This is a genomic window from Ureibacillus sinduriensis BLB-1 = JCM 15800 (assembly GCF_000772955.1).
GTDB lineage: Bacteria > Bacillota > Bacilli > Bacillales_A > Planococcaceae > Ureibacillus > Ureibacillus sinduriensis.
Map to the genome: position 1 here is coordinate 1 of NZ_JPVO01000048.1, position 169,403 is coordinate 169,403.

Genomic DNA, 169,403 nt, shown 5'->3' on the forward strand with positions numbered 1-169,403 from the left:
AAAAGTTAGTTTTTTTACTCTAACTTTTGGGGTGCAGTACCGGAAAGGGCTTTTTTAAAAGGGCAATATCTTATAATAAAAAGTGAAAAATAGGAAAGCCTAATACCTAAATTTCGACTAGAATCGAGGTAGAAGCTTGGTATTATTGAAACGTTTTTTAATTATCAATCAATCTTACTTAACTTTAAACCAACGCTGATTATGGCTAAAGAAATAAAGTATAATCACAATAGCAAAACTATAGCTGAAATACAGAATGAAGTTGAATTTACAGTTTTAACTCCAACAAAGATTCCTGATGATTGGACATTAGATATCAAAACATCTCCTTGGTTAATGCTACATTACATGGACAGCAAGGATACAAATTTGATGGTCTCTATTCATTTGAGAAAAGGAACTCGAGTACTTTATGATGGTTCACCCCATAGTAAACAAGTTGATATAAACGGAAACATTGGATATTTTTCAGAATGGGGCAATAGTGGCAAAGTAGACCAAGATGGAGAACTCATCACTGGAGGATTACTTAGATGGGCCCAAGATGGTACTTCTATAGAAATGCTGAGTTACAGTTTATCGAAGAATCAAATAATTAGAAATTGCAAGGTCAATGAAATAACACTCTTCAACAATCTGGCGCGATTGTGGAGAAACACAAGAAGAAATGATCAAACTTTACTAAAAAAGCCAAACTTAAAAACACTAAAGAAGAATTAACGAGGTATTTGCTCAAAATTTATTTTAAAGCTATAGTGTGGTCATTTAAACGAGCACCCTTTTCAGTCTAGGGCCCAAAGTACTCAAAACATCGTGGCTCACGGTGCCGATCTTAACTGCAACATCTTCGATTTGAATCGTTTCATTATGATCTGTCCCCACTAATGTCACAACATCACCTACTTGGACGTCGTCGACATTTGAAATATCAATCATCATGTGATCCAAACAAACCGAGCCGATAATGGGGACACGCTTTCCCCGGACCAATGCTTCCCCTTGATTGCTGGATAGCTTTTCCGGGATGCCGTCTGCAAACCCAATAGGGAGGACAGCAATTCTTTTATGTTCGGTTGTGGTATTGTTTTTACCATAACCAATCGTATCTCCAGCATGCACATCTTTAATGATAATAATTTTTGTTTTTATGGATAGGACAGGCCGTAAAGGCAGCTTAAGTTTCGTATGGTTGTAGTGGCTTCTTATACCATAAATGAGAGTGCCGATTCTCGCGTAATCATAATTGAGATGCGGATAATTTAGCATACCGTAACTATTTTGGATATGGGTTTTCGGAAGTTGTATGCCGGATGATTTTAATTGTTCCAATAGCCGATTGAAGCGGTTGATTTGTTTTTTGGTAAATTCTATATCGCTTGGATCAAGGGTATCCGCTCTCGAAAAATGACTATAGATTCCTTCAATCTTTAAATTTTCCAACTGGAAGATGGATTCAATATTTGATACATCGGTGTGTTTTTCGCCTAAACGATTCATCCCGGTATCCACTTTTATGTGAACTCGAAAATGTCCGCCTGCAGCATTCAACTCTTTGGCATATGGGTAATCGATTGCATTTTGAATTAAGTTCCATTCTAATAGCTTGAAGGATTCTTCAATAGGGGTAAAGCTTAATATTAGAATGTCATTTTGGAAGCCTGCTTTCCTAATTTCGATGGCCTCATATAAAGTAGCTACCGCAATTGCCCCCACACCGAGTCTCTGCAATTCCTTCGCGATTTCTTGACTGCCGTGTCCATAAGCATTCGCTTTAACAACCGCCATCAGTTCAGTATTTACTGGCAGTCTTTCGTTGATGATTTGGAGATTATGTGCGAGATTACTTGTACTTAGTTCAATCCATGCCCGATGTACCATATCTATAGCCCCTCCAATGTTTCACTTTCTGAACTTGAGTTTATTATTGCAATTTTAGTTATTTTCTATTACACCTATTTCCGAATACCTACATTTTTATGGAAAGATACCGATACTCTAATGAGCTTGGCAGTGATTTTTGAATCGGTAGTTGAGTTCGGGAGATAATAAGGTTAATAGGAAGTTAAAACGAGGTTAAATTTAAAATAATAACACATAATTATTTTGCAACTATAAAAATTTTGAACGTTTTATCGTTCAATTGTAAATGTAATGTAAATTTTATATTTCAATTTTGTAATAACATTTACATCCTTTGTTGAGTTATGAATAATAGTGTCGAAGACATCGAAAGGGTGGAACACATAGATGGAATGGCAAACAATGATTTTCCAATTTCTTGGGGGTCTAGGTTTATTCTTATTTGCAATTAAGTACATGGGAGATGGTCTGCAAAAAGCTGCAGGTGACAGACTCCGCGAAATTTTAGATAGATTTACGACAAACCCGATAATGGGTGTGTTAGTCGGTATTGTTGTAACGATTCTAATCCAATCAAGTTCAGGAACCACTGTAATTACAGTGGGGCTTGTAAGTGCCGGATTTATGACACTGCGCCAGGCGATCGGTGTCATTATGGGAGCCAATATTGGTACAACTGTAACGGCATTCATTATTGGATTTGATGTTGGTGCTTATTCTTACCCAATTATGGCATTGGGTGCTGTATTATTGTTCTTCTTTAAAAAGGATCGCATCCAGAATATCGGCCAAATACTTTTTGGATTTGCTGGTCTTTTCATTGGTCTTGAAATGATGGGCGATGGAATGAAACCATTACGAAATTGGGATGCCTTTGTTGACTTAACACTTAGCTTTAGCGACCATCCCATCCTGGGTGTAGTCGCAGGGACAGTCTTTACATTAATCGTGCAGTCCTCATCCGCAACAGTCGGGATTTTACAAGGTCTTTATGCGGAAGGTTTAATTCCGCTAGGTGGGGCACTACCGGTACTTTTTGGAGATAACATTGGTACAACGATTACTGCTGTATTGGCAGCTTTGGCAGCTTCAGTGGCAGCTCGCCGTGCAGCCGCTGCACACGTAATTTTCAATGTGATCGGTACAATCATCTTCCTGATTATCCTGCCGCTATTTGTGAACTATGTGGACTGGATTTCCGGTGTCCTTGGACTTGAAGAGAAAATGCAGATTGCTTTTGCACATGGTACATTCAATGTGGTTAATACTCTGATACAATTACCATTTGTAGGATTATTGGCGGTCTTGGTAACCAAAATTGTTCCTGGTGAGGATGCATCAGTTGAGTACGGTGCAAAATATTTAGATAAAACATTGATAGGGCAATCGCCATCCATTGCACTTGGACAAGCAAAAGAAGAAGTTGTCCGGATGGGTGAGTTTTCTGTAAAAGGACTTCAAGAGTCGATGGATTATTTGTTTACAGGTGGTAGTAAGCATGCGAATATGACCATCCAGCTTGAGGAAGCCATCAATAATCTGGACAGAGTGACTACAGATTATTTAGTTGAATTATCGAAGGAATCCCTATCGGAAAATGATTCTAAATTACATCATTCGCTATTCCAAAATATCCGCGACATTGAACGTGTGGGGGATCACTTTGAAAATCTGGTGGAGCTAATTCAAGCAAAGGATTCTCATCGCGTGAAATTTAGTGAAGAAGCTACCGGGGAATTAAAGGAAATGTATGAATTGGTTCTAGATACGGTAAGCTTGTCAGTACTTGCATTGGACAAGCAAAGTAAGGACTTTGCGAGGGAAGTATTGAGTAAAGAAGACCGAATCGATGAGCTGGAAAGAGTGTTGCGCAAGCGTCATATACATCGATTAAATAAAGGGGAATGTTCAGGACAAGCTGGCATTATCTATGCGGATATAATTAGTAATCTGGAGCGTATAGGCGATCATGCGGTGAACATTGCTGAAACGATCTTAGAAGAAAATCATCATATATTGTAATTGGGAAATGTGCAAAGTTTCGAGCTTTGCACATTTTTATCTTGTGGAGGAATTTTCTACCTGCTATTTTATGAAAAAGTAATTAAACTATTTGTAGAAAATTACATTTTAATTTAAGATAGTACATACGATGTGATTATTTTCCTATGATAGGGTGATTTTGATGAGAGTATCAAGTTTTCTTCTAAATAATAATAGTAACTTCGAAGAGCGAAAGCGTGCAATGCAGCGAAAAGAAGCAAATGACGCCTATAAAAAGAATGCTATTTACACCCAAGCAAAAAAGAATCCGATGCTCAAGGTTTTGGAAGATTTACTATCCGGAAAGACAGAAAAAGATCTTTTTGAAAAAGATCAAGCTTTACTGAATGAGGAAAGTGAACAGGGGATCTCCTCATCACTTGAAATGAAAGAAGAGCATCCGGTCTATACAGATTCACCTGGAGAGGTAAAGGGTGAAGGAGTAATTTCGGGACCAGTGCTGTCATCCGTCGCTGAAATGGCAAGCGGCGATGAAGAGAGTATGAACCGAATTCCACATGAACAATTTGATTTCATGGTTCCTCAGTGGTTGACTAAACCTCTAAATCAAAACAGGCTTCATTTGGAGAGTATGGTATTCGAAAACAAGTACACGAAAGCCGTTTCAAGGTATACCTACCAAATGCAGTCGGCGGAAAATGAATTTAGATTGCCACAGCCGTTGTTTTCCCTGATTGTATGATAAGTCCTTAAATGTCCACTACAGAGCATGAATTGCTTGGGTGGGCATTTTTTATTGCACGATTAATTATGGGAATTGCAACTTATTTCCATATATTTGATATGATGAATCTGTAAATTATATCGAGCAAGGAGCAGTGTGATCGATGGCGAAACAAAAAACGATGAAAACCAATGCTGTTCGTTTATTGGATCAGCAACAAATAGACTACAAGTTAATCGAGTATTCAATTGAAGATAATCAAGTGGATGGGGTGTCGGTTGCACAAAAGGTGGGGCACCCTGTCGCTAATGTCTTTAAAACATTAGTAGCAACAGCGGGTACAGGGAAATACTTTGTTTTTGCATTCCAGTTTCTGAAGAGTTGAATTTGAAAACTTGTGCAAAGCTGGCAGGGGAAAAGAAGATTGAAATGCTTCCTGTCAAAGACTTACTGGCTACAACGGGTTATATACGGGGAGGTTGTTCTCCTATTGGCATGAAGAAGCGTTTTCCAACTTTTGTTGATGAATCGGCTGTGGAATTAGCTAATGTAGTTGTCAGTGCAGGGAAAGTAGGGATGCAAATCCATATAAAACCGGATGATTTAATTCAAGTAACAGGTGGTAAATTTGCAAAGTTAACTGTATGATAGTAAAAGTATATTAGAATAGTTTGCGTTTGAATAGAATGCATATTGTGTAAATAAAATAGAGCAATGCATTATTGGAAAGAAGGCTTTAAAGTGAAAAGAGAATTAATGTGGAAATGGCTATTCTTCTTTGTTGGATTGGCAGTGATGACATTTGGCGTTTCCATGATTGTAGAAGGTAAAGCACTTGGGGTAGGTCCTTGGGATGTGCTGCACATTGCCTTATTTGAGCGAATTGGATTATCAATTGGTACCTGGGCTATAATTACCGGGGTCATTATTGTAGGATCAACTTCTTTGTTATTAAAAGAATGGCCGAAACTTGCCACATGTCTGAATATGATTTTATGTGGAGTATTTATCGACTTTTTTAACTGGTTATTGCCAAATTCACCATCGGCATTGTTTGATGTCCTTTATTTTCTGGGGGGTGTCATTGTATTAGGTGTAGGATGTGCATTATATATTTCACCAAAGCTTGGAGCCGGTCCCCGTGATACGCTCATGATACTATTTAGTAAAAAATTTGGTTGTTCCATAGGGAATGCCCGATTAGCGATGGAAGCGATGATTGCCATGATCGGTTGGGCGCTTGGAGGCCCGATCGGATTAGGTTCGATAATTATCGCTCTATTCACAGGTTATATCGTGCAAATTTCATTGCCGTTATTTGAAAGACTACTTAAAAGTAGATTGGATAGTGAAGGTCTAGCAAATGACCGTTCACCAAAGAATATAGAACATCTCGCCAAAGAAATTTAGCTTTGGCGAGATGTTTTTTATTTGAATCTCTCTATTCCTCTTTAAATTTCCTCATTTCAAAGAAGAAAATAAGGTTTTGAATAATGATGACGCACACAATGATGGCGAAAATGCTGAATTTGCTGAAGGGAATAGGAAATAGCAATAGGGCAAGTATCAGAGGTAATGCCCATGTCAAAAAAGTATAAACTTTTTTTGTTGCGTTCATTGTGGCAAATTGATACATTTCATCTTCTTCATTATATTCCGGGGGTTTAATGGAGAAGGTATTTATTTTCTTGTCAGGATTTTTTTTATTGTGCTTTTTCACAAGGACGACCATGGCAATAATGAATAGTACTAAAACGAACCAAGCGATAACGGCGACAGGGTGTAGTGTATATTCCATCGAGTTTTCAGTAACTGTAGTGGTGCTGCGTGTAAAGCCCCACCCGATAAATAAAAGAATGATGCAACTTAAAATGTTGTAAAACGGATATAGCAAGCGAATATTCATCTTATTTCCTCCTCTAGCCAAAATATTTGTTCCAATGGTTCTTTTAACTCTTTCGATAGCTTTAAAGCAAGAGTAATAGAAGGGGAGAATTCCCCTTTTTCAATAAAGGCAATCGTTTGTCTTGTAACCCCTACCAGCTTTCCTAAATCGCTTTGGGTAAAGTTGTTTCTTGCCCGCAGCTCCTTAACACGGTTTTTTAGCATTTCTTGCCTCCTTGTTAAATATACCAAACAAAATGTTATGTTTAATTAACATATGTTACTTATAATGTAATGTATACTTAACATTTTGTCAATAATTTCAAACAGTTTTTCTTCATATATTTTCTGATTATTCCCGCATATCGAAAAAAGCTGTGATTATGCTAAAATTTATATAACTAAGATGCAAGGGGAGATGAATCGATGTCTAAAATTTTGAATACATTCCTGAACGAAAATCTGGAAGTTTTGCGTGACCAAGGGCTATACAATGAAATCGATGCGGTGGAAGGGGCAAATGGTCCAATCATCCAAGTTAACGGAAAGCAATTAATCAATTTATCATCCAATAACTATTTAGGACTAGCAACGAATGAAGAATTGAAACAAGTTGCAAAAGCGGCAATCGATAAGTATGGTGTTGGTGCTGGAGCGGTTCGTACTATCAACGGAACAATGGATCTTCATGTGATATTGGAAGAAAAGCTGGCGGAATTCAAAGGAACCGAAGCTGCCATTTCCTATCAATCTGGCTTTAACTGTAATATGGCCGCCATTTCGGCTGTGATGGATAAAAATGATGCAATTTTATCGGATCAATTGAATCACGCTTCGATTATTGATGGTTGCCGTTTATCAAAAGCGAAAATTATTGCCTACAATCACTCGGATATGGAAGACCTTCGTGCGAAAGCAAAAGAAGCAACAGAATCAGGTTTGTATAATAAGATAATGGTCATCACTGACGGTGTGTTCTCCATGGATGGAGATATTGCGAAATTACCTGAGATTGTGGAAATCGCTAAAGAATTCGATTTAATCACTTACGTGGACGACGCACATGGTTCGGGCGTCACAGGTAAGGGGAAAGGTACAGTGAAGCACTTCGGACTTGAAAATGAAATCGACTTCCAAATCGGTACACTTTCAAAAGCGATTGGGGTTGTAGGTGGCTATGTAGCAGGTAAGAAAAATTTAATCGACTGGTTAAAAGTTCGTTCTCGTCCTTTCTTGTTTTCTACGGCCGTGACACCTGGTGACGTGGCAGCGATCACGCGTGCGATTCAAATGATTATCGATTCAACGGAACTACACGATAAACTTTGGGAAAACGGCGATTATTTAAAAGCTGGCTTGAAAAAGCTAGGATTCAACATCGGCGCTTCGGAAACACCAATCACTCCATGTATTATTGGGGATGAAAAATTAACGCAAACCTTCTCAAAACGCCTTGTGGAAGAAGGAGTCTATGCAAAAGCAATCGTCTTCCCGACAGTGCCAAAGGGAACTGGGCGTGTCCGCAACATGCCGACCGCTGCCCACACAAAAGAAATGCTGGATAATGCCCTAGCGATTTACGAAAAAGTAGGCCGTGAACTAGGCGTCATACAATAACATCCAATCCGAATGCCACACCGCATTCGGATTTTTTTATTGTTCGGGAGAATTGTTTGGGTGCCAGGCACACAAATAATTTGGGAACAATTCAGAATTGAATGGGTGCCAGGCACACAAACAATTTGGAAACAATTCGGAATTGAATGAGTGCCAGGCACCTTTTTTAGGCTGTTGACATAAAAATAAGTTAACAAACGAATGGAAGGATGGCGTCTTTTTGAGCTCTACAGTGACTCACTTTTTCGGGCAAGCATTGACGGGTCAGGGGATGAAACATGTTTATAAAGAGATTATAAATGAGGCGAAAACCGTTTATTTATTAAAGGGAGCCCATGGTTTTACAGTAGCTGATTGTTTAAGCAAGCTCGGCATGTATTACGGCAATAAAGGCCTGGATATTGAATACTTTCACGACCCGCTTTTCGAGAATACGATTCAAGCAGTTTTTGTAAAGGAGCCACATAATATTCTCTTTCTTGAAGCGACAAACCTTACGATTGATTCAACCGGCTCAGATATTCAAGTCGTATCCTTGGAAGAATGTGTGGATCGGCAGAAGCTTATTGAAAAGCAGGAAGATTTCCTGCACTTATCCAATAAGAAAGATGAATATTATCAAAAGTGTTTTCAAGCGCTTTCGAATGCCCTGAAAATTCATGATGATTGGGAAGTGGAAACACGCCGACATATGGATTGGAATGGGCTGGATGCTAAAATCGATGAGCTGATAATCAAGGTGTTTGGAGGTAAGAAGCTCGAAAAAAGGGGAAAAATAACACATCGATTGCTGGGCACATTAACGCCTGCGGGTGCACGCGATACAGTCCAAAGCATTACGCAAAACCTGGAAACACGTTTGTTTATCAAAGGATATCCTGGCACAGGCAAATCATCGATGATGAAAAAATTGGTTGACGTGGCACAAGAGCGAGGATTTGATGCCCGATTGGTATGGTGTGGACTCGATTCAAACTCTGTAGACATGGTGATCCTACCAGAATTAAAGCTCTGTATATTCGATAGTACTGAACCTCATCAATATTTCCCTGAGAGAACGGGCGATGAAATCTTTGATATCGCCAGTCTTTGCCATCCGACTGAAGTTGAGGAGGCAAATATTAAAGACATTGTGGCAAAGTATCGTTCGACTATGTATGACGCGGTTGCTTATACGAATCTGTATGCCGAAACAGAAAGAATTGTACGTCAGCTGCTCGACAATGCCATCATCGTTGATAAATTCGAAGAAGAGACGGCCATGCTGTTCCAGGATATCTAAGATTTCAATTAGAAGTGTCTATTTAAATGAGTTCATTTTCACGCAAGTAGTCTAGTAAAGCTGGATACAATGAAATCGAACCGTGATGGGAATGCTATTCATTTTGTGAAATGAGTAGCATTCTTATTTGAATTTACTTTTAATATTGACAATTTAAATTATTATGTGTATTCTGATTAATCATACATATTTAGTTGGAATTATTGCTTTTATATTGCTAGATAGGAGAAAGATATGCTGGAATTTCAAAATATTACAAAAATATATGAATCTAAAAACAAACAGGTAGTCGGTGTTGATAATGTCTCCTTAAAAATTAATAAAGGTGACATATTTGGAATAGTTGGCTATTCTGGTGCAGGAAAAAGTTCGTTGCTACGTTGTGTCAACTTACTAGAAAGACCGTCTAACGGAAAAGTACTTGTCGATGGAATTGATCTAACCCAACTTTCGAGTAGCGAATTACGAACAGCACGATTGAAAATTGGGATGATCTTTCAACATTTTTATCTCATTAGTCAAAAGACGGTCGGAGAAAATATCGCATTTGCTTTACGGGCAGCAAAAACACCCAAAAATGAAATTCATAAACGAGTAAAAGAGTTACTCGCAATGGTAGGCTTGACGGATAAGGAAGATGTGTTTCCCGCCCAACTCAGTGGGGGACAAAAACAGCGTGTCGGGATTGCGCGTGCACTTGCCAACAATCCATCCATCCTTCTATGTGATGAGGCAACCTCCGCATTGGATCCAAAGACAACACTGTCGATTTTGAAATTATTAAAACAAATTAATGAAAAGTTGGGAATTACCATTGTTTTAATTACACATGAAATGAATGTTGTAAAAGAGATTTGTAATCGAATGGCGATAATGCAAGACGGGAAAGTGATTGAAGAAGGAGCAGTATATGATATCTTCGCCCAACCAATTAAGCCGTTAACCCAAGAATTTATTAATAGTGTTGTATCTTTTGAGATTCCCGATGAAATCCTGAAAGATGTAAAAGGACAAGTTATAAAACTACTATTTAAGGGTGAAGTAGCTGGAGAAGGTGTGATTTCAGATACAATGCAGCGGTTTGATGTAAAAGGGAATTTTTTGCATGGCACAATCGAATATATTCAAGAACGTCCACTTGGTATTTTCGTTATGGAGTTACAAGGGGAAAAATCGACAGTGGATGAAGCAAAAAAATATATGGAGCAACGTGGTGCGGTAGTGGAGGTGGTTAAACATGTTTGATTTTCCGTATTTCATAACCATGCTGCCAGACATTTGGAAGGCGTTTCAAGAAACGGTTGTTATGATTGGAATTGCACTAGCCATTTCAATCTTTATTGGTCTGCCGCTAGGCGTACTATTATATGTTACGGATAAAGGCTTATTTTGGGAAAATCGATTTGTAAAAAATATTTTTGGCTTTGCGGTGAATCTCGTTCGCTCGATACCATTTATTATTTTACTCGTTGCATTGTTCCCCTTAACCAAAATACTGGTGGGGACAACAATCGGTCCCGTTGCGGCAAGTGTCTCACTTTCAGTTGCTGCCATTCCTTATTTTGCAAGATTAGTCGAATCATCATTAAGGGACATTGATAAGGGTGTCATTGAGGCAACAATTGCCGTTGGTGCTACACCTTGGATGATCATTAAAGATGTATTGCTACCGGAGGCAAAATCAACCATTATTAGAGGGATTACTCTAACGGTTATTAGTTTGGTCGCTTACTCTGCCATGGCAGGTACGATTGGCGGGGGCGGTATTGGGGATCTGGCAATTCGCTTTGGCTATTACCGTTATGATAATACAATTATGATTTCAACTGTGGTCATTTTAATCATCTTTGTACAATTGATTCAATTAATTGGCGAACAGTTTGCGAAATCACTAGACAAACGATAGGAGAGAAAAAAATGAAGAAGTATTTATTACCATTCCTTACACTCGCATTGGCTGTTGTATTGGCAGCATGTTCGGGAAATGATGAAAAAGCAACAAATTCAGCAAATGAAAGTGATGAACCTGCAGAAGAAAGTAAAGAAATTAAATTAGGGGCAACAGCTGGTCCATATAGTGACATGCTTTCAAAAGCGATTATTCCGCAATTAGAGGAAAAGGGTTACACTGTGGAGCTAGTTGAATTTAGTGATTATGTTCAACCAAATAATGCATTGGATAATGGAGACATTGATGCGAATCTGTTCCAACATACAATTTATTTAGAAACGTTTGAAGAACAAAATAACATGGATTTAGAAGCATTAATCTCAGTACCTACAGCGCCTATGGGCTTTTTCTCGGAAAAATATGCATCCGTAGAGGATATTAAAGAAGGTGCAACCGTAGCAATTGCAAATGATCCTTCAAATGCGGCACGTTCTCTATTAACTTTACAAGGACAAGGTTTAATCGAAATTGACCCTGAGGCGGATGAATTAACTGCTTCAGAAAAAGATGTCGCAACAAACAACAAAAACTTGGTTTTCCAACCGGTAGAAGCTGGCTCTTTACCACGTCAAATCGAAAACGCTGATCTTGTAGCAGTACCGGGCAACTTTGCATTGGCAGCAGGCTTAGACCTAATGGATGCAGCTTTCTTAGAAGATATGAATGAAAATTATCGTAACGTTGTAGCGGTAAAATCCGATAATAAAGACAGCCAACTTGCAAAAGATTTAATCGAAATCGTTGAATCTGCTAAATATGAAGAAATCATTGATTCAGAATTCCAAGGGTTTAGCAAGCCTGAATGGATGGCTAATCGATAATAAAAAAGCTTCCACACCTGTGGATGCTTTTTCTTTTAGGAACATGAAGCGCTAGGAAAAGGGGTCTTAATGCAAGTCGTAACGCACTAAGAACCCTGATTCAACTTACTTAGTTATTGATGCTGTTTCTCCTTTAAATAACTCCAATTTCTCAATACGGCCAATTGCTTCCAGCAAGCGTTCTTCACTTACTAATAAGCCCACTCGGATGTAGCCTTCACCATACTCCCCAAAGCCATTGCCTGCAGCGACAGCGACGTTTGCTTTATTCAGCAACAGGTCTGCAAAGGCTTCGCTTGTATAGCCCTCTGGCACCTTTAACCATGCAAAGAAAGAACCGCTGGGTGCTTTTACATCCCACCCGATTCGACGCGCTTCATTCATGAATACATTGCGCCTGTTTTCATAAATTGCCCGCTGTTCCTCCACACAATGTTGGTCACCGTTTAACGCAGCGGCTGCTGCATACTGGATACCGGGGAAGACACTGCAGAAAAGGTGGTCTTGAACTAAGTTGATCGCTTCAATAATATCGGCATTTCCTACTGCAAAACCGATACGCCAACCGGCCATATTATATGTTTTCGATAAAGTATAAAGCTCCACGCCTACTTCTTTTGCTCCTGCAGCTTGAAGGAAGCTGGGCGGACGCTCCCCGTCAAATCCTAATGCACCATAGGCAAAATCGTGTATCACCGCTATGTCATTTTCTTTGGCCAATTGGACAGTGTTTTCGAAAAACTCTAAAGTAGCAGTACCTCCTGTAGGATTGTTTGGGTAATTTAAATACATTAACTTTGCACGTTCTTTCTCTGCTTCTGATAATACGTCATAATCAGGCAAAAAATCATTCTCTTCAAGTAGCGGCATTGTATCGAAGTGAACATCTCCAATCACGACGCCCGATAAATAATCCGGATAGCCAGGGTCCGGAAGAAGCATCGTATCACCCGGATTCAATACCGCCATCGGAAGTTCCACCAAAGCAATCTTTGAGCCGCCTATTATTGCAACTTCTGTGTTTGGATCAATGTCCACATTATACTCACGTTTGTAAAAATTTGCGGCGGCTTCTTTCAATTCCTGGATTCCGCGAAATGGTGAATATTTATGTGTTTGTGGATCGGCGGCCGCTTCTTGCATCGCTTTAATGACATGGGGAGGAGTTGGCCTGTCGGGATTCCCTTGTCCCAAGTTAATTACATCGCGTCCCTCGGCAATTGCTGCATTTACTTTTTGAACCAGGGAGGCGAAGAATTGGGTAGGCAGTTTTTGAAGTTTATTTGATAATTTCATGTTACACCCCTTTTTTCAATATTTATAGAGTTGCTTAGCATTCGGATCAGTTCAGGCTGAACGCTATACTTTGTATAGATTTCAGAATATAATTGCAATTGGATATGTAGGAATAATAGTACTTTTAAGGGAAAAAGTCTAGGGGGTTAGTGGAATGAAAATCGGATGTATTCAAATGAATGTAGGGTTCGGGAAAGTGGATGAAAACTATGAACGTGCCGAACAATTAATCCGCGAAGCAGCAAGCAAAGAGGCAGCAATCGTTGTGTTGCCGGAAATGTGGAACACCGGGTATGCACTTGAAAAACTAGGCGAGTTAGCAGATAAAGAGGGTGCTCGTTCCCAAAAGTTTTTGCAAGACTTATCGAGTGAACTGGGTATTCATATTGTTGGAGGTTCCGTTGCAACAGAAAAAGACGGGAAATTCTATAATACAATGTATGTGTATAATAACGAGGGAAAGCTGGTTAGTGAGTATAGCAAAGTTCATTTATTCAGATTAATGAACGAAGACAAGTATTTAGAATCCGGCAATGAAATGAACCGCTTCGCATTGGGTGAAGTTGAAGCTGGCGGCGTAATTTGTTACGATATCCGTTTCCCTGAATGGCTACGGGCACATGCCTTAGCCGGGGCGAACGTATTATTTGTTTCCGCGCAATGGCCAACCCCCCGAATCGATCATTGGAAAACCTTGTTGCAGGCCCGTGCAATTGAAAACCAATGTTTCGTAATTGCCGTTAACCGCATTTCACGGAAAGTGGAAAATTTCAACGGCCAATCCATGATTATCGAGCCATGGGGTGAAGTGCTTTGGACAGGCTCAGAAACGGAAGAACTCGCTATTGTGGACGTTGACTTCACGAAAGTAGAGGAAGTGCGAAGCAGAATCCCGGTTTACGATGACCGCCGTCCCAATCTTTATGCGGGCATTGTTGAGGAATAAAGGTTACCATTAATGATTTAAAAATAAACATACTGCCATTTGGGGCAAATCCTTCTTCATTAGGTTTTGCTATTAAATGGCAAGTATGTTTTTCTTTTTTTAACGGATAAAAGTAGTGGATATAGCTAGCGCTCAATTGTTTACTGTGGCTCAATATGTGGAATAGGACAGTAGGGGTAAAAGGTCTATATAGACGGGGATTTTCTCAGCAATCGTTGGTGTAATGGTGCTTTTTAAATTTGTTTGTTGGAGGGGATGGGCTTGGAGATGTATTTGGGGGTTGCGGCGAAATTTTTAGTCGCCGTAGTAAGTATAGTAATTATCATTCGAATGATAGGGCAAAAAGAGTTATCACAGACGACACCGATCGACCTCGTTTTTATCATAATGTTGGGTGATATCGTCGGTGGAATGATTCATGAAAGAGATTTTAAATTTACTCATATTATATTTATCGTAACGATTTGGGGGCTCTTAATGTGGAGTGCCGAAAAACTGACAAGAAAGAAAACGTTTGAGCGCTGGATGGATGGGAAGCCGGAAGTGATTATTAGAAACGGTTCCGTAAATGCACAATTAATGAACAAAGAAAACTTAACAATGCAAGAGTTAAACACACAGCTAAGAAAAAAAGGAGTATTCGATATTAAAGAAGTGAAAATAGGGATTCTAGAAATTGACGGCTCGGTTGATGTGTCCAGGGAGGGTTACGAACAATAATCAGTTGAATGCATCCTTTTTAATGTAAATTTACAAAATCTTAAACTTTTTTCCCGCAACAAATTAAATATTTCACATACAATAGTTTCGACTCTCTGGGGCTGTAATGGCTTTGGGGAGTTTTATTTTTGGAAAAATCAGCTTAGAGACCATTTTTGAAATTAGTATACGAAATTTTGAGTAAAGATAGTTTATAATATAGATTAAAATGGTTTTGGAGGGAGAAAATATGCCAAATCAAGCTTTGATCATCGTGGATATGAGCAATGATTTTGTTGCAGATAATGGCAGTTTGACAGCAGGAAAGCCGGCGCAGGAGATTGTCCCGTATATAGTCGAGCAAGCGAATGAATTTTTGCGTAATGACCACATAGTTGTGGTCGCAATGGATGCACACGATGAATATGATGACCACTTTCAATTGTGGCCCGTTCATAATGTTTCAGGGACAAAGGGCCAGCAATTATATGGGGATTTGTTGACTTGGTTTACCGAAAATGAATCCAACCCCCATGTTATCTACCAACCGAAATCGAATTACAATGCTTTCTTCAACACTGGATTAGCAGAAAAATTAAAAGCATTCGATGTGGACACAGTGCATGTTGTCGGCGTTTGTACAGACATTTGCGATTTTTTGACGGTGGCGGGAGCAGATGCCGAAGGATTCAAAACGGCAATTCATAAACGCGGCGTTGCGACATTTACAGATTTGGGCGATACATTTATCCACCATATGAAAACATGCTTCTTTACAGAAATTATTGAATAATAGCGACCAACTTCAAGGTTAATACTAAGCTTCGTTACTTGTAAAAGTTTCGGAGCTTTTTTTCATGTTGAAAGTTTGCTTCATAGATAGTCTACTGTTTTTCTCATGCATATCGCTCGTTCCTCTCAAAGCAAAAACATTCCTCAAGTCAATCGAAACGTCTACGGTTTCTTTTACCCCTGCATACTTGCTATATATTCTGCTTCACTCTCTTTTTTCTCCTATGTGGTCAACATGCTTCCTTTTCACAGGAGATACCCAAATAATTCCTCTTGCCGTCTCAAGCGTCTCATTTTAGAATGAATAAAAGAACAAATGTTCGCATAGACTGAATGTAGGAATTGGGAGGTGGAAAAGATGGATGGGAATGCGCTAAATATAACTGAATATCCCGGTGGCGATACGTTTAAATTTTATGAACAGGCACCCAGCCGGTCCATCATGTGTATTGATATGCGCTGCTTTTTTGCCAGCTGCATGGCGATGCTGGAAAATCTCGATCCGCTTCAAGTGCCCATCGCCGTCGTGGGGAATTTTAAACAAAAAGGAAGTATTGTGCTTGCGGCTTCACCACCGATGAAAAAACGATTTGGCATAAAAACAGGTTCGCGTCTTTTCGAAATCCCCAAACATCCCGATATTCGTCTATTTGAACCGAAAATGGAATTTTTCGTACAAATGTCGATGGCCATCACAGATTTGATCAATCAGTTTGTCCCTAAAGAAGCAATCCACGTTTATAGCATAGATGAAAGTTTTGTCGATCTTAGCGGTACCGAAAAATTACACGGGCCGCCAGAAGAAACAGCCAGATTCATCCAGGATAGTATTCTTCGGCAATTCCAAATTCCAAGTGCAGTGGGAATGGGGCCAAATATGCTAATGGCAAAGCTTGCACTCGATTTAGATGCAAAAAAGACCGGGTTTGCAAAATGGACGTATGAAGATGTACCGAAAAAACTTTGGCCCATCTCACCGCTGTCGGAAATGTGGGGAATTGGCCGAAGAACGGAGCGTTCGTTAAACAATATGGGAATTTTTACGATTGGTGATTTGGCGCAGACCGATTTAAAAACGTTGGAGGACCACTTTGGTATTATGGGGAATCAGCTTTACCATCATGCATGGGGAATCGATTTATCGCCGCTTGGAGCACCGCTTGCACAGGGGCAAATCAGTTTCGGAAAAGGGCAAGTGCTGATGCGCGATTACCGAAATCGGGACGAGATACTCACAGTTATCTTGGAAATGTGTGAAGACATTGCAAGGAGGACTCGGGAAGCAGGGCAAGCAGGCAGAACCATCACACTTGGGCTTAACTATAGTAAGGATGCCTTTGGAGGAGGATTCAATCGAGCGCGGACAATCGATGAACCGACCAATGATACGATGAAAATTTTTAAAGTGTGCAAGGAATTGTTCGATGAATATTATGCCGAGCGACCGGCCAGACAAATTGCGATTAGTATATCCAAATTAGAATCGGAACGTTCCATACAGCTTAGCCTGTTCGACAATAAAAAATGGAAAAGGCGAAAACTTGGGGCGACAATGGATTATTTGCGGGCAAAACATGGCTCAACAGCAGTTCTGCGCGCAGTCTCCTATACAGAAGCCGGCACCGCATTAAGGCGTGCGGAGCTTCTGGGTGGTCATAAGATGTAAAAGTTCAATCACAAACAGTGGGAAAAGAGGTAATAAGGGTGATTCGAGACCGTGGAAATATTAAATGGAATGCAATGATGCTGCCTGAGCATGTGAAGTTGCTTCGGGAATGGCATGAGAAGGATGACGATGTTGAGAAGCCCGAATTGGATGAATGGGCATTGCAGGAACTTAGTGAACAATTGAAAATCGCCTATACGAATAACTCTGAAGTAGAGATAAAAGTTTGGGAAGATTGGCATGTGTATAAGGTGGAAGGGAAAATTGCCGAGCTTAATATCCAAAAATCTGCACTTTATTTAGAAGATGGACGCAGATTTTTATTTTCATCCCTTTTGAATGTTACCATTTTATCGTGATTTGCATCGTAATCGGTTTTTAAATAATTTATGAGTTTTTTAAGAGCCGGTGTATATATTAAGCTATGTAGCTATGAGTTGATAGAAAAAGTGCTGCAAAATAATTTTGCAACACTTTTTAAACGAACGCGATACGATGGTATAGCTCGTCAAGCTCGGACGAAGGGGCAACGTTCAAATCTTTCTCCAACCGATTTTTGAAATCGATATAGAGCTTAATGGCTTCATTACGATAGCCTTGCTCGATGAGAAGGGACATGCATTTTGCCACCTTTTTATCATCATAAGGAAATAAGGGAAGCTGCAACTGCAGATAATACAGCATTTTGCTGCTGTCAGTGGCAGCAAAGTACTGCGCGGCTTTGTCAAGTACGCCTAAGTAATCACTTGATATGCGTGCAGCAATCGCATTTGCCCAATCATAGTGGTTAAGCTCAAATAAAGGTCCTTTATACAATTCGATACACTCATGAATGAAATGAATGGTAGATTCATCGACTTTTTCAATGGATTGCACTAACTGTTGAAATTGGTGCAAATCACAAGATATTGTTCTTAAAGAAAATATATAACTATGATTGACTAAAGAAATACAGTCAGAGAACCCATAGTTGTTTAAAAGTTTGCGCAAATAAGATAAGCACGTATGTAGATTGATTTTTGATTTTTTGTAATCTTGATCGGGCCATAAAGCTTCGATCAATACATCGCGATGGATAGGGACATCCCGATGAATAACAAAATAAGCAAATAATTCTTTCGTTTTCGTTGTTTTAAAAGCAATGGGCTGGCCATTATGGATACATTGGAATTCTTTGAAACATTTAATTTCGAATGGGATTTCGGAATTCTTTAAGTAAGTAGTGGAAGGACCCTTAATTTGATCAAGAGCTTCCTGAAGGCGGCCCAATGTTTTTTTTAGACGTGCAGAAGTAACTGGTTTAAGTAAATAGTCCAATGAATTTATTTCGAATGCCCGTACAGCATAATCCGCATGCGCCGTTACAAATACAATCTGTATGTTGGGGTAAGTAAGTTGAATCGAATCCGCTAAATCCAGACCAGTCAGTTCCCCCATTTCCATATCCAAAAAGATAACGTCCACGTCCAGATGATGTAGATCGTGAAGTTTGAACTCGGTTCCTAGATAACAGTGAAGAACCTGGACATCCGGGAATTCAGCTAATTTTTTTTCCAATGTTGTTAGGGCCAATTGTTCATCGTCAATTAATACCGCTTTTATCAAATTATTCACCACCAGAATATTACACTTTGCTATTATTATACACAGGTAGAGTTACAAATTACTATTTATACTATAAAAAGGCAGGATCAATCAGTTGAAAACAAAGTGGGCAATCATGATTTCCGTCTGTATGCTCGCAATCACCATTACAGTTTTTTGTCTAGGTTTATTCCCGATAGACCCATCAAATATGAATGTAAAAAAGGGTGTAATCGATACAACAGATGGAACATCAGAAAGAACGGTAAAATTAAATGGGCAATGGGAATTTTATGCAGATGAATTACTGACCCCCAGCCAAATAGAAAAGACAGCATCATCCCCCAGCTTGATTCAAGTTCCAGGGAGTTGGGAAAACCAAGTTAATTCGGAAAATGACGTGGAAGTCGGAACATACCGTGTCATTGTAAAAGTACCAAAGGATGAAGTTTACGGAATTCGTATCAATTCCATTCGACATGCCAATAAAGTTTTTATGAATGGGGTTGAAGTTGGGGGAATGGGGAATCCCACAACCAAACTATCAGATTATAGTTTTATGGAAAGGAAATTTAATACGTTCGCCAAGAGCTCCAACGGTGAAGTTGAAATCGTTATACAAGTGGCACACCGGTATAAATCGAATGGGGGGATTGTAAGACCGATTGTATTTGGGGGTGCGGAGGCTATTGGCAATTACACAGCACGGGCAACCATCCTCGATTGCGCGATTATTGCTGGTTCATTTTTAGTAGGGCTGATTTTCTTGCTTTTTACTATCATTAGGAGAAGAGCAGCAGCGGACTTATATTTTGCGCTGTATTGTTTTGCACAGGGAGTTTCGACAGCTACCCAAAATGAAAAATTACTTTTAAACTATGCACCCGAAATGGGAAATAGGCTGCTTTGGCAGTGGCAGTATTTATCGCTTCATCTGGCCGTCATTTTTTTAACCCTATTTTTCTATCAAATATATAAAGACAGTGTAAAAAAATATGTCATGTGGACGATCACTGGTGTCGTTTTTATAGCTACATATATTTATAGTATAGAAAATCCCATTGTCAGTTGGATTTATAGAGAATTCCCGCCTATCGTTGTTCAAATCATACCAGTTATCACAATTGGCAGCGGCTTATTGTTAACGCTGTTTATAATTGTGAGGGCAATCATACGTGATAGGCAAGATGCAATTATCTTACTTGTTTCGGTAGTAGCTTTTATTTGTTACGCAGCGTCGCTCGGTCTGGAATTGTTATTTGAGGTCGATATGAAGCATTGGCCGAAAATGGCCCAATTAATACTGATGATTTCAATCGCCTATTTTATCAGTTATCGAAATGAGAAAGCGAATAAACAAGTGAATCGGCTCACGCAGGAACTACTCTTGCAGAATGAAATAAAAGATGAACTCTTAGTTAAGATTTCACAAGAAATGAATAAGCCGCTTTATGAGCTCTTGCAATCATCGAAAGTGCTGATGGATGGGAATGCGGGACCATTAAAGACTAAGCAGCAGGAAGCTGTTATTTCAATGGGGGCTGGCGTAAAAAAACTAAGAAGAATCGTTGATGACTTCCTTCATGCTTCAAAAATAAAAGGACACATGCAATTTGCAATAACCCCGACTTCATTACACTTACTTAATGAGTTAATCTATGAAGTTTCATTTTTTATTAAAGAAACTGATAAAGTCAAAATCAAGAATCATATTTCATCAAACATACCGATAGTAATGGCGGATGAGAAACGATTGAAACAGGCTCTTAGCAACATTTTGCATAATGCCGTTAAATATACAGAAGCCGGAGAGATTGTTGTAGATGTTTATGAAAAAGGGAAATTTGCATATATAACGATAAAAGATACCGGTATCGGTATAGAAAAACATCGATTGCATCAAGTCTTTCATACCTTTTACCAAGTTCCCGATGTTCCTCAAAACCGAAAGAACGGACTCGGGGTGGGACTTAGCATAGCCCAGCAATATATTAAGCTGATGAATGGCGACATTTCGATAGAATCAAAAGTTGGGGAAGGAACCACTGTCATAATCAGCATTCCGATTTATGAAGGGTACTTTGTCGTCAAGGATGCGATGGAACAATCCGCTGCCGCAATGGAATCAATGCAAGGAAGTGATTTCGCCGCAGGAACAAAATTTCCTGTGTATGTAGAGGGGAAAAAAGAAGAAACAGTTCTTATCATAGATCAGGATCAAAATGATTTGTTGAAAATGACGGAGGCGTTGGCGGGAAATGGATATACTGTCTGTGCCTATAACGGTGTGGAAGGTGTACAAGCCCTCATTTCAACGAAACGCCTGGATTTAATCATTATCGATGTTTATATGCCAAAGGATTTTATTTGGAATGTAATAGAAGAAATCCGAGAACTTTTCCAGATCACTGAGCTACCGATTATTCTACTATCGCGAACAGACCGGCTGGATGATGTGGAAATGCTCTATAAAAAAGGAATCAATGCCATAATGCGAAAACCGATCATGAAAGAGGAATTTATATCGCATATCGAATCTTTGTTTGCAATGAAAGAAGCGGTGGAGTCATCTGTTAAGCAGGAGTTAATGTATTATTATGCGCAAATCACCCCTCATTTCCTCTATAATACATTGAATTCAATAATTGGATTGAGTTACGAGGATGTAGAGAAATCCAGGGAGGCGCTGGAGTATCTCTCGATTTACTTCCGTGCAAAACTGGACTTCCAAAAACAGCAAAGCATCATAAGCATTGAAGAGGAAATGGAACTTGTGGAGGCGTATTTAGCAATTGAACAGATAAGATTTAAGCAATTGCATGTGGAACTGGATATTGATGAAACCATCGATTGCAAAATCCCGTCCATGACCTTGCAGCCTTTGGTCGAAAATGCCATCCATCACGGCTTGGTAAACAAAGAACATGAGGCGAAAATAGTGATTTCAATCCAACGAGATGGTGAATATGTTCGAATCGTTATTGAGGATAACGGCGTAGGAATGTCGAATGAACAACAACAGCAGCTGCTTGAAGGGCAAAGCAAAAGACTTGGTTTTCTGAATCCATTTAAAAAAATCACGCTGATGCAAAATTCGAAGTTTGAGTTGAATAGTACATTAGGGGAAGGAACGCAAATCGTGATTATGTTGCGTGATAGACCATAGCTTTCGCTTATCTTTATGTACAATTTGCGGCATGCCCAACTACCATTCATATGCAAAGGGTATATTGAAAAGATAATGCAATAAAATTGTAATAATGTGCGAAAAAACCAGTATTATTAAGCTTTTTCATGTAATATTAGCATAAAAAATGGGGGAACCGGCAGAAAAATGTTTATCCATCCAACTCCTGGGAATATATCTAATAAGCTTATACCAATAGTAAGCTGAAAAAATTTTTAGGAGGAATTCAATATGGCTAACAAACGCAATAATAACGGTGAAAAGAATGGAAAAATGACTGTTCAAGAAGCGGGACGCTTGGGTGGAGAAGCTACCTCCAAAAATCATGATCGTGAATTCTATGAAGAAATCGGTCGAAAAGGCGGGGAAACTACCGCAGAAAACCACGGCAGAGAGTTCTATGAAGAAATCGGCCGCAAAGGTGGAGAAACCACTGCAGAAACTCATGGCAAAGAATTCTATCAAGAAATCGGTCGTAAGGGCGGAGAGGCTACTGCGGAAAACCACGGGGAAGAATTCTATGAAGAAATCGGCCGTAAAGGCGGAGAAGCTAATCAAAACAATAACAACAACAATAACGACAACGACAATAACAGCCGCAGCAATGACCGCAAAATGAGTCGTGAAGAAGCCGGCCGCAAAGGCGGCGAGGCCAGTAAAAACAGTCGAGGCCGTAAAAAAAGTAATTAATAATCTTTTATTAAACTAGTAATCTCACTATTACCTAAAACCATAGTAATTACTTGTGACGAAAAGGGATATTTAAAGCCAGCATTGGCTTTAAATATCCTTTTTTACTTGTTCGACATCTCAGCCTTATCAAGAAGAGAGTTTCAATTTCAAAAATTTGCCAACTTGGTTGCTTGAAACTTCCCTACGATTAGGATATATTTAATCTCGCTTGAGATTTTTGCAACTATTGATTTTGGAATCCGACATTAAAGGGGAAATGAAAAACAATATGCAAGATTATTACAATGAAGAGTATCTTTATCAGTTAATTACTTCTACGATTCAGGCTGTTGGAATGCATAATGAAGTGAAGCAGGATGAGTCGGGAATTAATATGACATATAATTTTATCAGTAATTGTGTGGGATTTGATGCATGCCGTTTAGTGGAAGCATGGAAAGAAATTGAGGCAGCAATTCCATTTGAGCAGTATGTAATAACGCTAACAATGCACGAACTTGGTCATGCCATGGATCGGGAAGCATTACAGCAATCGCTGAGTCGAACACTGGAGATAATGGAAATTAAAGCGGAGCATTCGGAAAGAGAGCTTTATACGAATGAGCATCTTTTGTCGATTATCATAGAAGAGCATGAAATGAATATCACTTTCGAAGAGACGGCATGGCATAATGCCAAACGACTGAATGAAAAGGCCAATTTGGTTGATGAGGTTACATTCGAATTGATAAAAAACCAAGGCTTGGCTACATATAATAGTATATATGAAGAAGATTTAGCTATCTACAGTAGGGTAATGCATCAAACGCTGCAGACGGTTTAAGTTTTAAAATAGCGACCAGTTATTTGCTTTTTAACTTTGTACCCTCATATAGCAAGGGTTAAACAAATTTTATAGTGAATTATAAAAAAAATCATGAATGCATTTCTGAATTGTCGGACACGACTTAACGTTTGGAAATGCTTTTTTGTTTGATTTTCAGTTTGCAAAGACTCGGAAAAAGTCCATGTCAAATACCCAAAAGAAAAGGCCTGCATATGATAGGGGAGAGCCATAAATAGAAAAGACTAAAAATTCATATTGTCTTTTATAAAAGAACGAAGTATAATAAAAATCGCTATAAACGTTGATATAACAGTGTTTTATTGTATTTTTGTAGTGTACATTTGTTTGCGTAGATGAGAGTTTTTAAAAAAAATAGTGAGATAGGCTTTTTTAACATCGAGGGAGGGTGCGAACATGAAAAAAATAATTGTCACGGGTGCATTAGGACAGATCGGTTCGGAACTGGTTGTGAAATTGCGTGATATATATGGTGTGGGAAATGTATTAGCTACAGATATTCGTAAACCGGAGGATACTTGTGGGCCGTTCGAGTTGCTGGATGTAACAGATGCGAAGAAAATGCATGATCTTTCCAAAGATTTCGGTGCAGATACAATGATTCATATGGCTGCGTTACTATCTGCAACTGCCGAAAAGAATCCTCAATTTGCATGGAATCTAAATATGGGTGGGTTGATGAATGCCCTTGAAGTATCGCGAGAATTAAATTTGCAATTTTTTACGCCAAGTTCAATCGGGGCTTTCGGTCCATCGACTCCCAAGGACAACACACCCCAGGATACGCTGCAACGTCCAACGACGATGTATGGTGTCAACAAAGTAGCAGGGGAGCTACTATGTGATTATTACTACAGCCGTTTTGGTGTGGATACGCGCGGTGTCCGCTTCCCGGGGTTAATTTCATACGCAACCCCTCCAGGCGGTGGAACAACGGATTATGCAGTGGATATCTATTATAAGGCAATAGAGCAAGGACGTTACACATCGTACATTGCTGAGGGTACCTATATGGACATGATGTATATGCCAGACGCATTACAAGCAATTGTCAATTTAATGGAGGCTGATGGTTCGAAGCTGAAACATCGTAACGCCTTTAATATAACGGCAATGAGCTTTGAGCCATCCCAAATCGCTGAAGAAATCAAAAAGCATATCCCAACATTTAAAATGGATTACAATGTAGACCCGGTCCGCCAAGCCATCGCGGATAGCTGGCCGAATTCCATTGACTCCTCGGCTGCCGAGGAAGAGTGGGGCTTTAAAGCGGATTATAACCTGGAAAATATGACAGTTGATATGCTTGAAAAATTAAGAGCAAAGTTGGACCAAAGAGCAATTTCATAGATAGAAAGTAAGCACAACCTTCTGAAACGAAGGCTGTGCTTTTTAATATTGGACTAAAGAATGAATCCGAAAAACCATTACTAGGAGTATAATCAGTTAAAAGTAGGGAGTTGAAGGAATGATTAGAGGAATATATGAAGCTCATTTACCGGTAAGCAATTTAGATAATTCCATTGAGTTTTATAAAAAGTTAGGTTTAGAAATGGCATTCCGAAAGGGGAAATTAGCATTTTTTTGGATAGTGAAAGGAGAAAGCTGGTTAGGTCTTTGGGAAAGTGAGGAGGTCCATCTTCCATATCACCCTTCGATACGTCACCTAGCATTCAAGGTGGAGATTGAAGATCTAGAAAGCGCAAAAAAATGGTTGGATAAATTGGAAATACCTGTACGTACCTCGTTTGGTTTTACAAAAGAACAACAGCCGCTTGTACTCCCAAATAATCCGCACGCACATGGTGCAATCTATTTTTCTGATCCGGATGGAAACTCCATTGAATTAATTTGTCCACTTCGTCTTGACGTAATTGAAGAATTTGAAATGATGACGCTGGAAGAGTGGAAAGCAAGGTAATAAAGCAAGGCATCACCTCCGAATGTCAGGGATGCCTTGCTATATTATTTCACAGGAGTTACCTTAGAAGCGCCGATTAAATCCTCGATTGTTGCCCAATCTTCATTTACGATACTTTCAACAATTTTACTTCCAACAATCACACCGCTGCAAAAAGAGCCGAAGTCTTTCACATGATCAGGAGTAGAGATGCCAAAGCCTGCTAATACAGGGGTATCCGTATAGGATTGAATCCTTTTAAAATGCTCTTGTAATTCATTGGCGAAGCTTGAACGGGCGCCTGTAATCCCATTTACGGTAACTGCGTAGATAAAGCCCTCGCTTGCTTTGGTCAACCGTTCCATTCGCTCCGGGGTACTTGTTAATGAAACGAGTTGAACAAGGGAAATTCTCTCCTTGGAGAGTGCAGGGTGGACAATTGCACTTTCCTCCAAAGGCATATCAGGAATGATCAATCCACGTATACCAGCTGCTTTGGCGTCTGCAGCAAATTGTTCTACGCCGTAAGCTAAAATCGGATTTAAGTAAGTCATGGCAACAAGTGGAACGGTGAGTTCATCTGCAAAGCCGGTCAACGTTTCAATCACTTTCCGCAAAGTAGTCCCGTTTGCCAAAGCGCGTTCACCAGCCCTCTCGATGGTTGGACCGTCCGCTACAGGATCGGTAAATGGAATACCTATTTCAATCGCCGTCACCCCGAGCTGCTGAAGCTTCAGGATGATCGGTTTCAATTTCTCCAAGCCGCCGTCGCCCGCCATTATATAAGGGATGAAGGCTTTACTGCCCTGAGAGGTAGCAGATAACACGGCATCTTTTAATTGGCTCATCTTAAATCACCTCCAAGAGCTTCAGAAATTGTATGGACATCTTTATCCCCACGTCCAGATAAACAAATGACAAGAATATCATCAGGCGACATGGTTTTGGCTAATTTTGCAGCATAGTGGACAGCATGGGCACTTTCCAGGGCGGGAAGAATGCCTTCTGTGCGGCATAGTAATTTTAAGCCCTCAAGTGCTTCTTCGTCCGTCACATTCCCGTATGTTGCACGACCGATGTCATGTAGATGACAATGTTCGGGACCTACCCCTGGGTAATCAAGACCCGCTGAAATGGAATGCGCTTCTTGAACAAAACCATTTTCATCCTGCAAAAGATACATGAAGGCACCATGCAATACACCTGTTTGGCCACGGTTAATTGCTGCAGCATGTTTGCCCGTCTCGATGCCTTTTCCTGCAGCCTCCACTCCATGCAATGCGACATCTTTATCTTGTATAAATGGATAGAACATACCGATGGAGTTGCTGCCTCCACCAATACAAGCCACTACAGCATCCGGCAGGCGATTTTCAGCCTCCAAAACTTGGGCCCGTGTTTCATCTCCAATAACACGCTGGAAATCACGCACAATAGTAGGGAATGGGTGAGGGCCCATTGCCGAGCCTAAGATATAATGTGTATCCTCAATATTCGTTACCCAATGTCGCAACGCTTCATTAACGGCGTCCTTTAGCGTGGCGGAGCCTTTATCGACCGCCACCACTTTTGTACCTAGCAGCTCCATACGAAAAACATTTAAAGCTTGGCGTTTAACATCCTCAGCCCCCATGTAAACGATGCATTCCAAGTTTAGAAGGGCACAGGCCGTCGCGGTTGCAACACCATGTTGGCCGGCCCCAGTCTCGGCGACAATTTTTTTCTTGCCCATGCGCTTTGCGAGCAGCGCCTGCCCAAGGGCGTTGTTAATTTTGTGTGCACCTGTATGGTTGAGATCCTCACGTTTTAAATAAATCTTGGCTCCACCGCATTCTTTTGTCAGGCGTTCTGCAAAGTATAGCGGTGTTTCGCGGCCAACATAGTTTTTTAGGTAATAGCGAAGTTCTTCTTGGAAACTTTCATCAAGTTTAACCGCATCATAGGCTTCATCTAATTCTTGTAGAGCGGTCATCAATGTCTCAGGAACGAATTGTCCACCAAAACGACCGAAACGTCCTTTAATTTCTGTTGTCATCCTATTTCACTCCTTAAGGAATATGATAAAAAATGAATCTAAATTTATTTAGCTACACCTGTACTAGCTGCAGCTTCGATAAATTGTTTAATCAGCCTGCTATCCTTTTCGCCCTTCTTCTCGACACCACTTGAAACATCGACTCCAAAAGGTGCAACCTGGGTAATGGCCCGGGCGACATTGTCACTATTCAGTCCACCTGCTAATAGCACACGGCTTCTTGGGATGGAAAGCCGCTCTAGCAAGGACCATTCAAATACATGGCCACTACCACCGGCATAGTCTGTGCCTGGGGCGTCAAAAAGGTAATAATCCACATCATAACAGCTGGCATTTTGTACGTCTTCATAACTGCGAATGGAAATAGCCTTGATGGAAGGATAGCCTAACTGTTTTATAAAAGCAGGTTCCTCGCTGCCATGATATTGGACGTAATCAAGGCCGACATTTTCAACTACATGTTGCACTACCTGACCGGTAGGGTTCACGAAAACACCTACAGTTTTCACTTCAGGGGGAACCAGCTTTGCAAGTTCCTTGGCTCGGTCTATGGAAATTTGGCGTTTACTCGGTGCGAACATAAACCCAATCCATGTAGCGCCGGCTTCAACTGCTGCCAGAACATGTTCTTCTTCCTTAAGTCCGCATATTTTCACCTTTGCCATATTACTTCACGCCCTTTATAAAGCTGGAAAGCGGGACTTGTAATGAGGAAAGAGCATGCTCTACATCGCCGCTTACCATGAGCGATTCGCCGACTAAGACGCCACGAGCCCCGGCTTTTGCTACTCTTTCGGCGTCCCCGGCATTCCAGATTCCACTTTCACTGATAAACGCAATATCTTCTTGGGCATTCATTTTACGGGCCAATCGTTCTGTTTGGGAAAGATCGACGTCGAAAGTTTTTAGATTGCGATTATTCACCCCGATAATTTTAGGGTGGATGGCTAAGGCTCGATCCAATTCCTCTTCGTTATGAACTTCAACTAGAACATCAAGATTCAGTGCGCTTGCATACTCATGGAAGGCTTTTAATTTCTCATCGGTTAATGCGGCGACAATTAATAAAATCACTGAAGCGCCAGCTGCTTTGGCATAATCGATTTGCACTTCATGAATGATGAAATCTTTATTCAAAATGGGGATATCCACACTATTTGCGATAGCCGCTAAGTCCTGGAAAGACCCCTTGAAAAATTTATCTTCCGTTAAAACCGAGATGCATGCTGCTCCGGCCTCTTCATACTTCTGAGCCTGTTCAATTGGATCTGCGCCTTCATTGATGGGCCCCTTTGAAGGGGAGGCGCGCTTCATTTCTGAAATCACCTGTAGTGTATCGGCTTTTCTTAAAGTTTCATATAGAGAGGCGCGGGACTTGTGTTCCACTTCAAACTTCGGATCTTCGGCCAGAAGTGAAGGGATAAGTGTTGCCTTGTAATCTAAAATCTTCTGCAAAATCGTCATTATACTGCACGCTCCTTTAAAATGGATTGACTATATTCAACGACGGCATCAAGTTTCTCAAGTGCCTTTCGGGATAAAATACTTTCGCGGGCCAATTCAACACCATCTTTAACCGAAGTCGCCTTGCCATTTGCAAATAACGCTAGACCGGCGTTTAGTAAAACAGCATCGAAATAGGCACTCTGCTTGCCATCCAGTAATTCTCTTAAAATACTCGCATTCTCTTCCGGATTACCACCACGTAGTGCACTGACTGGGGCAGGGGTTAAACCAAGTGCGCTAATATCAACTGAGAAGGATTTAATTTCGCCGTTTTCAAGAAGGGCAAAAGAGTTATCCTGATCAAGTGAAGCCTCATCCATTCCTTGTGTACCTGAAACAACGACTGCTCGTTTGCGACCCAACAAACGGAGGACCTCTGCGTAATTGCGCACGAAGTCAGGACGGTTAATGCCCACAAGCTGTGTCGTTAAATTGGCCGGATTAGTTAATGGGCCAACCATATTAAAAATGGTAGGTCTCCCAATAGCACGACGAACTTCACCAATACGCTTCAATTTAGGATGTACATTTGGAGCATGCAGGAAAGTAATACCTGTTTTATTGAGTAAATGAACTGAATCCTCAATTGTAAAATCAGTATGAATCCCCAATGCCTGCAGAACGTCCGAACTGCCCGAAGCACTCGAAACTTTGCGATTGCCATGCTTGACAACCAAAACGTCATTGGCTGCCAATACAAAAGCAGATGTTGTACTAATGTTGAAGCTCTGTAATCCGTCGCCCCCCGTACCACAGTTATCAAGATAGCTGCCCTCTGCAAGATTTATTGGAAGGGCATATGATTTCATGACTGTTGCAAGAGCGGCAATCTCTTCCGTCGTTTCACCCTTTTTGCTTAAGGCGATTAAAAGCTCGGCAATCGCATCTTTCGGTGTTTCTTCATTGAAAATCAATTGTGCGGCTTGAAGCATTTCTTCGTAGGCTAAATTAGCATTTTTCTTTACATGGCTTGTGAAAGAGTGGATTGTCATTAATATTCATCCTCCTGAAATTGTTATTAGCAGGTTAGATTAGACAATAAAAAAGCCCTCTACAAAAGGAAATTCCTTTTGTAGAGGACGATTGATACCGCGTTGCCACCTCTGTTGAAGCATTTGCATACTCCCACCTTGGCGTGTTTTTACAGCAATATAATGATTTCAAATATAAAAACACTTCCTTGTAACGTAGGAAATACGTCAACTAGCGAATGCCAGCTGCTCTCATAAGGCCCATTCACGATTTTGTCCGCACTAGTTTTCACCTACCACTAGCTCTCTGAAGCGACCAAAAACCGCTACTATTCTTATTCATCAATTTACTCTGCTATTCTCGTCTAAACTCTGCTTTGCTCAAACGGTGGCTGTGCTCCCACAGCCTGCTACCGTATCCGAACAATTAGTTAACTAGAATTGTAGAGGTAATCATTCCCTTTGTCAATGTTTTCTGACAAATTAAATTGTTGCTTTTTTATATAATAAAAAAACCAAGAATCAAAAAGTGGCCCATTATAATAGGAAACGTTCCTTAGAATAGTCACTTTTGTTCTTGGTTTCAGTATTAAATTAAATCCTTGAAGTTTAATCGTTTATTTAATAGGTGCATGATAGGGACACCAACTGCCAGCACAACGAATTCACCGATTGCACATGTAACCCATGTCCATAGGAATGGAAGTTCGAGTGCAAGATTTAATTCGAAAGCGATAATAAACATTGTACACGTGAATAAAAACGTGTTGATGATCAAACGTAGCCATGTATTACTTACAAACTTGCAGATTAAGATGAAGATGGCAAGTGTAATAATCGAGTGGCCAACTCCGAATATTAAATCATATAAGCCTAGTGGCGAGAAAAGATTGGAGATAAATACGCCAATGACAATCCCCAACATATAGCGTGGGTTAAACGCAACTAGGTGGTTAAACATTTCTGAAACACGGAATTGAATTTCCGTAAATCCAAACGGTGCAACTAACATGGTTACAGCGATGTAAAGAGCTGCAATGATTCCCGTTGTTGCCAAAAATTTTACCTTCATATTCATTTCTCCTTAGTTTTTTTGCGTGGGAGGTTCTCGAACCACGGTAAAAGAACACAGAGAATTATATTATTATAGTTTCACACATATGTCAAATCCTTATTATATTGGGGAGTCAAGAAGTTGATTTTTTCTGAATTCGATGAAGGAGTGTTGAAATTTTGTCACAAATTTTATGTTTTTCTAAAATAATTAATTCCTTGTAAAAACCCTTTACTTTAGCGATTTAAAGTGCCGAATTGTTTTAGTGGTAGAAGTATTTTGAGGTAGTAGAATTCAGAACATTCTAAATGTTGTTGACTATTAAAAAAGATAGCTGTAATATAATCGACAAACTCGGTTTTTTTGAATAGTAAAATAGATTTGAATATTTATTCAAAATGAATCAAGCAAGTTAGAGAGAAAAATTAGGGGGAAACAGAATGAAAAATAGTGCGAAAAAGATGACATTTTTACTATTTGGACTCGTACTTTTATTAGCTGCCTGTGGTGGGGGCAATGAAAAAACGACTGAATCCACGGACAATAGTGGTACTGGAACAACCGAAGAGGCGGAATCCTTCAAAGTTGGTATTACACAAATCGTGGAGCATCCATCATTGGATGCAGCAACAGAAGGGTTTAAAGCGGCCCTGGAAGAGGCTGGTTTAAATGTAGAATTTGTTGAGGAAAATGCCCAAAACGATCAAAGCATGAATACAACAATTGCCCAAAACTTGGTGAATGAAGGTGTTGATTTAATTTTTGCCAATTCAACGCCATCAGCCCAAGCAGTCAAAGGGGCAACATCAGATATTCCAATTATTTTTACATCTGTAACAGATGCGGTAGGTGCGGAATTAATTGATTCTATGGAAGCGCCGGGTGGAAATGTAACCGGTACTGTTGATTTGCATCCTGATACGATAGCAAATACTGTAGCATTCTTGAAAGATGAATTGGGTGCGAAAAAAGTCGGGACAGTATATAACACTGGTGAGCAAAACTCTGTAGCCCAGATTGAACAAGTTAAAAGTTTACTGGAAGAGGCCGGTCTTGAAATTGAGGAAGCAGCCGTTTCTACATCGGCGGAAGTAAAACAGGCAACAGAATCATTAATCGGCAAGGTAGACTCACTTTATATCATTACTGATAACACAGTTGTGTCAGCGCTGGAATCAGTGATTGAAGTGGCAAGTGCTAACCAACTTCCTCTAATGGTAGGGGAGCTGGATTCAGTTGAACGTGGCGGATTAGGTGCCTACGGATTCGAATACTATGATATCGGTTATGAAGCTGGTGAGATGGCAGTGAAAATTTTGAATGGTGAAGCAACTCCTTCCGAAATTCCATCTGCATATCCTGCTAACTTGAAATTGCTTATTAATAAAGGTGCCGCTGATAATTTAGGACTTGAAATCAGTGAATCATGGAACGCGGAAGTATACGAATAAATTAGAAGTTAGTTAGGAGATGATTCAATATGTTTACAGCGATGTTTGGTTCAGTCGAGCAAGGAATCATCTATGCAATTATGGCACTCGGAGTGTATCTAACATTCCGGGTGTTAGATTTTCCGGATTTAACGGTTGATGGAAGCTTCGTAACCGGGGCAGCGACGGCTGCAATGATGATTGCACTCGGCTACCACCCGATACTAGCTACATTGATGGCGATTGTTGCTGGATTTATTGCAGGATGTATGACGGGTCTACTACACACAAAAGGAAAGATAAATCCATTACTTTCAGGAATTTTAATGATGATTGCGTTGTATTCAATCAATCTTCGTATTATGGGATTATCTGCAGAAAATGCAATTGTAAAACCCAATATTCCACTGATGAATGCTGATACAATTTTTTCACAGTTTCAAAGTTTTTGGAGTAATTTAGGGGTTGATGATGCCTTAGAAAACTTTATTAAGAATTCGTTGGGCTTTCAAACCGCTCCAAATACTTGGGGTACCATTTTTGTAGTGCTAATCATTACACTCATCATCAAGTTTATTGCAGATTGGTTCTTAAAAACAGAGGTGGGGCTGGCAATTCGCGCCACTGGCGATAATAAGCGAATGATTCGCAGCTTCTCAGCAAACACGGATGGCTTAATTGTATTAGGGCTAGGTCTATCAAATGCCTTGGTTGCATTTTCTGGAGCTTTAATCGCACAGTACTCAAAATTTGCCGACGCCAATATGGGAATCGGGATGATTGTAATTGGTCTTGCATCGGTAATTATCGGGGAAGCAATCTTTGGAACAAAGACAATTTTCCGTACGACATTGGCTGTTGTTGCAGGGGCAATTATTTACCGAATCATCTATGCCATTGCATTGCGCATCGATTGGCTGGATACTTCTGATATGAAGCTGATTACAGCTATTATTGTAGTTTTGGCTTTAGTTATCCCGCAACTGGTAGATAAGCGCCGTGAGAAACTGCGCAAAGAAAAAAGACGGAACGAACGACTTGACCAACAACGAGAATTGTTGCGGGGAGGGGATCACCTTGCTTAAACTTGAGGGCATAAATAAGATTTTCAATGAAGCAACACCGGACGAAAAAATTGCCTTGGATAATATTAATCTGCACTTGGCACCTGGTGATTTTGTCACGATAATTGGAAGTAATGGAGCAGGAAAATCGACGATGATGAACATGATTTCCGGTGCCTTAACACCTGACTTTGGTGCAGTAACCATCGAAGGGAATGAGGTAACGAAATTACCGGAATATAAACGTTCCCAGTACATCGGCAGAGTTTTCCAAGATCCCATGGCAGGTACCGCCCCTTCGATGACAATTGAGGAGAACTTGGCCATTGCTTATTCGCGCAATACGAAACGCGGATTGCGTAAAGGTGTAGGCCGCGGCCGTCGTGATTTCTTTAAAACTTCACTTGAAAAATTGGGATTGGGACTCGAAAACCGCTTTAATGCAAAAGTGGGAATGCTTTCGGGCGGGGAGCGCCAAGCGTTATCCTTATTGATGGCAACATTCACAAAGCCATCAATATTGCTTTTGGATGAACATACAGCAGCGCTCGACCCATCCCGTGCCGAGTTGATTACTCGATTAACAAAGCAACTGGTGGAAGAAGGGAACTTAACAACATTAATGGTTACCCACAACATGCAGCAGGCAATTGACCTGGGGAATCGTTTAATCATGATGGATAAAGGACAAATCATTCTATCAATCGATGATGCGAAAAAACCTACTCTAACCATCCCGGATTTAATGTCCGAATTCGAAAAAATCCGCGGTGAAAAAATGAATTCAGACCGTGCTTTGTTGGGAAGTTAGTCGAGGTAGGTTTTGAGAGGATAGTGGATGACCTAATTGAAAATAAATTTTTCAGAGAAGAAATTTCGAGAAAATCGAAGTTTCTTCTCTTTTTTTATTGTGATAAAGAGAATTTGGATGATGACTTTGAATTTTAGACTTTGTTAGAGTTTTATGTTCCATATAAAATACTGTTAAAAAGGGTGAAGATAAAATGAAACATCCAAAATCAAGGAAGTTAATCGTATTGGAATCGATTTTGAGAAGGCTTCCAGAAACAGAAAGTGAATTTCAATTCTATAAGGAAATGTATACCATTCATAACAAAGGACATTTAGGTGAACAACTGGTAAAAAGTATGTGGAAGGAACTGAATCCCCCAAGCCCCCATTATCTACTCCATAATTACGAAGCGGTTAATCACGCTGGCAACACCCATCAAATCGACACTATCTTACTAACTCCGCATTTTATTTGGCTTATTGAAGTGAAAAATATTAGTGGGAAAATAGACATCGATGAGTCCAAACATCAATTAATTCGTACGAACTTTGACGGAACAATAGATGCTTTTAAAAACCCCATAGCTCAAATAAAACGGCACTATCATTTTTTGAGGGATAGATTACGTGAAATCAACATAAATCTCCCGATAGAGTACGCAATTATAGTAGTAAATGATTCAACAATTATTGGATCAGTTCCGAAAGATACCCCGATTTTCCACGCTAGCGGCTTACAAATGGAACTAGAGAAGATAACAAACAAACATAGCAAGAGAAAAATAACCTCCCACGATGTTGAAAGGATCAAAGTTGAATTGACGAATTTATATCATCGAAAGGATTGGAAGCCTAAATTAAATCCAAATAAGCTGCGCAAAGGAGTACTATGCAAAAAATGTGACTTTAAAAATGTGATGGTATGGAATCATGGATATTTCAAGTGTCCAGTTTGTGAGTTTAAAAGTAACGATTCTTTATACGAGGCTATGAAAGATTATCGTTATTTAATTAATGAATGGATTTCCAACAGCGAATTAAGGGACTTTTTAAAGGTCGAGTCACGTCATGCAGCAAAACGAATCTTGAAAAAACTGAATATGGTGCACACAGGAGCATATAGAAATAGGAAATATAATATCCCGGAGATATTTGATATGGAAAAGTTGGATGAGAGGGATAGATATAACAAATAGATAGGCAGACGTTTCTATATCGGGGGGGAAGGGCTAATAAAAATAGGATTGCTCGTAAGGAGAGTGGAAACGCTCGAGAAGAAGAAAGTCGCTCGAAAAGGAAGAGAAACCGCTCATAAAAAGAGAGAGTCCGCTCGTAAGGAGAGTGGAAACGCTCGAGAAGAGGAAAGTTGCTCGGAAATGTGGAGAAATCGCCCGTAATAAGGGGGAGTCCGCTCGTAAGGAGAGCGAAAACGCTCGAGAAGAAGAAAGTCGCTCGAAAAAAAAGAGAAACCGCTCGTATCAAGGGAAAGTTCGCTCGTAAGGAGAGTGGAAACGCTCGAGAAGAAGAAAGTCGCTCGAAAAAGAGGAGAAACCGCCCGTAAAAAGAGAGCGCCCGCTCGTAAGGAGAGCGAAAACGCTCGAGAAGAAGAAAGTCCTCAGAAATGTGGAAAACCGCTCGTATCAAGGGAAAGTTTGCTCGTAAGGAGAGAGGAAACGCTCGAGAAGAAGAAAGTCGCCCGTAAATGTGGAGAAATCGCCCGTAATAAGGGGGAGTCCGCTCGTAAGGAGAGAGGAAACGCTCGAGAAGAAGAAAGTCGCCCGTAAATGTGGAGCACCCGCCCGTAAAAAGAGAGCGCCCGCTCGTAAGGAGGGTGAAAACGCTCGATAAGGAAGAGAAATCGTTCATAAAAAGAGAGTCCGCTCGTAAGGAGTGCGAAAACGCTCGAGAAGAAGAAAGTCGCTCGAAAAAAAAGAGAAACCGCTCATAAAAAGAGAGCGTCCGCTAGTAATGAGAATGAAATCGTTCGAAAAACTGCCCGCGCTCCGTAAACAAAACAAACTAGTTAACATTCAGGGTCTAGTTGCACAATCAAAAACACTCGAATCAAATTCGAGTGTTCCAATCATTCTATCAAACCAGCAACCCGAAGAGTTGGCTGTCTTTATTGACTTCTGTAAATTCAAAGCCGTTAAAGCGCATGCGGTTGATGAGGCCATGATAGTCTTCGGGATGGCTCACTTCGATGCCGACCAGGGCAGGGCCGCTTTCTTTATTGTTTTTCTTTGTATATTCGAAGGTTGTAATGTCGTCGGTTGGCCCCACAACGACTGTTAGGAATTGACGCAGTGCCCCCGCCCGTTGAGGGAAGTTAACGATAAAGTAATAGAGCAACCCTTCATATAATAAGGATTTCTCCCTAATTTCCTGCATGCGGCTGATATCATTGTTTCCGCCGGTAATGACTACAACTACGGATTTTCCTTCAATTTCTTCCGCATAGAAATCAAGTGCTGAAACAGGAAGGGCACCAGAAGGTTCTGCCACAATCGCATGTTTATTATATAAATCTAAAATCGTTGTACTGACTTTGCCTTCGGGAACTAGTACGATATCATCCAAATATTTTTTGCAAATTTCGTATGTTTTCGCACCTACGCATTGGACAGCCGTGCCATCGCAAAATTTATCGATTTTAGCCAGGGTTGTTGGCCCGCCATTATCAAAGGCAGCTTTCATGCTGGCTGCACCAGATGGCTCGACACCGATTACTTTGCTATTGGGAGATATGTTTTTAATATAAGAAGAAAGACCGGCCATCAAGCCACCTCCGCCTATTCCGGCGAAGATATAATCGAGGGGCTCCTCTATATCGTTTAACACCTCAACTGCCACAGTGCCTTGCCCAGCAATGATATCTAGATCGTCAAAAGGATGGATGAAAATCATACCATGTTCCTGACTATAGTTCTTTGCGGCATTGGCGGAATCGTCGAATGTATCGCCCTCTAAAATAATCTCTACATTATTGCGTCCAAACATACGGACCTGGTCGATTTTTTGCTTAGGCGTCGTCAGAGGCATAAAAATTGCCCCTTTAATATTCAAGTGAGCACAGGCAAATGCCACTCCTTGCGCATGGTTCCCGGCACTTGCACAGACCACGCCGCTTTTACGGGCATCGTCTTCAATTTTCTTGATTTTGTAGAATGCACCGCGAAGCTTGAAAGAACGCACGTGCTGCAAGTCTTCACGTTTAATATAGACATTTGCTTTATATTTTTCGGATAAGTATTCATTTTTTTGAAGTGGTGTATGTAACACAACATCTTTTAAATGTTGATATGCGATTAATACTTTTTCCACAGCGATACTGTTTGAATTAACTACTTCCATCGATTTGTAACCTCCGTTTTTATTGCATTGACTCATTTTATCATAAAAACCAATGTTTTTTGCGAATTATTTTTTTATTCAAAAAATTCCGCTTCAAACAGAATCTTGCTAACTTTGTAAGATAAACTAACGAAAAAAGGACCGGCTTTTAGCCAGTCCTCATACATTAGAATAGTAGGTGTGCAAGAATTGCAACGATTGGGATTGAGATAATTGTACGAATTAAGAAAATCAGGAACAGATCCCAAATTTTGATTGGGAGTTTCGTACCTAAAATTAACCCACCGACTTCTGACATGTAAATTAATTGGGTTACCGATACGGTGGCGATGAAGAATCTAGTTAATTCTGAATCAATGCCGGCTCCCAGGATCGAAGGCAATAACATGTCGGCGAACCCAACGATCATTGTTTGGGCAGCTTGATCTGCAAAAGGGATTTGCAATACGGCTAGAATTGGCTCGAATGGCATCCCTAGAATTTTGAAGAAGCTAGTGTATTCAGCAAGCACTAAAGCAATGGTACCGAACGCCATAATAACAGGTGTAATGGCAAACCACATTTCAAGTACATTTTTAAATCCGGAACCAATTACTTGTCCGAGATTTTTATTGCTGTCTGCCTTTTCTAAAGCGTTGTTTAAACCGAATGAAAAAGAGTTAAATCCAACAGGGACTTCTTCGCTACGCTCGTTCGGTGTAGATCCATCAAAGTTTGTATCAGGCTTACCACGCAATGGGAAAATCCGAGGCATGATGAAAGCCAAAATAATGGATACCAGTATGACTGAACCATAGAATTGAAGGAAATAGTTGTTCAAGCCGATTGTATCAAGTACTACAAAACAGAAAGTAATGGAAACAACCGAGAATGTAGTGGCAATTGTAGCCGCTTCACGTGCTGTGTAATTGCCTTCCTCATATTGTCTGCTTGTTAATAGGACGCCGATTGTCCCGTCTCCTACGAATGAAGCAAGGCAATCAATTGCGGATCTTCCCGGGATTTTAAATAATGGTCGCATAATTTTTACCATCATGGAACCGAAGAATTCCAGCAATCCAAAGTCTGTTAATAAAGGTAGAAGCAAGCCGGCAAATAAGAATAACGAGAACATCATGGTCACTAATCCGCCGTCCGGAGTGATTAATAATCCAGCAGTGTTATCGCTTGTAAAGCTTTCTGGCCCAATTTGGAACAAGTACATGCTGGCGAAAATGACAGCCAAAACGCGCATAATCGTCCAGAACCAATTGACACGGAATAAAGAATCCAGCAAAGTCCTCTCATCGGTTTGCGGTATCAATTTTATGATTAAGGCACCGATGGCAGCAATGATAAAGACAATGTAAGCAAACCAGTGTATAAAGCTCGCGACATTGGTAGAGAGTGTATTTGCCATTATTGCAATGGGTACTTTCAAACCTTCGCCCGTATTAACTGGAGTGATAAATAAGAAAATTCCAATTAACGATAGAAAGATAAAAAGAAACCATGTATATGAAGTGAATTTTTTTGTCATGTGCAGTCCCTCTTTTTAGTAGTGGTTGTTTTGTATATTTATACACTATATAGGTATAATATTCATGTGTAAATATGTTCGAAAAAAGTTAAATAATTCTGAAATTAATGAGTGGATGGAAATTGAATAAAATGTTAAAAATAGGTATTGATTAATTAATGGTATTAAAGAGTGATGCATTTTACAACAGTATAAATATACTTTTTGTTGTATGGAAAAGGAGTAGGTAATGATTACCTACTCCTTAAATTATTAACATTAATCTTCCAAATCAACCTGATAGAACCGTTCATAATGCAACCAACTATCACTCATTGGCTGGCCTTCATCACTACGCTTTGTATTTTCTTCAATCATCCATGCAGTTTGTGAAGCGTGGGCTTGTAGTGCTTTTACTTTATCAAGCTTCACGCTGCTTACATCAATCTGAACGGTCGGCGCACCTTTTTCTGCCACTGTGTTGTTGGCGAATCCTACCGCATAAATTGTTGGACGATTTTCTTTTGGCATGCGACGAACCGTTTCGAACACTGCACGTGCAGTTGCTTCATGGTCTGGGTGCACAGAATAGCCGGGTAGGAAAGTGATAATTAATGAAGGGTTTAATTCATCGATAAGATCTTTAACGAGGCTGACCATTTTTTCATCATCTTCAAATTCCACCGTTTTATCGCGTAATCCCATCATTCGTAAATCATCGATTCCCATCACTTCACAAGCTGCTTTTAATTCTTCGCGGCGAATTTCGGGTAAAGATTCACGTGTTGCGAAAGGCGGGTTACCAAGATTTCGCCCCATTTCACCTAAGGTTAGGCATGCGTATGTAACAGGGACACCCATATTTCTGTAAAGTCTGATTGTTCCGGCTGAAGAAAAAGCTTCATCGTCCGGGTGGGGAAAGACAACTAAAATTTGACGTTGCGGTTGTAATGACATGTAAAATCCACTCCTTAATAAGAAAATGGTGTTTCACTAATTTCTAGTGCAACAGCAAGTTTCCCTGTAAAATCTAGACCGGCCATTAATAAACGGCCCTTATCATCTAACTCGTAATGAGTAATACCTTGTGCATAAACCCAGCCATGGTTCATTTTTAGACCTACTCGGTGAGGAGTGTCACTTATGATTTTAGCCAATTCATAACGTATCTTTACGTTGCGGATGAAAGCACCCGCATTAAATACTCTCTCGTCGAAATGTGACGCATATGCTCCATTCGTTGTTTCCAGATGAATATAGACATCTTTGTTCGCAAAAGAATTAAGCAATTCCTGGAGCTCGTTAACTTGTACTTCCTTCATCTTAATTCTCCTTTCACATCTTTACTCTTGCTTGCTTCGACAACCTGAATGTTCCTTCAGCACAGAGGAGTTTCAAACTCTAGCGAGGAGGTCACGGAACATAAAAGCAGCATTGCAGTGGCCAACCAAATATTGACCGCATGGGGATCCACAGTCATGTAGTATGCCCGGGAGCCAAGAGTTTACTTTATTAATAATTATAGTCAATATGGCAACTTTATGAAAAGAAAATGCTTAGAATAAAAAGTGCCAGGCACACAAACAATTTCGAAAATTCAGAATTGAACTCGAATTGTTTGTGTGCCTGGCACATAAAAAATTTAGACTTCTGTAATTGTTACTTCGGGTGCGCCGAGACGGGGTTTTGCACCGTGATAAACGGGTCCTACATATTGGTTTAGTTTCCATCCGTGCTGTATACCAGCTGCGACGAATTCTTTTGCTTCAACGACTGCTTCTTTAACAGATAATCCGTTTGCAAGATTTGCCGTAACGCTTGCCGCAAATGTACAACCGGCACCATGGTTATAGGTAGTGTCCACTTTAGGTGTTTCAAGCAAGTAGAATTTTTCGCCATCGTAGAATAGGTCAATCGCTTTATCGCTAGCAAGTGCACGTCCGCCTTTAATGATTACATTTTTTGCACCAAGGGCTTTGATTTTTTCTGCGGCTGCTTTCATCTCTTCGATAGTTTTGGGTGTGCCTGTACCAGCAAGTTGTCCAGCCTCGAAAAGATTAGGTGTCGTAACAAGGGCGTTCGGCAAAAGGTATTGGATCATCGCGTCGACTGTACCTGGGTTTAGAACCTCATCTTCACCTTTACATACCATTACCGGGTCAATCACAACATTTTCAACGCCGGCTGCTTTAATTGCTTCACCAGTAGTTTGAATCACTTCTTCAGTGGATAACATACCAGTTTTTAAAGCATCGATCCCAGTGGAGAATGCTGTTTTTAATTGGGCTTGCAAAACATCGATAGGTAAAGTGTATACGCCATGGTTCCAGTTGTTGTCAGGATCCATTGTAGCGATCACGGTAACGGCTGCCATACCGTAAGTATCATGTTCCTCAAATGCTTTCAAATCCGCTTCCAGTCCTGCACCACCTGAAGCGTCTGAACCTGCGATTGTTAATGTCTTTTTCAATGCCATAATCGATTGCTCCTTCAACTGCGTAATGAAATTAATGTCCTAAAGTATAGTATAATTCTGACTTTATAAAAATAGCCAGTTTTTATAAAAAGTATGGTGCCAGTAAAGAGTTGAGACACAAAGTGGAAATCGAATCCTTCTAACTATAGATCTGTTCATCCATATAATTATTTTTTCACAAAATTGGCCGATTATGAAAAGAATCTCCTATTGAAACGGGTAACGAGATAAAGTAGTTTTAAAGTGAGGTGTGTTTTAATGAAAATAGTTAATAATGATTGGGAAGCGATCCTCGCTCCGGAATTTGGCAAACCTTATTTTTCGGAGTTGGAAAAATTTTTAGAAGAACAATATAGTGCGGCAACAGTATACCCACCTAAAGAGGAAGTCATGAGTGCATTCCGGACAGTTGCTTTTAATGATGTGAAGGTTGTCATTCTGGGACAAGACCCATATCATGGTCCCGGTCAGGCTCATGGGATGAGCTTTTCTGTAAAAGAAGGCGTACCGCTTCCGCCAAGTTTGCGGAATATCTTCAAAGAGCTGGAACAAGATTTGGGTTGTCCGTTGCCGAATAGTGGGTTTTTAATGAAATGGGCGAAGCAAGGTGTTTTCCTATTAAATACCGTACTGACGGTGAGGCAAGGCGAAGCGAATTCGCATAAAGGGCAAGGCTGGGAACAATTTACGGATTCAGTCATAGAAAAATTAGCAAAACGCCCTGAGCCGGTAATTTTCGTGTTGTGGGGAAAACCAGCACAAACGAAAAGAACAATCATTGAAAAAAATGGGAATCATCATTTCATTCTCCAAGCCCCACATCCTAGTCCTCTAAGTGCACACAGGGGATTTTTCGGCAGCAAACCTTTCTCGAAAATTAATGATAAGTTAAGAGAATGGGGACACAAACAAATCGAATGGTGTTTGGATGAGAGTGGAAGATAGGATTGAACAGTACCCGCTTAAACGGAATCTACAAGAATTTACTTTTAAGGCGGAACAAAACACGCCAGGGTCAACAAAGTAACCTACAGATTCGCATAACTTTTCACAGTATGTAAAATCTGTTAAATTGAAATAGAAAGTAGGGAAGTCATCATGAAGGTCAATTGTTTTAAATGCCAATATTTCCGTGTGACTTGGGATCAGCGTAATCCAAGGTCTTGCACAGCGTATAACTTTAAAACCAAGCAGCTTCCCTCTGTAGTCGTCAAGCAATCTTCAGGCCTTGATTGCATGCAATTTTCACCTAAACAAACATTGGGGGAGCGGTAAAAAATGATTTCTTACCAAGCGCTATTATTAGAAATTGAGCACCTTGTAGCCAGTACTAAAAACCATGCGGATGAACAGTATTTGCGGGAACAATTAAGTGCGATTCGAGCATTATGCAATGTGGGATTATCTAAAGGAACAAAGACATCAACTCATGGACAAAATTCCTCCACAATCGGGGGAACTTATCCAGCCCAAAGTTTCCAATCAAGTCCAATGCCGATACAACCGCAAAATATTATTCAAAATACAAACTCCTTCAATGGCGCAAAGCTGGAAGAAAATGATGCAAACGGTGAATCGATTTTTGACTTTTAAGATTTAAAGGAGATTCAAAAACAGACGGATTTTACTTATAGGCAAGAACCGTCGATAGACATACATAGAGAAGAGGTTAAATATGAAAGGTTCGATTATTTCAGGTGCAATTCACGGACTTTTAGTAGTTGCGTTAGGTGCGTTTGGCGCACATGCTCTGGATGGCGTATTGGATGATTATGGAATCGGCATCTGGGAAAAAGCGGTGCAGTACCAAATGTTCCATGCCATTGCGATATTAGCTATCGGTATTTTAATGAGCCCAAGATTGTTTGGTTCCGCAAAACAATTGAAAATAGCAGCAATTTGCATGAATTTGGGGATATTCTTCTTTTCGGGAAGTCTCTATACTTTAGCGTTATCAGGGATCGGCATATTAGGAGCAATTACCCCAATTGGTGGAGTACTGTTCTTAGTAGGTTGGGTTCTTCTGCTCATCGCAACATTAAAACACAATCATTAATAGATTTGAAAAAGAGAATTACGGGTGAAATCCTGTAATTCTCTTTTATTAGAATACCAGAGAGCCAATTTTTTGAATTTACTAAAAAAGTTTCATATTTAATCATCCCAAAACATGATACAGTTTTCATATCAACGGTAAACTTAAGTGAAAATCAACATATATTGTTGAAACTACTATAATGAGAGGGGAAAAATCTATGGAACAATTGTTCACAATATTGGAAAGCCATTATGAAGAAATGGTTTCGATTAGACGCTTCCTGCATGAAAATCCGGAATTATCATTCCAAGAAATACATACACCAAATTATATAGCAAACTATCATCGGAAATTGGGGCTTGAAGTGCGCGAAGGGGTTGGTGGTCGAGGTGTCGTAGCCACATTGAAAGGGGCAAAGCCGGGGAAAACGGTCGCATTGCGCGCGGACTTTGATGCACTGGCCATTCAAGAGCAAAATGATATTCCATACAAATCAAAAGTCGATGGTGTCATGCATGCTTGTGGCCACGATGGTCATACAGCGACCCTTCTAGTTCTGGCCAAAGCTTTGGTAGCGATGAAAGACGAGCTTCAAGGAAACATTGTCTTTATCCATCAATTTGCCGAAGAAATTGCTCCAGGGGGGGCAAAGCCGATGATAGAAGATGGATGCCTGGACGGAGTGGATGTCATCTTTGGTACTCATCTCTGGGCACCGGCACCACTTGGGGACGTACTCGTTCGTAATGGTGCCATTATGGCTGCAGCGGATCGGCTGGAAGTGACGATTCAAGGAAAAGGGGGCCATGGTGCAGAACCCCATCATTCAGTTGACTCGATTTTAGTTGCATCCCAATTTATTACGCAACTTCAGACGGTCGTATCCAGAAGAATCGATCCATTGAAGTCAGCTGTTGTATCGATTGGGCATTTCGAAGCCATTAATCCTTTCAATGTAATAGCCGAGAAAGTGGAACTGAAAGGGACAGTCCGCACTTTTGATGAACAGGTGCGCACCCAGATAGAAAATGAGATTGAGCTCCTCCTTAAATCGGTGTGTGAAGGGTTCCATGCGACCTATGAATATGCCTTTACAAGAGGTTACCCACCGGTTGTGAATCATAAAAAGGAAACGCAATTCCTTGCGGATGTTGCCTGCCAAATCTCGGAAGTACACAACGTCATTGAATGCTCGCCATTAATGGTTGGGGAAGATTTCTCCTATTATTTAGAAAAAGTGCCAGGGACCTTTTTTATTACAGGTGCAAAAGATCCAGCTTGGAAGGATGCCTATCCACATCACCATGCCCAATTTAATTTTGATGAAAGCGCCATGTTGATTGCCGCAAAAACACTCGGGTTGGCTACATTAAAATACTTAAAGCAAAGCAAAAAATAATAAATAGACAACGAAAAAAATATCCACTTCGAAAAAAGAAGTGGATTCGAAAGTGTAGGCAATTTGTCTACGCTTTTTTCATTATTTATCATTATCTTGTCGGGAAAGGAGATCCTTGAAGATATGTTAATGGTTCAGTAAACTCTGCAAAATCAAAGTAGATCATAGGGAACAGGTAATAATGACCTGTATCGGCTTCGGCAATAATGGCGTGATCCCGGCCCGCCTCAACGACAGCTCCACGGACAACCCTGGTAGTACCCCCGTTTTGATTTTCACCTACTTCACCTGAAGGAATAGTAAAGTAAAAGGTACCAATTTTACCGCGATTTAATCTTAAAATATTTTCAATATACGATTCTTCACGAAAAGCTGCCGCCGATCTCATTGGATTTATCATACCTTGTGATGCAGCTTGGTTTGGAGGAGTATTCATTTGCCCAGTTGGGAATTGAAAATTAGGAAACTGCCCAGAAGGAGATTGCCCAGAAGGGAACTGACCACCAGGAAATTGTCCCGAAGGAAATTGCCCATTTGAAGTTGGATATGCTTGTTGCCCATTTTGAGTCGATTGACCCCAATTATGATATGTCAAAAAAAACACCCTTTCATCTTTTTTTGCTTTTTCAGTTTTAAACAGTAAGACAGAACATTTTGTTTGAACAAGAAAGAACCATATAATTTTTTCGTCCGGTAATCCATTGATTGAACCACCGGGTCGGACAGTCCCCGGCAGGCATAATGACTAACATGAGTCTTTAACAAGTTGGAAGCGATTCGGCATTAAACCATATATAACACCGACATTGCCTGCTAAGCAACATGCCTAATTCGCCCCATCTCCTTTGCATTATCACACTTGATTCGTGCAAAGAAGGGCACCTGAGCATCATTGGCTAAAAAAACAGCTATATGGCATACCTCCTCATAACACTTTATGCGTTTGTTCCCATTTAAGAATAAAAAATAATAAAAAATCGCCCATGTTTTTAATGTATGTATAAAGGGAGAAAGAGTTCACAGATTTTGTATAAAATGATCGAATTATTAATAAAATGAAACTAAATAAAGGTTCGCGAGCTTTTGTAAATTATTTCAAAGGGGAATCGTAACTTACCGAATAGAATATAGGGGTTGATCCTGTGCAAGTGGGTATCTGGGTTTCAATAGTCATCAGTGCGATGATTTCTTTTTTTATCGCAAGTCTTTTCAAGCAGCCATTGCATTGGTATTTATTTGTTTTAATAATCTGTATCGGATTTTTCATCAATACAATTATCTTGATTTTGAGAACAAAGGAAGACCAAGAAAAAAACGAGGCGTAGAATCGAAATTTATCGATTACGCCTCGTTTTTCTTCAACTTATTGACACTATCCAGCAGCGAATGCTGGCTGTTGCGCTTGAATGGACTAAAAAGCATCCTTGTCCATCCCAGCACCCCATGATTTTCTTGGTTACTTGACAGTTAAGAAAGTTGTTAATTTATCGTTATCCAACAAGTTTCCGACTAAGAATTCACCAAACTCGCCGTATCTTGCAGAAACTTCATCAAAACGCATTTCATACACGATTTTTTTGAATTGAAGCATATCCTCGGAGAATAAAGTCACACCCCACTCATGGTCATCTAAGCCGACAGAACCTGTAATGATCTGCTTAATTTTCCCTGCATAGCTGCGACCGATCAAACCATGAGAATGCATTAACTTGCGACGCTCTTCCATATCAAGCATGTACCAGTTATCATTACCTTCACGGCGTTTATCCATTGGATAGAAACATACATATTTTGTACGCGGTAACTCAGGATATAATCTTGCACGTACATGCGGGTTTTGGTAAGGGTCTTCATCGGAATCTTTGGCTAAATAGTTTGATAGCTCAACAACAGAAACATAAGAATATGTTGGCACTGTAAAGTCGGCAATCGCCAATTTATTAAATTCCGCTTCTAGTTCTTGTAGTTCTTCAGGTGTTTCGCGAAGAATCATAAGCATAAAATCGGCTTTTTGCCCAATAATTGAATAGAATGCATGGGAGCCGGTTTTGGCAACATGTGCTTCGTTTAATTTTTCCAAGTATTGTACGAACTCATTGACTGCATTTGTACGTTCCTCTTGTGAAACTAATTTCCACGATGTCCAGTCGATTGCTCTGAAATCATGTAAACAGTACCAGCCATCCAATGTAATTGCTGCTTCATTCATTTGATAACACTCCTTAATTGATAATCATTCACAAGTATCTTAGCATAAAATCAAAATAATTCCTTGTAAGAAACGGCACAACTTGCCGAAATTCACTAATTTGACAAGAGTGACATTCTTTCAGTTCCGAATAAGTTTGCTGTTTTTTGAGTAACTTGATTCAAATTTCTTTGCAAAGCAGGTTATCAATCCAAAAAGTGACCGGCTGGAATTGATGGATGAAATGCTTTTCGTGTATGCTTAACTTATTATTCGGTTAGAAGGAGTACCAAACAAATGCATCCTTTATTACAACAAAATACATGGCGTTTTATTGATCAATCCATCACAATGAAAGGGAAAACCCCTCTGGAGTCATTCGCGATGGATGATACATTGTGCGAGCTGGTCGGGCAAACACGATCTAGCAGCACCATCCGAACTTGGGTTCATGATCATACGGTAGTCCTTGGCATACAGGATCATCGACTACCATACGTTCAAGAGGGAATTGAATTTTTAAATTCAAGAAACTATCAAGCTATTGTTCGTAATTCTGGCGGACTAGCCGTAGTATTGGATAGTGGCGTGTTAAATATTTCAATTATATTATCAGAACAAAAGGGTTCCATTAACATAAATGAGGGCTATGAGGTAATGGTGTATCTTATTAAATTGCTCTTCCCTGAAGCATGCGACAAAATAGAAGCTTATGAAATTATCGGTTCCTATTGTCCGGGTTCCTATGATTTAAGTATCGGGGGAAGGAAATTCGCCGGTATATCGCAACGCCGGCTCAGACAGGGCATTGCTGTCCAAATTTACCTTTGTATTGAAGGAAGTGGCAGCGAGCGCGCGAAACTAGTAAAAGATTTCTATACGGTTAGCAAAAAAGAAGAAGAAACGAAATTTGTCTATCCAAACATTCAGCCTGAAGTAATGGCTAGTTTGAGTGAGTTATTGAATATACCTTTGACAGTTCAGGAGACCGTTTTTAGATTGCAAGCCGTGTTGAACCGAATAAGTGATCGAAATACCGTTCAATTGTTCAATGAAACCGAACTGGAACTATATACTTTTTATTTAAATCGTGTACTTGAACGAAATGAAAAAATGCTAAATAAGAAGTAAGATTCATATGTAAAGGAAAAACGTGAGTGTGCTTAATTCGGCACATCCACGTTTTCTTTTTCATTACTGCCGGTCGTATAGTTGGCAACTAAATTACCATTTTTCTCCATCTTGAAAACGGGAGCAACGCGGTTGTCGTCCTCGTCCAGTGTTACTAATCTACGAGCACGATTCATAATTTGCACAAATTGCTCATAATCTTCGCGAATTTCTTTATTCTCTTGTTCTAGTCGTTTTAGCTGATGTTCTAACTCTTTTATTTTTTCAGTTGATGTATTTGCAATATGGCGCCATTTTGTTGCTTCCATATCATTGCCGCCTTGATGCTGTAAACGCAATAGATAGGCAATAACAATATCCAGATTGAGAGCTGATAAGGGAATTGATTTCGTCTCTTCTGTTGGTTGAGCATTTGGCAGCAAATAGACACTTTGAGTGCGGCGTCTACCATTCACTCCTAAAACTCTCATTCTTTCTTTTCTTTCTTTTTTTGCTTCAGCTAATTCTTTCTCATATAATCGGCGCACTACAGCATTCCAACGGAAACCGCATGCTGCTGCTGTTCGATTTAACGCATCACCGGCTTCCTCAAAGGCGTTCAACTGGGTACTGCCTTCTTTCACGTGTCTAATGACCGCCTCTGCCAATAATTCGTCGTTTTCTTTTAACCAAGCATCTTGTCTTACTTTGACCATTTTTAAAACCTCCTGTAAAGTTCATAGTTTTGATTTGTTTGTACAAAACTTATAATGTCCAAGAAGTTCCAATTTTATTCAAATGTTTTTAATCTATATATTAGATTCGTTCTTTTTTATTCTTTTAAGTGGAAAGGGAAAAAAGATGATGATAGAGAAAGTGGCGCTTATTGTACTTTTGATTGAGAAATATCGTTTTACTTGATGATGACTGTTTTCATAGGCTAAAATATCTGTTAGATTAAAAAACATATCGGGAAAATAGTTTGCGATAAGAAAGATATTATTAGCAGAAAGGGTTGTTGGCAAAATGGCAAACGAATTTAAAGTTTGCGATGAATGTCAGGCCGTTAATTTAAAAACGTTAATTCCTAAGTTAAAAGAATTAGATCCAGATGCAACGATTGAAATTGGCTGTCATTCATATTGTGGACCAGGACGGAAAAAAACATTCACCTTCGTAAATGGAAGGCCAGTAAATGCATTAACTGAAGAAGAGTTAATGGAAAAAGTTGTAGCAAAACTTAAAAAATAATGACAGAAAGCTATCTTCTAACAATCGGGGATGGCTTTTTTGAACACTATCTATAGGGATTAAGTTATTTATTAAGAGTTGGAGCGATTTAAGCTCAAGCCACTGTTCCTGCCTTCTTGAATTAGTAGGCGGTAATTATAGCAGACTGCGCTCTCTGGAATAGAACTGCTTCAGGAGCTACCTAATACATAGAATTTCAAATTTTCTAGATGAATGAAAGAAAAATCCATCAACATACGTTAATTTCTAGTAATTTAGTGGGTGCTTGATGTAATTCGCTGAGAACTCCCATATAATAAAAGGTAAGTTTTAGAGAGTGAGGTGCGGAGTGTGGAGGATTACGCAAGTGCAAAATTAATAGAAGAAAAAGTGTTCAAAGATCCTGTGCACCGCTATGTTCATGTGCGCGATCAAATCATATGGGATTTAATAGGTACGAAAGAGTTTCAGCGTTTACGTCGAATTAAACAGCTGGGCACAACATATCTCGTTTTTCATGGTGCGGAACATAGTCGCTTTAATCATTCGCTCGGTGTATATGAAATTGTCCGGCGCATTGTGGACGATGTTTTTCGCGGACGCCCGCAATGGGATGAAAGTGAACGGCTTGTGGTTCTATGTGCGGCTTTGCTTCATGATTTAGGGCATGGACCGTTTTCCCATTCATTTGAAAATGTTTTTCATACTGACCATGAATACTTTACACGACTCATTTTATTGGGCAATACAGAAGTCAATGCTATATTAAGGAAAGTGTCAGAGGATTTTCCAGAGAGAGTCGCATTGGTGATTGAGAAAAACTATACGAATACGTTGGCGGTCAGCCTCATTTCGAGCCAGATCGATGCCGACCGAATGGACTATTTGCAGCGGGATGCCTATTTTACAGGCGTAAGCTACGGCCACTTTGATATGGAACGAATCTTGAGAGTCATACGCCCAAGGCAAGGCCAGATCGTCTTTAAGGCGACAGGGATGCATGCAATTGAAGATTACATTATGTCCCGTTATCAAATGTATCTCCAAATCTATTTTCACCCAGTCTCCCGTAGTGCCGAAGCGATCCTGAACCATATACTTAAGCGAGCAAAGAAGTTATATGAAGAGGGTTATCAATTCAAATTCGAGCCGACACACTTTCAATCATTTTTTAAAAATGAGGTAACGTTGGAAGATTACTTGGCCCTCGATGAAAATGTACTACTAGCATACTTCCAATTCTGGATGAGTGAAGAGGATGCCATATTGAAAGATCTTTGCAGACGATTTGTCAATCGTGATTTATTTGCGCATGTCGATTTGAATCCCGAAGAAGAGCCGGAACGTTTTGCGTGGCTCGTAGAACAAGTGCGATCGGTGGGGCTTGATCCTGAGTATTATATAAAGCCGGATTCAACATCGGACTTACCGTATGATTTTTACCGTCCAGGTTTGAAATCAACAAAAAAACCAATCTACATGGAAATGCCAAGTGGTGAAATTAAAGAACTTTCCGAGCTTTCCCACATCGTTTCGGCAATGGCAAACAATATTAAAGTAGATTATAAAGTGTATTACCCAAAAGAAATCATGTTTATTTAAGAGGAAGTCTACCAGTCTCTTGGTCCTACAAGAGAAGGTAGACTTCTTTTTTAATGGTTATCCACATTATTTAGGGGATGGCAAAATATTAAAGTATAAAATGTATTACCCAAAAGGGGTGTAGAGAAAATATACTAGTATCTTAGAACTATTAAAGCTGGCTATCCATCTATTTAATTGGTTATTTAGGATTATTTTCATAGTTCTAGTGGTAAATTGCTGAATATTTAAGAGTTGTTTAAGAGGAGATAAGTAGAATGGTGAAGGTTAACTCTATTTACTTAAAATAGACGAATTCCCAGAATAATATATAACAACTAGTAGTTTCATAACTTAAATAAATAGAGTTGATCAGTACGAATAAAAGGAGGGAATAAATAATTCCAATGAGAAAACTGAATATAGGAATCATAGTCGTCCTACTAGTGTTCCAAACGTTGCTGTCGCCGATTTCGGTGTTTGCAAGTGAGGATCTGAACAATTCTTCAGACCTTCAAGCTCTAGAGGACAACGCAACAGGTACACCTGCTAATGAAAATCAACCTCTACCAGAAGTAGACAACGGAACTAATAATGATACCGGAAACGAAGCCGGCACTGAAGCTGGTAGTGGAGAAACTGGGGAAGGTACTGAAAACAGCGGTGGAGAACAAGGATCCGGGGAAGGTACTGAAAACGGCAGCGGAGAACAAGGGGCCGAAGAAGGTGCTGAACCAGGCAGTGAAGAACCAGGGGCTGAAGAAGGCACTGAAACTGGCACTGAACCAGGAGCCGAAGAAGGCGCTGAAGCAGGTGATGGTGAACTGGTAGATGGAATACAACCAGGTACTCTACAGGCTGTCACTGACCCAGAAGAACTTCATGCAACGCTATCATCGTTCAAAATGATGATAGATAGTGAAGAGGTGACGGTTGATTACAACAAAGAATTAACAAAAGATACAGCTGCTAAATTTGAAGTAACGTTTGACGTAGTGTTAGATAAAATGTATGCAGCAGGCAGCTGGTTTGAATTCCAGCTTCCGAATTCGCTGATTGATTTCGATAAAGCTTTCTTTGGTAATAAGGAGAAGAATGACGGTATAAACCCGGCCTATTCATACTCTACCACTGATAATAACGTGAAAGTGGTATTGGACGAAGATTTGCCGATTGATTTTGTTGGTGACGCACCAGTTCAATTCACGATGAGCTTTACATCAGGATTTCATAACTTGTCAAATGAATTAGAACAAGAATTAGAGATTCCGACAAGCGGGGAAGGAACACAAAAAATTTCCTTGAAATTCTTACCATCAACTACTAATGAAAAAGTGTCTAAAAGTGCCATTGGGAATCCACAGTTAGTGGATGGTAATCACCAAATGGATTGGGAAGTTTGGGTTAATAAAGCAGGAAAAGATTTAAGTGGTGCGGTTCTATCTGACAATCCAGCTAGTGGGCATTCTGTTATAAAAGATTCCATTACGGTGGAAAAATATGCGGTGAACCTAAATGGAGTTGATACAAGTGCTTCTATTGGTTCAACAAGTATAGAAAACTTCCCAATCTCATTAGAGGATGGAAGATATGCTTATAAAGTCACTTATAAAACAGAAGTAGACTTAAGTGCTGCAGAAAGAGAAGGGGCAAAAACCTTTGCAAATACTGTAACATTCACTAATGGTGGAGTTACTGAAACAGCTTCTGCTTCCCAATCGGTTACGTACGGGAAAGCCCTTGAAAAATCTTTGGATGCAGATGAAGAAAATACAAACTATCAATCTCATTGGGAAATTCGATATAACTATAATCAAGTACTCATTCCCGAATCCGAGGCTTGGATTGAAGATACACTTGAAAGCCCACATGAAATTGACTTTGACTCGATTAAAGTGTATGAAGTGCAAGTAACAGAAACAGGCGAGGAAGAGTCTTCAACTGAAATTTCTGGCTATAGTATTGAAGAGGATGAAGGTAACAATAAATTTAAGATAAGCTTTGGAGATACTGCAAAGGCTTATAAAATCAAGTATAAAGCTATCTACAATGAAAAAGATTTTTACACAGAAAATCGACAAGAATTTATTAACAAAGTAGTGAGTGGTAACGGGAAAACAGCACAAGATTCCCATACTTTAAGAGAAGGCATATTAAGTAAATCACGAACGATTGATTTTGAGAACAAGAAAATCAAATGGACAATAAGTATTAAGGCGGATAATGCACCTATCACTAATTTGAAGCTTGATGATACATTTGAATTTGGCTCAATAACTGGTAAGCATACTTTAGAGGGATCGGTAGAGGTGTCTGGAACAACAGATAGTAGTTATACTACTACTATTAAAGACAATGATCCAAGCAAAGGCTTTGAAATTACTGGCATTAATATAGCTGAAGGAAGCACAGCGACAATTGTCTATACTACAAAGTTTGACATTGCTCCAGATGGTTCTGTTGATGAAAATGGATATGGAAATTCCGCAACTGCAACTTGGATCAGTGGAACTGATTCCTATTCATTAACGAAAACCTCCGATTATAATCCTGAAACGACAACAAAAAATAATGGTAGTAAAGCAGGATCATTTAACTATCAAACACAGGAATTTACTTGGGGAATTAAAGTTAACATTAATAAAACAAACATTAATGGAGCTACTTTAACAGATACCCTGGGTACAGGTCATCAAATCATCCAGGATTCTATTAAAGTATATGAGTATCAACTTGAAGAAAGTGGTTCAGAAGACGGGGATGATACAAAAGGGACTAAGGGGAATGAACTTAGTGCAGGTTATACCGTATCGCCGATTTCTGATACAAGCTTTACTTTAACATTCAATGGCTTAATTGGTGGTGCAGAAAATAAAGTTTATTTTGTAGAGTATAAAACGAAAGATTCAAATGATATTCTTGGTATCGAGTCGGATAACGAAAACGACCCAGGAAACGTTTATACAAACGGTGCAACATTTACTACACCACAAGGTAAATCTTATAACATCGGTTCTGCTCAAGTGACTGTGAATAATGCGAATCAACTTATCAAAAAATCTGTTAGTGGTAACTCATCTAGTAACTCAACAGATATACTAAAATGGACAATAGAAGTTAATCAATCGCGTTCTGCTCTTGGCTCTATTACGTTGACTGATAAAGTTTCTGAGAGTTTAATTTTAGACCCAAATACAATTGAGTACCGAGAAGAAACAAGTGTGGACCAAATAACTGGTACTATTTCTTATACTCAATGGAAAAAGCCGACTGCAGATATGTTAACTACTTCGTCAGATAGTGGATTTGAATTAGTTTTAAATGATCCAGCTAATCCTAATAAAGCTTATCAAGTTCGTTATGACACTGTAGCATTAGCTAAGCAGGGTGATCCGTTTAGCAATAGTGCGAAAATTGATTTTGGTTTTACTACAAGTGAAAATCAAAAAACTGAATACAATTATTCAAATAACTTTGCATTTAGTAGCTCCGATACATCCTTTTCACTAACAAAGGGAAATGCCAAGCTACAAAAGGTAGGATTCAATCCTGAAACAGGGGAGAAAGTTTCTTTATCAGGCGTTAATTTTGAATTAATCAAAACAATTGGTAAAGGCACTAGTAAAAAGGACTATGTGATAGCAAGTGCAACTTCCGATGCAGATGGATATTTCGAATTTAACAATATCAACTATGGTACTTATAAAATTAAGGAAATAGCTGCTCCTGACGGCTATGAATTAATGAGCGATTTCACATTTGTCCTCGGGCTTGACAACGATACTAATATTGAGGGCAATGAAAACAAAGTAACAGAAGTGGAAAACGTAAAAGATGTAGAGGAAGCTAACATGTGTCCGCAATTTACGTTAACGATTCGTGATGTGGATGGAAATCTTGTTGCAAACAAAGAAGTTGTTTTAAAAGATGGTGATCGTGTTGTATCTACACAAATTACCAACAATGCTGGTGAGCTTGTTATCCCGCGTACAGGTGAGGGTGCAATAAAGGCTGGAAAGTACTCGGTCCATGAAGGTGAAGAATTCCTAGGTGAGACGACTGTCAAGTTCACGAAGAACGATTGTGAAGCGGAACTCCAACCTGTCAACTCTTGCCCAGTATTTACTATCAAGTTGAAAGATAAAGATGGTAATGCTCGCCAGAACGTAACAGTTACATTAAAGGATAAGGATGGCACTGTGATAAAGACAGATACCACTAACTCTGAAGGTGAAATCACAATACCTCCGACAACTAAAGCGGGTAAATATGATTTATATGAAGATAAGCAATTTCTTTCCGAAGTGAATGTTACGTATAAAGATGGTTGCTTAACAGAAGTGGAAGAAGCCCCGACATGTCCTGATTTCACATTAACTGTGAATGATGTAAATGGAAAAACACTAGAAGCCGGTGTTACTATACTGATTCAAAATGTAGACTCCAAAAAAGAATTTACTGGTACTACTAATGCAGAAGGAAAAGTAACTTTCAGTCCATTGGAACCGGGTAAATATGTAGTTTATGAAGGATCTACATTAGAGGATGCAAAGAAAATGGGTGAGTTTGTTGTTGATACAACATGTGAGGCTGTAGTTCAACCTGCGCCGGCATGCCCAGTGTTCACGATTGCTGTGAAAGATCAAGATGGCAAGGTACGCCCAAATGTAAAAGTGACAGTTAAGGATTCAGACGGAAAAATTGTGGCAAAAGATATTGTATCAAATGGGAATGGTGAAATTTCTGTCGATACTACAATCCTTAAATCAGGAAACTACAATATTTATGAAAATGAATTATTCCTAGGTTCAATTACAGTTGACTATAAACTTGATTGTAATGCTGAATTAATTCAAGCTCCAGTTTGTCCGATGTTTACTTTAACAGTGCAAAACGTATATGGAATTGCACGTAAAGATGTGAAGGTTGAGATTAGGGAGTATAAAGGAAATGTTGTAGGCGATACTATTGCGACAGAAACAACAGATGAAAATGGGGAAGTTACAGTTCAGCCGAACAAACTTAAACCAGGAAATTACATTGTGTTTGAACTAGATGCTGATGGCAAAAATATCGCAACTTTAGGTGTTATAACAGTTGACAATTCTTGTGCAGCAATAGTAAAACCAATCCCATCCGGCGGCGGAGGTGGGGGCTATATACCACCAACAGATCCTGGCGAAAACCCTGGCAAACCGGGTGACACGCCAAAAGATCCAAACAAACCAGGTGACACGCCAAAGGATCCAAACAAACCAGGTGACACACCGAAAGATCCAAACAAACCAGGTGAAACACCAACAAATCCAGATGGCGATGATCCAACTGATTCAGATGTTGGCGATTCAACAGATTCAGATGGTAACCCATCGAGTCCAAATGATGAGGCTGTAGAGTCGGCAAATGACGGCTCTGATAAGGATGTTGCAAATGCTTCTGATAACAATGGTAAAAACACAAATGCGGAGAAGCTTCCGCAAACGGATGGCAAGTCTAATTTATTGATTGTGTTGCTAGGTATTTTATTAGTAACTACAAGTATCATAGCTCTTGCACGTCGCCGTAAAATGGCATAAAAATAACCCCTTATGAGGCCTTGCCTTGTAAGGGGTTTTTATCGATTTCGTATTTGTTTTTGAATGATGCTTGTACGGCCAAACGCTTTGTCCCTTCCTCAGCGCATGTGATGAGCGTTAAAAGCGTTTCATCCGTTTCATCGATAATATGGACATCCGTCGCTTCAATAACCTTTTTAACCGTGATTTCATACTCATAGACGTTCCTTAAATCGGAAAGATAGATGATATCCCCTAGCTGGGCGTTATAAAGGGGACCAAATAAAATATCTTTTCCCTCGAAGTAATGGCTTGCCAAGGAATAATTGCCGATACCCATTTGTTGATCGGGCTTCATTGTCCCGGCACCGACTGCAAGGGCTTCTTTTCCGACACCTTTTACAATCGGCAGTTCCAGGTCAACTTCAGGTATTGTAATGCTCCCGATGGCGGCTATGTCCTTGCGCGTTGCTTGAGCTTTTAAAATATCGACGATGGAAAGAGATTGCGTTTCTTCAAAATCAAAGCTTGCTTCCTTATCTTCATTCTTCCGGGCTTCTTCAGCCGTCGTTTCTAATAGGTAGTCGCTCGTATCGTTAATGAAGAATTTTTGGATGGGGTTAATGAAAATGAAGCATAGCCCTACAAGTAGCATTAAAATGAGACTAATCGTAATCAATTTACTTTTCATAATCAACCTCGCAACTACCCGTGCACAATAAGAAATTTCTTTCGTAATTACTGATCGCTAGCACGAACGCCAGCCTTTGCATAATGGTTCTTCGACATTTCTTCGATTACGATAGTGACAGCTTCTGGTGGTGCGTTAACTGTTTCTACCACTGCAGCGGTTACTTTTTCTACTAACGCTTTTTTCTGTTCGTCTGAACGACCTTCTAACATTTTTACAGTTACAATTGGCATTTTACATCCTCCCAAGTGGATAAAATTAGTGTATATTCTTTATAATAGGCTTAGATGGAGGGATTTACAATATGACAAATGAAGAAAAACCGAAACAAAAGTTGGGCTTTACCATTATCAAAAATGACCCGACTGATGGGCATAAAGGCTTTGGTATCGGTTCGTTATCGTTAGAGAATGTATCGCCAGTTTTCATTGATATAGAGGAAAGAAACGCATTCATTGATATTGGGGCGATGCATGCGAAAAGTGAAGTAGAGCGCCGAATTAAATTTACTACAAATCGTGAGGACTCCGAAGGTGGAAAACCGTACTGGCTTGTTTGGGTTACGATTGACTTTAAGGAAGATGGTCCATATTTTGCTGGTGTAACGGCCTGTGAAATGGTTGTGAACAAAGAAAAGCGTCGTGGATACAAAATCTTGGCAGACCATGTCAATAAAATGGACAAATCGATGAAGCGTAAAATTATGGTCGATTATATGGACGATGTATCAAAAGAAGTACTGGCAGACTTCTTGAAATCTCACAATATGGAGATGTGGGAAAGAAGTGATGAGCAGCTTCGAAACGATTTGATGGTAAAAAAATAACAAGTTATATTTGGAAATAATATTATGTCAATAGTTTTGATTGAAAAATCGATCGCAAGTTTGAACAAAATGTGACAATTTAATAGAGGATTTAATCCGTTGTTGAAACTAAGTTTGAAAAAAAGTACACTAAAACTAAGCTTCATTAGTAAGCTAGGACACTTGGCTTAACGAAATGTTTGAGACTTATGCGGCATTTGAAAATTCCCAAGCCGGATGCCCCATGAATCTCATACTTTCGTTTGCCATAAAATTTATCATTATGAAAAAATGTCGATTATCTTATCTTAATATACCAATTTACCGAAGATAAAAAGCTCCTTCTTGTTTGGCGGAATTAACGCCGGGCAAGAAGGAGCTTTTCTTGTTAGTTAAAAATTCCTTTAAACGCTTCAAATGGGAATAGGTCCAGGAAGTCATCCCAAGAATCTTTATCAAAGAATTCAAAAGATGAACATTTCTCTTTCGGTATATCTTCGGTTTTCACGTAAACCATTCTCTGTTTAGGACATGCCTCTGTTGCAAGCTTTCCTGTCTCAACATCAATCAACACACTTTCAACGCCTTTTGGAGCTTTGAAAGTTTCGTTGGGCATTCCTTTATTGATGGCTTCCATATAATCGATCCATACTTGTTTGGAAGCAGCCATATCTTGCTGTACGGACAAAGTCTTCCCTTGGTCATATCCATTCCATACACCGGCTGTCACGCTAGGTGTATAACCGACCAACCATTGATCACTGACCGTCGTGCCCGATTTTGCAGCGTATGTGTGCGTCATGCGGGGGCGTAGTGATACACCAGTGGCTGGAGAGTAATCACTATACACAGGATCAAAAATACCTGTCATCATATCAGTTAATAAAAAGGCATTTTCTTTAGAGATGACTTGTTTGCTCTTCGGTTTTTTATACTCATATACAACCTCGCCATCCGCATTCTTGATTTCAAGGATAGTCGTCGGCTTTGTTTCTTTCCCGCCATTGGCTATCGTGTTGTAGGCTTTTGTAAGATCAAATAGGGAATTTTCGGTAGTTCCCAGAGCGATTGACGGATTGTTTGCTTCTGAGAAGTTCAGGTTAAAGCGGTCCAAGACATCCCGGTATTGATCGTAGCCGATTTTTTCCAATGTTTTGACAGCATAGATATTATCCGAAATGGCAATTGCTTGTGCGAGCGACATTTGGCCGTCTGCAAATTGTCCATTTACATTTTGTGGCTTGTAAGTTGCCCGACCATTATCATAGGTGAAAATGGTCTCGCCGACATCCAAAAATGTAAGTGGAGAAAAGCCATTTTCCAAAGCGGCGGCATAGAGAAATGGCTTAATGGAAGAGCCGGGTTGCCGGACTGCTTGCGTGACGCGGTTAAATGAGCTATCTTCATAATCCCGTCCGCCAACTAGGGCGGTCACCTGTCCGGTTTCCACGTCCATACTGATGAAGCCGACCTGCAACTCACTATCAGGCATATTGTCCATGATGGCCTCATCTGCGGCGAGCTGATGTGCTTGGTTCAAAGTAGTTTTAATCGACCAGCCGCCTTCGCGTATATTAAGATTTTCCTTTTCTAGTATTTCGGTCGCTTCTTGCCATGCCACATCCAAGAAGTAGGGAGCCTTGGACTTGGTAGCTGTCCACTGTTCATTTTTCAGGACAATCTCCTCGGAATTTGCCCGGCTTTTTTCCTCGGCTGAAATGTATTTTTGCTTGTCCATCAGCTCTAAAATGACGGCTTGTCGACCGACTGCTTTTTCATAATCATTAATAGGCGAATAAATACTTGGCCCTTTTGGAATACCTGCCAACAAAGCGGATTCTGCCAAAGTTAGTTCGCTTGCAGATTTGCCGAAGTAATAACGGCTGGCCGCTTCTATCCCGTACATACCATGCCCGTAGTTAACCGTATTCAAGTAACCTTCCAATATTTCATCTTTATCATAAAAAACTTCCAGTCTGTATGCGTACATAGCTTCCTGGATTTTCCTTGTCCAATTTTTGTCCAGTGTCAAGTAAAGGTTCCGAGCCAATTGCATGGTGATGGTACTCGCACCTTCTGCCATGCTCAGCGTTTTTAAGTCGGTTAAAAGTGCGCTGGCAATTCGGGAGTAATCAAAACCATTATGCTCATAAAAATCTTTATCTTCAACGGCAATGGTTGCATCTATTAAGTAAGGCGAAATTTCATCCAACTCAACCCAATAGCGTCTTTCAGCAGAGAAGTAATCGCCGATACGATTTCCATTATTATCGAAAAATACGGATGCTTTTGGCACGGTTAAAGGTGGAGCACCAGCAATTTGAGCATATACACGCAAAGCGATAAAACCGACAACAACTGCAAAGACAGCCGCAACCGCAGTAAAGGTTGTATATTTGATCCATTTTTTTCGCTTTATTTGCCGTCTATAATTTTCCCTTTTCAACCGCATTTCACCCCAATCCATTTTTATACTACACACAGTATAGACTTGAATAGTAGCCTTTAATCGAATTTATACGTAAAAAAACTGTTGCAACTTGTCTAAAATTATCTATACTTTTTTCAAGTAAGCTGTATTGTAAAAGCGATGAGGATCTTGGGAGATTGGAAAGAATATATAAATCGATTCCCTTATCATATTACGAATAAAGTCGAAAAAAGTTTCAAAAGACCTACTTATTGCAATATTCCTGCATAAAAGCGGGAGATGCCTTGATTATGCTGTGTAATTGATAGAGGCGATGGACATGCTTAAAATATTTAGCCAATTTTAGTTTGAGTGGAGTAAATAGCAGACAAAATGTGATAAAGTGAAATCGATAGATTCATTTAAATGAGGTAACCATCCAAGAGACGCTCATGTAGTTTGAAATGTGAAGTTGAAAATAAGAATTGAAGGTGAAATAAATGAGATTTGATGAAACTTATGCAGGGAATGTATTTATTAAAAGCCATCCGAATTACGAAGAATCGAAAGCGGTACTTTATGGAATGCCAATGGACTGGACAGTAAGCTATCGCCCAGGTTCCCGTTTTGGCCCGGCTCGTATTCGAGAGGTGTCAATTGGATTGGAAGAATATAGCTTATATTTAGATCGTGAATTGGATGATGTGAAATTTTTTGATGCAGGGGATATCCCGCTTCCTTTTGGAAATCCGGAAAAATCATTAAAGGAAATTAAAGAATTCGTCAGAAAAGTAGTAGCAGCGGGCAAAGTGCCGATTGGTATGGGAGGGGAACATCTAGTTTCACTGCCCGTGATGGAAGCTGTTTATGAAAAGTATAATGATTTGGCAATCATTCATTTTGATGCTCATACCGATTTGCGTACCGATTACGAAGGGGAGCCATACTCGCATGCTACGCCGATTCGTAAAATTGCAGATCAAATCGGACCGAAAAATGTCTACTCATTTGGCATCCGCTCTGGATTAAAAGAAGAATTCGAATGGGCAAAAGAAAATGGGATGCATATTTCGCCATTCGAGGTGCTGGAGCCACTTAAAAAAGTGTTGCCGACATTAGCTGGCCGCAATGTATACGTTACGATCGACATCGACGTTTTAGACCCGGCACATGCTCCAGGAACAGGTACAGTGGATTGCGGTGGCATCACTTCCAAAGAATTACTGGCCTCCATCCATGAAATTGCCCGCAGCGGGGTGAATGTAGTTGGTTTTGACCTAGTGGAAGTAGCACCTATTTACGACCATTCCGAAATGACGGTCAATACAGCTGCCAAGTTACTAAGGGAAATGATTTTAGGTTGGGTTAAATAAGTAAGGATTAAAAAACATAGAAAATTCTTGTTAATTTTCTATGTTTTTTTCATATATAAATAAACTAAAATTTCGCAGAAGTTAATTCTTGTATAGGGGTGTTCCACATGAGTCTAGAATTTGAAAAAGAAAATTTCGATCAATTATTCGAAGAAGCCTTTGATCAAAAATCCGAAGAAATAAATGAACAGCTCTCCAGAAAAATCCTCATATCCATGGTAGGGGACGTAAACTCAGGGAAGTCGTCCACTATCAATAAACTGATGGATAAAGATTTGGCAAGTGTGGGTGCCCAACCCGGAGAAACAGTCCAAATCCAGAAATATGTCTATAAAGAGAATATCGTTTTTGTGGATACACCTGGCTTGGATGATGTAGTGGAGGAAAACTCGGATGTTACAATAAAATACTACCAACAGTCGGATGTCGTCATATTCTTTTTAAATGCAGCTGGGACCGTCTTATCGGAGAACGAGTTAAAGAACTTTAGAAAAATTGAAAAAATTACAAACGATATTATTATTGTGTTAAACAAAATAGATGCAGCGGATGATGTGCCAAATCTAGTAAAGTATATACAAGATCATACCGACTACGCCTACCCGGTCGTACCTATCTCCTCAAGAACAGGGGAAAACATCGGAATGTTGCAAACGAAATTGTTGGAAGTTCTGGAAAAAAAGTCTAAAGATGTCCTCATGGCGCAAAATTTAAAAGACAAAAGCTCTATTGCCAATAAGTGGATATTGGCTGCTGGTGCTTCTTCTGCAGCTGTTGGGGCATCGCCTATACCAGGCTCGGATTTTATCCCACTAACAGGAATACAAGTAGGCTTGATGATTAAACTTTCAACCCTATATGATAAACCAGTATCAAAAGAAAATGCGAAGGAACTAATCATCGCTACGGTTGTTGGGAATATTGGAAAAACAGTCTTCCGTCAAATCGTGAAATTCGTTCCGGCTGCCGGTTCTATCGTAGGGGCAAGTGTAGCGGGTGCGATGACAGTCGCATTGGGTTATGCCGTAAAATACATGCATGAGCATGATATCGAGTTGCGAGCAGAACAATTAAAAACCATTTATGATAAGTTCCTGAAGAAGGAAAAGAAAAATCCAAGTATTTAATCATTCAATCCAAAGGCATATGCTTTTGGATTTTTTTAAAACTTCATCATAATTATGGTATGATTGAACTTTAATTAGGCTTTAATATATAATATAAAGGTTATAGCAATGAGAGTCTGGAGTGACCACAGAATGAATAGTGCGGAAACAAAAGTAAAAATTAAGTTGAATTCCACAATTCTTCCCGTTGATGGAGATAGAGAAAATTACGAAATGTGGTTAGATGGTTCATTAGTAGAGAAGTCCGGCAAGACCTACTTACGTTATACAGAGCGACTCGAGGAAAAAGAAATCCGTACAACAGTGAAGATGGGTAATGAGCAAGCTTTGATATTGCGTGGTGGCGGTGTGAAGATGCGTCTGCCATTCAACATCGTCCAAGAAGAAATAGGGGCGTATGATACACAGTTCGGCTCCATGCCAATCGTCACAAAAACACGGCATTTATCCTATGATTATAATGAAGATAAAAGCATGAGTGGAACATTCAACGTCCAGTATGATCTTATCATTAGTGGTCAAGCTGTTGGAAAATATACATTAGAAATACAATATTCGGAGGTACTAGAATGAATGCGGTAGAACAATTGCAAGAAGCAATTAAAGAAGCCTTTCAAAAGGCAGTTGAAAAATCAGGTTTAGTGGAAGCAGGTACACAATTCACAATTCATTTAGAAACACCAAAAGATAAAGCGAACGGTGATTTTGCGACTAACTTGGCAATGCAATTAACAAAATTGGCAAAAAAGCCGCCGCGTACAATTGCGGAAAGCATTTTGGAGAACATTGAAACGGAAGGGACGGAAATCGAAAAATTAGAAATTGCCGGTCCTGGTTTTATTAACATCACAGTGCGAAAAGCCTTCCTTGCGGATGTAGTAAAAGCGGTAAAAGAACAAGGCGACAACTATGGACGTTCCACAGCAGGAAACGGCGAAAAAGTCCAAGTCGAATTCGTATCGGCCAATCCAACTGGCGACCTGCACTTAGGCCATGCCCGTGGAGCTGCATTCGGTGACTCATTATGCAATGTGCTCGACTTTGCAGGCTTCGATGTATCGCGTGAATATTATATCAATGATGCGGGCAACCAAATCAACAATCTTGCACATTCATTAGAAGCGCGCTACAAACAGGCTCTAGGGCTGGAGGCGTCCATGCCGGAAGATGGCTACCATGGTCAGGATATCATTACAATTGCCGGCAAATTAGCCGAAGAATTCGGTGGAGCAATCCTTGAAAAATCAGATGAAGAACGCTTCGAATTTTTCCGTGAACATGGCTTGAAGCTTGAATTGGATAAATTAAAAAATGATTTGGCAAACTTCCGTGTAAACTTCGATGTGTGGTACTCGGAGACATCTTTGTACAAAAACGGCAAAATCGATGTAGCCTTAAACAAATTGAAGGAAAATGGCCATGTATATGAAGAAGAGGGAGCAACTTGGTTCCGTTCAACTACATTCGGGGACGATAAAGACCGTGTTCTGGTTAAATCGGATGGTTCATTCACTTACTTAACGCCTGATATCGCTTACCATGAAGATAAAATCCAGCGCGGCTTCGAAAAGCTAATCAATATTTGGGGTGCCGATCACCACGGCTATATTCCACGTATGAAGGCGGCGATACAAGCGCTTGGATACGACCGTGAAAAATTGGAAGTGGAAGTTATCCAGATGGTGCAGCTTTATAAAAACGGCGAAAAATACAAAATGAGTAAACGTACAGGAAACGCGGTGACGATGCGGGAACTGGTTGAAGAAGTGGGCTTGGATGCAGTTCGTTACTACTTCGTAAAAACGGCTTGTGATTCACATATGGACTTCGACCTCGATTTAGCCGTATCTCAATCGAATGAAAACCCTGTTTACTATGCACAATATGCCCATGCGCGTATTTGCTCGATTATCCGTTCTGCAGATGAGCAAGGATTCAAAGCTTCATTAGAAAATCTTGACCTATTAACAGCAGAAAAAGAAGAGGATGTACTGAAAAAAGTGGGTGCATTCCCACAAGTGGTAGCCGAGGCGGCAAAACACCGTACACCTCACCGAGTAGCAAACTACATTCAGGATTTGGCAGCGGCATTCCATAGTTTCTATAATGCAGAAAAAGTGCTGAACCAAGACAACAAGGAATTAACTGAAGCACGTCTTGCGCTAATCAATGCTGTGCGCGTGACATTAGCAAATTCATTGCGTCTACTAGGAGTAGCAGCTCCCGAAAAAATGTAATTTCATCTTTCAAATCAACCAGTCCCTTAGCAAATTGGGGGCTGGTTTTTTTATATGAAGAGAGACAAAAGAACTAGCTGAATGGGAGGTTACATTCCATAAATCAAATCTAGTGGCAACTCTTTGAAAAATCGGACGTTTTTATACTATGAAATGTGGTTATATACAATATAACTATCATCCAATTGTTACTAATAGTACTAGTTTCATAGAAAAAGTTGTGATAAGGTTTGCGTAGACTGCTAAAGGAGAGGTACCTTATGAAAAAAAAATACACGGCTTATTTAGCTGCCATTACTGCTGCGGCAGTGATATCGGTTCCCGCAGCCGATGCGAAATCATTGAATTTTCCGGATTTGTCGCCAACAAACCCACATTATGAAGCAATTAAAGCACTATATGATCGAGGGGTACTCAATGGTTTTCCTGACGGAACTTTTAAACCGAATCAGTTATTGACAAGAGAACAAGCAGCAATAATTTTGACAAAGGCGTTGGATATTGATGCTTCCTCTTACACAAAACAAAACTTTGCGGATGTGGATTCAAGCTCGCCATCCTTTAAGGAAATCAACGCACTCTATGAACGGGGAGTAATACGAGGTTATGAAGATCATACTTTTAAACCGGGAAAATCATTAACAAGGGCCGAAATGGCCATTATCCTTGTAAATGCGTTTGATATCAAGCTTCCTTCCGCTATTACATACCCTTTTAAAGATGTTCGTTCATCATCGGGTTTCCGTTATTATATTCAAGCGTTATATAATGCCCGCATTACAACAGGGACAAGCACGACAACATTCTCGCCAAATGAAACTGTAAAACGTGGGGAAATGGCATCATTTGTTGTACGGGCAGAAAACTATGACCAAGCACCGGCTGCCGAAAATGAAACTGGTTTCGCCCAACAAGTGATCGATTATACGAATATTGAGCGGGCTAAATACGGATTGAAACCGTTTGAAGCTTATCAGCCACTAATGAATTCAGCGCAAATTAAATCGGATGATATGTCCAAAAATAATTATTTTAGTCACAACAGCCCTACTTATGGCACACCATTTGAATTAATGAAATCTCTGGGCATCTCATATAGGGCAGCTGGCGAAAACATCGCGAAGGGGCAACAGACGGCACAGGAAGTTGTCGAAGCTTGGATGAATTCGGAGGGTCATCGCGCCAATATTTTAAACTCCAACTTTACTCATATCGGGGTCGGATACGCACAAAACGGGAACTATTGGACACAACAATTTATGCGCCCATAATCTATGACTATATATTTAAACTTGAAGAGAGCAAATGTTGCTCTCTTTTTTTAATGCTTGTTATGTTTCGCAACTTGGCAAGACATACATAGGCTAGCGCGCAAGGCTTATTGCTTTTAATACCGCATTGTAATCCTTATTAAGACACTATGAATTGACGGAGGGAAGAAGCAAAAAGTAAAATGGCTTTAGAAGCAATAGATCGGATTTAGTTTGAGTAAGGAGATGATTGTTTGAAAAGTTTATTTATAAAAACCGAAGAACAACGGAAATGGTTAGAAAAGCTGAAATCCGTGGAAGAGGAATTTAAAGGAAATGCCCAGCAAATCGATGAGCAATCAATCTTTCCTTACGCCCATATTCAAAAGCTGCGAGATTTGGGATATACAAAAATCACTTTACCGAAAGAGTTAGGGGGAGATGGTTTTAATGTATATGACGCAATTTTGATGCAAGAAACACTGGCGAGCTTTGATGGGAGTACGGCGCTATCAATCGGTTGGACGGTTTTAACGGTCGGTGAATTATTTGAAAATAAATATTGGGAACCTGCTAAGTTGGCCACTTTTGCAAAAGAGGTAGTAAATGGGGCAATCATCAATCGCGCTGTAAGCGAAGTGGCAACAGGTAGCCCGATTCGGGGCGGGCGTCCTGGAACGTCGGCAAAACGCAATGGGGACAAATGGATCATTAATGGACGTAAAAGCTATACAACCGGATCACCAGAGCTGGATTACTTTTTAACTTCAGCCTGGATTGAGGAAGAGGGAAAAATCGGGTTCTTTTTAATACATAAAGATACACCGGGACTTGCCATTGAAGAGACTTGGGATGTCATCGCGATGAGGGGAACCGGCAGTCATGATTTAGTGTTAAATGAAGTAAAGCTGGACGAATCTGATTTAGTAGAGATTCCTGATTATGCGGCCGGTTCTAAATTGAATGGCTGGCAATTGATTATTCCGGCAACCTATTTGGGAATAGCTCAAGCTGCCCAAGATTATGCAGTTCAATTCGCGAATAACCATTCACCGAACAGTATAGAAGGAACAATTGCGTCCTTACCCAATGTGCAAGCATTGCTTGGCGAAATTGAATTAGCACTTACGCAAGCACGATTTGCATTATATGGTGCTGCACAATGCTATGTGGAACTAAAAAATAGCGGCGATCCGCTATCGGAAGAAGAAGGCATGCTCATAGTAAATGCCGTCAATGTGGCTAAACATACAGTCACCAACGCAGCCATTACTGTAGTTGATAAAGCAATGCGTGTGGTAGGGGCAAAAAGCTTGCAAAGGTCAAACCCACTTCAACGTTATTACCGCGATGTTCGGGCTGGTCTTCATAATCCTCCAATGGATGATTTGACGATCAAAAAGTTGGCTGAAGTCGTTCTAAAGCAAAAATAGATCTATGGAAAGTAGGATATTACCCGACTACCGAAACACCCAACCAAAAGCTATACATTCTTTTCCATAAATAAAGTATAATAGAAAAATCAAAATTAAATAAACAGTAAAGGTCTTTTTGCTATCTAAGCAAAAAGAGTAAAAGGGAAGTTGGTGAAAATCCAGCGCTGTCCCGCAACTGTAAATGGGAGTAGCCCTATAATCCACTGTTGCAACGATTTGCAATGGGAAGGAAGGGAGTACGATGACCATAAGCCAGGAGACCTGCCTTTATGATGACAGATTCAAACCTTACGAGGATAAGGGGAGTACAACTAGTTTGATTTCTTACTATGACTAGCCCGTCTCCCTTAATGTTTGGGGAGACTTTTTATTTTGGTCTACTTGATGGCAGGCAGGTTGTTTGGCTTGAGCTCTACATTGCTTGGCAGACAATTTTTTATCAAGTTCTTGATTGTAATGAGACAACTCAGGAAACCTGGATGAAATAAATACAGTACGAAACGATATCGTATCGCGTTAAAAAATTTAAACATGCAGAGAATATTTTTTGAGGTAGCATTGTGAAAAAAAGTATGGTGTTTGCTTATAGTTCTTCAATCATTATTTTATTGGCCAGCATTTGGCTTGGGGTTTCAATCGGTTCTGCCGATATCCCACTGTCAACCTTATGGGATAATAAAACGAATCCCAGTGCTTATAGCATCTTATGGGGCATTCGAATGCCTCGCGTAATTTTAGCCGGTCTCGTCGGGGCATCGTTGGCAATTGCCGGGGCGGCTTTCCAAGGACTGCTTAAAAACCCTTTAGCCGATCCTTATACACTTGGTATTTCTTCCGGTGCATCTGTCGGAGCCGTTGCAACCATCTTCTTCAGCCTTTCAATACCGGTGATAGGCGTATATACTTTGCCGCTTATCGGTATGGTAGGGGCATTCATTACGATGATTCTCGTATTATCCTTCGCAAGATTGATCGACCGCTCCATGAAAATGGAAACACTGATTTTAACGGGGGTGATCTTTAGTTCCTTTTTAGGATCTTGCATTTCGTTAATGATCGCGCTTACTGGCCAGCAGCTGCGGGAGATTACAGGCTGGCTTCTTGGGAGTGTATCCATGCGTGGTTGGCCCTATGTCCAAATGATTTTGCCGTTTGTTGTGATGGGGGTTGTCTTCCTGTGGCTCAACCGCCGGGAATTGAATGCCATGATGTACGGGGATGAACGGGCACAGGCTCTGGGAGTGAATGTAAAGAAACGAAAGTATGCAATCCTGGCGGGAGGTTCAATGCTAACTGGCGCGGCAGTCGCCGTTTCAGGAACCATCGGATTTGTGGGATTGGTTGTTCCCCATATGACACGGATGCTCTTTGGAACAGATCATCGTCATTTGCTTACTTTATCATTCTTCAATGGTGCCAGTCTTTTGATTCTTTGTGACCTTGTGTCGAGGACAATCATTACACCGGCGGAATTGCCGATTGGTGTAATTACAGCCTTTATTGGGGCACCTGTCTTTTCATATATCTTCTTTAAACAACGAAGAAGTAGGGGGTGAAAATATGCTAAAGGTACAACATATTTCAGGCGGCTATGGGACAATCCCTCTTCTATCGGATATTTCATTTGACGTAGAAGAAGGCAAGATGGTCGGAATTTTGGGGCCGAATGGGTGTGGAAAGTCCACATTGTTGAAAGTAATCAGCGGCATTATGAGTCCCACTTTTGGGACCATCATGATAGATGGTAACGATATAAATGAATATTCAACACGCGAGTTGGCAAGGAAAATGACCATTTTACCCCAATTGCATGCAAGCGCATTTTCCAGTACAGTGCGGGATACTGTGTCGATTGGACGTTATCCCCATCAATCAGGCTTCTTTTCAAGTTGGGGAGCGGAGGATGAAAATGCGGTAAAAAAAGCGATGCAGCAGACCGATATTGAAAAATATGAAAATCAATACTTGGAGTATTTATCGGGTGGGGAACAACAGCGGGTTTTCATCGCCCAAGCTTTGGCGCAGGTTTCAAAGTTGCTGTTGCTTGACGAACCAACGAATCATCTGGATATTGCACATCAAAAGCAAATTTTGGATATGATACGCAAAGAAGTTATAGAAAGTAACTTAACCGTCGTTTCCGTTTTCCATGATATTAACTTGGCGTCACTCTACTGCGATGAAGTGCTGTTGATGGAGAATGGGAAAGTGAAAGCCTTTGGTCCTCCGCATGAGGTATTGCTTGAAGAACGGATCGAGGATGTCTATAAAACACAAATTTCTATCCAGGCACATCCAGAGCAGCCGAAGCCGCAGATGACCATTTTACCGGTTATACAGGAGCAAACTAAAGAAAAACGGATAACCGTGGAGAATTTGAAATTAAACGAGGAATATATTGAATTTAGATCCCATTTCCCTTTAAGGGTGCTATCATCCGCAGTTCATAACGCGGGGTTGGGATGGTATGCAAACTTCATGAACCGCACCGTGAAGCCGGATTATGATATTGAACATGTAAAAGAAGAATATCTACAATATTTAGTTAGCAAGGGCTTTTCACCCACCAATACGGTCGGCATGATGACAGCGGTTGATACGAGCAAGGCTGTTATCAAAAGTTACGAAATGCCCTTTGGTGAGGTGATTATCGCGGTCACAGCTGGGGTCGGTAATGCGATCGATGTTTCCCAAAGCTATAAACGGAACAATTTCTTTGAAGTTGGAACCATTAATACTTGGGTGATTATCAATGGGAAATTATCTGACGAAGCCTTTGTGCAAGCGATGATGACGGCAACGGAAAGCAAAGCAAAAGCATTGCAGGAAGAAGAGGTGTATGATTGCATTTCGAATACACTTGCAACAGGTACAACAACGGATAGTTTACTGATAGCTGCAACGCAACAAGGAGAATTAATGCAATACGGAGGTCCCATTACGGAGGTAGGTAAAGTAATTGGGAGAGGTGTTTTTGAAGCGACTGTAGAAGCAATTCACACTTATCGAAAAGGGGATAGTTAAAATGAAACTTTACACAAAAACAGGGGATAAAGGCAAAACGAGTCTTATGGGTGGACGCGTCAGCAAGGACGATTTGCGAGTAGAGGCATACGGCACAATCGATGAGCTGAATTCGTATATTGGCAAAGCTGTAACTGAGTTGGATCAATCAGTATTCAAGGACTTACTGGAAGACCTTGAAACGATCCAGCACGAGTTGTTCGATTGCGGTGGCGATTTAGCGAATGTGATGAAGGAACGCAAAATTACATTACAAGAATCATCGATTGAAGTGTTGGAAAAAAGAATAGATTCTCTGTCGGATGAAGCGCCGCCATTGAAAAGATTTATCTTGCCTGGTGGTACTCCTGCTGCAGCAACGCTCCATATCGCGAGGACAGTAACGCGCAGGGCAGAACGTCGAGTTGTGACATTAATGAACGAAGAAGAGGACGTCCCTTCAATTGTTCAAAAATATTTAAACCGTCTATCTGATTACTTCTTCGCAGCGGCACGTGTTGCAAACTTCCGGACAAACGTGAAAGATATTGAATATATCCGCAGTGGAGATGTATTCAAATAATTTAAGAAACTGCCCCGTTAGTTAGAAGCTATTCTAATTTTGACGGGGCCTTTTACATTTACCGGTGTCTTGGCAATTGATCTTTGTATTGACTTCGCAATTCGCTAAGTCTTTGGAGATTGCTAAGCGAGTTATTTTCAAGGTGTTGTCCGATGCCAAGTATAAAATTTTCTACTAAAAAGGTAGGGGCGATCATTGAATGGAACTCCCATAGCTCGCCTCGATTGGTATAAAAAATATAGTCCGCCTCGTCCTGATAATCGGAAATTAGACAATCTGTCATCACGATTGTTTTATAATTTGCCGATTTAGCATAATCCAACAGTACACCGGCTTCCCGATTCATCGCCACAAATCCGAATAAAAACACTACATCCTCTTTTCTTAAATGCATGAGTGACTCGAATAATTCATGTCCACTCTTCGGCAACATCTCAATTTCCAAACCAAACCGCGCTAGCCGATGCTTCATTAGTGCAGCAAGCCCTTCCGCTGAAGCGGGTGCATGAATATAAAGCTTTCGACAATTGGACATTACCTCGATCGCTTCCTTGAATTGTTCTTGGTCCAGCTCGCGTAAAGTGTTGGCAAGCTGATTCCGTGTCATCGTAAGTAGATGTTCATGCAAAAGAAGATCATTGCTTTGGATTTGCAATAATGAATTTCTTAGCTTGTTCTCGGGGGAAAGTTGTTCTTTTTCCATTAAATCGGCTTTAAAGGATTTGAAATTGCCGAATCCGATATTTTTCCAGAAGCGTGAAATGGTTGCATTGCTCACTTGAAGAGCTTGTGCCAGCTCAGTTTCAGAATAATACAAAATACGTTCTCCACTTTTTTCAATAAAGTCGGCAATTCTTTTTTGACTCGGGGTTAATTTTGAAAGATCCCATTTAAGTTTCAATATATCTCACCTCTTGCAATCATTTTACCACAAAATGAAAAATATTTTTCATTAATTATAATATGAAAAATAATTACATTTTTCTAACTATCCCTTAACATCACCTTTACAATCCACAACTAGAATAGGAGGTAATAAATGTCTAGGAGGAAATGTGCAGTGTTAAAGAAGCCGTATGAATTAACGCAATCCCAGAAAATGATGGTATTTATTTTGTCGATGTCACTATATGGATTAAGCAATATGTTTACCGAGCTTGTTCCTTCAGCGCAATTGGGTGTGATCGAATTGAAGATCGATGCTTTTGCCTTTATCCCATTAACTTTATGCATGTTATTCCACCCCCTATATGCTGCAATCGGGGCATCCGTAGGGGAGTTGATTTTTGGTGAATTGATGCTTGGACAGTTTGGTGGAATTGGGGAAGTTGAGAAGTTCATTTTGTTTTCACTCGGAATGTGTATCGGAGGGATGCTTGTCCGCAACCCGCAAATAAAATCACAAGTTGCCATTGGAGCTATTTCAGGATACGGGATCTTTTTGGTGTTGGCCACAATTGTAGATATTTTAAAAGTGGTGGTCGGGGTCGAAGAATTTGAAGCCGTCCCTGGTCTTGCTAAAAGTATTTTCGTGGTTGAAGGCGTCGAGTTCCTTAATGATTTTGTTTTCTCCGGTACACTATTTACTTTGCTTCCGACACTATACCTTGTCCCTCGATTGTATGGGAAAATTGAGCCTTTGTTGGGAATGAAACCAAGGGATAACAAGGTTCACTATTCATTAACAAAGGTTTTTACGCCAAAATTAATCGCTATTAGTTTAGTGCTGACTGCAATTGCTTTTGTCACACAAGCAATTTCTGAATCTGATTTTGAACTGGGTGTATGGGAACCTGAATTTGTCGAAACTTACGGCTCCCAAGTCATTTGGGTTGTGATTGGAGTATCGGCTTTCTGTTCACTTATGATTATCGGCTACCTTCTAAGAAAAGGGAAGGAAGCTAAAGGAGACACGAATCATCTTGCATAAGCCACTCATTGATATACGGAATGTATCTTTTGCATATCCCGGAAATGAAACTAGAGTACTAGATGGAGCAAACTTACAGGTTTTTGAAGGCGATTTTTTAGCGATAGTAGGTGGAAATGGGTCGGGGAAATCCACGCTTTGCAAAACGATGAATGGTTTGATTCCCCGATTTTATGTAGGGGAATTTGAAGGAGAAGTGATTACTGATGGAATGGACACGTCTGTACATGATGTTGCAGCACTTTCACAATCGATTGGATATGTCTATCAAGATTTTGAAAATCAGCTGCTCAGGCCGACTGTCAAAGAGGATGCTTCTTTTGTCCCCCTGAATTACGGGTTACCGGATTTTATGGAAAGAGGCGAATGGGCACTCCAAGTGACAGGACTTGCCCATTTAAAGAATGAATTTGTTTGGCAACTAAGCGGAGGCCAAAAGCATCTCCTTGCATTGGCCGGTGCGATTGCCATGAGACCGAAGATTTTGATTGTAGATGAACCGATTGCTCAGCTAGATCCCCAGCATGCCATCCAAATCTACGATGTTTTGAAAATACTGAATGAACAGTACGGAACGACAATCATTGTCATTGAACATCATACAGAGTTTATAGCAAAGTATTGTAAGCAAGTTGTCTTGATGGATCATGGCAGGGTGTTTTGGAAGAAGGCTGTGCGGGAGGCTCTTTGCAGTGTTGAGGATCTGATGGAACGGCAAATCTATCCGCCGCAAGTTACGCAAGCGGCGCATTATTTAAACCTTGACCATTATCCAATAACTTTGGAAGAAGCAGTTGCTTGCTTTGAGGGAAGGACTCTTTCCGAAATTCATTCCCCAAAAACAATATTAAAGGGAAGTACGCCTAAATTATCATTAAAAAATACTTCCGTTCAGTATAAAACACTTGGGAAGAAAGTAAAAAAAGCGTTAATCAATATTTCCGTCGATTTTCTCGAGGGCGATCAAGTGGCGCTTGTTGGGAATAACGGTGCAGGAAAATCCACCTTGCTTAAACTATTAACCGGAATAGTGAAGCCAACTGAAGGTTCTTTGGAGCTATTGGGAAAACCGCTTAGAAAAATAACTCCAGAAGAGCTATCCAGCCATATTGCGTATGTTTTTCAAAATCCGGAAGAAATGTTTATCGAAGACAGTGTCAGAAAAGAAATTGAATATTATTTAAAAGTGCGGAAGATCGAAAATTACGGTGAATTAGTAGATCGAATCATGGATGATTTTGATTTGACCGATTTTCAGCATCAAGATGCACGGTTGATGAGTGGGGGGCAGCAAAGGCGGGTATCATTGGCGATCGGGGCGGCCATGCGTCCATCGGTCATTATCTTGGATGAACCTACAGCAAATCTGGATATCGCTACGAAGAGTAAGGTTGTCATGATGCTGGAACAGCTAAAAAAGCATGTTGATACGATTATTATTGCCACGCATGATATGCAATTGGTTGCAGAATGGGCAAATCGTATGATTGTGATGCATGCCGGCGAGGTATTGATGGATGATACAACTGATGCGATATTCCAGCAACGCGAAACATTAACCCAAGCAGGATTAGTGCCGCCCCAAATTATTGCTTTATGCAATGAATTGAATTTTCCGCACTGTACAACAGTCGAGGAGTTTGCAAAATGTTGGAAGGGTGCAGCAAAGCGGGGTGAGTTGGTTGGAAATTAGTAAATTTTTAAACGAAAAGTTATCGCTAGAGTACGTGAAAAATGAGCTTGTTAAAACCGCATATGGCACGGAAGAGAATCTTTTAACAAAATTGGATCCTCGTGTTCTTTTAATATGGTATTGCTATTTCGCCATCGTTCCATGGTTTATCCATAGTCATGTTGTTTTGATAGGGTACTTGCTGTTTATGCTGTTTCTAACCTATCGGGCAAAAGTAAGTCCGCTTATTTTAGGGGTAATGGGATTAGGTTTACTTGGAGAAATGCTCATTCTTTTTATCATTTCGCTACTGTTCGGCGGTGACCTGGAGACGGTTCTTCCGATGGTTTGGTTATGCATCAAGTTGGGCGGCATTTCGTTGGCCAGTGTAGCCGTTTTTACAAGCATCAACCCGGAAAAGTTCAGTGATGCTCTACTTAGATTGGGATTTCCTGCACAGTTTTCATTTAGTGTCGCATATGCATACCGGATTTTGCCCACTTTGCTGGAGGAATTTCAGCAAATTATCTTATCATATCGATTACGCGGATTAGCTCCGGAAAAAAGCGGTTTATTTTATTGGAGAAAAATTGTCTATTTTTTAATTGTTTTTATTCGCTCTTTTTATCCGCTCATATTAAATAGTGCGAAACGTTCCAGAACGACAGTGGAGGCACTTGAAACAAAGGGCTTTACCTATGGTGCTAATAATTTGCAAATGATCAAGCTGAAAACCGGCTATTTAAAGCTCACTTATAATGATTATGCCTTTACTATGATTTCCATTTTTTATTTGATTATCGTACATGCCCTACATTATGTATTATAGAGGAGAATTGAGATGAATTTTGATTTTCATACACATGCCAAGTTGTCGAAAAAGGTGGATTTTTCGTTGCCTTATTTTGAAACGATGGCCAAGAAAGCAATTGAATGCGGGTTGGATGGTATTGCATTGACAGAACATTTTAATACGAAAAATTTCAGGGAAGTATATGACACATTGGATGCTCATTTTCCTTATGAAAATGGTTACTACAATATTCATGGATTAAAAGTTTTTCCTGGCATGGAAGTGGATATTTTGGAAGTTGGCCATATTTTGTGCATCGGTGATTTGCAAGACGTGAGAGCAATGCGTGAGCAGCTGAATGATTATACAAAAAAGGGTGGGTTCGTCCCATTTGCCCAGCTCTTGGAGATGCGTTCACAGTATGAAATGCTGGTGATTGGGGCTCATCCATACCGTCCAAGTACACCGTTGAAAGATTTGGACCCTTCGCTGTTGAGACAATTGGATGCATTCGATTTAAACGGAAAAGATCTTCACACGCGCGGCATTGAAGAAAATACTGCCGATGTAAAATCTTTGGGCTCAGCACTGGATAAACCTGTTGTAGGTGGCAGCGACACACACCACTTTATGCAGTATGGTGCTGTGTATACCATCCTTGATGAAACTTGCAACCATGTATCAGAATTAAAAGAGATTGTTGTGAATAGACGGTTCTCGATTAATGTTGCAGACGACTTACATGAGCGAGTAATGGAAGCGATCCGGTTGAAAGAGATCGAAAAACGAAAGGTTCTGGAAATAGTAGAATAATAAAGGCAACCACCTGATTGAGCAGATGGGAGATTCAATTGTTTGGCAATACTGACAATTGTGTTCCATCACTTGAGAGGGTGGTTTTATTTTTATGCTAGAAGGGGTAATGATTGGAAAGTGATTGGTAGCGAAAAATCGCATTATTAACAAACTATTATTCGATAACTAGAAATATTATAACAATGCATTGACTGAATGCTCATTCATATTCTACAATAGAGACATAAAATTGAGGGTTCTTGAATTTACTAATATTATAGAATATTTTAAGACTACTCGAAAAAAGTTATTTTGAACAAAGGGGAATAGAGGAAAAAAGGGGGAAAAATAATGAATGGATTGCTTATTGCAAATTGGGTGTTATTTGGTGCGGTTCTCTTATACGCGTTAGGTTTATTCTTTTATCTAATTAAAACACGTTATCAATTTATTCAATTGGGCAGAAAAGAAGAATTCGAACTAAAGCTAAAAGAACGATTAGGGGATTTAGCAGAAAAAGTTTTTGGACAATCCAAACTCCTAAAAGATAAAAAGATGGGCTTGGTCCATGTTGCCTTTTTCTACGGCTTCTTATTAGTGCAATTAGGGGCGATCGATTTAATTTGGAAGGGACTAGCTCCGGACTCACATTTGCCGCTTGGTGGATTATATCCTGTCTTTACTTTCTTCCAGGAAATTGTTGTATTGGTCATCTTGGTAGCGGTTGCAGTAGCGTTTTACCGCCGTTACATGGAAAAGCTTGTCCGGCTTAAACGAGGCTTTAAAAACGGATTGGTTTATTTGTTTTTAGGCGTCCTAATGTTTGCCACTTTAATAGGAAACGGTATGGCGCTTATCTGGCACGGACATGCTTTTACGCTAGCTGAGCCTGTTGCATCCAGTATTGCGTGGCTGTTCCAATGGATGTCGCCTACGGTTGCGGCGGTAATCTTCTTTGTGATGTGGTGGGCACATCTACTAGCATTGCTTGCCTTCCTTGTTTACATTCCACAAGGGAAGCACTTCCACTTAATCACGGGTACTTTAAATGCGGTTGTCAACCGACAAGATCGGATTGGGACACTTCGCCCGATCGATTTTGCTGCACTTGAGGAAGCGGAGGACGAAGCGGAAATGCCGGCACTTGGTGTTGGTAAAATTACAGACTTCACACAGAAGCAAATGCTTGATTTATATGCTTGTGTGGAGTGCGGACGCTGTACGAATATGTGTCCTGCAACAGGGACAGGGAAGATGCTCTCTCCAATGGACCTCATCGTTAAGTTGCGTGACCATCTAACTTTTACAGGGGCAGTAACGACAAAACAAAAACCTTGGGTGCCGGCATTTGCATTCAATAATACTCAAGGCAATCAGCTGGCGATGGCCGCTGGTGCGGAAGGGGCAGTTATTGAAGATATTTACAGCCCTTCGTTGATAGGTGATGTTATTACGGAAGAAGAAATTTGGGCATGTACGACGTGCCGTAACTGTGAAGATCAATGTCCGGTGATGAATGAGCATGTGGATAAAATTATCGACCTGCGCCGCTATTTAACAATGACGGAAGGGAAAGTAAATTCTGACGCACAACGCGCCATGAATAATATTGAACGTCAAGGCAATCCATGGGGGCTTAACCGAAAAGAAAAAGAAAATTGGCGTGAGATGGACCCATCCATTTCCATTCCAACTGTAAAAGAAGCAAAAAAATCTGGTGAAGGTTTCGAATATTTATTCTGGGTCGGTTCAATGGGATCATTCGATAGCCGCTCGCAAAAAATCGCTCTAACCTTTGCCCGACTAATGAATGAAGCAGGCATTAAATTTGCGATACTAGGCAATAAAGAGAAAAACTCAGGCGATACGCCGCGTCGTTTAGGTAATGAGTTTTTATTCCAAGAGCTTGCTGCGGCAAACATCGAAGAGTTCGTAAAAAATGATGTGACGAAAATCGTTACCCTCGACCCTCATGCTTACAATATCTTTAAAAATGAGTACAAAGATTTTGGATGGGAAGGGGAAGTGTATCATCATACAGAGCTGCTGTACGATTTAGTGAATGAAGGGAAGCTGACATTAAATCATCGGGTGGATGAAACAATCGTATTCCATGATTCTTGCTACCTGGGTCGTTACAACGATGTATATGATGCACCGCGTGAAATTCTAAAAGCCATTCCAGGTGTTAATCTTGTCGAAATGGAACGTAACCGTGAAACGGCAATGTGCTGTGGAGCTGGTGGGGGTCTAATGTGGATGGAAGAACACGTAGGCAACAGAATCAATGTGGCACGTACAGAACAAGCACTGGCAACTAGTGCATCCGTCATTTCTTCCGGTTGTCCTTATTGCTTAACGATGCTATCTGATGGAACGAAAGCAAAAGAGGTTGAAGAATCAATTGGCACATTCGACATCGCCGAGATTTTGGAACGTTCTGTATTCGGAGAAAAAGCAGTGGAACCGGCCGAAGAGGAAACGGTGGAAGTTTAGTTTACAGTGTTGTTTAGAAGAAATTTGATTTTATTAGAGAATTAACGTTTAATATTATTAAAAATTGTAATATCAGAAAAATTAAAATTGATTAACAGATTAATATTCTATAAAATATAGATAAGTGTAAAAAGGGAGTTCTAAGTAACTCCCCTTTTTATTAAACATAAATTGAGCGAGCGTTCAGTCGATGGTAGCACGCTTCAATTTCAAAAGGTTTATGGAAGATTGAACATTGCACCGAAATATCAACCATAAGACCTTCGTAACTATGTAAGAAACTGTGCGGTAAAACTTGAAAACAAAGGGGATGTAGATTTGAGTAGAACAGTTATTTTAGAAGGGGCAAGAACACCGTTTGGAAAGTTTGGGGGAACTCTTTCGGCGTTAACTGCAAGTGATTTAGGAGGTAAGGCGATTAAAGCTGCATTGGAAAGAGCAGATGTCACACCGGATGAAGTGAACGAGGTCATTATGGGGACAGTGCTTCAAGCAGGGCAAGGACAAATTCCTTCTCGACAAGCTGCACAAAAAGCAGGGATTCCTTATTCGGTAAAAACAGAAACGATTAATAAAGTATGTGCCTCTGGGTTGCGTAGTGTCACATTGGCCGACCAGCTTATTCGTTTGGGAGACGAAGAAGTCATTGTTGCAGGTGGCATGGAATCGATGTCAAACGCACCTTACTATTTGCCTAATGGACGATGGGGACTTCGAATGGGAGATGCCAAATTGGTAGATGGCATGGTGTTCGACGGGCTATCTTGTGCGTTCCATCCAGAAAATGTTCACATGGGAACTTACGGGAATGAAACGGCAGGTGCTTTTGAACTTGCAAGAGAAACGCAGGATGAATGGGCAGTAAGAAGCCATCAATTCGCTATAAAAGCGATGGAAGAAGGAAAATTCGCAGAAGAAATCACCGCAATCGAGATTAAAGGGAGAAAAGGCGAGGTAACGACAGTGCTGGAGGATGAGGCACCACGTAAAAACACATCTTTGGAAGCGTTATCAATATTAAAACCTGCGTTTGATAAAGACGGGACAATCACTGCCGGAAATGCACCAGGAATCAATGATGGGGCGTGTGCGCTGGTCTTAATGAGCGAGGAAAAGGCAACAACAGAAGGCCGCAAACCACTTGCTTATGTACTGGGGCATGCAGAGGTCGGAGTTGAGCCAAAGGATTTCCCGCAAACACCAGGACTTGTAATTAACGAGCTGTTAAAGAAGACAAACAAATCGATTGAAGAAATCGACCTTGTCGAAATTAATGAAGCATTCGCTGCCGTTGCTCTCGTCAGCAATCAAATTGCGGGGATAGATTCAGAGAAAGTGAATGTCAATGGGGGAGCGGTTGCACTGGGACATCCAATCGGGGCATCGGGTGCGAGAATCATTTTGACTTTGGCCTACGAGCTGAGACGCCGCGGTGGCGGAATTGGAATCGCCGCAATATGTTCAGGCGGTGGCCAAGGGGACGCCATACTGATCGAAGTGCCAAAGCAATAATTGTTAGACAATGTAAGATGTTTTTATTTTCATAAATCTAAAAGAAGTTCAACACACTCAAACAAAAGTCAGGGGATGAGCGAGTAGTGGCTATTCAAAAGGTGATGGTAGTAGGTGCTGGTCAAATGGGATCGGGGATTGCACAAGTTTGTGCACAAGCGGGCTTTGACGTGTTACTGAATGACATGAAGCAGGAGTTTTTCGATCGTGGGCTAGGGGTTATTACAAAAAATTTAGCAAGAGACGTAGAAAAGGGAAGAAAAACAGAGGAAGAAAAAGAAGCGATACTTGGACGCATTACGATGTCGCTACATCTGAATGATGCGAATGATGCGGACCTGGTAATTGAAGCGGCGACAGAAAATATGGATATTAAACAATCGATATTTAGAGAATTGGACAGCATCGCTCCCAAACATGCAATCTTGGCAACGAACACTTCGTCCTTGCCGATAACAGAAATTGCTGCTGTAACAGAACGACCGGAACAAGTGATCGGCATGCATTTTATGAATCCTGTGCCGGTGATGAAGCTCGTTGAAATCATTCGTGGGCTAGCAACAAACGATGAGGTTTATCAGTCGGTTGAAGAAATGACGAGGAAATTATCCAAGACACCGGTGGAAGTAAATGATTTCCCTGGTTTTATTTCAAACCGTATATTGCTTCCAATGATCAATGAAGCGATATATGCCCTTTATGAAGGGGTGGCGTCGAAAGAAGCGATTGATGATGTCATGAAACTTGGAATGAATCATCCGATGGGTCCACTGACGCTGGCGGATTTTATTGGCTTGGATACATGCCTGTCAATCATGGAAATCCTGCACGATGGCCTGGGGGATAGCAAGTATCGCCCATGTCCATTGCTCCGTAAATATGTGGCGGCAGGTTGGCTTGGAAGAAAATCCGGCCGTGGGTTCTATGTGTACGAAGATTAAGTCAGGAGGGTTTCTATGCATCTAGTATTTACAGAAGAGCAAATAATGATGCGGGATATGGTGCGTCAATTTGCAGAGAGTGAAATTACTCCATTCATTGACAACATGGAACAGGGGGAATTCCCCCATGAAATCCTGAAAAAAATGGGCGGGCTTGGGCTGATGGGCATCACTGTTCCACAAGAGTATGGAGGAGCAGGAATGGACTTTACTTCCTACATTCTGGCCATCAACGAACTGTCTAAAGTAAGTGCGGTAGTGGGGGTTATCCTATCGGTCCATACTTCGGTAGGAACAAACCCGATCTTATATTTTGGAACAGAGGAACAACAGAAAAAATATGTTCCGAAGTTAGCGAGCGGCGAGTATTTAGGGGCATTTTGCTTAACGGAGCCTGAAGCTGGATCGGATGCCGGGGCATTGAAAACCAAGGCTGTTAAACAGGATGATCACTATATCCTGAATGGGTCAAAGGTGTTTATTACAAATGGCGGGGAAGCGGATGTATATATTGTGTTTGCTTCAACGAATCCTGCCAGAGGTTCCCGAGGGATTTCCGCATTTATCGTGGAGAAGGATACGCCAGGGTTCATTGTTGGAAAAGATGAGAAGAAAATGGGGCTTCACGGATCCAGGACGGTGCAGCTAACTTTTGAAAATATGAAAGTCCCTGCAGAGAATTTATTGGGCAAGGAAGATGAAGGCTTTAAAATTGCGATGGCCAACTTAAATATAGGGAGAATCGGCATTTCCGCACAAAGCTTGGGGATTGCAGAAGCGGCATTATCAGCTTCTGTAAACTATGCGAAAGAGCGAATCCAATTTGGGAAACCGATTGCTGCCAACCAAGGGGTCGGTTTTAAATTGGCGGACATGGCAACAGCGGTAGAGGCGGCAAGGTTGTTGGTTTATAGAGCGGCGAACCTCCAATCTCTTGGATTGCCATGCGGCAAAGAAGCATCGATGGCGAAATTATTCGCATCCAAAACAGCGGTCAATGTTTCGACAGAAGCTATCCAAGTATTTGGAGGATACGGCTATACAATGGATTATCCTGTGGAGCGATATTTCCGTGACGCCAAAGTAACCGAAATCTACGAAGGCACAAGCGAAATCCAAAAAATCGTCATAAGTGCCAGGTATACAAACAATTCTAAAAAGTCTGAATAGTTTTTGATTTGTGTGAGTGCCTGGCACACACACAGTACACACAGTACACACAGTACACAATACAGCACGTGAACACATTTTGAATAACGGGGGAATGGGAAGATGAATTTTCAGTTGTCTGAGGAGCATCAACAATTACGTGAGATGATCCGTGATTTTGCATTGAATGAGGTAGCACCGACAGCCGGTGAACGTGATGAGGAAGAACGTTTTGACCGTGAAATTTGGGAGAAGATGGCCGAGTTGGGGCTGACAGGCATTCCCTGGCCCGAGGAGTATGGTGGTGCTGGATTTGATTATCTAGCTTATGCGATTGCAGTAGAGGAGCTGTCGCGTGTTTGTGCGTCAACCGGCGTAACGCTATCTGCACATACATCGTTGGCAGGGTGGCCGATATTCAAGTTCGGCAACGAAGAACAAAAACAAAAATACCTCCGACCTATGGCGGAAGGGAAAAAAATCGGGGCGTATTGTCTAACGGAAGCCGGATCTGGAAGTGATGCGGGAGGGATGAAAACGACAGCAAAGCTTGACGGTGATGAGTACGTGCTGAATGGCTCGAAAATTTTCATTACCAATGGCGGCATTGCGGATACTTATGTAGTGTTTGCAGTTACAGATCCAGAGTCAAAACATAAAGGAACAAGTGCGTTTATCGTAGAGTCGAGCTTCCCGGGGTTTGGCGTCGGCAAAAAAGAAAAGAAAATGGGGATACGTTCTTCACCAACGACCGAAATTATCTTTGACAACTGCCGCGTCCCTAAAGAAAACCTTCTTGGAAGTGAAGGGGAAGGCTTTATCATTGCCATGAAAACATTGGACGGCGGAAGAAATGGTATCGCTGCCCAAGCGGTTGGAATTGCTCAAGGTGCCTTGGATGCAGCAACAGAATATGCAAAAGAACGGGTGCAATTTGGAAAGCCGATTGTTGCAAACCAAGGAGTCTCCTTCAAACTGGCCGATATGGCAACAGCAATTGAAGCTTCCAGACTATTAACTTACAACGCTGCGTGGTTAGAATCGAATAACCTTCCTTACGGGAAAGAATCGGCAATGGCAAAACTAATGGCAGGTGACACTGCAATGTCTGTCACAACTGAGGCAGTTCAAGTATTCGGTGGCTATGGCTATACAAAAGACTATCCTGTGGAGCGCTATATGCGTGATGCAAAGATTACGCAAATCTACGAAGGAACACAAGAGATTCAGCGACTGGTAATCTCTCGTATGATTACAAAGTAATCGATGTCAGAGCAAAATGGGAAAATCCTTGTTAAATCATCCATTAAAGATGAAGGCCTCATCGAGATTCGAAGAAGGCAAATCGTTGAAGGGGCGATGAAACTTTTTAAAGAAAAGGGCTTTCATCGTGCCACAACAAGGGAAATAGCCAAAGCTGCCGGATTTAGCATCGGGACTTTATATGAATATATCCGTACAAAAGAAGATGTGCTTTATCTAGTATGTGACAATATCTATCATCAGGTAATACAGCGACTATCGCAAATTTCCACAAGTTCTGGAACCATCGAAGAGCTCAAGGAAGCAATTAAACAGTACTTTTTATTAATAGATAGTATGGTAGATGAATTTACAATCATGTATCAGGAAACAAAAACTTTGCCGAAAGATGCGCAAAGCTATGTTTTAAAGAAAGAGTTGGAGATGGTCGCCCTCTTTGAAAAAATATTAAAAGGGTGCGTACAATCGGGGAATTTACAGGTTACGGACAAGGAGGTCTTTTTGGCTGCTAACCACATCGTTGTTCAAGGGCAAGCATGGGCGTTCCGGAGATGGGCGCTGCATAAGCATTTCACAATTAACGACTACACGATTGCCCAAACAAAGATGTGCTTATCCGGAATCTTGCACTTCAAAGAGTGATGCAGTCCACACCGCAAAAGCATACGTTAGCACGTAGCATGAAGCGGTGTTTTTGTTGGCTGCTGAAATAATTTGTTCAATTCAATGGGGATGGAAACTTTAAACGAACGTTTCTGAAACGGTCACGTTCTTGAAAGGGGTACTAGTATGGTAAATGTAAAACAAGCTCCCGATACAGGGAAACAAGGGGTCTACCGTCCGAAACACCATGTACGATTTGTAACCGCCTCAAGTCTATTTGACGGGCATGATGTGTCAGTGAATATTATGCGCCGTATTCTGCAGGCGAGTGGCGTAGAAGTGATTCACCTGGGCCATAACCGTTCGGTGGAAGAAGTCGTCAACGCGGCCATCCAAGAAGATGCACAGGCAGTCGCCATCTCCTCCTATCAAGGTGGACATATGGAATACTTTAAATACATGTACGACCTTTTAGCCGAAAAAGGTGCCCCGCACATTAGAATCTATGGCGGTGGCGGCGGGGTGATTCTGCCTAGGGAAATTAAGGAGCTTCATGAATATGGAATCGCCGGCATTTTCTCGCCGGAAGATGGGATGCAACTCGGGTTGCAGGGGATGATTAACAAGCAAATCGAGGAATCCGACTTTTCAACCTTAAAAGGCAATTATATGGAACTGCTCGAAAAGCTTTCCACTGACAGCCCAGAAATATTGGCGAACTTGATTACCGCAGCAGAGCTCGGGGGAGACGGGCAAACGGTGCACCTGGTGGAAGAAGCAAAGAAAAGATCCAAAAATACGCCTGTGTTAGGGATAACTGGTACGGGTGGTGCAGGGAAATCCTCATTAACCGATGAATTGATTCGCCGATTTTTGCGTGAGTTCCCGGACAAAAAAATTGCGATTATTTCGGTGGACCCAACGAAGCAAAAAACAGGAGGTGCTCTGCTGGGCGATCGGATTCGCATGAATGCCATTTTCGATCAACGAGTTTTCATGCGGAGTTTGGCGACACGAGGCTCAAGAACAGAGCTATCCGCATCCATCGGTGATGTGCTGGATATTGTAAAAGCAGCCGGGTTTGATCTTATCGTCGTCGAAACAAGTGGTATTGGGCAAGGCGACGCGGAAATCACAAAATATACAGACCTATCGATGTACGTGATGACAAGCGAGTTTGGAGCGCCAACGCAACTTGAGAAAATCGACATGATTGACTATGCGGATTTGATCGTCATTAACAAGTTTGAACGCAAGGGCTCCGAGGATGCACTTCGCCAAGTCCAAAAGCAATATCAACGATCTCACGAGCTATGGTCCGAGGAATTGGATAAGATGCCTGTCTACGGGACGATTGCGAGCCAGTTCAATGATAAAGGGACCAATTCGTTGTTTGCCGCATTGGTTTCCAAAATTAACGAGAAGTTTGACTTTGATTGGAAAACATCCTATGAGTTATTCGTGAAAACGCAGAAACAAGATGTCATCATCCCGAATAACCGCCGCTACTATTTACGGGAAATTGCCGATACAGTTCGGAACTATCATAAAAAAGCATCCCAACAAGTGGAGTTGGCCCGGAAACTATACCAACTGGAAGGGACGATCCATCAAGTTCTGGAAAATACACCGGATGACGTCTTGGTGAAATCATTGGAATCGTTGGCTGAGAGTGTAAGAGGAGAATTATCGGCAGAATCCAAACGCATTCTTGATAATTGGGAGAAGCTCAAGGAATCCTATGCCAGTGAGGAATTTGTCACAAAAGTTAGGGACAGAGAAATTCGAACATTGTTAAAAACGACCTCCTTGTCAGGGACGAAAATTTCCAAAGTAGCACTACCAAAATACAAAGATTATGGAGAAATACTGCGTTGGGTGTATGCAGAAAATGTTCCGGGGGAATTCCCTTATACAGCAGGAGTATTCCCATTTAAAAGAGAAGGGGAAGACCCGAAACGTCAATTTGCTGGAGAGGGAACACCGGAAAGAACTAATAAACGATTCCATTATTTATCGAAAGATGATGATGCGAAACGACTTTCCACAGCCTTTGACTCGGTTACTTTATATGGCGAAGACCCGGATACCCGTCCGGATATTTATGGGAAGGTCGGAGAGTCAGGGGTCAGTGTATGTACTTTGGATGACATGAAAAAGCTGTACGCCGGCTTTGACTTATGTGCACCTTCTACATCGGTTTCAATGACCATCAACGGCCCGGCACCGATCATTCTGGCAATGTTCATGAATACAGCCATTGATCAGCAAGTTCGTAAAAAAGAGGAAGAACTAGGGCGACAGCTGACGTTTGATGAGTTCACTGAAGTTAGGGAAAAGACATTGCAAGTAGTGCGTGGGACAGTACAGGCAGATATTTTAAAAGAAGATCAAGGGCAAAATACTTGTATTTTCTCGACGGAATTTGCCCTTCGGATGATGGGGGATATCCAGGCATACTTCATTGACCACAAAGTTCGAAATTATTACTCGGTTTCCATATCCGGATACCATATTGCAGAAGCCGGGGCAAACCCGATATCGCAGCTGGCATTTACACTGGCAAATGGCTTTACGTATGTGGAATATTATTTAAGTCGAGGCATGAAAATTGATGATTTTGCACCTAATTTATCATTCTTCTTCTCCAACGGCCTGGACCCTGAATATACAGTAATTGGCCGGGTAGCCCGCAGAATATGGGCCACTGTTATGCGCGACAAATATAATGCAAATGAGCGTTCACAAAAATTGAAGTATCATGTTCAAACATCCGGACGTTCATTGCACGCACAAGAAATCGACTTCAATGATATCCGTACTACATTGCAAGCATTAATGGCCCTGCAGGATAATTGCAACTCTCTTCATACAAATGCTTATGACGAGGCGATTACGACGCCGACGGAAGAGTCGGTAAGACGTGCAATGGCGATACAAATGATCATTACAAAAGAGCATGGCTTATCAAAAAACGAAAATCCGATGCAAGGATCGTTTATTGTAGAGGAATTAACAGATTTGGTGGAAAATGCGGTGCTGGAAGAGTTTGAGAGGATGAATGATCGCGGAGGGGTTCTCGGGGCAATGGAAACCCAGTACCAACGCGGGAAAATCCAGGAGGAATCGATGTATTACGAGCATCTGAAACATTCGGGAGAGCTGCCAATCATCGGGGTCAATACGTATTTAAATCCGAATCCTCCTTCTGCCGATAGCATCAATAGTATGGAAATAGCCCGTGCTTCAAAACAGGAAAAAGATTTGCAAATCCAAAATCTGCAAGCTTTCCAAACGCGTCATCAATCAGAGTGTGAAGCTTCCCTAAATAAACTGAAGGAAGTTGCACTCATGGGCGGTAATATTTTTGAACAGCTTATGGAAACAGTCCAGGTAGCAAGTCTAGGCCAAATTACAAAAGCCTTGTATGAGGTCGGAGGGCAATACAGAAGAAATATGTAAGACCACTTTAGCACCTGCTTTTGATATGTTGATCAAGAGCAGGCTTTTTTAATTAAGGAAATAAATGTACGGTTCTTCCAGTTTATATCGTTTCTCCTTGTAGGATTTAGCACCAATATGAGATTTCATTGTGTTTCTGAATAAAATAGCGAAAAAAATGGTACCATTTAGGAGGTATTGGTGCCTTAAATATGAGATAATTTTATCAACCCAACATTTGGTGAAAAAATAGTTCCTTTTTGTTCAAGAAATCTAGTACTATTTTTTCAAATTTAGCTATAATAAATGGGACAGAAGGGAAGGATTTCAATTGCTGAAACAATACTTACATTACATAATCATCCTGGCTTGCTTGATTGGCATCTTCTTTTTGTATGATAAGCAATTAGGTTCTGTTCCACTACTGTTCTTATCGGGTTTTTTATTTTATCTAGGGTTGAAAGAAATATATAAATTAAAAAAGAGTAAATGAAACTAGCATAGTGTATAGCACTTTGTATATAATGGATATTATGTTTAAGATATGTATTATCTTTGTTTGCAGGTAAGGTGGAAAACCACTCACATTTTCCGTCATGGTAAATTAGTGATTTTTTGGAGATCTTGCTTGTAACGGAATTATTCTAATGTAGCTTTTCTGCAGCAATAGAAATCGTGATAGTTAGAGTTGCATCACTTAATGCAAATGTGTTTTGAACAAAAAAATATTACTTGATTTTATTGATAGAAAGGACGTGCACGAGTTGGATATTCGTGAAATGACAAAAGAACAATTAACAGAAGAATCGTTAATTGACTTAGCCTATGCAATTTTAGAAGAGAAAAAAACAGCTATTGGATTCCAGGAATTATTAAAAGAAATTCAAAATTTAAATGGTTTTTCTGATGCCGAGATCCAAGATAGACTTGTACAATTTTATACAGATATGAATATCGATGGACGCTTCCTTTTAAACCATGAAAATGGATGGGGACTTCGTGAATGGTATAAAGTTGAAACGATTGAAGAAGAAACGGCACCGACTGTCAAAGCGCGTAAACGTAAGTCAAAAGCTACTGCAGACGATGAAGAAGATTTGATTGTTGATGAAGACGATCTTGTATTTGAGGAAGACTTCGAAGAATTTGTTGATGAAGAAGTTGAAGACGAAGATGAAGAAGATTTGGACTTTGTTGAAGAAGAAATCGACAGCATCGACGAAGTGGACGCTGACATTGACGACGATCTAATCGAAGAAGAAGATGGATTCATCATTGATGATGATGAAACAGAAGAAGAGGAAGAAGATTTAGACGAAGAGCTGGAAAAATAACTTTTTGTGTAAGACGTGTAGGTGGGGATGACATTTTCCCCATCTACTTTTTTTGTGGCGGTTCTTCAAGGGAAGGGGAACTTGTCGATTCGAATTTTCATACACCTGGGAAGATGAAGCACTTTTTGTGTGGGAGCTTTCAGTGTGAAAAGTGCTTCCTGGAGGGGATGAAGCACTGTTTGGGGAAGATTTCAGCGTAAAAAGTCTTCATGAGAGGTTGATTCCCTTGGTCTAATATAAAAAATACTACAAACGCACGATGATCCAATTTTTACCCAATGAGTACAATACTTCCTTAACTTCCTTCCAAACTGCCTATGAACCTAAAACAGAATAGGCTGAATTTTGAATCGGCTCGAAAAAAGAACAAACTCCATGGAACGAATAATCATTTCGCTAAAAATATTAAAATTATGCTATTCTCCATGAAAGCACTTGACTTCTTATAGCGTTCCATATAATCTTTTACTTGGGCTCCATTCGAGATGGAGAATGACCGTGAACCAATCACGCTCCCCCTGCAAACAATGCAGGAGGAGCGTTTTTTTGTTTTTTCTAGGTCAATAGTAAATATGAAAAACTCTCCATATTTAGTTTGAAAACTTTACGAAGTCGCGATGCAAAATCATCTCAATTCCGTCGAAAGTTTTAATTTTTAGACTTGAAACTTTAGAATTGGGAATGAATGATTATGTACAGATTGATTAAAAGTTCTCAAACTTTCTTAAATATAAATAGCGAACGTAGGTATGAGGAGGAATTTGCAAATGACAAAGTATATTTTTGTAACAGGTGGGGTTGTTTCTTCGCTTGGTAAAGGGATTGTCGCATCATCATTGGGACGATTATTAAAAAATAGAGGGTTGCAAGTAACGATTCAAAAATTCGACCCTTATTTAAATATTGATCCAGGCACAATGAGTCCGTATCAGCATGGTGAAGTGTTTGTAACAGATGATGGTGCAGAGGCTGATTTGGACCTGGGGCACTATGAGCGTTTTATCGATATTAATTTAGGTAAACACTCGACAGTGACTTCCGGCCGTGTATATCAATCGGTTCTTGCGAAAGAACGTCGTGGTGACTACAATGGTAAAACTGTACAAGTCATTCCTCATGTAACGAATGAAATAAAAGATCGTATCCAACGTGCTGGCCGCGAAACTAACGCCGATATTGTCATTACCGAAGTAGGCGGAACGGTGGGGGATATTGAATCCCTTCCATTCCTTGAAGCCATTCGTCAAATGAAATCAGACCTTGGTCACCATAATGTTATGTATGTCCACTGTACGTTGATTCCTTATATTGCAGCTGCTGGCGAGTTGAAAACTAAGCCGACTCAGCACTCGGTAAAAGAATTGCGTTCGTTGGGTATCCAGCCGAATATTATTGTCGTTCGTACAGAGCAGGCTGTATCGGAAGAGATGAAAGATAAATTAGCTTTATTCTGCGACGTTTCACCACGTGACATTATCGAATCACGTGATGCTGAAACTTTATATGATATTCCTTTGAATTTACACGCTCAAGATTTCGATGATATTGTCCTTGAACACTTTGGTATCGAAGCGCCGGAAGCAGATATGGCAGATTGGAAAGAGCTTGTGGCGAAGGTGAAAAATCTTTCGCAAAAAACACGTATCGCTTTAGTTGGGAAGTATGTTGAACTGCAAGATGCGTATATTTCAGTTGTGGAAGCATTAAAGCATGCTGGTTATGTATATGATTCGGATATCGAAGTGGATTGGATTAATGCAGAAGATGTAAATTCCGAAAACGTTAACGAATTATTAAAAGATGCAGATGGAATTCTAGTGCCGGGTGGTTTTGGCGATCGTGGCATTGAAGGGAAAATTTCTGCGATCAATTATGCTCGAGAAAACGATATTCCGTTCTTGGGAATTTGCTTGGGCATGCAACTGGCAACAATTGAATTTGCCCGTAACGTGCTTGGCTTGAAAGGGGCACATTCAACGGAACTAAATAAAGAAACACCATACCCAATCATTGACTTCTTACCGGACCAAAGTGATGAAGTGGATTTAGGTGGAACATTGCGTCTAGGATTATATCCATGTAAGCTAGCAGAAGGTTCCCGTGCCGCACAAGCTTATAATGATGAATTAGTTTATGAGCGTCACCGCCATCGCTATGAATTTAATAATGAATTCCGAGAAGCAATGGAAGCTGAGGGTCTAGTATTCTCTGGTACAAGCCCTGATAATAAATTAGTGGAAATTATCGAGCTGCCGGAGAAAAAGTTCTTCGTAGCTTGTCAGTTCCATCCGGAATTAATCTCACGTCCTCAGCGCCCACAACCGCTATTCCGTGAATTTGTTGGTGCAGCATTTAAAAATAAATAATAATAAAAAAGACCAGAGTGTAGACAAAGTCAATCTTCGACTTTGTCTACACGTTTTTTTAGGCTATTTCCTTAAATGAAAAATCACCCAGACTGTCTTGAAAACGCTTGGCAGACAAGGCGGGCAGTCGAGTGAAGGGATGAATAGAACATTACGTTCATGAGGGGACGAACGAGACAACCAACGCAGGATGAAAGCGTTTATCAACAGTCTGATAATAAAAAAGACTTTTTCCCGATTGAGATGGGGAAAAAGTTTTTTTAATGTAAAATGAACTAGTAAAAAAAAAAAAAAAGGAAAAAAATACAAATTACTAATTATATTTTTAATTATAGTATGATAATATTGAAAGGTAATAAAAACCTCTTTTCGAGTAGAAAAGAGGCTATGTATTAACTATAATTCGTCGTCGTCTGAAATCATTTCGTCATAGTTTAGTTTTATTGCTTCATATATAAAAAGGCCGGCCATTAGATTCGGTATTAAGACACGCTCTCCCAATTTAGTCGGGTGTGGCAGGATTCCGCCCCGAACTTTCATTGAGATATAAGTGTATGCTAGTTCGCTCAATTCATTGGATTCACTTTTTGGTTCGTTTGACACAACCGAAAAAGGGATGAAATTTTCGTATAGTTTTTTTGCCAGATTTAATGCTTCCGGGTTTTCGTTTTTTGTTGTGAAAATGCAAACGCGATCTGCTTCGGTAAGGGGAGTTGTGGTTGACCAACTTTTCAGGTTAATAAATGGTTCCGCGCCGTGCAAAGCATTCGTTTCAATGGCCTGCAATTCATCAAAACAAGCAAAATAGATATTTCCTTGGCCAATACTTGCTTGAGCCAATAGACGTGAAGTTTCTTCAATTGCTTCTTCTTCACTTTGTATAATTCTTTGGAATAGTCCACTCATTTGAGTAGAAAGTATTTTTGACATAATTTCACCTCTTCAATGTATTATAATTTTTTCTTTAGTAAAAAGTAAATTGTGAAGTTTTTGTAAGAGTATTGAAAGGGATTTTTAAAAAAATTATCGAAAATTTATGTTTAAGGATAATAATATCGGGAATAGGGTACTTGGGGAAATATAATAAAATAACCACGTTAAGGGGAAGTTGCTGTGAAAAAAATATTAATTGTAGATGATCAAAAAGGAATACGCCTTTTATTAAATGAAGTCTTCTCCAAGGAAGGTTATAAAGTGTATCAAGCCGCAAATGGTATGGAAGCGCTTAATCTTATTGATCGCGAAGCTATAGATGGGGTCATGCTGGATATGAAGATACCTGGAATGGACGGTATCGAAATTCTAAAAAGAATACGTGAAAAGAATCCTCACCTGCCTGTATTTATGATGACCGCATTTGAAGGCGAGGAGATTCTTATGGAAGCGAATCAATTAGGGATCGCCAAGTATTTTAGAAAACCATTTAATATTTTGGATGTTAGAGATGAAGTGAATACAGTATTAAACGGTTAACTAATTGAAAGGTTCCTGAAAAAGTGTGAAAATTTCTTTAATGCGGAATTTTTTTATTGATTACCAGGCTTAATTGATTTTTTTGTGGCTATCGCAAGCTTTCGCTACATAAAAGCATGACGGCTCATACTTGAGAGCGTTAAAGAAAGATATTTGCGCCTGACGCAAGCTTTCGGCTCAGAAAACAATCCCGTCTCCTAGAACTTGAGAGACGGGTATAAAAATTTTGTGGCTGTCGCAAGCTTTTGCCACAGAAAAGCATGACGGCTGATACTTGAGAGCGTAAAAGAAAGATATTTGCGCCTGACGCAAGCTTTCGGCGCAGAAAACAATCCCGTCTCCTAGAACTTGAGAGACGAGTATAAAAATTTTGTGGCTGTCGCAGGCTTTTGTCACAGAAAAGCATGACGGCTGATACTTGAGAGCGTAAAAGAAAGATATTTGCGCCTGACGCAAGCTTTCGGCGCAGAAAACAATCCCGTCTCCTAGAACTTGAGAGACGAGTATAAAAATTTTGTGGCTGTCGCAGGCTTTTGTCACAGAAAAGCATGACGGCTGATACTTGAGAGCGTAAAAGAAAGATATTTGCGCCTGACGCAAGCTTTCGGCGCAGAAAACAATCCCGTCTCCTAGAACTTGAGAGACGAGTATAAAAATTTTGTGGCTGTCGCAGGCTTTCGCCACAGAAAAGCATGACGGCTCATACTTGAGAGCCGTCATGCTTTTTGCTATGATTAGTCTGGAATATTTATCTTATTAATTTTATTAACTGTCCGAGGGGGATTTTCGAATATGCCATTAGTATCGATGAAAGAAATGTTAATTAAAGCGAAAAATGAGGGGTATGCTGTAGGGCAATTCAATATTAATAACCTTGAATTTACTCAAGCGATTTTGCTTGCTGCCGAAGAAGAGAAATCTCCGGTTATCCTTGGCGTTTCTGAAGGTGCAGGGAAATATATGGGCGGTTTCATTGCTGTAGTACAAATGGTAAAAGGATTAATGGAAAGTTATAAAATTACAGTGCCAGTCGCGATTCATTTAGACCATGGTTCAAGTTTTGATAAATGTAAAGAAGCGGTTGATGCAGGGTTTACATCGGTTATGATTGATGCTTCTCATCATTCATTTGAAGAAAATATTAAAATTACAAGTGAAGTTGTTGAATATGCACATGCCAAAGGTGTTTCGGTCGAAGCGGAATTAGGAACAGTTGGTGGGGAAGAAGATGGTGTGATTGGTGGGATTATGTACGCTGATCCAGCCGAGTGCAAGGCGCTTGTTGAGGCGACAAATATTGATTGCTTGGCACCTGCATTAGGTTCTGTACATGGCCCTTATAAAGGTGAACCAAAGCTTGGCTTCGATGAAATGAAACAAATTGGCGAAGAAACTGGAATGCCTCTTGTACTTCATGGAGGGACGGGTATTCCGGACGAACAGATTAAACGTGCTGTTTCTTTGGGTACTGCTAAAATTAATGTGAATACTGAAAATCAAATTGCATCAACAAAAGTAATCCGCGACATTTTGAATTCCGATGCAAAAGTTTACGATCCTCGTAAATATTTAGGACCTGCACGGGATGCAATTAAAGAAACGGTTATTGGTAAAATGCGCGTTTTCGGTAGCTCGCAAAAAGCATAAAACAATCCAATACTCGATTTGTTTTCAACAAAAGTATTAATTTATAAGGAAGCAGAATTGTTTATTTTGTTTAGAAAAATGATACCTACTATAAATAATAAAATGAACTGCTTTTCTGATTTATCTTCGTTAATGGCAGTGAACGATAGTTGGGAAGACGAAAAGACCCCTGCCGCATGAAGATAAAGTCTTGGCGAGTATAATGGAGCATGGATGTAAAGCGATAAAGAGTAACAACAACATAAAACTGCATCTCATGCTCTTTAAACTAGATACACCATTTGCCAGGGCGTAAATGATATATTAATGATTTGCAGGAGAAGTGTTTGATTGTTTTCAATCGGCCTTCTCTTCGTTTTTTTGATTGACAAAATAATAAATACTCTGGAGGAAAAAACAATGAAATTTTTTATTGATACAGCCAATTTTGAGGAAATTAAAGAAGCACATTCTTGGGGGATTTTATCAGGTGTTACAACTAACCCTTCATTAGTAGCAAAAGAGGAGAATGTTTCTTTTCATGATCGTTTACGTGAAATTTCGGAATTAGTAAATGGTTCGGTAAGTGGGGAAGTCATTTCACTGGATGCGGAAGGAATGATTAAAGAAGGTTTGGAATTGGCTGCGATTGCCCCAAATATTACAGTTAAACTTCCAATGACTCCCGAAGGCTTGAAAGCATGTAAATTCTTTTCTGAAAAAGGGATTAAAACAAATGTAACGCTTATTTTTAGTGCGAACCAAGCTTTGATGGCCGCTCGTGCTGGTGCTACATACGTATCACCATTTGTAGGGCGTCTTGATGATATCGGTCAAAGCGGAGTTGAATTAATTGCCACAATTTCGGACCTTTTCGCCATCCATGGTATTGAAAGCGAAATAATTGCCGCTTCCATCCGTCACCCTCAGCACATTACTGAAGTAGCTCTGGCTGGAGCTGATATCGCAACAACTCCATTTAAAGTACTGAAACAATTATTCCACCATCCTCTAACAGATAAAGGGATTGAAGGGTTCTTGGCTGACTGGGAAAAGCGCAAAAGTAAATAAGTTTGGGGTACTACAGATTTTTTAGATTCATAACTCAACATAAAGAAAAAATGAAATACAATAGTAATAAGAAAAAATTTTGAATTGTTTATAAATTTAAGCTTTAAATTGTGAAAATGGTAAATAATAAGCATTAATACAATTAAATTTTTCATGCGGCATGAATGCTTATAGCAAATGCTGCATGAAATTTTACACTCGGGATACGTTTACATGTTCGGAGAGTAGGCCTCCCGAGTTTCCTACCATGTTGGCAAGAAAAGTCTCTAGGCGAAAATACAATGCCCAACAAATTTATCTTGATTAAACGATGAATTCCTTGCGTTTTTTGGTTATGCAAGTGTTGCGGTGTATTTGATAGAAAGTGAACAATTAACAATCGAGTTAGATCATCATAAGTGAAACTTTCCAATCATAAGGGAGAACGGATATGGATGTTTATAAAATAAATGGCGGAAATCGTCTAAGAGGTACTGTAAAGGTCAGTGGAGCAAAAAATAGCGCGGTTGCATTAATCCCTGCATCAATCTTAGCTAATTCTTCAGTCACTATTGGAGGGATACCCGAAATTTCAGATGCTTGGACGTTAAAAGCATTATTGGAAGAACTTGGTGGTGAAGTGACTTTCAATGATGGACAGATGGTCATTGATCCAACGCAAATGCAGGCAATCCCGCTGCCTAATGGAAATGTAAAAAAACTGCGTGCATCCTATTATTTAATGGGTGCCATGCTGGGACGTTTCAAAAAAGCGGTCATCGGATTGCCTGGTGGATGCTTTTTAGGTCCGCGCCCGATTGATCAACATATAAAAGGGTTTGAGGCACTCGGAGCAAAAGTAACAAATGAACATGGTGCCATTTATCTTCGAGCCGAGGAATTAATCGGCGCCAAAATTTATTTGGATGTGGCGAGTGTTGGGGCAACAATTAACATCATGCTGGCTGCCGTACGGGCAAAAGGGCGGACGATTATTGAAAATGCCGCAAAAGAGCCTGAAATCATTGATGTTGCGACTCTGTTAACGAATATGGGCGCCAACATCAAAGGGGCAGGTACGAGTGTGATTCGTATCGATGGCGTCGACGAATTGCAAGGAACAAAACACACAATTATTCCAGACCGTATTGAAGCGGCAACCTTCATGATCATGGCAGCTGCGATTGGTGATGGGGTGACAGTAGATAATGTGATTCCTTTCCATCTTGAAGCAGTGACGGCAAAATTGAGGGAAATGGGTGTGAAGATAGAAGAAGGCGAAGAAAGCATGTACATTCATCGTTCGGATATTCTTCAATCAGTGGATGTAAAAACTTTGGTCTATCCCGGATTTCCCACGGATGTGCAGCAACCTCTTTCAGTGCTGATGACACAGGCAGTAGGTGCTTCGAAGGTTACCGATACAATTTATTCAGCCCGCTTTAAGCATATCGACGAACTTCGGCGAATGAATGCCACTGCAAGAGTAGAGGGGAATTCTGCAATTATACAAGGACCATCAAAACTTCATGGTTCAACTGTGACAGCCACAGATTTGCGTGCAGGTGCCGCTCTTGTTCTGGCAGGGCTTATTGCTGAAGGACAGACGGAAATCCAGGATATTCATCATATTGAACGAGGATATAGTTCCCTAATAGAAAAACTTTGTGCGATAGGGGCCGATATTCGACGTGAATCCATTACAATTAGTGCAATTGAAAGAGCAAAATAATATAAACAGAATTCATCCGTAACGACCTAACAAAATATGTTACAATAGATGAACATATAGTTCGGCAAAGATTTGACTAATGCCGAGATCGGGAGGCAAATGTAGAATGGAACGTAGTTTAACGATGGAAGTTGTACGCGTTACTGAAGCAGCGGCAATCGCTTCTGCAAAATGGATGGGGCGCGGTTTAAAAGAGGAAGCGGATGACGCAGCAACAACTGCAATGCGCGCATTATTCGATACAATTCCAATGCATGGTACCGTTGTCATTGGTGAAGGAGAAATGGATGAGGCACCAATGCTTTATATCGGTGAGGAACTTGGCCTTCGCAACGGCGGTCCACAAGTTGACATTGCAGTCGACCCTCTTGAAGGAACGAACATCGTTGCAAAAGGTACTAACGGAGCAATGACGGTGCTGGCAATTGCAGACCGCGGAAACCTACTAAATGCTCCAGATATGTACATGGAAAAATTGGCGGTTGGTCCTGAAGCGGCAGGAAAAGTGGATATCACGGCCTCTGTGACAGAAAACCTTCATGCAGTGGCTAAAGCAAAAAATAAGGAAATCTCGGATGTTGTGGCAGTATTGTTGGACCGCCCACGACATCAACAAATTGTTGAAGAAATCCGTGCGGCAGGTGCACGTATAAAATTCATCCAAGATGGTGATGTTAGTGCAGCCATCAATACAGCATTTGATGAAACCGGGATTGATATTATGTTTGGTACCGGTGGAGCTCCGGAGGGAGTTATTTCGGCTGTTGCTTTAAAATGCTTAGGCGGAGATTTCCAGGCAAAACTTATCCCTGAAGACGAAGACCAAGTTTTACGTTGTGAAAAAATGGGGATTAATGTAAACAAAGTGCTATACTTAGATGATTTAGTAAAAGGTGACGATGCAATCTTTGCGGCAACGGCGGTTACAGACAGTGAACTAATGAAGGGCGTTCAATACAAAGGGGCATACTGCTTGACAAACTCCTTGGTGATGCGTGCGAAAACTGGAACTGTCCGCTTTGTTGAAGGACGTCACAATATCGAAAAAAAACCGGATTACGTAAAATAAATAATACTTCTAACAAATGATGCCTGATAACAAACCGGATGTTCTTATGGATAACCACATACTATCCACATTTAATCTCCACTTCTAAACATCAGGCATCTTCCTACTATTCTTTCTTACTTAAACCCAATAGCCACACAACTTCAAAAACAAGCAAAAATACGATGATGGCAAATATTTGCTAAATCGATGTTTTTTGCAATGCAAATATTTAAAAAACTATCTTTCATCTCTTTAAGCAGATGAAAAATTAAAAAAGACTGGAGATATGCTATGTCCGCTTTAACAATATCGCAATTGGAAAATATGACGTTGAAAGAGTTGTATTCTCTTGCGCGTGATTACAAGATTTCCTACTATAGTAAATTAACAAAAAAAGAGTTAATCTTTGCAATACTAAAATCCCGTTCCGAGCAGGAAGGTTTCTTCTTCATGGAAGGTGTACTTGAAATTGTGAACCAAGAAGGCTTTGGGTTCTTGCGTCCGATCAACTATTCGCCTTCAAAAGAGGATATCTATATTTCTGCTTCACAAATTCGCCGTTTCGATCTTCGTAATGGGGACAAGGTATCTGGTAAAGTGCGTCCTCCAAAAGAAAATGAACGTTATTTTGGATTGCTGCAAGTGGATGCGGTGAATGGGGAAGACCCTGAAGTGGCAAAAGAACGTGTTCACTTTCCTGCATTGACACCATTATATCCTGATCGACATGTAAAATTGGAAACAGAACCTAATAAAATGTCGACACGTATCATGGACCTTGTTGCGCCTGTTGGATTTGGACAGCGTGGATTGATAGTGGCGCCGCCGAAAGCAGGGAAAACGTCACTTTTAAAAGAAGTTGCCAATGCGATTACAACGAATTATCCGGAAGCCGAGTTGATCGTCCTGTTAATTGACGAACGTCCTGAGGAAGTAACCGATATTGAGCGTTCTGTTAACGCGGATGTGGTAAGCTCCACGTTTGATGAAGTTCCGGAAAACCACGTAAAGGTAGCGGAACTTGTTTTGGAGCGTGCGCGCCGTTTAGTAGAGCATAAGCGGGATGTAATTATTTTGATGGATTCCATCACGCGTTTAGCCCGTGCTTATAACTTGGTCATCCCTCCGAGTGGACGAACTTTATCGGGTGGTATCGATCCAGCAGCGTTCCATAGACCGAAGCGCTTCTTCGGTTCTGCACGTAACATTGAAGAGGGCGGCAGTTTAACGATTTTAGCAACAGCTTTAGTCGATACTGGATCACGTATGGACGAAGTTATCTATGAAGAATTCAAAGGAACAGGGAATTTGGAACTTCACTTGGATCGCCACTTGGCAGAACGCCGTATCTTCCCGGCGCTCGATATTCGCCGCTCGGGTACACGTAAAGAAGAACTATTGATTCCTTCCGAGCAATTAGAGAAATTATGGGCAATTCGTAAAACGTTTTCAGATGCGCCGGACTTTGCGGAACGTTTCTTAAGAAAACTGCGTACATCCAAGTCCAACGAGGAATTTTTCGAAAAGCTGAACAGTGACATGAAAAAGGCAACAAAAGGCAAAGGGTTACTTTAATTTTATTGTATAAGGACACGAAGTTTTTTAATAAAATTTACCATTAGTCTTTCTTATTGCATTTGAATTTATTTCTTGCTATAATGTTTTAAGTATGAAACGTGTACATATGTAATCGACATATTCGGGTTATGTAAGGTACAGTTCGAATAACAACTCTGTTCCAGATGGTTCAGGGCGAGAGGAGTAACGAATATGAAACAAGGAATTCATCCAGATTACAAAACTGCAACAGTAACATGCTCTTGCGGTAACTCATTCGAAACAGGTTCAGTAAAAGAAAAAATTACTGTCGAGTTCTGTAACGAATGTCACCCATTCTATACTGGTCGCCAGAAGTTTGCTTCTGCTGACGGACGTGTGGATCGTTTCAACAAAAAATACGGAATTAAGTAAGACTTATAAAATGCCTGCCCAGTATCGCACTGGCAGGCATTTTTTGTGTCATTGAGATTTTGTAAGTGCAATCTAGGATAAGCTTGCAGAAAATGACCTTCTCAACAAACCACAATCTATCATGTAGGCTGGGCGATTCATAGGGAGAGTTTAGAATGACAAAACGATTATAACCAGGCTTTATACAATACACTTGAGGTAAGCCGTATATCTATATCAAATTTCTTTTTTAAGATGTATCCAATCGAAATAACCAAAACGAAATTGTCAGACTTTCAACGAATAATTGTAGAAACCGTATATTATGCGATATACTATGTACATAGAGGATATTTCAAATAAGTATGCCTTGAGTTCTACAATCTCAAGGCACTTTTTCATGTGTGAAAAGGTTATATTAGGTATATAGAGAACAACTTAGAAAGAGGTTAATTGGAATGGCGCAATTATTTTTTAAGCATGGGGCAATGAACAGCGGTAAATCCATTGAAATTCTGAAAGTTGCACATAACTATGAAGAACAAGATAAGCCAGTATTAATATTCACTTCAGGCATCGATACAAGAGATGAAGTTGGATTTGTATCAAGCCGTATCGGACTTAAGCGCCAGGCAATCCCAGTCTTTGATGATACCGATCTATTCGAATATGTACAAAATTACCCACAAAAGCTTTACTGTGTTTTGGTGGATGAAGTGCAATTTTTATCGAAAGAACATGTATTGCAATTAGCCAAAATCGTTGACCATTTAAACATACCAGTGATGGGCTTTGGTCTGAAAAATGACTTTCAAAATGAACTCTTTGAAGGCAGCCGATATATGCTGACTTATGCGGATAAAATTGAAGAAATGAAAACCATCTGCTGGTTCTGCCATAAAAAAGCGACAATGAATTTACGTGTGGATGAAAACAAGAAGCCTGTTTATACAGGGGAACAAATTCAAATTGGTGGAAATGATACATATTATCCTGTGTGCCGCCAATGTCATGAAAATCCGCCAATTTAAAGAACAACAACTAGCAAAAACTTGGTTTTTAATCATTTGACATATATAATTTATGAGAAATCATCCTTCCATAAAGGCAAAAGATTAAAGGATATAAAGTAGATTGCATGTTACCAAAAATGGAATATGCTATAAATATTGATACTAATAAATTAGAGGTGAACCCATGTTTGATCGATTACAGGCGGTGGAAGACCGTTATGAAAGATTAAATGAACTCCTTAGCGATCCAGATATCGTTAGTGATAGTAAAAAACTTCGTGAATATTCAAAAGAGCAATCGGATATTCAAGAGATGGTGGAAGTCTACCGTGAATACAAAGACGTAAAACAACAGCTCGCAGAAACAAAAGAAATGCTGGATAACGAAAAAGATCCGGAAATGCACGAAATGGTAAAAGAAGAATTCAATGAATTAAACAGCCGCATACCAGGTTTGGAAGAGCGTTTAAGAATTCTTTTGATTCCTAAAGATCCGAACGATGACAAAAACGTTATTATGGAGATTCGTGGAGCTGCAGGTGGAGACGAAGCCAATATTTTTGCCGGAGACCTGTTCCGTATGTATACGCGCTATGCCGAAACGCAAGGCTGGAAAATCGATATTATGGAAGCCACACCGAATGCAATGGGCGGCTACAAAGAAGTCATTTTCATGATTAACGGTCAAGGCGCTTATTCAAAGTTCAAGTACGAAAATGGTGCCCACCGTGTGCAACGTGTGCCGGCAACCGAATCGCAAGGCCGTATCCACACTTCAACTGCCACAGTAGCGTGCCTACCGGAAGTGGAAGAAGTAGATGTTGAAATTCATGAAAAAGATATTCGAGTGGACACATTTGCATCGTCTGGTGCAGGTGGGCAATCCGTTAATACAACAATGTCCGCGGTTCGTATGACCCATCTACCAACAGGTGTGGTTGTATCGATGCAGGATGAACGTTCGCAAATTAAAAACCGTGAGAAAGCGATGAAAATCTTGCGTGCCCGTGTTGCAGATAAGTACATGCAAGAAGCGCAAAAAGAAATTGATGCAACTCGTAAATCGGCAATCGGATCAGGAGATCGTTCGGAACGTATCCGCACATACAACTATCCACAAAATCGTGTCACGGACCACCGTATCGGCTTAACGCTTCAAAAGCTTGATATTATCATGGAAGGCAAAGTCGATGAAATTATCGATGCCTTAATGCTGGAAGAGCAAGCATCAAAACTTGCCCACTTAAACGATGAAGCATAAAACAATCTTTGAGGCCCTGAATTGGGCTTCTTCTTTTTTGGTGGAAAAGGGCCGTGACGAAAATGCTGCCAGACTTCTGATGCAGCATCTCTATCAAACGAATTACTCGGGTTTAATGATGCGAATGCACGACGAAATCAATTATGAACAGTGGGAAAGATTCCAAGCTTCTGTCATGGAGCATGCCTCCGGTCGACCTGTGCAATATATAACAGGTACCGAAGAATTTTACGGCAGAACTTTTCAAGTGGATGAATCTGTTTTGATTCCTCGTCCGGAAACAGAAGAGTTGATTTTAGGGACGTTGGAGCGAATGAGAAATCTCTTCGGACATCAGGCGGAGTTGAGGTTGGCGGATATTGGTACGGGTAGTGGGGCCATAGCGATTACAATGAAAAAAGAATGGCCGACAGCTGAAGTTGTGGCTACGGATATTTCGGGGGCAGCTCTTGAAACGGCAAAAATTAATGCTGGCAACCTTGAAGCGGATATTGAATTTCGCCTGGGAGATTTAACCGAACCACTTCGAAATGAAAAATGGGATGTAATTTTATCGAATCCCCCTTATATTGCATTTGATGAGGCAAAAGATATGTCGGAAGTGGTTTTGGAACATGAACCCCACTCCGCGCTTTTTGCGGAAGAAGATGGGTTGATCCTCTATCGGAAACTTGCAGAGCAACTGCCCAATCTAGTAAAACAGCGAGCTTTAATCGCTGTGGAGATAGGATATACACAGGGGGAAGCTGTTGCGGATTTCTTTAAAACTAGTTTTCCACAAGCGAAAATTGAAATCGTAAAAGATATTAATCAAAAAAATCGTATTGTTTTTTGTGAAATAGGTGTATAAAACCTTCTCTTCCTGTCCATTATGATGTCAGGGAGGGATTTTACTATGTTAAATGATTACGAGATTACAAGAGATGAGAATAAAAACGAGATTCAGCCAATTATCAGTCTATTAAAATTAGTTGCTTTTGCCATAGCGATTGTCTGTTCAATAATTTTGGTGCCCAATGTGATTCATGAAGTCTCTGAAACTAGAAGCACTTTGGTGGAGGATAGTTTGAAGATTCGTGTTGTTGCAAATAGTAATACGGATGCCGATCAACAATTAAAAACGGAAATGGTGGAAAACTTGACACCATTCTTCACTCAAATTCAAAAAAATGAACAAGCAAACCTCGAGAATGATGAAGTTTATGCACAGCTTGCTGCATTTGTAGAAAAAAATTATTCAGAGGAAGAAGTGAAAATCAATATTGGGGAAAACCTAATACCACCAAAACTGGATTCAAATATGTTTTATCCACAATATCAATATAATTCGCTTGTCCTTACGATTGGCGAAGGTCGAGGGGATAACTGGTGGTGCAGTATCTTCGCAAATGTTTGTGAACGTTCGGCTGATAAGGATAAAGACGAAGAAGAAGCTAAAAAAGCGGATGACAAAGAAGAGGAAAAACCAAAAGTGACATTTATTGTTTGGGAATGGGTGAAAAAACTTTTTGCATAGTTATCAACAATATTCAGAAAGTTATGCACCTTCAACAGGTTTATCCACATAAACTTCTTAATCCGCCTAAGTAATTCTAAAAAGGTGGGGAAAAAGATGGAAACAAAACGGATGCTTGTGGATAATAATTTGAATAGCGAGAAAAGTTATACACAAGCTGTGGATTTGTTAAATAATGGGGAAGTTGTTGCGTTCCCGACCGAAACCGTATATGGGCTTGGGGCAATTGCAACAAATGAGAGGGGCGTAAAAAAGATCTTTGAAGCAAAAGGCCGTCCTTCGGATAACCCATTAATTGTACATATTGGAACAATCGAAGAAGTTGCGAATTATATAGAAGAAATTCCCGAAAATGCGGTGAAGCTGATGGATGCCTTCTGGCCGGGCCCTTTGACCGTGATTATGAGAGCGAAAAAAGGATTGCTGGCGCCAAGTGTTACAGCTGGCCTTCAAACGGTAGGAATTCGGATGCCCGATCATCCGGTCGCTTTGCAACTATTAAGAAAGCTTAAGAAACCGGTTGCTGCACCAAGTGCAAACCGAAGCGGCAAGCCGAGTCCGACCAAAGCCGTTCATGTTGAAGAAGATATGCTTGGAAGAATCCCGCTCATACTGGACGGGGGAGCAACCGGAATCGGCATCGAATCCACGGTGCTTGATGTGACCGTAAACCCGCCAGTTATATTGCGTCCGGGTGGCGTCACAAAAGAAATGCTTGAGGAAGTGATCGGGGAAGTCATCCAACCGACAAAATCGCAACAAGCATTGGAATCAACGCCAAAAGCCCCTGGTATGAAGTACACACATTATGCACCAAACGCACCTGTCCAACTGATCGACAGCAATCAAGCGGTTGTACGGGATGCTATTTCAAAGCTTAAAAATGAGGGAGAGAAGATTGCGCTTCTTGCGCCAATTTCCTTTGAAAATCTAGGTGCCGATTATTTCTTCCCTTATGGAGATGAGGGAGATAAAGAAATGATGAGCATAAAACTCTACGATGATTTAAGAGCTTGCGATAAAACAGATGCTACTATGATATTAGCGACAGCAACCTCTACGGATGGCGTTGGAGCAGCCATCATGAATCGCCTGGAAAAAGCCGCGGGCGGCAGGTGGTATAACGAATAACATGAAGCTTTGCCTAGTCTTTGGACGAAGGTGGAGCTTTTTCTTTTGATATTGGAGTAAATAATATGATTATGTTTCTGTTTAGTAAGCTGGAATTTTTCATTTCGAAGAGTATATATGAAGGGGTGCTGAGTGAACGCTCTACATGAACACTAAGACATTGCAAAATCACTGTAGTAATTATTAAATAATTTTACCGACTCAAAAAGGGATGATTGGACGATTTGTTGGAGTTGATCACCGGGGATTGTCAAAAACTTGGTTCTAATAGGACAATTTCAGGAGGGGGGAGCGCAGAAATGTCTTGGTACAAGCTCTAACAAGACAAATCATAGGAGAAGGGAGGTAGAAGTGTCGCAAAACAAGCTCTAATAGGACAAAACATAGGAGAAGGAAAGCAGAAATGTCCCAAAGCCGGCTCTAATAAGACATAAAATAGGAGAAGGAAAGTAGAAGTGTCACGAACTCAGCTCTAACAAGACAAAACATAGGAGAAGGAAAGGAGAAGTGTCCCAAAGCCGGCTCTAATAAGACAAAACATAGGAGAAGGAAGGTTGAAATGTCCAAAACCCGGCTCTAATAAGACAAAACCATGGAGAAGGGAGGTAGAAGTGTTCCAAACCCGACTCTAATAAGACAAGACATAGGAGAAGGAAAGTAGAAGTGTCCCAAACTCAGCTTTAATAAGACAAATCAGTTGAAATCAATCTCAAAAATGTCACGAACCCGGCTCTAATAAGACAAATCTAGGACGAATGATGGCAAAGGATGTCACAGTAAAGATGGAAGATTGCATTGATATTAGAAGGGGACGAGGCATAGGATAGTATAAAACTTATAAAGGAAAGAGGACTATTTTTGCAAGAGATACTTACGGGGCTTATTGTAGCACTTGATGTAGTGGCTCTTTACTTACTGCTACCGGATGTAAAGCAGCGGTTCTTACTTTCATTGTGGACAGCTCTTCTACATATGATTTTCCCGATTATAGGATTCACTGTTGGGAGTTGGATGGTACATATATTACTGCAATGGTCTAACTTAGTTTCGAGTATTTTGCTATTTTCAATCGGGCTGCAATTGATACTTTCGACAAGAAATCGTCAAACAATCGTGATTCCTATCACAATTTTAGCAATAACAGCAAGTTTAGACACCTTTTCAGTAAGCATATCTTTTGGTATGCTAAATTTACAAAAGCATTTATTTATACTCAGTGCAGGTTTGTGGACTTTTGCACTATCTTACATTTCGTTATATCTTGCAAAAAGCCGCTTGAAAATAAAAGGCGACGCTTTGAAATGGATCGCAGGTATGGCGCTGATCATCATCGGTGTTTATACATTCATTTATCATATCGAATAATTTAAAAGAGAGAGTGGACCCACATGAATATTTATTTCATTTGTACTGGCAATACATGTAGAAGTCCTATGGCCGAAGCTATATTACAAAATAAAAAACTTGATGGGGTACAAGTGAAGTCAGCGGGAATCTATGCATTGGAGGGAGGGGAAATCTCGGAAAATGCAAAAGCTGTAATCGAGCAAGAACAAATACCCTACTATCATATTACATCCCAAGTAAAGCAGGAGGATATTGAATGGGCAGACTTAATCCTAACGATGACCTTGGCCCACAAAAATATGATCCTGCACTCTTTCCCCAATACACAAGGCAAAACCTTTACGCTTAAAGAATACGTAGTTCCCTTCAGTTCAAAAGATGTATCGGATCCGTTTGGCGGCGATCTTACTACGTATAAACAAACTTACCTGGAATTAAACCGATTAATAGACGAATTAGTGATGAAAATTTCTGGAGGTAGCTTCGAATAATGGACAATAAAACAACATTCAGCTTACGCAAAAAATTAGTTTTATTTGTAGGGATTTTAGCATTCGTAACGTATTCAACAAGTTTTGTATTTATACACTATCTTCACCCATTGATTTTCTCTCAATTTATTGAAAATCAAAGAGTTTTTGAACTTCTTACATATGTTTTTGGGATCACTTGGTCCTGTATCCTGGCTGCTATCTTCAGCATCATCTTAGTAAAACCGTTGCAGCAGCTTGAGAAATCGGCAAAGTTGGTTGCGGAAGGGAAAATAGGGCAGGATGTGAATGTGCCATATTCCCAGGATGAAATTGCCTCGGTTGCACAAGCATTCCAGTTGATGGTCACAAATCTTCGACACATGGTGGAAAGTATCGAGGGCAATTTTAATAAGACAAATGAAGTCATTATTGAACTTTCGGAACAAACATCCTCTGCATCACGTAAAGCGGAAGGGATTGCCTCGACAGTAGGCCAGATTTCCCAAGGGGCCGAGAGTGCGGCCGCTGCTGTCCAAGATACTGCCGAAGCGATTGAGGATGTACGATTATTGGCATCGGAAGTAAATACGCGTGCACTTAATTCGGCAAACCATTCCAAGGAAATTATACAGAACTTAGAAACAACAACGGATTCGATTCAAGGCTTGGTATCAAGCATCCAACAAATTGCACAAGGCAATGAAAAAGCCCTTGGCAATATACATCAGCTTGAAAAGAATGCGGAACAAATTGAACGTATCATTGGCTTGGTAGGCGATATTGCCGCCCAAACGAACCTGTTGGCCCTAAATGCCTCGATTGAAGCAGCCCGTGCCGGAGAACACGGCAAAGGCTTTGCGGTCGTTGCGGAAGAAGTGCGGAGCTTGGCAGATGAAAGTGCGAAGGCAGTACAAGGCATTACGGGTCTAATTCAGACAATGCAAGAAAATGTTGCGGTCGTCGTCAACCAAATGAATGAACAAGTAAGCTTTGCGGTAAAAGAATCTTCGAAGGTTTCGCAAACAACGGAAACAGTCGAAGGGATGGCTTCAAGTGTTCGGGAAATGGCCGATGCAGTGGTGATGATCTCGCAATTGGTGGAAAAACAAATGGTCAACATCGAAACGACTGCACGTCAATCCCAGGAAGTGGCGGCAATCGCAGAACAAACGTCAGCCGGGGCAGAGGAAGTCCGAGGTTCGACGGAAGAACAAGCCTACGCGATTGAACAAGTTGAAAATCTATCGAAAGATTTAAAACGACAGTCCGAACAACTTTATAAGATGATCCAACAATTCGACCGCTCCAACTAAACCCCCCCTCATGTCATCAATACGGCATGAGGGGTTTTTTTATTGAATAGTACATAAAGAGTTTTCTGAATTGTGCCGGAATTGTGTGAGTGCCTGGCACACACACAATTAAAACACGAATTATAGAGGTTGTTGATGCGCCAATTTAGGGCTAAATGTGAACGAAATTCAATCGATGCGAAAAAATATTCGTATTTTGAGTAATAGTTTATATGAAAGTTTGCAAAATACATGTAATTCTTCTTGAATTAGTGGTAAACTGTTCATGATAATACACGCTAGGAGGGAACGTAGTGAAAATTGCAATTTCTTCAGACCACGGTGGGAATAACTTACGAAAAGAAATTATGTCACTATTAGATGAACTTAACATGAGCTATCAAGATTTTGGTCCGCAGTCGGGTGATTCAGTTGATTATCCTGATTATGCAAAACCGGTAGCGGATGGAGTAGCAAGTGGTGAATTTGATCGTGGAATTTTAATTTGCGGAACGGGCATTGGAATGTCCATCGCTGCTAATAAAGTAAAAGGTATCCGTTGTGCACTTGTTCATGATGTGTTCAGCGCAAAAGCAACTCGTTGCCACAACGATTCAAATATTTTGGCAATGGGTGAACGCGTTATCGGACCTGGCCTAGCTAGTGAAATTGTGAAAACGTGGTTGGGCACAGATTTTGAAGGTGGCCGCCATACACGTCGTGTTGAAAAAATCTCCGAGCTTGAGGGGTAAGTGTCTGGATGCATTCATTACAACAAGTGCAATCACAACTGTCCCAACTGCTCAATGAATTAGAACAACAAGTAACATTTACGCCAAAACAGCTGTTTGTCATCGGTTGCTCGACATCGGAAATTGCAGGGTCCAAAATTGGCACTTCCGGGGCTATCGAAATTGCTGAAGTTCTGTTTGAAGAACTTACAACATTTGCGTGGAAGCATCATCTTTATTTGGTCTTTCAAGGCTGCGAGCACATCAACCGCGCATTGACATTGGAAGCTGAAGCCGCACAGTACTACTCATTGGAACCGGTGACGGTCATTCCGGTTAAACATGCAGGTGGTTCCATGTCAGCTTATGCTTATACGAAACTTGAGAATCCGGTTGTCGTGGAACACGTTCGCGCACACGGCGGAATCGATATCGGGCAAACACTTATCGGAATGCATTTGAAAGAAGTAGCGATTCCAATCCGGACAGGGATACGTCAAATTGGGGAAGCGGTTGTGACGATTGCCACAACACGCCCGAAATTAATCGGGGGTCCGAGAGCTGTTTATAGTTGAAACAGTGGAGAAATAACTCACACTTAATTAAAACAATCAGAGAAGTGATAGGAAATACAAATTTGGGATAAAAATCCGTAATAGGATTTTTCATTAATAAAAAAATGAAGAAATTTTAGGGGGATTTGTACAATGGCATATGAAAAAGTTGCAGCACAAGACAAAGCGGTATTAGAAGGTATTTTAGCAGAGAAGAAACGCCAACAAGCCAACATCGAACTGATCGCATCCGAAAACATCGTTTCTGAAGCAGTAATGGAAGCGCAAGGATCAGTATTAACAAACAAATATGCTGAGGGGTATCCTGGCAAACGTTACTATGGTGGCTGTGAGCATGTGGACGTTGTGGAAGATATCGCTCGTGATCGTGTTAAACAAATCTTTGGTGCCGAATATGCAAACGTGCAACCGCATTCCGGCGCACAAGCGAATATGGCTGTCTATTTCACAATTCTTGAACCGGGCGATACAGTCCTGGGGATGAACCTTTCACATGGCGGCCACTTAACACATGGCTCTCCTGTAAACTTCTCTGGTATTCAATATAAATTTGTGGAGTACGGTGTAACAAAAGATACACATGTAATCGACTATGAAGATGTTCGTGCTAAAGCGCTTGAACACAAGCCAAAGTTGATCGTTGCCGGTGCATCTGCTTATCCACGTGAAATCGACTTCAAAAAATTCCGTGAGATTGCTGATGAAGTGGGCGCTTATTTCATGGTAGACATGGCTCATATTGCAGGTCTTGTAGCTACTGGCGAACACCCATCTCCAGTGCCATATGCAGATTTCGTTACTTCTACGACACACAAAACATTACGTGGTCCTCGCGGCGGACTCATTTTAACTTCTGAAGAATGGGGCAAAAAGATTGATAAATCGGTATTCCCAGGAATTCAAGGTGGTCCTTTGATGCATGTAATCGCTGCAAAAGCGGTAGCGTTCGGGGAAGCATTGCAACCGGAATTTAAAGAGTACGCAAAGCAAATTAAAGCAAACGCAAAAGCACTTGCAGAAACGTTGAGTGCGGAAGGTTTGGAATTAGTTTCAGGCGGTACGGATAACCACCTTTTATTAGTGAACGTGAAATCAGTTGGTTTAACAGGTAAAGTGGCTGAAAAAGTGTTGGATGAAGTAGGAATCACAGCGAATAAAAACACGATCCCATATGATGAAGAAAAACCGTTCGTAACATCAGGGATCCGTCTTGGAACGGCAGCTGTAACTAGCCGTGGCTTCAAAGAAGAAGATTTGAAAGAAGTTGGTTTGATTATCGCGAAACTTCTAAAAAATCCAGAAGACGCAGCAGTAAAACAAGAAGCAACAGAACGCGTAAAAGTGTTGACGGACAAATACCCAATCTACGAAGAACTAGTAACAAATATTTAATAGCTTGAGCTAGTGAGTTTATTCTCACTAGCTTTTTTTGCGATTAATTTGCTGGGAGTTCGATGACATCATAGAAGAAACGACTTTGTAATAGGAGGAAACATATTTATTTCAGGCGAATTCTAGTCCAATCCTGTCTCCAGCAAACTTGATTGGGCTAGATATTTGTTATATTGAGGGTTGTTTAGTGACAGAATCGTACACTGGACATCTCTTAGTTGTCCAAATGAAGTTTATATCATCTAGCTATTAATCTTCGCATTTATTCATAGAACGAAAATCTCCCAAATTCGAAACTCCAACCCGCTTAGGCTCAGCCACCCCTTCTTCAACTCCGCCCTTTAGAAGCATCCTACATAGAACAAGCAGTCGCGGCCCCTACTGTTTCCTTTAATGAAATGAAAAAGTTCCCAAAAACCCATTCGACATATTGTTTTATGTTATGACTTTTTTTGATATACTAGGCTAGATACAGTGAAACTGCATTTTAGTTTGGGGAAATCTCACTTAATGTCAGGTTACAAAAAGGAGCGAAATCAATTGAGCAAAGTATATGTATTTGACCACCCATTAATCCAACATAAGTTAACTTATATTCGTGATAAAAACACGGGAACAAAAGAATTTCGTGAGCTGGTTGACGAAGTGTCCACATTAATGGCATTCGAAATTACGCGCGATATGCCGCTGGAAGAAATTGAAATTGATACACCAGTAACTACGGCGAAAACAAAAGTGCTGTCAGGCAAGAAAATTGCAATCGTTCCAATCTTGCGTGCGGGAATCGGCATGGTGGACGGAGTGCTTAAATTAATCCCTGCTGCAAAAGTTGGCCATATCGGGTTATACCGTGATCCGGAAACGTTAAAACCGGTGGAATACTATGCAAAACTTCCGGCTGATGTGGAAGAACGCGACTTCATCATTGTGGATCCGATGCTCGCAACTGGCGGTTCTGCAGTGGAAGCGATCAACTCACTAAAAACGCGCGGTGCGAAAAATATTAAATTCATGTGCCTGATTGCAGCTCCGGAAGGTGTACAAGCCATCCAAGAATCTCATCCGGACGTGGATATTTATATCGCGGCACTTGATGAAAAATTAAACGATCACGGTTATATCGTGCCTGGTTTAGGGGATGCGGGAGACCGTTTATTTGGAACAAAATAAGTCGGTATGCAGTCCAATTTATTGCGGCGGAAATAATTCGGCAGACATCTCACTGAATCTAGCTGATACACCCGTCGACGGCGGATCAACCCTTTAAATTGGTGGATAAGTTTCAAACGCACGTCAAAGAGCGCAATCCAACAAACATTTGCCGCCTAATCAACGACCAACACTAACTAAATTACGACCTTCTTTATTAAAGGAAGGTCGTAAACTATTTTGAAGGACGGTGCATTTCAAATGAGTAAAAAATGGAAGGTAATGACGATTTTCGGAACTAGGCCGGAAGCGATTAAAATGGCCCCGCTTGTTCTGGAATTACAGAAACACCCTGAAAAAATCGAATCAATCGTGACAGTAACCGCTCAACATCGCCAAATGTTGGACCAAGTATTGGAGACCTTCAACATCAAGCCAGATTATGATTTAAATATTATGAAGGATCGCCAAACTTTAATTGACGTCACAACGAACGCTCTTCAAGGTTTGGATCGTGTCATGAAGGAAGCAAAGCCCGACATCGTTCTTGTGCACGGCGATACAACAACGACATTCGTTGGGAGCTTGGCTGCCTTTTACAATCAAATCGCAATCGGCCATGTAGAGGCGGGACTGCGAACAGGGAACAAATATTCACCTTACCCGGAAGAAATGAACCGCCAACTGACAGGTGTAATGGCAGATTTGCATTTTGCCCCGACTGAAAACTCAAAAGAAAATCTATTAAAAGAAAATAAAGATGAACAAGTTATATTTGTAACGGGAAATACGGCAATCGATGCATTAAAAACAACGGTTAGTGAAAACTATAGCCATTCGGTTTTAGAAAAATTAGGAGACGACCGCATGATTCTACTGACTGCACACCGCAGGGAAAACCTGGGGCAGCCGATGCGCAATATGTTCAAGGCGATCAAGCGGCTACTGGCAGAGCATGATGATGTGCAAGTCGTATATCCTGTTCATTTAAATCCTGCAGTTCGGGAAATAGCTGACGAAATATTGGGGAACGACCCTCGGATTCATTTGATTGAGCCATTGGAAGTGTTTGATTTCCATAACTTTGCGGCCCGTTCGTTCCTGATTTTAACGGATTCAGGTGGCGTACAGGAAGAAGCGCCATCCTTGGGGAAACCCGTTTTGGTATTACGTGATACGACGGAGCGCCCTGAAGGAATAGCTGCCGGAACATTGAAACTGGCTGGTACCGAAGAGGAAACAATCTATAAGCTGGCCAAAGAATTATTGGAGGACAGGGCGGCATTTGAAGCGATGGCCCACGCCTCAAATCCTTATGGGGATGGCCATGCGTCGAAACGTATTGTGGAAGCGTTAATTAGTTTCTTTGAAAAAGGTGAATAATAAAGGCTCATTAAAGATATGTTATGAATAAAAAGTTGGGTTTTGGCAAAAAAATGATGGAAAGTCTAATTTTATTCACTCAATAAAGAACTTTTATCCTTTTGTTTTAATTTCTAACACAAATTTGTCAAGAATTTGACAACATTTCAGTTCTTGTGAAGTTTTTAACCTGAACCAATTGACATCAATTTACCCCTATTGTATGCTTACAAAGGGTAAGAATGATAAGGGTTTTATGGGGACAATCGACCCCGAAACACTTGTTATATCAAGTTTCTACTAGATTGACAGTTGAAACTGATCAGTGTCAATCCGCAACGTTTTCAGGCGTCTGGTATTGATGGATTTACAGCTTAGAAAACTTGGAATAATAGAAATTTCTCATTCAACGAGGGATTTATTACTATTATTGTGTCTTTTCGACAACTGTTGGAAATGCTTGTAATTCAATCGCAACGCTTGATTCCATAAGTAGAGGACGATTTAAACTTTACTCGAAAAAGATTTGGGAGATAAATTGCCAATGCTAGATTTGCATCACATTTTCGCTATGCAGAAGAAAGCGTTATTTTTTTTGCTCGCTCTTTGTGCATTAGGATGGGGATTTACCTCGTATCCTACAGTATTTGCTGGTATTGCTGTCGGTGCTTGCTTTGGTACATATAACTTTTGGATTCTTGTTCGAAGAATGGACAAGTTTGATCGTTCCATTAGTGAAGGGAAAAAAACAGTATCACTCGGTTCAGCTTTACGCTTTGGGTCAGGTATTGCATCAGTCGCTATCGCAATTACGTTGCCACAATATTTTCATCTAATTAGCACAGTGATAGGGCTAATGATTCCATACGTTTTCCTATTTATAGGAGTTATCGTATCGTCGGTCAGAAACAAATAACGTAACAAAGAAAGTGAGGTGAATGCAAGAATGGATCATTTAGCTCCAGAGCTAACGATAGGCTTTTTAACTTTCAACTTATCCACAGTCTTAATGCTTGTAATTACAGCAATCATCGTATTTTTAATCGCGTTTATTGCAACACGCAACCTAAAACTTAAACCGACTGGTATGCAAAACTTCATGGAGTGGGTGATGGATTTCGTTAAAGGGATCATCAAAAACAACATGGACTGGAAAACCGGTGGTAGATTCCATATTCTAGGGATTACCCTGATTATGTTTATCGCCGTAGCAAACTTGTTAGGTTTACCGTTCTCAGGTATCGTTTACAATGGTGAACTTTGGTGGAAATCTCCAACTGCCGATCCAACAGTAACTTTGACATTAGCATCAATGGTTACGGTTTTGGCAACTTACTATGGTATCAAGATGCGTGGTACAAAGCATTATTTCGGGACATTCGTCCAACCAATGTCATTTTTATTGCCGCTTAAAATTATCGAGGAATTTGCCAACACATTAACGCTTGGTCTTCGTCTTTACGGTAACATTTACGCTGGTGAGATTTTACTTGCTTTAATTGCAGGTATTGCCGGAACAGGCTTCTTAGGCTTCTTAGGTGGTCTTATCCCAGGTATGGCATGGATCGGATTCTCGATCTTCATCGGCTTTATCCAAGCCTTTATCTTCACAATGTTAACGATGGTCTACTTATCTCACAAAGTGAGTGCAGACCATTAATATAAAGCTTTTAGTGTAAAACATTAGATGCTTAAAACAAATAAAAAACAAACAATTCCAAGGAGGAAATATTCAATGGGTTTATTAGCAGCAGCAATCGCAATCGGTTTAGGTGCACTTGGTGCAGGTATTGGTAACGGTCTTATCGTTTCACGTACAGTAGAAGGTATCGCTCGTCAACCAGAGGCTCGTGGCGTTCTTCAAACTACAATGTTCATCGGGGTAGCATTAGTTGAGGCCCTTCCGATCATCGCAGTAGTAGTAGCATTCATCGTAATGAACCGATAATTGTCGGCTCAACAAAACATATGTGGCGAAGATGATTCCACAAGAAGAAACTTCGCCATTCCTTTTGTTTAAAATGCAATCTTTTATTAAATTGAATGTAAAGCAGTACTAAACATAGATTTTAAAATGTTTCGGCATTCGTAATAGACGAACTTATCCGGAACTCTCTAATTTTTGATAGCTCTTGAAGGGAGTGAAACAATCGTGAATTTGGATTACCTAACACTAGGTGCCGGTGCCCACGGATTTAATGGTGGGGATGTTTTGGCAACACTTATAATCTTCCTAATTTTAATGGCGCTACTTAAGAAATTCGCTTGGGGTCCATTAATGGGCATTATGCAACAACGTGAAGAGTTGGTCGCAGGAGAAATCGAAGCAGCTGAAAACGCTCGCATCGAATCTGCTAAAACTTTGGAAGAACAAAAAGTTCTTTTAAAAGAAGCTCGCACTGAAGCACAAGCAATTATCGAAAGTGCTAAAAAACAAGGCGAAGTCCAACGTGATGAAATCATTACTGCGGCTCGTACTGAAGCGAACCGTCTAAAAGAATCAGCTGTTCGTGAAATCGAAACTGAGAAAGAAAAAGCGATCGCTGCAGTTCGTGATGAAGTCGTTTCATTATCAGTTCTTGCTGCATCCAAAGTTCTTGGGAAAGAAATTTCTGAAGAGGACAATAGCGCATTAATTAAAGAAACGATTGCGAAGGCAGGCGAAGCGAAATGAGTTCGACAATAGCGAATCGTTATGCTGATGCATTGTTTCAACTTGCTTTAGAAAAACAAGTTGTTGCGGAAGTTAATGCGGATTTAGAAGAGATCGTAAAAGGGATCGAAACAACTCCTGAGTTAGTTTCATTGCTTACTTCTCCTAAATTCTCAAACGAACGCAAAAAACAAATTATAGCTGAAGTATTTGCCAGTGCAAATCCAATCGTTGTGAATACGCTTGAACTTCTTATCGAGAAAAAGCGTGTTGACGAGATCGGCAATTTAGCGAAAAGTTTTAAACAACTAGCAGCAGAAGCACAAGGTTCTGCTGATGCAACAGTTTTCTCAACTCGCGCACTTACTGATCAAGAAAAAGATGAAATTTCATCTTCATTCGGTAAACTTGTGGGCAAAGAAAAACTTACAATTACAAACGTAATCGAACCATCAATCCTTGGTGGCGTTCGTGTTCAAATCGGCAACTACATTTTTGATAACACAGTAGCTAGTAAGCTAGATAATCTTAAACGTACGTTAGTTGGTTAATTAAAAGAAATGTGAGAGGTGACATTCATGGGCATCAAGGCTGAAGAAATCAGCGTGCTGATAAAAAAGCAGATTGAAAACTATCAATCTGATCTAGAAGTAAGCGAAGTTGGTACTGTAATCACAGTTGGTGACGGTATTGCTCGTGCTCATGGCCTCGACAACTGCATGGCCGGAGAATTATTAGAGTTCTCTAACGGTGTAATGGGTATGGCACAAAACCTTGAAGAAGGTAACGTTGGTATCGTTATCTTAGGTAACTACCTAGGCATTAAAGAAGGCGATGAAGTACGTCGAACTGGCCGTATTATGGAAGTACCAGTTGGTGAAGAACTAATTGGTCGCGTTGTTAACCCACTTGGTCAACCAGTGGATGGACAAGGCCCAATCAATACTACAAAAACTCGTCCGATCGAAAGCCCAGCTTTCGGTGTAATGGCTCGTAAATCTGTACACGAACCATTACAAACAGGTATCAAAGCGATTGACGCTCTTGTACCAATCGGTCGTGGTCAACGTGAATTAATCATCGGAGACCGTCAAATTGGTAAAACTTCAATTGCAATTGACACAATCCTTAACCAAGCAGACCAAGATATGATCTGTATCTATGTTGCGATTGGTCAAAAAGAATCAACTGTTCGTGGTGTTGTTGAAACACTTCGTAAAAATGGTGCATTAGATTACACAATCGTAGTAACTGCATCTGCTTCTCAACCAGCTCCATTATTATACCTAGCTCCTTATGCTGGTGTATCGATGGCGGAAGAGTTCATGTTACAAGGTAAACACGTATTAATCGTATATGATGATTTATCTAAACAAGCTGCAGCTTACCGTGAACTTTCATTATTATTACGTCGTCCTCCAGGTCGTGAAGCTTACCCAGGTGACGTATTCTACTTACACAGCCGTTTACTTGAGCGTGCTGCTAAATTAAACGAAACATACAAAAATGGTTCGATTACAGCTCTTCCATTCGTTGAGACTCAAGCTGGGGATATCTCTGCATACATCCCAACTAACGTTATCTCAATCACTGATGGACAAATTTTCTTACAAGCAGACCTATTCCACGCAGGTGTACGTCCAGCGATCAACGCCGGTCTTTCAGTATCACGTGTAGGTGGATCTGCTCAAATTAAAGCGATGAAAAAAGTTGCTGGTACACTACGTCTTGACTTAGCTGCTTACCGTGAACTTGAATCATTCGCACAATTTGGTTCAGACCTAGATAAAGCAACACTTGCGAAACTTGAGCGTGGTAAACGTACGGTTGAAGTTCTTAAACAAGACCTTAACAAACCAATCAAAGTTGAAAAGCAAGTAACAATCCTTTATGCACTAACTCGTGGTTTCTTAGATGATATTCCTGTACAAGATATCGTACGTTTCGAAGCTGAATTATACAGCTGGTTAGATGTAAACCACACAAACGTTTTAGATCATATTCGCACTACTAAAGAACTTCCTTCTGATGGCGAAATGGCAGCTGCTCTTAACGAATTCAAAAAGACTTTTGCTAAATCGGAATAAGTTCTGATCGTACAATGTGTTTTGTGATTAAAAACTAGAAGGTGGTGAAATACCAGTGGCAAACTTACGTGAAATAAAAAGCCGTATTACTTCAACAAAGAAAACGAGTCAAATGACGAAAGCCATGCAAATGGTTTCCGCTTCTAAAAGTAAACGTGCAGAACAAAATGCAAAGCGCTATGTTCCTTATATGGAGAAAGTACAAGATGTGGTTGCAGCCATTGCTTCAGGTACAACTGATGCATCGCACCCAATGTTGGAATCTCGTCCAGTTAAGAAAACGGCCTACCTTGTAATCGGTTCTGACCGTGGTCTTGCAGGGGCTTACAACTCAAGCATTTTACGTCAATTAGAACGCACGCTAAAAGAACGTCATAAGTCAAAAGACGAATACGTGATTTTTGCAATCGGTCGTGTTGCTCGTGATTATTTTGTGAAACGTGACTTTAACGTTCTTGATAGTGTTGTTGGTTTACCGGACCAACCTACATTCTCGGATGTGAAGCAAATCGCTCGTAAAGCTGTTGGTATGTTCGCTGATGGTACATATGATGAACTTTATATGTACTATAACCACTTTGTCAGTGTTATTTCACAAGAAGTTACTGAGAAAAAGGTATTACCAATCACTGATTTGGCTCCGGCAAGCGAAGGCGTATCTGCTTCTTATGAATTCGAACCATCAGGTGAAGCAATTCTAGAAGTATTACTTCCACAATACGCTGAAAGCTTGATTTATGGTGCTTTATTGGATGGTAAAGCTAGTGAACATGCTGCTCGTATGACAGCGATGAAAACAGCAACTGATAATGCTAATGATCTTGTTAAAAATTTATCACTTGTATACAACCGTGCGCGTCAAGCCGCGATTACACAAGAAATTACAGAAATCGTTGGTGGGGCAGCAGCCTTAGAATAGGCTGCTACTCTCCAACGAGCGTTTATAAAAGGAAGAAAAGCGGGGAACGGATATTGCCATACATCGTTAGTCAATATGAACCGCTCGGGCACCTAACTCGATAGGAGGTACACAAGAATGAACTTAGGACACGTTATTCAAGTAATGGGTCCGGTTGTTGACGTAAAATTCAGCAACGGTCAATTACCAGCAATCTATAACGCCTTAACTGTTAAGATTGATCGTCCGAATGGAGAAGTTGAAACTTTAACTCTTGAAGTTGCTCTTCACCTTGGTGATGATTCTGTTCGTACAATTGCCATGTCTTCTACAGACGGGCTGCAACGTGGAGCAGAAGTAACAGATTTAGGTAAAGCAATCTCTGTACCGGTTGGTGATGTAACTTTAGGACGTGTATTCAACGTACTTGGTGAAGTTATCGACTTAGGAGAAGAAATTTCTAGTGACGCTCGTCGTGATTCAATTCACCGCGAAGCTCCAAAATTTGACGAATTAACTACAGAAGTACAAATCCTAGAAACAGGAATCAAAGTAGTAGACTTATTAGCACCTTACATCAAAGGTGGTAAAGTAGGTTTATTCGGTGGTGCCGGTGTAGGTAAAACTGTATTAATTCAAGAGTTAATCAACAACATCGCTCAAGGGCACGGCGGTATCTCTGTATTCGCTGGTGTAGGTGAGCGTACTCGTGAAGGGAACGACTTATTCCACGAGATGAGCGACTCTGGCGTTATCAGCAAAACATCAATGGTATTCGGTCAAATGAATGAGCCACCTGGTGCACGTATGCGTGTAGCTTTAACTGGTCTTACTATGGCTGAATTCTTCCGTGATGAGCAAGGACAAGACGTTCTTTTATTCATCGACAACATCTTCCGTTTCACTCAAGCAGGTTCTGAAGTATCCGCCCTATTAGGTCGTATGCCTTCTGCGGTAGGTTACCAACCAACGCTTGCAACGGAAATGGGTAACTTACAAGAACGTATTACATCAACAAACAAAGGTTCTGTTACATCGATCCAAGCGATCTATGTACCTGCCGATGACTATACCGACCCAGCCCCAGCTACAACTTTCGCCCATTTAGATGCAACAACTAACTTGGAGCGTAAATTATCTGAGATGGGTATCTACCCTGCGGTGGATCCATTAGCTTCAACTTCTCGTGCTCTATCACCTGAAATTGTTGGTGAAGAACACTATGCTGTCGCTCGTGGCGTTCAAATGACGTTACAACGTTATAACGAATTACAAGATATCATCGCCATCTTAGGTATGGATGAGTTATCTGACGAAGATAAGCAAACAGTTGAACGTGCTCGTCGTATTCAATTCTTCTTATCTCAAAACTTCCACGTTGCTGAACAATTTACTGGTCAAAAAGGTTCTTTCGTACACGTAAAAGACACTGTTCGTTCATTCAAGGAAATCCTTGAAGGTAAATACGATCACTTGCCAGAAGATGCGTTCCGTCTAGTTGGTAGCATTGAAGAGGTAGTAGAAAAAGCGAAAAGCATGGGCGTAGAGGTATAATCTGCGGACGAAAGGAGCAAAAATATGAAGACAGTTAAAGTCAATATTGTTACTCCCGACGGCCCAGTATACGATTCAGAAGTCGCAATGGTTATCGCTAAAACAGTTTCAGGTGAAATTGGGGTTCTTCCAGGACATATTCCTACAGTTGCCCCACTTGCTATTGGTGCTGTTACACTTAAAAACGAAGACGGTTCACAAGAACGTGTAGCCGTTGGTGGTGGTTTCATTGAAATACGTCCTGAACAAATTTCAATATTGGCTCCTTCTGCAGAATTAGCAGCTAATATTGACATTAAGCGTGCAAAAGAATCTCTTGCACGTGCAGAACAACGTCTTCAAAAGAAACAAGATGACATCGATTTCAAACGCGCTGAGCTAGCTTTAAACCGTGCGATTAATCGTATCAGCGTTCATGAGGGTAATATGTAATTTCATAAATTAAAGCGGACGGGTAACTGTCCGCTTTTTTAGTGGATATTAATAATGATCGGAAGCGTGGGAACTCGTTGCAAATTTTCTTCTAAAAGTGTTCTGGATGGGTATAATTAATTCTGAAGGGGGTTTTTTAATGGAAGTTTATCAGTCTTTAGGATTTCAGGCGATCATGAGTTTGATTTCCCATATCTTTTTTATTGCCATTACTTTTTATGCGCTGCAAGCATTCCGACTGGAGCAATTGTTTAAGAAAGGCAAGGTTTTTCAAATTCAGTTAATCTACATTTTATTAAGTATTGCAATTGGATCGAGTGTGTCCAACTTTCTGATCGATTTTACATCGTGGTCACGACAATTACCATACATCTTTTCTTAGAAAAATGTGTTTGTTATTATCTAAACGGGGCAAATTATATATCCTGTAAGGACAAATGACGTTTCGTTTTTCGTTACATAATATATATAAGAATTCTATTTCCAAATACATAGTTTCTTTAACCTAAAACATTGCAACCGATTGTTTTAACAACACTAACAATATGTACACTTTTTGGCGCCATTTCAATTATTTTGACGACCTACATGATATTGGCAAATTTCCTGGGTAATATTGTTGAACTATGTTTTGGGACTTTCTTCTGGGGTATATATCAATTAAGCCCTTTTTTGCTTTTTAATTACTATTGTTACGTATAAAATTCACAAATATGTTTAATTGAGCGTAATATAAAGTGTAGAATATTATTGGGATTTACGGTAAAATAGTGATTTGGATGCTTGTTATACACTTAATTAAACAGTACTATATTGATAGTTTTTGTGATTTATAACTTCATTCATTTTTGCTCATAAAAACACAAACAAGATTTAAAACACAAAAAATCAAATTATCAATTTTTAAAGTTACATGAATGAGGTTAAATAGCCTCTGGTGAATCGTGAAAATTTTTGCAAAAAATATCGAGTAAAATCGGATAAAGCCAAACCAACTGATACGCCAAGGCGATAAAATGATAACCTATCAACAAAGTTAGACAGTTTTGGACAATTGAATTCGGAGGGACGAATTGTGGAGAAAATTATTGTTACGGGAGGCCAAAAGTTACGAGGTATCGTAAAAGTAGAAGGAGCCAAAAATGCCGTACTACCAATCCTAGCAGCTTCCTTGCTAGCTTCAAAGAACAAGAACATCATTAAGGACGTTCCTAATTTAGCGGATGTTCATACAATAAACGAAGTATTAAAAAGCCTAAATGCAGATGTAGAGTACAATGTACAAAATAATGAAATTCATATAAATGCAGAAAAGCAATTATCAAGTGAAGCACAGTTTGAATTCGTTAGTAAAATGCGTGCCTCTATATTGGTGATGGGATCATTATTAGCACGTAATGGTTATGCACGTGTTGCATTGCCTGGTGGATGTGCAATTGGATCGCGTCCTATCGAGCTGCATTTAAAAGGCTTTGAGGCAATGGGGGCAACAATTTCCTTCGGGCATGGTTTTGTAGAAGCAAAAACTGTGGACGGACTTAAAGGTGCTGAAATCTATTTGGATTTCCCAAGTGTAGGAGCTACAGAGAATATTATGACGGCCGCTGCCTTGGCAAAAGGGACGACAATCATTGAAAACGCCGCTAAAGAACCAGAGATTGTTGACTTAGCCAACTTTATCAATGGCATGGGTGGACGTGTAATCGGCGCAGGAACAGATACAATCCGTATCGAAGGGGTAAGTGAATTGGGTGGTACAACTCATCATATTATTCCCGATCGAATCGAAGCAGGTACTTTCATGGTTGCTGCAGCCATTACTCGTGGAGATGTCTTCATTGAAAATGCAGTGCCTGAGCACATGTCCGCTCTAATTGCGAAATTACGTGAAATGGGTGTCGAAGTCATTGAAGAAGGTGAAGGATTAAGAGTCCGCGCAAATCATCCTCTCAAAGCAGTTGATTTGAAAACAATGCCTCATCCTGGTTTCCCGACAGATATGCAAGCTCAAATGATGGCGCTATTACTGACTGCTGATGGTACTAGTATCATTACGGAAACAGTATTTGAAAATCGCTTCATGCACGTTGAGGAATTCCGCCGCATGAACGCTTTGGCGAAAATCGAGGGGCGTACTGTCTTCATTGAAGGTCCCGTGAAATTACAGGGGGCTGAGGTTTCTGCAACGGATTTACGTGCAGCAGCAGCGTTAATTCTAACTGGACTTGTATCTGAAGGTATAACACGCGTCACGAAGTTAACCCACCTAGATCGTGGCTACGTTGATTTCCACAAAAAATTAGCTTCCTTAGGTGCCATCATCGAACGAGTGAACGATGAAGATGTGTTGACAGAAGAACAAAGTGTGGAATTAAAAGAAGAGGTTGTTGAAATTTAACTTAAACTTTATAAATGAGAATACTTTTTCATTTTAATCAAGCATACGTTCATAACAATCCGAATAGAACTGAAAATGTGAAAATTTTACGACAAAACTCCGCAACGGGTTTTGTCGTTTTTTGATTCCAAAGTTCTTTCATGTATATAACTAATTACTGATTGCATAGGTTGCGTTGGGCTTGAACAATTTTCGATGTGGTGAAAGAGTTGGAAGCACGTACCTTAGGTCGGTTTTTAGGCAGCCAAAAATTTGTTTCTTAATGTCACCATAATTTTCTAATGCGATCAGATATATTTTCTTCATTTCAATCATAAGTAATATGTATGAAAAAAATTAAAGATTATAGAAACCCAATAATGGTCGTATCAGTTGTAGGCATTGTGATCGCACTTTTTTTCTTTCCATTTCTTTTCATGAAGTTTGACCAAAAATCCGAGGCTGCACCACAAAAGACGGCACCTATAGCATCCAAAACTTCCGAGAATGCCTGTGAGCTGACGATTCAGGTGAGTGGGAGTGATATTCCCATTGATCTGGAAGAGTATGTGATAGGAGTGGTAGCTGCAGAAATGCCTGTTGGTTTTCATCCGGAAGCACTTAAGGCGCAAGGCATTGCAGCGAGAACCTATGTGTTGAAGTCAACGAACTATGGGCAAACGCAAATTGAACCGACTGTGGCTAGACAGGTATTTTACGATGAAGATACGAGGAAGAAGAATTGGAATGATTCGTACGAGGATTACGAAGCGAAAGTGCGTGAGGCTGTTGAAAGTACCCGTGGTGAGGTGATTCAATATAATGGAGAGTTAATAACGGCGATGTTCCATTCGATGAGCAACGGGATGACTGAGAGCTCTGTGAACTATAGTGGGACGGAACTGCCTTATTTGCAATCCGTTTCGAGTACCGACTTCCAATATGCAGATAACTATGAAACGACGACTACTTTTACACTCGAAGAATGGAACAGCAAACTAAATACACAATCGACAATAGAGGAGATCAAGCAAATCCGTTTGCAAAAAAATAATACGGGGAGGGTAGAAACGGTTAGCATGAAGGACCATGAGTGGACAGGCCGTGATTTTAGAACTCTATTAGGCTTGCGTTCTACCGATTTCCAGGTCAAGGTGCAAAATGGACAAGTGGTCGTCACTACAGAAGGCTACGGCCATGGTGTGGGGATGAGCCAATATGGGGCAGATGCGATGGCGGATAAGGGTTCCACTGCCCATGAAATTATCGCGCACTACTATCAAAATACAAGCATCGAAAAATTAAATTGTGAAAATTAAGGATTTTTTTCCAAAAAGTGAATAGAAATGTAAAATATTGTTCACACTTCAATCAGAGGTGATGAACATGAGAGAAGAAAAACAAATCAAGGCTTCTCCTAATAAAAACGGTTGGCAAAAAAAGCCATGGTTTTGGCCGTCAGTTTATGCAGCAATCGCTGTAGTATTAATCGGTCTAATTTTCAGTTATAATGCGCTAATTGGTGATGAGGAAGATAAGGAAGTAGTCCAGGATGGAACAGCTTCCGAAGATTCAACAGTCATTGAAACGAATGCACGTACTGAAAACTTAAAGTATCCTTTCAACGAAGAATCGTTAGACAACTTAGAAGTGTTGCAGGACTTTTATGATGTAACTGCTGATGCAGAAACTAGAGAAAAGGCACTATTAGTGTTTAATCAAACATTCTCTACTTCATCGGGAGTATCTTTGTCCGTGAACAACGAGCCATTTGAAGTACTTGCTGCAATGAGCGGCGAGGTGAAAGAAGTAAAGCTGGATGAATTTACTGGAAATGAAATTGTCATTGCGCATCCAAACGGGATGGAGACACGTTACAGCTCCGTTTCTGATATTTTGGTAAAAGAAGGCGATGCGGTAACGCAAGGCCAACCTTTGGCGACGACAATCGAAAACGAATGGAATCCAACTGCCGGTATCCATCTCCACTTTGAAGTTTTACAAGATGGAGAACATGTAAATCCACGAAATTTCTTGGCATTCTAATGAATGACAAATAATCGTCTCTCAAAATAGAGTCGACTCAGTAACCCTGTTGCTTAATTCTTGTGACCGAAGATGAGCGGTGAATCAACTACTTATCTTCAAACTGTAAGCTAGGCCAATTGTCCCTAGGTTCAGGCAATAAGCTTATGTATTGCAGTTAAAGATCAAACGCATTGTACAAGCAATGATGAGGAACGCCCAATTAATCTTTTGACCCGAAAATTTGATGACTTTCATTTTTTCTGGCGTCTAACGAGATTATGGTTGGGCGTTTTTTTTGTTATAGGAAAATGGAATTATGGATGGCTAGTTGTATAAAAATGGACAGCATTTCGGTGAATTTTGGGCCGAGTTGTATTTTTCAGATAGTTTCTTGCAAATAACAGTTCTGAAACATCGAAAAACCTCATATTGTGAATAAACGTTAAATCGCTAGTTGCAAACGTCCATGAAACACTCACAATATGAACACGTCGAAAAAAACACCTCTCGTTAGCAAAACGGCACATTCTTATATCCGATAGAAAGGAAGAGAACGTGCACGAGCACATTCGGCATCGCTGCGTTCGACTTGGGGAACTGCTTATTGAAACAGGTGAAACGGTTCGTGTCCTCGCGAAAATGACGGGTTATTCCAAAAGTACTGTCCATAAAGACCTAACTGAACGATTATTCTTAGTCAATGAACAATTAGCAAATGAAGTGAAAGAAATCTTAGCATATCACAAATCGATTCGTCATTTACGGGGAGGCGAGGCAACACGCAAGAAATGGCAGTCCCAGAACTACTGAAAAAGCATTTAGTTTGGCTTTCCAAAGTCAACTAAATGCTTTTTTAGCATGACTTCATGTCTACGCCCGGAGAATTGAATGAGTGCCAGGATTGAATGAGTGCCAGGCACCCATACAACGACAAATATTCAGAATTGTGTCTAAATTGTGTGGGTGCCAGGCACTTTAAAAGGTGGATTGGTAGGCACTTCTGGCATAATTAAAGGTGTAATTGGTAGGTGAATATGGTAAAATGGTCTAGATAAAGATATATACTAGTACGTGTATTATGTTGGAATAGGCAGGAAGGAGAAATTATTAAATGTTTTCTAAAGATATTGGGATCGATCTAGGAACGGCAAATGTGCTCATCTATGTGAAAGGGAAAGGGATTGTACTGAATGAGCCGTCTGTTGTTGCAATCGACAAGAATACGAAAAAAGTATTGGCTGTTGGTGAAGAAGCACGTCAAATGGTGGGACGTACACCAGGGAATATTGTGGCAATTCGTCCATTAAAAGATGGGGTAATTGCGGATTTCGATGTGACGGAAGCTATGTTAAAATATTTTATAAATAAGTTAGACGTGAAGGGATTCTTCTCAAAGCCACGTATTCTTATTTGCTGTCCAACAAACATTACAAGCGTGGAACAAAAGGCAATTAGAGAAGCAGCCGAAAAATCCGGCGGCAAAAAAGTGTACTTAGAGGAAGAACCAAAAGTAGCTGCCATTGGTGCCGGCATGGATATTTTCCAACCTAGCGGCAACATGGTTGTCGATATCGGTGGAGGTACTACGGATGTAGCCGTTCTTTCCATGGGCGATATCGTGACAAGCGAGTCAATCAAAGTGGCTGGTGATGTCTTTGATAACGATATTCTGCAATACATAAAAAAACAATACAAACTGTTGATCGGTGAACGTACGGCTGAAGCCATCAAAATCACAATCGGTACCGTGTATCCAGGTAGCCGTGAAGAATCGATGGAAATTCGCGGACGCGACATGGTAACAGGTTTGCCAAGAACAATAGAGATTCACTCGACGGAAATCGAAAAAGCCTTGCACGAATCGGTATCTTTAATCGTCCAATCCGCCAAAAATGTTCTTGAAAAAACACCGCCTGAACTATCAGCAGATATTATTGACCGCGGTGTTTGCATCACAGGTGGCGGTGCTTTATTGCACGGCATGGATCAATTACTGACGCAAGAATTAAAAGTTCCTGTCTTTGTAGCCGAAAATCCGATGGACTGTGTGGCTGTTGGGACAGGCCTAATGTTGGATAATATCGACCGTTCTCCTGGATCCCGCATTTAACAATCGATTCCTATCCATCCCTCCAATAAGAATATTGGAAGCATGGCAACAATCTTGCAATGGGGCAAGAAACGAAAAAGTCACGTTGATTTAACATCTGACTTATTACAAAAATAAATTTTAGAGGTGAAATAATTGTTTAAAGGGTTTTATACTGTCGCAACGGGTATGGTGTCTCAGCAACGAAAAACAGAAATAATTACGAACAATATGGCCAATGCCAACACACCTGGTTTTAAGTCAGATCAATCAACAATTCGTTCTTTTCCTGATATGCTGATGTCTGCCGTAGGGAGAACGAATCTTCCAACCGAAAACCAACTAAGCTTTGGGCAAATTCAGCAAATTGGCTCGGTTAACACAGGTGTATACTTGCAAGAAACGCTAGCAAACTATGCACAAGGTTCCATTTATGAAACGAGCCAGAATACGGACGTTGCTCTAATAAATGGTGCAATGCCGACAGATGAAGAGTCTGGACAAGTGGGGGCGATCTTCTTCCGTCTTGAACATCCTGAAGGTGGAGAAGCATATACACGTAACGGGAACTTCACATTGGATGGAGAAGGTTATTTAGTAAATGCTCAAGGCCTATATGTTCTTTCGGCTGAAGGTGAACGCATCCAGTTGCCAAGTGATCAATTCAACCTGACACAAGAAGGCAATATATTGGTAAATGATCAGCTTGCTGCGACGCTCGGCGTATCTTTTTCTGCAAATCCCAACACATTAGTGAAACAAGATAATGGGTTATACCGTCAAATAGATGGAACAAATTTACCAAGTGCTTTTGGGCAAGAAGGGGTCACTTTCTCCATGCAACAAAGCTACCTGGAAGGCTCAAATGTCGATTCAGCCCAATCGATGACGGATCTTTTGACAGCCTATCGTGCCTTTGAAGCGAACCAAAAAGTTTTGCAAGCCTACGATAAAAGCATGGAAAAAGCCGTAAATGAAATTGGAAGAATATAGAGAAGGGAGGGAAAATTATGCTTCGTACAATGATTACCGCAACAAACACATTGGGACAGTTGCAAAGCCAAATCGATACAATCAGTAATAACATCGCAAACAGCAATACAGCTGGTTACAAAGCAAAAGAAGCCACTTTTTCTGAACTTCTTTACCAACAATTCAACAATGATCAATTAGATCCCACTGTGCGGAACTCGCCAGTCGGTATCCGTTATGGCGTTGGTGCGTACCTTGGACAAATTCAAACGAACGTTACCCAAGGCAGCTTGCAAACAACTGACCGGGATCTCGACCTGGCTTTCACGAAAGAAAATCAATATTTCAACATCCTGATGCCGGATGGCGCCAACGGACAAAGAAATGTTTATTCACGTCAAGGCGATTTTTACGTTACACCTGTCGAAAATGGACAAGTAATGCTAGTGAATGGAGATGGATACGCCGTAGCCGATTCAAACGGAGAAGCTATTTATTTCCCGGATGGTGTTAGCAATTTTAGTTTATCTAAAGATGGCACTTTGGGTGTCAATTATCCAGATGGGGATGTACTCACTTTTGAACTTGGTATTACAGAGGTGCAGACACCACAAGTGATGGAGCATGTTTCTGATACATACATTGCACTCCCTGCAAACTTGGGCGAGTTGGGGTACAATGAAGCGGATATTCTAGTAGACTTGCAAGGAGTCAATCGTGACGAGGTGGGCATCACAAATGGCTCATTGGAGTTATCGAACGTGAATTTATCCACGGAAATGTCTAATTTGATAAGTGCACAGCGAAATTATCAATTTAGTTCCCGTGCCATTTCCATCGCCGATCAAATGCTCGGTTTGATCAATGGAATTCGATAGTTCGTTAGAAAACGGAAATTTTTTAAAGGGAGACGGCCATGACAAACGAATCAAAAAGTGAATCAAGACAGCCGAAAGTTCCTCAGAAAGAAAAGAAAGAAAAAAGAAGTGAAAAGAATCAGGATAAGCCAATTCGCTGGTATAATTTTCGACTGATACCCATTTGGCTAAGAATCCTCCTCGTCCTCGTCTTACTGATTGTTGCCGGTGCAGCCGGATTAATGATTGGTTATGGCGTGATTGGGAGCGGTGAACCGTTGGATGCACTCAAACAAGATACTTGGCAGCATATGCTGGATATTATAAACGGTAAAGAATAGAGAATAATAACTACAACTCCTATCACATTTTCGAATGGCTTGTAGTATTTTTTTCTATTCTCCTTTTTCATGTACGTTTTCTTTTTAAGTAAGATAAACTTAGATAACTTACATAAGGAATTAAAGGGGGAGATAGCAATGTTAACAGCTGAACAAATTCAAGAAATTCTACCGCACCGTTATCCATTTTTATTAGTGGACCGTATCCTGGAAGTCGAAGAAGGAAAACGTGCAGTAGGAATCAAAAATGTTTCAATCAATGAAGATTTTTTTAATGGGCACTTTCCTGGGTATCCGGTAATGCCTGGTGTTTTGATTGTTGAAGCATTGGCGCAAGTAGGCGGAGTGGCTTTATTGAAATCAGAGGAATTCAAGGGCCGTCTAGCATTTTTGACTGGTATCGATAACTGCCGTTTTAAACGTCAAGTAGTACCGGGCGACCAGCTCAAATTGGAAGTGGAATTCGTAAAACTGCGCGGTGCTATGGGAAAAGGGCATGCAGTAGCGACAGTTGATGGTGAACTTGTTTGTGAAACAGATATCTTGTTTGCAATCGGTCCAGTTCAACCAAAATAGCCTTAAATAGATCACAAACCAACTTTCTTAGTATAATTATGTAATTCCGAGTTATAAATACATTAAGAATGATTTTAAACTGGCGCGTGAATTTGCATTTTTAGGAAATAGGAAGTAAAATGAAATTTCGATATAAGGTTGATGTATCCATGGTAGGGCTTTTGAAACGTAGGAGGTTTTAAATTAATGTATAAACAGTTATCTTCAGGCGTAAAGATAAGCATTACTCGATCGATCTCGACGTCTTTTGAATTATATTTAGCAAGCATCGGCTGGGATGATAATAAATTTTCGATGGAAGAATTCATGAAAATTTGGCAACAATATTTTACCGAAAATGCGGCTTGGTTCGACAAAGTCCCTCAAGATGTTTTGTTGAGTCAAGAATTTCATGAAGAATTGGCGCAAAAAATTGACGAAGTCATCGCCAAGATTCTAAGTGAAAAACCGACAAAGAAGCAAATTGATTCAATCGAAAAAATGCAGAAGAAATTGGGGACAAACTTTACATATGAGTGTAAAGCCGAAGCTGCATACGTAGAACAACAACTAAAAGAGCAAATAACTAAAGAAGACTAGCCTTGCGTCGAAATGCCATGATTTTGTAAATGAGCTAAAAAGTTTGGCATCTTTTTTAGGATAGTTCCTTTCCTTCACGGGTACTCTATGACTAATCACGATGTGTGTGATGAGTACATCTTGAAAAGGAGGGAACTTTTTTATGTGGAAAAAGCCAGTGTTTGCGGTAATGCTCGGTTCAGCTTTACTAGTTGGGTGTAATAATGCCAATGAAGAGGATGCTGTAAACGACGTCCAGAATGTTGGTGAGGATGCTGTAAACGACGTGCAGGATGTTGGAGAGGATGTTGGACAGGACGTCAATGAAGGGGTAAACGATGTCCAAGAAGGTGTGGATGACATGCTTGAAGGGGATTCCCACGGTAATGGTGACGGTGACGGAAATAATAATGCCAACGTAGATGATCTTGGGGATGAATTGAACGGTAACACAGGTACCCTTGAGAATAATGACCCCACGGTTGATGAAAACGGTGCTTCAAATAGCAATGGTGCTGGCCAAAACGAAAATGGCGATGTAACGAACAATGACGAACGTATCGATGGCGATAACGGAAGTCGATAATACATCGAAAGCTTTGGTTAGTTCCATCGATCGCCTCATTAAATATGGGGCGATTTTTTTTGAAAACAAAAAAAGAATTAGGCATGTCGATCCATACCTAATCCCCTCATGATTCTTTCAAGCGAGGTCGTTCACGCATCCCTTTTTTGAAACGTGCCATCAATTCATCACTCGATAAATTTTCGCTCAACAATGAATGTAATAAGGCCTCCGCATACTTGCTTCGGCGTGTTTTAATCATCCCTTTTAATAAGACGGTGATTTTTTCCCCAATAGCCTGGATATCACTGACCTTCACCTGGAATGGTGCAGGTTCGTTATCTGGAAAAGAAATGATGACATGGACCTCGAACAATTCATCCGAATCTTTCAGTTTTTCAAATGTCGATTGATGTTCTTTGGATAGGAATAATTCCAGAATCCAAGATTTACGGCTGTTTTCCTGGTTGATGACAATGCCGTCGACAATCGGGATATTCACTCCGCCTTGTTCATTGATCAAGTCAAATGAAAGCATTTTAAACGTCTTCATAGCGTCCCCCCAGTAATTTTGTATCTTATTTAAGTATAACATAACAAAACTGGGAAATTTAATATTTGACCCGTATAATTTTTTGACGCATTCGCTTAGAGCCCCAATGGTTTGACGAACATATGACAAGTTTTTGATGTACCGATAAATGAATTTCGGAGGTGCAAACAATCGGGATTTTCACATTTTCGGGTTTTGCCAAATCCGCTTGGTTCGTTTATCATGGACTCAGAAAGAGAGGAGGTGAACATGATGAACCAAGTCGGATTAGTTGGGCGTTTCACAAGAGATCCAGTTTTAAGGACATTTCCTGGTAATCGCGTACAGACCAACTTTATCGTGGCCATAAACCGTAACTACCGGAATAATGAAGGAAACGTGGATGCCGATTTCGTTACTTGCATTGCATGGGGAAGGCTGGCAGAACGAGTCGTCACCTACTGTGGAAAAGGATCTTTGGTAGGTGTTCATGGTCGCTTGCAAACCAGGTCATTCACAAATAAAGACAATATAAAAATTTACACAACCGAGGTGGTTGCGGATGATGTCCGATTCTTTATTTTGAAACAGCCTGAAAATAAAGGAGGAACCCCGCAACACAACCTTGATGTGACCACTGATTTTGTTCTCCCAGAACAAATGGGGAAAACGGCTGTTCCTTAACGAATGAAATTTTGTTGCAAGCTGCTGGCAATGTTGTAGAGGTAGGTATCAAAACTTTATTTCGCATCAACTTTTTCCCAAGCAACAACTCGATTCTTTAAAATCTTCATCTCTCCTAAAGCAATTTATTAAAAACTCTCCAAGAAAACAATTCATATTTTGAACAAACCCTGACCATCTATATCTATCATTTTGTGTTTGTGTCCCTTTAAAATTACCCTTTAAATCAGAAAACTCCCTTCCAAAAAGCTCCTATCACTATATCCATCCTCGCTTCGAAAATATGCTTCAAAGGTGGTGATCAGTTAATCACTGCTGCTGACCGCACAGTAGTGATGCCTTCAATCCAGAGCTCTACATAGTAGAGGAAAACAATTGAATATGGAATAAAACGAATTACGATAACGAGAGACTGTAAAAACAGAGTCGATTAGTATCTTAGTACCAATCGACTCTGTTTCTATTCTTTATTTCAGTGCATGTGTATCAAGCATTAAAAGATCCATTAATTCGTCTTCTTGCAGCTCCGTTAACCAGTTGCTTGACTGAATCAATTCTTCCGATAGGGCGGATTTGATTTCAATCATTTTATCAATTTTTTCTTCGATGGTACCAATCGTGATGAACTTATGAACTTGGACAAATTGGGTTTGACCGATTCTGTAAGCACGGTCGGTTGCCTGGTTTTCCACTGCGGGATTCCACCAGCGATCTGCGTGCAACACATGATTCGCTGCAGTCAGGTTCAACCCGGTTCCCCCGGCTTTTAATGACAGCAAGAAAATCGGAAACTCGCCTGCCTGAAAACTATCAACTAAATTATCCCTTTGTTGTTTTGGCATGCTCCCTGTCAGGAATGGGATATCGATATTGTATAGCTCCGAGAAACAGTGCTGTAATAACTGCCCCATTCCAATATACTGCGTAAAAATTAAGCATTGCTCCCCATTGTCCACGATATCGGCCGCAAGCTCAACAATTCGTTTGAGCTTAATGGAGCGGTTTAATAGAGCTTTCGCGTCATCCAATGGTTCTTTAAGATATAAAGCTGGATGATTACATAACTGTTTTAGTTTACTCAACATTTGCAAGATACGGCCCTTTTTCTCAAACCCTGTCATCACTTCAAGCTGGGCAAGCGTATCTTCTATATAGCCTTCATAAAGAGCGGCTTGTTCGCTTGTTAATGCGCAAAATTCCTTTGTTTCCTGCTTCTCGGGAAGATTCAACATTAAATCAGGGTCATTTTTTGTACGCCGCATCAGGAATGGGCGAATTTTATTGCGCAGGATCTCCTTATGGCGTTCCGATTCTTCCCGTTCGATCGGTACAATGAATTGTTCCTGGAACTTCCCGAAACTGCCCAAATATCCTTTATGAATGAAATCGAAAATTGCCCATAGTTCGGATAGCCGGTTTTCGATTGGTGTCCCGGTTAAAGCAATATGATGTTTTCCGTTTAATCGGCGAATTGCTCGTGATTGCAACGTTTGCATATTTTTTATATTTTGAGCTTCATCCAATGTCACGGTTCCCCATTCCATATGCTCCAAAAACTCGATATCCTGTGAAATCGTCCCATAGGTGGAAAGCACGACATTAGGTTTGTCGCTTTGCAAAGCTGTTTTAAAGCCATCACCTTTTAAACGATTGGAACCATAGTGACTCATCACTTTCAATGATGGCGCAAAACGATCAAGTTCCTTTTGCCAGTTGCCTAAAACGGAAGTAGGGCAAATGATCAGCGCAGGCTCATCTATGTTTAGATTTTCATACGTATATAACAGATAGCTGATCATTTGGACGGTTTTACCTAGTCCCATATCATCCGCCAACACGGCACCAAACTTTTGATCGCGCATAAATGTCAGCCATTCGAATCCTTCTTGCTGATATGGCCGCAATTCCGCATGCAGTCCAACAGGTGTTGCAATAGGGGGCAATCCCTTTTTCGTCGTGAGCTGTTCCACATAATCTTGCAAGGACCGTTGCATTTCAAAAGCAAAGAGTGGATCATCCGTTTCAGAATCGTCTTCTTCCAACGGGGCGGTAAGCTCATTTGGTAATTCGCGGAAAAGCAATTCACGGACTGTCCAGTTTTCTTCCTCCGCTTTATCCATCAGCTCGCGGATTTCATTCATCCAATTTACGTCCATTCGGAACCATTCATCGCCGACTCGTACAAATTCCCGGTTTTCTTCTACAATCTTCCGGAATTCCTCGGCATTTATTTCCTCACCATTCAATGAAAGCTGCCATTTGAAGGACAAAATATCATCCAACCCTGCGACGGATTTTTGCGACTGGTTACTGGCACTGACACGAACCCGCATCTTGGACTGCTTTAATTCTCTCAGCCATGCAGGCAAAACGACTTCAAAGCCTAGCGCTGTGAGTTTAGCAAATTCATCACGGAGTAGTTTTCGGACATCCCCATCTTCTATCGTTGTATGTATGAACGTATCAGGGGAGACAGGATATGCACTTAGATCCATCAGTTCAAGCATCTGGGTTTGTTGATTAACAATTTCATCCGCAAATTCGAGCCATTTTTCAGGCAGCGCCTTTTCGACCGGCAAATGTCTCTTGCGGATAGCCGGTGTCCAGAGCTTTGAAGTTTTCGTTGAACTAATAACCGTTTCCAAAAGCCATTCCGTGGAACTTTCCTCGGGTTCACTTAAACGGATGGCTACCTTCAGATTTCCAAGAGAGCGATCTTTATTTAATGGCCACCCTCCATTTTTGAAGAAAGGCAGTAAAATCGGTAAATCTCTAGGAAGTAAACCCGCAAAGGCCAATCTTTGATACGCTGCCGTGGTAAGGAGGGATTCAAATTCCTCTAATGGTATGTCCTGATTATCTGTCAAAGTGCGAACAAACTCATCTTCCGAAAAGCTTTCAGGCAGCTGAAAACTGAATGCTACATCACCCGATTCTTTTTCTTCCGTCACGGCGTAGTCCCATAGCGCGCTGTTGTTCCACAGCAGTTGAATTGCTTTGATCGAAGTCAGCATTCTTTCTGATTGTTCATCCTCACCCTTTAATTGAATAAATGGGTGTTTGTATAGAGGCGATAGTAAATCAACAAGTTCCGAAGTCGTCAAGCGAATATCTGTATCGCTCATATTTGCATTTAAGCCAAAGAAATTGGGTTCATAACGAAAAAATAACTGCCTTGTCCACTGAACGGGAGATAAGGGTGCATGATCGTCGCTGAAAGCTGTTACAGAAAAGAAAGCTGGTGTGAGTTCTTCCAAAGATAATCGAATTGTTTTCGTAAAAGGCGTTTGTTGAATGTGTGTCATACCAGTAGATTTCCTTTCTCTAATTCCTCTTGTAAAGCACGTAACCGTTTATATTGTTCACGTACAGTATGGATATAATCAGCCCAAAAATTAGTTTTCCCGCATTTTTTCGAAGCATTTTTCATCATTTTCCAAATGCGGACGGCTTGTTTATAGTTCATTCTTGATTTTTGGTTCACTTCTTCAATGGCATAGTAATGATACAGCGGCAGTGTTGCTTCAGGAGCCTCTTCAAGAACTTCCTTCAAGCCGCAAGTTTCCAAATATGAAATGGAAGACGGATATAATTGATGAAGGGCAACCCATTCCTCGTACCGTTTCTCCTTCAAAAGATAGTGTGAATAAGGTTGTACGCCGTAGGAACCGAATGCCGAATAGAGCATGAGTTCTTCCTGTTCGGTAAGAACGATATTATCATATATAAGATGAATCCTTCTGACGTACATTTGTCGCTGAGAAGGCATCAAAGCGCTATTAATATACTCATTTAAAAGTGGGAGCATAGCCTTTAAAATCAACTCGGTCGAGATTTCATCTTGTCGGGAAGAGGCGAACGTCGCCAATCCAAAATAGATGCCCATTTGATCCAAAGTAATGCTTTCCAAATGTTGCTTTAATGCATCATATTCTTTTAATACAATATGGAAAACGTTAAATACCGCAGAAAGAGGCACATCTTCACTTATTTTTGACTTCAGCTCGTCGTTTTCAAGATAACGCTTCAGAATATCCAATTCTTCTTCGGCCCGTCTTTTCTCGATGAATACTGTATCCCAAAATAACAGATAAATATTCAGTCTTCGGCCGGTATAGTGTTGTCTTTCCAGTAAAAAGTTCCTTACCATAATTTGAAGAGCGTCAAAAAATGGATCTGTCGCGAACAGTCGGGATTTTCCGGAAAGTTCATGAATGGTATTCTGGATCGTTTCGAAGCGGCGGTCGAAAAAATACTCAAAGTAATCGCCAGTATTGAATCGCGTATTAAATTGGTTTAGGTGCTGCCAGATTTTATCTAATATCGCAATTTCCATAAATAATTTATAGATCGGCTGCCATTCCCGTTCAAAAGGCAGATGCTTTCTAAGCTTCGTATGGGCGTTCTCAGAAATGCTCGAGATGAGCTGTTTCTCGATTTGACGTCCCTCTGGCAGGAGATGCGTCATGACTTCATCTACCATGGCGAGCCAGTTTTCCGGAGCTCGATTCGATGCCAACATGTGCAAATTGACACTTTTTTTCGCACGCCATTTGGCCGCCCAGTCCTGAACAGAGCCAATGTATTGGAATAGCGACAAGATGACACTAACTTTATGCCGGCACCAATCATTTTGAGGACAGTCGCAATTAATTTCTTCCGTTTTGAAATTAACGCTGACATGGGTTAGCCGAACATCCTGGACAGATGCATAAAGGGTAGTTGTAGCAGGAATATAGCGTTCAAGGTTTACCGATTTGTTACGTACGGCAAAAAGTGCGCGGCGTACCAGTTCCTCGTCCTCAGTGACAGATGGATGTAAAGATTGCTCGATATGTTCTAGTTGAGTTCGAATAAATGCAGCTTGTTCCCAGGCAAGAGTTGTAATCGATATCCCCATTGTAATAATACGCTCCTTAGAAAAACACAGAGCATCTAGGATCTGTGTTTTTTCTTCACTTATTGTAAATTTATATTTAACGTAAAAACGCGCCATGTTCCACATGGGCATAAGTCATTGCGAATTTCATTAAAAGCTCGCTAAAAAAAGTCTGTCCTTTCATTATAACTTGAAAATGCGGGAATGATAAGCAAAACGGAAAGTTTAGTAAAAAGGTTACCATTAATCGGTTTGATACGTATAAATAGGGGAAAATGTATTCTACATAAATTTGATCAAACGGGGTTAGCTCATGTAACCGAATCGATTTACAAATATCGATAAAATTAGTAACATTCCGCTAGTTTGAAAAGCGAAAAGTATGGAGATTATAGCATTAATGAGCTATAAAATTCGTATGATGAAGTAAAACGCATTGCAGGGATGTGAGCCAAGTGCTGCTTACCTTAAATTATATGGATCATGCTCCAGCACGCAACGAGTATTGGAATCGCTTACATGTAACACGATAATGGGGATATAATATAATTAGCAAAGTCAGAGAAATCCCAAATAGGAGGGGATAGTATGATTCAAGTACAGTTTATGAAACCGTTCTATACGAAAGTGAATGGAAAGACGCTACGCTTAGTATTCGCTTACCAATATTTTTCGATCGTCAAGGATGACGAGTTGTATCATTTTGTTCCTGTGGAAGGGAAGGAAATGATTATCGACATCGAAACAAAACAAATCGAAAATCTGTCGGAGATTTTTGTGTTCCAACGAGGGAGCCGCTTTATCCGTCTACCCTTATATCAGCTGCTTTTAATCTCAAACGTGCATGAACATTTAACTCCTATCTTAGATCAAGCAACGACACCTGAAGAAAAAAGCAAAACCGTATCGAAAGAAAAATCCGAATCAGAAATGCAAAAAATGATCCGTGAACTAGAAGAAAAAAATCTCGAACACCTAATCGATCAAGCACTCGAACAGCGAGACGAAAAGCGCTTCTACGAATTAGCCGCACAAAAAGCAAAACTGCTTGAGACAAACCAATAATCCCCCTTCCCGGATATGGAGTAGGAGAAAGGCACCTTAATCATGAATGTGATTGGAGGTGCCTTTGTTGTTTTTGGCAGGGGGATGAGTTCTGAATAGAAGTTTTGCGAGGAGTAGGGTGGAACTGTTAATGAGGAGTAATCTAAGGGACGAATGGTTTAAAGTGTGGATGGGATTTTTCTCTAGGGAGTGGTTTATAAGACAATTCCAATAAAGAGTGATTGGGATTTGTCTTTAAGGAGTGGTTTAAAAGACAAATGCAATAAAGAGTGAGTTGGAATTGTCTCTAAGGAGTGGTCTAAGAGACAATCTCATTAAAGAGTGAGTTGAATTTGTCCAAAAGAAGCGGTCTAAAAGACAAATCTAATGGAGTGTGAGTGGGAATTGTCTAATAGGAGTACTCTAAAAGACAATTCCAATAAAGTGTGAGCAGGATTTGTCTAATAGGAGCGCTCTAAAAGACAATACCAATAAAGTGTGAGCAGGATTTGTCTAATAGGAGTACTCTAAGAGACAATCTCATTAAAGAGTGAGTTGGATTTGTCCAAAAGAAGCGGTCTAAAAGACAAATCTAATGGAGTGTGAGCGGGAATTGTCTAATAGGAGTACTCTAAAAGACAATTCCAATAAAGTGTGAGCAGGATTTGTCTAATAGGAGCGCTCTAAAAGACAATACCAATAAAGTGTGAGCAGGATTTGTCTAATAGGAGTACTCTAAGAGACAATCTCATTAAAGAGTGAGTTGGATTTGTCCAAAAGAAGCGGTCTAAAAGACAAATCTAATGGAGTGTGAGCGGGAATTGTCCAAAAGGAGCTGTCTAAGAGACAAATTCATTAAAGGGTGAGTTGGAATTGTCTAATAGGAGTGCTCTAAAAGACAAATCCATTAAAGAGTGGATTGGATTTGTCTATTAGAGGTGCTTTAAAGGACAATTACCAAAGAGTATAATTGAAATTTGTCCAATAGAAGTAATTTCAAAGACAAATCCTTGAAGAGCAGGGAGGAACTTGTCTATGAGGTTGCTAGCAGGGATAACTTCAATGGCAGTGAACTGTTGAAATACCCGAAGTGTCGGAAATAATTGATAAAGTGTCGGGATTTCGGCAATAACTGTCGGGATTTCGGCAATAACTGTCGGGATTTCGGCAATAACTGTCGGGATAACTCAATAAAACGTCGCGGTTTCCGCAAAAAGTGTCGGGATTATTCAATAAAGCAGCTGAGGACCATAAAAAAGAGCGAAATTCTTCCTACAACAAAAAAGAAGAGCCCCATTCAGGGACCCTTCCAAACGAAAACATCATTATGCGCGTTTAGCAAACGCCTCTAAAGCCATCTTCGCCGTATCTAGTGCTTGGCTTTGTATCGGTTGAATCGTGGCTTTCATAGCAGCTTCAGCATCCACACGATTGCCGAGTATGCTCACGGCTTCTTCATACAGCTCATTGCTGTTCCAGTTGTCTTGTTCGACGTGGCCAATAATCGGTTGCCCTGCAATTTTTGCAAAGGCGTCGATTTTCGGATCGTAGGAAACCGCGATGAATGGTGTGTAGAAAATACTTGAAAAGATGAGCGAATGAAGTCTCATGCCAATCAATAATTGAGAGTGGCCGATGATCGCGATTTTTTCTTCGATGGATGAATCAGCAGGCGCAATCAGGCTTTTTTCCTTCATCGTCTCTGCGAATTCTCTAGAAGTTTTCGCGTCTTGCTCACCGTGCATCGGGATGAATACGATTGTTTCCCCGTTGCGGGCGAGTTGGTCCAGGCCATCACAAATTTTTTGTTTGAAATCCACCGTAGAAGGCCAATCTCTCACACTGACGGTGATGTAATTTTCCAACCCATTACTCTCAAGCCAGCTACTCCGGAAGCTGCTGCCATCCAGCCCCGTAACCGGATCGGGTACAATGCCAATCGTCTTCTTAATGCCAATGTCTTCAAGAAGCTTTCTTGAATCTTCGTCTCTGACAGTGATTTGGTCCACTTTGTTCAACGTCTTTCGGACAATCAGCTTACTGATGCCTTTGTTGATGGGCCCCATTCCTTGTGCATAAACGAAAACCGGCTTTTTGTGCATTTTGGCCATCTGCATGATCCCGGAATAGTAGGGGATGGATTTCATGCTCGTTTGATCTTGCAGTAGGCTGCCTCCGCCACTGATCAATCCGTCCGCACTCTTTAGGGCCATGCTGACTTCTTTCATTTTCCAGCGGTTGACCGCCTGGACGCCATACGTTCGTTCCGTAGCTTCTGGATTATTCGATAACACGGTGATTTCGATGTCTTTCTGAAGCTTTCTTAAGGCACTAATGATGGAGAAGAGGATGGCCTCATCTCCAACATTATCGAAACCATAGTAGCCGGATAAAACGACACGCACTATGACCACCTCGTTTTGGCTTTATTAAAGTAGTGGACACAAATTTTGTATATCACGATGAATACAAGGCCGATCACGAAGCCAAGTACTGTACTGTAAAGTGTGCGCAACAATGACACCGAAACAGGAATGTGCAAGTGGGTGAATGTATTCATGATGGACAAGAATCCAATGACACCCGGGATCAGCAGGATCGTTCCCCATTTCTTGTTGATGCCCATTACATAAAGCGCCAGTACGAAGAACGGGAAGCCAATCAGGAATTCCTTCGTTCTTGGACGAACATACATTGTGTTCTCCAGCCATTGTCTAAACGTTAACTCCAGTTCCGTCACAGAACCCGAGTTGCCAGTCCGACCGATATAGAAGTAGCCGACTGCTGCGACAATCATCAACACTAGTACATGCCAGTATTTCACTTCTTTATTTAACAATGTCACCGATGTGTTCAGCGAACCTTTTAAGCCATTCTTCGAAATTTCATACACTTGGAATAAAGCGAATAACACAATTCCGGCAATCGGAATCACATAGACAAGCTTCACGCCTCTAAATACTTCATAGCCCGTAACAAAGCCGTTTCCGTTTAACAGACCTACGACAATGTAAATCCCAATCAAGCTGATGGCGATTCCTTTTACATACTGGACAAAAATGTCGCGTATGCGAGTGGAACCGTTAGCCGATTTAATGACAGCATAGATTGGCGTTAGGACCGCAATAATTAAGGCGAATGCCTGCAGGAACAATACGCGGTTCAGTACAAAGTAAGCGACCGCCAGCATTGCCATAAAGAGAACAGCCAAAATCCGCAGTTTGTTCACTTTGATTAGCTCAGAGATCAAATACATGAAGATCATCCCCCCCAATAACACTAGGGCCGTCACCCATGCCGGGACAGAAATTTTCTCGAAATGTTTCGGTGCGCCTAGAGTAAAGTGGGTAGGCATTTTGTCTTGAACCTCTGTTAAATAGAGAACAGCCTCATCCAGATTTTCTTCGGCGTCGCCTTTTGTTTTAATGTGATAGAAAATCGATTTAATATTACGTTCCTTCACGGCTCTTGTTGTGCGATCGACACTTTCGTTAACCGTTAAGTTCGTTTGCTTGTTCACATCAATACTATGTAAACGGATCATGTCATACCCAGCCGACTTCGCTAAATCATATTCTCCCTTAAGCTGGCTTCCTTCTATTGTATAGAAGCTATAGCCTGCTTGTTGCAGATCCTGCAGCCAAGCGTTTCTGTCAGGATGGCCGAATCCAATGACTTCCGTTCCCGACCCTAAAAGACCAAGTTTATTGTCGCCTTTGAGCTCGACTAATTGCTGGACGATCTTCGAAATCGCTGAATCACTTTCGATATTTGTCGTTCTGAAGACTACCATCAAACCTTGTGCATCCAATTGGTCCACGATGGATTGGTCGTATCCGAATGGCATGTCCACTTCAAAGTCTTCTGTGGAACTTGCGATGAAGTAGAATGGTTTACCGGCAACCGTCACTTCTTCGGTTTGTAAATGATCTGTTATAAAGTTTTGGTAATAACTATCTTCCGGGATCGTTACATAATATCCCGTTTCCTCGGTATCAACAGCTCCTTCATATTGTGTAAAGAGCAAGCTGTTTGCGAGTTCACTTTCTTCATATATCGCCAGGACGTTTTGTTTCTCCAAATCTTCCAGTGATACCGCTTCGACACTTACGGAAGTGAGGCCGGCATCTGTTAATCTGGATAGGACTTCATCGGCCGTTAGATCACTTTCTTCGACAATCGTTGCGATTTCTTGATATGGAATGATCACTTCGTAATTGTCATTTGCTGATTCTGCATGCCACCTGTTGATGACGCCAGGCAGTGACGCAATCAGAACCAGGAGAAGGATCCCCCAAAGCCACTTTTGTTTAATCATTAACTTGTTCTTCCTCTCATTCGTTTGCGATGGTTTCCCATCAGTTTGTTTTCCACTAAATCGTTTCCCGATGACGGGGAGTTGTTTTAAATCTTCATGGTTAATTGCGCGTGTGAACCATAGCACACCGAAGTATATTGCTCCGCCAACAAACATCACCAAAACGACATACGCCAGGGCAACAAATCTGGACCAGCTTGCAACATTAAACCATAATGTCGGAAGGCCGATCACTGCGCCCATCAACAGGGAAGCAAAGATGATTTTGACGATGCTGCCATTGATAAACGAAAAACGCATCTTTTTGTAGATGAAGGCGGTATTGACGAAAAATAAAACAAAATACACAAATAATGTAGAGAATGCCGCACCATCCAATCCGAATGACCGGATAAAGAAGATGTTCGCAAACACTTTCAGCAAGACGCCGGCGAGAATGATGATGGCCCCTGCTCTTGCGGAATTCATTCCTTGCAGAATGCCCGTCCCTAAAATTGTCAAGGAAGTGAAGACGGAACTGAGATTAATAATCGCAAGCATCGTGCTTCCTTCAAGATCGGTGAACAAAGCCAGGTTCAAAGGAAGCGTCAGTGCAAGAAGCCCCAATGCTGCCGGCCAGGAAATGAGATGCGTTAAACGGTGTGTTCGTTCAATAAGTGCACGAGTTCCCGTTAAATCATTCTCCGTTAATTTCTTCGTGATCAGTGGGACGAGCGGCAAAATAATCGACGATGCGAAAATCGTTGCGATTTGGACAAGTGTAAGTCCGCGCCCATATATCCCGTATTGATAAGTAATTTCATGCTGTTCGACACCGGCACTTCTCAACCCGTACGTCACAGTGAAAGAGTCCACAAAGTTGAACAGAGCCATTGTCACCGAACCGATGGCAATCGGAATGGAGATCTTTAAAATGACCTTGCTCCAGGACTTGAATTGGCCCAGTGTAACCTTTTTGGAAGAGGTTACTTTCACCGAAGAACGGGAATATTGAAATCGTAAATAGATGAGGGAAGCGAGGGCACCGATGACGGAGCCAATCATCACCCCACCAGAAACGACTTCTGTGGAATAATTCATTGCCACTAAAATATACGACACCAATAAAATCAAGCATACCCGAACAAGCTGCTCAATCACTTGGGATACGGCAGTCGGCTGCATATTGCCGAAGCCTTGGAAGAATCCGCGGTAGACGGCCATATAAGGGGCCACCAGCAACGTGAGGGCAACGACGATCAAGGCGATTTCAGTGGAAGGTCCACCAAGTGCGTTGGCAATCTCACTGGAGAATCCCATGATGACTGCAAAGCTCAATACCCCAAAACATAATGCCAAGATGCTCGCTGTAAAGTAAATTTCTTTTACTTTATGTTGCTCGTTTTTCGCATGAGCTTCAGCGATAAGCTTGGAAATCGCAAGAGGGATCCCTGCCACGGAAAGATAAAGTGCCACCATATAGACGGGGTACACAAGCGTAAAGATCCCAAGTACCTCGTCACCTGCAATATTTTGCAGCGGAATGCGGAAAATACTTCCCAACACTTTGGAAAGAAGGGTGGCAATCGTCAGGATGATTGTACTTTTTACAAATGTGGACTGACTCATTTAGTTGACCCCTGACCTTTGCCTTTTAATTGATACACCTTGATGGCAAACCGGGGAAGTGCAAGCATTCTTTTAAAGCGAGTAGGTTGGGAAAGCAGGCGGTATAGCCATTCAAGATTCATCTTTTGCCATATTGCCGGTGCCCGTTTGACCGTTCCCGCAATGACATCGAAGGAGCCACCGACACCCATGAAAACACCGTGCTGGAAGCAATCGAGATTTTCGGAAATCCATTTTTCTTGTCTTGGCACACCTAAAGCGACAAACACTAAATCTGGTTGTGTTTGCGAAATTCTTTCCGCAATGTCGTTGTCTTCCCAATTGAAATAGCCGTCCTCATATCCGACGATTTCGACATTCGGGTAGGTTGCATGAATATTGTCGACAGCCTTTTGCAATGTGTCGTTTTGTGCACCTAATAGGAAAATTTTATAATGTTTTTGATTGCCCACTTCCAAAAGCCGTACCATCGTGTCATAACCCGTAACACGTTCGGGAAGCGATTCCCCGAGAATTTGCGCGGCTTTGACGACACCGATGCCATCTGCGCAAATATATGTGGCTTTTTCAAGGTATTGCATTACTTGCGGATTTTCATTGGCGGTCATCACCACTTCGGGATTTGCAGTGACAACGAACGTTTTTTCTTTTTGTTGAATTCGATTTTCTAATAAGGAAACAAAGCCTTTTTGATCAATATGTAAAAAAGGAACACCCATTATTGTGACTTGCTTCATATAGTACTCAAACCTTTCTGTTGATACCTGTTTACCGCACTATCATACCATAAATGGAAACGTTGCAGTTAATTTTCGAAAGACATTGAAAATTGTTGAAGGATGTAGAAAATATGAAATGCGGAAGTGCTTGGCTAGCACCCAATCAGTTGCTAATCCTCAAAAAAACCTCCCTCGAAAATCGAAGGAGGTTTATGCTATCAAGTCATCCCCGCATATTAAGGAGTAGTGACAGGAGTTGTGGCAGGCGGAATTACAGGTTGGACTGGTGGTACGATATAATCTCCGTGCACCCAACCAGGTTCCTGGTCATAAAGAACTTTGTACCAAACGCCATTTTTAATATATTGACCACTCGCGTCTTTTACACCAAGAATATAGCTGCCGCCTTTGGCCATGCCGATAATGCGGCTTGTTGTATTCGGTTCAAATCGAACATTGAGGCCATTCGTGTTGTTTTTAATTTTTAAAGCATCCGCGAAAGTGAGGTACTCACCAGATACCCATCCTTGTTTACCGTTTACGGAAATTTTGTACCAACCACCGTTTTCACCAAGAACTGTTACTTGTGTATCGTGCGCCAATGTCGAGATCACCGTTCCAGTTTTCGGGAAAGTTCGGAAGTTCAACGGAATAGTCGGCGAAACGACTTTTCCAACAGCACCATTCAAAGTCGGATAAACCACATATTGATCTTCTGCGCTCGGTTTTGGAGAAGTAGCTGGCTGAGCTTGATAAGCCGGAATTTCAAATACGAGTTTCGTCGTTTTGTCGGCACCTGTTACTTCATAAATTTCACGGATCTTGTCACCTTGCAAAACTGCCCACATGACATGTGTCGCATATTGGTGGTCGGTCGGTTTAGCCGGATTCCAGCGCATTTCATATAAAGTGTCCTGCCCGATGCCGATATACTTCTCTTTCACGAAAGAGGCACCGCCGATAATGGCTTGTTTAACAGTGAACCAGCCATTTTTATAGGCTGTTTCGGAACCAAATTTTTTCGGATCCTTGTCAATCGCACCAATTCCGTATACATTATAAGTTTTTTTGATGTTCGTTAAATTCGCTTTATTTTGGGCCGTCACCATTTCCGGTTGGCCTGCTGCATTGAGCCCCACTTCAATCCCCATAGCAAGTGGCGATGTCCCTTTGCCCGTTTCATGCAGTGCATGGGAGATGAGGTAAGCGGCATTTACACTATAACTTGTTCCAGCCTGGATAAAAGCATCGGCCGTATTTGCCAAGTTGCCCATCCCATTCAGGACTTTCGTGTTGATTGTCGATGTACTTAACCCTTCAACCGGCGCAGATAGTTTTAAAAACTGATAGAATTCTGCACTATCCTTTTTGAAGTTTCCTGGATTCATATAGTAGGCGACCAGTGAATCTGTCGCCGTAAATATACCCGCTCCATCGACTTTCGGGCTATTGTTGGCTTGCAGTGAGACAGCAGTTGCAAAGTTTGCAGAGTAAAAATCGGTTACGTACTCTTTACCAGGTACGACTGGTTTTGGAGTTTCCACCGGTGGATCGACCGGCTTCTCTACAACAGGCGGTTCGACCGGCTTGTCCACAGGAGGAGTTGTAGGAGTTTCCGCTGAATTCTCCTCCGCTTTTAGTACGCGATAGATGACAGTCGATGCTTCCGCACGTGTGGCATTGGCACTTGGGCGGAACGTGTTGCCTTCACGGCCAAACAGAATTTTTGACCCCACGGCATATTGAATCGATTCTTTTGCCCATGAAGCAATTTGACTATTGTCGTTGAATGAAATCGTCGACTTTGTCGTAGCAACCCCGGCATAATCCATAGCACGCTTGATCATGACCGCCATTTCCTGACGATTGATTTTCGCGTTCGGATTGAATTTGCCATTTCCGACACCGGCGATTAAATCGTGGGAAGCCGCCAAATTAACAGCGGAATAAAACCAATCCCCCGGATTCACATCTGTAAAGCGAACAGTGGAAGACTTTGGTGTCAACTCCAAAGCTCTTACTAGAAAACTAGCAAACTCCGCACGAGTGACATCCTTATTTGGCAAATAGTTCCCGTTTTGGTCCCCACCTAGAATTTTTTGATTGATGAGATAATTCATTTCTGTGTATGCCCAGTGACCTGAGATGTTTTCAGCATGTGTTGTCCCGGGTGAGGCAGTTAGTGCTGCCGAAGCAAATAATCCCAACCCCAAGGCAAGTGATAATTTCTTATTCATTTCATTTCTCCCCTCAAAAATATATTACGCTATATATAAATCTACCAAAATATGAGACAAAAATATAGGGAAGATTTAAATTTAGTTGACGGGGAGTGAATCTCATAAGATTTGAGCAGTATCCAGCACTTGCGGCGTGTCGCCTTTTGTCGATTCCACCCTTTCCGTCATTTAAACTAGTAGTATTCTACCGTTATGCTCATAAATGTCGAAAGTCTTGCTGAATTATGGTATATTTTGAATATCTTTAATAGAAATCAAATATAAGTAAGGAGCTTAAAGGATGGAAAGAAGAAGGATCGGTTATTGGTTTATCCTCATGTTGGTATGCTTGATTCTTGTACCGAATCAGTCAGTCTCTGCAAGCACTCTTTCTGACATACCCCAAACCTATGAAAAAGAGATTAACTATTTAATAGGAAAGAACATCGTAACTGGGTATGCAGATGGGGAGTTTAAACCAAATCAATTAGTAACTAGACAAGAAGCCGCGACGATGATTGGGAAAGCTTTAAAATTGGACGGTGCCAAGCCAAGGCAGACCGTGTTTAGTGATGTAAAACCAGATTCATATGCTTCTGGCTACATCCAAGCAGCTAATGACAAGAAGATTATCAATGGCTATGCCGACGGAACATTCGGCCCAACGAAAAATATGACACGTTTGGAAATGGCCTATCTAATCACAAGTGCTTTTAAATTAAATGCTTCAAATGATGTTTCATTTAAAGATATGCCTTCCAACTCAAATGCAGCAAAAGCGATTTCGGCTGTAACGGGAGCAGGGGTCACAAACGGTTATGAAAATGGAACATTCCGTCCGAATAATTCCATAACGCGATTGGAATTTGCCATCATGCTGGCGCGAGCGCTGAATCCGGATTATCGAATCGAGCCGGTAAAGCCAAGCGAGCCGAAACCGACCGAGCCGACGCAACCGAGCGAGCCGGAAGATTCAAACGAGACGGTAAAACCAAGTGAGCCAAGTGAAGGGACAACAATGTATGTAACGACTGCCAGCCTGAATGTTCGAAGCGGTCCGGGTACGAGTTACTCAAAAGTGGGCTCTTTAACGAAGGGCAATGAAGTGACTACCTACGAAAAGACCGGAGATTGGGTTTACATGACAAGCGGTAAAGTTTCCGGTTATATACATACAAGTTACATTTCATCTCAAAAACCGAGCTTGACGAAAGTCATTGCCATTGACCCTGGGCACGGCGGGCATGATCCCGGTGCGGTGGGCAATGGGCTATATGAGAAAAACTTAACCCTTGGAGTGGCGCTTCACCTAAGAGACTATTTAAACAATGCGGGCATTAAAGTCGTCATGACCCGTTCAACTGACAAGTTTATTGCGCTGGAAGACAGGGTAACGATTGCCGAAAATGCCGGTGCCGATACATTTGTCAGCCTGCACATGAACGCGGCATCAAGTTCCGCGAGCGGAACGGAGACCTATTATACGACTTCAGGCACTGCTACTAGAGCGGAGTCAAGTAAAGCATTGGCTGAATTCATCCAGGAGCGATTGGTGGATGCAATCGGATCGAAGGACCGCGGTGAAAAAACTGCCAATTACAAAGTAATTTACAAAAACCCGCTTCCATCCGTGTTGGTGGAAATGGGCTTTATCTCCAATAAGGAAGAAGCAAACTACATCAATAACCACCAAAAAGAAACAGCCTATGCGATTTATTTGGGAATCCAGGACTACTATAAATGGCAAGGTAAATAAAAAAGCGGAAGCAATCCGCAAAACCCCCGTCAGGTGTTCGAACATCTGGCGGGGGTTTTTTTATAACTTATCAACCTTTCAGAAAAAGACAAGCGTTATCTTACCTACTAAACTGGTAAAAAAACGCTTGTCTTTTTTTTGTAATATTTGACATAAAATCTTAAAATATGAATAGGATGGGTAGGGAGTGGAAAAATGTTCATGAATTTTCCATCGAGAAATTTTTTTAATTATTCCGCAAACCGTTGGGGGAGTAAGCATGAGTCTATTTTTCTAATTAATAGGATATTAGTATCCAATTTACCCAATAGTTACTAATATTTTTAGCAAACTATGGATAGATTCTCAAATCTTGAATTAGTTGCTTGAATTTAGAAAATGGTAGTGTTATACTTTCGTAGTAAGTAAATGTTTCTACTAGAGGGTAATATTTCTTTCAAACCCATTTAGTGGATTTACTACAAATTTACTTTGTGTTCCTTATTATTCCAGAGAACTATAATACATACTACTATTAGGTTAATAAGCTAGTAATATAGTTTTCATAGAATAATATGACTTTTAAAGAATCCAGGGAGGAATAAATGAATGACAAAGCAAAACAAAGGTCGTAAATTATTCGCGACAACAGCAACTGCAGCATTAGTTGCATCAGCAATCGTACCAGTAGCATCAGCTGCTAGCTTCAACGATGCTGGAAACATCCCAACATGGGCTACAGATGCAGTAAACAGATTAGCGGACAGCGGTGTTCTAGAAGGCGATACAAAAGGTAACTTCAATCCAAATGGTGTTGTTACTCGTGCTCAAGCTGCAACAATCTTCTACAAAGCATTAGGATTACAAGCTACAGGTGGAGAAAACTTCGCTGACGTAGATTCTGATGACTGGTGGTATGATGCGGTAGTAGCTACTTCTCCAGAATTATTCCAAGGTGACGGCACTGGTAAATTCTTACCAAAAGCTCAATTAACTCGTGCAGAAGCTGCGAAAGTTATCGTTGCTGCTTACGGTTTAAAAGGTGAAGCTGACCTTTCTACTTTCTCTGATGCTTCTAGCGTAAAAGCTTGGGCTAAAGACTCTTTCTCTGCTGCAGTAGCAAACGGAGTAATCAATGGTAAAGGAACTAAATTAGCTCCTAACGATTCAATCACTCGTGCTGAATTCGCAACAATGGTTGCTCGTGCAATCGACGCTGACTCAGTAGCATCTAATGTTGAATCTGTAACTGCAATTAACGCTACAACTGTAGAAGTTAACTTCAAAAACCCTATCGAAGATATCGAAGCTTTAGACTTCTTAATCGATGGTCTTGATGTAACAAATGCAGTAGTAAAACAAACTGACAATTCAGTAGCTGTATTAACAACTGCTACTCAAGAAGCTGGTAAAGAATATACAGTAACAAGCAAAGGTGAAACTCTTGGTAAATTCAAAGGTGTTTCTGCTGTAATTCCAACTGGTATTGACTTAACAACAAAATCAGTTCAAGGGAAACTTGGCCAACAAGTAACTGTATCTGCACAAGTAACTGTAGCTGAAGGTGCTTCTAAAGCTGGTATTCCTGTAACTTTCAACGTTCCTGGTGATGATGGTACATTATCTCCAAAATTAACAGCTGAAGTAACAACTAATGAGCACGGTGTAGCTACTTACTCTTATACTCGTTATGCTGATAGAACTGATACTGTTACTGCTTATGCTTCTGGAGATCGTTCAAAATTCTCTACAGGATACGTATTCTGGGGTGTTGACACAATCCTAAAAATTGAAGAAGTAACAACTGGCGCTACAATCAACAACGGTGCTAACAAAACTTACAAAGTTACTTACAAACACCCAGAAACAGGTAAAACTGTTGCTGGTAAAGTACTAAACGTATCTGCTTTAGAAAACATCAATGTTACAGCTGATAAATTACAAAATGTAACAATTAATGGTGAGTCAGTTTCTCAATTAAGCAACGGTACAAAAACTGTAGCTGCTCAAATCACTACTGATTCAAAAGGTGAAGCTACATTCACAGTATCAGGTTCAAATGCAGTAGTAACTCCTGTTGTATTTGAAGCTAACAACACTGCAACTACAAAAGACTTCAAATATGAAGCTTCTGACTTACAAGCAACAGCTGCAAAAGTTGAATTCTCTGCAGTTCAAGCTGCTTACAAAATCGAGTTAACTCGTGATGGTGGAGAAGTAGCAGCAACTGGTGAAGCAAACGGTCGCGAATATAAAGTAGTTGTTAAAGACAAAGATGGTAAAGTAGCTAAAAATGAAACGGTTAACATTGCATTTAACGAAGACTTAGACCGCGTAATTTCTACAAATACAAAAGCAGGATTCGTAAATCCAGATACTGATAAATTCTATCCAACTTCTGGAACAGGTAATACAAATAAACAAATTTCTGTAAAAACAGATGACAAAGGTGAAGCTAAATTTGTTATCGCAACTGATTCATTAAATGAGAACGATTATGCAACTCCACTTGCATGGATCGATATTAATAGTGCTAATGCTAAATCTGGTTCTTTAGATGAAGGCGAACCAAAAACAGTAGCACAAATTACTCACTTCCAAGCTCCATACTTAGATGGTGCAGAAATTAAAGCTTTCAAAACTTCTGGTGGTAAAGCAGTAACTAAATTCGATGGTAATGAAGTTGCTGAATTCAAAGCAGAATTAGTAAACCAAAGTGGAAAAGCATTTACTGGTGGATATACTCTAAGCAAAATTACTTACACAGTATTCAATACTGGTGCTAATGATGTTAAAGTTGGAAACACAGTAATCTCACCTAACCGTAGTGAAACTTTCACAACTAATGGCGAAAGCTTAAAAGTTGAGTCTGCTGAAGGTAAAACAACTTCTGTACGTGTTGTAGCTACTGGTTCAGCTGCTAAAGACGGTAAAGACTATGCATTTACTGCTAAAGAAGCTACTGCTACATTTACAGCTACTAGAGAAGTTCCAAATTCTTACACTGGAGAAATGGCTCAATACAATCCAGCTGATTCAGGTACAAATAGCAACTCTATTTGGTTTGCAGGTAAAGATCCAGTGAAATATGCTGGTGTAACTGGTAAAACATTCAAATACTTCGGAGCTAATGGTAATGAAGTATTTGGTGAAAAAGCTTGGGAAGAATTATTAGCACAATACGATGCTGCAAACCAAGATGTTACAGCTTCATACATTGTAGACGGTGACACAATTACATTTAAAATTATCACTGTTGGTGCTGCATCTGGTGTTGCTACTGACGGTATCCAACAACATGCGCCAGCTGCTGCAAATAATGCACCTGTTGCTAAAACTGTAGGAGATCAATCAGTTGCTCTTAATGGAACTCCATTAACATTTACAGCAACTCAAGTTGCTTCTGATGCTGATACTGCTGATACTTTAAAAATTGTTACTGCATATACGGATAATGCAACTGTAGCTACTACTGCTGTAGCTGCTGGTCAATTAAGCTTTACTGTAACACCTGCTACGGCTGGTTCTACAAATGTAACTGTAGTAGTAACTGATGGTAAAGAAACTGTAAATGTTAACTTTAAAGTTAATGTATCTGCTGCTTCTTACACTACTTTACTTGGTAACCCAGCTAGAGCTTATGTAGCTCCAAAAGCTTCTACAGTACTTCTAACTAGCCCAACTGTTACTACAGCTGGAGACATTACTGTAGGAGATGGATCAACTTCAGTAAATGTTAACTTAGCTGCTGGCGCTTCTGTAGCAGATATTGCAACAGCAATTAACGCTCAAGCTTCATCATTAGTAACTGCTGTAGTTAAAGGTGCTGATGTTGAGTTAACATCTAAAGCAACTGGTGTAACTATTACTACTGCTGATGCTTCATCAATCGGTACTGGTTTAGCGAAAACTGGCACAAATGGCGCAGCTGTTGCAGCTCAATATACATTCAAAGTAGATTCAGTACCAACAACTGCTAAAACATTCAAAGTAGCAGTAGGTTCAGATTTCTATGAGTATACTTCTACAGGTACAGAAGTATCTGCGGCTGCATTAGCTTCTGCTATTCAAGCTGAATTAGCTACAAAAGTAGCTGCTTCAAATGCTAACGCTGTAGCATTCGATGCAAAATATACAGTAGCTGTAACAGGAGATGTAATTACAATTACACAAAAATCTGCTGCATCAACTACTAGTCAATTATCTGTAACTGCTCAATAAGACGTTGAGTAATTCCGTGTACTGTGTACACTACTAATATTGTTAATAAATTAGATTAACAGAATTATATAGAGAGTCCTTGTATGAGATGAATCTTATACAAGGACTTTTCTTATTTGGTAATAACTTCGAAAACCAGATAACTTGTTTAGTTAAAAGTTGAATAAGTTTAGCACGATAGTCTTTATCAGTAGATCAAATTTATTCTAGGTTACTTTTTATAGAAACGTGTTATTATTGAAGGTAGTCATAAAATGGATTTAAGCTATAAAATGTTAATTGATTGATTATTTAGATGCTAATAAGAAAGAGGTTTAGAAGGGACTTTTAAATATTCCTGTATACGTGCAGGTAAATACGGCGTGTAACGGAAATGTCCAACAACTCGGGGCTTTTTCAACCAATCTTTTAAAATATCTTTCCAAAGGATAAAACGCCGTTTCTTCATATACGGTCTTGCATCGAAGAATATAATTTCCCCTTCATTTGTAATCACTTTGAAGGAATCCCAATAAGCGATGCAATACAGCTTTACATAATTGCGCGCTCTTGGTACGTGAATTAAATGCTGGTCCAATTTAAGTTCATTATATTTATTAAAGTCAATCGCAAACTGTTTGAACACTGGGTATGGCTCTTCAGGTAATTTTAATACTTGTTGTTGCTCCTCCAGCCATAAATCTTCAATAAGTTCTTCTTTTTTATAATGCACTCGTTGCCGGTCTTTCTTTAATTGCTGTTCTAATTGCTCTCTTAAGTCATCAAAATCTTTAATGACTGGGGGTGTGCTAAAGAAATTGTAGCGGACATACCCAACTTTTCTTTCGACATGGCCTTTTTCATTACCTTTTGATGGATTACAAACTTGCACCTTAAACCCGTAGTAATGTTGAAAATGCCGAAAGGCATCTATTAACTCTTCTTCCTTGTCGCCTTTTCTTACTTTTTTCACCGCTGGTGTTAAATTATTGATTAGAATACTAATTGGTACACCACCGGCTTGCTGGAACAGTTGTTTTAATCCGCTTAAAAAGCATCCTAAATTCTCTCCAGGCATCGGAACCGCAAAACCTGTATTACTTGCTGGGAAGGACATGATTAACGCATGTACATCTAAGATCTCTCCATCTTGAACAGCCTCCATTGTGCCAAAGTCCAATTGAGCCTCACCTGGTGGATGACTCAGTCGTTCAAAGCCTTTACTCTGTTCATCATCTTCTGCAGCGCGACATTCTTGAATAAAATCACAAAGAGTTCGGTAGGATCCTTTAAAGCCCGTGGCTTGTAAATCTTCAAACATTTTCATACACCCATGTATGACCCTCGCGGATATTCCTTGATCTCTGATTCCAATAATGGATTTGCTGCAAAATAATCGCTTCATTTAACCCGACTTTTCTAGCAAGCGTTGGCAGTATTAAAAGTGGTGATTCATCGATAAGCTTTCGCATTAGGTATTCTCCTTTCTTGTAAGTGCCAGGCACACACACAACTCCAAGACAATTCAGAATAGTTCTGGAATTGTTTGAGTGCCAGGCACACATACAATTCAATTCAATTTAATTTAATCCACAGTTCCTTTAAGTTCGATTCGGAGCTTTTTGATTAGGCGGTCGCGGCGTTTTTTTAGGGCGGCGACCGATGCGTTGTATTTGTGTGTCAGTTCTTCATACTTGTATTGATGGTAGTAGAGGTCTTTGAGCAATTCGAATTCCTCTTCCGTCAAATAAGATGCCAAAGTTTCTAGTGTCGATCCGTGTCCACAAGGCATATTTTTCAAGTCGTTATACTGGGCAACTTTTGTAAGCTTTTCTTTTTCATAAGGGATTTGATTCTCCGTATATTTGTTATCCTTATGCATCTCCGTATAAATGGATGTCAGCACCATTCTGTACGCGTAAGAAGGAAAGTGCCCCTTGCTCGGATCAAAGTTGCGCCATGCTTGCCAAAGTGCAATGCGGGCAGCTTGGTAAAAGTGATCGTGGTTTTTATAAATGTTTGTTTTTCTCAGTATGCTTTTGATCATCGGTTCATATTGTTCAAGAATCTCTTCGAAATTATCCATTTATAGTTCGCCTAACGAACTGTGCACAGCTCCATTATTCCCGGGTAAATTCATGGTAAGGGAATGTTTTGAAACATTCGAATGGATGATTTTATAGAAATCTATGAAAATAGCATTGATTTTCTTTTAAAATTGTTGCAATTAATAGGGAAAATTCTTTATATTTAACCAAAATTTTACATACTATATCTTTTCAGGCGCAAAATTTTATTTTAAAATATTCTTAAAGGGACCTTGGGTAATTGGTCTTAGTAGAAAATTCATCTATTGAAAGGGGGATGGGAAAAAATCTTTGATGGGAGTTTATGACACGTTTCTTTTGGAAGGCTTTTTGGGTGACTGTCAAAAGTAAATGGTAAGGAGAGAGTCAGGATGAAAATCGAAGAAAAATATTTTAAAGAATATCATAGTCTAGCAGTAGTTCCACATTATGACGGAGAACATGCATCTGTCATCCACACACTCCAAGGAAATTTCTACTCGAAGTATACGACGAATGCTAATCTCGATAACTATTGTCTTTTATTTGGTTCGAGTTTGGAAGGAAGGAAACAAGCCGCCCGTCAACGATTCAACGATGTGAAGAACCCTTCAATTCTTATTTCTGAAGCCCTGAGAATTGCAGGATTTCAAGTACCGCACCTCGACAGGCTTGACCCAATGTGGATCGTTGATTTGGATGTGACAATCGAAGCTCTTTCTAAAACTGAAACGCTCATCATCTTTCGCAATGGCCTGCAATTGATGACACCTCTAGCGGAGAATTCCGTAAAAAACCGAAGATTTAATGCCATCTCCAGAATCCACGAGTGTTCTCCCTTGCTAAACCGCAATCTTCACGACTTGCTTCATTATTAGAATTACATACATGTTTATGTAATTATACTCAATTAAAGTTACAAGAAAGCGTTAACAATTTCGTGTTAGCCGAAACATCAAAGGTAAGGGATTGTTCATTTGGAAGGGTGGACAATCCTTTTACATTGAGAACACAAATTTAGAAAAGGAAAGGAAAATTCCGTTGTCTAAACTAGAGTCAGTCATCTATTTTATAGGCCTATCTTGGCTCCTTGTAAAAAATACGATATCTTCTTAGGGAAATATATACCGGAAAAATTATTTAATTAAAATAAACCCTCATTTACCATATTTAATAATTTATTTACATAAGCTAAACCAATAGATTCATAGAAGTAGTGTAAATTTAAAGAGTATTCAGAATCTAAATATGGATAGAAATCGAGGGGAGTTCGTATGAAGAATAGAGCAAATTCAAAATTTATGAAAGCTACGGTCGCAACTGCTATTGTCGCGTCCACATTTGCTGCTCAGGCGCCATTATCAACTGAGGCTAGTACCTCTTTTCCGGATGTGAAACCATCCAGTTATTATTATGATGCGATTCAAACTCTAGCGGAGCGTAAGATTATTAATGGTTATCCTGATGGGAAATTTCACCCGCAAGATCAAGTCACTCGTGGACAAGCAGCCAAAATCATCGTAGGGGTATTAGGATTGGACACAGAAAACGTATCGAACCCCAATTTCTCCGATGTAAATACAAATCATCCGTTTTATGCTGCCATTGCGGCATTAGCGGAAAAAGGAATCATTAAAGGCACTGGGAATGGAACATTCAAACCGAATGAACCGATCCAACGCAATCATTTAGCTAAAATCATTGCGGAAGCTTTCAATTTGCAAGCTTCCAATACAAATTTCCCATTTACGGATGTACCTAAGGAATATCAAAACTATGTTGCGAGTTTGTACGACAATGGCATAACAACAGGTAAAACATCCACTCTATTTGGAGGAAGGGCTTCAACAACACGTGGGGAATTTGCGGTTTTCATTCACCGGGCAGAAAACGTAAAGAGCCAGCCAGTTGAAAATATTACAACCTCTGTCAATTTCACGGTAGAGTCCGTCGCAAGCAACCAAGTCCAAACCTCCACTGGCAGCTATGCAATTGATGCTTCGCTACAATCATTTTTTGCTGGGAATGCAATCGCATTAAAAGGAGCAGACATAAAGGCAGTTATCCAAGAGGGCAAAGTGGTGAGGATTGAAGACTTATCAGTAAACAGTGCTGGAACTGCCACAACACCGGTCGTCATTGATGGAGCAAATACAACAATAGCAGGAAATTTACAAGTTAACGCTGACTATGTCTCTGTGAAAAACTTAAACGTTGAAGGCCATATTACATTATCGGCAAATGTGATCAACAGCTATCTTTCAGATAATGTGGATGCAAAAGGTGATTTCATCATTGCCGAGGCAGGGCCGGTTGCAGTTGCTTCTTTAAACGAAATGGCAGCCAACACGACTAAAGGTCCAAAAGTTGACTTGCGAAACTCTTCGCAAAAATCCGTTCATATAAAGCGTAACCATGTGGAGTTCATTTCAAATACTAGAGTTCCAGAAATTATCGTTACAGCAAATGGTTCGTCCATCACAATCAATGCGGATGTGGGGCAGGTAACGATCAACGGAAGCGCAAATATAGAAATTAAAGGGTCGGGAAATATAGAAAAATTAACAGTGGACCAAGCAAAAGAAATTGCATTAAACATCACCGGTCAAATTAAGGAACTTATAGTAATGAAAGGTGATTCAAAAGTTGAAATTGGCGTTGGTTTACGCATTGCCAAACTGGTAATCCCTGATGGAGTAACGGCTGGACAAGTAATCCGAAACTTTGAGGCAGTGAAAGGGCAAATCGAAGCGATTGTGAACAACAATGGCACAAACAATAGTGGGAATAACAACGGTTCGAACGGTGGAAATGGTGGTTCAGGTGGCGGAAACAATGGCCCGGGCGGTGGCAATAATAACGGCGGAACGCAACCACCTAAAAACTTTACACTGAACCTAACTTACACAAACGATTCACATGCAAATGTTGAAAAGTATCCAAGGCTTGTGACTGCTGCAAAAGAAGTTAAAAATGCAAAACCAAATTCAGTTCTTGTCCATGCAGGGGATGTGTTCTCAGGTACTTTGTATTTCAATGAATTTAAAGGACAAGCAGATCTTGAATTTATGAATCTAATGGGTTATGACATGATGACTTTTGGTAACCATGAGTTCGACTTAGGGTCGAGTCCGGAAGGCCATAAAGCTTTGGCCGATTTCATTAAAGGGGCAAAATTCCCATTCGTAAGTTCAAATATTGATTTCTCGAAGGATTCCAATCTGCAAGGATTATTTTCGGATTTAAACTCTAGTAATCCAAAAGACGGACAAATCTATAATGGTATTGTGAAAGAAATAGATGGTCAGAAGGTTGGATTCTTCGGGTTGACTACTGCAGAAACAGCAGATATTTCAAGCCCTGGTGCGGTTGAATTCGAAGATTACATTAAAGAGGCGGAAAAAGCTGTAAAAGCTTTTGAAAATATGGGTGTCAACAAAATTGTTGCGATTACACATATTGGGTACGACGACAATGCAGCGGTTGATAACGACCTTGAATTGGCGAAAAAGGTGGAAGGAATCGACGTAATCGTGGGCGGTCATAGCCATACAAAGTTAGATAAACCATATGTTGTAGGCACCGGAGATGCACCAACAGTCATTGTACAAGCCTATCAATACAATGATTATTTAGGGACGCTCGATGTGACATTCGATCGTAACGGTAAAGTTGTACTAAGTGAAGGCAATTTAATCGATATCAATGCGAAAGTGAAAGATGGAGATGGGAAAGAAGTTTATAAATTTGCCGAAGATGCAGAGGCGGTTGCTAAACTTGCACCATATAAAACAGTAGTGGAGAAAACTGCCGGAACACAAATCGGTGTGGAGTTAAAAGAAAGACTAGTAAACCCACGTACCAGTGATGCAGGAAATACAGAGGGAATAAGTGTCCGGAAAAATGAGACAATTCTAGGTAATATCATTACAGACGGAATGCTTGAAAAAGCGAAAAAAGCCGTACCTGGAAAAAATATCATTATGGCACTTCAAAATGGTGGAGGTATCCGAGCGGCAATAGAAGCTGGACCAGTCACGGTAGGCGAAGTCATTACAGTTCTTCCATACGGCAACACACTTGCAACTATGGACTTAACTGGAGCTGAAATCAAACAAGCGTTTGAGACGAGCTTTAAATCTTACCCATCAGAAAGTGGAGGATTCTTACATGTTTCCGGGGCAAAAGTGGAGTTTGACTCATCAAAACCAGTCGGACAACGTGTCGTAAGTGTGAAGTATAAAGATGGAAGCGGCAACTTTACCGAGTTAAAAGATAGTGAAAACTACACAATTGCCACGAATGCTTTCACTGCAAAAGGTGGAGATGGTTACGATGTGTTTGCGAAAGCTTATGGTGAAGGCCGTGTAACGGATTTAGGCTTATCGGATTGGGAAAACTTCAGGGATCATTTGGTGTCGCTTAAAGATACTGGAATTCCTATAGTAATTGAAGGGCGAATTGTCGATGTTGCAGGACAACAAAACCCGGGAACAGAGCTTCCAGGTGGGGACTATGACGGCGCTGAATTCTCTGGTACTGCTGGACAAGTGAAAGTGTACAGTGGAGATGCAACAGTTGATATTTCCAATATTAACTCATTAGGTAATGCGGTAGTGAAAGGGAATTTGATTATTAAAGGTAAGGCAACAGGAGAGATCACATTTGCAAACATTCAAGTGGAGGGTAACCTTGACCTTACAGAGCTAGAGGCTGATACGCAAGACTTTACTGGAATCACTGTTGACGGAGAAACGATACTATAAACTTTTTTCACGAAAGCCTTCCTCTGTGGGGAGGAGGGCTTCGTTTCCTTATTAATTACACGTGTTCTCTAAATTGAAGGGAGAAGAAGATGATGAGCAAAAAGAAATGGAAAAAGCCGATCAATACTTTCTTAGCAACAACGATGATTGCTAGTGTAGTAGTCCCTAGTGCACCTTTAGTAGCAAAAGCAGAAGCAATCGCCACAGATTTGATTATTTCGGAGTATATTGAGGGTAGCAGTTTTAATAAAGCGATAGAAATATATAACGGAACAGGGGCACCTGTTGATTTAAGTAATTACACTTTGGAGTTGCATGTAAACGGTACTGAAGCTGTGGGAGCAACAGTAACCTTGTCGGGTGTTTTGGAGAGCGGTGATGTGTACGTTGTATATCATAAAGATGCAAACGATGCCATTAAAAGTGTAGGGGATTTAGAAAATTCCGCGGTTATGAATTTTAATGGAAATGACCCGATAATCTTGAAAAAGAATGGAGAAACTATCGATTCCATTGGACAAATAGGATCATCTGCCGACTTTGCCAAAGATCAAACTTTTGTCCGTAAAAGTGCAGTACACAGTGGTAACGCTTCTTTTAATCCAGACGAATGGGACAAACTATCAAAAGATGATACTACCAATTTAGGTTTCCATCTGATGGATGGTACTTCTGGTGAACCGGGAGGCGAAAACCCAGAGGAACCAGGTGAGCCAGGGGAAGAAAATCCGGAAGAACCAGGTGAACCAGGAGGCGAAGACCCGGAAATACCAGTAGATCCGGAAACTCCTAGCGTAGCTGTAATTTCAATCTCCGACGCTCGTACGAAACAAAGTGGTGAGAGAGTTGTCATAAAAGGCGTTGTTGCAGCGGGTCTAAAAAATACTTTCTCTGTTCAGGATGAAACAGGCGGTATCGCAATACGTCCAACATCACTGGATATAAGAGTTGGCGATGAAGTCACTTTAGAAGGAACATTGCAGGAATATAGAGGCTTGCTTCAACTAGATTCAACTACGATCGTTGAGAAAGGCCAAAATGTAGGTGCACCTGCCCCGAAAGAAATTACGGGTGCCGATGTGAATGAAAGTAATGAATCTTTATTAGTTACAGTTAAGAATGTTGAACTGACAGCGGTAGCTGGAACTAGCTGGAAAAACTATACTGCAAACGATGGCTCAACATTTATTGTGCGGGATGAAACTGGTGGGTTCGGGTCTTTAACCGTTGGTACAACCTATGAATCTATCACAGGTATCGTCCAGCAATTTGACAATGATTATCAAATCATTCCACGTTCTGAACAGGATATTGTTGCCGATAGTACGACATTAAAGCCTGCCACAGCTAATCCAGCATCAGGTACTTATGTAGGGCCTCAATCGGTGGAATTATCTACAACTTCCGCGGGTGCTGAAATTTACTATACACTGGATGGTACGGAACCAACAGTAAATAGTGCCAAATATGACAGTCCGATCAAGATTTCCAAATCCACTGCGATCAAAGCCATTGTAAAAGCGCAGGATGGTACTGTGAGTGAAGTTTCGACATTTAATTACACAATTACGGACGCCTTACAAATCCACGACATTCAAGGAGAGGGCCACACTTCACCTTTTGTCGGCCAAGTTGTTGATGGGATACAAGGTGTCGTGACTTATACTTATACCATCGGGAGCGGGAATTACTTCCATCTTCAAACACCGGATGAATTAAAAGACGATAACCCTAATACGTCAGATGCGATCATTGTCTATACCGGGAACAAAAAACCCGCTGCAGTGGGGGATTTAGTGAATGTAACAGGTACAGTTGATGAGTATCATATCGATGGCTACAATGACACAAAAAAAGATACGGATTTATCTGTAACACAAATCAACGCACGAGATGATCGTGGAGGTCTGATTGTCAAAGTGGCAAGCAATGTTGAACTGCCGGCTGCAGTGACAATTGATGCAAGCAACTTACCGAGCGAGTTTATTGATAGTGATGGATTAACAATATTCAACCCGGAAGTAGATGCAATCGATTTCTGGGAAAGTCTTGAAGGAATGCGTGTTCAAGTTGGCAATGTTAAAGCGGTATCTCCACAAGAACACGGGGATCTTATTACAGTCCTAGAGGATAGAAAAACGGATACAATCCACGGTGGTGTAAAATTAACGGAAACTACCGCAAATCCGGATCGCATTCAATTCAAACTATTCGATAACAATACAGCAAGGAATTTTGAAGTCGCAACAGGCGATCGATTTACCGGACCGATCGAAGGGGTCGTAAATTACGGATTCCAAAACTATAAAATTTATGCAGATTATGAGTATATGAGAGAAAAATATGTAAAGGGTGACACAAAGCCTGAAACAACAACGATTGTGAAGAAAGATGATAAGTTGACGATCGCATCTTACAATCTTGAAAACTTCTCAAATAATCGAAAAGAAACAACGGATGATAAAGCGCAAAAATTGGCAAGAGCCTTTGTAAAGGATATGAAAAGTCCCGATATTATCGGTGTAACAGAAGTTCAGGACAACAATGGTGCCAGTGCTGGTGATGCCAAAGCAGATGAAAGCTATCAACGACTGATCGATGCAATTAAGGCAGCTGGTGGTCCGGAATACAAATATTTAAATATCGATCCGGTAAATAACGAGGATGGTGGAGCGCCGAATGCCAATATCCGTGTGGGCTTCTTATACAATCCAGAGCGTGTAACACTTCCTGAGGGGATTAAAGCTGGGGATGCAACATCTACAGTTGCTTATAAAAATGGAAAACTTACTCTTAACCCTGGTCGAATCGACCCAACGAATCCGGCATTTAACAGCAGCCGAAAACCGTTAGCGGCTCAGTTTAACTTCCAAGGCGAAGAGGTGGTCGTCATTGTGAATCATTGGAACTCAAAATCGGGGGACACTCCTTTATTTGGTTCAACTCAACCGCCTATTTATGGAAGTGAAGAACAACGTAAAGAAATTGCGAAAGTTGTTAATAATTTCGTGGAAGAAATTAAAAAAGATAACCCAAAAGCAAATATTGTCTCTGTTGGTGACTTTAACGATTTCCAGTTCACTGAGTCATTGAAAATTCATGAAGGGCAACACATGACGAACATGATCAATCTTGTGGACGACAATGATCGTTATACTTACCTTTTCCAAGGGAACTCGCAAGTATTAGATCACATTTTGGTTTCAAATAATCTAGTGAAAAATACAGAGATTGATATTCTTCACATTAATGCAGATTTCACTGACATGGCAGGGCGTGCGAGTGACCATGACCCGGTAATGGTCCAAATCGATCTTAAAGGAACAGGTGAAGTTGAAACGCCGATTACTGCTGAAAAAGAGTACAACTTTACAAGTTATAAAACAAATAAATTAACAATTACAAAACCTAGTGTTGCGGTTAGCTTAGATGCAGATTCAGTCATTACAGATGGTATCTTGTTTAAAGGGGAATATGCGGAGTTCCAAGGTGCTGGCTTTGCAGGTGCTGTTTTAACAGTTCAACCTGAAAAAACAGGGGCAGTTATTGACTTTAAAGGTACCAAAGTGAAGAAAGTGATAATTGACGGACCGAATGTAAAAGAATTACGCGGCGTTGAAAACGTTGAAGAGATCGAGTATACAAACGGTGCAACAGCCAATACAATTAAATTTACCGATTCAAAAGGGGATCCCATTGCGGATCCTTCTTTTCCTTCTGAAAATAAAGCACCGGTAGTTTCGAAACCAATTGGAAATCAAACACTAGTAGTTGGTGGAAAAGTGTCGATTGACTTATCAGAGCACTTTTCGGACCCGGATGGAGACAATCTTTCTTACTCTGCAACCAAAGGAATGGTTAAAGATAATAGCTTGACTTTGGAACTGGAGGAAGGCAGCCATATTGTCGGGGTGACCGCTACCGACGGTGAAAAAAGTGTAACGGCACAATTTACTGTAACTGTGACTGCACCTGAAGCACCCAATGATGACTATTATAAAGATGCTCGGGGGAAAACAGGCCAAGAGTTAAAAGCCGCACTTCATGAAATCATCGATGACCATAAGCAGCTATCCTACAATGAAGCATGGGAAGCTTTAAAGGAAACGGATGAAGACCCAAAGAATCCGGCCAATGTGATTTTATTTTATTCAAACAGATCGATATCTAAAAACAGCAATGGCGGTAATGTGGGGCAATGGAACAGAGAACATACTTGGGCTAAGTCGCATGGCGATTTTGGAACGAGTAAAGGGCCGGGAACGGATATTCATCACTTACGCCCAACAGATGTTCAAGTAAATGGAGCAAGGGGCAACTTGGATTTTGATAATGGCGGCAGTCCGGTTACTGGCTGTTCGGGATGCTTTAAAGACTCGGATTCCTTCGAGCCACCAGATCGAATAAAGGGAGATGTAGCCCGAATTCTATTCTACATGGCGACACGCTATGAACAAGGTGACCGGGTTGACCTTGAGCTGAATGACAGAGTGAATAATGGCAAAAATCCTTACCACGGTAAACTTTCCGTGCTATTGCAATGGCATAAGCAAGACCCGGTAGATGACTTTGAGCGAAATCGCAATAATGTCATTCAAGAATGGCAAGGCAACCGCAATCCATTTATCGACCACCCGGAATGGGCGGAGTTGATTTGGAGGTAGGGAGGATAGTTGGTTTTTGACTCTAAATTTATGGAACCCTAATTATCTTTACAACCCAACAAGTTTCGACTATTCTACTCGATGGGGAAATAAACAAAAGAGTTTACTGTTGACGGATCGCCGAATGCCATGAAAGTGGCCTGTTCGGTGAAGGCTCGATCGAAACCTATGTATAGGATAAGATGAGAATAGCAACCCGGAGTGGGTTAAAGTGAAAGATGCCAGTATTATTACGGTAGACAATAATTCTACTTCTTTTAAAGTAAGTAAGGATGCTACTGTACAAACAATTCTTGCTGCGTTAGAGCCATATGACGATGATGTGAGCCACGTATACGAATTAATCTATTCCGATGGTGATGACTTGGTTGTATATGAACCTACGGAAAAAATAATTTCAACTAGAGTATATGCAACAAAATTAATCATTACCGTTAATGGAATGAGAACTGAATACCACTTAGTGGATTATATCGAAGATTCATTTTCAAATTAAAAATAGGGCTGCAACTTTGCAGGACTATTCCTACTGTAATGATAGAACGGGTTCCTACTTATATTCTTCAGTACCTAGTGTTTGATAAGGTATCTACTCTACTTATGATTCTGTTACTTGCGTTGATTATTATGATTCCATTCCAGCAGCACAAATGAGTCCAAATCAAAATGCAATAATAGGTTCTTATTTAAATATGGATTATAATATAATAATCAATGTAACTCTAATGTTGGTACGACAAAAAGTAAACCGATATAGCAACTATTGAGTTCTAATGCTTAGTTTCAAACCTCATCTTTACTTGGGTGGGGCTTTTTTTGTTACGACTCTATATAACTAGTTATTAAACTATATGAATGGAAAAGCATAACTTCAAAAAACATTGATTAATATTACATTCTGACCGATTTCAACAAGACAGTTATTTCTATTTGTCGATAATTAGTAAACTGCAGTATTATTTATCTGAATTTTTGGAATTGTTTATGTTCTGAAAACACCCTTATTATCTTACAATTTAATAGGGGAAATAAGTATTGAAGAATGGCTATTGACGGATCGCCGTGTGCGGTGAAAGCCGCCTGCATGGTGAAGGCCTGAATCGAAAGCCAATGCATGTTGGTATAAGTCAGGAAAAGCGTAGAAATTGAAGAATTAATTGCTCCAGAGAAGATTACTGTAAAAGTGGGTGAACAGGTAAACCTTCCAACTAAAATCCAAGCTAGAATGAGTAACGCGACAATTAAAGAAGTACCTGTTGTTTGGAAGCCGAGTACTATTGATACATCCATTCCTGGTACTGTGACGGTGAATGGTACCGTCAATGGTTTTAATGGAAAAGTCGCTATGACAATTGTTATAGAGGCAGAAGAAGTAGGAGATGTTCAAATTAGTTTATTTAAGGATTCCACCTCATCTAGTAATAGCATAAACTTTAGCAACTTGAGTGAGTTCTACTTAAAAAACAAAGAGACGGGGAAGATTTATAGGAATGGTAATACCCCTTCTCAACCAAGTAGGAAGAATCAGTTTGAAATGACCAATTTACCTGAAGGGGAATATACGATTCATTCAGAACTTCCTGAAGGGATGGAAATACTAGCAATCCATTTGGGGGAATCTTATAAAGAGACAATCTATGATGCAGAAGTTAATCCGTTGGTTATTGGTGATGACAAAACATATGCAAAAATCGTACTAAAAGCGCAGCATACACTGGCAGAAATAAAACCGTTGGAAGATTTGATAGTACCTGTTGATATAACATTTGATGAATTCAAAGCTGCTCTTCCAAAGCAAACTACTATTGTTGATACAATCGGGAAAGAACATCAAGTGGATTTAAAATGGGATATACGTCCATTCCAATTTGACAGTTGGAAGAAGCCGGGACAATATACAAGAACAAGCGAATTCTTCACATTACCTTTAAGTATTTCGAATACAAGTCCAGCTACCAGATTAGAGGTAAATCTTAAAGTAATCTTTGAATAGTTATTTCATACAGTCTTAAGACTAACTACTTCAAATCGAATATTCATTATAAACCTCACTAAGTTGTGAGGTTTTTTTTCGTAAACATTTTTGAAAATCTCAACAGACATATTTCTCTAATAGCTAGTTAAGCAATTTGAAATTGACAATTCAAATATCTTCGTGGGTAAATTTATATTTTTTGGTAGAGTATTCATTCACGAAAGGGGAATGGAAAAAATTTGTGATGGCAGTTTATTTGGAAAGATTTTTGGTTGACTGTCAAAAGTAAATGGTCAAGAGAGAGTCAGGATGAAAAATATATAAAATGAAAGTATCTAGTTCGAATCATTTTCAAAATGTAGAGGCAACCATTTACTGCATTCTTTGTTCCTAGTAAAAAAGTATTATATTTTCCTAGAAAAATATATACAGTAACTCTCTTGCAGTGATAAACTACTAAAGGTAGATAAAAATATACTAATTGAAGAAAAAACTGGAGGATTCGAATGAAAAGACTAATGCCTAAATTAGCTCTGACTACCTTATTGATTTCAACTACGACCGTTCCAACGTTGGCTGCGGACACATCATTTTCAGACATCCAAAACACTTATGCCAAAGATGCCATTTTACAGCTGGCCGAAGCAGGAATACTAAATGGCAAGGGGGATGGCAAATTTGACCCTACCGGCAAGATTACGCGACAAGACTTCGCCATCATTTTAGCAAAAGCTCTGAACTTGGATGTTGATAATTCCCCACAGAACCCAACATTTTCGGATCTCCCGGTGACTCATTATTCTTATAAATATGTTGAAGCCGCTGCCCAAGCGGGTTTAATAAAAGGAGTCGGAGATGGGAATTTTGGCGCAGGACAAAACCTCTCCAGGGAACAAATGGCCGTTCTCTTTGTGAGGGCGTTGGGGGTGGATGCAACAGATTATGGTAATAAACTGACGTTTGCTGATGCAGACAAAATTGCTGGATATGCGAAAGATGCGGTCGGGTTTGCCGTTGAAGCACAATTGTTAAATGGCTATAATAATACGTTTGATCCGAAAGGGAACGCCGACCGTCAAGCAGTGGCACAGGTTGCCAGCAAATTCTTAAAGGTAAAAGACGAAATTGCGCCAACACCGGAACCTGAGGCACCACCAGTTACAGAACCGACACCCGTACCGGTGAAGCCGCCGGTAGTTGATCCAAGACCCAACCCAACAGCAGAACCACCAACATCAAATTATGTACCTAATAATAATTTAAATACAGCTATCCTTAGAACGAAAATAGAAAATGCAACTTCACTATTAAATGGAATAAAGATAGGCGAAGATATTGGTCAAGTGGCAAGAGTAGATTATAACGCTTTATTAACAGCTATCTCTATTGCGCAAAGTATTTATGAAAACAGCAGAAACAAGACACAAGAAGAACTAAATTCTGCTACTATTTCATTAGAAAATGCAATGAATGCCTTCAATAACTCAGTAGTGAAAGCGGGAAATGCAAATCAGTTAAATGAAAAAATTGGGGCAGCTAATTCAAAACTAGCTAATGTATTAGTAGGTGATGGAGTCGGTCAGGTAGCGGAAGTAGATCTAGCCGCATTAGCATCGGCTATAGAGAAAGCTGAGGGCATTTA

At 40.5% G+C, this 169,403-nt stretch carries 143 protein-coding genes, 2 pseudogenes, 2 riboswitches and 1 other annotated feature; of the genes and pseudogenes, 109 read left to right on the forward strand and 36 right to left on the reverse strand.

Annotation, left to right across the window (positions count from 1 at the left end; all coding sequences use genetic code 11):
* The first annotated feature begins 201 nt into the window (after positions 1–201).
* Complete coding sequence (locus CD33_RS08120; protein WP_235863334.1) at positions 202–720, forward strand: DUF4367 domain-containing protein; 519 nt, start codon at positions 202–204, stop codon at positions 718–720.
* 45 nt (positions 721–765) lie between these two features.
* Here CD33_RS08120 and vanT read toward each other — a convergent pair whose 3' ends face one another.
* Complete coding sequence (gene vanT, locus CD33_RS08125; protein ID WP_036199978.1) at positions 766–1,878, reverse strand: serine racemase VanT catalytic subunit; 1,113 nt, start codon at positions 1,876–1,878, stop codon at positions 766–768.
* Between the two features lie 369 nt (positions 1,879–2,247).
* On the opposite strand from vanT, the gene CD33_RS08130 reads away from it, so the two are divergent.
* The 4 genes and pseudogenes from CD33_RS08130 to CD33_RS08145 all read left to right on the forward strand — a co-directional run bounded on the left by CD33_RS08130 (position 2,248) and on the right by CD33_RS08145 (position 5,998).
* Positions 2,248–3,882, forward strand: coding sequence for a Na/Pi cotransporter family protein (locus CD33_RS08130; protein ID WP_036199980.1), 1,635 nt, complete (start codon positions 2,248–2,250; stop codon positions 3,880–3,882).
* Positions 3,883–4,045: 163 nt separating this feature from the next.
* The gene (locus tag CD33_RS19430) at positions 4,046–4,606 is read left to right on the forward strand and encodes a hypothetical protein (RefSeq protein ID WP_052130125.1); all 561 of its coding nucleotides are present in this window, start codon (positions 4,046–4,048) and stop codon (positions 4,604–4,606) included.
* Between the two features lie 145 nt (positions 4,607–4,751).
* Positions 4,752–5,236 (forward strand): annotated as a pseudogene (gene ybaK, locus CD33_RS08140) (Cys-tRNA(Pro) deacylase).
* Between the two features lie 93 nt (positions 5,237–5,329).
* Positions 5,330–5,998: a YczE/YyaS/YitT family protein gene (locus CD33_RS08145; RefSeq protein ID WP_052130127.1), complete on the forward strand. Its 669-nt coding sequence runs from the start codon at positions 5,330–5,332 to the stop codon at positions 5,996–5,998.
* A 31-nt stretch (positions 5,999–6,029) separates the two neighbouring features.
* Here the strand turns inward: CD33_RS08145 and CD33_RS08150 are convergent, their stop codons facing one another.
* The gene (locus CD33_RS08150) at positions 6,030–6,494 is read right to left on the reverse strand and encodes a hypothetical protein (protein WP_052130129.1); all 465 of its coding nucleotides are present in this window, start codon (positions 6,492–6,494) and stop codon (positions 6,030–6,032) included.
* Positions 6,491–6,697, reverse strand: coding sequence for a helix-turn-helix transcriptional regulator (locus CD33_RS08155; protein WP_036199981.1), 207 nt, complete (start codon positions 6,695–6,697; stop codon positions 6,491–6,493). Before CD33_RS08155 ends, CD33_RS08150 begins: the two co-directional genes overlap by 4 nt.
* 201 nt (positions 6,698–6,898) lie before the next feature.
* Here CD33_RS08155 and CD33_RS08160 point away from each other — a divergent pair, with 201 nt between their 5' ends.
* The 5 genes from CD33_RS08160 to CD33_RS08180 all read left to right on the forward strand — a co-directional run bounded on the left by CD33_RS08160 (position 6,899) and on the right by CD33_RS08180 (position 12,143).
* Positions 6,899–8,089: a glycine C-acetyltransferase gene (locus tag CD33_RS08160; protein ID WP_036199983.1), complete on the forward strand. Its 1,191-nt coding sequence runs from the start codon at positions 6,899–6,901 to the stop codon at positions 8,087–8,089.
* Between the two features lie 220 nt (positions 8,090–8,309).
* The gene (locus CD33_RS08165; RefSeq protein WP_036199984.1) at positions 8,310–9,371 is read left to right on the forward strand and encodes a nucleotide kinase; all 1,062 of its coding nucleotides are present in this window, start codon (positions 8,310–8,312) and stop codon (positions 9,369–9,371) included.
* A 234-nt stretch (positions 9,372–9,605) separates the two neighbouring features.
* The gene (locus tag CD33_RS08170; protein WP_036199986.1) at positions 9,606–10,616 is read left to right on the forward strand and encodes a methionine ABC transporter ATP-binding protein; all 1,011 of its coding nucleotides are present in this window, start codon (positions 9,606–9,608) and stop codon (positions 10,614–10,616) included.
* The gene (locus tag CD33_RS08175) at positions 10,609–11,277 is read left to right on the forward strand and encodes a methionine ABC transporter permease (protein WP_036199988.1); all 669 of its coding nucleotides are present in this window, start codon (positions 10,609–10,611) and stop codon (positions 11,275–11,277) included. Before CD33_RS08170 ends, CD33_RS08175 begins: the two co-directional genes overlap by 8 nt.
* 11 nt (positions 11,278–11,288) lie before the next feature.
* A complete protein-coding gene (locus tag CD33_RS08180; RefSeq protein WP_036199990.1) occupies positions 11,289–12,143 on the forward strand; it encodes a MetQ/NlpA family ABC transporter substrate-binding protein in 855 nt (284 codons plus the stop codon).
* 105 nt (positions 12,144–12,248) lie between these two features.
* Here CD33_RS08180 and CD33_RS08185 read toward each other — a convergent pair whose 3' ends face one another.
* Entirely contained in the window at positions 12,249–13,439 is a 1,191-nt protein-coding gene (locus CD33_RS08185) for a pyridoxal phosphate-dependent aminotransferase (RefSeq protein ID WP_036199992.1), read from the reverse strand.
* 154 nt (positions 13,440–13,593) lie between these two features.
* On the opposite strand from CD33_RS08185, the gene CD33_RS08190 reads away from it, so the two are divergent.
* The 5 genes from CD33_RS08190 to CD33_RS08210 all read left to right on the forward strand — a co-directional run bounded on the left by CD33_RS08190 (position 13,594) and on the right by CD33_RS08210 (position 17,901).
* The gene (locus CD33_RS08190; protein WP_036199995.1) at positions 13,594–14,385 is read left to right on the forward strand and encodes a carbon-nitrogen family hydrolase; all 792 of its coding nucleotides are present in this window, start codon (positions 13,594–13,596) and stop codon (positions 14,383–14,385) included.
* A gap of 267 nt (positions 14,386–14,652) precedes the next feature.
* Positions 14,653–15,105 (forward strand): DUF421 domain-containing protein, encoded by a 453-nt coding sequence (locus CD33_RS08195; RefSeq protein ID WP_235863343.1) that lies wholly within the window; start codon positions 14,653–14,655, stop codon positions 15,103–15,105.
* 229 nt (positions 15,106–15,334) lie between these two features.
* On the forward strand, positions 15,335–15,877 hold the full coding sequence (locus CD33_RS08200; protein ID WP_036199998.1) for a cysteine hydrolase family protein: 543 nt from the start codon (positions 15,335–15,337) through the stop codon (positions 15,875–15,877).
* Between the two features lie 357 nt (positions 15,878–16,234).
* Positions 16,235–17,542, forward strand: a complete 1,308-nt coding sequence (locus tag CD33_RS08205) for a Y-family DNA polymerase (protein ID WP_052130131.1) — start codon at positions 16,235–16,237, stop codon at positions 17,540–17,542.
* Between the two features lie 38 nt (positions 17,543–17,580).
* Positions 17,581–17,901 (forward strand): YolD-like family protein, encoded by a 321-nt coding sequence (locus tag CD33_RS08210; RefSeq protein ID WP_036200000.1) that lies wholly within the window; start codon positions 17,581–17,583, stop codon positions 17,899–17,901.
* 118 nt (positions 17,902–18,019) lie between these two features.
* Here CD33_RS08210 and CD33_RS08215 read toward each other — a convergent pair whose 3' ends face one another.
* Complete coding sequence (locus CD33_RS08215) at positions 18,020–19,147, reverse strand: response regulator (RefSeq protein WP_036200002.1); 1,128 nt, start codon at positions 19,145–19,147, stop codon at positions 18,020–18,022.
* Between the two features lie 94 nt (positions 19,148–19,241).
* On the opposite strand from CD33_RS08215, the gene CD33_RS08220 reads away from it, so the two are divergent.
* The 5 genes from CD33_RS08220 to CD33_RS08240 all read left to right on the forward strand — a co-directional run bounded on the left by CD33_RS08220 (position 19,242) and on the right by CD33_RS08240 (position 25,771).
* Positions 19,242–22,292, forward strand: a complete 3,051-nt coding sequence (locus CD33_RS08220) for an ATP-binding protein (protein WP_140422963.1) — start codon at positions 19,242–19,244, stop codon at positions 22,290–22,292.
* A 252-nt stretch (positions 22,293–22,544) separates the two neighbouring features.
* Positions 22,545–23,003 carry a general stress protein gene (locus CD33_RS08225; protein ID WP_036200006.1) on the forward strand — a complete coding sequence of 153 codons (459 nt, stop codon included), beginning with the start codon at positions 22,545–22,547 and terminating at the stop codon, positions 23,001–23,003.
* A gap of 259 nt (positions 23,004–23,262) precedes the next feature.
* Complete coding sequence (locus tag CD33_RS08230) at positions 23,263–23,829, forward strand: integrase (RefSeq protein WP_235863338.1); 567 nt, start codon at positions 23,263–23,265, stop codon at positions 23,827–23,829.
* 417 nt (positions 23,830–24,246) lie between these two features.
* Entirely contained in the window at positions 24,247–25,200 is a 954-nt protein-coding gene (locus CD33_RS08235) for an L-threonine 3-dehydrogenase (RefSeq protein WP_036200007.1), read from the forward strand.
* A 118-nt stretch (positions 25,201–25,318) separates the two neighbouring features.
* Positions 25,319–25,771 carry a VOC family protein gene (locus CD33_RS08240; protein WP_036200009.1) on the forward strand — a complete coding sequence of 151 codons (453 nt, stop codon included), beginning with the start codon at positions 25,319–25,321 and terminating at the stop codon, positions 25,769–25,771.
* Positions 25,772–25,815: 44 nt separating this feature from the next.
* Here CD33_RS08240 and trpA read toward each other — a convergent pair whose 3' ends face one another.
* From trpA to CD33_RS08270, 6 genes are all read right to left on the reverse strand, one after another.
* Positions 25,816–26,598 carry a tryptophan synthase subunit alpha gene (trpA, locus tag CD33_RS08245; protein WP_036200011.1) on the reverse strand — a complete coding sequence of 261 codons (783 nt, stop codon included), beginning with the start codon at positions 26,596–26,598 and terminating at the stop codon, positions 25,816–25,818.
* Complete coding sequence (gene trpB, locus CD33_RS08250; RefSeq protein ID WP_036200012.1) at positions 26,595–27,785, reverse strand: tryptophan synthase subunit beta; 1,191 nt, start codon at positions 27,783–27,785, stop codon at positions 26,595–26,597. Before trpB ends, trpA begins: the two co-directional genes overlap by 4 nt.
* A gap of 44 nt (positions 27,786–27,829) precedes the next feature.
* Positions 27,830–28,450, reverse strand: a complete 621-nt coding sequence (locus tag CD33_RS08255) for a phosphoribosylanthranilate isomerase (RefSeq protein WP_036200015.1) — start codon at positions 28,448–28,450, stop codon at positions 27,830–27,832.
* Between the two features lies 1 nt (position 28,451).
* Positions 28,452–29,249 (reverse strand): indole-3-glycerol phosphate synthase TrpC, encoded by a 798-nt coding sequence (gene trpC, locus CD33_RS08260; RefSeq protein ID WP_036200016.1) that lies wholly within the window; start codon positions 29,247–29,249, stop codon positions 28,452–28,454.
* The gene (gene trpD / locus CD33_RS08265) at positions 29,249–30,283 is read right to left on the reverse strand and encodes an anthranilate phosphoribosyltransferase (protein WP_036200018.1); all 1,035 of its coding nucleotides are present in this window, start codon (positions 30,281–30,283) and stop codon (positions 29,249–29,251) included. Before trpD ends, trpC begins: the two co-directional genes overlap by 1 nt.
* 80 nt (positions 30,284–30,363) lie before the next feature.
* Positions 30,364–30,614 (reverse strand) — a binding site (T-box leader).
* Positions 30,615–30,851: 237 nt separating this feature from the next.
* Positions 30,852–31,334: a QueT transporter family protein gene (locus CD33_RS08270; RefSeq protein WP_036200020.1), complete on the reverse strand. Its 483-nt coding sequence runs from the start codon at positions 31,332–31,334 to the stop codon at positions 30,852–30,854.
* A gap of 6 nt (positions 31,335–31,340) precedes the next feature.
* Positions 31,341–31,385, reverse strand: a riboswitch (PreQ1 riboswitch).
* A gap of 371 nt (positions 31,386–31,756) precedes the next feature.
* Between CD33_RS08270 and CD33_RS08275 the strand changes: the two genes are divergently transcribed.
* The 5 genes from CD33_RS08275 (at position 31,757) to CD33_RS08295 (ending at position 36,386) form a co-directional block, all read left to right on the forward strand.
* A complete protein-coding gene (locus CD33_RS08275) occupies positions 31,757–32,767 on the forward strand; it encodes an ABC transporter substrate-binding protein (RefSeq protein ID WP_036200022.1) in 1,011 nt (336 codons plus the stop codon).
* Positions 32,768–32,796: 29 nt separating this feature from the next.
* Positions 32,797–33,831, forward strand: coding sequence for an ABC transporter permease (locus tag CD33_RS08280; RefSeq protein WP_036200024.1), 1,035 nt, complete (start codon positions 32,797–32,799; stop codon positions 33,829–33,831).
* On the forward strand, positions 33,824–34,621 hold the full coding sequence (locus tag CD33_RS08285) for an ABC transporter ATP-binding protein (RefSeq protein WP_036200026.1): 798 nt from the start codon (positions 33,824–33,826) through the stop codon (positions 34,619–34,621). The genes CD33_RS08280 and CD33_RS08285 overlap by 8 nt, the downstream gene beginning before the upstream one ends.
* A 193-nt stretch (positions 34,622–34,814) precedes the next feature.
* Entirely contained in the window at positions 34,815–35,798 is a 984-nt protein-coding gene (locus tag CD33_RS08290; protein ID WP_036200028.1) for a nuclease-related domain-containing protein, read from the forward strand.
* A gap of 309 nt (positions 35,799–36,107) precedes the next feature.
* Complete coding sequence (locus CD33_RS08295) at positions 36,108–36,386, forward strand: hypothetical protein (RefSeq protein WP_036200030.1); 279 nt, start codon at positions 36,108–36,110, stop codon at positions 36,384–36,386.
* 307 nt (positions 36,387–36,693) lie between these two features.
* Here CD33_RS08295 and ilvA read toward each other — a convergent pair whose 3' ends face one another.
* The 5 genes from ilvA to thiD all read right to left on the reverse strand — a co-directional run bounded on the left by ilvA (position 36,694) and on the right by thiD (position 41,930).
* Complete coding sequence (ilvA, locus tag CD33_RS08300; RefSeq protein WP_036200032.1) at positions 36,694–37,956, reverse strand: threonine ammonia-lyase IlvA; 1,263 nt, start codon at positions 37,954–37,956, stop codon at positions 36,694–36,696.
* Positions 37,957–38,122: 166 nt separating this feature from the next.
* On the reverse strand, positions 38,123–39,475 hold the full coding sequence (locus CD33_RS08305) for a YjiH family protein (RefSeq protein ID WP_036200034.1): 1,353 nt from the start codon (positions 39,473–39,475) through the stop codon (positions 38,123–38,125).
* A 258-nt stretch (positions 39,476–39,733) separates the two neighbouring features.
* Positions 39,734–40,411, reverse strand: coding sequence for a bacillithiol biosynthesis deacetylase BshB2 (gene bshB2 / locus CD33_RS08310; RefSeq protein ID WP_036200036.1), 678 nt, complete (start codon positions 40,409–40,411; stop codon positions 39,734–39,736).
* A gap of 14 nt (positions 40,412–40,425) precedes the next feature.
* Positions 40,426–40,776, reverse strand: coding sequence for a YojF family protein (locus tag CD33_RS08315; protein ID WP_036200038.1), 351 nt, complete (start codon positions 40,774–40,776; stop codon positions 40,426–40,428).
* A gap of 320 nt (positions 40,777–41,096) precedes the next feature.
* Positions 41,097–41,930, reverse strand: coding sequence for a bifunctional hydroxymethylpyrimidine kinase/phosphomethylpyrimidine kinase (gene thiD / locus CD33_RS08320; protein ID WP_036200040.1), 834 nt, complete (start codon positions 41,928–41,930; stop codon positions 41,097–41,099).
* Positions 41,931–42,188: 258 nt separating this feature from the next.
* Here thiD and CD33_RS08325 point away from each other — a divergent pair, with 258 nt between their 5' ends.
* From CD33_RS08325 to CD33_RS08340, 5 genes are all read left to right on the forward strand, one after another.
* On the forward strand, positions 42,189–42,875 hold the full coding sequence (locus CD33_RS08325) for a uracil-DNA glycosylase (protein ID WP_036200042.1): 687 nt from the start codon (positions 42,189–42,191) through the stop codon (positions 42,873–42,875).
* A 153-nt stretch (positions 42,876–43,028) separates the two neighbouring features.
* Positions 43,029–43,205 carry a uracil-DNA glycosylase gene (locus tag CD33_RS20690; protein ID WP_084591294.1) on the forward strand — a complete coding sequence of 59 codons (177 nt, stop codon included), beginning with the start codon at positions 43,029–43,031 and terminating at the stop codon, positions 43,203–43,205.
* A 3-nt stretch (positions 43,206–43,208) separates the two neighbouring features.
* Positions 43,209–43,523, forward strand: coding sequence for a YwdI family protein (locus CD33_RS08330; protein ID WP_036200044.1), 315 nt, complete (start codon positions 43,209–43,211; stop codon positions 43,521–43,523).
* Positions 43,524–43,605: 82 nt separating this feature from the next.
* Positions 43,606–43,986, forward strand: a complete 381-nt coding sequence (locus tag CD33_RS08335; protein ID WP_036200046.1) for a DUF423 domain-containing protein — start codon at positions 43,606–43,608, stop codon at positions 43,984–43,986.
* 199 nt (positions 43,987–44,185) lie between these two features.
* Positions 44,186–45,367 carry a M20 family metallopeptidase gene (locus CD33_RS08340; RefSeq protein WP_036200048.1) on the forward strand — a complete coding sequence of 394 codons (1,182 nt, stop codon included), beginning with the start codon at positions 44,186–44,188 and terminating at the stop codon, positions 45,365–45,367.
* Between the two features lie 91 nt (positions 45,368–45,458).
* Here the strand turns inward: CD33_RS08340 and CD33_RS19435 are convergent, their stop codons facing one another.
* Positions 45,459–45,962 carry a spore coat protein GerQ gene (locus CD33_RS19435; protein WP_052130133.1) on the reverse strand — a complete coding sequence of 168 codons (504 nt, stop codon included), beginning with the start codon at positions 45,960–45,962 and terminating at the stop codon, positions 45,459–45,461.
* Between the two features lie 547 nt (positions 45,963–46,509).
* Here CD33_RS19435 and CD33_RS08350 point away from each other — a divergent pair.
* Positions 46,510–46,692: a hypothetical protein gene (locus CD33_RS08350; protein ID WP_036200049.1), complete on the forward strand. Its 183-nt coding sequence runs from the start codon at positions 46,510–46,512 to the stop codon at positions 46,690–46,692.
* 131 nt (positions 46,693–46,823) lie between these two features.
* Here CD33_RS08350 and hemQ read toward each other — a convergent pair whose 3' ends face one another.
* On the reverse strand, positions 46,824–47,576 hold the full coding sequence (gene hemQ / locus CD33_RS08355; protein ID WP_036200051.1) for a hydrogen peroxide-dependent heme synthase: 753 nt from the start codon (positions 47,574–47,576) through the stop codon (positions 46,824–46,826).
* Positions 47,577–47,852: 276 nt separating this feature from the next.
* Here hemQ and lipL point away from each other — a divergent pair, with 276 nt between their 5' ends.
* Entirely contained in the window at positions 47,853–48,686 is an 834-nt protein-coding gene (gene lipL, locus CD33_RS08360) for an octanoyl-[GcvH]:protein N-octanoyltransferase (protein WP_036200053.1), read from the forward strand.
* 32 nt (positions 48,687–48,718) lie between these two features.
* Here the strand turns inward: lipL and CD33_RS08365 are convergent, their stop codons facing one another.
* Positions 48,719–49,381 (reverse strand): RsfA family transcriptional regulator, encoded by a 663-nt coding sequence (locus tag CD33_RS08365; RefSeq protein ID WP_036200055.1) that lies wholly within the window; start codon positions 49,379–49,381, stop codon positions 48,719–48,721.
* A gap of 310 nt (positions 49,382–49,691) precedes the next feature.
* On the opposite strand from CD33_RS08365, the gene CD33_RS08370 reads away from it, so the two are divergent.
* The 3 genes from CD33_RS08370 (at position 49,692) to CD33_RS20815 (ending at position 57,052) form a co-directional block, all read left to right on the forward strand.
* Entirely contained in the window at positions 49,692–49,916 is a 225-nt protein-coding gene (locus CD33_RS08370; RefSeq protein ID WP_036200057.1) for a YuzB family protein, read from the forward strand.
* Between the two features lie 330 nt (positions 49,917–50,246).
* Positions 50,247–51,497 carry an HD domain-containing protein gene (locus tag CD33_RS08375; protein WP_052130135.1) on the forward strand — a complete coding sequence of 417 codons (1,251 nt, stop codon included), beginning with the start codon at positions 50,247–50,249 and terminating at the stop codon, positions 51,495–51,497.
* Positions 51,498–51,883: 386 nt separating this feature from the next.
* On the forward strand, positions 51,884–57,052 hold the full coding sequence (locus CD33_RS20815; RefSeq protein ID WP_036200060.1) for a collagen binding domain-containing protein: 5,169 nt from the start codon (positions 51,884–51,886) through the stop codon (positions 57,050–57,052).
* 10 nt (positions 57,053–57,062) lie between these two features.
* On the opposite strand, the gene CD33_RS08385 is transcribed toward CD33_RS20815, so the two are convergent.
* Both CD33_RS08385 and thmT read right to left on the reverse strand, forming a co-directional pair.
* Entirely contained in the window at positions 57,063–57,722 is a 660-nt protein-coding gene (locus CD33_RS08385) for a class A sortase (protein WP_036200061.1), read from the reverse strand.
* Between the two features lie 47 nt (positions 57,723–57,769).
* Complete coding sequence (gene thmT, locus CD33_RS08390) at positions 57,770–57,955, reverse strand: 2-hydroxymuconate tautomerase (RefSeq protein ID WP_036200062.1); 186 nt, start codon at positions 57,953–57,955, stop codon at positions 57,770–57,772.
* A 71-nt stretch (positions 57,956–58,026) separates the two neighbouring features.
* On the opposite strand from thmT, the gene CD33_RS08395 reads away from it, so the two are divergent.
* Positions 58,027–58,548 carry a YwhD family protein gene (locus CD33_RS08395; protein ID WP_036200063.1) on the forward strand — a complete coding sequence of 174 codons (522 nt, stop codon included), beginning with the start codon at positions 58,027–58,029 and terminating at the stop codon, positions 58,546–58,548.
* Positions 58,549–58,915: 367 nt separating this feature from the next.
* Here CD33_RS08395 and CD33_RS08400 read toward each other — a convergent pair whose 3' ends face one another.
* Positions 58,916–60,973 carry a transglycosylase domain-containing protein gene (locus CD33_RS08400; RefSeq protein ID WP_036200064.1) on the reverse strand — a complete coding sequence of 686 codons (2,058 nt, stop codon included), beginning with the start codon at positions 60,971–60,973 and terminating at the stop codon, positions 58,916–58,918.
* Between the two features lie 464 nt (positions 60,974–61,437).
* Here CD33_RS08400 and speB point away from each other — a divergent pair, with 464 nt between their 5' ends.
* The 9 genes from speB (at position 61,438) to CD33_RS08445 (ending at position 71,946) form a co-directional block, all read left to right on the forward strand.
* The gene (gene speB / locus CD33_RS08405) at positions 61,438–62,310 is read left to right on the forward strand and encodes an agmatinase (protein WP_036200065.1); all 873 of its coding nucleotides are present in this window, start codon (positions 61,438–61,440) and stop codon (positions 62,308–62,310) included.
* 107 nt (positions 62,311–62,417) lie between these two features.
* Positions 62,418–63,437 (forward strand): GTPase, encoded by a 1,020-nt coding sequence (locus CD33_RS08410; protein ID WP_036200066.1) that lies wholly within the window; start codon positions 62,418–62,420, stop codon positions 63,435–63,437.
* A 132-nt stretch (positions 63,438–63,569) separates the two neighbouring features.
* A complete protein-coding gene (locus CD33_RS08415) occupies positions 63,570–64,010 on the forward strand; it encodes a YwiB family protein (RefSeq protein WP_036200067.1) in 441 nt (146 codons plus the stop codon).
* Positions 64,007–65,674 (forward strand): arginine--tRNA ligase, encoded by a 1,668-nt coding sequence (gene argS / locus CD33_RS08420; protein ID WP_036200068.1) that lies wholly within the window; start codon positions 64,007–64,009, stop codon positions 65,672–65,674. The genes CD33_RS08415 and argS overlap by 4 nt, the downstream gene beginning before the upstream one ends.
* 260 nt (positions 65,675–65,934) lie before the next feature.
* On the forward strand, positions 65,935–66,945 hold the full coding sequence (locus tag CD33_RS19440) for an S-layer homology domain-containing protein (RefSeq protein WP_052130137.1): 1,011 nt from the start codon (positions 65,935–65,937) through the stop codon (positions 66,943–66,945).
* A 233-nt stretch (positions 66,946–67,178) separates the two neighbouring features.
* Positions 67,179–68,357, forward strand: coding sequence for an acyl-CoA dehydrogenase family protein (locus tag CD33_RS08430; RefSeq protein WP_036200069.1), 1,179 nt, complete (start codon positions 67,179–67,181; stop codon positions 68,355–68,357).
* Between the two features lie 93 nt (positions 68,358–68,450).
* Positions 68,451–68,643, forward strand: a riboswitch (cobalamin riboswitch).
* A gap of 289 nt (positions 68,644–68,932) precedes the next feature.
* Positions 68,933–69,916, forward strand: a complete 984-nt coding sequence (locus CD33_RS08435; RefSeq protein WP_036200156.1) for a FecCD family ABC transporter permease — start codon at positions 68,933–68,935, stop codon at positions 69,914–69,916.
* A gap of 4 nt (positions 69,917–69,920) precedes the next feature.
* Positions 69,921–71,384, forward strand: a complete 1,464-nt coding sequence (locus tag CD33_RS08440) for an adenosylcobinamide amidohydrolase (RefSeq protein ID WP_036200070.1) — start codon at positions 69,921–69,923, stop codon at positions 71,382–71,384.
* Between the two features lies 1 nt (position 71,385).
* The gene (locus CD33_RS08445) at positions 71,386–71,946 is read left to right on the forward strand and encodes a cob(I)yrinic acid a,c-diamide adenosyltransferase (RefSeq protein WP_036200071.1); all 561 of its coding nucleotides are present in this window, start codon (positions 71,386–71,388) and stop codon (positions 71,944–71,946) included.
* A gap of 58 nt (positions 71,947–72,004) precedes the next feature.
* Here CD33_RS08445 and CD33_RS08450 read toward each other — a convergent pair whose 3' ends face one another.
* On the reverse strand, positions 72,005–72,847 hold the full coding sequence (locus tag CD33_RS08450; protein ID WP_036200072.1) for a MurR/RpiR family transcriptional regulator: 843 nt from the start codon (positions 72,845–72,847) through the stop codon (positions 72,005–72,007).
* A gap of 138 nt (positions 72,848–72,985) precedes the next feature.
* Between CD33_RS08450 and CD33_RS08455 the strand changes: the two genes are divergently transcribed.
* From CD33_RS08455 to pyrG, 13 genes are all read left to right on the forward strand, one after another.
* Positions 72,986–73,876 carry a DUF8171 family membrane protein gene (locus tag CD33_RS08455; RefSeq protein ID WP_036200073.1) on the forward strand — a complete coding sequence of 297 codons (891 nt, stop codon included), beginning with the start codon at positions 72,986–72,988 and terminating at the stop codon, positions 73,874–73,876.
* A complete protein-coding gene (locus CD33_RS08460) occupies positions 73,869–75,569 on the forward strand; it encodes an ABC transporter ATP-binding protein (protein WP_036200074.1) in 1,701 nt (566 codons plus the stop codon). Before CD33_RS08455 ends, CD33_RS08460 begins: the two co-directional genes overlap by 8 nt.
* Positions 75,559–76,377 (forward strand): energy-coupling factor transporter transmembrane component T family protein, encoded by an 819-nt coding sequence (locus CD33_RS08465; RefSeq protein WP_036200075.1) that lies wholly within the window; start codon positions 75,559–75,561, stop codon positions 76,375–76,377. Before CD33_RS08460 ends, CD33_RS08465 begins: the two co-directional genes overlap by 11 nt.
* A gap of 12 nt (positions 76,378–76,389) precedes the next feature.
* On the forward strand, positions 76,390–77,154 hold the full coding sequence (locus tag CD33_RS08470) for a PHP domain-containing protein (protein ID WP_036200076.1): 765 nt from the start codon (positions 76,390–76,392) through the stop codon (positions 77,152–77,154).
* 333 nt (positions 77,155–77,487) lie between these two features.
* Positions 77,488–79,632 (forward strand): (Fe-S)-binding protein, encoded by a 2,145-nt coding sequence (locus CD33_RS08475; protein WP_036200077.1) that lies wholly within the window; start codon positions 77,488–77,490, stop codon positions 79,630–79,632.
* A 318-nt stretch (positions 79,633–79,950) separates the two neighbouring features.
* Positions 79,951–81,144: an acetyl-CoA C-acetyltransferase gene (gene mmgA / locus CD33_RS08480; protein WP_036200078.1), complete on the forward strand. Its 1,194-nt coding sequence runs from the start codon at positions 79,951–79,953 to the stop codon at positions 81,142–81,144.
* A gap of 86 nt (positions 81,145–81,230) precedes the next feature.
* Positions 81,231–82,085, forward strand: coding sequence for a 3-hydroxybutyryl-CoA dehydrogenase (locus CD33_RS08485; protein WP_036200079.1), 855 nt, complete (start codon positions 81,231–81,233; stop codon positions 82,083–82,085).
* Positions 82,086–82,100: 15 nt separating this feature from the next.
* On the forward strand, positions 82,101–83,255 hold the full coding sequence (locus CD33_RS08490; protein WP_036200080.1) for an acyl-CoA dehydrogenase: 1,155 nt from the start codon (positions 82,101–82,103) through the stop codon (positions 83,253–83,255).
* A 102-nt stretch (positions 83,256–83,357) separates the two neighbouring features.
* On the forward strand, positions 83,358–84,497 hold the full coding sequence (locus CD33_RS08495; RefSeq protein WP_036200081.1) for an acyl-CoA dehydrogenase: 1,140 nt from the start codon (positions 83,358–83,360) through the stop codon (positions 84,495–84,497).
* A gap of 3 nt (positions 84,498–84,500) precedes the next feature.
* Positions 84,501–85,139, forward strand: coding sequence for a TetR/AcrR family transcriptional regulator (locus tag CD33_RS08500; protein WP_036200082.1), 639 nt, complete (start codon positions 84,501–84,503; stop codon positions 85,137–85,139).
* Positions 85,140–85,286: 147 nt separating this feature from the next.
* The gene (gene icmF, locus CD33_RS08505; protein WP_036200083.1) at positions 85,287–88,562 is read left to right on the forward strand and encodes a fused isobutyryl-CoA mutase/GTPase IcmF; all 3,276 of its coding nucleotides are present in this window, start codon (positions 85,287–85,289) and stop codon (positions 88,560–88,562) included.
* 743 nt (positions 88,563–89,305) lie between these two features.
* A complete protein-coding gene (gene rpoE / locus CD33_RS08510) occupies positions 89,306–89,875 on the forward strand; it encodes a DNA-directed RNA polymerase subunit delta (protein WP_176400099.1) in 570 nt (189 codons plus the stop codon).
* A 767-nt stretch (positions 89,876–90,642) separates the two neighbouring features.
* Positions 90,643–92,241: a CTP synthase gene (gene pyrG, locus CD33_RS08515; protein ID WP_036200084.1), complete on the forward strand. Its 1,599-nt coding sequence runs from the start codon at positions 90,643–90,645 to the stop codon at positions 92,239–92,241.
* Between the two features lie 396 nt (positions 92,242–92,637).
* On the opposite strand, the gene CD33_RS08520 is transcribed toward pyrG, so the two are convergent.
* Positions 92,638–93,171, reverse strand: coding sequence for a DUF2529 family protein (locus CD33_RS08520; RefSeq protein ID WP_036200085.1), 534 nt, complete (start codon positions 93,169–93,171; stop codon positions 92,638–92,640).
* Between the two features lie 183 nt (positions 93,172–93,354).
* On the opposite strand from CD33_RS08520, the gene CD33_RS08525 reads away from it, so the two are divergent.
* Positions 93,355–93,714 (forward strand): response regulator, encoded by a 360-nt coding sequence (locus CD33_RS08525; protein WP_036200086.1) that lies wholly within the window; start codon positions 93,355–93,357, stop codon positions 93,712–93,714.
* 177 nt (positions 93,715–93,891) lie between these two features.
* Here the strand turns inward: CD33_RS08525 and CD33_RS20510 are convergent, their stop codons facing one another.
* Entirely contained in the window at positions 93,892–94,398 is a 507-nt protein-coding gene (locus CD33_RS20510; RefSeq protein ID WP_176400097.1) for a hypothetical protein, read from the reverse strand.
* Positions 94,399–94,506: 108 nt separating this feature from the next.
* Between CD33_RS20510 and CD33_RS08535 the strand changes: the two genes are divergently transcribed.
* The 40 genes from CD33_RS08535 (at position 94,507) to CD33_RS08730 (ending at position 132,373) form a co-directional block, all read left to right on the forward strand.
* Positions 94,507–95,361 carry a class II fructose-bisphosphate aldolase gene (locus CD33_RS08535; protein ID WP_036200088.1) on the forward strand — a complete coding sequence of 285 codons (855 nt, stop codon included), beginning with the start codon at positions 94,507–94,509 and terminating at the stop codon, positions 95,359–95,361.
* 399 nt (positions 95,362–95,760) lie between these two features.
* Positions 95,761–96,411, forward strand: coding sequence for a fructose-6-phosphate aldolase (fsa, locus tag CD33_RS08540; protein ID WP_036200160.1), 651 nt, complete (start codon positions 95,761–95,763; stop codon positions 96,409–96,411).
* Between the two features lie 430 nt (positions 96,412–96,841).
* A complete protein-coding gene (gene murA / locus CD33_RS08545) occupies positions 96,842–98,122 on the forward strand; it encodes a UDP-N-acetylglucosamine 1-carboxyvinyltransferase (protein WP_036200089.1) in 1,281 nt (426 codons plus the stop codon).
* Between the two features lie 106 nt (positions 98,123–98,228).
* Entirely contained in the window at positions 98,229–99,191 is a 963-nt protein-coding gene (glpX, locus tag CD33_RS08550) for a class II fructose-bisphosphatase (protein ID WP_036200090.1), read from the forward strand.
* Positions 99,192–99,464: 273 nt separating this feature from the next.
* Positions 99,465–100,748 (forward strand): transcription termination factor Rho, encoded by a 1,284-nt coding sequence (gene rho / locus CD33_RS08555; protein WP_036200091.1) that lies wholly within the window; start codon positions 99,465–99,467, stop codon positions 100,746–100,748.
* 195 nt (positions 100,749–100,943) lie between these two features.
* A complete protein-coding gene (gene rpmE / locus CD33_RS08560; RefSeq protein WP_036200092.1) occupies positions 100,944–101,144 on the forward strand; it encodes a 50S ribosomal protein L31 in 201 nt (66 codons plus the stop codon).
* Positions 101,145–101,581: 437 nt separating this feature from the next.
* A complete protein-coding gene (locus tag CD33_RS08565) occupies positions 101,582–102,154 on the forward strand; it encodes a thymidine kinase (protein WP_036200093.1) in 573 nt (190 codons plus the stop codon).
* Positions 102,155–102,320: 166 nt separating this feature from the next.
* Positions 102,321–103,397, forward strand: coding sequence for a peptide chain release factor 1 (gene prfA / locus CD33_RS08570; protein ID WP_036200094.1), 1,077 nt, complete (start codon positions 102,321–102,323; stop codon positions 103,395–103,397).
* Positions 103,387–104,247, forward strand: a complete 861-nt coding sequence (prmC, locus tag CD33_RS08575; protein ID WP_036200095.1) for a peptide chain release factor N(5)-glutamine methyltransferase — start codon at positions 103,387–103,389, stop codon at positions 104,245–104,247. The genes prfA and prmC overlap by 11 nt, the downstream gene beginning before the upstream one ends.
* Positions 104,248–104,292: 45 nt before the next feature.
* Entirely contained in the window at positions 104,293–104,913 is a 621-nt protein-coding gene (locus CD33_RS08580) for a stage II sporulation protein R (protein WP_036200096.1), read from the forward strand.
* Positions 104,914–105,009: 96 nt separating this feature from the next.
* Complete coding sequence (locus tag CD33_RS08585; protein WP_036200097.1) at positions 105,010–106,044, forward strand: L-threonylcarbamoyladenylate synthase; 1,035 nt, start codon at positions 105,010–105,012, stop codon at positions 106,042–106,044.
* An 858-nt stretch (positions 106,045–106,902) separates the two neighbouring features.
* Positions 106,903–107,409 (forward strand): manganese efflux pump MntP, encoded by a 507-nt coding sequence (locus CD33_RS08590; RefSeq protein ID WP_036200098.1) that lies wholly within the window; start codon positions 106,903–106,905, stop codon positions 107,407–107,409.
* 23 nt (positions 107,410–107,432) lie between these two features.
* A complete protein-coding gene (locus CD33_RS08595) occupies positions 107,433–107,882 on the forward strand; it encodes a low molecular weight protein arginine phosphatase (protein WP_036200099.1) in 450 nt (149 codons plus the stop codon).
* On the forward strand, positions 107,882–109,177 hold the full coding sequence (locus CD33_RS08600) for a methyl-accepting chemotaxis protein (protein WP_036200100.1): 1,296 nt from the start codon (positions 107,882–107,884) through the stop codon (positions 109,175–109,177). Before CD33_RS08595 ends, CD33_RS08600 begins: the two co-directional genes overlap by 1 nt.
* A 293-nt stretch (positions 109,178–109,470) precedes the next feature.
* Positions 109,471–109,908: a ribose 5-phosphate isomerase B gene (gene rpiB / locus CD33_RS08605; protein WP_036200101.1), complete on the forward strand. Its 438-nt coding sequence runs from the start codon at positions 109,471–109,473 to the stop codon at positions 109,906–109,908.
* A gap of 8 nt (positions 109,909–109,916) precedes the next feature.
* The gene (locus tag CD33_RS08610; protein ID WP_036200102.1) at positions 109,917–110,462 is read left to right on the forward strand and encodes a TIGR01440 family protein; all 546 of its coding nucleotides are present in this window, start codon (positions 109,917–109,919) and stop codon (positions 110,460–110,462) included.
* Between the two features lie 132 nt (positions 110,463–110,594).
* On the forward strand, positions 110,595–111,854 hold the full coding sequence (glyA, locus tag CD33_RS08615; RefSeq protein ID WP_036200103.1) for a serine hydroxymethyltransferase: 1,260 nt from the start codon (positions 110,595–110,597) through the stop codon (positions 111,852–111,854).
* A 540-nt stretch (positions 111,855–112,394) separates the two neighbouring features.
* Complete coding sequence (gene upp / locus CD33_RS08620) at positions 112,395–113,024, forward strand: uracil phosphoribosyltransferase (RefSeq protein ID WP_036200162.1); 630 nt, start codon at positions 112,395–112,397, stop codon at positions 113,022–113,024.
* Positions 113,025–113,264: 240 nt separating this feature from the next.
* The gene (wecB, locus tag CD33_RS08625) at positions 113,265–114,386 is read left to right on the forward strand and encodes a non-hydrolyzing UDP-N-acetylglucosamine 2-epimerase (RefSeq protein WP_036200164.1); all 1,122 of its coding nucleotides are present in this window, start codon (positions 113,265–113,267) and stop codon (positions 114,384–114,386) included.
* Positions 114,387–114,909: 523 nt separating this feature from the next.
* A complete protein-coding gene (locus CD33_RS08630; protein WP_036200104.1) occupies positions 114,910–115,281 on the forward strand; it encodes an ATP synthase subunit I in 372 nt (123 codons plus the stop codon).
* Positions 115,282–115,311: 30 nt separating this feature from the next.
* Positions 115,312–116,025 carry a F0F1 ATP synthase subunit A gene (atpB, locus tag CD33_RS08635; RefSeq protein WP_036200105.1) on the forward strand — a complete coding sequence of 238 codons (714 nt, stop codon included), beginning with the start codon at positions 115,312–115,314 and terminating at the stop codon, positions 116,023–116,025.
* Between the two features lie 75 nt (positions 116,026–116,100).
* Entirely contained in the window at positions 116,101–116,313 is a 213-nt protein-coding gene (atpE, locus tag CD33_RS08640) for a F0F1 ATP synthase subunit C (protein WP_036200106.1), read from the forward strand.
* Positions 116,314–116,517: 204 nt separating this feature from the next.
* Positions 116,518–117,039, forward strand: coding sequence for a F0F1 ATP synthase subunit B (gene atpF / locus CD33_RS08645; RefSeq protein WP_036200107.1), 522 nt, complete (start codon positions 116,518–116,520; stop codon positions 117,037–117,039).
* Positions 117,036–117,569: a F0F1 ATP synthase subunit delta gene (locus CD33_RS08650; protein WP_036200108.1), complete on the forward strand. Its 534-nt coding sequence runs from the start codon at positions 117,036–117,038 to the stop codon at positions 117,567–117,569. Before atpF ends, CD33_RS08650 begins: the two co-directional genes overlap by 4 nt.
* 27 nt (positions 117,570–117,596) lie before the next feature.
* Positions 117,597–119,105 (forward strand): F0F1 ATP synthase subunit alpha, encoded by a 1,509-nt coding sequence (atpA, locus tag CD33_RS08655; protein WP_036200109.1) that lies wholly within the window; start codon positions 117,597–117,599, stop codon positions 119,103–119,105.
* 55 nt (positions 119,106–119,160) lie between these two features.
* Positions 119,161–120,024, forward strand: a complete 864-nt coding sequence (atpG, locus tag CD33_RS08660) for an ATP synthase F1 subunit gamma (RefSeq protein WP_036200110.1) — start codon at positions 119,161–119,163, stop codon at positions 120,022–120,024.
* Between the two features lie 117 nt (positions 120,025–120,141).
* Positions 120,142–121,557: a F0F1 ATP synthase subunit beta gene (gene atpD / locus CD33_RS08665; protein ID WP_036200111.1), complete on the forward strand. Its 1,416-nt coding sequence runs from the start codon at positions 120,142–120,144 to the stop codon at positions 121,555–121,557.
* A gap of 24 nt (positions 121,558–121,581) precedes the next feature.
* The gene (locus CD33_RS08670; protein ID WP_036200112.1) at positions 121,582–121,989 is read left to right on the forward strand and encodes a F0F1 ATP synthase subunit epsilon; all 408 of its coding nucleotides are present in this window, start codon (positions 121,582–121,584) and stop codon (positions 121,987–121,989) included.
* Between the two features lie 139 nt (positions 121,990–122,128).
* The gene (locus CD33_RS08675; protein WP_036200113.1) at positions 122,129–122,371 is read left to right on the forward strand and encodes a DUF1146 family protein; all 243 of its coding nucleotides are present in this window, start codon (positions 122,129–122,131) and stop codon (positions 122,369–122,371) included.
* A 693-nt stretch (positions 122,372–123,064) separates the two neighbouring features.
* Complete coding sequence (gene murA, locus CD33_RS08680; RefSeq protein ID WP_036200114.1) at positions 123,065–124,387, forward strand: UDP-N-acetylglucosamine 1-carboxyvinyltransferase; 1,323 nt, start codon at positions 123,065–123,067, stop codon at positions 124,385–124,387.
* A 326-nt stretch (positions 124,388–124,713) separates the two neighbouring features.
* A complete protein-coding gene (spoIID, locus tag CD33_RS08685) occupies positions 124,714–125,685 on the forward strand; it encodes a stage II sporulation protein D (protein ID WP_052130139.1) in 972 nt (323 codons plus the stop codon).
* 67 nt (positions 125,686–125,752) lie between these two features.
* Positions 125,753–126,412, forward strand: a complete 660-nt coding sequence (locus tag CD33_RS08690) for a M23 family metallopeptidase (RefSeq protein WP_036200115.1) — start codon at positions 125,753–125,755, stop codon at positions 126,410–126,412.
* Positions 126,413–126,949: 537 nt separating this feature from the next.
* On the forward strand, positions 126,950–127,204 hold the full coding sequence (locus CD33_RS08695) for a sporulation transcriptional regulator SpoIIID (protein ID WP_036200116.1): 255 nt from the start codon (positions 126,950–126,952) through the stop codon (positions 127,202–127,204).
* Between the two features lie 301 nt (positions 127,205–127,505).
* Positions 127,506–128,504 carry a rod shape-determining protein gene (locus tag CD33_RS08700; RefSeq protein WP_036200117.1) on the forward strand — a complete coding sequence of 333 codons (999 nt, stop codon included), beginning with the start codon at positions 127,506–127,508 and terminating at the stop codon, positions 128,502–128,504.
* 135 nt (positions 128,505–128,639) lie between these two features.
* Complete coding sequence (locus CD33_RS08705) at positions 128,640–129,476, forward strand: flagellar hook-basal body protein (protein ID WP_036200118.1); 837 nt, start codon at positions 128,640–128,642, stop codon at positions 129,474–129,476.
* A gap of 17 nt (positions 129,477–129,493) precedes the next feature.
* Positions 129,494–130,333, forward strand: coding sequence for a flagellar hook-basal body protein (locus CD33_RS08710; RefSeq protein ID WP_036200119.1), 840 nt, complete (start codon positions 129,494–129,496; stop codon positions 130,331–130,333).
* 38 nt (positions 130,334–130,371) lie between these two features.
* Positions 130,372–130,653: a DNA-directed RNA polymerase subunit beta gene (locus CD33_RS08715; protein ID WP_036200120.1), complete on the forward strand. Its 282-nt coding sequence runs from the start codon at positions 130,372–130,374 to the stop codon at positions 130,651–130,653.
* Positions 130,654–130,791: 138 nt separating this feature from the next.
* Positions 130,792–131,229, forward strand: coding sequence for a 3-hydroxyacyl-ACP dehydratase FabZ (fabZ, locus tag CD33_RS08720; protein WP_036200121.1), 438 nt, complete (start codon positions 130,792–130,794; stop codon positions 131,227–131,229).
* Positions 131,230–131,415: 186 nt separating this feature from the next.
* Positions 131,416–131,808, forward strand: coding sequence for a hypothetical protein (locus CD33_RS08725; protein WP_036200122.1), 393 nt, complete (start codon positions 131,416–131,418; stop codon positions 131,806–131,808).
* A 142-nt stretch (positions 131,809–131,950) separates the two neighbouring features.
* On the forward strand, positions 131,951–132,373 hold the full coding sequence (locus CD33_RS08730) for a hypothetical protein (RefSeq protein WP_036200123.1): 423 nt from the start codon (positions 131,951–131,953) through the stop codon (positions 132,371–132,373).
* 106 nt (positions 132,374–132,479) lie between these two features.
* Here CD33_RS08730 and CD33_RS08735 read toward each other — a convergent pair whose 3' ends face one another.
* Entirely contained in the window at positions 132,480–132,905 is a 426-nt protein-coding gene (locus CD33_RS08735) for a YwpF family protein (RefSeq protein WP_036200124.1), read from the reverse strand.
* A 249-nt stretch (positions 132,906–133,154) separates the two neighbouring features.
* Between CD33_RS08735 and CD33_RS08740 the strand changes: the two genes are divergently transcribed.
* Complete coding sequence (locus CD33_RS08740) at positions 133,155–133,568, forward strand: single-stranded DNA-binding protein (RefSeq protein WP_235863340.1); 414 nt, start codon at positions 133,155–133,157, stop codon at positions 133,566–133,568.
* Between the two features lie 467 nt (positions 133,569–134,035).
* On the opposite strand, the gene CD33_RS08745 is transcribed toward CD33_RS08740, so the two are convergent.
* Entirely contained in the window at positions 134,036–136,873 is a 2,838-nt protein-coding gene (locus CD33_RS08745; protein WP_036200126.1) for a DEAD/DEAH box helicase, read from the reverse strand.
* Positions 136,870–138,468 carry a hypothetical protein gene (locus CD33_RS08750; RefSeq protein WP_036200127.1) on the reverse strand — a complete coding sequence of 533 codons (1,599 nt, stop codon included), beginning with the start codon at positions 138,466–138,468 and terminating at the stop codon, positions 136,870–136,872. The genes CD33_RS08745 and CD33_RS08750 overlap by 4 nt, the downstream gene beginning before the upstream one ends.
* Positions 138,469–139,035: 567 nt before the next feature.
* Between CD33_RS08750 and CD33_RS08755 the strand changes: the two genes are divergently transcribed.
* Positions 139,036–139,512 (forward strand): IDEAL domain-containing protein, encoded by a 477-nt coding sequence (locus CD33_RS08755; protein WP_036200128.1) that lies wholly within the window; start codon positions 139,036–139,038, stop codon positions 139,510–139,512.
* Between the two features lie 1,304 nt (positions 139,513–140,816).
* On the opposite strand, the gene csaB is transcribed toward CD33_RS08755, so the two are convergent.
* From csaB to CD33_RS08780, 5 genes and pseudogenes are all read right to left on the reverse strand, one after another.
* Positions 140,817–141,896: a polysaccharide pyruvyl transferase CsaB gene (csaB, locus tag CD33_RS08760; protein WP_036200129.1), complete on the reverse strand. Its 1,080-nt coding sequence runs from the start codon at positions 141,894–141,896 to the stop codon at positions 140,817–140,819.
* Entirely contained in the window at positions 141,896–143,809 is a 1,914-nt protein-coding gene (locus CD33_RS08765) for a DUF5693 family protein (protein WP_036200167.1), read from the reverse strand. The genes csaB and CD33_RS08765 overlap by 1 nt, the downstream gene beginning before the upstream one ends.
* Before the next feature lie 54 nt (positions 143,810–143,863).
* A pseudogene (locus CD33_RS08770) lies at positions 143,864–145,417 on the reverse strand (putative polysaccharide biosynthesis protein); the annotation flags it as partial.
* The gene (locus CD33_RS08775; RefSeq protein WP_036200130.1) at positions 145,414–146,154 is read right to left on the reverse strand and encodes a WecB/TagA/CpsF family glycosyltransferase; all 741 of its coding nucleotides are present in this window, start codon (positions 146,152–146,154) and stop codon (positions 145,414–145,416) included. The pseudogene CD33_RS08770 and the gene CD33_RS08775, both read right to left, overlap by 4 nt.
* A 218-nt stretch (positions 146,155–146,372) precedes the next feature.
* Positions 146,373–148,373, reverse strand: a complete 2,001-nt coding sequence (locus CD33_RS08780; protein WP_052130140.1) for an S-layer homology domain-containing protein — start codon at positions 148,371–148,373, stop codon at positions 146,373–146,375.
* A 283-nt stretch (positions 148,374–148,656) separates the two neighbouring features.
* Between CD33_RS08780 and CD33_RS08785 the strand changes: the two genes are divergently transcribed.
* Both CD33_RS08785 and CD33_RS08790 read left to right on the forward strand, forming a co-directional pair.
* Complete coding sequence (locus CD33_RS08785; RefSeq protein WP_052130141.1) at positions 148,657–150,111, forward strand: N-acetylmuramoyl-L-alanine amidase; 1,455 nt, start codon at positions 148,657–148,659, stop codon at positions 150,109–150,111.
* A 588-nt stretch (positions 150,112–150,699) separates the two neighbouring features.
* Positions 150,700–154,311, forward strand: coding sequence for an S-layer homology domain-containing protein (locus CD33_RS08790; RefSeq protein ID WP_036200131.1), 3,612 nt, complete (start codon positions 150,700–150,702; stop codon positions 154,309–154,311).
* A gap of 298 nt (positions 154,312–154,609) precedes the next feature.
* Here the strand turns inward: CD33_RS08790 and istA are convergent, their stop codons facing one another.
* The 3 genes from istA to CD33_RS08800 form a co-directional block, all read right to left on the reverse strand.
* Positions 154,610–155,611, reverse strand: coding sequence for an IS21 family transposase (gene istA, locus CD33_RS08795; protein WP_235863342.1), 1,002 nt, complete (start codon positions 155,609–155,611; stop codon positions 154,610–154,612).
* Positions 155,604–155,762: a hypothetical protein gene (locus CD33_RS20185; protein WP_156967307.1), complete on the reverse strand. Its 159-nt coding sequence runs from the start codon at positions 155,760–155,762 to the stop codon at positions 155,604–155,606. The genes istA and CD33_RS20185 overlap by 8 nt, the downstream gene beginning before the upstream one ends.
* Positions 155,763–155,875: 113 nt before the next feature.
* Complete coding sequence (locus CD33_RS08800) at positions 155,876–156,376, reverse strand: sigma-70 family RNA polymerase sigma factor (RefSeq protein WP_036200132.1); 501 nt, start codon at positions 156,374–156,376, stop codon at positions 155,876–155,878.
* Between the two features lie 372 nt (positions 156,377–156,748).
* On the opposite strand from CD33_RS08800, the gene CD33_RS08805 reads away from it, so the two are divergent.
* From CD33_RS08805 to CD33_RS08830, 6 genes are all read left to right on the forward strand, one after another.
* Positions 156,749–157,234, forward strand: coding sequence for a competence protein ComK (locus CD33_RS08805; protein ID WP_036200133.1), 486 nt, complete (start codon positions 156,749–156,751; stop codon positions 157,232–157,234).
* A gap of 396 nt (positions 157,235–157,630) precedes the next feature.
* Positions 157,631–161,122, forward strand: coding sequence for an S-layer homology domain-containing protein (locus CD33_RS19825; protein WP_084591296.1), 3,492 nt, complete (start codon positions 157,631–157,633; stop codon positions 161,120–161,122).
* Between the two features lie 92 nt (positions 161,123–161,214).
* Complete coding sequence (locus CD33_RS08815) at positions 161,215–165,786, forward strand: endonuclease (RefSeq protein ID WP_036200134.1); 4,572 nt, start codon at positions 161,215–161,217, stop codon at positions 165,784–165,786.
* A 211-nt stretch (positions 165,787–165,997) separates the two neighbouring features.
* On the forward strand, positions 165,998–166,282 hold the full coding sequence (locus CD33_RS08820; protein WP_036200136.1) for a hypothetical protein: 285 nt from the start codon (positions 165,998–166,000) through the stop codon (positions 166,280–166,282).
* Between the two features lie 660 nt (positions 166,283–166,942).
* The gene (locus CD33_RS08825; protein WP_258516777.1) at positions 166,943–167,779 is read left to right on the forward strand and encodes an Ig-like domain-containing protein; all 837 of its coding nucleotides are present in this window, start codon (positions 166,943–166,945) and stop codon (positions 167,777–167,779) included.
* Positions 167,780–168,267: 488 nt separating this feature from the next.
* Positions 168,268–169,403, forward strand: a 1,136-nt coding sequence (locus CD33_RS08830) for an S-layer homology domain-containing protein (protein ID WP_036200139.1), incomplete at its 3' end; no start/stop codon positions are given.

Excerpts from the sequence above, each read along its gene's own strand:
- lipL (WP_036200053.1), top strand. The coding sequence starts at position 47,853 with ATGCATCCTTTATTACAACAAAATACATGGCGTTTTATTGATCAATCC.
- CD33_RS08675 (WP_036200113.1), top strand. The coding sequence starts at position 122,129 with ATGGAAGTTTATCAGTCTTTAGGATTTCAGGCGATCATGAGTTTGATT.
- CD33_RS08730 (WP_036200123.1), top strand. The coding sequence starts at position 131,951 with ATGTGGAAAAAGCCAGTGTTTGCGGTAATGCTCGGTTCAGCTTTACTA.
- trpC (WP_036200016.1), bottom strand. The coding sequence starts at position 29,249 with ATGACGATTTTGCAGAAGATTTTAGATTACAAGGCAACACTTATCCCT.
- fsa (WP_036200160.1), top strand. The coding sequence starts at position 95,761 with ATGAAATTTTTTATTGATACAGCCAATTTTGAGGAAATTAAAGAAGCA.
- CD33_RS08385 (WP_036200061.1), bottom strand. The coding sequence starts at position 57,722 with ATGAAAAGTAAATTGATTACGATTAGTCTCATTTTAATGCTACTTGTA.
- CD33_RS08805 (WP_036200133.1), top strand. The coding sequence starts at position 156,749 with ATGAAAATCGAAGAAAAATATTTTAAAGAATATCATAGTCTAGCAGTA.
- CD33_RS08155 (WP_036199981.1), bottom strand. The coding sequence starts at position 6,697 with ATGCTAAAAAACCGTGTTAAGGAGCTGCGGGCAAGAAACAACTTTACC.
- prfA (WP_036200094.1), top strand. The coding sequence starts at position 102,321 with ATGTTTGATCGATTACAGGCGGTGGAAGACCGTTATGAAAGATTAAAT.
- CD33_RS19825 (WP_084591296.1), top strand. The coding sequence starts at position 157,631 with ATGAAGAATAGAGCAAATTCAAAATTTATGAAAGCTACGGTCGCAACT.
- CD33_RS08800 (WP_036200132.1), bottom strand. The coding sequence starts at position 156,376 with ATGGATAATTTCGAAGAGATTCTTGAACAATATGAACCGATGATCAAA.
- fabZ (WP_036200121.1), top strand. The coding sequence starts at position 130,792 with ATGTTAACAGCTGAACAAATTCAAGAAATTCTACCGCACCGTTATCCA.
- glpX (WP_036200090.1), top strand. The coding sequence starts at position 98,229 with ATGGAACGTAGTTTAACGATGGAAGTTGTACGCGTTACTGAAGCAGCG.
- CD33_RS08175 (WP_036199988.1), top strand. The coding sequence starts at position 10,609 with ATGTTTGATTTTCCGTATTTCATAACCATGCTGCCAGACATTTGGAAG.
- thmT (WP_036200062.1), bottom strand. The coding sequence starts at position 57,955 with ATGCCAATTGTAACTGTAAAAATGTTAGAAGGTCGTTCAGACGAACAG.
- CD33_RS08790 (WP_036200131.1), top strand. The coding sequence starts at position 150,700 with ATGACAAAGCAAAACAAAGGTCGTAAATTATTCGCGACAACAGCAACT.
- CD33_RS08600 (WP_036200100.1), top strand. The coding sequence starts at position 107,882 with ATGGACAATAAAACAACATTCAGCTTACGCAAAAAATTAGTTTTATTT.
- trpA (WP_036200011.1), bottom strand. The coding sequence starts at position 26,598 with ATGAGCCAATTAAAAGATGCCGTGTTATCTGCTACCTCTCAGGGCAGT.
- CD33_RS08330 (WP_036200044.1), top strand. The coding sequence starts at position 43,209 with ATGATTTCTTACCAAGCGCTATTATTAGAAATTGAGCACCTTGTAGCC.
- speB (WP_036200065.1), top strand. The coding sequence starts at position 61,438 with ATGAGATTTGATGAAACTTATGCAGGGAATGTATTTATTAAAAGCCAT.
- CD33_RS08740 (WP_235863340.1), top strand. The coding sequence starts at position 133,155 with ATGATGAACCAAGTCGGATTAGTTGGGCGTTTCACAAGAGATCCAGTT.
- CD33_RS08205 (WP_052130131.1), top strand. The coding sequence starts at position 16,235 with ATGGATGGGAATGCGCTAAATATAACTGAATATCCCGGTGGCGATACG.
- CD33_RS08435 (WP_036200156.1), top strand. The coding sequence starts at position 68,933 with ATGGTGTTTGCTTATAGTTCTTCAATCATTATTTTATTGGCCAGCATT.
- ilvA (WP_036200032.1), bottom strand. The coding sequence starts at position 37,956 with ATGGAAGTAGTTAATTCAAACAGTATCGCTGTGGAAAAAGTATTAATC.
- murA (WP_036200089.1), top strand. The coding sequence starts at position 96,842 with ATGGATGTTTATAAAATAAATGGCGGAAATCGTCTAAGAGGTACTGTA.
- CD33_RS08170 (WP_036199986.1), top strand. The coding sequence starts at position 9,606 with ATGCTGGAATTTCAAAATATTACAAAAATATATGAATCTAAAAACAAA.
- CD33_RS08595 (WP_036200099.1), top strand. The coding sequence starts at position 107,433 with ATGAATATTTATTTCATTTGTACTGGCAATACATGTAGAAGTCCTATG.
- CD33_RS08750 (WP_036200127.1), bottom strand. The coding sequence starts at position 138,468 with ATGGGGATATCGATTACAACTCTTGCCTGGGAACAAGCTGCATTTATT.
- CD33_RS08650 (WP_036200108.1), top strand. The coding sequence starts at position 117,036 with ATGAGTTCGACAATAGCGAATCGTTATGCTGATGCATTGTTTCAACTT.
- CD33_RS08565 (WP_036200093.1), top strand. The coding sequence starts at position 101,582 with ATGGCGCAATTATTTTTTAAGCATGGGGCAATGAACAGCGGTAAATCC.
- bshB2 (WP_036200036.1), bottom strand. The coding sequence starts at position 40,411 with ATGTCATTACAACCGCAACGTCAAATTTTAGTTGTCTTTCCCCACCCG.
- rho (WP_036200091.1), top strand. The coding sequence starts at position 99,465 with ATGTCCGCTTTAACAATATCGCAATTGGAAAATATGACGTTGAAAGAG.
- atpB (WP_036200105.1), top strand. The coding sequence starts at position 115,312 with ATGGATCATTTAGCTCCAGAGCTAACGATAGGCTTTTTAACTTTCAAC.
- CD33_RS08315 (WP_036200038.1), bottom strand. The coding sequence starts at position 40,776 with ATGAAGGAAGTACAAGTTAACGAGCTCCAGGAATTGCTTAATTCTTTT.
- wecB (WP_036200164.1), top strand. The coding sequence starts at position 113,265 with ATGAGTAAAAAATGGAAGGTAATGACGATTTTCGGAACTAGGCCGGAA.
- CD33_RS20185 (WP_156967307.1), bottom strand. The coding sequence starts at position 155,762 with ATGCGAAAGCTTATCGATGAATCACCACTTTTAATACTGCCAACGCTT.
- atpE (WP_036200106.1), top strand. The coding sequence starts at position 116,101 with ATGGGTTTATTAGCAGCAGCAATCGCAATCGGTTTAGGTGCACTTGGT.
- CD33_RS08440 (WP_036200070.1), top strand. The coding sequence starts at position 69,921 with ATGCTAAAGGTACAACATATTTCAGGCGGCTATGGGACAATCCCTCTT.
- spoIID (WP_052130139.1), top strand. The coding sequence starts at position 124,714 with ATGAAAAAAATTAAAGATTATAGAAACCCAATAATGGTCGTATCAGTT.
- CD33_RS08780 (WP_052130140.1), bottom strand. The coding sequence starts at position 148,373 with ATGAATAAGAAATTATCACTTGCCTTGGGGTTGGGATTATTTGCTTCG.
- CD33_RS08415 (WP_036200067.1), top strand. The coding sequence starts at position 63,570 with ATGAATAGTGCGGAAACAAAAGTAAAAATTAAGTTGAATTCCACAATT.
- thiD (WP_036200040.1), bottom strand. The coding sequence starts at position 41,930 with ATGGCATTGAAAAAGACATTAACAATCGCAGGTTCAGACGCTTCAGGT.
- CD33_RS08195 (WP_235863343.1), top strand. The coding sequence starts at position 14,653 with ATGTATTTGGGGGTTGCGGCGAAATTTTTAGTCGCCGTAGTAAGTATA.
- atpA (WP_036200109.1), top strand. The coding sequence starts at position 117,597 with ATGGGCATCAAGGCTGAAGAAATCAGCGTGCTGATAAAAAAGCAGATT.
- CD33_RS19440 (WP_052130137.1), top strand. The coding sequence starts at position 65,935 with ATGAAAAAAAAATACACGGCTTATTTAGCTGCCATTACTGCTGCGGCA.
- CD33_RS08670 (WP_036200112.1), top strand. The coding sequence starts at position 121,582 with ATGAAGACAGTTAAAGTCAATATTGTTACTCCCGACGGCCCAGTATAC.
- CD33_RS08520 (WP_036200085.1), bottom strand. The coding sequence starts at position 93,171 with ATGTCAAAAATACTTTCTACTCAAATGAGTGGACTATTCCAAAGAATT.
- CD33_RS08325 (WP_036200042.1), top strand. The coding sequence starts at position 42,189 with ATGAAAATAGTTAATAATGATTGGGAAGCGATCCTCGCTCCGGAATTT.
- CD33_RS08610 (WP_036200102.1), top strand. The coding sequence starts at position 109,917 with ATGCATTCATTACAACAAGTGCAATCACAACTGTCCCAACTGCTCAAT.
- CD33_RS08735 (WP_036200124.1), bottom strand. The coding sequence starts at position 132,905 with ATGAAGACGTTTAAAATGCTTTCATTTGACTTGATCAATGAACAAGGC.
- CD33_RS08755 (WP_036200128.1), top strand. The coding sequence starts at position 139,036 with ATGATTCAAGTACAGTTTATGAAACCGTTCTATACGAAAGTGAATGGA.
- CD33_RS08120 (WP_235863334.1), top strand. The coding sequence starts at position 202 with ATGGCTAAAGAAATAAAGTATAATCACAATAGCAAAACTATAGCTGAA.
- glyA (WP_036200103.1), top strand. The coding sequence starts at position 110,595 with ATGGCATATGAAAAAGTTGCAGCACAAGACAAAGCGGTATTAGAAGGT.
- CD33_RS08240 (WP_036200009.1), top strand. The coding sequence starts at position 25,319 with ATGATTAGAGGAATATATGAAGCTCATTTACCGGTAAGCAATTTAGAT.
- CD33_RS08130 (WP_036199980.1), top strand. The coding sequence starts at position 2,248 with ATGGAATGGCAAACAATGATTTTCCAATTTCTTGGGGGTCTAGGTTTA.
- CD33_RS08535 (WP_036200088.1), top strand. The coding sequence starts at position 94,507 with ATGCCATTAGTATCGATGAAAGAAATGTTAATTAAAGCGAAAAATGAG.
- CD33_RS08710 (WP_036200119.1), top strand. The coding sequence starts at position 129,494 with ATGCTTCGTACAATGATTACCGCAACAAACACATTGGGACAGTTGCAA.
- CD33_RS20690 (WP_084591294.1), top strand. The coding sequence starts at position 43,029 with ATGAAGGTCAATTGTTTTAAATGCCAATATTTCCGTGTGACTTGGGAT.
- CD33_RS08365 (WP_036200055.1), bottom strand. The coding sequence starts at position 49,381 with ATGGTCAAAGTAAGACAAGATGCTTGGTTAAAAGAAAACGACGAATTA.
- CD33_RS20815 (WP_036200060.1), top strand. The coding sequence starts at position 51,884 with ATGAGAAAACTGAATATAGGAATCATAGTCGTCCTACTAGTGTTCCAA.
- CD33_RS08160 (WP_036199983.1), top strand. The coding sequence starts at position 6,899 with ATGTCTAAAATTTTGAATACATTCCTGAACGAAAATCTGGAAGTTTTG.
- CD33_RS08815 (WP_036200134.1), top strand. The coding sequence starts at position 161,215 with ATGAGCAAAAAGAAATGGAAAAAGCCGATCAATACTTTCTTAGCAACA.
- CD33_RS08270 (WP_036200020.1), bottom strand. The coding sequence starts at position 31,334 with ATGAAGGTAAAATTTTTGGCAACAACGGGAATCATTGCAGCTCTTTAC.
- CD33_RS08445 (WP_036200071.1), top strand. The coding sequence starts at position 71,386 with ATGAAACTTTACACAAAAACAGGGGATAAAGGCAAAACGAGTCTTATG.
- CD33_RS08785 (WP_052130141.1), top strand. The coding sequence starts at position 148,657 with ATGGAAAGAAGAAGGATCGGTTATTGGTTTATCCTCATGTTGGTATGC.
- rpmE (WP_036200092.1), top strand. The coding sequence starts at position 100,944 with ATGAAACAAGGAATTCATCCAGATTACAAAACTGCAACAGTAACATGC.
- CD33_RS08335 (WP_036200046.1), top strand. The coding sequence starts at position 43,606 with ATGAAAGGTTCGATTATTTCAGGTGCAATTCACGGACTTTTAGTAGTT.
- CD33_RS08495 (WP_036200081.1), top strand. The coding sequence starts at position 83,358 with ATGAATTTTCAGTTGTCTGAGGAGCATCAACAATTACGTGAGATGATC.
- CD33_RS08305 (WP_036200034.1), bottom strand. The coding sequence starts at position 39,475 with ATGACAAAAAAATTCACTTCATATACATGGTTTCTTTTTATCTTTCTA.
- vanT (WP_036199978.1), bottom strand. The coding sequence starts at position 1,878 with ATGGTACATCGGGCATGGATTGAACTAAGTACAAGTAATCTCGCACAT.
- CD33_RS08490 (WP_036200080.1), top strand. The coding sequence starts at position 82,101 with ATGCATCTAGTATTTACAGAAGAGCAAATAATGATGCGGGATATGGTG.
- CD33_RS08690 (WP_036200115.1), top strand. The coding sequence starts at position 125,753 with ATGAGAGAAGAAAAACAAATCAAGGCTTCTCCTAATAAAAACGGTTGG.
- CD33_RS08585 (WP_036200097.1), top strand. The coding sequence starts at position 105,010 with ATGGAAACAAAACGGATGCTTGTGGATAATAATTTGAATAGCGAGAAA.
- trpD (WP_036200018.1), bottom strand. The coding sequence starts at position 30,283 with ATGACAATCCACTCTTTCACAAGCCATGTAAAGAAAAATGCTAATTTA.
- CD33_RS08255 (WP_036200015.1), bottom strand. The coding sequence starts at position 28,450 with ATGGCAAAGGTGAAAATATGCGGACTTAAGGAAGAAGAACATGTTCTG.
- CD33_RS08200 (WP_036199998.1), top strand. The coding sequence starts at position 15,335 with ATGCCAAATCAAGCTTTGATCATCGTGGATATGAGCAATGATTTTGTT.
- icmF (WP_036200083.1), top strand. The coding sequence starts at position 85,287 with ATGGTAAATGTAAAACAAGCTCCCGATACAGGGAAACAAGGGGTCTAC.
- CD33_RS08275 (WP_036200022.1), top strand. The coding sequence starts at position 31,757 with ATGAAAAATAGTGCGAAAAAGATGACATTTTTACTATTTGGACTCGTA.
- CD33_RS08230 (WP_235863338.1), top strand. The coding sequence starts at position 23,263 with ATGAAAAACAATATGCAAGATTATTACAATGAAGAGTATCTTTATCAG.
- CD33_RS08180 (WP_036199990.1), top strand. The coding sequence starts at position 11,289 with ATGAAGAAGTATTTATTACCATTCCTTACACTCGCATTGGCTGTTGTA.
- CD33_RS08185 (WP_036199992.1), bottom strand. The coding sequence starts at position 13,439 with ATGAAATTATCAAATAAACTTCAAAAACTGCCTACCCAATTCTTCGCC.
- argS (WP_036200068.1), top strand. The coding sequence starts at position 64,007 with ATGAATGCGGTAGAACAATTGCAAGAAGCAATTAAAGAAGCCTTTCAA.
- CD33_RS08725 (WP_036200122.1), top strand. The coding sequence starts at position 131,416 with ATGTATAAACAGTTATCTTCAGGCGTAAAGATAAGCATTACTCGATCG.
- CD33_RS08470 (WP_036200076.1), top strand. The coding sequence starts at position 76,390 with ATGAATTTTGATTTTCATACACATGCCAAGTTGTCGAAAAAGGTGGAT.
- CD33_RS08235 (WP_036200007.1), top strand. The coding sequence starts at position 24,247 with ATGAAAAAAATAATTGTCACGGGTGCATTAGGACAGATCGGTTCGGAA.
- CD33_RS08745 (WP_036200126.1), bottom strand. The coding sequence starts at position 136,873 with ATGACACACATTCAACAAACGCCTTTTACGAAAACAATTCGATTATCT.
- CD33_RS08225 (WP_036200006.1), top strand. The coding sequence starts at position 22,545 with ATGGCTAACAAACGCAATAATAACGGTGAAAAGAATGGAAAAATGACT.
- CD33_RS08370 (WP_036200057.1), top strand. The coding sequence starts at position 49,692 with ATGGCAAACGAATTTAAAGTTTGCGATGAATGTCAGGCCGTTAATTTA.
- pyrG (WP_036200084.1), top strand. The coding sequence starts at position 90,643 with ATGACAAAGTATATTTTTGTAACAGGTGGGGTTGTTTCTTCGCTTGGT.
- CD33_RS08500 (WP_036200082.1), top strand. The coding sequence starts at position 84,501 with ATGTCAGAGCAAAATGGGAAAATCCTTGTTAAATCATCCATTAAAGAT.
- CD33_RS08395 (WP_036200063.1), top strand. The coding sequence starts at position 58,027 with ATGACAAATGAAGAAAAACCGAAACAAAAGTTGGGCTTTACCATTATC.
- CD33_RS08715 (WP_036200120.1), top strand. The coding sequence starts at position 130,372 with ATGACAAACGAATCAAAAAGTGAATCAAGACAGCCGAAAGTTCCTCAG.
- CD33_RS08775 (WP_036200130.1), bottom strand. The coding sequence starts at position 146,154 with ATGAAGCAAGTCACAATAATGGGTGTTCCTTTTTTACATATTGATCAA.
- CD33_RS08700 (WP_036200117.1), top strand. The coding sequence starts at position 127,506 with ATGTTTTCTAAAGATATTGGGATCGATCTAGGAACGGCAAATGTGCTC.
- CD33_RS08410 (WP_036200066.1), top strand. The coding sequence starts at position 62,418 with ATGAGTCTAGAATTTGAAAAAGAAAATTTCGATCAATTATTCGAAGAA.
- hemQ (WP_036200051.1), bottom strand. The coding sequence starts at position 47,576 with ATGAATGAAGCAGCAATTACATTGGATGGCTGGTACTGTTTACATGAT.
- CD33_RS08190 (WP_036199995.1), top strand. The coding sequence starts at position 13,594 with ATGAAAATCGGATGTATTCAAATGAATGTAGGGTTCGGGAAAGTGGAT.
- CD33_RS08150 (WP_052130129.1), bottom strand. The coding sequence starts at position 6,494 with ATGAATATTCGCTTGCTATATCCGTTTTACAACATTTTAAGTTGCATC.
- CD33_RS19430 (WP_052130125.1), top strand. The coding sequence starts at position 4,046 with ATGAGAGTATCAAGTTTTCTTCTAAATAATAATAGTAACTTCGAAGAG.
- CD33_RS08580 (WP_036200096.1), top strand. The coding sequence starts at position 104,293 with ATGTTAAATGATTACGAGATTACAAGAGATGAGAATAAAAACGAGATT.
- CD33_RS08630 (WP_036200104.1), top strand. The coding sequence starts at position 114,910 with ATGCTAGATTTGCATCACATTTTCGCTATGCAGAAGAAAGCGTTATTT.
- atpD (WP_036200111.1), top strand. The coding sequence starts at position 120,142 with ATGAACTTAGGACACGTTATTCAAGTAATGGGTCCGGTTGTTGACGTA.
- CD33_RS08765 (WP_036200167.1), bottom strand. The coding sequence starts at position 143,809 with ATGATTAAACAAAAGTGGCTTTGGGGGATCCTTCTCCTGGTTCTGATT.
- CD33_RS08290 (WP_036200028.1), top strand. The coding sequence starts at position 34,815 with ATGAAACATCCAAAATCAAGGAAGTTAATCGTATTGGAATCGATTTTG.
- prmC (WP_036200095.1), top strand. The coding sequence starts at position 103,387 with ATGAAGCATAAAACAATCTTTGAGGCCCTGAATTGGGCTTCTTCTTTT.
- trpB (WP_036200012.1), bottom strand. The coding sequence starts at position 27,785 with ATGACAACAGAAATTAAAGGACGTTTCGGTCGTTTTGGTGGACAATTC.
- CD33_RS08475 (WP_036200077.1), top strand. The coding sequence starts at position 77,488 with ATGAATGGATTGCTTATTGCAAATTGGGTGTTATTTGGTGCGGTTCTC.
- CD33_RS08280 (WP_036200024.1), top strand. The coding sequence starts at position 32,797 with ATGTTTACAGCGATGTTTGGTTCAGTCGAGCAAGGAATCATCTATGCA.
- CD33_RS08340 (WP_036200048.1), top strand. The coding sequence starts at position 44,186 with ATGGAACAATTGTTCACAATATTGGAAAGCCATTATGAAGAAATGGTT.
- CD33_RS08455 (WP_036200073.1), top strand. The coding sequence starts at position 72,986 with ATGTCTAGGAGGAAATGTGCAGTGTTAAAGAAGCCGTATGAATTAACG.
- istA (WP_235863342.1), bottom strand. The coding sequence starts at position 155,611 with ATGTTTGAAGATTTACAAGCCACGGGCTTTAAAGGATCCTACCGAACT.